Below are 223,915 nucleotides of genomic sequence, written 5' to 3'. Positions count from 1 at the left end.
GATATGAAGCTGGCCGAGAATCCCGAGTTGTTGCGCGAGGTTCGTCTCAACTCGTCCCAGGTACTGGAGCTGGAAGGTCAGGAAGCTTTTGTTCGAGCCAACCTGCCAAGCAGCGACAGCGGCACCACGCAGGATGACAGCGCCACTAGCGAAGCGTTGGAGGAGACCACCGAACCAGTAGGCGGCCCAACGGGAGACATTGAGAACGCGGACGAGGAAGAGCGTATGGAAAGCGCTACAGACCGCTGAAGCGCTAGACACCGCGATAGGTCTGGTTTGGCCGGCCTTCCCTCTGGAAGAGCCGGCCATTCCAGGCTTCAATCATCTCCTTCCTGGCTTTACCTTGCCCGACAGCAACCAACCGGATCTCATCGCCTGTCGCGCACTGGGCCAGCCGTGCCACCGAAACGGGCGTGAGTGCGCCGAGCCTTGGATAACCGCCGATGGTCTGGCGGTCATTCATCAGCACTATCGGTTGCCCGTCCGGCGGTACCTGCACGGCACCGAGGGGGATGCCTTCGGAGATCAGTGGCTCACCTGTATAGCGTAAAGACTTGCCGGACAGCCTGATGCCCATACGGTCGGAACGGGGGTCGATTCGCCATGGGTGATTGAAGGCTCTGAACAACGACTCGCCGGTAAATCCGGCAATCTGAGCGCCGGGTATCAGCTCTAACAGGGCGGGTTGACCGTATGCTGGTATGTGTTCCTCGGGCATGGTGCGCGGGGAGTTCGCCAAATCTTCGAAAATTAGGCGGTCATTCTGACGTAGTGCCTGTCCCGAGCCGTCCAGTCCACCCAGGCCCTCACGGGTCACTGTAGCGGCCGAGCCGAGCACCAGCGGCGCGCTGAATCCGCCGGGTGCGGCGAGGTAGGCGCGGACGCCGTTGCGGGGTGAATTGAACTGCAGGCGCTGGCCGCGTCGCACGCTGAAAGTGCGCCAGGAGGCGATGGGCTGATCATCCAGTACGACGGCCAGGTCCGCACCGGTTAGCGCCAGTGTGGTGTCGGATTCGCAGTGCAGGGTGATGCCGCCCATTGGTATCTCCAGAGCGCAGGCAGTCGGTGCATTGCCCAGCAGCCAGTTGGCCCAACCCAGGGCGATCCAGTCCAGCGCGCCGCCCTGGGTAACGCCGAGATGGCGAACGCCAAAACGCCCACCATCCTGTAGCTGGGCCAGACCGAGGGTACGCTCGACTATCAGGCTGTTCACGCGTCACCCGGTACGGGCGTGTCGTCGCCGCCCCAGCGGACAAATTCGGCGCGCTCGACCGGCACGAATCGTACGCGATCGCCGGGTTGCAGCAAGCTATAGCCCTCCCGGTCGCGGTCGAATAGCGGTGCCGGCGTGCGCCCCACCAGATTCCAGCCCCCAGGGGAGGCCAAGGGATAGGCCGCGGTCTGACGTTCAGCAATGGCGACACTACCCGCGGGCACGCGTTTGCGCGGTGTGGACAGACGTGGCGTGGCGAGTTGCTCATCAAGCAAGCCCATATAGGCGAAACCGGGAGCGAAGCCCAACGCGAACACCTGGTATTCGTGACCGCTGTGAAGCGCGATCACCTGATCAACCCTCAACCCGGTGAGGTCTGACAGGCGACCAAGATCAGGCCCGACAGCTTTGTCGTACCACACTGCGATCTCATGTCGGCGGCCGGCCTGCTCAGGTGGAAGTGGCTGCAAGGCTTCGAGTGCGGCGGTGACCAACGTACAGGCAGCGTGCTCGTCCAGCTGGCGCAGGTCGTAGTGCAGCATCAGGGTGGTGTAGGACGGCACCAGGTCGATCAGCTGATTACCGAACCGCGACCGCAAGCGCTGCGCTGCGGCCAGCAACCAGGGCATGTTGCCTTCTTCAATGCGGTCAAACAGGCGGATCATCAGCGTGTCGACTGATGCCCGTTCGATGCGCAGCTTCATATCCGCGCGGCAGCGTCCAGCGCAGCGGCGATCTGCCGGACGACGGCTACTGATTCGGCATTGTCACCGTGTACGCACAGCGTATCGGCGGTCAATGTGAGAGAGGAACCGTCCGAGGCGCGCAGTGGCTCGCCGCGGGCGAGAATCAATGATTGTTGGAGAATGAGTGCAGTGCTCTGATGCACGGCGTCGGGTTGATCACGCGGTACAAGGTGGCCGGACGCATCGTAGGCGCGGTCCGCGAAGGCTTCGAAGATCAGCTCAAGCCCGAACTCGGCAGCCATGCTGCGGGCGGGGTTGTTATCCTGCTTCGCCAGGACCACGAGGGGCAGTGCTGGATCATAATCGCTGGCGGCCTGCATGACGGCGCGGAGTATGTCGGGCTGCTGCATCATGTCGTTGTACAGCGCGCCATGCGGCTTCACGTAACTCACACGGCCGCCCTCGGCGCGGCAAATGCCGTCCAGCGCGCCGATCTGATACAGCAGCATGTCGCGGATTTCCTGCGCCGAGCACTTCATTGAACGCCGGCCAAACCCCACCAGATCCGGATAAGACGGATGCGCGCCGATGCGCACGCCATGCTCCAGCGCGAGCAGTGCAGTGCGACGCATGATTCCTGGATCGGAGGCGTGATAGCCGCAGGCGATGTTGGCGCAGTCGACGTGCGGCATGACCTCTTCATCGAGCCCCATGCGCCAGGCGCCGAAACTTTCACCCATATCGCAGTTCAGCAGAAGCTTTCGCATGCGGTCCTCGTCAGGCAACACGACGGTGTTCAAGTGATCCGAACCAGTCCAGCGTATCCTCCCACAGAGGCTGCGCACTGGAGCGGAAATAGCCCATGTGCCCTATGGCAGGCAGGCCGCGTTCGGCGGGTATCAGGGTGACAGGGTGATAGGGCGCCTGGCTGTAGGCAGACATGAAGGCGTCACGCGAGCGGGGCGAAGCCCAGTGATCGTCGGTGGTATTCAGCGCGACAATGGGTGTCGTGACGCTGGCGAAGCTCTGGTGCACATGGGTCATGTCCGGGTCCTCGAAGAAGTAACGCGGATTGCGGCACCAACGCTTCCATTGCCGATAGACACCCATCGGCAGATCCTCGCCCATGCCCAGCTGACTCCACGCCAGGTAACCCTTGGTGCGGGTGATCACCGGTGCGACCAGTTTCCACATTGCCTGAACACGTATCCGCTCAAGCGGCGGCATCCAGCCGTGCCAGCCGGCACCCGTGCCGAAGGTATAGAAACCACTGACCCGCTGGTGATTGGGCAGCAGGCCAAATGCGTGCCCGCCGAAGGAGTGCCCGACCATGTACAGCGGCAGGTCGCCGGTGCTCATATGGTTCACCGCAGCGGCAAGGTCCAGATACGCCCAGTCCAGGTATTGCATCTCGAATCCGCGTAGCGTCTCGGGCGCAGAGCGACCGACGCCGCGGTAGTCGAAGGTCAGCGTGGTATAGCCGCGTTGCGCTGCGTGTTCAGCGAAGCGTCGGTAAAAGCCCTGGGGTACGCCGGTCGCGCCGGCGACAATCAGCTTCCCTATCGGTTGTTCAGCCGGATACAGCGTGGCGCCGAGAAGATAGCCGTCAAGTGCCGGCAGCGTGAATACGTCGTTCTGCATGGGGTTCCTTTAGCCTGCACAATAATCAGCGCACCGGCCTGGCGCGCCTGGGAGATAGAAATACTAGCAGAACCCTCTGCCTGGGTTCCTATCGGCGGGAACGCTTCGGGCGAGAGACGCATCGTTGTTTCTACGATTTGAACAGCCTGCCGGGTATCCAGCGCAGATAGGCGAGCATGCCGAACAGCTCAACCAGCGATTGCACCACGATGACCAGCGCTGCGATCTCCCAGCCATTGGGTAACCCCAGGGTAAAGGGCAATACCACGAAGGAATTGCGCGTTCCGAAGCTGAACGCCAGCGTGCGGCCCTGACTTGCGGGAAGCTGCCATAACCGAGCCTGCAGTCTGGCGACCAGTGCGGCGATGACAAGGTAGGCAACGTAGGCCGGAATTACCCAGGGAAGCCAGGCCAGGGCTTCGTATAGTGTCGATACCTGTACCGCGGCAACCAGCAGAATGACCAGGCCCAGCAATGGAATGGGCCACCAGGCCAGCGTATCGCGCACCGAGTCGCGGCCGGGGCGTGCCTCGATCCAGCGCTCGCTGAGGACCGCCGCAAGCAGCGGCAACAGCACGACCAATAGTGCGGGGGCGACGTCCGCCAGGGTCAATACTGCTGTCAACTGCGAATCAGTCATCGCCCAGAGATACACCGGCAGCAGACCCAGCTGGAACAGCAGATTGAGTGGCGTTACCGCGACGGCGCCGGGCACATCACCACCGCCAAGCTGGGTGAAGCTGATAAACCAGTCGGTACAGGGCACCAGCAACACCAGCAACACGCCGAGCCGCAGCGCCGCATTATCAGGCAGCCATTGCACCAGACCCCAGACTACCAAAGGCATCAGCACGAAATTGCCGGTCAGCACGGCACTGACAAAGCGCCGGTCACGGAACGCCTGGCGCACGTGCAGTAGCGGTACCTGCAAAAAGGTTGCGTACAGCAATACAGCCAGGACGGGCCAGATCAAGGTTTCCAGCAATGCGGCTGTACCGGGAAACAGGCTGCCGAGGGTGATACCGGTCAGCAATCCGGTGAGATAGACCCAGACCTGATGCTGCTCAAGCGTTATACGTTTCAGGAATCTGCGTCCTTGTTCTTCAGCAGCGACGCCAGATCAGCAAACGCCTTGTGGGTGGCCTTGCCGGTCTGCGGCGTCGCGGTGGACGACTCGGTGAAATATTGCTGGTCTGTGTAGCGGGAGTGTTCGTTGTCGTGGCAGTACAGACAGAGCAGCTCCCAGTTGGAGCCGTCTTCAGGATTGTTGTCATGATTGTGATCGCGGTGGTGAACGGTCAGCTCGCCGATGCGCTTGCCATCGAATTCGCGGGCGCAACGGCCACAGACCCACGGATACATCTTCAGCGCTTTCTCACGATAACTGGCTTCGCGGCTGGCGCGGGTACTTTTGGTGGATGTCATTGCCCTGCCCTCGTTGCTATTGATGTCTGAGTTGCCCGGCCTGGTCTGGAAGCCGTCTTGGGTGTGGCGACCCAGATGGTGTGTTTGGCGCCGCGATTGCCATGCGCGTAGACCTGACGTTCCTCCACGCGAAAACCCGCCTTGCCAAGTCGATTGGAAAAATCCCGATCGGCGCTGGCCGACCAGACGGTCAGCATCCCACCGGTTCGCAATGCCCGGGCGCAGGCGCGCAGGCCTTCCAGAGAATAGATCCAGCTATTGGTATTGCGGGTCAGGCCTTCCGGGCCGTTGTCGATATCCAGCATGATCGCATCGAAGCGGCCCGCACTGTCCTGCAGGATCACCGCAACGTCTTCATTCAATACCCGGGCGCGCGGGTCGTCCAGCGGATTGCCGGCCTTCGCGCCAAGCGCGCCCCGGTTCCATTCGATCACCCCGGGCACCAGCTCGGCCACAATCACCTCCGCATCGGACGCAAGATGACGCAGCGCCGAGGCCAGCGTGAAACCCATCCCCAGTCCGCCAATCAGCGCGCGGACCTCACTGCGTCCGGCCAGTGAACGACAGGGAATTTCTGCCAACGCGTCTTCGGAGCCGTGCATGCGGGTGTTCATCAACTGCCCGCCCTTGCCGCTCTGCAGTTTGATAACGAAATCTTCCCCGTACTCGAACAGGCACAGGGCCTCGGCGGTGTTGGGGATGGGGGCGGTGTCGAGCAGCAGGTGTCGCTTCATGAATGCATTCCGGTTAGCGAGCGTATGAGCGGATTATGCCCGATTGGCCTGGCCGCGCGGCAATCGCGTAAGCTGTGCGCCCTCTTTACTGTTCAAGGTGTGTTTCGATGATCATGAAGGCAGTCAGAATCGGCCTGGGTAATCTGATCGTGGCGGGTGATTACATCACGCGGCCGCCACGGATGAAGCGCTCGCCCGAGGCTCAGGCAGCGGTCAGCGAGGCCGCAAAGGATCTCGCGCTCTATCAGTTCAAGGCCTGCCCGTTCTGCGTCAAGGTGCGCCGCAAGTTGCATGTGTTGAATGTGCCGGTGGCGCTGCATGATGCAAAGAACAACGAACAGGACCGCCAGACGCTGCTTGAACAGGGCGGACGGATCAAGGTGCCCTGTCTGCGTATCAACGACGATGGCAAGACAACCTGGCTGTACGACTCCAAGGCAATCGTCAGTTACCTCGAGGGTCGCTTCACTGCCGCCTGAATGAAGCCCATGCAGGCGGCGAACTTCCCCGGACAATGGTTTTCTACCGGTGATTCAGCCGAGGAAGCGTTATGTCCGAGATATCCGCAACAGAAGTCGATTGTCTGGTCGTCGGTGGTGGGCCTGCAGGGCTGACCGCCGGCATCTATCTGGCGCGCTTTCACCGACGCTGCCTGATCGTCGACGCAGGTGCCAGCCGCGCTTCCTATATCCCTACCAGCCACAATTACCCCGGCTTCCCTCCGGGTATAAGCGGCCCGGAGCTGCTGTCCCGGCTGCGTACCCAGGTACTTGAATACGGCGCCCGTATAGAGACGGGAACGGTCGAGCGTCTTGGGCGCAAAGGTGATGCCTTCGAGGCGCATATAGATGGCCGGGCGATCACCGCCAGAAGCGTGATCCTGGCCACGGGTATCGAGGATATCCTGCCGGAAATGCCTGATATAGACCGGGCAATCACTTCCGGGATCGTCCGGCTCTGCGCCATTTGTGACGGCTATGAGGTGAACGGCGACGATATTGCGGTGTATGGCGAGGCTGAGAATGCCATCAATCATGCGGTGTTCTTACGCACCTTCACCGACCGGGTAACAGTGATCGTTCATGGTGAGCCGGATGCCTGTGACGATGCGCTGGCCAAAGCCGAGCGCTACGGTATCAGGCTGATCAGTGACAGGGTGAGTCGGATATGTCTGAGCGAAGATGATCGCATCCAGGTAACCACCGTCGAGGGCAAGCAATGCCTGTTCGATATCATCTACCCGAACCTTGGCAATACCTGTCGTGCCGCGCTGGTCAAGGATCTGGATGCTGAGCAGGACGAAGACGGCGCGCTGATCGTGGACGGGCATCAGCAGACATCCGTTGACGGGTTGTACGCAGTGGGCGACGTGGTGGCGGGGCTCAAGCAGATCAGCGTGGCGATTGGGCAGGCTGCCCAGGCCGCCACTGCAGTGCACAATCGGCTGGAAAACAATCCCTGGCGTCGGGTCGAATAAGCAAAAAAGGGGCGGCCCGCATTACTACGGGCGCCGCACGATCTCAGGGTTTGGGGCCGCGGCGCCCCATGACCAGCGAAATGACAAACAACACCAGGAACACGACGAACAGGATCTTGGCGATACTGGTTGCGGTACCGGCTATGCCACCGAAGCCGAGCACGGCGGCGATAATCGCGATAATCAGGAATGTGATAGCCCAGCTGAGCATGGCAGTTCTCCTCGAAGTCGAGAGGCTGATGTTGGTCTTGGTTGCGTACGTCACTCTGTTTATTAGGACCGGGCGGCCAATCAGGTTGTTCCGCGACCGTCCGGCCCGACGCCGTTACTCGGCCACGCTTAGCGCCGAGCTGTCGACTTCCTTTACACCGCGAATGTTCTTCGCGGTTTGCTCAGCCAGATCCTTTTCTGCATCAGTATCCACCGAGCCCTCCAGCACGACCTTGCCGTTGTTGGTATCAACTGAAATATCGAGACCGCTGAGACTGCGACTGAACAGGTAGCTCGACTTCACTTTGCTGGTAATCCAGGCGTCACTGATGACGTTGCCGGCATCGTCCGCTGTTTCGGCGACCGTGCCCTCTTCTGTCTCGGTGGCGTCCTCACCGGTTACCTGCAACTCATTGCGCACTTCCCGGACGCCGTCAGTGTCCTCGGCCAGGCGTTCGGCCAGCTCTTTGGAAGCGGACGAATCCGTTTCGCCGGTCAGCGTGACCACGCCGTTTTCGGTGTCGACATGAATATCCAGACCTTCCGTGCTGTTGTTCCAGAGCAGCTTGGATTTGATGGTGGCGGTGGCGGACGTATCGCTCATGCGGTCAGCCAGGGTTCGTTCGCCAGCCTTGCTGTGATCCCCTTCTTTGCCCACCTGCAATTGGTTGTCGACATTTTCGATACCGTCGATGTCCGCTGCGATTTGTTCGGCCAGGTCTTTTTCAACTTCTGACTCAACCTCGCCGGTCAGGACCGCGGTATTGCCCTCCACGTCGACGTCAATCGAGAAAGGGCTGAGATTGCGATTGGTGGCGATGGCGGTCGAGACAGAGCCTTCCGCGCGCGCATCGTCCAGCTGGCGATTCATGTCGCTGTCATCGGCATGGGCAGCCATTGGCGAAAGAACGACCAGACCGGCGGTCGCGGTGGCAATGGCAAGTTGTTCCAACTTATACATGGCGATTCCTCTTCTATCAGATCCGTTTTGAACTGCTTAAGGAACATGGCAATCCCCGTGCCACTTTGACTTGAGCGTTTTTCATTAAGTTTCAACCGCTTACGAAAACGCCAGCTATGCCTGCTTATGCACTCTGCACGAGATGGCTGTATGCCTGCATGCAGATTGCACGGAATTGCTGTGAACGACGCACGCCGCGCCGCGCCCGAGGACATTTGCCGGGGCGATCATCTCTGCTATATCTCAAGGTTAAGAGCAGGCCATAGGGCCGGCATTGCCAGCGGAGTAGCAACATGTTGCGCTTTCTTTATCCGATGTCCCTGGTGTTGCTGCTTGGCGCTTGTCAGACCACACAGGGCCAGCGCGACTTCGACAGCAACCGTGACTTCACTCAATATCGTGACTGGAGCTGGAGCGAGCCAGCGGTCAGCTACCGGCCGGCTGATGATCCGCGCATTACCAGCGATCTGACCACGCAGCGAATCAAGGACGCGGTTAGCGCCCAGCTGGATGCGCGCGGCCTGCGTCCGTCCAATGACGGCGAGCCGGATGTGCGGGTGCGGGTGTACATGATTGTTGAGCAGCGGCAGGACAACGTGACCACTCACTACGGTGGCGGTCACTATTATTGGGGCTGGGGCATGATGGGGCCAATGGCCCAGACTCGCACAGTCACCTACGATGTGGCGACTATGCAGATCGATTTGATTGATGCTGCAGACGACAAGCTGGTCTGGCGCGGCAGCACCAGCGAGGTGTTGAATCAGCGCCAGCGATCACCCACCGATCGCATCCAGACTACCCATGAAATGGCGCGGCAGGTGCTGGAGGCCTATCCGCCCTATTGATCGGAGCCGGAATCCCACTCGCTCCGGTAGCTAGAAATTCGCCGGCGTGGTTGCGCTGATCAGCGTACAGGGAGTCTCGAAGGGATTGCGGAAACGATGCGGCTGGCTGCTTTCAAAATAGTAGCTGTCGCCGGTGTCGAGTATGTACACCTCGCTGCCGATGGTGATTTCCAGCTTGCCGGCAACCACCGTTCCGGCCTCCTCGCCTTCGTGGTTGAGCATATCCGGCCCGGTGTCAGAGCCGGGTGGATAGGTCTCGTTGAGGAACGAAAAAGCCCGGTTTTGATGACTTTTACCCACCAGCTTCATGGAGACCTGGCCCGAACCAATCTCCAGTAGCTCATCCCTGCGAAAGATCACCTTGCGCTGGTTCACCTGTTCCGCCTCCGAGGAGAAGAAATCCACCAGCGACATGGGGATGCCCGCGAGCACTTTCTTTAAAGAGCTCACAGAGGGGCTGACGCTGTTCTTTTCGATCATGGAGATGGTGCTGTTGGTGACGCCGGCACGTTTGGCCAGTTCACGCTGGGATAAACCCTTCAGCTTCCGAATGGTTTTGAGTCGGGCGCCAACATCCAAGGTCGGAATCCTCCGGAAACGAGAGCAGATCAATACTGAGGGGCGAAGTGAGGCGGATCATTGCACGCCCGTTCGGAATTTTCAACGCGACTCAGTCCTGATAATGACGAGGTACCCGGTTCAGGTTACAGAACAGCTGGTAAGGAATGGTGCCCGCCCAGCTTGCCACTTCGCTCGCGTTCAAACCCTCCCCCCACAGACGGACCTGGCTGCCGAGTCCGGCGTCGGGCAGATCGGTCAGATCAACGGTCAGCATATCCATGGATACGCGCCCGGCCAGGGTAGTACGCAGGCCGTCAACCAGCACAGGCGTGCCGTCCGGGGCGTGACGTGGATAACCGTCCGCATAGCCCATGGCGACCACACCCACGCGCGTGGGACGGGTGGTGATAAAGCGCGAACCGTAACCAATGGGCTCGTTGGCCGGCACTTCGCGTACAGCAATGATTTTCGAATCCAGCTGCATGACCGGTTTGAGGTTGGTTGCGCTGTCCTGTGCGAAATCGAAGGGCGTGGCGCCGTACAGCATGATGCCCGGGCGCAACCAGTCGCCATGTGCCTGCGGCCACGCCAGCACTCCAGCTGAGTTACACAGGCTGCGTGGCCCCTCAAGGTTTCGTGTAGCCTGCTCGAAAACCTCCAACTGCTGCTCGGTACGTCCCGTGGAGGGTTCATCGGCGCGTGAGAAGTGGGTGATCTTGGTCAGGCTGGCGACCTGCGGATTGGTCTGCAGCGTCTGCCATATCGCCGGATACTCATCAGGCGTAAAGCCCACCCGATGCATACCGGTATCCAGTTTAAGCCACACGTGAATCGGTTGACTCAGGTTGGCCTGCTCAAGATCCGCCAGCTGCCCATGATGGTGCACCACGACCCACAACTGCTGCTCGGCAATCAGTGGCAACTCGCTGGCTTCGAACCAGCCTTCCAGTAGCAATATCGGATGCTTAAGTCCCGCCTCGCGCAGCTGCAATGCTTCTTCGATGCAGGCCACCGCATACCCGTCCGCCAGATCAGCCAGCGCCTCCGCGCAACGTACCGCGCCATGGCCGTAGGCATTGGCCTTCACCACGGCCAGAGCTCTGGCTGGGGAAAGCTGTTTGGCAAGCAGGTAATTATGGCGAAGATTGGCAAGATTGATCAGGGCGTGGGCTGGGCGCATGGCGGCGTTTTCCGAAGGACGGCAGGCGCCTAGATTAGCAGACCAGAGCGAGTGCGTGGACGCCCGGCATCGATCGCAGCGGACCTTTTCTGTACCTGGCGCAGCGGGATCGGGTATTTTGGTCAGCATGTTGTCTTCAGACACCTCTGGAGAACCTGGCGAGCGAAGGTCAGTAGCAGGCAGCCTGGCCGAGCGCAGCAGTTCTCCAGAGGTTCCTTGCTCTCAACGGAACCGTCTTATGCTCTGTCATACCGATCATCATGCGCCTTCCTATTACGCCGCCACACCGAGCAAATCCCTCGCCTTCTCTGAACTGAAAGGCGATACCCAGGCCGACGTCTGCGTCATCGGCGGCGGCTTCACCGGGCTGAATACAGCTATTGAGCTGGCGCAGCGCGGACTCTCGGTCATTCTGCTGGAGGCGCACCAGATTGCCTGGGGCGCGAGCGGACGTAACGGTGGGCAGCTGATCCGCGGTGTGGGCCATGATCTGGAACAGTTTGAAAACCAGGTCGGCGCTGAAGGTGTGCGCGAATTCAAACGCATGGGCATCGAGGCGGTGCAGATCGTGCGGGACCGCGTGGCTGAATTTGATATCGATTGCGATCTGACCTGGGGCTATTGCGATCTGGCCAACAAACCCCGCCACCTGGAGCAGTTCCGCGAGGAAAAAGCCGATCTGGAATCCCTCGGCTACGCGCATGAGCTACGCATCATCGAGCCGGACAATATGCGCAGCGTGGTCGGCTCCGATGTATATGTCGGCGGCATGAGCGACATGGGCTCCGGTCATCTGCACCCGCTCAATCTGGCGCTGGGCGAGGCCGCAGCGGCTGAGAGCCTGGGCGTCAGGCTGTTCGAGAACTCCCGGGTGACCCGTATCGAGTATGGCGCGACTGTCACCGTGCACACGGCTGGCGGCACGGTACGCGCGCAGCAGCTGGTGATCGGCTGCAATGCCTACCTTGGCAAGTTGGACGAACAGCTAAGCGGCACGGTCATCCCGGCGGGCAGTTATATCATCGCCACCGAACCCCTGAGCGAAGCGCGTGCGCAGCGGCTGATCCCGCAGAATATGGCGCTATGTGATCAACGGGTGGGGCTGGACTATTACCGGTTGTCGGCCGACCGCCGCCTGTTATTCGGCGGTGCCTGCCACTATACCGGCCGTGATCCCGCGGATATCGCCGCCTATATGCGTCCGAAGATGCTGAAAGTGTTTCCCGAGCTGGCCGACGTGCAAATCGACTATCAATGGGGCGGCATGATCGGCATCGGTGCCAACCGTTTGCCGCAGGTTGGCAGAGTGTCCGGGCAGGCCAATGTGTTCTATGCGCAGGCGTATTCGGGACACGGCGTGAACGCCACGCACCTGGCGGCAAGAATTCTGGCTGAAGCCATTACCGGGCAGGCCAGTCGCGGATTCGACCTGTTCAGCCAGATTCCCCATATGACCTTCCCTGGCGGCGACCGCTTCCGCGCCCCGCTGCTGGCGCTGGGCATGTTGTGGCAGAAGGTCAAGGAACTGGTTTGATTGGGCGCTGCTGAAAAGCGCATGTTCCTAAAAGCGAATCCCCCCTAGCCCCCCTTTTTCAAAGTGGGGGACGTTCGTGCGGGCTTGGGGTGTCTGTGTTGGCCTGAGATAGAGCTATCGCAGCAAGCGACATGCTGGCCGCGCGGACTTGGCGCGTTTGTGTTGTTCTGACAACTAGCGATCCCTAGGAGCGGCTAGCTGGCAGTTGAGCGAGACGTTCGTGCGGGCTTGTCGTGTTTGTGTTGTTTTGACAGATAGTTATCACTGAGAGCGGCATGCTGGCAGTCGGCTCCGTGTCTCGGACTGAAGGGAAATGTTGGTACTGCTATCCCGCACTTGTCTTGTCCAGCCGACTGGCTATCGCTGAGAATTCAACAGTCAGCAGCCGCTCGGACCAGTTCCCCACTTTGAAAAAGGGGGGCTAGGGGGGATTCGGGTTTGAAGACCAGCGACCTCAATCCCGCTGAATCTCAACCAATCCTGTAGACATCTGCGCCACCTTGCAAGGCCGTCCGCGCAGGTCTATCAGATCGCCATTGGCCGGCACCGTACCGCTCATTCCCAGGTCGCGACTGAATTTGAGGTGAGCCTGCTGGTGATAAGGCTCGCCGTGCACCGGCAGCAGATATCGCGCGTTCAGCCATCCATACAACTGACGCAAATCTTCCTGCGGCGGATGGCCGGAGGCGTGAATGGGTGCCATGTCGTCATCAATGACTGTTACGCCCTGCTCCATCAAGCCTGATTTGATCGCCGCCAAGGATTCCTCATTACCTGGAATCAGCCGCGAGGAAAACACCACGGTGTCGCCTTCCTCGAGGGACAGGTGCGGATGGCTACCGCTGGCAAGCCTGCCCAACGCTGCAGCCGGTTCGCCCTGACTGCCGGTGCAGATCCATAACTGCTGCTCGCGGGGCAGATAGCCCAACTCCCAGGGATCGATAAAGCCTGGTCGGGCGCTGAGATAATCATGTGCGCGCCCGGCGCGGTGCATGGTCAGCAGGCTGCGCCCGAGCAGGCCTGCATAACGCGCGGTATCGAAGGCGATTTCCGCGAGGCTATGCAGGCGGGCAAGGTTGCTGGCAAAACAGGTAACGATGACCCGCTTGCGGCAATCCCTAATGGTATCGAGCAAACCGTTCTGTACGCTTGCTTCGGAATAACTGGATCCGGCAGTAGGCGCGTTGGTGGAGTCGCCGATAATCACATCGACGCCGCTGCGGCCAATTGCTTGCAGTCGGCCCTGCGCGGTCAATCCACCCACGACCGGCTGCGGGTCCAGCTTCCAGTCGCCGCTGTGGTAAAGGCGTTTGCCCGCGACGTCGAGCACAATGGCGTGTGACTCCGGAATCGAGTGGGTAACCGGTATCCATTCAGCCTGAAAAGCGCCAATACCCACCGGTTGCAGTGGCTTGATCTCGCGCAGGGTTGGCCAGCTGAGGGCTGGGTCCAGTTTGTTACGGATCAGCCTTGCGGTGAACGGGCTGGCATAAAGAGGGCAGTCCAGCTGTCGCCACAGGTAGGGAATCGCGCCGATATGGTCTTCATGCCCATGTGTTATCAGGATCGCCGAAAGCCTGATGTCGTGACGTTCGAGAGCGCTGATATCGGGAATCGATACCTGTGTAGCGCCGCCGGGCGCTGATTGCAGGGCGAAGCCGCAGTCCACCGCTATCCATTCGCCAGCCGAGCCGTACAGATAGAAATTGGCGCCGAACATGCCGGCGCCCCCCAGGGCAACGAAGAAGGGGCCTGGCTCGCGGTGAAGCTGGTCAAAACGGGGTGCAGACATCGGCGCGGTCCTTTGTGAGGCTGTTTTGACAGCTTAACAGATGATTCAGGGCGCGCAGGAAAGGGGGCTGTTGGCCGTCTGCAGGTCAATGTTATGCAAGGTACCAACCCTGTCGGCGCGCAGGCGCACGCCAACCCCAGGGGAGCTTGTCCGAGCGGCTGCGCCGGATCTTTGATATGAGCGATAGCGCAACGCGCCTGGGGGGTAGCGCGCCTGCGCTACGCCAAAGCCTCTGCAGAACACCAGGCCTGGCATCAAACCCTGTCGGCGCGCAGGCGCACGCCAACCCCAGGGGAGCTTGTCCAGTCCGCTGCGCCGGATCTTTAATATGAGCGACAGCGCAACGGGCCCGGGGGTGTAGCGCGCCCGCGCTACGCCAGAGCCTCTGCAGCACACTAGGCCTGGTATCAAACCCTTGTCGGCGCGCAGGCGCACGCCAACCCCGGGGGAGCTTGTCCGCGCGGCTGCGCCGGATCTTTGATATGAACGTTGGCGCAACGCTCCTGGGGGTGTAGCGCGCCCGCGCTACGCCAAAGCCTCTGCAGCACACCAGGCCTGGTATCAAACCCTGTCGGCGCGCAGGCGCACGCCAACCCCAGGGAAGCTTGTCCGAGCGGCTGCGCTGGATCTTTAATATGAGCGATGGCGCAACGGGCCTGGGGGTGTAGCGCGCCCGCGCTACGCCAAAGCCTCTGCAGAACACCAGGCCTGGTATCAAACCTTATCGGCGCGCAGGCGCACGCCAATCCCAGGGGAGGCCCGATGCAGCCGATGCGCCAGATCCCAATCTCATCGCGAGCTGCGATGAGACCCCGCAGGCTACCCAAAAAACCAGTAACAGACTGCTATGGCCGTGAGCATCCCCGCCAGATCAGCCAGCAGCGCGCAGCCCAATCCGTGACGGACGCGGCGGATGCCGACCGCGCCAAAGTACACGGCGATGACGTAGAAAGTCGTTTCGGTACTGCCCTGGAAGGTTGCCGCCATCAGTGCCGGGAAGCTGTCGACACCGAAGGTATCCATGGTCTCGATCATCATTGCACGGGCCCCGCTGCCCGATAGCGGTTTGATAAAAGCGGTGGGCAGCGCGTCGATGAAGCGCGTATCCCAACCCAGCGCATCCGCCACCCAGCGAATGCCGTCCAGGCCGGCATCCAGCACGCCGCTGGCGCGCAGCACACCGACTGCCACCAGCATCGCCACCAGGAACGGCAGCAGCGAAATGGTGAAGCTGAAGCCTTCCTTCGCACCCTCGATAAAGGTGTCGTAGACGTTTACCTTGCGCAGTGCACCGACCAGCAAGAACACCATGATGATGCCGAACAGCGTGAGATTGCCGACCAGTGTCGAGGTGGCGCTCAGTGCCTGCGCAGACATACCGGCGAGCGTAGCCAGCAGCGCGCCCAGCGCGAGTGCGCCACCCAGGAGATAGGCGAGCACCACCGGGTCCCACAGCCGCAAGCGTTGCATGACCGCCACGGACAACAGACCCACCAGGCTCGAGGCCGTGGTCGCCAGCAGAATCGGCAGAAACACCGCCGTCGGATCCGCCGCACCCTGTTGCGCCCGGTACATGAAGATGGTGACCGGTAGCAGTGTCAGTGACGAGGTATTCAGTACCAGGAACAGGATCTGCGCGTTGGTGGCGGTTTCCTTGTTCGGGTTCAGGCTTTGCAGCGCATGCATGGCCTTGAGGCCGATAGGTGTGGCAGCGTTATCCAGCCCCAGCACATTGGCGGCGAAATTCATGGTGATATGCCCCAGTGCCGGGTGGCCGCTGGGTACGTCGGGCATCAGTCGACGGAACAGTGGATCCAGCAGGCGTGCCAGCACTCGTATCAGTCCGGCCTTTTCTGCTATCGCCAAGAAGCCCAGCCATAGGGTCATGGTGCCGACCAGCACCAGGACGATTTCGACGCTCAACCGCGCCATATCGAAGAGTGACGCCACCAGACGGCTGAATACTTCGCTATCGCCGACACCCAGCCATTGCCAGAGCGCGGCAGCGAACGCAGTGGTAAAGAAGCCGAGCCAGATTCCGTTCAGCATCAGTCAAGAATATCCTGCATGGGGCTTGAGTCGAGCAGCGGCAGCAGACAGGGCGGCCTCGTGCTTTCAGGTGTCGGCTTGTACGCACACCAGAGGGGCGATTCCGCTGCGGTGGGTACCAGCGCCGCGAGTATGGCTGCCGTCTGGGTGTCGGGCTGGCCGTCATACCGTGCCGGTCGAAAGCGCATTTGAAAGGCCGCGATGACATTCAGTGTAGCCTTGTCGAGCAGCCCGGTTTGCGGGACCTCGTAACCGAAGCCGGCCAGGGTTTGCTGGAACCAGCTAACTGACGGAGTCAGCCCGGCCAGTTGCGCCTGATAAAGCGCTACCGCATCGGCATCCGGCCAGATTGATACGCCCGCCTCCGCGAGTTGCAGCCACGGGAACAGCGGGCCGGGATCAACCTTGCGCTGCGGCGCAACATCGCTGTGACCCACAACCTGTTCCGGTGCCAGATCGTGGCGCTGAAGAATGTCCTTGAGCAGAATGATCAAATTATCGATCTGCTCCTGCTCCCACGGATACCAGCGCCTGCCCTCGGGCGTCTCAATAAATCCCTTATGTACCAGCTCGATGCCGATGGATATGCCGTTGACGTAGGTGCGTCCCTGCCATCTGCTTTCGCCCGCATGCCAGGCGCGGCGATCTTCCTCTACGAGCCGATAGATAGTGGCGGGATTTTCATCAATCAGATAGTGGCTGCTGACAGGGCCCAGGGTCAGGGCGTTCAGCGACCGCTCGAAGCCGGACGAGGTGTAATGCAACACGACATAACGCACACGGCTGTCCTGGCTGTGGGACTGGTGGCGGGTGTCGATGCGGGGGCCGCTGGTGCAGCCAATCAGGAGCGTGACGAGAAAAAACAGTGCCGTAAATTTCACCAGGGCCCCTTGCCGGTCTGTCTCCGGTTAGCCCACATGGATGTGCTGAACACGCTTCACTCCTCACGTTTTGTTCAAGCCGAACGGGAAATCGACGCGGCCGTAACGAAGCGGCACCGGCCCGAACGCCCGCGGAAATCGATGGCTAGCCTAGCATGTCCGTTAGCTAATGCGAGGGTGTCTGCAGATGATCTGCCGGTCAGCTGCCCACCGAACTGGCGGGTACGCACAGGCCGGATGGCAGACGGATATGCATCGACACGGGTAGATGGTCAGAGATGGGATGGGGCAGCACGTCAACCTGCTCAATGGACAGGCTCGGGCTGAGCAGAATGTGGTCGAGTACCCGTGCTGGCTTCCAGCTCGGATAGGTGCCTGGCAGGGTAGCCGTGTGCATTTTTGAATCACGCAGCGGCGAGTTTTCCAGCAGATCCTCGGCGTGGGTATTCATGTCGCCCATCAGCACCACGTGCTTGTGATCAGCGATGCGTTCGCGGATGTAAGCAAGCTGGTTGGCGCGGGTGCGCGGACTTAGCGCCAGGTGCATCATGACTACCAGCAGGGATGCGGGCCCCTCGCCGAAGCTGGTGAGGATAGCGCCGCGACCGGGTAAGACGCCGGGTAGCTTGTGGTCCTCAAGGAAATGCGGCGCATAACGGCTCAACAGGCCATTGGAATGCTGGGCAAAGCGCCCGAGGTTACGGTTGAGTTGCTGGTACCAGTAGGGAAACTGACCTTCGCGGGCAAGATGCTCGACCTGGTTTATGTAGCCTGAACGCATGCTGCCGCCGTCGACTTCCTGCAACGCAACCAGATCAAAGTCGTTGAGGATGCGGCTGATCATATCCAGCGTGCTATTGCGTCCGGCGTGGGGTAACAGGTGCTGCCAGCTGCGGGTCACGTAGTGGCGGTAACGCTGGGTATTGATGCCAACCTGGATGTTGAAGCTGAGCAGGCGCAAAACTTCGGGGAGAGTTTGTTCGCAGCGTGCACAGTGCGGATTGGTGCGCAGGCTGGCCGGCGCCATGGCGCCATGGGTAGAGCGTTTTGTGGTGATATTTCCCGCTGCGATCATTCAACCCCCTCGTAGCCATCGTGGTAATACTGCGTGGCCAGTCCCTGGTCCGAAAGCGCAAGCCGCAAGAGAAGGGGCCGTTCAGGCCGCCGGGATGAGCCGCATCGTTTGCCGGTCATCCCTCCTCTGTGTGGTAGCTCGCCAGGCTCCAGAAACGGAGCGGTTAAAGCGCCTTGCGCTCCTGCTCGACCAGGTAGTCTGCAACCTTCAGCATATCCTCAAAGCTGCCGGCCATGCCGCCTTCGATCCGGTATTTGCCGTTGACGATCAGCGTCGGTACGCCACTGGCGCGGTAGGCTTTGGCCAGGCGTTTGGCTTGCTCGATCTTGGCGCGCACGCCGAAGGAAGACCACGCCTTGGTGAACTCTTCTCCGGTAATGCCGTAGGGCTCGAGGAACTTGATCATGGCCTCTTGATCAGCCAGGCGGTTCTTTTGATTGTGCATCGCCTGGAAGACAGCCGTGTGGGTTTCATCAAGCTTGTCCAGGCTATCCAGGGTGTAATACAGCTGCCCGTGGGTATCCCAGGCGCCACCAAAGAATGCCGGAACGGGACGGAAATGGACGTCCTCTGGCAGGTCTTTCTTCCATTCGCCGATGATCGGCTCGAAGCTGAAACAGTGGCCGCAGCCATACCAGAACAGCTCGGCGACTTCGATCTTGTCGGGCTCTTCCACGGGTGCCGGGCTTGGCAGCTTCACGTAGTGCTTGCCTTCCTGGTAGCGGGTAGCTTCCTGTGCGGTCGCGGCCATGGCGAAACAGCCCAAGAGCCAGATCAGACCAACTGATAACATCGCGCGCATGTAGTTCTCCTGTACAGAACGCTGGTATTCAAGGATTTCCGATGGGTTCAGAGCTTCCCTGATATCGCCCGGCAACGCAACGCGGGCCGGAGGTAATTTGAATCACTGCCTGCTTCGTATAACCACTGTAACGTCCGCAGGGACAAAAAAGGGTGACCGAAGCCACCCTTTTTTTGAAGCCTGCCGTTACAGATGGCAATACATCAGGGCTTATCGCAGACCCTGAATGTAATCTGAAACAGCTTCGATATCGCGGTTGCTCAGGCGGCTGGCGATGGTCTGCATGATGCGCGCCTCACCGTCGTTGGTGCGATCGCCTTCACGGAAATCAACCAGCTGCTTGGCGGTGTACTGAGCGTGCTGACCAGCCAGTTGCGGGAAGCCGGCTGTATCGATGCCCTGGCCAGTCGGAGAATGGCAGCCGGTACAGGCAGGCAGGCCAACTTCCAGGTTGCCGCCGCGATACAGCTCTTCGCCACGCTGGGCCAGATCGGGATCAGCCACGCCCTTGGTCGCGGTCTGTTCAGCAAAATAAGCCGCGATGTCTGCCAGTTCCTGTTCGTTGAACGGGTCCAGCATGCCAGTCATCTCCGGAACTACTCGAGCGCCCTCCTTGATATCCACCAACTGCTTGAACAGATAGCGTTCGCCTTGACCGGCAATTTTGGGGAAATTCGGGAGAGGGCTATTTCCGTCCGGGCCATGACAGGCGCCACAAACGGCGACCTTGCCCTGTCCCGCTTCGGCGTTGCCTTCCAGTGCATGGGCCGAACCGGCCACACCGAGAGATAACACCAGGCTCACGAGTAATTTATTCATCGGCTAATCCAATTACGGCTAAAAGAATGTGTGGGCTGTACCCGTCGCTGCGGTCTGCAACGCGCTCTAGGACAGACCGCCTCGTTTGTTATTGCTCGATAAATGAAGCAGAGGTCGGTTTGCCAACGCCATGCTATCGGTCGCTCGGAAGCGAAGCAATGTCCATACTGTCGCAGTTACGCTTTCAGGATATAAAACCGCAGCAGTATATACTAAGCTACCGGCTCAGGTGAATGTCATCAGCCCCGTCAGCCCCAATGGATCGTCCATGTCCTCAGCTACACCCCTTGTTTCTCTCTGCCAACGAGCCACGTTCATCAAAAGCGCCAGCCAGGTCGACCAATGTCCCATGGATGTCGGCTATGAAGTGGCCTTCGCCGGACGCTCCAATGCGGGCAAATCCAGCGCCCTGAACACCTTGACCCATGCACGTCTGGCCAGAACCTCGAAAACCCCAGGCCGCACCCAGCTGATAAACTTTTTTGCACTGGATGAACAACGCCGACTGGTTGACCTACCCGGCTACGGTTATGCCAAGGTCCCGCTGGCGCTGAAGGAACACTGGAAGCAGCACCTCGACGCCTACCTGACACAGCGGGATTCGCTGGTCGGCCTGGTATTGGTGATGGACATCCGCCATCCATTGTCGGATTTTGACCGGATGATGCTCGAGTGGGCGGATGTCAGCGGTCTGCCCGCGCATATCCTGCTGAGCAAGGCGGACAAGCTGGCGTATGGCGCAGCGAAGAATGTGCTGCTCAAGGTGCAATCGACAGTGCGCAAGGAATATGGCAACCGGGCGACGGTACAGCTGTTCTCGGCACCCAAGCGTCAGGGGCTGGAAGAAGCATACGAAGTGCTTGATGTGTGGTTCTTCAGTGAAGAAGACGACGGCGAGGATGGGGCAGCGGAGTAAATCGCGGCCAAAAAAAACCCCGAGCTTCTATGGGGAGGGAAGGATCGGGGTTTAACGACCGGGCTGTGCTAGGAAAGGGTGCCCGGGTTTTTCTGCCAACACTAAAATCACATCTAAGGAGCAAGAAAGGCTTGACTGGCCATTCATAAGCTCTGACCGGAAGGGTTCCGAAAAAGTTCAACAGGAACGCAAAAAAATTTAGATATTCTCTGCAGGCCACGGCTGGCGCAGCCTGCAGAGCAGCGCACTGGTTAGTGCGCCTCGTCCCAGTTGTCGCCTACCCCCACTTCCACCGCCAGTGGCACGTCCAGCGAGGCAGCGGCGCTCATGCGCTCGCACAGGCCGGCGCGGATGTCTTCGACCAGATCCTCACGTACTTCGAGAACCAGTTCGTCGTGCACTTGCATGATGACCCGCACATCCAGTCCGGATTCGGCAAGCCAGTTATCTACCGTGATCATTGCGCGCTTGATGATATCAGCGGCGGTGCCCTGCATAGGCGCGTTGATCGCCGTGCGCTCGGCGCCCTTGCGCAGCGCCTGATTGCGCGAATGAATCTCCGGTAGATACAGCCGGCGGCCGAACAGGGTTTCGACATAGCCCTGATCGCCGGCCTGCTGACGGGTGCGCTCCATATATCCGAGAACACCGGGATAGCGTGCGAAGTAGCGGTCGATGTATTCCTGGGCTTCCTTGCGACCCACGCCAAGCTGTTTGGCCAGGCCAAAGGCGCTCATGCCGTAGATCAGGCCGAAGTTGATCGCCTTGGCGCTACGGCGCTGGTCGTTGCTGACTTCCTCAGGCGAGACGCCGAATACTTCAGCCGCCGTGGCGCGGTGTACGTCGCGGTCATGCCTGAAGGCATCCAGCAAGCCGTCGTCCTGGGCAAGATGCGCCATGATGCGCAGCTCGATCTGAGAGTAGTCCGCCGCCAGCACCTTGTAGCCTTCGGGCGCGATGAACGCCTGACGAATGCGCCGTCCCTCAGCGGTACGGATCGGAATATTCTGCAGGTTCGGATCGGATGATGACAGCCTGCCGGTTGCCGTAACCGCCTGATGATAGGAGGTATGGATACGCCCGGTGCGCGGATTGATCTGCTCCGGCAGTCGATCGGTATAGGTGGATTTGAGCTTGCTCACCGTGCGGTATTGCATGATCACCTGAGGCAGCTCGTAGCCCTGCTCCGCCAGCTCGGCGAGCACTGATTCGGCTGTGCTGGGCTGGCCCTTGGCGGTCTTGGAAATGACCGGCAGGCCCTGCTTTTCATACAGCACAACACCCAGCTGCTTGGGCGAGCCGAGGTTGAACTGCTGTCCCGCAAGCTCGTGTGCACGCTGTTCCAGCTCGAGCATCTTCTCGCCCAATTCGCGGCTCTGAACGCCCAGCAGCTGCCCGTCGACCAATGCGCCATAACGCTCGATGCGCGCCAGCACAGGCACCAACGGCATCTCTATATCCTTGAGCACGCTCACCAGCGACGGCGTAGCGGACAGTTTTTGCAGCAGCGTCTGATGCAGACGCAGCGTGATGTCCGCGTCTTCACAGGCATAAGGCCCGGCCTGCTCCAGCGAGACCTGGTCGAAGGTCAGCTGCTTCGCGCCCTTGCCGGCGACGTCCTCGAAGCGAATGGTGCCGTGGCCGAGGTACTTCAGCGACAGGCTGTCCATGTCGTGGCGGCTGGCCGTTGAATTCAGTACGTAGGACTCGAGCATGGTGTCATAGGACACGCCGCAAACATCGATGCCGTAGTGGGCGAGGATATTCATGTCGTATTTGAAATGCTGCCCGACCTTGGCGCGCGAGGAATCCTCAAGCAACGGCTTGAGTGTCGCCAATACATAGTCGCGGTCGAGTTGCTGCGGCACGCCCATATAGCTGTGCCCGAGTGGAATATAGGCGGCCTCATGCGGGTTGACCGCCAGCGAGATCCCGACCAGCTCAGCCAGTTGTGCGTTGAGGTTGGTGGTCTCGGTATCCAAGGCAAACAGCTTAGCGGCCTTGAGCTTATCGACCCAGCGCTCGAAGTCGGCTTTCTCCAGAATGGTTTCGTAATGTGGCTCGACGGTCTCCGCCTTGGCAAGGCCGGGTATGGCGTCGTCGGCGGCCTTGGCTTCGCGCTGCAGTTCGTCCAGCCAGTTGCGAAATTCCAGTTGCTGGTACAGCTCGATGAGCGCCTCGCGGTTGGGTTCGCCGGGCATCAGCGCGTCGGCGCGCAGCTCCAGTTCGACATCCACCTTGATGGTCGCCAGCTGATAGGACAGGTAAGCCATCTCGCGATTTTCGACCAGCTTGTCGGCCAGTTTCTTGGCACCGCGGATTGGCAGCTCGGGTATCTTTTCCAGATTGGCATAGATGACATCGAGCCCGCCGCCGAGCCCGGTAACCAGGCCCTGGGCGGTTTTCTCGCCGATGCCCGGTACGCCCGGAATGTTGTCGGACTTGTCCCCCATCAGCGCCAGATAATCGATGATGCATTCCGGCCCGACGCCAAACTTGTCATGCACGCCGGCAATGTCGAGCACTGTACCGCTCATGGTATTGACCAGGGTGATGTGCTCATCGACCAGCTGTGCCATGTCCTTGTCGCCGGTGGAAATGATCACCGGCCGGCCCGCCGCTGCGCTCTGGCGCGCCAGCGTACCGATCACGTCATCGGCTTCGACGCCCTCTACACACAAAAGCGGCAGGCCCAAGGCGCGCACGCTGGCATGCAGCGGTTCGATCTGAACGCGCAGATCATCGGGCATGGGCGGGCGGTGGGACTTGTAGCTCTCGAACAGCTCATCGCGGAAGGTCGGCCCCTTGGCATCGAACACGACGGCAAAGGGGCTGTGGGGATATTGCCTGCGCAGGCTGTTAAGCATGTTCAGCACGCCTTTCACTGCGCCGGTCGGCTTGCCGGTGGAGGTCATCAGTGGCGGTAGGGCGTGGAAGGCGCGGTACAGGTAGGACGAGCCATCCACCAGGATCAGAGGTGCATTATCAGTCATGCGTCAGGTCAACGTATCCAAAGGTAAAAAGGGCTAGAATGGTCAGCAATAGAAGGACATTCCGATCATTCCGGGCAAGGGGCAAGAGTAACATGTCACGCAGAGTAAACCGTTGGTTGGGCGCCGCAGTGTTGGCAGTGAGCCTGCCGCTCATGGCACAGGATCAGATTACTGCAGAGCCGGACGTAACCATTCGTCAGGAAGGCGACCGCACCGTTGAGGAGTATCGGGTCAATGGCTTTCTCTATGCCGTCAAAGTTACTCCAAAGGTCGGTGCGCCCTACTTTTTGGTAGCCGTGGATGACGAAGGCAACTTCACCCGTAGCGATCAGCCTGAAGGCATGCGTATCCCATCCTGGAAGATCTTCGAGTGGTGAGATAACTCATGTCGGTATTCACTCCGGTCAGCCGCGCCGAGCTTGAGCAGTTCCTGCACCGCTTCGAGCTGGGTGAGCTGGTTGATTTCAGGGGCATCGACGGCGGCAGCGAGAACAGCAATTTCTTCGTGACCTGTGAGGGCGGCGAGTTTGTGCTCACCCTTGTTGAGCGCGGTCCGGTGAATGAGTTGGCGTTTTTCGTTGCGCTGCTTGAGTGCCTGCACCAGGCAGCGCTGCCGGTGCCTTACGCCATCCCGGATCGGCAGGGACAGGCTATAGGCAGCTTGAATGGTCGACCGGCACTGCTCCAGCCCTGTCTGCCGGGCTCACATGTGCAGCAACCGGATGCCAGCCATTGCAGCGCTGTGGGTGACATATTGGCGCGTTTGCATGCGGTCAGCGCCGATTGCGGCCTTGCCCGTAAAACCGATCGCGGTGTCGAGTGGATGCAGCACGAAGCCGCACTGCTACGCCAGTCTGCATCGGGCGACGCGTCCGCACTGCTTGACGAGGCTCTGCACGCCCTTGAACAGTTCGCCTCGTTCAGGCCTGCCCTGCCGCAGGCCGTCCTGCACGCGGATCTGTTCCGCGACAACGTCATGTTCGAAGGCCATGAGCTGACCGGCGTGATCGATTTCTACAACGCTGCCAGCGGCTCGACGCTTTATGACGTAGCCATAAGCGTGAATGACTGGTGCCTGGACGATGCCAATCAACTCGACCCGGCCCGCACAGACGCCCTGCTCAAGGCGTACGCCGCGCACCGTCCTTTCACCAATGTGGAGGCCGAGTGCTGGCCGCACATGTTACGCATCGCCGCGCTGCGGTTCTGGCTCTCCAGAGAAATTGCAGCGCGGGCGCATGCCGAGCATGAAGGCGTGTTGATCAAGGACCCGGATCATTTCCAGGCGATTCTGGCGAATCACCGCCGGGTTGAGGTAGAGCTGCCGGTCTCAGGCTGATCCCGGCAGTTGTCGCTTACAGCTGTTCAAGACACCCCGCCAACTGGTCGGCAAGTCCTTTTAGCAAAGCCTCATAGCCCCGCGCATTCACGTCGACTTCGCTGCCCAGCGGGTCAAGCTCTGCCTTGCGCACAGGCAGGTCGCGAGTCAGGGAGTCGATCAGTCGTGGGGTGAATTGCGGTTCGCTGAAGACGCAGGCGGGGCCGGCTTGCTGCAGCTGCTCCCGCAGCGCATTGATATGTCGCGCACCCGGCTGCACATCATGGGACAGGCTGAAAATGCCACGCGGCGCCAGGTTGTAATGATCTTCGAAGTAACCGTAGCCGTCATGGAATACGAAGTACGGCTTGTCATGCAGAGCCTCGAAGCGAGCGCGCAGCCGGCTATCCAGTTGCGTCAGGCGACTTTCGAATGCAGCCAGGTTCTGATCCAGCGTGCTTGCGTGGTCCGGATACAACGCCTTCAGATCCTCAGCCATATAGCGCGCAATGGTCAAAGCATTGTGCGGGTCGAGCCAGATATGCGCGTCCAGACTGCCGGGTTTGTGCTCGTGGCCGTGCGAAAGCTCATCGTGCGCATGTTGATGTGATTGCGATGCCGCAGAATCGGCATGGTCGTCCAGCGTCTGGCGCATGTCGCGCAGTGTCAGTTGCGGAATGTGCATAAGCGCCACCGCGGTCTGGCTCTCATTCAGAAGCCGTTCAACGAACCGCTCAAGATCCGGGCCTACCCAGTAGATGCGCTCGGCCTGCAGCACCGCACGGCGGTCAGAGGGTCGCAATGCATAGCTGTGCGGCGACGCGCCCGGTGGCAGCAGTACCGCAGGCGAACCGACGCCCTCCAGAACAGCAGCAGCGATCAACTGCACCGGCTTGATAGTAGTCAGCACGGTGGGGGTAGTGGCTGAGGCAGCGGACCAACTCACACTGAGCCCGACAAACAGCAGCATCAGACGACGGAACAACATGGGACATACCTCGGAGGGTGGCAAGTGTTATATGATAACAGCTCACTCATCGCTGAGCATACGGGCCCGACCTATGACGGACGCATTTATTCAGATCGACCCCCATCACCCGCACGACCATAGCCAGTGTGTCAGCGAGGCGCTGGGCGCTGCCGAGCAGCTGTGCGCCCAGGCCGGCGTGCGCTTTACCACGCTGCGTAAGCGGGTGCTGGAACTGGTCTGGCAGAGCCACAAACCGCTCGGTGCCTACGATATTCTCGAGACGCTGGCGCGTGAGGATGAGCGCCGCGCCGCGCCGCCCACCGTATATCGGGCGCTGGACTTTCTGCTTGAGCAGGGGCTGGTGCACCGCATTGCCTCGCTGAATGCCTTTATCGGCTGCGCCAGTCCGGAGCATCGGCACGAAGGGCAGTTTCTGATCTGCCGATCCTGTCGAATCGCCATCGAGCTGGATCAGCCGGCCATCCGCGACGCCATCGCGGTCAGCGCGAACAGCGTGGGTTTCGCCGTCGAAGGCGAAACGGTGGAAATCACCGGGCTCTGTGCCCAGTGCCAGGCGGCCGCATGAGCAACGCACTGCTTTCCTTGGAGTCGGTCAGTCTGCGGCTGCATGGCAACGCCATTCTCGACCAGGTGAACCTCAGCGTTCAGCCGGGTGAAATCGTCACGCTGATCGGGCCCAACGGCGCCGGCAAGACCAGTCTGGTGCGCATCGTGCTCGGCCTGCTCAAAGCCGATTCCGGCACGGTCACACGCAAATCGCGACTGCGGATTGGCTATATGCCGCAGAAACTGCAGGTTGATGCGACGCTGCCGCTGACAGTATTGCGTTTCCTGATGCTCGCACCCCGGGTCAAGCGTCCCGCGGCGGTCGAGGCGCTTGAAGAGGTCGGCGCAGGGCATCTGGCCCAGCGTCCGTTGCAGCAGGTGTCGGGGGGCGAACTGCAGCGCATCCTGCTGGCGCGGGCCTTGCTGCGCAAACCCCATCTGCTGGTGCTCGATGAGCCGGTGCAGGGCGTTGACGTCAACGGTCAGATCGAACTCTACGAACTCATCACCCGGCTACGCGACCGCTACGGGTGCGGCGTACTGATGGTGTCGCATGACCTGCATCTGGTGATGTCCACGACCAATACCGTGGTCTGCCTCAACCGCCACGTCTGCTGTTCCGGCCGGCCCGAGCAGGTCAGTCTGGACCCCGCTTTCGTCGCACTGTTCGGCGAGCAGGCCAGCGCGCTGGCGGTATACAACCATCACCACGATCACGACCATGATCTGCACGGCGAGGTGGTCGAAACGCCCGCCGGGCATCAACACGGACCGAGTTGCAAGCATGCCTGATTTTCTGATGTACGCGCTGGTGGCAGGATTGGGGCTGGCGCTGGTTGCCGGCCCGCTTGGCTCCTTCGTGGTCTGGCGGCGCATGGCCTATTTTGGCGATACCCTGTCGCACTCTGCCCTGCTCGGCATCGCCATGGGCATGCTGCTGGAAATCAACCTGACCATCGCGGTCACCGCTGGCTGTGTGCTGTTGGCGATCCTGCTGGTGGTGATGCAGAACCGCCAGTGGCTGGCCAGCGATACCCTGCTGGGCATTCTCGCGCACAGCACGCTTTCACTTGGCCTCGTGGTGCTGGCGCTGACCGATAACGTGCGGGTCGATCTGATGGCCTATCTGTTCGGTGATCTGCTGGCGATCAGCACGGCGGATCTCGGCTGGATGCTCGGCGGCGTGGTTGTCGTCTCGGTATTGCTGGCGCTGCTCTGGCGCCGTTTGCTGGCGGTCACCGTGCATGAAGAGCTGGCGCGCGTTGAGGGCCAGCCGGTCACGGCGATCCGTATGGCGCTGATGCTGCTGATCGCCATCGTCATTGCCGTGGCGATGAAAATTGTCGGCGTGCTGTTGATCACCTCCCTGTTGATCATTCCGCCTGCCGCCGCCCAGCGTCACGCACGCACCCCGGAACAGATGGCTCTCGGTGCCAGTGTGCTGGGTTGTCTGGCGGTGCTCGGCGGTTTGAGCATGTCGTGGAATCTGGATACGCCGGCCGGCCCGTCAATCGTGGTCTGCGCAGCGGCGCTGTTCATGCTGGTGCTGGCGGTGCCCAGACGCGCCTGAGCTGCGCTTAAAACACGCCTAAGCGGCGGATTAGTGCAACCCCTGTAACACCGTCGCGCTGCGATTGTCCCACCTACAGGTGTCGACTTTCGACGTGTCACAGGGGCGCTGTACCGCATGCGTGATCCGATCATCATTCCGACCGACGAGGGGCTGTTCTGCCCGGCGGGCAACTTTCACATCGATCCGTGGCGTCCGGTGGCTACCGCCGTCATCACCCATGCCCACGCCGATCATGCCCGCGCGGGCAGTGAACACTACCTGGCGCAGCACGACAGCCTGCCGATCATGCGCCACCGGCTGGGTGAGCACCGGTTCACCGGCCTGGATTACGGCGAGCAGCGGCGTTTCGGCGCTATTACCCTGAGTTTGCATCCGGCCGGTCACGTCCTGGGCAGCGCCCAGGCGCGGCTTGAACATGATGATGGCCGCGTCTGGGTGGTGACCGGCGATTACAAACGCGATCCCGACCCGACCTGCGCACCCTTCGAAGTTGTCCCCTGCGATACCCTGATCACCGAGGCGACCTTTGCCTTGCCCTGTTACCGCTGGCCCCCAGTGGAGCGGGTCGCCGAGCAGATTTGGGAGTGGTGGTCGGCGCATCCTGACCGCCCCTGCATTCTCTTCACCTACGCGCTGGGCAAAGCGCAGCGGGTGCTGGCCGCGCTCACTGAACATACTGATCGGCCCGTGTACGTCCACGGCGCGATGGTAGCGATGACCGATATTTACCGGCAGGCCGGCGTGACCATGCTGCCGACTCTGCCCATCTCGGACCTGCCCGCTGACCATGATTTTGGCGGTGAGCTTATTCTGGCGCCGCCCTCTGCCGCCGGCTCGTCATGGATGCGGCGCTTCCGTAACGCGAGTACCGGTTTTGCCTCCGGCTGGATGCGCATACGCGGCAACCGTCGCCGTCGCGGCTATGACCATGGCTTCGAGCTCAGTGACCATGCTGACTGGCCGGCCCTGCTGCGTACCATCCGCGAATCCGGCGCAAGTACCGTGCTCACCACCCACGGGCGCAGTGATGATCTGGTGCGCTATCTGCGCGAACGTGAAGGCGTTGAAGCCTACGAGCTGGAAACCCTCTACGGCGGCGAGGACGACTGATGCAGGCCTTCGCCGATATGTACACCGAACTGGACGCGACGACGCGTACCCAGACCAAACTGGATGTGCTCACTGCTTATTTCGACGGCATCGACCCGCACGACGGCGCCTGGGCGGTGTACATACTGACCGGGCGACGCATGAAGCGTCTGGTCGGGCCGCGCCGGTTGCGCGAATGGCTGGCGGAGGCCAGCGCCCTGCCGGAATGGCTGGTTGAAGAGACCTACCAGCACGTGGGTGATCTGGCCGAAACCATCAGCCTGTTGATGGAGGGTGACGCCGAGCGGCCGGCGGTGCAGGGCAGCCTCGCTGAATGGATCGAGCAAAGCATCCTGAGTTTGCGCACCCTGGAAGAAGACCAGCGCAAGGAACAGGTCATCGCGCTATGGCGCGCGTTACCACGCCACGCCTGCTTTCTGTACAACAAGCTGCTGACCGGCAGCCTGCGTGTCGGTGTATCTCGGAGCTTGGTAGAGCGTGCTTTGGCAACGCTGAGCGGTAAGCCCCGGGCACTGATCGCACGCCGGCTGATGGGCGAGTTCGAACCCAGTGCCGAGTTTTATTCACGCCTCTTTGACGAGGAGGACCGCGAAGAGCGCAAGGGCCAGCCCTATCCGTTTTTTCTGGCGTCGCCGCTGGAGGGCGAGCCTTCCGATCTGGGCGATTTGCACCAGTGGCTGGCGGAATGGAAGTGGGATGGCATCCGCGCGCAATTGATTGCCCGACCCAGCGGCGTGTGGCTGTGGTCGCGTGGCGAAGAGCCCATGGGCGGGCGCTTCCCCGAGGTGGAAGAGGCTGCATTGGCGCTGCCTGAGGTCGTGCTCGACGGCGAGCTGTTGGCCTGGGACACAGATGTGCTGCCCTTCTCGCAGATGCAGCGACGCATCCAGCGCAAGACGGTGGGCCCGAAGCTGCTCAAGGAAGTGCCGGTGGTGTTTCTCGCCTATGACCTGCTCGAATATCAGGGCGAAGACTGGCGGCTAAAGCCACTGGAGGAGCGGCGCAGTGCGCTGGAAGATGTGCTCGCCGAAGCGGCGCAACCTGCGCTGCGGCTGAGCCCGATGACTGACGCCAGTGATTGGCCGGCTCTGGCGACGCTGCGGGACTCCAGCCGCGAACGCCGCGTCGAGGGTCTGATGCTCAAGCGCCGCGCCAGCCCCTATCGCAGTGGCCGGATACGCGGTGATTGGTGGAAATGGAAGATCGACCCACTGAGTATCGACGCCGTGCTGCTGTATGCCCAACCGGGGCACGGCCGGCGCGCCAATCTGTACACCGATTACACCCTGGCGGTGCGCGACGGCGACAGCTTTGTGCCCATCGCCAAGGCTTATTCCGGGCTGACCGATAAGGAGATCCAGCAACTCGATCACTGGATTCGTCGCAATACCATCGAGAAGTTCGGCCCGGTGCGCTCGCTCAAGGCCCAGCAGGTGCTGGAAATCGCCTTCGAGGGCATTCAACCCTCGCCCCGGCACAAGTCCGGCATCGCTCTGCGTTTTCCGCGCATCGCCCGCTGGCGTCAGGACAAGCCGGTGGAGGAGGCCGACACCCTCGATCAGGTCAAAGAGCTGCTGCGTATTTATGGAAGCTGACGGCATCAAGGCGATTGAAGACTGGTTCGCCAGCCGCGGCTGGCAACCGGCTCCGTTCCAGCGCCGCACCTGGACCGCCTTTCGTGACGGACAGTCGGGCCTGATCCATGCGTCCACCGGTTCCGGCAAGACGCTCGCTGCCTGGCTGGGCCCGGTATCCATGGCGCTGGAGCAAACCAGAGCACCGGTCGGGCTGCGGGTGTTGTGGATCACGCCACTGCGGGCCCTGGCTTCGGATACCGCGGGCAATCTGCAGGAGGCGGTCGACGGGCTGGGACTTAACTGGCGCGTGGAAACCCGCACCGGTGATACCAGCGCAAGCGTGCGTGCCAGGCAGCGGCGCAAGTTACCCGAGGCGCTGGTCACCACGCCTGAGAGCCTGTCCGTGTTGCTGTCCTACCGAAACGTGGAGGAAAGCTTTCGTCATCTGGACGCAGTCATCGTCGATGAATGGCATGAGCTGCTGGGTAACAAGCGCGGCGTCCAGCTACAACTGTGTCTGGCCTGGTTGCGCGCGCGGCGTCCCGGTCTGCCGGTCTGGGGCTTGTCAGCTACCTTGGGCAATCTGGATGAGGCGATGCAGGTATTGCTCGGCAAGGGCGCCGCACCGGGCGTCAGCGTAGCCGGTGATACGCATAAAACACTGACCGTTCGCGGCCTGCTACCCCCGACGCTTGAGCGCTTCCCCTGGGCCGGTCATCTGGGGTTGGCGCAGCTCGAGGGTGTGCTCGAATATCTGGAGCAGGGCGCAACTGCATTGCTGTTCACTAACACCCGTTCGCAGGCCGAGCTGTGGTTCGAGTCGGTACTCAAGGCGCGCATGGACTGGTTGACCGAGATCGGCCTGCACCACGGCTCAATCGACCGCAAGCTGCGCAAACGGATCGAGGATGGTCTGCGCGACGGCAGCTTTCGTTGCGTGGTCTGTACCTCGAGTCTGGATCTGGGTGTGGATTTTTCGCCAGTGGATCGCGTGGTCCAGGTCGGCAGCCCCAAGGGCGTTGCCCGCCTGATGCAGCGCGCCGGACGCTCCGGCCATCAGCCCGGCGCCAGCAGTGAAATCCTCTGCGTGCCGAGCCACGCCTTCGAACTGGTGGAAATCGCCGCCGCCCGCCGCGCCTGGGAGGCCGGTCGCGTGGAGGCTCGCCGACCGCTGCGGTTGTGTCTGGATGTGCTGGTTCAGCATCTGGTGACATTGGCCGCCGGCCCCGGTTTCCATGCTGAACACGCACTGGCCGAAGCCCGCGCCACCCATGCGTTCGCCGACCTGACCGAGGAGATGTTCCATTGGTGCCTAGTGTTCATCACCCAGGGCGGGCCGGTGCTGGAACACTATCCGCAGTTTCAGCGGGTGGTCGAGCAGGATGGCCTGTTCCGCGTGGAGGACACCGGCATTGCGCGGCGGCACCGCATGGCCATCGGCACTATTACCAGTGACGCGCAAATGCGGGTGAAATTCATGCGCGGTGGGTCGCTCGGCACGGTGGAAGAGTCCTTTATCGCACGGCTGAATCCCGGCGATGTATTTCTGTTTTCCGGTCGCGCGCTGGAGTTGATCAAGGTCCGTGATCTGGTCGCTTATGTACGGCCAGCCAGTACCCGGCGACACAGCGTTCCGCGCTGGTACGGCGGCAGGTTGCCCTTGTCATCAGAGCTCGCCGACACCGTGCTGGAGATTCTCGAAGAGGTGGAGAAGGGCATCTACCGGGACGCCGAAGTCGAAGCCGTGCGCCCAGTGCTTGAAGTGCAGCGGGACCAGTCCGCCTTGCCGGGCCGGCATCATCTGCTGATCGAGCGCTGCCGATCACGGGAAGGTCACCATCTGTTTATCTATCCCTTTGCCGGCCGGTTGGCACACGAAGGTCTTGCCGCCTTGTTGGCCTGGCGTATCGGTCAGATCCAGCCGGCGACCTTTTCACTATCAGTTAATGATTACGGTCTCGAACTACTGACCTCCACCGAGCCGCCCGAGCTGACCGAAGCGCTGTGGCGCACGCTGCTCAGCCCGGAGCGACTACTCGATGACGTACTGGCGGCGCTGAACGCCAGCGAGCTGGCGCGCCGGCAATTCCGTGATATTGCGCGGATCAGCGGCCTGGTATTTCAGGGTTATCCGGGGCGCGGCAAGACCGATCGTCAGCTGCAGGCGTCGACCGGCCTGCTTTACGACACCCTGGCACGTTACGATCCCGATCACCGATTACTCGACCAGGCGCGCCGCGAAGTGCTGGAAGATCAGCTCGACATACGCAGGCTGCGCGATGTGCTTGAGCGCGCCGCAGGACAGGAGCTGACCATCGTCACACCAAAGCATTTTTCCCCGCTGGGCTTTCCGCTGTGGGTCGACCGCCTGCGCAGCCGCCTGAGTACCGAAAACTGGCGCCAACGGGTGCAACGCATGCTGGCAACACTGGAGCGCAACGCGGACCGCGTCGCGAAAAAACGCAAGTGAGCCGCACGCTGGACTGGCAGCTGGCGGGCGAGAAGGTTGTGCTGCACGGCGACAAGGCCCTGTACTACCCAGCCCACGCAACGCTCATGGTCGCCGATACGCACTTTGGCAAAGGCGCCTTCTTCCGCCGCAAGGGATTGGCAGTGCCCACCGGGCAAAGCCAGGACGATCTGCAACGCCTCACCGCACTCATCCAATATTTCCGCCCCAAACGGCTGATCGTTCTGGGCGACTTCTTCCACCATCGCCCCAGGGAAGGCGAGCCCTTCCTCGAGCAGTTCCCGCTATGGCTCAAACGTCATGCGGACGTGCAAGTGGAAGCCGTGATCGGAAACCACGACCGGCATGCCGAGGGCATAGACATCGGCATCACCTGGCACGCCACCCTGGATCTAGGCCCCTTCCGGCTCTGCCATGAACCAATCAGCGTGCCAGGCAAACACATCCTCGCCGGCCACCTGCACCCCGCGTATACCCTGACAGTAGGAAGAGACAAACTACGCGCCCCGGTATTCTGGTTTCGCGAAGGTGTAACAGTACTGCCCTCATTCGGCGCGCTGACAGGGGGTTGGGATATCAAGCCAGACCCTGCCGAGGATGCTGTTTTGGTTGTTGATGGAGAGCTATTTCGGTTATCTGGCGGGATGTAGCACCCGGGCATAGAGAAACGCGATTGCATTCAACGCCTGATTTTGCGTGGCCGCAGCAACGTCTCGGTCCACCGCTAACCAACTGAGAAAAGCGTTAACCTCCGCCGGACCCATTTCAAGAGGATAACGCAGCTTGTGGAAACGGATAAAGTATCGTATCCAGCACCAGTAAGACTTCTCCGTGCGAATGCTGTAATGCTGTAATGGTGTAACCGAATAACGGCTCGGAACTGGTCTCGAAGACGAGGAGTGGTTGGGGCGGTGTTCATACCTGCCTCTAGCTGTATGGGCGTACAGTGGTATCGAGATCAGCAATTGTGGAAGTCAAGCGATTACAGGCAGGCCTGTGACGCGCTTGGTATATATCTGATTTAGCGTAATTTCTGATGCGCTGGAGAGCAGGCGTTGCGTTGTTATCTGGAAGCAACGAATATGTGATATCACGGAATTTCATCTAATCACTGTTAATTGCTACCAAGTATTGAGATATGCAGAAATATATTGATGAAACTAAGTTTGCTACTTCATCGTTAATCGATCTGATTTGGGAGGATTTTGCGAGCTTGGAAAATCTGAATGCTGAGCTGAAAAGGCTTACTGCCGAATTCAATGTTAAGTATCAAGTCTTCATGGCTAACGAATTTCATCCTGCTGCGAATTACTATCATGCGCAGATGGCAAAAGTCGCGCAACCAAAAAGAGAGCTAGAAAACCACATCAAAGAGGTGTCCCAGAGTATTGACGCTAAGTCAGTTTCAATAGCTGCCCTTTCTGGTGCGCTCCTACAAATTGCAAAGCAATGTATCTCTTTAAGATACGGTAAACCACAAAATGCACCCGATGGGGAAAATATTGGTGGGGTTTTAGTCAAGGATATTATCTTTGAGGGGCGAAACCAAAGTATCCACTACGAGAACCCTAAAGAAATATCAGTCAATGTAATAAACTTGTTCGGAAAACTTGACGCAATCAGGAATGACGGGGTCGTATGGGATGCCAGGTCGCAAGTAAACTTTGCCTTTGAAATAGTGAGACTTTTAGGTTGGCGCACTCATAATGATTTTGTAGACCATTTAAAATCTATCAAAAGTAAAAAAAGCAGTTAACAAGGCCAAGCACAGCGCCCGCAAAAGACGCGGGCTGGACCTCGCTTCGCTCGGCCTGTGTTGACGGCGTTAGATGTGAGGTTAAGAATGTCGTTCCTGGAAGATAAAGAGGACTTCAACTCCACTGGGCTTCGCAGCCTCGTGCAGAAGCTGATGAAAAAGAAGGATGAGTTTTTCGTTGTTGAGCTCGAAGGCGGATGGCGCGGAGAGGAGGTTGAGTCACGCCCAGAGCCGGGGGCGGGGCCCTACATACACTCTAGGCACGGGAATGGTGCTCTTCGTTACTCAAACTCAACGCCCCAGGAAACCGCGGTTGAGATCTATCGCACTCACATATAACAAATCATTCAAGCCGACGCCGCTTCGCAGCGCGGCTTAATTCAAGCGTTATACGCCCAAGCAATAAAACTCTGCACATGGAGGTCGTTAGTGAGCAATTATCGAACCGTAGCTATCGAAACGTACTCAGGTCGGGGCACTACTTCTAGCGAAGGTGTTCGGGCGCGCCCGTTGCCAGGCCAGAATCTCGACACATCAATGAATGTCGAATGCTCCTCAAAAATGCGCAAAGGCTATCCGGTGGGAACTAAGTTTTTAATTCAAGCTAAGGTCACCTGCAAAGAAGGCGGCACGCCATTCTTATATTCACATTACAACCAGCCATACAAAGTCATAAACGCAGAAGAAGCCGATACATTAATTCGTGGTCTGGGCGTATAACAATGCGCTCAAATCGCTCACTTCGTTCGCTGGGACGGGCTAAAGCCCGCCCCTTAGCTTAATCGTTATAAGTTGTTAGAGATCGTGCCATAGACGTTAGAACAGAGGGATTATCGTGTATGAAATAGTCGCTGCGGCTACAAACCTAACTGCTTTAGCAGTAATTGGATTCATATATGCCGCATATGTAAAAAACCTCCGGTCTGTCAATCAGCTTAAGGATTCACAGCTTAAAATAGCAGCGCAGAACCTGAGGCTGTGGAAAGACAAAGCCTTAGATCTTGAGCGAAGAGCGCCTGAGTTTATTGAGAAGCAGCTCAGCGAAAGAATAAAAATAAGAGAAGAAGAGATATCTCGGCTGGCTGAAGATAGTGCGTCTCATGTAGAGCAGATTGACCTTAAAAATCGAGAAATACAGTCACTTCGAGACTCCATTGAAAAAGCGACTGAATTCCGAAAGAGCATAACTGTATGGGATAGCGAGATAAAGGATTTTATAGAGGTTTCTGATAGTGACCTAGAGCAAAGACATATCGGGTCAGTATGCGTAGATACTGCAAGTCTAATGATCTGCGACCCGTGGTATCCTAAGATGACCTCAGAAATGGAGCATGAGGAATTTCAGAAACAAGAACATATGTATAAAGTCATAGACTCTGGGGAATATTTTTGTACATCCAACGAGGATGATTCTTTCCCCGCAGAGTTGCTTGGTTTTGAAGAAGAGCTTGCGGCAAAGGAAATGGTAGCTAGAGGGCTTGCTAAAAAAGTTGAATATAGCGGGGATTTTCCAGCCATAAAATCTAGCTATATTGGGGGTGATATGCACGATACAGAATACAAAAAATACGTCATTTATCTTTTGTTAATGGTGGCTTAGGTGCAGGGGTATCAATATCTTTAGGCGCAGATGGCGTTTATCCGGTTTACATCGAATACTATAAAGATGAAATGCAAAGGATAATCATTGATGTATAAACTATAACAATACAATACAATACAATACAATACAATACAATGCACGCGACAAGCGCGTGATTGCGTCGTTACATAAATTGGGGTCAGATGAACATTAATCCTAAACCTTCATCTGACCCCAATTTCGCCCGAAAAAGTAGACAAGCAATTGTCTGATTTAGAGCTGGAATTGGCTAACAAAGCATTCCAGCGGACAAGCCGCTGAATGCGGCGTTGAGCACACGATGAAGTCCGAGGATATGGATCTAGGTAAAGCCATTGATCAGATCTCAGCCGAGAATGCAGGTGAAACGCTTGAAGAATATCGAGCGAAGCGATCGCTTTTCCAAAGGCTATCTAATGAGTCAGAGAAATATATTGACACCCTCTCGTCGGAATGGCCGCCAATAAAATTCAATTGGGATCTTTCACGGGAAAGCCAACGTCACTCATTGGATGGCGAGAGCCCAAAAAAATTTGCAGAGTATTACCCTGCCGGGTTCTTGCTGGGCTTTATTACCCTTCAAGAATTTGACAAAAAGCTTTGCCACTATAGTCGCCGTGACGAAGGCGAGCTCTGGAAAGTTGGTTCGAAAGACAAGCTAGCGCGTCTGATAGTTTATCTATCAGAAGGGCGGCCGATTTCTCCTCCATTGGTCAAACCGCTTGAAAGTGGTGAGGTCATTTTTAATGGTGGCCATCATCGTTACGCGATAGCAAAAGAGATAGGAGAGGGTGTTATCCCCATCCATATCCAACCGGAGTATCAGGAGAGGATTGATGAGATTCTTCATGTACGGTGGGAAGATGCTTAACCATGGGCTCAAGCCGACCGGTATTACGCTGCGCTTCGCACCGGCGGCTTAGCCCAGGCGTTATCAATCAGCACGGAGAGCGCGATGCTTGAGTTAAGGCCCAATTGTGAGTGCTGCGACAAGGACCTGCCGCCAGAATCGACTGAGGCGGTGATCTGTAGCTTCGAGTGCACCTTTTACGCTTCTTGTGCCTCAGAGGTCTTGAGCCACCAGTGCCCAAATTGTGACGGTAACTTCGTACCCAGGCCCATCCGCCCTGCGACGCTCCTAGCCAAATATCCGGCTTCAACGAAGCGTGTCCATAAGATCGGAGGCTGTGTGGCCAATTCATAACCAGTCACTGCCTGGGACCGGTTCTCCGCCGCTTCGCCGCTACAAGCCGGCCCATGAGTTCACACGTTAGGGCTTACGGCGTTTCCGCCAATAGCCAGGTTTTCGGGAGTGGTGAGCAACGGCAATGACTACAGCTTCTTCTGGCAGTTCAATGGCCACTATATCGTATGGGAAGTGATTCAGAATCAGGCGTCTTGCACCGGTATCGCCAGCCTCTTCGGGGAGAGGTGATAGAGGGATGAAGTTTTCTTAATAACGTCGATGGCAGTGTCAACTGCAGCGAAAAACTCGGCTCCCAGTCCAGGTTGCTCAAATTCGTACCATGCTGCCGCCTCTATGGCTTCCTGCGAGGCTTCTTCCAGTATCCTTACCGTTCGCACTTTTACTAGCCTATCCTTGCTCGCATCTTTGTACGAAATTCTTCACGGCTGAGCAGTGTAGCCTTACCGCTTTTCACCTTGGCTACACGCCGAATAATTTCATCGTGCCAAGCTTGCTCAACAGAGTCGTCGCGAGGGCCGTCTAGGCTCATAATGAGCTCTCGAGCCAACGCAGCACGCTCTGACTCAGAGAGAGTCGAAATCTGAGAGCGTAGTTGATTTAGTGTTTCGGTAGTCATGGTGCCTCCGCGAGTCGCGATAGAGCTATGCTATCCCGATTCAAAGGCCCTAACAAGGTGGTCAGCGGGACGCCAACTTCGCTGCGCTCCGTTGCCGGCCGTTACCTCAGGCGTTAGGCAGGCACTGGTCATGATGAGTTGGATCGCTGTTTTTTTACTGGCTTTTCCTGGCGTTGCATCGGCCGAGACTGAGCAGGAGTTTAGTCTTTGTTCGGCCTACGTGGAGAAAGCTGTAGCTGGGGAGCAGACAGATCTTGGCTGGCCGGTATTCGTCAAATTAACAGGAATTGGTACCAAAAGTTTGGGGGCCTTCACGGAAGCAAACACCGGAAAAATGATCCGCATCGTTGTCGGTGATCGTGAGTTTTCGAGGTCGACAATCTGGGTGCCAATTCCTAGCGGGGATTTACATGGGACATTCAGTTCCAAGGAAGTTGCTACCGATTGGCAGCGAACTTTAGCAGGCCAACTGCCCGCCGCCCTGTGCGGTGCTGGAACTTGAGTAACGCCTAACCGGTTGTTGTAGTTCGTTCTGTATTAAATTGGGGTCAGATCAGATGAACATTCATCGAGATTCGAGGCCAAGGCAGGCCGAAAATTTTCAGAAAATAAAGCTGTCCCCTTCTCTGGGCCTTGGCGCCAGGGGGTATGACCTCCCAGCATCCAAAAAGGCTATCATTTGTCCCATTCAAGCTCGCAAAAATCCAGCTAAAGGTAAGGATATATGTCGATAAGTCGTTGGTTGTTATGTGCTTTTTTGGTTACGGCTCTGACGGGTTGTCAGTCGGCGTATTACGGCGCCATGGAGAAAGTGGGTGTTCACAAGCGCGATATCATGGTCAATCGCGTGGGGTCGGTCCAGGATGCGCAGACTGATGCCAAAGAACAGTTCGAATCCGCCCTGGCGCAATTCCGATCCATTATCCAGATCAAAGACCAGGACCTGGCAGCACGCTACGACAGGCTGAACGATGAATACGAAGACAGTAAAGCCGCCGCTAAGTCGGTAATCGACCGCATCGATGCGGTCGAAGACGTGTCCGAGGCATTGTTCGATGAGTGGGAGGAAGAGATCGAGCTGTACAGCAATGCCAATCTCAAGCGCCAAAGTGCAGCGAAGTTAAGCCAGACCCGGCGGCAATACCAGGGACTCATCAAGGCGATGCGTAGCGCAGAGGCCCGCATGGCGCCCGTATTACAGGCCTTCCGGGATCAGGTGCTGTTTCTAAAGCATAATCTGAATGCGCGAGCCATTGACTCGTTACAAGGTGAGCTGGGGACAATAGAAACAGATGTCGCCCAGTTGATCAGGGAAATGGAAAAATCCATTGCTGAATCAGAAGCCTTCATCAGCAGCCTCCAGGATTAAAGGCAGGATTACCACTCACGCAGGCGCTGGAGTCAACCTGACTCCAGCGCCCTGGAATGGCCTTGCGGCCAGACGCTAAACGTTAGCTCTGCGGCTTGATCAGAAACTTCTCCCCGGTAGCCTGTTTGCCGTAAACCGACATCGCATCCAGTTGTAACGCACCGGCCAGGGACACTTCGTGCGTGTAGTGACTGGCGAACGTGGTCTTGATTTCGGCGGCTATGCGCTTGCGCATGGCGGCGGCGGTGTCCTTACCCAGTTTCCCCAACGCATTGAACAACAGGAAGCCGTTCACACCCCAGGCAAAACCAAAGGTGCGGTTGAGCGTGATGGGGCCACGATCAAGGCCGCCATAGATATATACCTGCTTGTAGATGTCAGATCCGTACACGCTGTATTCATTCATGTTGCGGGAGACGGCGGCCTCCATACAGGTGAGGATGTCACTAGCCAATCGTCCGCCACCGATAGGGTCGAAGGCGATGGTGGCGCCGGTGTCGATGAGTGCCTGGGTCAGGTCTGCCATAAAGCTGTCGCTGCTGGAATTGACCACGTATTGGGCACCCAGGTCGCGCAACAATGCTTCCTGTTCTGGCTTGCGGACGATATTGACCAGGTCGATGCCGTCGGCGATGCAGATGCGGTTGAGCATTTGTCCGAGGTTGGAGGCAGCGGCAGCGTGAACGATGGCCTTGTGACCTTCGGCGCGCATGGTTTCTACCATAGCCAGTGCAGTAAGCGGATTAACAAAGCTGGAGGCAGCTTCGACTGCCGTGGTACCCGGCTCCAGTTCCAGACAACTTTGAACATTGGCACACAGATATTTGCGGTAGCTGCCACCGCCAATGAAGGCAACGGTTTTGCCCATCAGGCTTTGCGCAGCGGCTGACGAGCCAGCCGCGACGACGGTACCGGCGCCTTCGTTGCCCACGGGTATAGACTTGCCAATCCGCTTTTTAACGGCACCCATGAATTTGGCCGGGACATCGGCACTGATGACTGGGCGCTCGGCGCTACCGGATTGCTTGGCTGTCGTCATATCGGCTGCGCTGAACATCACTCCCAGGTCAGACGGGTTGATAGGCGCGGCTTCGACGCGGATGACCACCTGATTTTCGCCTGGCTGCGGGATCTCGATCTCGCGCAGGGCAAGTTCCAGTTTGTTGTCTTCGCTAATGGTGGAAGTAAGTTCGATGTTGGTATCTGACACTTTTTTCTCCTGAAAAAGATAAGTGGTCTAGTGCTTCACTGACCGTTGTTACCGCACAAGATGCGGGGCAAACCCTTGGCGCCTGCGTGATCCGCGTGGCTGGGCTGTTTGATCGTAGATCAATGGGCCAGAGTAGCTCACTTGTTCGATCAGCTTGCTCAAGAACTGCAGGCCATCGTCCACGAAGCCACCTGGGCCATCAACAAAAAGAAAAGAGCACGGGGTCGGGATCTTCCTTTCTGAGGATAAGCCTTGCAGCAAAGGCCTTGTAAGGATTCGGTCAGTAGGGGAGGGAGAGGCTTCTAACTGTTTACCCTCGACCAACACTTGTCCGCGCAAAAAACGGCAGGAGCGGCAGGATTCGTGGTCTGGTTCCTCGCGCCATGGGTCAGGGTCGGTCAAGCTGTATTGTAGAAGGGGCTTCTGGCTTGAGAAACACCGGCTGCGTCACAAACGTTGCCGTTCGCGGATGCATGGATGCTGCGGGAGGCTTGCACCCACGTGCTCGGGTCCAACAATACGTTCAAGCTCTCCGCATACTCCGCTGAGGTTTCGAAGCAGGCGGCTTAGCTTTAGGTTACGGGACACCACGCCACAAGCAGGTTGCATGAAGGAAATTGAGAGAATAATCAGAGTGGATCATGCGGGAGAACGCGGAGCCATAAGCATTTATAGCGCTCAACTGACCATTGCACGATTTTTGTATAAAGACATGGTTCCGGTGCTTGAGGACATGCTTAGCCACGAGCGTGAGCATTACCTCAGGTTCGACCTACTCCTCAAGGCTCGCGGAATCCGTCAGTGCTATGGGCTTGTATTTTGGAGAGTGGGTGAAGCTGTGCTTGGCACTGTCACAGCCTTGTTAGGTCGCAATGCGGTATGGGTGTGTACAGACTCAATAGAAACGACAGTTCTTCATCACCTGCAATGGCAGCTGGATTTCCTTGAGATGCACGATACCGAAGCGCATGCCGCGGTTCTGAGTATCAAGCGGGATGAAGAAAATCATCAAAACATGGGGCAGCAAAACGGCACGCAGTCGCTTGTGTACAAGCCCATATTTGGGCTTGTGAAGCAGTCAACGAGGTTCGCTATATGGCTGTCGACGAAGCTCTAAATCATGTAACAAACGCGTCAATGGCGAAGCTCGTACGGTGGCTCCGGAAGCTAAAATTCGATCAAGTTCGTTCTTGGCCTGTCGGCCGTTTGACGAACGCCCATTTTAGGGCGCCGCTTAGTCATCGTTATGTATCTATAGGGGGCTCATGAGAAAAATTTTAGCCTTGTTGTTGTTCGTGTTGCCCTCGATCGCGTTGGCTGCGCAAAAAGCAGATTTCGTTCTGGTCAATAAGTCAGAAGCCAAGTTATTCCTGATCAGCAACGGCGAAGCCTTCCGAGAATTCGATGTCGTCTTCGGGGCGAACCCAAAAGGGCACAAGGAAAAAGGAGGTGATGAGCGCACGCCAGAAGCTAAATACGTGCTGGATTATAAGAAGTAAGATTCTGCCTTTTATAAGGCTGTTCATGTCTCCTATCCCAACGCCGCAGATATTCAGCGCGCGAAGACTCGTGGCGTCAGCCCGGGTGGGCTTATCATGATTCACGGGCAACGCAATGGGTTTGGCTGGTTGTCCTATTTGGCGCAGCGCTTTAACTGGACTGATGGTTGTATAGCGATCACAAACGCAGAGATGGAGGAAGTATGGCAGGCTGTGGATGCTGGTACTCCCATTAAGATCGGCGTTCGGCATCCTGTTCTTTGGTTCTGCCATTTTCGGAAACTGGGCGGGATTTCCGTTACTGGCGCTATGCCTTATCGGTTTTTTTGTCTGGTCTACTCATTAAGAACTTTATGGATCAATGGGGGGATCAGTCCTAAAGTGATGCTTACCAGGGCGTGCATCTATCTGTGCTTGGTTTTTGTTCTGGGTAGCGTACTCTGGACGGAGTTTGTGCCTTCTCGGCTAGGTATATGCTTTGGCTGGTGGCTAATGTCCGTCGCATCCGTTGCGGCTTTAGACTTGCTGGTTCAATACGTAGCAATCCGCTGAGGCTTACCGCCTTAGCGACGGCTTAGCTCCGCATTACGTTCACTCAAGGTGCAGCGCATGATTACCGGCATCAACCACATCACCTTTTCCGTGCGGAATCTGCGACAGTCGATCGAGTTCTACCGTGATCTGTTGGGGATGAAACTGCATGTGTTCTGGGAGACAGGTGCGTACCTGACCGCAGGTAATACATGGTTATGTTTGAGCTTGGGGCAACCTGAGCCTTCCAATGACTACACACATGTCGCTTTCAGTATCAGCGAAGGGGAGCTCCTTGAGTTGCGAACTAAACTGAATCAGATTGGCGCTGTAGAGTGGAAGCAGAATACCAGCGAGGGTGATTCCATCTATCTACTCGACCCGAATGGTCATCGGCTTGAGGTCCATAGTGGCACATTGGCGACTCGCCTGGCTGAGCTGGAGCACGCGCCTTACAAAGGATTAGTGTGGTGCTGAAACGTACCGATTGGCTGTTTTCTTCCCGGCGGGTCTGGGACAGCCTTGTCGGCATTCCGCAGCTAGACCTCCGCGCAAAGCCGGGCGTCAGGCTGCAAAAACAATGAGAAACGCTCTGCGGTCCATTGTGGTTGTTCAGTGGATAGCGCTTGTCGGCTTCTTCGTCAGCGGGTCACGCGCGGACCAAGCCATGGACAAGAGCGGCATCGGCGACCTTGAGCTCTGGCACCAATGGAACATGGCTGCGGGGATTTGCTTTTGGAGCCTCGCCTTGCTGTGGGTAGCGGCAGTTCTTGCAGTTGTCGTTGCTGAAGTCCGATCGACCGGGGATATGGGTGGGTGGACTGCGCTGCGACTGAACGGTTGCCGGGCGTTGGCGGTTGCGGGTCCGCCAGTGTTTTTCGTTTTGGGCACTGTCGCCATGCTCGTGCTGAACATGGCGGGGGTTGCGCTCTAACTTTTTCGATAGGCATATCATCACGATGCTCAGAGCTCTAGCGCTATTGTTATCTGCCCTCGTGTTGACTGCATGCGGTACAGCAGAGGTTTATCACTTCGTTCACGAAGAGACAGAGGCCGATCGAAGATGTTTGCAGTGGTCCAGACCGGATCCCGATTTGGCGTCGCAGATAAATGTCGATGAGCTGCCATATTTGGTCATTGATTTTTACAGCTTCTGGCCTGGTTACTCGGCTGAGGCATACGTATATGTTGTACAGCAGGACAGAAACCCTATCGAGCTAAAGTCAATCGTGGTGACTTCCGAAGAAACGGCAGAAGCTTATCATTCAGCTCTTGATGTGAAGGCGAGTCTAAGAATGCTTGGCAACAAACTCTACCTTTACCGCTACCGGGTACTCGATAGCCGGTCTACGGAAAAGTTTTCAGAAGCAAACAGCCTTGAGGTCCGCCTGGTTTGGATGAGCCCCGGCCAGAGGAAAAGAGCAACGTCTTTTAGCCTCAAACGACAAGAGCGCGTAGACGTTGTATGGCCGACCTAGGTTTACAACCAAGCCATCAAGTTCGCTCCCTTCTTTCACCAGAAGCTCGAAAGCGCTCGCAGCTTATGAAAAGTGCTAGGCCCCAAGGAGATGCTTCGCATGCCAAAAAGCAGCTCAGACAAGAAACCCAGCTATCTAGGCATCGGCATTGCGCTGGGCGTCGCCATTGGCGCTGCGTTCGGGCTTATCCTGGGCGATCTCGCCTTGGGCATCGGTCCGGGGATTGCCCTCGGCATTGCCATAGCTCTTGCTTTGTCCAGCCACCAGGCTCGCAAGGATGAGAAGTCCTCGGCAGACTCAGAAGATGACAACGACCGCGACGGGACCTGACGATGGGCTCAAGCCGAACCCGCTTCGTTCCCCGCCCAGGCAGCAGGTAGCGCTCTTCGCTTGGTCCACTTCACTGCGCGGGTCGGCTGAACTCAGGTGTGCGGGCGAGAGGATCTTCCAGAGTGATGGCCAATATTGAAATCCCAAATGAAGCGAAACGGGCACAGTCAGTCGTTGAAGGTGTGCTGGGTAATTCGATCATCGGCATTTACCTTTTCGGCTCTGCCGTCGTTGGTGGTCTAAAGCGCGACAGCGACGTGGATTTCCTGGTGGTGGTTACAACCCCGCCTACCTTTGCACAAAGGAAGGCTCTGGTTACTCAGTTGATGAACGTATCTGGCGCGATTGGGAATCTACAAGCCATCAGGCCGCTAGAGCTGACGGTCATAACGGTTTCTGATGTCGTGCCGTGGCAATTTCCGCCTCGGGCTGAGTTTGTATACGGTGAGTGGTTGCGAGAGGAGTTTGAGACAGGAAGCGTACCGGAACCGGTCCGAGATCCTGATCTTGCGCTTGTTCTGAAGCAAGTGATCGACAATAGCCTGCCGCTGTATGGGAGCCATGCGGAAAAGGTTTTCGAGCCGGTGCCGGTGGCTGATATCCGACGGGCGATCCATGATTCCTTGCCGGGTCTTTTGGCAGGGGCGGCAGGGGATGAACGCAATGTCGTTCTGACCTTGTCACGTATGTGGCTGACCGCTGCTACCGGCGATATTGCTCCAAAAGATGCGGCGGCAGAGTGGGCCGAAAAGCAAGCACCTCCTGGTCACGCAAGGCTATTGAAATATGCGCGGGAAGGCTATTTGGGAATGACTGAGGATCGATGGGGAAAGCAGGAGGATTTTGATGCGCTTGTTTCCTATCTCAAGAACGCGAGTGAAGAGTGCCTTGATGGTCTATAGGAATAATTAGCGCTGACGATCACAGGCGCAGGGAAGATTTCCAAGCCCAAACCGGCGCGTGTGCCGGGCGTTATGTGTACATAAATTCCAATTCGGAGATCGGTAATGGAAGATGATTTTAAAGTCGAAATGAGCCCTCTATGCCAGAAACTGACGGCTGACGGCAAAACCGTCAAAGTGGATATTTACCGGGGAGACGCTGGCGGCTGGATTTTAGAAGTAGAGGATGGGTTCGGCAACTCCACGGTGTGGGATGACGAGTTCGATACAGACAGTGCAGCCTTGGAGGAAGTTAAGGCGACTATAAGGGATGATGGAATCGATTCTTTAATCGGCATTGGCTCATAGCCTCAGTGAGCAGACACCTAACCAGTCGCTGCACGGGACCAGTTCTCCGCCGCTCCGCGGCTACAAAACCGCCGAAGCTTTACGTTAAATCAGTAGTGATATCGAAGAAATTGGGGTCAGATGAACATTAATCTATGTACTTGGATCCTGCGAGGAAGAGATATGAATATGAAGAAACTGTTGTTCGTCATTTGTGTAACCACAGCATTAGGAGGCTGCGCGTCAGTGTCTTCGTCTTCTGTTGCTCAGGTAGCTGTGTCAGAGCAGACCGTGGGGCCGATATTCATCATGCGGACCAGTTTGCCATCCGATGTCGAGTACGAAGTCATTGGTCAAATAAAAGCCAATGCTCGAACGGGTTACGACAATGTCGAGAGCCTATATCCGATGCTCGCTGAAGAGGCGCGGAAAGTCGGTGCAAACGCAATTGTCGATGTCTATGGTGGCAGAACCGTCTCAGCCTTTTCATGGGCCGCACCATTTACTGGCGGGACTGCTGTGAGCGTTGAAGATCCGAGTTTGTTGAACGCTCTAGATGGGCGTTTTGTTGAGTAGATCAAATGCATAATAATCGGTTGCACGATGACGAATTCGGCGCCGCTTTGCGTCACCAAACTCGCGGAAGTTAAATTGGAAGAATAAATGGGGGTCAGATGAACATTAATCGTAAACCGTCATCTGCCCCAGATTTCCACCCTCATGTTGGAGCCGTTGCATGGTGATCGCCAAGGTCAGCACAGCATTCGAGTCAACAGGCAATTCCGGGTGTGCTTCCGCTGGACCCAGAACGGTGCGGAAGATATCGAAAATTGTTGTTTACCATTAGGAGGTAGCCTATGCGCAACATTGTCCGGGAGACCTCTCCCTCCTAACCACGCGGCGTTATTGAAGTATGCTCGTGAAGGCTATCTCGAAAAGATCGAAGATCGACGGGAAGGGAAAAACGAGGGGGTTCGAGGCGCTTGGCAACAACAGATATCCGCCTGGCAAGCATCGGGGTTGTCCGGCGCTGCGTTCTGTAAGAATACACCCAGCGTGGTCCGTCCCGACGTTCATTTAGACCACCCCAGGGAGGCTTACAGACGCCATCGCGGCGGGTCGCCCCTCCTACAACTTCGGTGCCTTTCCTTCAATTCCGCAGCCGGACGCCATATCTGCGGGCGAGACCTCTCGGCGATCTGGCCGCACTTACTGCTTCATGATGCGTGGCAGCCATTGGCTCAGTTCTGCGGGGCGTAACGGCGCCCGAAGGAAGCCGACGTACTGACCCTCAGGATTGACCATCACCACCTGGCCGCTGTGATCGACCAGATAGTTTTCTTCACTGGTGTCCGGCTCGATATAGGCAATCGACAGGGCGCGGGCGAGGCTTGCGAGTTGCTCCGGGTCACCACTGGCGCCGTTGAAATCCTCGCTGAAGTATTCCAGGTATTCGCGCATGCGTTCGGGCGTGTCGCGGTTCGGGTCGACGCTGATCATGGTGATCTGCAGCTGATCGGCCTGATCCTGCGGCAGGCTGTTTTCGATCTCCCGCAATTCGGCCATGGTGGTCGGGCAGATATCCGGGCAGTAGGTGTAGCCGAAGAACAGCAGATCCCATTGCCCTGCAAGATCATCCCCAGTCCAGGGCTCCCCTGCGGCGGATGTCAGCTCAACATCAGGAAGGCTGCGCGGGGCATCGAACAGAAAAATGCCCGAGCGGGACAGTACGTCCCGATCCAGTGCTGGTTCACGCGTGGTCTTGTAGACCAGAGCGCCGACAATCAGGGCGATGACGGCAAGGATAATGACTACTGTTTTCTGCACGCCGGTTAAACCCATCCAGCAATACTCACGTAATGGTCAACCAGCAGTGCGACGAACAACCACAGCAGGTACCAGAGGGAAAACTTGAAGGTGCGAATGGCCGCATGTGGGCGGCTATCGCGCCACAGTGCCCAGGCCCAGTCGATGAAGCGCACACCGAGGATGAGCGCGACGGCCAGGTAAAGGGGCCCACTCATCTGTATTGCGTAGGGCAGCAGGCTGACCGCCAGCAGAATGAAGGTGTAGAGCAGGATATGCAGCTTGGTATAGCGCTCGCCGTGGGTCACCGGCAGCATGGGGATATCCACCTTGGCGTATTCGGCCTTGCGGTGAATGGCCAGCGCCCAGAAGTGCGGGGGCGTCCAGGCGAAGATGATCAATACCAGCAGCAAGCCTTCCGCATCAATCTGGCCGGTGACTGCGGTCCAGCCGAGCAGGGGGGGAGCCGCACCGGCCAGACCACCGATGACGATGTTCTGCGGGGTGGCGCGCTTGAGGAAGGAGGTGTAGATAACGGCGTAGCCGAGTAACGAGCCCAGTGTCAGCCAGGCGGTAAGTGCATTGACCCATTGCAGCAGAATGCCGAGACCAGCACCGCCGATCAAGGTGGCAAACACTAAAGCATTGAACGGATTGACGCGGCCCTGGGCGAGCGGGCGGCGTTGGGTGCGCGCCATATGCAGGTCGATACGCCGATCGACCACATGATTCACCGCCGCTGCGGAACCGGCGCAAAGCGCGATGCCCAGATTGCCGAGTAACAGAACGCTCCAGGGTACGAAGCCGTCGGAGGCCAGCAACATGCCGATTGCCGAGGTGATGATCATCAGCGCTACGACCTTGGGCTTGGTCAGCTCAAGATAATCGCGCCATCCGGCACTGGCTGTTAAAGCACTGCTTACGCTAGCCATCTGTTCCCCCCGGCGCTTATGCACCTTATCTGTCTTGTTTTAGCCAGTATGCGTTACGACCTAGTTGCTTGCCAGCCCTGTGGCGCGGTTGTTGGCTGGGACCGGTGCGTGGCTCGACGCCGCGCGTAACCGGTAATTGACCGCCACCATCGTCAGCAACAGCACCGCACCCACAGCGTTATGTGCGACCGCGACAGGCAGCGGCAGATGTGCCAGAACATTGGTAATACCCAGGCTGACCTGGGTGCCCAACACCACTACAAGCGTAGCTGCCAGACCCGCCTGGCCGAGCCTGAACAGTCGCCATGCCAGCAAGAGCACCAGGACGGTGGTCAGCACCGCGCCGATCCGATGACTGAAATGAATCGCCGTACGTCCGGGCCCGTCGAGCATACCGCCGAGATAATTCGGACCAATCTCCTGAAAGACATTGAAGCCGGCGGCGAAGTTCATGTCCGGCCACCATTCGCCGTGGCAGGTGGGCAGGTCCACGCAGGCGACAGCGGCGTAGTTGCTGCTGGTCCAGCCACCCAGTGCGATCTGGCCGATCACGACCAGCAGCACCAGTTGCGCCAGTTTTCGGGTGCCATTCAAGGCAGGCGAAGGGGGCAGGGTTGGCAAGGCAGACGACAGGCGCAGGTTCAGCAGCAATAACAGGCTTAACGTGGCGAACCCGCCGAGCAAATGGGTCGTGACGATCTGCGGCCAGAGCTTGAGCGTTACTGTCCACATGCCGAACAGGGCCTGACAGATAACCAGCAAAAGCAACCCCAGGCTGAGCGCAGTCGGGTAGCCCGGTTCGTTGCGACGGCGCACGGCGAGCACGGCCAGACCAAGAATCAACAGCCCGAGCAGGCCCGCCGCATAACGATGGATCATTTCGGCCCAGGCCTTGAAGGCTTCCACTGGGTCATCCGGAAAGCGCATCTGCGCGACCTCAAGCGCTGTATCACTGCGCGGCACGCTGAGAAAGCCGTAGCAGCCCGGCCAGTCCGGACAGCCTAGCCCGGCATGCACCAGGCGGGTATAAGCCCCCAGAATCACGACTACAAAGCCCAGCGCCAACGCGCCCAGGGCCAGGATTGATACATTTCTTCGCATGTTCGCTTAGCCCACCTTTGAGACTTTCAACAGATGCTTCAGGTCGTCCAGCAATTGTTTACCGGGTTCGTCCGGGTCCTGATGCAGCACGATTCTGCCGAGCGGATCGATAACCCACAGCTGGGGGCCCTGCCGCCAGGACTGCGGATGTTCGTTCAGACTGCGAATATAGGCATCAGTGCTCAAGGTGGAGTATTCGAGCCTGGGGAAATCGCTTTGCAGCCGCTCCGAGAGCGCTGCGGGTTGTGGCTGCGCCGACGCCAGCACATGCGTAACCCGGCCGGCTTCACGGCCCAGCGCCACGTTGATCTGGCGCGCCTCATGCACCAGGCTCATGCAGGTTTCGGTACATTCGTCCGCACTGGTCACCACCAGACGCCAGGGTGCACCGTAGCCGACCGGCTCAAGCTGCATGTTCCAGTCTTCCGCGGTAACCACCGGCTCGACCAGATCTGATTTGTTCTTCTGAGTATCGGGAATACCGATATCGAACTTCGCCATGACCCAGGCAGCGACGATTGGCAGCGCGACTACACTGATAATCGCCAGCAGTTTGAGCTGGCCGCGTGGTTTGTTATTGAGTTCGGTGTGTTGGTTCATAGCATTCAATGTCTCGCATCCCCGTCGGGTTCGGGCCGAAAGCCGGCCCAGATAAACAGAATCAGTAATGCCAGGGCCAGGGCGAACCACTGGACGGCATAACCGGTATGTTTGCTGGCCGTCATCGGCAGTGCCGGCCAGTCGAGTGTGAAGGCAGCCTTATCGCCGCTGCGCAAACGTGCCATATGCGGTGACAGGTTGATATCCGCCTGCTCAGCCATCTCCTGCAGCGCTACGCTGGTGGTCAGGCGCGGCCAGGCCTGCGCGGTATGTCCGTTGCGTTGAAACAAACCGGCCTCACTCGGCGCCACTATCTGCGCATCAAGGCGCTGAACGCCCGGCGGTGTTTCGATCTGCGGAGCAATGCGTCGGTCCGGCCACGCCAGCCAGCCGCGGTTGACCAGAATCCGTTCGCCGCTGGGCAGGTCATGGAAAATCTGCAGTACTTCGACACCGGCCCGGCCGTCGCGAATGCGGTTATCGAGTAACCAGATGTGCCTGGTGTCGAAGCGGCCTTCGAGGTGGACAGGGCGCCAGGCCGGGTCGGACAAGCGAATGGCATTGTGCAGGGAAATAGGAACCGCCGATTCGGCCCGGTCGATTTCCGCCTGCATACTTCGTTTTTCTTCGGCACGTTCCAGCTGCCACCAGCCCAGCCCGATCAGCAATGGCATGAACGCCAGCACCCACAGGCTTAGCAGCCAACCGGGGCGGAAGCGTGCCGGCATTACAGCGGCAGACATGGCTTCGTGCAGCCTGGATGGAGGGCTATACTCGGGCAAATTCGAATAAACATGGATGGAATGCTTATGTGGTTGAAACTGGCCATTCTGGTCTTGCTGGCGGCGCTGGTAGTAAGTCTGTTCAGTGGATTGTTTTTTCTGATGAAGGATACCGAGCGCAGTAACCGGCTGGTCAGTGCCCTGTCGCTACGTATCGCCTTGACCGTCGCCGTGGTCGCGCTCATTGCGTATGGCTTCTGGTCCGGACAGTTTGGCTGGAATACGCCCTGGCTCAATTAGTAGCTTCCCTTCGATGAGTTGCCAGCGCGGTTGCCCGCGCTGGCAGTCCTTCACAGGACGTAGACAAAGATAAACAGACCCACCCACACCACATCGACGAAGTGCCAATACCAGGCTGCGGCTTCGAAGCCGAAGTGGTTATCCGAGGTGAAATGGCCCTTCATTACACGCAGCAGCATGATGGTCAGGATCAGCGTACCCATCGCCACGTGAAAGCCGTGGAAGCCGGTCAGCATGAAGAAGGTCGCCCCGTAGATCCCCGAATCCAGCGTCAGCCCGAGATCGTTGTAGGCATGGATGTACTCCATGATCTGCAGGGTCAGGAAGATCAGCGCCAGCAACACCGTGAGCGCGAGCCAGAGCGTCAGCGCCGTGCGTTTGGCCGCTCGCAGCGCATGGTGCGCGAAGGTGATGGTTATGCTCGAGGTAATCAGGATCACGGTGTTGATCAGCGGTAATTGCCAAGGGCTGATCGTCTCCGTGGGGCCGGGATAGACCGCCGGATCGGGGTTCTGCAACAGCGGCCAGACGAACTGGAACTCGGGCCATAGCAGGCCGGATTCGCCTTTGTGCCCTTCGCCTGCCAGCCATGGGCCAGCGAGCATGCGAACATAGAAGAGCGCGCCAAAGAACGCGGAAAAGAACATCACCTCGGAGAAGATGAACCAGCCCATCCCCATGCGGAACGAGCGATCCATCTGCGCGCTGTAGAGCCCCTTGCGGCTCTCATTCACCACATTACTGAACCAGCCGAACATCATGTAGGCGATGATCAGGATGCCGGCCAGCAATATCCAGTGCCCGAGGCTGCTATCAGAACCGGCGCTCATGTTGTTCATCATGGTGCCAGCGCCAAACACCGTTACCAGCAGGCCAAGCGAGCCAACAATCGGCCATTTGCTCTGCGGCGGTACATAGTAAATTTCATGACTCGTGTCGTGACTTGCCATCTTTTGTTCTCCTTATAGGCAGCCTGATTAACGCGGCATGCAGTTCAGTCAGGGTGCTGCATTGAAGCCAGATCAAGGCTGGCTGCCATACGTTCGGTCACATCAAACAGAGTGTAGGCCAGAGTGAGCCGGCGGACTTCACCCGGGAGGGCGGAGTCGATGATGAAGCGCACCGGCATTTCCACCCGCTCGCCGGGCTGCAGCACCTGCTGGGTGAAGCAGAAGCACTCGGTCTTGTGGAAATAGGCCGCTGCCTTGGATGGCGCTACGCTGGGAATCGCCTGCGCCACCATCGGCTTGTCGGTCGGGTTGTGCGCCGTGAAGATCATTTCGCGGGTTTCGCCCGGATGCATGACCAGTTCGTTGGCCTGCGGGCCGAAAGACCAGGTCATGCCTTCGGCTTTGGTCGAAACGAACTGCACGCGGATCGAGCGGGTTTCATCCACGACCGAGCCGGCACCTTCGTAGGCCGCACCGCGGGTCTTCCCGTTGATGCCGAAGGCATCGCACATCACGTCATAGATCGGTACCAGCAGGAAGCCGAAACCGAACATGCCGACCACCAGCAGACCCAGCCGGGTTACCAGTCGTTTAGTGCTGATGCCTTCGCTCATGCCAATACCTCACTTCACTTCTGGCGGGGTAGTGAAGGTGTGGTACGGAGCAGGTGAGGGCACCGTCCATTCCAGACCTTCAGCGCCTTCCCAGGGTTTGGCAGCCGCTTTCGGGCCGCCACGGATGCACTTGATGACGATGTACAGGAACAGCAACTGCGTCGCCCCGAACATGAAGGCACCCACCGAGGAGACCATGTTGAAGTTGGCGAACATCATGTTGTAGTCCGGGATCCGCCGCGGCATGCCTGCCAGACCGACAAAGTGCATCGGGAAGAACGCCAGGTTCATGCCGATGAAGGACATCCAGAAATGCGTCTTGGCCAGAACTTCGTCGTACATGTGGCCGGTCCACTTGGGCAGCCAATAGTAGGCTGAGGCGAAGATACCGAAGATCGCGCCGGGCACCAGTACGTAATGGAAGTGCGCCACCACAAAGTAGGTGTCGTGATACTGGAAGTCCGCCGGCGCCATCGCCAGCATCAGACCCGAGAAGCCCCCGATGGTGAACAGGATGACGAAGGCCACCGAGAACAGCATGGGCGCTTCGAAGGTCAGCGAGCCGCGGAACATGGTCGACACCCAGTTGAACACCTTCACCCCGGTGGGGACGGCGATCAGCATGGTGGCGTACATGAAGAACAGTTCGCCGGTCAGCGGGATACCCACGGTAAACATGTGGTGCGCCCATACCGCGAATGACAGGAAGGCGATGGCGCCGGTGGCGTACACCATCGAGGTATAGCCGAACAGCGGTTTACGGGAGAATGCCGGGATGATCATGCTCACCGTACCGAAGGCTGGCAGGATCATGATGTACACCTCGGGATGCCCGAAGAACCAGAAGATGTGCTGGAACATCACCGGATCGCCGCCACCCGCCGCATTAAAGAAGCTGGTGCCAAAGTGGATGTCCATCAGCATCATGGTCACCGCACCGGCCAGAACCGGCATTACCGCAATCAGCAGGAAGGCGGTGATCAGCCAGGTCCAGACAAACAGCGGCATCTTCATCAGCGTCATGCCGGGCGCGCGCAGGTTGAGAATGGTGGCGATGATGTTGATCGCCCCCATGATCGAACTGATACCGGCCAGGTGAATGGCGAAGATGAAGAAGGTCACGCTCGGCGGCGCGTAGGTCGTGGACAGCGGCGCGTAGAAGGTCCAGCCGAAGTTCGGGCCGCCGCCCTCCATGAACAGCGTCGAAATCAACAGGCCGAAGGCCGCCGGCAACAACCAGAAACTGAAGTTGTTCATCCGCGGCAGGGCCATGTCGGGCGCCCCGATCATCAGCGGAATCATCCAGTTGGCCAGGCCGACAAAGGCCGGCATCACCGCGCCGAACACCATGATCAGACCATGGCTGGTGGTCATCTGATTGAAGAATTCGGGCTGCACCAGCTGCAGACCGGGTTGGAACAGCTCGGCGCGGATAATCATGGCCATGCTGCCGCCGAGCAGGAACATCGCGAAGCTGAACCACAGGTACATCGAGCCGATGTCCTTGTGGTTGGTAGTCAGCACCCAGCGCATCAGGCCCTTGGCCGGACCATGTCCATGGTCGGCGTGATGGTGATCGATCACTGCACTCATGACAGGTCTCCTATTGGTCTTCTTCTAATTCGAGGATGTCGAGCGGTGTCACGATGTCGCCGGTGTCGTTGCCCCAGGCGTTACGTTCGTAGGTGATGACCGCTGCCAGATCCACTTCGGAGAGCTGCTGACCGAAAGCCGCCATGGCGGTACCGGGGCTGCCGTTGACGACAATGTCGATGTGACCGGTGATGTCGTTCATGACCATGTCGGTGCCGACGAGTGACGGGAAGGCACCGGGGATGCCCTGGCCGGTAGGCTGGTGACATGACGCACAGGTGCTGGAATAGACTTTCTCGCCGCGTTCCACCAGCTCCTCGAGGGTCCATTCCTTCTCGGTCAGCTCGGCTTCACGGGCGGCGAATTCCTTCTTCTCCGCCAGCCAGGCGTCATAGTCTTCCTGAGTGCGTGCGTCGACCACGATCGGCATGAACGCATGATCACGGCCGCAGAGTTCGGTGCATTGGCCGCGGTAGATGCCGGGCTCCTCCACGCGGGTCCAGGCCTCATTGACGAAGCCGGGAATGGCATCCTTTTTCACTGCCAGCGCCGGCACCCACCATGAATGGATGACGTCGGCCGCGGTGACTAAAAAACGTACCTTCTTGCCCACCGGGATCACCACCGGCTCATCGACTTCAAGCAAGTAGTTCTCGCCCTTGTCGGCCAGGTTGTTGATGGCATCGCGGGAGGTTGTCATGTGGCTGAAGAAGCTGACGTCTTCGTTCAGGTAGTTGTACTGCCAGCGCCACTGATAACCGGTGACCATGATATCGATGTCGGCGTCGTCGGCGTCGTAGATATCAATCAGCGTCCGGGTGGCCGGAATGGCAATGCCGACCAGAATGAGCAGCGGGATAACGGTCCAGAGAATCTCGACCGTGAGGTTTTCATGAAATGTAGCCGGAACCGCACCGCGGGATTTGCGATGCATGAACATGGACCAGAACATGATGCCAAAGACGATGACGCCGATGGCCACGCAGATCCAGAAAATGGTCATATGGAGGTTGAAGACCGAGTGGCTGACGTCGGTCACCCCCCTGGTCATGTTTACTTCCCAGTCTGCGCTGGCGGAACTGCTGACTGCTGACAGTGACAGACCACCCAGCCAGGCACTTGCGTATCGCAACATTCCCGGTTCCCCTGTTTATTTTTTTTATCAACCAAAACTGGCGCAACGGGGAGTTCAACCCATACTGCAACGGTCACGCAAAAGCCTGCCCACGGTTCCCCTGAAGGTACTGACAGGCGAGAGCGTAGCCCCCCCAACGGCTACCAGACAGTCTGGAGTATAGACCTGGCGAGGGTGATCGCAATATCTCGTTGCGGTTTATTTTGATAGACGTCAAGCCTGGCCGGGAGAAGTTGTGATAGGCGGTGGGCTGAATAATGCATTTATGTGACGGCCTCAACAGGCTGCGCAATAAGATGTAATGACTCACGAATGAGCCACTTTGACGGTGTCGAAAGCCTCTGCTAGCTTTGAATGGCTTACCTTTTTTCCATCCGCGGGCGGCGTTCCAACCCCTGCACGGAGTTCCCAATGAACATTTCCGCATTAAGAGAGCGTGTTGCTGAAGCGCGTTCGAATCAACAGAGCGAGGCAGCCCTTGAAGACTGGCTGGAACATCGGCTGCCCGACTTGCACCCAGCCATCGCACCGCAGCCGGGAGCGACTGCCACCTTGCTGCGTTTCATCAATGCCTATATTGCTCAGGTGCCGGATATTCTCGAAGCCGCCGAAGCGGTAGCAGACGCTGCGCAGATACGAGCCCAGCTACTGCCAGTGCTCAAGGTCGCAGAAGCCTTCTTTCTGCAACCACCGGCGTTACCTGCCGACCACCAGGGCATGCTGGCGCTGCTTGATGAGGCCTATCTCGCCCACCGCCTGGTGGAAGAAGTGAACGACCGGTACGTCATGCATGGCTGTGGCCCGCTGATTCCGCTCGGGATGACCCGCGCAAACCTCATCGTGCACCAGTTGCTGGGCGAGCCGTTTTCCAATGAGCTGGATGCAGAGGTAGAACGCGCTGTGCAGGCGCTGGTGCCGGAAAGCCTGTTTGAAGGCGAGGCTTTCCAGACCTACAAGGCGCAAATCGATCCGGAAACCTGTCGTAGATTATGGGACCAGTGGCCTTGCATGTCCGAGGAGCTGGGGGTCGAGATCAAGTGGCGCGGCGCCGCCTGATCTCCTGTTTCACTTCTTCTTCAGTTTCGGATTGGGAAAGAACTGCACCGTATGGGACGTTGCGGCCGGCTTGGCTGGTTTGGCCGCAGTAACCCGGGTCGGGATTTCGCGGGGCACCGAATTGCCCCGCTCATCCAGCGTATCGGCGAAGCCGCACTCAACACACTCACGGTGTTGAGCGCCGTCCTCTTCAAACATGACGATAGTGTCCATTTTGCTGCAGGCGGGGCATACCGCCCCGGCGATGAAGCGTTTCTTTACGTGCGTCATGCTGCTTGTTCTCCGGTCAGGCCGCTGTGGCGCAGCAGTGCGTCAATGGACGGTTCACGCCCGCGGAAGGCGACGAACAAGGCCATGGGCTCACGGCTGCCGCCCTGCGCCAGGATGGCTTCGCGGAAAGCGCGGCCGGTTTCAGGATTGAAAATACCTTCTTCCTCAAAGCGCGAGAAGGCATCCGCCGACAGCACCTCCGCCCACTTGTAACTGTAATAGCCCGCCGCATAGCCGCCGGCAAAGATATGCGCGAATCCATTCTGGAAACGGTTGAACGCAGGCGGGCGCAGCACCGAGGTTTCGTCACGCACTGCATCCAGTACCTGCTGAACGCTGCGCTCCGGCTCGCGTCGGGCATGCAGCTCGAAGTCGAACAGGGAGAACTCGATCTGCCTGAGCATGCCCATGCCCGACTGGAAGTTGCGCGCTGCGAGCATTTTTTCCAGAAGATCCTGCGGCAGCGGCTCGCCCGTCTCGTAATGGCCCGAGATAAGCTCCAGCCCTTCCGGCTCCCAGCACCAGTTCTCCATGAATTGGCTGGGCAGTTCCACCGCATCCCAGGCGACGCCGTTGATGCCCGAAGCGGAGGCGTAGTCGACCCGGGTCAGCAGGTGATGCAACCCGTGGCCGAACTCGTGGAACAGTGTGGTGACTTCGTCATGCGTCAGCAGCGCGGGCTTGTCGCCGGCAACCGGTGGCGTGAAGTTGCACACCAGGTAAGCTACTGGCCGCTGGATGGCGCCGCCGGGCAGCAGACGACGGTCACGCGCGCCGTCCATCCAGGCACCGCCACGCTTGTTGCTGCGCGCGTACAGATCAAGGAAGAAACGTCCGATGACTTCGCCGTCTTCGACGATTTCGAATAGCCGCGCGTCGGGGTGCCAGCGATCGAAGCTCTCGACCTCGCGCATGTCCACGCCATAGAGCTTGCCAGCGACCGCGAACATGCCATCCAGCACCTTGTTCACCGGAAAGTACGGGCGCAGCGCTTCCTGGGAAATGGCGTAGCGATGCTGGCGCAATTTCTCACCGTAGTAGCCCAGATCCCATGCCTGCAGATCCTCGCAGCCCTGTTCGGCGGCGTAGTCGCGGAGCGCCTGCAGATCGGCTTCGGCGGCCGGCTTGCTGCGCTTGGCCAGATCCCGCAGGAAGCCCAGTACCTGATCGGTGTTTTCGGCCATTTTGGTGGCCAGCGAAAGCTCCGCATAGTTGGCGTAGCCCAGCAGTTCGGCCAGCTCCTGACGCAGCGCGAGGATCTCTTCGATCAACGGACCGTTGTCGTTGTCGCCGGCATTCGGGCCCTGATCCGACGCACGGGTGCTGTAAGCGGTATAGACCTCTTCCCGTAGCGCCCGGTTATCGGCGTGGGTCATTACCGCAAAATAGCTGGGGAATTCCAGGGTGATCAGCCAGCCATCCAGCCCGCGTTCTTCAGCGGCCTGCCGGGCCTGCGCCATGGCGGACTCGGTCAGACCTGCAAGCTCGGCGGCGTCGGTGATGTGCTTGGTCCAGGCCTGGGTGGCGTCCATCAGCTGGTTGGAGAACTTGCTCTGCAGTTCGGACAGGCGCATCTGCATTTCGCCGTAACGCTTCTGCTGTTCCGGGGGCAGGGCGATACCCGACAGGCGGAAGTCGCGCAGGGTGTGCTCGATGATGATCTGCTGCGCCGCGTCCAGCTGGGCGAAGCCATCGCTTTCCGCCAGCTGGGTATAGGCTTCGAACAGCTGCTGATTCTGACCCAGCTCGGTGAAATACTCGCTGAGCAGTGGCAGGCAGCTGTTATAGGCGTCCCGAATTTCGGGGCTGTTCATCACCGAGTTGAGGTGACCTACCGGCGACCAGGCGCTGGAAAGCCGCTCGCCCAGATCATCCAGCGGTTCGATCACATCTGACCAGGTCCACTCGGTCGGGTTGGTCGCCAGCAAGGCGTGCAGCTGCCTGCGGTTGTCTTCCAGGATCTGCTCGATGGCCGGCTTGACGTGTTCGGCCTTGATGGCACTGAACGGTGGCAGGTCATAGGGTTGCAATAACGGATTCGACATGGCGTTTGGGTATCCTGATTCGAGAAAACACGGACTTTGACCGTCATCTTATTTAATATGACGCCTTTTGGCACGGATGGTGGCCTCACCAACGTTAATCAATGCGACCGGCGCGTTATTTCTGAACGGCCGCAGATGAAACGCAGCCGTGCACGCCTGATAACCCTTCGGCGTCCTGGTGCCGGATAAGTGCCGGGAGCGTCCCGCATGAGGTGCAAAGCCATGAATGTACGACCTTTCGCAGACAAGACTCCGCAGCTCGGACAGGGCGTTTTTGTCGACCCTTCGGCTGTGGTGTTCGGTGACGTGGTAATGGGCGACGATTGTTCGGTCTGGCCGGCAGTCGTCATTCGCGGCGACATGCTGCATATCCGCATCGGTGCGCGAACCAGCGTTCAGGACGGCAGCGTGCTGCATATCACCCACGCCGGTCCGTTCAACCCCACCGGCTATCCGCTGATCATCGGTGACGACGTGACCATCGGCCACAAGGTACTGCTGCATGGCTGCACCATCGGCAGTCGCTCGCTGATTGGCATGGGCAGCATTGTAATGGACGGTGCCGTGATCGAGGACGAGGTGATTCTGGGGGCCGGCAGTCTGGTCCCGGCCAATCGCACATTGAAGAGCGGGCACCTCTATGTCGGCAGTCCGGCACGCGCTATCAGGCCGCTGACCGAGGATGAGAAAGCGTTTTTTACCTATTCGGCAAACAATTACGTGCGCCTGAAAAACGAGCATCTCGCGGAAGACTGGGCAGGCTGATTGGGTCAAGGAACGGTTTCGGTCTGCTAATTACTGCTGAATCAGGGCCGTGAATAGTAGCCCTTTGAGTCTGTTGGTTCGCTGAAGCTGGGCTATGATTCTGGGCTGCTTCCACTCGAAGCTGTTCTTCAATCATTCAGCACGCGAGGCACCATGACCGACCTTATCAATCGCAAAATCATTCTCCAGCAACGCCCACAGGGCGAGATTCGCGACGGCGACCTGGTCATGGAGCAAGAGCCGGTACGCGACATCCGCGACGGCGAGGTTCTGCTCCAGACCCTTTGGCTGTCACTCGACCCCTACATGCGTCCGCGCCTGAACGACTCCAAGGGCTATATGGACCCGGTCGGTATCGGCGAGACCATTGTCGGTGAAAGCGTATGCCGCGTCATCGAATCAAAATCCGGCAATTACAGCGTTGGCGACCTGGTTACCTGTTACACCGGCTGGCAGGAATATTTCATCATCCCCGGTGACGCGCAGATGGTGTACAAGATCGAGCCAAAGGGTGTGCCGCTGCAGGCCTATCTGGGCGTCGCGGGCATGCCGGGGCGGACTGGTTACTGCGGCTTGAAATTCGTCGGCAAGCCCAAGGCTGGCGAAACCGTGGTGGTATCAGCAGCGTCCGGCCCGGTGGGTACAGTGGTCGGCCAGACTGCCAAGCAGATGGGCTGCCGCGTGGTAGGTGTCGCCGGTGGCGAGGAAAAATGCCGCTTTGTGGTCGAAGAGCTGGGCTTTGATGCCTGTGTCGATTACAAGGCCGGCAACCTGCAGGCCGATCTGAAAGCCGCCTGCCCGGATGGTATTGATGTGTACTTCGAGAACGTTGGCGGTGAAGTCACCCGCGCCGTGGCCACCCTGTTGAACCCCGGTTCGCGCGTGCCGATCTGCGGATATGTGTCCGCCTACAACGCTGAGGATGCAACCAAGGTCGAGACGCCTTTCCACGTCTTCAAGGCGATGGAGAATCCGCCGGAGCACCGCTTCTTCCTGGTGACCGAGTGGCAGGACCGCCATCAGGAAATCACCGGCATCCTGGCTGACCAGGTAGCCAACCATCAGCTGAAATACCGCGAGACGGTGGCTGAAGGCTTGGAGAATGCCGTCGAGGCATTCAAGGGTATGCTCAAGGGCAAGAACTTCGGCAAGCAGCTGGTTCACATCGCCGATTGATCTGGCGTAAACAGCGAGCCGACGTCCAGCGCCGGCTCAGTCTGGCCCTGGGGGTGTAGCGCGCCTGCGCTACGCCAAGCTTCCAAGCAACTCCAAAGCCCGTCAATGAGACCGAACGCGACCCGCGTGCTCATAACACCCTCTCGGCGAGCAGGCGCTCACCAACCCCAGGAACCCCGGCCCGCAACAATCCTGGGGGTGTAGCGCGACTGCGCCACGCCAAGCTCGTGCGCCCGTGCGATGCTCATCAACACCAACGAGTCTCAACGCGGCGGAGTGCGAACTAAACCCTGTCGGCGCGTCCGAACGCGGCCCGAGCCGCACGCCAACCCCAGGGGAAACCCTGGGGAACCGTTACGTCGAATGGGAAATGTATGGCGTAGCAGGGAACGCATCCCTGGGGGTGTAGCGCGCCTGCGCTACGCCGATGCTGTGCTTGGACGCGGTCGTCGCGTCCGAACGCAGCCCTCTCGGCCGTTCAGCCCTTGATCAGCTGCTCAACCTCATCAATCCGCGCCTGCAAGCTCGCCTTGTCGGCACAGCGCAGCGTGGCGTGGCCTACCTTGCGACCCGGTTTGAATGCCTTGCCATAATGGTGCAGATGGCAGTTCTCGATTGCGGTCATTTTCTCTACCGGCGGCACGTCCCCGATCAGGTTGACCATGGCGCTTTCGCCGACCCGCGCGGTGGAGCCAAGCGGCAAACCGGCAATGGCGCGCAGATGGTTCTCGAATTGGCTGCATTCCGAGCCTTCGATGGTCCAGTGTCCGGAGTTGTGCACCCGCGGCGCGATTTCATTGGCCTTGAGTCCGCCATCGATCTCGAAGAATTCGAAGGCAATCACGCCGACATAATCGAGCTCCTTCATGATCCGGCCCAGATAGTCTTCGGCCAGGCTCTGAAGTGGATGCTCACTGCTGGCGACCGAGCGCCGCAGGATGCCGTCTTCGTGAACGTTGTGAACCAGCGGGTAGAAGCGTGTCTCGCCGTCACGGGCGCGTACCCCGATCAGCGAGACTTCTCCGTCGAAGGGCACGAAGCCCTCGAGTATGCAGGGCACACTGCCCAACTCGGCGAAGGCGTTGTGCGCATCTTCCGGGAAGCGCAGGACCTTCTGACCCTTGCCGTCGTAACCCAGGGTGCGCGTCTTGAGTACAGCTGGCAGGCCGATGCGCTTGATCGCCGCTTCGAGGTTTTCCTGCGACTGGATGTCAGCGAATTCGGGGGTGGGAATGCCCAGCTCAAGGAACATGGACTTCTCGAACCAGCGATCCCGGGCAATACGCAGCGATTCAGCGTTGGGGTAGACCGGAACGAACTGGGAGAGAAAGGCCACCGTCTCGGCGGGTACGCTTTCGAACTCGAAGGTCACCACGTCGGCCTCATCGGCGAGCTGGCGGAGGTGATCGTGGTCGCTGTAATTGGCGCACAGATGTTCACCCAGCGCCTGGGCGCAGGCATCCGGAGCCGGATCCAGAAATGCAAACTGCTGGCCCAGCGGTGTGCCCGCCAGTGCCAGCATCCGTCCGAGTTGTCCACCGCCGATTACGCCAATCTTCATGCTGCTATCCTCACGCCTGACGCGGGTCCGGGTTATCCAGCACCGTTTCGGTCTGCTGGTTGCGGAAGTCTTTCAGAGCCTGCTGGAACTGCGGGTGTTTGGCCCCGAGAATGCTTGCTGACAACAGCGCTGCGTTGATCGCCCCGGCCTTGCCTATCGCCAGCGTGGCAACCGGAACACCGGCGGGCATCTGCACGATGGAAAGCAGGGAATCGACACCGGACAGCATAGACGACTGCACCGGTACGCCAAGCACCGGCAGGTGTGTCTTGGCTGCGCACATACCAGGCAGGTGAGCCGCGCCACCGGCACCGGCAATGATCACTTCGATGCCGCGGCCGTCAGCTTCTTCTGCATACTGGAACAGCAGATCAGGGGTGCGGTGCGCGGAAACCACCTTCACCTCGTAGGGGATGCCAAGCTGCTCGAGCATATCGGCCGTATGGCTCAGGGTCGACCAGTCGGACTTGGAGCCCATGATCACGCCAACCAGTGCGGTCATTGTCGTTGCCTCATTCAGTTGTGCCGCTCAATTGCGGTAAAAACCAACAAGCCACGCAAGAATGACTGGCGTGGCTTGGGGGTGCAGTCTGCCGTAGGGAATGCCTAAGCAGTGCGCAGAATATGAAGCGGCACAGTATAACCACATTCGATTGGGATCAGAACTGATCTATGTTGCAGGTGATCGCGGCAGGAAAACCCACTCTAGCGCGATCTGGGTGTCGCCATCGGCAGCGGACCGTCATCGCTCAGTCGGAATTTACCGGTCTCGGCGTCATAGGTCCTGATCTCGCAGGTGCGCTACATCCCGACGGACCCAGCGTGCTGGAGTGTCGAGTTCCATCTCGACACAGGCGTGCCTGAGCCGCCGCTGGCCGAGATGGAACTCGGCCTTCCCGGTACCATTCGGGTCAGATGCATTTTCTGCAGACCGGTTCAGGTGGACATGAGTCGCGAGGCTGAGCTCAGGGCAGGGTTCTGTTCATGTCTTGAAGGGGCTGGCTGCTAATAGCGTGGGCGCGGAGTCGCCATCGGCAGCGGGCCATCACCGATCCGGCGGAATTCACCTTTCTCGGTATCGTAGGCGCGGATCTGGCTGGTTTCGATATCGTACACCCAACCGTGGATGAACATTTCACCACGCGCCAGGCGCGACGCCACCGAGGGGTGAGTGGCGAGGTGACCGAGTTGGGCGACCACGTTTTCCTCTGTGAGGATGCCGAGGGTAGTGTGATCGGCGCAGCCACAGTTTTCCTGCACTACGATCTTGGCCACTTCCGAATGTTGCAGCCAGGCTTTTACTGTGGGCATACCTTTCAGCTGGGAGGGGTCCAGCACGGCTTTCATCGCACCGCAATCGGAATGACCACAGATGATGATGTGCTTGACGCCGAGGGCGACCACGGCATATTCGATGGCGGTGGAGACGCCACCCATCATCTGGCCGTAGGGGGGGACAACGTTGCCGACGTTACGGGTGACGAACAGATCACCGGGCGAACTCTGGGTGATCAGTTCGGGCACCACGCGCGAATCGGCGCAGGTGATGAACATCGCCTTGGGCGTCTGCTCGAAGGCTAGTTTCTTGAATAATTCTTCCTGCTGGGGATATACCTCTTCATGGAAGTGCTGGTAGCCGTCGACGATCTGTTGGATAGCATCATCAGCACTTTTCAGTTTTTTATAAGGCATGGAATACGCTCGCTGGTTCGGTGTTGACGGGGAGTCAACTGACTCCCCGCTGTGCTCAGGCTTCGATCTCGATAAGGATTTCGCCGGGGTTGACCCGATCACCCTTGGCTACATGCACGGCCTTCACTGTGCCGGCAATGGCTGCCTGAATTTCGCTTTCCATCTTCATTGCTTCGCTGACCAGTACAGCCTGCCCGGCACTTACCGAGTCGCCGACCGCAACCAGCACATCAACGACGTTGCCCGGCATGCTGGTGGTCACATGGCCGGGGTGGCTGGCCTGACGACGCTGACCGGACCCGCCGCTGGCGGTGAAGGTGTTGAGTGGCTCGAATACGGCTTCCTCGGGCATGCCGTCCAGGCTCAGGTAGAAGTGACGCTTGCCGGTCGACTTGACGCTGACGCCTGTGATATCCACGCGATACGACTCGCCGTGTACATCAATGATGAATTCGGTCGGCACACCGTCCTCGGACATCGGTTTGGCCTGTTCACCCGCCTGCGGCAACAGCTCCTCGGGCCTGAGTGTGCCTGCAGCGCGCTCTTCGAGGAACTTGCGCCCGATATCCGGAAACATCGCATAGGTGAGAACATCTTCCTCACTGCTGGCGATGCTGCCAGCTTCTGCGCGCAGCTTGTCCATCTCGGGCTTGATAAGGTCCGCCGGACGCACATCGATCACCTGCTCATTACCGATGGCGCGGCGCTGCAGCTCCTGATTCACAGGGCCAGGGGCCTGACCGTAGCGTCCCTGCAGATAGAGCTTCACCTCGTTGGTGATGGTCTTGTAACGCTCACCCGCGAGCACGTTGAATACCGCCTGGGTGCCGACGATCTGCGAAGTCGGTGTTACCAGGGGCGGAAAGCCGAGATCCTCGCGTACGCGTGGGATTTCCTCGAACACTTCCTGGATCCGGTCGAGCGCGTTCTGTTCCTTCAGCTGGTTGGCCAGGTTGGACATCATGCCGCCGGGCACTTGGTTGACCTGTACGCGGGTATCGACGCCGGTGAATTCGCTTTCGAACTGGTGATACTTCTTGCGCACGGCATGGAAGTACATGCCGATTTCCTGCAACAGCGCCAGGTCCAGACCGGTGTCGTAGGGCGTACCTTTGAGCGCAGCCACCATGGACTCGGTACCCGGATGGCTGGTGCCCCAGGCCAGTGACGAAATGGCGGTATCGATGTGGTCGGCACCGTTCTCGATCGCCTTGATCTGACACATTGCAGCGAGGCCGGCGGTGTCATGGGAATGGATATACACCGGCAGCGATTGCTCGCTCTTCAGTGCCTTGACCAGCTCGCCGGTGGCGAAGGGAGTCAACAGACCGGCCATGTCCTTGATCGCCAGCGAATCGCAGCCCATGGCTTCCATCTGCTTGGCCTGTTCGACGAACGCCTCGACGGTATGCACCGGTGAGGTGGTGTAGGCGATAGTGCCTTGGGCATGCTTGCCCGCGGCCTTGACCGCTTCGATGGAGGTGCGCAGGTTACGCACGTCGTTCATGGCGTCGAAGATGCGGAACACGTCGATGCCATTGGATGCAGCCTTGTTGACGAAGGCGCGCACCACATCATCGCTGTAGTGGCGATAGCCGAGCAGGTTCTGACCGCGCAGCAGCATCTGCAGACGGGTGTTGGGCAGCGCTTCGCGCAGCTGGCGCAAACGCTCCCAGGGGTCTTCCTTGAGGAAGCGGATGCAGGCATCGAAGGTCGCACCGCCCCAGACTTCAAGCGACCAGTATCCGACCTGATCCAGCTTGGGGCAGATGGGCAGCATGTCTTCGGTGCGCATGCGGGTGGCCAGCAAGGACTGGTGGGCGTCGCGCAGGACGGTATCGGTAACGGTGATGCGTTTGCTCATGATCTTATCTCCTGATGAGCTGGAAGCCCGAAGCTTGAAGCTGCAAGTCATCGCTGAGTGCGGACTGCTTGAAGCTTGAAGCGTGAAGCTTGCAGCTGAATTTAAAGTCCTGCGTGCGCAGCAATGGCCGTGGCGATCACCAGGGCTATTTCCTCTGGCTTGCGCTTGGTCGAGTAGCGCGTGAGCTCGGGATGGGTCTCGACGAAGCTGGTGTCGAACACGCCGGTGCGGAACTCGGGGTTGCGCAGGATTTCCTGGTAATACTGCGTCGTGGTCTTCACGCCGTGCAGATGCATGTCATCCAGCGCGCGCAGACCGCGGTCGAGCGCTTCCTCCCAGGTCAGGGCCCACACGATCAGCTTCAGGCACATCGAATCGTAATAGGGCGGAATGCTGTAGCCGGTATAGATCGCGGTATCCACCCGCACACCCGGACCGCCCGGTGCGTAGTAGCGAGTAATCTTGCCGAAGGAAGGCAGGAAGTCGTTCTTCGGATCCTCGGCGTTGATACGGAACTGGATGGCATAGCCCAGATGTTTGATGTCTTCCTGTTTTACCGACAATGGCAGGCCCGAGGCGATGCGGATCTGCTCACGCACGATATCGATACCGGTGATCTGCTCGGTAATGGTGTGTTCGACCTGCACGCGGGTATTCATTTCCATGAAGTACACCTCGCCCTCGGCCAGCAGAAACTCCACCGTGCCGGCGTTCTCGTAGCCGACGGCCTGCGCCGCGCGCACCGCCAGATCGCCGATGTAGGCGCGTTGTTCCGGCGTCAGCTGCGGGCTGGGCGCGATCTCGATGAGCTTCTGGTTGCGCCGCTGGATCGAACAGTCACGCTCGAACAGGTGCACGGTATTGCCGTGGCTGTCGGCGAGGATCTGCGCTTCGATGTGGCGCGGGTTGACGATGCATTTCTCCAGAAACACATCCGCCGAACCGAAGGCCTTGGTCGCTTCGGAGATTACCCGCGGCCAGGCCTGTTCCAGTTCCTGTCTGGTATTGCAACGACGAATACCACGGCCGCCGCCGCCTGAGGTGGCCTTGAGCATGACCGGATAGCCGACACGCTCAGCCTCAGAGAGCGCCTGCTGCAAATCGCTGAGGTTGCCTTCGGTGCCGGGTGTGACCGGAACGCCAGCCTTGATCATGCTGCGCCGGGCTTCGGTCTTGTCACCCATGCGGCGGATCACTTCAGCGGAAGGGCCGATAAAGCGGATGCCGCGTTCGGCGCAGATTTCTGCCAGTTCCGCGTTTTCGGAAAGAAATCCATACCCGGGGTGTAGCGCATCACAGCCGGTTTCCACGGCCAGATTGACCAGCTGGCGCGGGTTCAGATACCCGGCCAGTGGGTCACTGCCGACGTTATAGGCTTCATCGGCACGCTTTACGTGCAGCGCATACCGGTCGGGTTCCGAATAGATCGCCGCTGAGCGAATGCCCAGTTCAGCACAGGCGCGCACGATCCTGACGGCGATTTCACCGCGGTTGGCGATGAGTATTTTCTTGATCATGGCCGTTCCTCCTGAGAGTGGTCGGTAGGGTCCTCCGCTGCCGTCACGGCCCTAGGGTCTGTTCCCGTTTCATCGCGAGCCGCGTTGCCGGTTCAAATGGCGCCAAGCAAGGCGCGGGACGCAGGTAATGGTTGCTCCCTTGCCAAGTCTCGCAACGCTGCATGGCGTCATTTGAAACGCAACCCGACGGGACGGGGCCCGTTTAGCGCAGCACTGCGTTACTCGTCGCTCATTTGGAATAACCAAACTTCACTCCTCGCGCCTTGTTCTGCACCAAACGGGCCTCCGTCGCGGCCGCGATGAAACGGGAACAGACCCTAGCGTGTGAGGACCTGTTATCAAGCTACGCCTGCACGCGCTCAGAGAAAAACGAATAATATTTGCGCCAGCTATTAGTAATTACTAATGTATCGCGCTCAGTTCACAATCTTTAGGGAATAGCCATGCGCCGTTCGTTGTGGCGTATCACCCTGCGCCAGCTGCAGGTGTTCCGTGCGGTCTGCCGTAGCCTTTCTTATAGTCGCGCCGCCGATGAAATGGCCTTGACGCAATCAGCGGTCAGCCAGCAGATCCGGCAACTTGAGGAGCTGGTCGGAGCGCCGCTGTTCGAGTATGTGGGTCGCAAGCTGTATCTCACCGAGGCGGCTGACCATCTGCTTGAGGCGAGCGAAGACGTATTCCAGCGGCTTGATAATCTTGACATGAGTCTGTCAACGCTCAAGGGCAGCCTGCGCGGCGAATTGCGTATCGCAGTCGTCAGCAGCGTGCAGTATCTGACGCCGCATCTGCTCGCCGCGTTCCTGCAGCGTTACCCGGACGTCAGCTTTCGTCTCGAAGTGACGCGCCGAACGCAGGTCATCCAGCGCTTGCAGGATAACCGCGACGATGTCGTGCTGATGGCCCTGGTGCCGGAAGACCGCGCGCTGGAATTCTTTCCTTTTCTGAACAATCCCATCATCGCGGTGGCGCGGCCGGATCACCCGCTGGCGGGCCGCAAGGATCTGGCGCTGGCGGAGCTGGAGCAGCATGTGTTGCTCCAGCGCGAGCCGGGTTCGGGCACACAGAAAGCGGCGGATGAGTTCCTCGATGAGAAGCGCGTGCATCCCCGCCGCGTGTTGCAGCTGGGGTCCGGCGATTCAATTGTTCAGGGCGCGCTGGCCGGCCTGGGCGTCACCCTGGTTACCCAGCATGCTGCCGCCCCTTTTCTGCGCAGCGGCGAACTGGTCCAGCTCGACTTTATCGGCTTGCCGCTCTATCGCAGCTGGTGCGTCGTGCATGCCCGGGGCAAGCGCCTCAGTCCGGTAGCGGAGGCATTCCTGAGCTTCATGCGCGAAGAACGCGCGTTGATCAAGCGCCTGGCCGAGCCCTTCGGTTCACTCGCCAGTTCCGGAAGTCATACGCTGGGCTGACAGTATGCAGGCGGCGTGCTTGAATGACTCAAGGCCTGCGGTCTCAAACACATAGGAAATAACAAAATGGCTCTGGTTCTGATTCTGGTCGCGCTGGTTGGCTTTATCGTCATGGCGACTACGCGATTCAAGCTGCATCCGTTCCTGGCCCTGCTCGGTGCTGCGCTGCTGGCTGGCTTTGCCTACCAGTTGCCAACCCTGGAGATTGCCGGGCATATCACCCGCGGCTTTGGCGGCATTCTCGGCTATATCGGCATCGTCATCGTGTTCGGCACCATCATCGGGGTCATCCTCGAGCGCAGCGGTGCGGCCATCACCATGGCTGAAACGGTGATCCGCCTGCTGGGTGAACGCTTTCCCACCCTGACGGTGTCGATCATCGGCTATCTGGTGTCGATTCCGGTGTTCTGCGACTCCGGTTACGTCATTCTCAACTCGCTGAAAAACGCTCTGGCAGCGCGGATGAAGGTCTCTGTGGTGGCGATGAGTGTGGCGCTGGCGACCGGCCTGTATGCCACGCATACCTTCGTGCCGCCAACGCCCGGGCCTATTGCCGCCGCCGGTAATCTGGGGCTGGAATCCAGTCTGGGGCTGGTGATTCTGGTGGGTCTGCTGGTGTCTTTCGTCACTGCCATGGCCGGCATGTTGTGGGCCAATCGCTTCATCGGCAAGAACATCGAGCTGGAAGATAACGGCGCGCCGATCATGGACACTGAAGATTATCAGGCCATGCGTGACAGTTACGGGCAGCTGCCGAGCGCGGCCAAGGCCTTCGCCCCCATATTCGTGCCGATTGCGCTGATCTGTCTGGGCACGGTGGTCAACCTGCCTGCTCGCCCCGTGGGTGAAGGCGGGCTGTACACCCTGATCGTCTTCCTCGGTCAGCCGATTTTCGCGCTGGCGATTGGTCTGGCGCTGGCCTGCACGCTGCTCAAGTCGGACAACAAGCGTCAGGAGCTGCATGACCGGGTGGCGCAAGGCATCGTAGCTTCAGCGCCCATTCTGCTGATCACCGGTGCTGGCGGCGCCTTTGGTACCGTGCTCAGTGCCACGCCGTTAGGGGCTTATCTGGGCCAGACGCTGTCCTCTCTGGGCATCGGTCTGTTCATGCCCTTCCTGGTAGCCGCCGGTCTGAAGACCGCTCAAGGGTCGAGCACGGTGTCCCTGGTGACTACCTCGGCGCTGGTAGCGCCACTGCTCGGGCAGTTGGGGCTGGACAGCGAGATGGGCCGGGTACTTACCGTAATGGCAATCGGTGCCGGCGCCATGACCGTATCCCACGCCAATGACAGCTTCTTCTGGGTGGTCACCCAGTTCAGCCGCATGAAGGTGGCTACGGCCTATCAGGCGCAGACGGTTGCGACGCTAATTCAGGGTGTGGTGGGTATGCTCACCGTATGGCTGCTCAGCCTGGTGCTGCTGTGATGAAACTGGTAATCGCCCCTGACTCGTTCAAGGAAAGCCTCAGCGCACAGGCTGTCGCCAGCGCCATTGCCCGGGGCTGGCGGACGGTCTATCCCGATGCCGATATCCGTATCTGTCCAATGGCTGATGGCGGCGAAGGCACCGTGGATGCTGTGCTGGCGGCCAGCGATGGCGAGCGGCGCGAGCTGACAGTATGCGGTCCGCTCGGCCAACCGGTGCGAGCCCATTGGGGCTGGCTGAAGGATGGCCAGGCGGTGATCGAAATGGCGGCCGCCAGTGGGCTGCACTGGGTCGAGCCGGCCCAGCGTGATGCGTGTATCACCACCAGCTACGGTACCGGTGAGTTGATTCTGGCGGCGCTGGATGCCGGTGCCCGGCGCATCATGCTGGGCATCGGTGGGAGTGCCACCAACGACGGTGGAGCCGGGGTGCTGCAGGCGCTGGGTGTGCGGTTGCTGGATGGCGCTGGCGAGGCGCTGACACCGGGCGGTGCAGCCTTGATCAATCTGCAGCGCATCGAACTGGACGGCCTGGATCCGCGGCTGGCAGAGGTTGAGATGCTGGTGGCTGCGGACGTCGACAATCCGCTATGCGGTCCACGCGGCGCTTCCCATGTATTCGGTCCGCAGAAGGGCGCCACGCCGGAGCAGGTGGAGCAACTGGATCGGGCGCTGGGGCATTTCGCCGATGTCATGGCGGCCACCCTGGGTGAAGATTATCGTGAGGTGCCGGGTGTCGGTGCAGCTGGAGGACTGGGCTTTGCTGCCCGGGCGGTACTGGGCGCGACCTTCCGGCCGGGTATTGAATGGGTGGCAGAGCTGTCCGGGCTGGCCGCGGCGATGCAGGGCGCCGATCTGGTCATTACTGGCGAAGGGCGGCTGGATCGCCAGAGCCTGCACGGCAAAGCCCCAATGGGCGTGGCGCGTGTGGCACAGGCCACCGGGGTCCCGGTGATCGCGCTGGCCGGCAGCCTGGGCGACGGATATCAGTGCGTGTACGAGGCCGGTATCGAAGCGGCATTCAGCCTGGCACCCGGGCCGGTCAGCCTGGAACAGGCCATGGCCGACGCCGACGGTTTGCTGCAATCACGCGCCGCGGATATTGCCCGACTCTGGCGCCTGGCTTCCCGCTCTACCGAACCACGTTAGGTCCAGTGGCTTGAATCGCGCAGCTGGCTTCCGAGCAGGTCGTGAAAATCACATAGCTGCTCATGCAGGACCTGACTGTCGCGGTACTCTTCGATGGCTCGCCGATAGGCCATACGCTTCTTGTCCTGCTCAAGCCGCCGTTGACGACGCAGGCTGCTGGTACTGTCGGTTGCATTGTCTGGATAGAAAGCCATGGTGAATGCTCCGTAAACATGTATGTCATACCGCACGATTCATTGTGCTATGTGCGGCGTGACACCCTGATGACAGAGCCTAGCGGTTTGATTGCGTCAGTAATTGATAATGGTTCGCATTGTGCTATCGTCAGTTCGTAACTAACCGCCAAGGACTCAAACATGAACGCACGTCGATTGTTGATAGCCGTTTTGATTGCCTCAGCCAGTTCATCCCTTATGGCAACCGAGCGCCCCGACCACTTCAAGGGGGAGGCAGCCGAGACCCTGCCGCAGGCGGTGAGCAACTTCTCCGAATACAACGAGAAACTGTCCGCCCTGGTTGAAAAGGACGAGCTGACCGCCGCCGAATTGCATCAGGTGCACGAGTTGACCTATACGCTGGAAAACGCGCTAGGGAAGATTCAAAGTGAACTGGCCGAGCTGGCGGAAACGCTGGAAGAAGTCCATGTGGCGTCCGAGCAGTCAGACGCCGAGACAGTGAAAACGAAGGGATCGGAATATCTGGAGACGTCGCGCCAGATTGTGGAATGAGCAGAGCCTCTTCGCCGGGCTGGGTCCGGCGAAGTTGACACGTTCAGGGTTCAGGCCTCGCGCAGATGCCTTTCCATTTCCTCTTCGCGCTCCTTCGCTTCGATGGAAAGCGTAGCGGTGGGGCGGAGAAGCAGTCGTTTCAGGCCGATAGGCTCGCCGGTCTCGGCACACCAGCCGTAACTGCCGTCGGCAATACGGTCGAGGGCCTGGTCAATCTTGTCGAGCAGCTTTTTCTCTCGTTCCAGCAGGCGCAGCTGCCACTGACGCTGTTCTTCGGCACTGCCGGTGTCAGCAATGTCGCTGCCGGGTTCGTACTCGCGTAGCGCCTGGAACTCGGCGTCGATTCGCACCTGCAACTCGGCACGCTGCTCCTGCAGCAGCTTCTGGAAGAACGCCAGCTGGCCCTCGTTCATGTAATCGTCTTCGGGCTGGGCTAGCAATTGTTCGGTTGTGAGTACTGATTCGCTCATGATAATTGGCCTTGTTCAGGTGGCTTGAGGCTCATATCTGAAATGCATTGCCGGCTTAAGTTCCTCTCGCAACGGCTCAGCGGCTGGCGGATCGCAGCGATGCCAGCCGCGACTGCCAGTCACCGCCATGCACGCGGGCGCATTCTTCTTCTGTATCAAAGCGGACGTGGGCTTCGACGGTGTCGAGTGCGACCCCGGCCTCTTTCAGCGCCTCTGCGCTAAGTTGGTACATGCGTTTGCCCAGACCTGTCTCGAGCGCCCGGGTGAGGTTCTCGCGCGTGTCGAACACCCAGATGATCTGCAGGCTGGCTGGAAACGCATGACGCTCGGCTTCGTGGGTAAGCCACTGGAAGCCGATTATTTCGCTTTTTGCGGTCTCGCAGGCACGGGTGAGTGATGCGACGAGTTGCCGCTCGATCTGTCCCTGTTCGCGCTGACTGTTACTCATGTCTCCCCCGTCATCTCGCTTGTCTGAATGATATTGACCTTCGATTCATTCGAAGGTGCCAGCCTGGCGTCCTGCCGGGCGGTGTACTGTTAATGCCTCGCAGGGTAACGCAAAATCAGCGCGAATTCGCTGACCAGAACAAGAGGAAGGAATGGCCCGTACAGCAGAGAGACAGCGCAAGCCGGGCGCGAGAGCGCAGGTGGCGAGCGCCGGGCGACGGAGGCAGGGCAACCCGGGCATGCAGCACAGGTTGTTGAAGACAGTGGTGTTCGGAGTGTTATGCGCGCTGCCGCTGACGGGGGCGCTGCACCTGGCTTCGGGCGGCGTGTTCTGGCCATTGGTGGTGTATGCCGCCGCAAGTCTGATCAGCTATCTGATGTACCGATCAGACAAGCGCAGCGCCATCGCGTCGCGCCAGAGGATTCCGGAAAAGTGGCTACATCTGTCGGAAGGCGTGGGCGGCTGGCCCGGTGCGCTGATGGCGCAGCAGTTGTTACGCCACAAGACGCGCAAGCTGTCCTATCAGCTGATGTTCTGGTTGATCGTCCTGCTTCATCAACTGTTCTGGTTTGACTGGTTGGTACTGGACGGGCGCGCGCTGGGAGAGTGGCTGCGCCCGTTGTTCAACTGAGGGTCAGGAGGCGACGCCGATTTCGCGCAGGTAATCCTCGTAGGTGCCGCTGAAGTCGGTCACGCCGTCGGCGGACAGCTCGATAATGCGGGTAGCCAGACTGGAGACGAATTCGCGGTCGTGGCTGACGAAGATCAATGTGCCGGGGTAGTTATCCAGCGCCAGGTTGAGCGCTTCGATGGATTCCATGTCCAGGTGGTTGGTCGGCTCGTCCATGACCATCACGTTGGCCTTTTGCAGAATCAACTTGCCGAACAGCATGCGGCCCTGCTCACCGCCGGAGATAACCTTCACCGACTTGGCAATATCGTCATTGGAGAACAGCATTCGACCGAGCGTGCCGCGGACCAGTTGTTCGCCGCCCTGGGTCCACTGGGACATCCAGTCGAACAGGTTGTAGTCGTCCTTGAAGTCATCGCCGTGTTCCTGCGCGAAGTAACCGACGTCAGCGCTTTCTGCCCACTTCACGGTGCCGGCCATCGGCGGCGCTTCGCCCACCAGGGTGCGCAACAGGGTGGTTTTACCGATACCGTTGGGTCCGATGATGGCAACCCGCTCACCGGCCTCGATCTGCAGGCTGAGGTTCTTGAACAGGGGCACGCCGTCGTAACCCTGGCTGACCCGATCCAGAATGACTGCCTGACGGTGCAGCTTCTTGTGCTGCTCGAAGCGGATGAACGGGCTGACGCGGCTGGACGGCTTGACCTCGTCCAGCTGGATCTTGTCGATCTGCTTGGCGCGGCTGGTGGCCTGCTTGGCCTTTGAGGCGTTGGCGGAGAAGCGGCTGACAAAGGTCTGCAGTTCAGCGATCTGCGCCTTCTTCTTGGCGTTGTCCGATAGCAGACGCTCACGGGCCTGCGTCGCGGCAGTCATGTATTCATCGTAGTTGCCCGGGAACAGGCGCAGCTCGCAGAAATCCAGATCAGCCATATGCGTGCATACACTGTTCAGGAAGTGGCGGTCGTGGGAGATAATGATCATGGTGCTGTTGCGCGAGGTCAGCACGCCTTCCAGCCAGCGGATGGTATTGATATCCAGGTGGTTGGTCGGCTCGTCGAGCAACAGGACTTCCGGGTCGGAAAACAGCGCCTGCGCCAGCAGGACGCGGAGCTTCCAGCCGGGCGCGATCTCGCTCATCGGGCCGTTATGCTGATCCAGCGGGATGCCCAGACCGAGCAGCAGCTCGCCAGCGCGGGACTCGGCGGTGTAGCCATCCATCTCGGCAAACTCCGTCTCCAGTTCGGCGACCTTCATGCCGTCCTCTTCGCTCATTTCCGGGAGTGAATAGATGCGGTCCCGCTCGGCGTGCACTTTCCACAGCTCTTCATGCCCCATGATCACCGTATTGAGCACGCTGAACTCTTCATAGGCGAACTGATCCTGACGCAGCTTGCCCAGGCGCACGTTTGGCTCGAGCATAACCTGGCCGCCAGAAGGTTCGAGCTCCCCGCCGAGAATTTTCATGAACGTCGACTTGCCGCTGCCGTTGGCGCCAATCAGACCGTAGCGATTGCCACCGGTGAATTTGACGGAAACGTTCTCGAAAAGGGGTTTTGCCCCGAATTGCATGGTGATATTCGCGGTAGAAATCAAGATGAAGCCCTGCGGGAAGAGAGAAGAGTCGGTGCCGGCCGGCGTACAGAGGGGAGCACCGGAAAAGCGGACCGCGCATTGTACGGGCTAAACCCGATCAGTAACAGATCGGGCCGATGAGCGCGCAGGGCGGGTTCGGCCAAGGCGAAGCGGTCAGAGCATTATGCCGATCCCGCCGCAGCCGAGGACGACCAGCCATGCGGGTAGTTTCCAGCTGCTTAGCGCCGTCAGCGCCAGCAGTGCCAGCGCAAAATCCGCCGGTCCGTGGATAGCGCTGGTCCATACCGGATCGTACAGCGCCGCCAGTAACAACCCGACGACGGCGGCGTTTATGCCCATCAGCGCGGACTGTATGCGCGGTTGGCTGCGCAGCGCTTCCCAGAATGGCAGCGCACCAGCGATTAACAGGAAAGACGGCAGAAAGATCGCGAGCAGGGCGATCATGCCGCCCGCCCAGCCGCTGGGCGCAGGGTTCATCGCGGCGCCGAGAAAGCCGGCAAATGTAAACAGGGGGCCAGGAACGGCCTGCGCAGCGCCATACCCGGCGAGAAAGGTCTCACGGTCGACCCAGCCGGTCGGCACGACCTCAGCCTGCAGCAGGGGCAGGACAACATGGCCGCCGCCAAAAACCAGCGATCCGCTGCGATAGAAGGCATCCACAAGAGCCAGGCCTTGCGATTCAAACACGCCTGCAAGCACAGGCAGCCCGAGCAAAAGCAGCGCAAAAAGCGCGAGCCAGAAAGCACCTGCGCGCCGGCTCAACGTGAACGGTAAGGCCTCGTGCGGCGCATCCATTGCCGGCTTGAACAGCAGCGTGCCGATAATTGCCGCCGTGATGATCACGCCTACCTGGCTGAGAGGGGTGTTCACTAGCAGCACCAGGCAGGCCGCGACGACCATGATACTGACCCGTTGCGCATCCGGACACAGGTTACCTCCCATGCTCCAGACTGCCTGCGCGACCACTGCTACGGCGGCTATCTTCAGCCCGTCCAGCAGGCCGTCAGGCAGAGCCTCACCCCACTCACTGAGCCCCAGCGCAAAGGCAATCAGAAGCAGCGCGGAAGGCAATGTGAAACCGCACCAGGCTGCGAACACGCCGGGATACCCGCCGCGCGTCAGGCCCAGCGCCATGCCTACCTGGCTGCTGGCCGGCCCCGGCAGAAACTGACACAGCGCAACCAGGTCGGCGTAACGCTTCTCGCTGAGCCAGCGACGTCGGATAACGAACTCTTCACGGAAATAGCCCAGATGCGCCACCGGGCCACCGAAAGACGTCAGGCCCAGGCGCAAGAATATGAGAAAGATCTGCCAGCTCGGTTCGTGAACTGTTGAGTTCACGTCGTGCGGTTTCATAGCTCGCTGATCTCCAGCACATGGGTAAAGGCCTGCGCCTTGCCATCCCAGACGTAGCGCAAATGCGGACCCTGTAGCGGCAGGCTGGCTGCCCTGGGACGGAATATCGCGGCGCACTCATGACCGGGTGCACGGACGCTGCGATACAGCAGACCCCAGCTGCCGCCTGCGCGTACCTCGCGCCCGAAGGCCTGTGCCTGCGGATAGGTGCGGGTATCCGGATCATGCAACGCGTCGAACCCGGCGCGTATATCGTGTAACGGTTTGACAATGCGATTGATATAGACCCGCATGGTCAGCTCCAGGCTGTCTTCCCGGGTGGCTGCGAGGAATTCGGCGCGGTGGTAGCTGGTTTCGGCGATGGCCGCCTGGAGACTGCTGGCGCAGTAGTAAACCCCATAGGTGCCGTCGCTGAAGCGGGTAGGCATGCCGATGTGAGTGAAGGCGGCCATCACCGGTGTTGAGCCGGGTCCGCTCACACGCTCCGCCTGGGGTACTCGCCATAGCTCCCCGGCCTCCTCGCGCAGGCGATCATTGGTCATGGCTTCAATGGCATAGGCCGTTTCCAGATCGGCGGGGTCCAGTACATCCTCGAACACGGACAGCGGTGGGAAGGCGCTATTAATGATCCGATAGGCGTTACGCCAAATCTTCCGGTCTGGCCGGATGACGGGCATTTGCTCAACCATGGCGGGCTTCAGCCGCGAGCGTGATCAAGATAACGTCGCACATCGGCCAGATCGATTACCCGACCGGCCAGCATGTAGTCCAGCGCGCTGCGTCCGTTGAAAGGCGCAGCGCTGTTGGGCTTGCGCACCCAGTCATAGACCGCCTGCTCCTGGTTGCTGAACAGAATCCGCAGCGCCTTGTGGATGCCCATTAGATACGACACGCGTTCCATGGTGTCGCGGGGCAGGCGCACTGCAGGCAGTTTCTTGTACTTGTGATAGGTGGTACGGCCGATATCGCCGAGCAGGATGCGTTGCTGTTCAGCCGAACAGCACCACTTCGCGGTGAGGTTGAAGAAGAATGTCAGTGCCACCCGGCCCGCATCGGCACTGTCGGCCAGAGCGGCGGTGGGTTGCAGGCTTGCGGTTGTGGTCATTATTGGCTCCCGTTCTCGACCTTTCTGCTCAGACGTTCATGCATGTAGAGCCTAGTCCGCATACGTTCATTCTTCAACTCATTGTTCGGATGCGACCCTTCAGGCGGGTTGCCCGAACCGGGCCAGCGCCTGCTCCATGACCTGGGCTTGCCCGGTTATCGACTCGCTGGCACTGGCGTTCTGGGTCACCTGCTCGGCATTGGTTCCCAGGAGCTGACTGAAACTGCCAATGCGCAGATTGATGTCTGCGACTGCGGTGGTTTGCTGCTCGATTGCCGTGGCTATCTCGCCTGTCTTACCGCTCAGCTCATGCATGCCGGCGGTAATCGCCTGAAACGCATCGAGGATACCGCCAGCGTGAATCACTGCGGTTTCGCTTTCCTCCAGACTCCTGGTCATCATCGACGCGGCCTGCCGAGCGGTGAGTTGCAGATCACTCACCTGGCCGGCGATCTCTCGGGCCGACTGTTGCGAGCGCAGGGCGAGGTTGCGAACCTCATCGGCGACCACCGCAAAGCCACGGCCGTTTTCGCCAGCGCGGGCTGCCTCGATGGAGGCGTTCAGTGCAAGCAGATTGGTCTGTTCGGCAATCGCGCCGAGTACGTCGAGGATGGTGGTGATGCGCGCGCTGTCCTGCTCGAGCTGCTGTACCGCGGCTGAGGTATCACGAGCAGTGCTGGCCAGCACATGCAGGGAGGCGATATTGGTCTCGACCAGGCGGGCGCCCTGTTCAACCTGCTGGTGCGCCGCGGCGGCGATGCGCTCGCCGTGGCTGCAGTTTCGGCTGACATCCTGCATCGAGTATTCCATTTCGTCGATGGCGCTGGCGAATTGCTCGACGTGCGCTTGTTGCTGGTTTAGCGAGCCGGCCGCTTCGCGGCTGTTGACCGACAGTTGAGCGGAGGCACTGGCGACCAGCTCACTGCTTTGACGGATCTGCAGATTGAGCTGCTGAAAGCTTTCCAGCATGTCATTGAATACACACCCGACCTGATTGATCTCATCCTTCCCGGTTTGCCTGAAGCGAGCGGACATATCCCGGGTGTCACGTACGTGTTGCAGCGTGCGGTTCAGCGCTTCGATGGGACGCATGATGCCGCGCATCAGGGCCCAGGCTACCGCGAGAAAAGCCAGGATTATCGCTGCGGTCAAGCCCAGCTCCAGCATCTGAAAACGGGCTTCACGCTGCTGCACCGCGAGCTGGTTGGCCTGGAGAAGCAGATCGACCTCTTCGCGAAACAGGTCGAGGGATGTATTCAGTGCGGCCCGCACACCTTTGGAGTCATCGATTCCGAGTTGCTCGGTAACCAGCACCAGACTCATGAAGTGGTCTTTGTACTGATCGAACAGCGCGTGCAGCAGCGGCAGGTTGGCCGGATCGTCAGCCTCGAAGTGCCGTGTCAGGTAGCGCTCGATCTGCCTGTGGGTTTTCAGGAAGCGTGACGACTGGGCCAGGTCTCCATCGAGACGAAAGCGCAACACGGGGGCGGTCAACAACTCGCTTTTGCTGATCAGTTCCCCATCGAATTCCTCCTCCGTGACCACGGTGATCTGTCCGGCAACGTGGTCCAGTTGGCCAAGCAGGCCTTGCCCTGGCTGAAAGCCGATCCGCTCCCAGTGGCCGCGCATGCTACTGAAGTGCCGACTGATTGCCGCCTGAGACTCGATCAAACGGTCTATTTCCGCGCCCGCTTCGATCAGTCCCACATCGTACTGAAGGTTTTGCAGAGCGGGCCAGCCGGCCTCGAACTCATCCAGGGATTGTTCAATCCGCTCGGCAAGAGTGGTGGAAGGGTCCCTGGCGAAAGCCGCGAGATCGGCTTCCAGGCTGGCCATATTGAAGGCTGTTCTGTTGAGGTGCTGTTCGAGGCGCTGAAAGCCCTGCTCGCGGTGTTTGATATACAGCCCGCACGCGTATAGCAGGCAGATGCCAATCATCCCTAGGCATACCAGCATCATCGTTTTTCGCTTGATCGTCATCCTGTCCTCTGGCCGCCGATGAACGCAGTCGGGATAGCGGCACTATGCCGTCATCCCTCAGGCGGGGAGTCTAGGAATGCGATATGACAGAGTGATGACCGGCGGTGCGGTCTGGCAGATCAGCTGAGATTGACTGACCCCATGGTCTGCCGGGAAAAATGATAGTCGCAGAGATCAACCAGGGTCACGTGCTCCGGTGGCTCCCAGCCGGCAATGCTGCTTCTACCGGGGGTGTAACTATCGACGGTAACGCCCAGATTGGCGATTGGCGCATCCACCGATTCGGTGGAGGGATTGAAGGGTCCGCTTTCAAGCAAGCCCCTGAGCACGATGCCGGCTTTATTGAAGTCGCCGCGGCCGAAGAGTTTCATCGCGATCTTGCACTGATGAAGGACCGACACCACCACCCGGCGGGGACGGTAGTATTTGCGCGCCACGAACACTTCGTTGCGCACATAGTGACGGTGGTATTTGACCCGGTTGGGGTTGCGCTCGGCCATGATATCGATTGCCCCGTTTTCCTGCCGCAGGTGTACCACCTTGCTGTTTCCAACAACGAACCCGGGAGCATCCTCGGTAACCCGCAGGGTGTATTCGGTATCTTCGCCCCAGATGAACATCGACGCGATCGGCAGACCGTAGGTGGCCAGCGTGCGTCGTGGAACCAGGATGGAAACAAAGGTGGCCCGGCGCACAGGCGCAATGCCGTGCTCAAGCGTCAAAGGCCAGTTCTCATAGGCGATGCGGTTGGGTCGCTGATCGATACTCGGGGCGTTGGTGACCAGACCGTGCTCGGTGTAGGCGGTGGACAGCAGAAAGGCGGGTTCAATGGCCTTTTCAGCCAGCAATTCATCCGCGTTGAGCAGCTTTTCAAGGGCATCGTCAGCGGGAATGACGTCATCATCCATCATCCATACCTGATCGGCGCCGCTCTGGTAGGCGAGACGAAACCCGGCGTTGAAGCCTCCCGAAGCGCCAATGTTCTCGGAGAGTCGGTGGACGGTCAGGTTGCGCAGGGACTGTTGGCGGAGCATTTGCTCGGTGTCGTCGGTGCTCGCATTGTCGACAACGATGATTTCGTCACAGGGCCGGGACTGGCGGCTGACGGCCTCAAGGCACTGGCTAAGAAGGTCTTTCCGGTTGTACGTGAGGATTACCGAGATGATTTTCATTTTTCTAACCTCCTTACGAGTGCTGCGAACGTGACTTCCTATCCTGGTGGTCACTTGCCACCGACTGCCGATCTAGAAAACCCACCGTTGTTGGCGGGGCGCAGTCTGTACCAATGGGTTGTCGGTCATGCGCAATGCGGGTGTGGCTGCTTCCACCGACGTCTGGGTCTGCCATTCAAAGCCGCTGACATCACCGCCGTGGTAGCTCGGGGCCGCTGCTTCAGTCTGGCTGGCATAGTTCTGAAAAATAACCATCAACGCGGCTCCAAGCACAAGAGCAATTGCTGGTGAGACAAGCGAAGCCGGGCGATATTCCATTTTCGAAACTCCTTTGGTCGGATTGTTAATGTTATGCGCCCGTATCTATAGCAATCCGCATACCAACTTTGGAGAAGGGGTTTTTGTATTGTTTTCAAGGGCATAGCAAGTATGCGCCGAAGCACTGACATTGCATTTTGCACGATCATGCCGGGGCGGCCGTGCATTTAGCATGATGAGCCTAGCCTGCTTAAGAACTGTCGCAAGATCGAGACATTCTTATTCGAGTCTGCAGAACGAGGTCCGGGAGGAAAACAGGAAGGGGAATACACTCAGGCTTGAAAAACGGAGGCCGAGGCCTCCGTTTATGGTTGCGTTAGCTGCGGCCGCCACCATGGCTGTTCTGACCGCCTTTCTTGCCAGCTTCTGAAGCCTTCTCGCGATCATTCGCAAAATTGCCACCGCTGTTGTGGCCGCCTTTTTTCCCTGCTTCCGACGCTTTCTCTCGATCGTTTGCAAAGTTGCCTGGGTTCTTGTTGGTAGTCATGTGTCAATCTCCTCACTTGAATTGTCAGGGACATACACGAACGCTCGGTTATCGATCGTTCTTGCAGAATTCGACCCCCGCTTTGATTGAAGTTCCTGTTTTTAAAGGAAAAGCTAATTCCAATTCGTCGCTAAAAGGCTTTCTGAAATAGCTGATTGGCAATAGCTGACCCACACGCCTTGCCTGACAGAGCGAATGCGGCGGCGGTCGGCTTGCGGCAGGCGACCAACGGTATCAAGAATATTTGTCTCAAGGCCGATACAAGGATGACAGCTATCGCGCCATCCGTCCTCGTAGTGGCATAATGATTCCGCTTGGTCGGGGCGCGTATGAATCGAAATACACCTCGCAGTGCCAACCTCAAAGGTGTGGCCTGTTCATTCTGGCCAGCTCGGTTTGTATCCCTTTTTGATACATAGAGAAGCCCACAACCGCCCCTTAAGGGGGCGCCTGACTCCTGAACGTTCATGACATGAGAGTAATTCAGATGTTCTCCAGGTATTTGCTGGCCGCCCTGGCTCTGGTGGCGTCCGGCGGCATATCAGCCGCTGACGTGTTTGATGGAAGTGTGACGCTGCGGGGATTCGGCACCCTCGGCCTGACACACAACAGCAGCAGCGGCGCCGGATATATACGCGATATTACCCAGCCTGACGGCCCTGCCGGCACCTGGAGCTCGCATGTCGATACCCGGCTCGGATTGCAACTTGACTGGCGGGTGAACGACCGGCTCACCGCTGTGGTTCAGGGCTTGAGTCGCTACAACTACCAAGGGCGATACGAGCCAGAGCTGTCCTGGGCCTTCCTGCGCTATTCGCCCGATCCGGCGGTCCAGTTGCGACTGGGACGTATCGGCCTGGATACCTACATGCTGGCCGATTCCCGGGATGTCGGTTACTCCTATCTATGGACGCGGCCACCGGTGGACTACTACGGCAACCGGCATCTGGCATACATCGATGGCGGCGATGTCACCTTGATCCGGCCGGTAGGCCAGGGGTTGTTATGGAGCAAGCTCTACGCCGGCGTGGCAGATGAAAAGGTACCCTCCGCCTTTGGTGACGGAGCCGTATTCGATGCCAGCGGCAGCAAGGTACTGGGCGGTCATGTCAATTATGACTGGGACCGCTGGCGGGTACGCCTGGGCATGACGAGGACTGAGCACAGACTGGAGGGCACCGATGAGTATATGCAGGGCATTGAGCAGTTCGAGCAGTCCTGTGCCTTTATTCCTGGCTGCGATCCGGCCTTTCCAGAGTACATCCGCGCCATGCTGGCGCCGGCCAATATCTACATAACCTCTCTGGGTGTTGCCTATGATCGCGGTCCGCTTCAGGTTCAGGCGATGCTGAGTCACCTCGACCGGCCCGGCGACGAAACCGATGTCGACGCAGCCTTCATATCTGTGGGTTACCGGATCAGCTCCATAACCCCCTATGCCGTGCTGTCCGGTTCGCGCACTGACGGTTTTGCATATCGTGATATCGGTGTCGATATAGACGGGGAAGGCGGATTGACTCAACAAACATTTTCGGTGGGCGCCCGATACGATCTGGCAAACAATCTGGCGCTCAAGACGCAGCTGGATTACCTGAACGTGGATCAAGGCGGGCTCCTGGCGCGCAACATGAAACCTGATTGGGACGGCAATGCGACGATCTTCAGTATCAACCTGGACTTCATCTTCTAGGAGCTGATATGAAGAATCTTCCCCTCGCGTTCATATGCTGCCTGGCGCTAAGCGGACTGGCTCGTGCCGATATCGCCGTGGTTGTCAGCGCGGATAGCCCGTTGCGAACAGTGAGTCAGAATGAGCTGATCAACATCTATATGGGGCGCTACCGCCGGTTGCCGTCGGGTGATGCCGCTTTGCCGGTCGACGTTTCGCCGCTTAAAGAGCGGTTCTATCGCGCTCTGGTCAACAAGGATCTGGCCGAAATCAATTCCTATTGGGCCCGCCTGATCTTTTCCGGGCAGGCTTCCCCACCTGTTCAGATGCAAGGCCACGAAGAAATGCTGCAGTACGTACGTCGCAACCCGGGTGCGCTCGGATTTCTCGACCATACAGCGGTGCCCGATGATGTACGGGTCATCTTGCGTCTCCCCGAGAACCAGGCTCCGTGACCAGACTGGCGAGGCTGTTCCGCAAACGCCTTGCCCTGCGTAGCGCGGGGTTTACGTTACTGGCTGTAGCCGTGCTGGGGATTGCCTCGCTGACCGGCGCAATACTGGTAAGCGAAAGCCGCGAGCGCGACCGCCAGTACGAGCGTCTCGAAGAACTGCTCACTACCGTTGAGCGGACGGTGCAAATTGCCTGCTTTCTGGATGACAAGGAGCTGGCTGCGGAAGTGGCGAACGGCCTGTTGAGTAACCGCATCGTTGGATCAGTCACTGTGGTGCAGGGCAGCAACGTTCTCGCGGCACAGGGAACGGCGGGCACCGGCCACCGTTCATCCATAGAGCGGGCAATCATGTCTCCCTTTGTGCCAGAGGAGCAGGTTTGCAGCGTTGAGCTGACGCCGAATGATACGGAAATCAGCCGCTCGGTCATGCGCGCTTCATTGTTTACCGGCGTTGTGCTGTCGCTGCAGCTGATAGCAATCGGCGCGGTTGTCGTGTGGGTGATTCTGCGGATGATCATCAAGCCCATCACCAGTGTTTCGCGCAGACTGAGAGCGCTGGCGCCGGAGAGCGGCGAGCAGCTCCGGACCCCGCCCGGCAACCAGGACGACGAACTGGGCCACCTGGTCGGCAGCGTTAACGGCATGATCGAACGTCTGGTCAGATCCATTCATGATGAGCGCAGCATGCGGCTGCAGCGTGAAGTCGATGAAAAACGCTTCCGCGCTATCTTCGAAAACGTCGAAACAGGCATTTTCGAGCTGAATAATGAAGGCCGCATGCTCTCTGCAAACCCGGCCTTCAGGCGCCTGTTCAACATTCGGCCTGAGCTGGATCTCAATCAGCAGCCCATCCACTTTGCCGATCTTGCAGGTGAAGCGAGGGAGCAGGTTGAAGACGAATTGATGTTATTGGTGAACCGGGGCCGGCCGTGTCGCATGGAACTGAAATTGGAGAGCGGTGAGTATCCCCGCTGGGTCAGTATTCTCCTTAACAGCTTCGAAGAAGGCCGTTTGCAGGGTGTGGCTAATGATGTGACTGAGCGGCAGCTGGCCGCTCACGCCGCTGAGCACATGGCAGTCACCGATCTGCTCACTGGTATCGGCAACCGCCGTGGCCTGATGATGCGGCTCGATCAGTCCATGCGCATCGTCGAAAGCGATCCGGGCTATAAATGTGCTCTGGTCATGCTCGATCTCGACCGATTCAAGCAGGCCAACGATACCTATGGGCACGCGGTTGGGGACAAGGTTCTGCACCATGTCGCGTCACTGCTGACCGAGCTGGTACGTCAGGCAGACTATGTCTGCCGGCTCGGCGGAGACGAGTTTGTGGTGCTGCTTGAAGGCACTGCCCGGCGAGAGGATATCGAGCGGGTCCTTGATCGTTTCCTCGAGCGGGTCAATCAGCCTATCGGGATCGAACCCGGGATAGAGGTCAGTATTGGCGCCAGCCTCGGCGTAGCCATTCTGGACGAGAATGCACAATCCGCTGAGGACGTGCTGCAGCGCGCCGATAGCGCGATGTATCAGGCGAAACACGCCGGACGCAACTGCTACCGCTTTCACAGCTGAGATGCTGTTGTTCGGTCGTCCGCACCGCAAAATCATCCAGTCTGCCGAGTGGTCGTGAACTTTCCAGAAGGCTTCCTTTCGTACCTAGTGAGGGCGGTACAAGGCTCGGCAAATCAGTCGAGCTGATACCGTATCTCTTTGATACTTAAGTGATATTGCACTTGTCTAGAGGAGAGCTGTATGTCCAGTAAAGACAATATGAGCACAAGCCAGGCCGGTCAGAAGGGCGGCCAGAAAACCTCACAAACCCACGACAAGGAATTCTATCAGAACATTGGTAGCAAGGGCGGCCAGAACAGCGGCGGCAATTTCGCCAACGATCCGCAACGCGCTTCTGAAGCGGGCAGCAAGGGCGGTCAGAACAGTAGCGGTAACTTCGCCAACGACCCCGAGCGCGCCTCCGAAGCGGGCAGCAAAGGGGGTCAGAACAGTGGCGGCAACTTCGCCAATGACCGCGAAAAAGCATCCGAAGCCGGACGCAGAGGTGGCCAGAACAGCCATAGCGGCGGCCGCAACAGCTGATGCGGTCAGGCGGGGGCGCAGGCTCCCGCCTACTTCTTTATCGGTCGATAATGGAGGCAATCATGACCCAGGGCGCAGGGGGCCAGTCCCCAACAAACGTAAGCACTTATCTGAAAGGTATCGATTTTCCTGCCAACAGGGATCAGCTGATCCGCCATGCTGAGCAGAACGGCGCCGAGCAGGACGTGCTGGATGATCTGAAGCAGATGCCAGACCAGCAATACGACAACATGGCAGATGTTATGAAAGGTTACGGCAAGGTGAACTAAGCTGAGAAAAATCACCAGAACCGAGGATCGCCATGACGTCATATGTCGTTCACTTCACCGGCCCCATCAATTCATCGACCACCGGGCAGCTCATAAGGAAGTGCTCGGACGCGGTCAATAACGAAGCATCCGAGCTGATCATCAAGATTGCTACCATGGGTGGCGAATGCAGTTACGGCTTTTCGTTGTATAACTTCCTGATATCGTTACCGATTCCCGTGCACACCCACAACCTGGGTACGGTCGAATCCATGGGGAATATCCTCTATCTGACGGGCGAGCGCCGCACCGCCTGTAAGCACAGCAAGTTCCTGTTTCATCCCTTTCACTGGACATTGCATGGTTCAATCGACCATTCGCGCATGGCGGAATATGCCATGAGCATGGATTATGACCTTCAGCTCTATGTGGACATCGTTCGCGAGCGGACTGAAGGTACCGGAGACTCGCTCGATACCCTGAGTTATCTGACGGCTGCGCCGCGTATCCTTAATCCGGGCGAGGCGATAGCGACCGGGCTGGTCCACGAGATCGACGAGCTGCCAGCGCCGCAGGGCGCGACCATCTGTTGTATTCACGCCTGATTGCTTAGCTCCGGTGTTTCAGTGGCACAGGGTCCGGGTGACCGGGCCCCTGCCAGCAGCCGGTAACGTTGCCCGCAGCAGAGCCATCCGACCTATGCGCAAACGCCTGCCTCAACGACAGAACATTTATCCATAGCCGGAGTCGCAGAAGATATAGCCGTCCAACCAGCGCGGCCAAGCAAGGCCATGGCAGGGAACGCCCATGATCGGAGACTTCAGATGATCCAGTCCAGGCGTGTCACCCGGTTCGGTTTGCCCATTGCGCTCATGTTTGGGCTGTTGTCGGTGTCCGGTTGTAGTGATTCAGACTCCAGTCCGGCTGCGCTGCGCGAGCGTTCGATTCATCAGGACGGCGACTACCCCAGGTTCGACGAGGCCAATGCCAAGGTGGTGTTACATCTTCAGTCGGGCCCGGCCGAGCTGGTCATTTTCGAAGGGGAGCACGACATGCTCTATCGTCCGGGACTCGAATGGCTGGCGCGCCAGCATAAGTTATAGGGGCCGGCTTTCATGCGTAGTTTTTTCACCCCTATTCGTACCGCCCTATTGGTGCTCAGCCTGATGACGGTGGGTATTCTTGCGATTACCTGGCCAACCGAAGCCGCTGCCCAGCAGGACTGGTCGACCGTGGCCGGGCCGGTGGAGGGCGAGCCCCGGATCATCGGACATCACGGCGGAGCCTGCCTGATCGGGGCGCAGCAGCTGCCCGAAGAAGGCACAGGCTATCAGGCGGTCGATCTGGAGCGGCGTCGCCACTATGGGCATCCTTCGCTGCTCGATTACATTCAGGTGCTCGGCCAGCGGGTAGAGGAGGCAGGTTTCGGCCCGATACTGGTGGGCGACATGGCGCAGCCGCGTGGCGGTCCCATGTCCTATGGGCATGTCAGTCATCAAAGCGGCCTGGATGTGGACATATGGTTCCGCCTCGACTTGCCGGCACTGGAACGCAGTCGGCGCGAAAAGCTGGATCAGCCGATTCTGGTGGATCCCGAGACCGGACGGATGGATCCTGAGCGCTGGACCGATCGTCACGCCCAACTGATTCACCTTGCCGCGATGGATGACCGGGTGGCGCGTATCTTTGTTGATGCCGCCGTCAAACAGGATCTGTGCGAACGCAGCTGGGAGGATCGCAGTTGGCTGCGCAGGATCCGCCCATGGCCCGCGCATGACGAGCATCTGCATGTGCGTCTGCGTTGCCCTGAAAATTCAGCGGAATGCGTCGATCAGTCTGCACCGCCGCCAGGCGAAGGCTGCGATAACATCCAGCCAACCCCGCGAGTGGCGCGCGAATCCAGCCCCAGTCGTACTGTGCCGGCAGCTTGCGAGGCCGTCCTTGAGCAATAACCCGGTTGCCGAACGAGACAGGATGCTGCGTGGCGAGCTGTATGATCCGCTGTCGCCGGAGCTGGTCGCCGCGCGTAACCGGGCGCGGCTGCTTACTAAAGCATTCAACGCTACCAGTGATAATCAGCAGGCCGAGCGTGATCGGCTACTCCGCGAACTTGTGCCTGACTGCGGTAGCGAGGTGACGATCGAGCCGCCTTTCCTATGTGATTACGGCGACAATATCTCCCTCGGGGACAAGGTCTTTTTCAACTTCAATTGCGTGATTCTGGATGTGGCGCACGTCGCGATAGGCTCGAACGTACTGTTTGGGCCCGGCGTGCAGGTCTATGCCGCAACGCATCCGATGAGCGCCGCCCAACGGCGTACCGGACTTGAGTTGGGCAAGCCCGTCAGCATTGGTCATGACGTCTGGATTGGTGGTGGCGCTATCATCTGTCCGGGCGTCACCATTGGTGCCGGTACGGTGATTGGTGCGGGCAGCGTGGTGATCCGCGACATACCGGCGGGCGTATTCGCCGCCGGCAATCCGTGCCGCGTAATCAGGCCGCTTGAGGACTGATCCTGTTCAAAGCGGGCGGTCGAGACGCCGCTGCGAACGCCGACGTACCCCCATGACCACCGCCAGCACCAGGCCTCCTAACACCAGAAAGAACAGTATGTTGAAAATCGGCAGCGGCTCGTCCCGGCTGGTGGTGGCTTCAATGTAGGTAATGTTCGGAAACATCGACAACATCTGGATGCGCCAGCCGTAATAACGGATCAACGCCAGCTGATTGTTGTTTCGTGAGTAATCCTGGGCGCGGGCCTGCACGTCGGCGGAGTCAAACTTGAAGTACCAGGGAAAGCCCCAGCCGGTATCTTCGTTGCGATAGACCCGCACTTTCTGGTTATCAGGGTTGGCGGTATTGATGAAATACATATCCCGTGTGGGACCCTCGGCGGGATTTTCAGCGTTGATCACGCCTTCATCATCCACCCGTTTGACCTCGACGCCGGTGACATGCACAACGCTGTGTTTTGGCAGAATGTAATGCAGGCCCAGCGCCGCGCTGATAACCAGGGCCACGATAACTGCTGTGCTCAACCGCTTGATCCATCTCATCCGTCTACTCCGGTCACTGCTGCGTGTGAATACTTTCGAGTGTAGAGGATAGGTGCAGGGCGGAGGCTAAAGGTTCAACCGGCTAAGGCATTCAGCGCATCAACAGCAGAATAATGACCACGGCTAACGTAGCCGATATCCACTGCCAGACCAGCACAGGATTGCGTTTGATCAAAGGCGGGCGGGCGCGATTGGCCAGCTCGCGGCTGGGGCGGCGCAGCGCGAAGACGAACTCGGAAAGCTCGGTGTAACGCTTGTTGGGGCTGGGCTGCAGCGCTTTCTTCAGCACCTCGTCGAGCCAGGCGGGAATCTCCCGATTGTCGTCCAGTAGCGACTGATACTTCAGCTTGTTCTGCGCGGCGCGCGTACGACACTTGGCTACTTCGGCGCCATAGGGCAGCTTGCCGGTGAGCATCTGATAAGTAATTACCGCCAGCGAAAACATATCGGAAAGCGGCGTGCCGCTCTCTCCAAGAAAGTACTCCGGTGCGGTGTACTGGGCAGTACCCAGTATCTCGGTGTGTTGCAGCGGTGCGGTGATCTCGGCCAGGCCAGCCACTTTGGCGGAACCAAAGTCGATGATCTTCACCGTGCCGCTGCTGTCGATCATGATGTTTTCCGGGCGCAAATCCTGATGCAGCATCTCCGCGCGGTGAAAGGCCTGAAGCCCCTTGGCAATCTGCTCAACAATGCCGCGAACCGTTTCGACATCCGGCGTCGTGTTGTCGAGCATCCATTGCCCCAGCGTTTGCCCTTCGATGAATTCGGTGACGGAATACAGATAATTACGCGGCCGGTTGATCGGGCAGGGCTTGAGTACGTGGGCGCTGCGGATGCGCCGGGCGATCCATTCTTCTGTCAGAAAGCGTTCCAGGTACGCTGAATCGTCCTGCAGATCGGTAGACGGGGTTTTCAGAACGACAAAGCCCGGTTCCAGTGCATCCTCGGCCAGATACACATGGCTGCGACTGCTGGCATGCAGCTCGCGAATAATCCGGTAGCCGTCGAATAGCTCGCCAGCTTGCAGAATCGGCGGCAGCGGCAGTTCGGTAAGGCGTTGATGCAGCTCTTCAGCGGCCTGATTCGGCAGCTCGTCGATACGTATGATCTGCGCGGTGAGATTGTCCTCGCTGCCTTGCTCAAGCGCTTCTTCAACCATGCGTTGGGCGGCCAGGTCGAGGTCCGAGGGGTTCGCTGCGATGGCGGCGAGCATGAAGCGGCTGCTGGCGTGCTCGTACACACCGTCGGTGAGCAGCAGGAAGGTGTCGCCAACCGCGACTTGCAGGGTACGGTAGTCGATATCCAGCCGGGCATCGATGCCCAAGGCGCGGCTCAGGTAACTCTTGTCGGCCGAGACCCAGAGCCGGTGATCGTCGGTGAGCTGTTCCAGCGCATTGCCCTGTACCCGGTAGATGCGCGCGTCGCCGACGTGGAACAGATGCGCGGTGCGTGATTTCACGACCATGGCGCTGAAGGTGCACACGTAGCCGCGGTCGAGATCGTAGCGGTACTGGCTCTGCCGCGTCTGGGCGTACAGCCAGGAGTTGGTCGCAGCCAGCACGCGCTGCACGGATTTCTTCACCGACCAGGTTTCGGCGGTGCAGTAGTAATCTTCCAGAAAACTGGCCACCGCCGACTGGCTGGCAATATGGCTGACATCGCTGCTGCTGATGCCATCCGCCAGCGCAATGGCTATGCCCTTGGAGCTGAGCAGTGGCTCGCAGGGGATACAGAGGCCGTGGAAATCCTGGTTGGTCTGCTTGCGGCCCTTGTCGGAATACTGACCGACCGCAATGCGCAGATGACCAGGCCCCAGGGCCTGATCACGGCCCAGCCGCAAACACGACTGGGATATTCCCACTTTAGATTGCCTTCGCTGCGTAGTTGGGGCGCTTGGGCGCGGTTCTGACGTGGGTGGTGTAGAGCGTCAGGCCGGTCAGAGACAGGCCGCCGATCAGGTTGCCGAGCACCACGGGTAGTTCGTTCCAGATCAGGTAATCGGTTATCGAGAACCCGCCGCCCATGATCAGGCCCGAGGGGAACAGGAACATGTTCACCACCGAGTGCTCGAAGCCCATCGCGAAGAACAGCATGATCGGCATCCACATGGCGATCACCTTGCCGCTGACGGTGGTGGAGATCATTGCACCGACCACGCCCAGTGAGACCATCCAGTTGCACAGCACGCCGCCGATGAACACTGTGAGCATGCCGGCTGCGCCGTACTGCTTGTAGCCGACTGTGCGGCTTTCGCCGATATTGGCGATCTTCTGACCAACTTCGCCGGGCTCGATGGAGAAGCCGTAGGTGAAGGTAATCGCCATCAATACTGCAACAGTCAGCGCGCCGCAGAAATTGCCAAGAAATACCAGGCCCCAGTTCTTCAGCACGCCGCCTATTGTCACCCCCGGGCGCCGGTCGATCAGCGCTAGCGGGGTCAACACAAACACCCCGGTCAACAGATCGAAGCCCAGCAGATAAAGCATGCAGAAGCCAACCGGGAACAGGATGGCACCCACGATGGGGTAGCCGGTCTGTACCGAAATGGTGACGGCGAACACAGCTGCCAGCGCCAGGATGGCACCCGCCATGAAAGCTCTGATCAGCACATCGCGGGTGGCCATGAAAATTTTCGATTCGCCAGCGTCGACCATTTTGGTGACGAATTCAGCGGGTACCAGGTAGGACATAGTTATTCACTCTGAAGTTGTCAGGGGACAAACCGGGACATCAAGCCTCGGCGATTTCCACCAGATCGCCGTTGATCCGTACCGGCCAGGCGCGCAGGCGCTGTTCGGGATATTCCAGGCAACTGCCGTCCTTCAGGCGAAAGTGCTGTTTGTACAGGGGTGAAGCGATCACCAGTTCGCCCTTGAGGCTGCCGACGATGCCGCGGCCAATGACGTTGGCTCCAGATTTCGGATCGCGATTCTCCAGGGCGAATACCTGTTCGCCCTGTTCCGTGCTCGGCAGGTGGAACAGCGCAACCTGCGCCTCGTCCAGCCAGGCCACTACGCCGGAGTTGGCGACCAGATCGCGGCGTTCGCACAGCGGACGCCAGCTGATAGCGCGAGCGGTGTTATCAGTATGCAGTTGGGTCATGACGAAACCTCCTGGGTGACGGGAATCAAATGCAGTTCGGATGCACGGGCCGGGCGGGGCTGGCCGCGTTCCTTGACGAAATGGATGTCGGGATCACCGCGCTGGTCATTGACGAAGGTGCGGAAGCGCTTGAGTTTCTCCGGATCCGCGAGCGCATTGGCCCACTCGCATTCGTAGCGGTCGACCACCAGCTGCATCTGCGCTTCGAGCTCTTCGGCCAGACTCAAGCTGTCTTCGATGATGACTTCCTTCAGATAGTCGAGGCCGCCCTCGATGCTCTCGCGCCATACCGAGGTGCGCTGCAGCTTGTCGGCGGTGCGTATGTAGAACATCAGGTAGCGATCGATGTAGCGGATCAGTGTCGCGTCATCCAGGTCGGTGGCGAACAGTTCCGCGTGGCGCGGGCGCATGCCGCCGTTGCCGGAAACGTAAAGGTTCCAGCCGTTTTCCGTGGCGATCACGCCGATGTCCTTGCTCTGGGCTTCGGCGCATTCGCGGGTACAGCCAGAGACACCAAACTTGATCTTGTGCGGCGCACGCAGGCCCTTGTAGCGATTCTCCAGGCGGATCGCCATGCCCACGCTGTCCTGCACGCCATAGCGACACCAGGTGCTACCGACGCAGGATTTGACCGTGCGCAGCGACTTGCCATAGGCATGGCCGGTTTCAAAGCCGGCTTCGATCAATTCGCCCCAGATATCCGGGAGCTGGTGAAGCTGCGCGCCGAACAGGTCGATGCGCTGGCCGCCGGTGATCTTGGTGTAGAGGTCGTACTTCTTGGCCACCGCGCCGAGGGTAATCAGCTTGTCCGGAGTGATTTCGCCACCGGCGATGCGCGGCACAATGGAATAGGTGCCGTTCTTCTGCATGTTGGCCATGAAGGTGTCGTTGGTGTCCTGCAAGGGCACCAGCGTCGGGTCGGTGATCGGCTGGTTCCAGCAGGAGGCGAGGATCGAACCCACCGCTGGTTTGCAGATATCGCAACCGATGTGGCCGCGACCATGCTTGGCCAGCAGCTCATCGAAGCGGGTGATGCGATTCACACGGACGATGTCGTACAGCTCCTGGCGGGTATGCGCGAAGTGTTCGCACAGGCTCTTGTCCACCTCGACCCCGCGTGCGCTCAGCTCATGTTCGAAAACCTGCTTGATCAGGGCCGCGCAACCACCACAACCTGTGCCGGCCTTGGTCTGGGCCTTGAGCTCGCCGAGATCGGTACAGCCGGCGTCGATTGCGCAGCACACCGCGCCTTTGCTGACGTTGTGGCAGGAGCAGAGCGTTGCAGTAGCGGGTAGCGCGTCGGCGCCCAGCGTCGGCGCACCATCGGACAGTGGCAGGATCAGGCTGGACGGGTCCGCCGGAAGCTTGATGCCGTTCTGCGCATATTGCAGCAGGGTGTCGTAGTAGCTGTTGTCGCCGACCAGCACCGCGCCGATCACTCGGCTGTTATCTGCTGATACCACAAGCCGGCGATAGCTGTTGTTGGCTTCGTCGATATAGCGATAGCTCTTCGCGCCTGGCGTTGCGGCGTGTGCATCACCGATCGAGCCGACATCCACGCCGAGCAGTTTGAGTTTGGTCGACATATCAGCGCCGCTGAACGCTTCGTGCTGCTCGCCCACAAGCTGCAACGCGAGGTTGCGCGCCATGCTGTAGCCGGGTGCGACCAGGCCGAAGCAGCTGCCATTCCAGCAGGCACATTCTCCGATGGCATAAATGGTCGGATCGCTGCTGCGAAAATCATCATCGATAATCACACCGCCGCGCTCGCCGACTTCCAGACCTGCGCTGCGCGCCAGCGCGTCCTGTGGCCGGATGCCGGCAGAGAAGACAATCAGGTCGGTTTCAAGGTATTCGCCGTCGTTGAAATTCATTCGATAGACGTATTCCGCGCCCGGGACAATTTCGCTGGTGGCGCGTGATAGATGCACGCCGACGCCGAGTGCTTCGATTCTCGCCTTGAGTGCCGCCCCACCCAGATCATCCAGTTGCACTGGCATCAGCCGCGGGGCAAATTCCACCACATGGGCTTCAAGGCCCAGCGACTTCAGAGCGTTTGCTGCTTCCAACCCAAGCAGACCGCCGCCCACCACCACGCCGCGGCGAGCGGTCGTCGCGGCGTCACGGATGGCATCCAGATCATCCAGTGTGCGATACACCAGGCGGGAATTGCCTTCCGCACCCGGAATTGGCGGGACGAAAGGGAAAGAGCCGGTCGCCAGAACCAGCCGGTCATAACGCTGGCGTCCGGCGCTGGTGATGATCTCCTGATTGTTTCGGTCGATATCCAGCACCTGGACACCCAGGTGCAGATGCACGCCGTGGGTGTCGTACAGATCCGGTTCGCACATCGCCAGCGACTCCGCATCCCGTCCGCCGAAGTACTCAGAAAGGTGCACACGGTCATAGGCGCGCTGGCGCTCTTCGCCATACACATGGATATCGTAATGCGCCATGGCGCCGCGCTCGATCAGCTGTTCCACGCAGTGGTGACCAACCATCCCGTTGCCGATGATGATCAGTGTTTCGCGGTTCATGGATGAGATATCGACTTTCATGGCCCTTCCTCAGCAAGACAATCCAGAGCGCCGGGCCTGAAAGCGGCCTCGGCTTCAATCTGCTCCGGATATCGTTATTGACGCCATGGCACGGTTCAGTGCATCCGCCTCTGCTGCGTATGAAGAGAGAGGCGACCTCTGGTTGGCCTGGCAAGCTTGATAGGACATTCAGCAAGGACTATGCCAGCGCGGATTGGCGCTGTCGGTGGGAGAGCGGTGGCAACGGCGTGATTAGCCTGATCACGTGGCCTGGAGCGAATCAGCGCACGGGAGGTGCGCAGGCGTTATACAGGCAGTAGCTATTTAGAGGCTGCGCTCCGTGAACCATAAAAGTGCGCATCGCCGAACCACGTCACGAAATTGGTGCGCCGTTCTGGGGCTGCGGGTGGACGCGACCTAGCGCGCCCGGCAGGAGATAATTTAAAGGCGTTCGGGTAGTACGGGTCGCACCTGGCGCAGGGCATGGTTTACTACGGGTTCGAGCATGGCCATGACGGTGAGGTAGCCGGGGAGCGAATCGACCAGAATGAGATCGAAGTTGTCGCCATCGATGTTCACGTCGAACATCCAACGGGCACCGGCCATTTCCTCCTGTCCGCCTTTTTCCCAGCGGCGATACATGGTGTAGACATCCAGCACTTCGTCGTATTTGCCGAACCCCAGTCTGCCGAAAAACTCATCATTGGAATCGTCTTCGTCCTGCCAGTCTGCACCGACGATATGCTCGAGATCGTTGGCCACCCAGACCAGTTGGCCATGTTCCACCTTGTAAACTGCCATTCCCTTCCTCCACTGCGCACGATCAGGCGTAATATCGGAATGATATCACCCTGACAGGGTTGCGAGGGAAGCGCCGTCGATCGGGTTGACCAGTCAGGCTACAGGCTCCGGGCCCCTGGGCCGATCAGGGCTTGGCCTCGGTTTGCGCCGACATAACCAGCCCTACGGTGGCTATGCGAGCCCCGACCATATCTCTGATACAGAGGGTGATATTGCCGAGTTTTACGCAGGCGTCGTCTTCGGCTTCGATGGTGAGAGTGCTGCGCATCAATGCGTCGAGGCTCTGGCTGTCAGGTGCAGGTAGCTGGATGCCGTATGAGCGGCGGATATCCTCAACTGTCGTGGTGCCCTTCAGTTTCAACTCAGTGTGCGGCAGGTCATTGCTTACCGCCTCGACGTTCTGGGAAAAGATTGAGTCAACAAAAGGCCGCGCATCCGGGCGCAGCACGATAAACAGATGATCTCCGGCGAGCAGCGTGGTGGAGCCGCGTGGGGGGATAACATTGTTGTTGCGCGTGATCATTGCCACCACCGTGCCATCCGGCAATGCGGTCTGTGAAAGGCGTCGACCGGCGGCGCGCGATCCTTCGACCAAGGAGTATTTGACGATATCGGCGTCGACATCACCGATAGCGGTAATTTCGAGGGTGGCCGCGGGAATGGCTGGGGAATGTTCTGTCAGGCCGAGCTTGCGCGCCACCCAGGGGAGCGTTGAGCCTTGCACGGTGGCGGAAATAAGCACAACGAAGAACACGACGTTGAACAGCAGTTCCGCGCCGGGCAATTCATACATCAGCGGGAATATAGCGAGAATGATCGGCACCGACCCCCGCAGGCCGACCCAGGACACCAGCGTGATTTCACGGATGTTGAAGCGGAAAAGCTTGAGCAGGGGCACTACCGCCAGAGGCCGGGCAACGAAGATCAGCACCAGCGAGATCAGCAGCCCTTCCGCCCAGACATTCAGGAGCGAGGCCGGATCGACCAGCAGACCGAGCATGACGAACATGGTGATCTGGCTGAACCAAGCCAGTCCGTCATGGAACAGAAAGGTACTGCGCTGAAACACGAAGCGGCTATTGCCGACCACGACGCCGGCGACAAATATGGACAGAAAGCCACTGCCTTGCAGGTTCGCCGCCAGACCAAACGCCAGTAATCCGCATGCGGCAACCATGACCGGATACAGCCCTGAAGCGACCAGCTGGATACGGTTTATCACCTTTACAGACGCCCAGCCGACCCCTAAACCTACCGCGGCGCCTACGCCCATTTGCATGAAAAACATCTGCAGCAGGCCAGTGCCGGGCTCCATGCCATTAACCAGTATTTCAAGCAGGCCGACGGTCAGGAAGATGGCCATCGGGTCGTTCGATGCACTCTCGACTTCCAGCGTGTATTTCAGCCGGGGCTTGATATGGATGCCGGCGTTGCGTAACAGGGAGAACACCGCCGCGGCGTCGGTCGACCCAACAATGGCGCCGAGCAACATCCCTTTCAGCAGGGGCAAGTCAAGAATGTACGCAGCGGCTGTGCCGGTGATGACTGCCGTGACCAGTACGCCAAGGGTGGCGAGCAGGGAAGAGGGTTTCCAGACTGACTTGATGGAGCTTATCGGCGTCTGCAATCCGCCATCGAACAGAATCAACGCCAGGGCCAGCGTGCCTAGCGCGTGGGCCGCGGAGGGGCTGTCAAAGCTGACGCCGCCGATTCCGCGTTCCCCCGCCAGGATGCCCACCAATAGGAAGAGGACGAGAACCGGCAGGCCCAGCCGGGCTGAAATCTTGCTGGAGGCTATGCCGACCAGAATCAAAATGGCGGCAAGCAGAATGATTTGGTCGATTAGGAACATGAACTCAGTCTCGTCAAAGGGCCCAGATTATGCAAAAAAAACGAGGACCTGACGACAGCTGGGTCGCCAGGCCCGTATGGTGATGCAGCCAGCGTGAACTGGCCGCTTGCGCAGACAGGTGAAAACAGTAAAGTCGAATCCCTCTTCATTGGTTACAGCTACAGCTCTCAACAAGGAAAACAACATGGCATCAATTTACGATATCCCTCTGCAGTCCATCCGTGGCGAGCAGACCTCTCTTGCTCCCTACAAGGGCAAGGTGCTGCTGGTCGTCAACGTGGCATCCAAATGCGGTCTGACGCCTCAATACGAAGGGCTTGAAAAGCTGTATGAAAACCGCCGCGCCGAGGGTCTTGAGGTGCTGGGATTTCCGGCCAACAACTTCAAGGAGCAGGAGCCCGGCAGTGACGCAGAGATTCAGCAGTTCTGCAGCCTGACCTACAACGTTCAGTTCCCCTTGTTCAGCAAGATCTCGGTTGCCGGCCAGGACCGTCATCCGCTGTACAGCGAGCTGACCGAGGCGCTGCCACGTGCCACGGGCGAAGGCCCGATGCGTGACCGTCTCGCCGGCTTCGGCATTCAGACAAACGCCGAGCCCGAAGTGTTGTGGAATTTCGAAAAATTCGTGATTTCCCGGAACGGCGAGGTCGTTGCCCGTTTCGCTCCGGACGTAGCGCCTGATGACCCGCGCATCCAGGAGGTCATCGACGCCGAGCTCGCCAGAAAATAACCGGGGCGGACGCTATCAACCCGCTGGTTGGGGCGAACCGGTAGTGAAAAACGGCTGGTTCGCGCGCAGGCTATCGGCTGCCGCTTCCAGCTGTCCCGCACCGGGTAGCCCCCTTTCCCTCAAACTGATTGCCAGCTCCGCCAGCACGGCCGCGCCGCCCTGGGGGTCGGTATTCAAGTGTTTCAGCCGTTCCAGAGCCGCCTGCACCTCCCGCCTTTGCTCCGCATCCAACGCTCCATCTCGCAGCAATTGCTGCATGCTGATAAGCGCATTGCCGACGTCCATCACTGCATAACCGCCATGGGTCGCGCTGCGTGTTGGCTCGCCAACCTTGTTGGTCCAATGCACCAGCTTCATCGTCCGGTGATACAAGCGTGAGCGCCACAGGTGCTGCTTGCGCGCTGCATCGCTGTCGCCTGCCAGACCGCGTAATTCATCTATCATCATGCCCTTGAGCGTTGCGCGGCGGCGTTTGGCGTCGGTGGGGTAGATGAATCTGAAAGCGAGATACGCTATCAGCGGGCCTGCGACCACAGCCGTGGCGACGGCAGCCGAGCCGGGCAGGCTGGCAGTCATCGGATAGGCGGGTTGCAGCAGCAACAGCAAGACCATGGAGTAATCCATCGAACCCGTCATGGTGCGGTGGTGCGCGAAGGGTATGACGATGATCAGTATGAACGGCATCATCATCAGCACCATCTGCAGCTCCGAGCTGGCAAGCGGCCAGAGCACCCAGCGGCACACCAGAGAGGCGATCGCGCCAACGATCTGCCACAGCAGGATATGGCGCATGATCCATGCAGGGTTTTCCATGGTGGAAAACAGCGTGACCATGACCGAGGTGCCCAACAATACATAGGCGCCGATCGGCGAGCCGGACCAGACCCAGCCGATCCCGACGAGCAATAACAGAGCCGTGGTTCTGATCCAGGTTTCGCGCGCAGCCACCCAATCCCGATGCAGGATGAACTGCCGTTTCAGCCTGACCGTGTCGGTCTTGCCGGTACGTACAAAGTGATCCCGCTGCTGCAGTGCAGCTGTCAGGTGCTCCAGCATGCTGGCCAGGCGTGGCGTGTGAATGCTGAGCGCCTGGGCGCGCTTGAGTCTGTCGAGGATTACCGGAATCGGCGAGTCGGCCTCGATTTCAAGAGCCGCTTCGCGCAGCGCGCTGGCGATCGCCTCGCTGTGCTCGATCTGCGCTGGCGGGTGTTTGGTCCATAGCATGCCCGCGACGTTGGCCATCAGGATGGCGCGTAGCGAACGCGCGGAATGGTGCGAGCGCAGGGAGCCGGCACCGTGGGCTTCCAGGGTTTCTTCGATCGCGGCGATTTCGCTCAACAGGGCGCCCCGGCGGATCGCCGGAGCCGTCTGGCTCGGAGCTAGGCGTCGGGCAACATGGCGCAGCATCTCGGTTGTGACCCATCGTGCGCGCACCCGCAGTTCGTCTCCTTCCTGGCGGCGGCTGAACATCAGACCGACCACCAGCGCCACCACGACACCGGTCATGACTGTGAGCAAGCGGTCCTGACCCAGAACCAGAATCCCCACGGAGGGGTCGGCGGTATTAAGCAGCGCCACCATGGAAGCGGAATAACCGGACAGCAGTGTGCCGTAGGAGACCAGTCCGCTCACGGCATTGCCAGCGGCGGCGCAAAGCCCCACCCAGAGCACCAGCCCGAGCATGATGACCAGGTTATCGCCGCCGGCGAGATAGATAAGCAGAACGCCGAACGCCGTACCAACCAGCGTTCCCAGCGCGCGGAACAGGCTTTTTTCGATCAGCATGCCGCGCACGGGCTGGGATGCAGCCCATACGGTCATCGCTGACCATTGTGGATGCTCCAGGCCCATCAACCAGGCCACGAGCAAAGCCAGGCAGGCGCCCAGAGCGGTACGTCCGCCGAATTTCACGCGCTCGACATCGAAACCGTAATGCGCCAGTTGCGTGGCCAGTCTCACCGGGATGCCTCCCCGGGTCCGTCGAGCTTGCCGAGCCGTTCGCGGATCAAGGCCAGGGCATCCAGCATGGCGTCGATCTGGTCGTCAGTAAGATCAACCAGCATGTCCGATTCGATCTGCTGCAAATGACCACGTATCAAGTGAACGGCGTCCCGGCCTGCGGGCGTGAGGAACAGTCGTTTGGTACGCCGGTCATCGGCATCCGCGCGGCGTTCCACCTGTCCCTTGGCTTCCAATCGGTCGATCAGCCGGACCAGCGTCGAGCCATCAAGCCCCACCAATGCCGCGAGCTGTTTCTGGCTTAAGCCGTCACCCGCTTCGTCCATCCTGATCAGCGGTGCCCAGCTGGCGTCATTGATACCCGCCGCGGCGAGGCGGTGATCGAGCGCGCGGCGCCACAACCGGGCGGTCATGGCAAATTGCGAACCAAAGCGGAGTCTTGCTTGATGTGCTGGCATAGAAATTAGATGTGCCCCAAACTATTTGGTCTGCATGTTAAAGCCTGCAGCGCGTTTGAACAAGGCAGGCACGCCGGATGCGGCAAGCGGCTGGCCTGGCCAGCACCCGTCAGGGAGTGTCTATACTCGGCTTATCCGCGCCCGCTGCGGCCTGTTACCGACTGGAGCTCGATATGCTGCACGACACCACCACCCGCTACGGCAGCGTCACGCGCTGGTTTCACTGGTTGATGACGCTGCTGATCATCCAGCAGTTCTTCAAACTGACCGATCGGATAAACGAGGGCGAGCACTGGCTCGGAGACAACTTCGGGCCCTGGCATATTTCAATAGGCCTTGTGGTGCTGACACTGGTGATACTGCGTATCGCCTGGGTATTGAGTCAGCTCGGACATCGCCCGATACACCACGGGCCCACTGCACCCTTTGTCCGCCTGGGGCATTTTGCGTTGTACGTCATCATGCTGCTGATGCCAGTCACCGGCATCTGCTACATGCTGGGGAACGGCTACGGACTGACCCCATTCGGGATGGAACTCGTCGAACGTACCGACATCGAAACGCCGTGGTTGGCTACTATCGGTAATCTGCACTCGCCACTTGCGTGGCTGTTTCTCGGCATGCTGCTTGGGCACACTATCGCCGCGTTCTATCACCATTGGGCGTTGCGCGACGACACCATGAAAAGGATGTTGTAACTCACGATGCACGAGCGGGCCGTGTGCCTTTGAGTTAAAGTTCCGCTTTGGCCTGCACCGGTTAACCGTGGTTTGAGGCCACAGAATTACCGTCACTGCGGAAGCGGAATGCGCCCCCAATTAATCATATGTGAACACTGCGATTCGGTTTATCAACGTCCGAACCTGGCCCCCAAACAGACCGCGCACTGCCAGCGTTGCGGGGCGCTGCTCGAGCGCGGCCGGCATTTGACCACGGATCAGCTGCTGGCGCTTACGGTTGCTGCGGCGATCCTGTTCATGCTGGCCAATACCTTTCCGATCGTCGAGATAAGCATGCAGGGCCTGAGCAACGCAGCCACCCTGTGGGAAAGCGTCGAAGCCCTGGCCGAAGGGCGTATCACCATCATCGCCCTGGTTGCGGGCCTGAGCATCATTTTCGCCCCGGCCTTACAGATTATCCTGCTCGGCTGGGTGCTCTATTACGCCCGCAGCGGTCGCATAGCGCCGGGCTTTCGTACCTGCATGCGCGCGCTGGAACATTTGCGGCCCTGGAGCATGCTCGAGGTCTGTCTGCTGGGCATCCTGATCGCCATTATCAAACTGGCGGGCATGCTGGAGGTCCACGCCGGGCTCGGCCTGTGGGCAATGGCCATGCTCACGGTGCTGGTCATTCTCATCAGCGGCCGCGACGTGCGGGATCTGTGGAACGAGCTGCAGGTGCCGGTACGATGAGTTCGCCGCCCTTTGCCAGCGAGCTGGGCCTGCAGTTGTGCCACGATTGCGGCCAGGTATGCAGCGCGAACGCGACTGAATGCCCGCGCTGCGATGCGCTGTTGCATCACCGCAAGCCAGACAGTATCGCCCGAACCTGGGCGCTGTTGATTACGGCGCTTATCCTGTACGTCCCGGCCAATCTGCTGCCGGTGATGCATACCGACATGTTCGGTGGCGGCAGCGAGAACACCATTCTCAGCGGCGTTATCGAGTTCTGGCGGGACGGGGCCTGGGACATTGCCCTGCTCATCTTCATCGCCAGTGTGGTGGTGCCCTGCGCCAAGTTTCTGGTACTCGGCGTGCTGCTGGTGACGGTTCAGCGCCGCAGCCGCTGGGCCATGCGCGAGCGCGCCCGGCTGTATCGCTTTATTGAAACCATCGGCTACTGGTCGATGCTCGACGTTCTGGTCGTTGCGCTGGTGACCGCTCTGGTGCAGTTTCGCGCTCTGAGCAGCATCGAGCCCCGGCTGGGCATATTGTTCTTCGGTCTGGTTGTCGTCCTGACGATGATCGCCGCGATGACCTTCGATCCGCGACTGATATGGGATGCAGAGATAAACGATGACAGACACGCCTGAGCATGATGCCGCTGCGAGTGCCGGACACCCCGAAATAAGGCAGCGTCGGGTGCGTATTTCACTTATCTGGCTGGTGCCGATTGTCGCGGCGCTGGTCGGGCTTTCCATGGTGGTGCAAAGCTGGTTGTCGGCGGGGCCGCAGATCACCGTGAGCTTCGAAACAGCCGAAGGGCTGGAAGCCAACAAGACCGAAGTCCGATACAAGAATGTGGTGATCGGTCGCGTGAGCGCAATCAACCTGACCGAGGACCAGACCCGCGTAGTCGCGACCATTGAGCTGGACCAGGGTACCGAACCCTTCACGCGCGAGGATGCGCAATTCTGGGTAGTGCGACCGCGTATCGGTGCGAGCGGCGTCTCGGGCATTGGTACCTTGTTGTCAGGTGCCTACATAGGCGCTGATCCGGGGCAGGCAACCGAGACCCGCCGTGAATTTCTCGGGCTTGAAGCGCCGCCTGCGGTGACCTTCGGCGTTGAAGGCAAGCGTTTCACATTGCGTACCGGCGACCTGGGGTCACTCGGCATCGGTTCACCGTTGTATTTCCGCCGGATTCCGGTAGGTCAGGTGGTGTCCTACAGCTTGAGGGGCGATGGCAAGGGCGTCGAAGTACAGGTTTTTGTTAATGCACCCTACGATGAATTCGTCACTGACGATACGCGCTTCTGGAATGCCAGTGGCGTGGATGTGTCAGTGGCTGCCGACGGCCTGAAGGTCAACACCGAATCCTTGTCGGCGATCCTTGCCGGTGGCATTGCTTTTCGCGCGCCGAATTACAGTCCCAATGCGAGGCTGGCGGAAGAGGGCAGGGAATTCACGCTGTACGACAGCGTGCGACAGGCGATGGCGCCAAGCGATGGCCCGCCGCATTTCGTGCAGATGCGTTTTGACCAGACCCTGCGCGGGCTGAATGTCGATGCCCCGGTCGAATTCCTCGGTGTACCCATCGGTCAGGTGGTATCGGTGAAGCTCGACTATGACGAGCAAAGCCAGAGCTTTCCTGTCGTGGTGGGCGCAGTGGTTTATCCGAACCGCCTGGGCGACGCCTATGACAAGCTGCTGGAACGTTTTGGCCGCGATGCCGAGCAGGACACCGTTCGCTTGTTCCAGCTGCTGGTTGAGCGGGGCCTGCGCGCCCAGGCGAAAACCGGCAATCTGCTGACTGGACAGCTGTATATATCACTCGACTTCGACCGCAAGGCGGCGCCGGTGGTGTTCGATGTCAATGCCCGGCCGATGACCATCCCGACGATTGCCGGCAGCTTCGACAAGTTGCAGGACCAGCTTCAGGAGCTGGTCGACAAGCTCAGCAGGCTGCCGATCGAGTCGCTGGTAGACAATCTCGACGGCAGTCTCGGTGAGCTGCGCTCGACCCTCAAGCAGGTCAATGCCGACGTGCTGCCGCAGCTGCAGCGCACCCTCGAACAGTCCGAGCAGACATTGCAGAATGCCAACCAGGCCCTCGCACCCGACTCGCCACAGCGTCAGGAGCTGGGCGACACCCTCGAGGAAGTTCAGCGTGCGGTGCGCTCGGTACGGGTGCTATCGGATTATCTTGGCCGTCACCCTGAAGCCCTGCTGCGCGGCCGCAAGGACGGCGGCGCGCCAGCCAGCTTTGAAGGCGGCGCCACCTCGCGTGAACTCAACCCGGAGTCCCAGCCATGAAGCTGTTTTATCGCCTGTTGCTTTTAAGCGGTCTGTTTACGCTGGTGGGCTGCAGCGGCTCCCCGGTTCGCTATCACACGTTGATTCCTGTGCAGCCGCAGGCCAGTTCGCAGAGCGCAGCGCCTGCGGATTTTCAGTTGCAGGTCATGCCTGTGCGCATTCCGCTGCAGGTTGATCAGCCCAGTCTGGTGGTGCGGGAAAGCGACGGTCAGCTGTTGATTCTGGAAAGCGCGCTGTGGGCGTCCCCTCCGGCCGATGAATTCCACGACGCTCTGGCCTTCGAGCTGGAACAGCGCTTCGGCGTGCGCGACCTCGCCGGTCTGCCCGGCACCACGGGCCAGCCGATCCTGAGCGTGCGTGCCGATGTGCGCCGCTTCGATTCCTTGCCCGGCCGACATGCTGCGCTGGATGTGGTATGGAGTCTGGAGCTCAACACCCCGGATGACGAACGCCGTCGCCTGACCTGTGCCAGCGTGGTCGAACAGCCCGCCGGCGTTGAGGTGGAGAGCCTGGTGCGTGCGCACCAACAGGCGATCGCCGCGCTCGCTGATGATATGGCCGCAACGGCGCGTCGCTGGGAATGCCCCACGCGGTAGCCTGAACTCTCCTGTCTGGCGTGGTCAGTCTAGTTGAGGGGCCTGCTCCACGCGCCATGACCGCAACGGCCAGCTCGTCGTAGCTCAGCGTGCCGCCGGGTGTGTAACGCGCCCACAGAGTTGCGACTATTGTGTGCCCAGCCACCTCTGCACAGCGGATACCAGGAGCCGGGGCCGGGAACGTTTTGATGTGTAACCGCCAAAGCGACACACAGGCCGAGCCCTGTAACTGCCAGGGTGCCGGGGGATATCCCGTTCAGCGATGTCTTCCAGCCCGGGTAATGCCATAGGCCACCTCAATTGTTGCCCGTCTCCAATAGGACCCATCAACCGGGCTGAGGATCCCGGCAGGATGGCCGGCGTGAAACTTTCCCGGTGCGCCCTGTCGTAACAGGAACACTGTTTCTTGATTGGAGGCTGCAATGAGCAATTCCCTGAACGGCAAACGCGTCGCCCTGCTGGTCACTGACGGCTTCGAACAGGTTGAGCTGACCGGTCCCAAACAGGCGCTGGAGGATGCCGGCGCGACCACCGAGATCCTGTCGAACAAGAGCGGCAAGGTAAAAGGCTGGAATCACACCGATCCGGCGGATGACTTCGAGGTGGACAAGACCTTCGATGAGGCGAAAATTGAAGACTACGACGCCATCGTGCTCCCCGGCGGCGTGGTCAATGGCGACAATATCCGCATGGAAGAAGCAGCCAAACTGCTGGTCAGCGGCGCCGCCGGAGCTGACAAGGTTATCGCGGTAATCTGCCACGGCGGCTGGATTCTGGCGTCGACCGATCTGGTGCGCGGCAAGACCATGACCAGCTGGCCTTCGCTGGCGGATGATCTGCGCAACGCCGGCGCTGACTGGGTCGACCAGGAAGTCGCAGTGGATGGCAAGCTGATCAGTAGCCGCAAGCCTGACGATCTGGATGCTTTCAACAAGGCGCTTGTGTCCGCTCTGGGCGGTTAGGGCGGTTGAGTTGCTTGACCTTGACGTGGTGTTAACCCGGATGATCTGCCGATTGCCGGCGTGATTGAGGAGCAAGCTATGAGCAAGGTGTTTCTACAAGTTGAAGGCATGAGCTGTGGTTCCTGCGTTAAGCATGTCACCAAGGCATTGAACGAGGTGCCCGGCGTGGATGATGTTGCGGTGGATCTTGACGCAGGGCGCGCGACCGTCGAAGGCAGCGCTGATGCATCAGCGCTGACGGAGGCCCTCAAGGATGCCGGATACCCCGCTACGGTGGATGATTCGGTCAGGCCCGCTTGAGGTCTGGTTCAGACAGGTGTTCAGCGCGCAATGCCAACCTCGGCTGCCCCGCGTGGCCGGTTGGCAGACCTGCCTGGAACTCCCTCCGCAGCGCTAACTCTTAGGCTGCATGTCCGATACCGCGAACGTCGCTTTGCCTACCTTTCTGACCGGCCCTCTGTTGCGCCGGCTCGCTCCAGAGCGGCTGCTGATTTGGCTGGTGGCCACGCGGCCGCTTGATCTGGAACTGCTGCTGCAACCGGCAGGAGGCGCAGAGCGCGCTGTCACGCTTGATGGACCCCGGTGCCGCAGGATTCCGATTGGCCGCCACGCCTGGATCCATCTGCTGGATGTGGCAATGGAGCCGCCATTGCCAGTCGATACGGAGATTGAGTACGACCTGTCGTGGGGTGAGGGCGACGCGCCGCTGCGTTTATCTACGGCTTTGCCTTACCTTTGCCACCCCGGACGCAAACGGCCTGCGTTCGTTATCGCCTCCAGCAATCGCAATCTGCTGCACGGCTCCTGCCGCAAGCCCCATTTTGATGGGCTGGATGGACTGGTACGTGCTGATGAGTGGCTGGCGGAGCGCCTGGACCAACCGGAGCAACGCCCCGCCTGGCTGATCATGACCGGCGACCAGGTGTATGCCGACGATGTTGCTGGCCCGATGCTGGTGGTTATCCACCAGTTGATTCGGCGTCTCGGACTGTTTGATGAAGCACTTGAAGGTGCCACGGTGCCCGACAGTCAGACGCTCTATGCCGCCGAGCAGGGCTATTACCAACGTGAAGAACTGCTACCCGACGTGGCGTCGAGCGCGGCGGTGCGGCGTCGTTTCTTCGGTGGAGCCAGAAAGCCGGTCTTTACTTCGGCCCACGCACACAACCATCTGATTACCTTTGCCGAGACCATGGCCATGTATTTGCTGGTGTGGTCGCCGGAGCCGTGGAAGTTGGTCAATGTGGTCGAACCGTCGTTGTCTGCCGAGCACCGTGAAACCTTTGCCCGTGAGCGAAAGATCCTGCAGCGATTCACCGCCGGGTTACCCCGTGTGGCGCGGTTGTTGGCACATCAGCCTTCGCTGATGATCTTCGATGACCACGACGTGACCGATGACTGGAACCTCTCCGCCGAGTGGGAAAGCACTGCCTATGGACATCCGCTGTCAAAGCGCATCATTGGCAATGCCCTGCTGGCTTATCTGTTGTGTCAGGCCTGGGGAAACGCGCCTGACAAGGTGGCTGATGCCATTGACCGCGCCGATGCGCTGCTGAGCAACCTGAGCCGGGAAGGCCATCTGGATGCGCAGGAGCAGGACGCCTGCATCGACTGGTTGTTGAAATATCAGGGCTGGGAATACCAGGTCCCAGGCACGCCGCATCTGCTGGTGCTGGATACCCGTACCCGGCGCTGGCGCAGTGAGCGCAGCCCGGGCCGGCCCTCAGGGCTGATGGACTGGGAGGCCTTGACCGAAATGCAGCAGGCATTGCTGGATAAACCGAGCGTAGTGGTGGTCTCGCCGGCGCCGATGTTCGGGGTCAAGCTGATCGAGATCATTCAGAAGCTGTTTACCCTGGCTGGCAAGCCGCTATTGGTGGATGCGGAAAACTGGATGGCCCATCGGGGCGCGGCGCAGGTGATGCTCAACATCTTTCGCCATTCCCGCACCCCGGGCAACTACGTGGTGTTATCCGGGGACGTTCATTATTCCTACGTGTACGACATTCGGATCCGCCATCGCCGGCAGGGTCCGCATATCTGGCAGATCACCAGCAGCGGATTGAAAAACGCGTTTCCGGATACGCTGCTCGATTGGCTGGACCGGCTTAACCGCTGGTTGTACGCACCCTGGTCGCCGCTGAACTGGCTGACCAAACGTCGACGCATGCGCATCATGCCGCGCGATCCCGAAGGCGCCAAAGCCGGCGAGCGCCTCTGGAATGGTACGGGCGTCGGCCTGGTGAAGCTGGACGCCCAGGGCCGCCCGGCAGAAATCCGCCAGCTTGATGCGCGCGGCCCCGAGGTTCTGTTTCCAGCCGCCCGGACGCCCGACGACACGCCTTAGCGAGCGGTTTTCTGCAGCTGCCATGCCCGACCGCCGACGACGATCAGCGTTACAGCCGTGAGCGGCAATACGTAACCGAGCATGGCGTCAGCGAATACCTCGGCGACCGGACGCCCGGCTGAAAATACCACCAGGTAAAAGGTATAGGCGGCGTAATACGCGAGGAACAGCAGGCCTTCCCAGCGGTTGATGCGGTAGCCGGAGAAAAAGATCGGCAGGCAGGCCACAGCGACTGCAATCATGACTGGGAAGTCGAACATCAGGGCGTTCGCCGCCACCAGAATCGGCTCAGGCGACACCAGAGCGGCCAGCCCGAGCACGCAGAGCAGGTTGAAGATATTGCTGCCGACAATATTGCCCACCGCAATGTCCCGTTCGCCGCGAATGACCGCCAGCACCGAGGTCGCTAGCTCCGGCAGGGAGGTGCCGATCGCCACTACCGTGAGGCCGATAACCAGTTCCGACAGCCCCAGCGCCCGTGCCAGGCTGACCGCACCGGTCACCAGAAAATTCGATCCTGTCACCAGCAATACCAGACCGACCACAACCAGTGCCAGGTTGATCAGCCAGGCGTAGGGCTTGGGTGCTTCCTGCAGGCCATATTCCCTGGCGAACTCGTCATCCGCTGCGTTTTGTTTCTGGCGACGGCTGCTGATTATCAGGAAGGCGGTATAGCCAATAATGCAGGCGAACAGTAGCGCTCCGTCGAGTGTGCTCAGCGCGCCATCCCATCCCAGCGCCAGAGCCAGCAGGCTGGCGCCGATCATGATGGGCACATCCAGCCGGATCAGCTGGCGCGACACGATCAGCGGGGCGATCAGCGCTGTCACGCCGAGGATAAACAGCACGTTGGCTATGTTACTGCCGACCACGTTACCGATTGCCAGATCGCCGCTGCCATCCAGCGCGGCCTGCACGCTGACCGCGGTTTCCGGCGCACTGGTGCCAAAGGCAACCACCGTAAGGCCCACAATCAGTGGAGGAATGCCGAACTGCGCAGCCAGCTTGGCCGCCCCCTTGACCAGTATCTCTGCACCTGCAACAAGCAGGATCAAACCGGCGATCAGATATCCGAACGTCATGAGGGTCATTGCAAGGGCTCCAGTGATTGTGCCGCCAGTATAGTGAGGCCCCCTGCGCAGCGTAAGCGGGCCAATAGGCTTTTGGCATTTTTAGTTTTTAACCGGTTGGATGGCTCAAGTTCGGCGCTTTGCGGCCGAAATACGTTTTACACTCTGCCCCGTAGACTTCCTGATCATGGCTATCTCCTCTTCGCTTCGAACTCAAACCCTGGTGCTGCTGGTCGGAAGCCTGACGCTGATGGTTCTGGTGGCGCTCACCAGCCTCAGCACATTATCGAATGGGGTGAGCAGCTATCGCTCCCTGGTGGAAGGACCATTGCAAGCGTCGAGTCTGGTGAATGAAGCGAATCTGGCCTTCAAGAGCCAGGTGCAGGAATGGAAGAACGTGCTGCTGCGCGGCGGCAACGTTCAGGATATGGAACGCTACTGGGCGCAGTTTGAAAGGGAAGAGCAGCGCGTTCAGGCATTGCTGACCGACATCGCGGCGCTGGATATTCAGACCCACGCACGCCAGCAGGTCGAGCAATTGCGTGCCGAGCATCAACGGCTCCGCGACGCATACCGGGTCGGCCTCCAGGCGTACCGCGATGGTGGCTTCGATCCGCTGGATGGCGACCGTAACGTACGGGGTATCGACCGGGCGACCAGCGATCAGATGGCTGCACTGGTTGATACCATTGAATCCTATGCCATCGAGCAGGGCCAGATCATCGGAGAGAAGGCGAGCCGTGCCATCTGGATCGGCGTTGCTCTGTTGCTCGGTTCGTCGGTGCTGATCTGCGTGCTCAGCGTCTGGCTGGTCAATCAGCGTCTGGTCGGCCCTATCACAGGCTTGATCAGCCAGATCGAACAGCTCGCCGGCGGCCGTATCGGCTCGCCGATCAGAACCGACCGCAGCGATGAACTGGGTACGCTGGCGCGAGCGGCAAACCAGCTGCGCGATTTCCTCGCCGATACATTCAGCAAGCTTGAACACAGCACCGGTGAGCTGGACCAGGCCAGCGGCGAACTCAACACCGTAGCGACGCGCATGACCGATGGCGCCCGTGAGCAGTTCTCCCGTACCGATCAGGTTGCCGCCGCCATGCAGGAGATGTCAGCGACAGCCGCCGAAGTGGCGCGGCATGCCGCAGATGCAGCAAGCGCCGCTGACCAGGCCGACCAGCACACCCGCCAGGGCGAGCAGGATATGAGCCAGACCGTCTCGACCATGCAGTCCATGCTCGATGAAATTTCCCGGACGGCCGAAATCATCAGCCAGCTTGAGGGTGATAGCCAGCGGATTGGCAAGGTGCTTGAGGTTATCCAGGGCATCGCTGCGCAAACCAACCTGTTGGCACTGAACGCGGCAATTGAAGCGGCGCGAGCCGGTGAAGCCGGACGCGGTTTTGCTGTGGTGGCAGATGAGGTGCGTACTCTGGCGCAGCGCACCAGCGCGTCGACAGCGGAAATACAGCAAATCATCGATAACGTCCGTGACGGAGCGGAGCATGCTGCGCGAGCCATAGAAGGCGGGCAGACAAGTAGTCAGACCGGTATGCGTCAGGTCAACCTGATGGGCGAGCGCTTGCGGCAGGTGACCCTGTCGGTCGAAGCGATACGCGACATGAATCGCCAGATCGCTACCGCCGCCGAAGAGCAGACCAGCGTCTCCGAGGATATTTCACGCAACATCACCGAAATAAGTGAAATCGCCGCGAACAACCAGCGCGACGTCGAGCGCACTGCCAGCGCGAGCGCCCGGTTGCACGACATGTCCAACCAGCTGAGCGAATTGACCAGACGTTTGTCTGTTTGATGGGTTGCACAGCCAGCCAAAGGCACCGAATGGCTAAATAGCTGTCAAGATAAGTACGCCCCCGCTGATTTGCTGATGGGCGCGTCACCCAGGAACGGATTTAGTTCCCCGGAGGGCGGATAAACTTTGCACTTTGCACGATATCGAAACGCCACATCATGCACCCTGCATGGTGGCCAGGTTGCGCTGAATTTATAACCCATTGTTTTATAAAGGGTTACCCAAAAGTGTGAACTGGCACAGGACTTGCGATATTCCCCAAACGCGTTAGAGCTCTTTTAGCCAATGCTTTGGGGAGATGCACATGAGTCTTGAATTCCTACAACGAGCACCTCTGGTTCTGGCCGTTGTGGCACTTGCCACGGTGGCTGGCCCGCAATCCTCCTCCCACAACACCATTCCGCCTGCCCCCGCATGGGAGCGCTCGGCCGGTTTGCAGTTTGAATCGGTCAACTTCGAGAATGCCCCGGCGCAACAGCTTTCGACTACACAGAGCGCCGCCAAGCCAGCGACTCTTCCGTTTGTCGCGCAGAGTGAGAACGACGCCGCAAGCACTCAACGCTGGGTATTCTAGACTGACAAGCACGGCGAGTCGTGACGGGCAGCCGATCACGCTGCTGGCTGGCTAGCAGTCGCATCGAGCCGGACAAAGGCGGTGCACTAGGACAGGAACTGAACAGCCGCTGGCGTAGCAGCGGAAATAATAAAACCGTTAGGCTGAGGAGCAGCTATGAATTACCGAAGTGTCAGTGATCTGTCGACACTCACCAACCGATTCGCCAGCAAGGTACCCACTGATGTTGATCTGGTTGTGGGGATTCCTCGAAGCGGAATGCTGGTCGCCAGCATCGTCGCGTTGAAACTCAACCTGCCGTTAACCGATCTGTACTCCTTCGAACGCAACGACGAGTTGAAGAAGGGGCATACCCGCACCTACAAGCATGAGGCGCTGCGTCTGCCGCAGCAGGCCCGTAAAATTCTTCTGGTGGATGACAGTATCGCCTCTGGCGGCTCCATGCGAGAAGCCCGCGACAAGGTAAGCAAGGTGTTTGCCGGCGAGGTGGTAACCATGGTTGCCTTCGCCCAGCGCAACAATGCAGAAGCGGTGGATATCTTCCTCGAAACGGTAGAGCAGCCACGTGTATTTGAATGGAACATCATGCACCATGCGCTGATCAGCCATTCATGCCTGGATATTGATGGCGTGCTGTGCGTCGATCCGACGCGCTCGCAGAACGATGACGGTGAAAATTATCTCGGGTTCCTTGAGCACGCCCAGCCGCTGTTCATTCCCTCGATTGAAGTGAAGCATCTGGTTACCAGTCGTCTTGAAAAGTACCGGGCGGAAACCGAGGCCTGGCTCGAGCGTCATGGGGTCCGTTATCAGCAGTTGCATATGCTGGATCTGCCCAGCGCCGCTGAACGACGGCGCCTGGATATGCACAAGCAGTTCAAGGCTGACATCTACCGTGGCGACCCGCATGCAGTACTGTTTATCGAAAACGAGGAACGCCAGGCGTGGGAGATCATGCGACTTACCGGCAAGCCGGTGTTTTGCCTGGAGACAAACGAGATGTATGCACCAGGTGCCAGCCTATCGAGTCTCAAGGCCCAGACTGTCCGTAAAAGCCTGTCGTTCCGCGACAAGGTCATGGGCAGGATCAAGCGTTTCATGACTCGCCACTTGCAGTTGACGCCCTGAGGCAGCCTCTCACCCACACCGGGCCGGGTGATCAGCAGCTTAAGTTCGGTGCCTCCACAAGGCGGCGCCGCCGCTGATCCCCGAGTCGCTGGGTGCAATGCTCACCGAAGGAGGGAGGTCAACCGTCACCAGGCGCACGTTGCCTCCCGTCAGCACGATATGGTCGGCATGCAGCAACACCTCAAGCACGTCCAGTACGCGCAACAACCGCTCGTTCCACTCACTAACGTCAATTTTCTTTAACGCGGCATTTCCCAGATACTGGTCATAGGTCAGGTTGTCGGACACAGGGTGGTGGGCCAGCTCCAGGTGTGGCATCAACTGCCCATCGCGGAACAGCGCGGAGCCAAAACCAGTGCCCAGCGTGATCACCATCTCAAGCCCCTTGCCCTGGATCAGGGCGAACCCCTGCAGATCGGCATCGTTGATGATCCGTGCGGGATGGTTGCCCAGTCGCCGGGAAAGCGCATCAGGCAGGTCAAAGCCTATCCATTCACGGCTATCGAGATTGGCTGCGGTGAGAATAAGACCATTGCGAATCGCGCCGGGAAAGCCGATCGAAATACGATTGTAGGCGGGGCAGGGTGCTACCAGCTCAACCACGGTATCGATCAGAACCGAGGGTAGGCATGGATGCGGTGTGAGCACCCGCAGGCGTTCGCTCAAAAGGTTACCTTGCTCATCAACGACTGCAGCCTTGATGCCGCTGCCGCCAATGTCGATTACCAGAATGCCAGGTTTCAATAGCGCTCCCTTGTGTTCTCTCCGCAAGAGGGATCGATACTCTGAGCACGCCGGGCCCGAAGCAACCTCCTGCTTCCGGCCGGCGACTGCTCGGCAGTTATCTCACTGTCTGTCTCTGATTCTTCAGATATAGAAGGAACGAGCGGCAGCGAAGTTCCTTGATGCGCAACGCTACAGAGTAGAACGATGGAGAGGCGGGCAGACCGCTAGACGAGAATCAGCCCGGTGCAAACGGAACGGAAGCAGGTTACTTAGCTTGCTGCAGCGGCTGGTGCATTTGGCACCAGTTGTTGGATAGTCTCAATAAGCGAATCGATTTCGTATGGCTTGCTGAATACCGGCCGATCGGCCCATGCCTCTGGCATACCCGCTGCGCCGAATCCGGTAGTGAACATGAACGGGATGCCCCGATCAGACAGGCGCTCGGCCACCGGAAATACCGTTTCGCCAGCCAGGCTGACATCCAGGATGGCCACGTCGACGTCCAGCGACGAGGCCATTGTCTCGCCTTCGGCCAGAGTCGAGGCGTGCGCCGCGACGTTATACCCGCGGGTGTCCAGCATTTCTTCCAGAAGCATTGCGATCAATGCTTCATCTTCAACAATCAGTACGTTCATGATGCAATCACCAGTGTTTGAAAAACGCTCGCCGGACTGCTGCGGCTGTCTGTCTCGCCTGTTTGCGCTGCCCGGTAGTTTAACCCGGGAGCAAAGCCAGACGGGGCGATGTAGGGATCCGCTATAGAAGATTATCATCAGGCGTCCAAGTTCCCCGAAAACGCCGATAACGCCTCGAATTGCGGCGAATATGTCATAAAGCGGAACAGCTCGTCGGTCTTCGGCGGCAATCTTGCACGTCTCAGCAACTTTTGTCTTCCCCTCATGTACTAACGCTGTGTATGCAACCGCCGCGGCACGCCGGCCGCCTGCTTCCGGCATTCATAGCAGAGGAACGCGCACTGCTGCGCAACCTGCGTAGTAGCCCACCGAAGGAATCACCACGCGGCATCCGTTCATCTGAACAGGAGATTCCCATGAGAGCACTCCGCTGGCATGGCAAGAAAGACATTCGTTGCGATAATCATGTCCCTGACCCCTCCATCGAAGACCCGCGCGACGCGATTGTAAAAGTATCCTCTTGCGCTATTTGCGGGTCGGACCTGCACCTGTACGACGGTTTCATGCCGGGCATGACTCATGGCGACATTCTGGGCCACGAGTTCATGGGCGAAGTGATGGAGGTCGGGTCGGCCAACAAGAAGCTCAAGGTGGGTGACCGGGTCGTCGTGCCCTTCACGATCAGCTGCGGGGAGTGTGACCAGTGCCGGCGCGGCAATTATTCGGTGTGCGAGCGCACTAACCGCAACGCCAAGCTGGCCGACAAGATGTTCGGCCACACCACCGCCGGCCTGTTCGGTTATACCCAGCTCACCGGCGGATACGATGGTGGACAGGCTGAATTCGTACGGGTGCCCTTCGCCGATGTGGGCCCTGTGGTCGTACCCGACGGCATGACGGACGAACAGGCGCTGTTCCTCGGCGACATCTTTCCGACGGGCTGGCAAGCGGCCGTGCAGTGCGATATCCAGCGTACCGACACCGTGGCGATCTGGGGGGCGGGCCCGGTCGGTCAGTTCACCATCCGCAGTGCGATTCTGCTGGGTGCCGAGCAGGTTGTCTGTATCGATAATGTCCCTGAACGGTTGTCAATGGCCCGCGCCGGCGGCGCGATTACCATCAATTTCGACGAAGAAAGTGTGCTCGATCGTCTCAACGAGCTGACCAAGGGCAAGGGCCCTGAGAAGTGTATCGATGCAGTCGGGCTGGAGTCCCATGCAGGCCGATCAATTGATGCCATGTATGACCGCGTTAAACAGGCAGCGATGATGGAAACCGGGCGACCGCATGTTTTACGCGAAATGATGTATGTCTGCCGCCCCGGCGGCACCCTGTCGATCCCCGGTGTGTACGGCGGCCTGCTGGACAAGCTTCCCTTCGGCGCGGCCATGAACAAGTCACTGACCTTCCGCATGGGGCAGACCCATGTGCAGCGCTGGGCCGATGACCTGCTTAAGCGGATTCAGGACGGACAGATTGATCCGTCCTTCGTTATCACCCATACCGCCAGGCTCGAAGATGGCCCGGACCTGTACAAGACCTTCCGCGACAAGCACGACGGCTGCGTCAAAGTTGTGCTGAAGCCTTGAGGAGACTATGACCATGCAACGTAAATCGAGTCGGGAATACCGCACCAATCATGCTGCACGCAAGGCAGCACGGAGTCTGGGCTGGCTCAGTATCGGGCTGGGCGTGGCCGAGCTGCTGATGCCCCGCGCGCTGGCGAACACAGTCGGCCTGCCGGGCAGAGCCGGATTATTGCGGCTTTATGGTCTGCGTGAGATTGCCACCGGGGTAGGACTGTTGATGGCGGACAAGCCGGCACCCTGGGTGTACGCACGGATCGGCGGTGATGCACTGGACTTGGCGACGCTCGGGGTTGCCGCCCAGCGGGGTAACGAGCCGGTGAATACTGCCATTGCATTGGGCAGCGTAGCGGCGATTACCGCCGCTGATCTGGCCTGCGCCCGCGGCTTGAGCAAGGAAAAGCAATTGGTCACGGTGTATGACTACAGCGACCGTAGTGGCTTTCCCGAACCCGCCGAGAAAATGCGTGGGCGGGCTGCTACAGGAGGCAGCGGTATGGAGGATGTGCCGCAGCACAGCGGCAGGGAGGCGGCCGAGCGGGAACCCGCCAAGCGGCCCTGACGGACGCGCCGGCGCAGTGTGACGGCTTCGCCGGCATTAAGTGTAGGGCTTTAACCCGTTAACAGGTTGCGCTGAAAGCGAACCGGATCAACTACGAGACGGTCTGAACAAGGTCATTGTTTTTCAGGGAATATTCATTTGCCGAAGGTTACCTCTCCGAAGGCCTGGCTGGACCGGCTTAATCGCTCACGTCATGCGCTGTGGCTGTTATTTGCCGCCTCGATGGCAGAAACGTTATTGGTGCCGATACCCATCGAGGTCATCCTGATTCCCTGGATGCTCTGTCACCCTGATCGTAAATGGACCATTGCTGCTGTGGCGCTAGCCGGCAACCTGACGGCTGCAACGCTTGGCTATTACTTTGGCGTCTTCGCGATGGATCACTGGGGCGATGCGCTGATCAGTTTCTTCGGCAGTCAGGAAGCCTATGACCAGTTTCAGTCGCGCTTCAGCGAGGAAGGATTCGTCGCCATCCTGACCATAGGGGTAGTGCCGGTGCCTTTCCAGATCGCCATGCTGGCCGCCGGTGCCAATGGTTATCCGATCGCGCTATTCCTGCTGGCCGCCATGATTGGCCGCGGGGTGCGCTATTTTGGCCTGGCATTGCTGGTGGCGATTGCCGGCGAAGCGGCGATGAAACTCTGGGACCGGTATTCCAAGCCACTTGGTGTGCTGCTGCTGGTATTGGCAGGCGTATGGTTGTGGTATGAAATTACCCAATAGCCACCGGTAGCGGCTTCGATGGATCGTTGAGCTTCTGCATCGGCCAGGCTCGCGTGATATTACCGACAACCATGCGCTGCAAGCCTTTCGGAATTCAGCAGGATTCAAAGTGATTGGCAAAAATGACTAGTGAGTCCAGAGTCGTGCGATAAAAAAGGATATAAAAGGCAAAACTCTAAAGGAGCTTGCCTTCTCATGCGCATTGCCCTGCTCATCAGCACCCTGCTGTTTCCGTTTGCGGCTTTCGCCGTTAACGTTCCCACGCCAGACCCGGACCCGCAGCCGGACCCTGATTCACCCATCGGCGGTACCTGCGATGTGGGGGTTTACAACCCAGCCAATCCCCCCGGCCCACTGAACCTGACGGGCAATCTGGTCACCCACGATCCTACTATCATTGAAGACCGGGGCGCTTATTACATCCTGCAGACCGGATCGGAGGCCGACGGGTTGGTGTTGCCGGGTAAACGCTCCAGCAACCTGATCCATTGGGAAGGCACCCCCGGCGCTTTCCAGCAGGGCAACTCTCCCAGTTGGTTACGCCAACGCGTACCCGGCGTTAAAAATCTGTGGGCACCCGATCTGTCCAAATTCAACGGGCAGTTCCACTTGTATTATTCGGTATCCACCTTCGGCAGTAACAACTCCTGCATCGGTCACGCAACGCGCAGCAGCATGAGCTCCGGCAGCTGGACTGACCGTGGCCCGGTAATGTGCAGCTCGAACCGTGACAACTTCAATGCCATCGACCCCAACATTGTCGTAGACGACAACGGCACCCCCTGGATGTCCTTCGGTAGTTTCTGGGACGGCATCAAAATGGTGAAACTGAACGCCGACGGGTCACGAGCGGATAATACCGTTCATTCGCTGGCATCACGGGGCGGCGGCGCAATCGAAGCGCCGGTCATCGTCAAGCGCTGTGGTTACTATTACCTGTTCGTCTCGTTCGACAAATGCTGTGACGGTGCGCGCAGTACCTACAATATCCGCGTAGGGCGCTCGACCAATGTGCGCGGGCCCTATGTCGACAAGGCAGGCAGGAGCATGATGAGCGGCGGGGGTACCCCGATCGTATCCGGCGACCGCAACTGGAAAGGGCCGGGCCACAACTCGGTGTTCTTCAGCGGTAACAGGGCCTACAACATGTATCACGCCTATCGCGCTTTCTCAGGCGAACCGAATCTGAGAATATCCGAGCTGGTCTGGGATAGCAGCGGTTGGCCGGTGGTTACAGGACCATAGTGTCTGAGGTTGATAGATACCCACCCGAGTTAGCGGTGGGTATCTGCAAATGCTGTTGAGCAGCGGCCCGAGGCCGCTATTCAGACCCGTTCGATATGGTCCGGGTGAATCGCGATCAGGCCCTGCTTCATCAAGCCGCCGATGGCTTTCTTGAAACTTCCCTTGCTTACACCGAAAGCCTTGCTGATAGCCTCCGGCGGGCTCTTGTCGCTCAAGGCGAGCACGCCTTGTTGGGCTTCGAGTTCTGCCAATATCCGCTGCTGAAGCTGATCACCTGCCTCGCTGCCAACGGGCTGCAAGCTCAGACTGATCTTGCCGTCGGCACGAATTTCCTTGATATAGCCTTTTTCGCGCATGCCGCTGCGCAGGAACTTGAACACCTCGTTCTTGTGGATGAGTCCCCAGTGCGAGTGGTTGATGATCGCCTTGTAGCCAAGATCAGTTGGCGACACGACCAGCAGCTCCACCTCGTCGCCCGGTTGGTAGCGCACCGGTAACTTATCGAGATACCTGTCCAGATAGGCCGTAGCGGTAATGCGGCGCGTATGCCGGTCCAGATACAGATACACCACACAGTAATCGCCTTCCTTCAGCGGGCGCTTTTCTTCGGAGTGAGGCAGCAGCACGTCCTTCGGCAGCCCCCAGTCGAGGAACAACCCGACCCGGTTGATCTCCGCGACCTTCAGACTGGCGAATTCGCCAACCTGCGCCTTTGGCGTCTCGGTGGTGGCAATCAGCTTGTCTTCGCTGTCCAGATAGATGAACACGTTGAGCCAGTCGTCGACCTCAGTCGGCTCATCCTTGGGGATGTAGCGGTTCGGCAGCAGTATTTCGCCGTCTGGCCCGCCGTCCAGATAGAGGCCGAAACCGGTGTGTTTGACGATTTGCAGTGTGTTGAAGCGCCCGATTGCAGCCATGGTCAGATTCCGCGTTGAAGTGCCTGGCATTGTAGCAGTAGCGCCGTGGGACGGGGCGGACGCTGGCACGCGCCAGGTTTCGTTGCGCCTGCCTGCAACAGCTGCGCGGGGCGACGAACGGGATGAACGTCCGATTTGGCGATGGTCACAGATCACACGTCGCGTGAATTTAACAACCGGTGACTGCCGAAATAATCTCAGCCGAAGCAGTCGCGGATACCTCGCGGAGTATGACGTCATGTATTGCCAGTCGAGGTGTCCCGGGTACCAGTAACGCCGATGGAGGCTAGCATGGGTAAGCTGAATGACAGGATCGTGATCATCACAGGTTCGGATTCCGGGATGGGGCAGGCGATGGCTGTTGCCTTTGCCGGAGCGGGCGCAACGGTGGCGGTGACCTATCACTCCGATCAGGACGGTGCGCAGAAAACGCTGCAACAGATCGAACAAGCGGGCGGACGCGGTCTGATACAGCATCTGAATGTGACCGATGAAATCAGTGTGGCCGAACTGTTCGATCGGGTCGGCAACGAGCTGGGCGCGCCCGATATTCTCGTCAACAACGCTGGCGTAGGCATGAGCTCGCCGATTGACCAACTAAGCAGTGAAGACTTCGATAAGGCGCTGAAGACTGATCTGTACGGCCCGTTCTATTGCGCTCGGGAGTTTGTCCGGCGGCGCAAGGCGGTCGGTGGCGGCGGCAAGATCCTCAATATCACCTCAGTGCATGATGCCATCCCCAGTCCGGGCAACGTAGCCTACGGTGCGGCCAAGGGCGGTTTGCTACTGATGACTCGCAGCCTTGCGCTGGAGCTGGCTCCACTGGGTATCAACGTCAATGCCATTGCTCCCGGGCTGATCCGGACGCCAATGACCCGGCAGCGGGTAGACGACCCGCAGAAGCGCGAGCAGGAGATGCCGAATATTCCCTTCAAGCGGGCCGGTAAGCCGGAGGAAGTGGCGGAGTTGGCGCTGTATCTGCTGAGCCCTGCAGCGGACTACATCACCGGACAGGATTTTGTAATAGACGGTGGCCTGGAAATGAACTGGGGGCAAGGTGCCTGACCGGGCGAAACTCCCAGGCCGCAAACGCGTCACCTTTGCCCGGCCCCCGCTGCGGGCGATGCAACCGACTGACGAAGGAGATACAGATGCAACTGAAAGGTTCCTGCCACTGCGGCGCGGTACGCTTCACTCTCGAAAGTGCACATCCCTATCCCTACCAGCGCTGTTACTGCTCGATCTGCCGCAAGACCCAGGGCGGAGGCGGCTATGCCATCAACCTGAGCGGTGATGCGGCGAGCATGGAGGTGAGCGGCCGCGAACATATCACCATCTACCATGCTCTGATGCAGGGAGAGGAGGGCAGCCTCAGGGCCAGCAGTGCCGAGCGGCACTTCTGTAGCCACTGCGGATCGGGCTTATGGTTGTTCAGTCCCGAATGGCCTGAATTGATTCATCCGTTCGCTTCAGCAATCGATACACCATTGCCGGTTCCGCCGGAGCACACCCATATGATGCTGGGCTCCAGGGCGGCCTGGGTGGAGCCAGATACCCGGCCGGGGGATAAGGAGTATCGGGAATACCCCGAGGAGTCGATTGCCGAATGGCATGAGCGCCTGGGCCGGTAGCTACTGGTCAGTCGCGGTAGAACACCTGAACCAGGTGATAGCCGAACTGAGTCTTCACCGGGCCGTGTATCTGTTTGAGAGGCTTCTTGAATATGATCTGGTCAATCGCCCGCACCATCTGCCCCGGGCGCACTTCGCCCAGATCGCCGCCACGCTTGCGTGACGGGCAGGTTGAGTATTTTTTCGCCAGGACATCGAAGGCTTCGCCTGCGGCGATGCGCTTTTTCAGTTCAGCGGCCTGAGCTTCTGTTTTGACCAGGATGTGGCGGGCCATAGCGGTAGGCATCGTGTCGGTCTCTTGCTGGATACGGCGTTCAGTCTTGGTTGTCGATGGTGCGTTGCCCGGCCTTGTTGGACAACCGCAAGCCGCGCAGGCTGCGCTTGACGCTTTTCAGATGATGCACCAGTTCCGGTCCGCGGCGCATCGCCATGCCCATTGCCAGCACGTCGATCACCACCAGATGAGCGATGCGCGAAGACAGCGGCGTATAGATCTCGGTATCTTCCGTCACATCGATGGGGATGTGAATCTTGCCCAGTTCAGCCAATGGCGTATTGCTCGGACACAGGCTGATCAGCGTTGCACCGCTTTCGGTGACCAGCGCCGCTGAGTGCAGCAGGTCCTTGGTGCGTCCGGTCTGGGAGATGGCGACCGCAACGTCTTCGGGCCCAAGGGTGACGGCTGACATTGCTTGCATGTGCGGGTCCGAATAGGCCGCTGTGGAGACCTGCAAACGGAAAAACTTGTGCTGTGCGTCGCTGGCCACGGCACCGGAGGCACCGAAACCGTAAAACTCCACCCGCCGTGCATGCGCCATCGCCTCGATGGCCCGTTCGGTAGCTGCGGTGTCGAGCCGTTCGCGCACTTCCATCAGCGTCGCCAGCGTCGTATCAAAGATCTTGTGCGACAGTTGATCGACGCTGTCATCCTCGTTTATCGAGAACTGACCGAAACTGGCTCCGGCCGCCAGGCTTTGCGCTAGTCTGAGCTTGAGGTCCTGGAATCCGGTACAGCCGATGGCCCGGCAGAAGCGCACGATGGTTGGCTCGCTGACGCCGACCTCCCGGGCCAGGTCGGCCATGGACGAATGCATTACCTGCGCCGCATGGGCAAGAACGTGGTCTGCGACCTTGAGTTCTGACTTGCGAAGCAGCTGACGGCTGGCGGCGATGTGCTGGAGCAAATTCACGTGGACTTCATGCTAGTCTGGGTGCCATTGGGATGAGATATCTTGTAGTTATACTACAAAAAGCGCCGAACCAGCGGTTATGGCAGTGTATCAACGGTCTGAAGCTCATTGTTTCCGGCTCCAGGCGGATCAATCCAGACGCTCTCCTATGCCGGGACGCGCTGGTCATTCAAGCGGTAGCCGGCCCCCCAGGGCGCCTTTCGTCAGCCTAACAGGAGAATTGCTGTGTCAGCAAAACGCGGCCTGGCCTGCGACATTGTGGTATTTGGTGGCACCGGGGATCTGGCGATGCGCAAGTTGCTGCCTTCCCTGTATTACCTGCATCGAGACAGGCATCTGCATGCCGAGACGCGCATCATCGCGACCGCACGCGGCAAGCACGACGCGCAGAGTTATCGCAAACTGGTGCAGCGCCATGTCAGCCAGCATGTCGCCCAGGGGGATTTTGAGCAGTCAGTGTGGGAGGCGTTCGCGCAACGGCTCGAATTCATGACACTGGACGTCAGTCAGCGGACCTCCTACTCGCGGCTCGGTGACAGGCTGGGCGAGCATCCGGACCGTATCCGCGTGTTCTACCTGGCGACCCTGCCAAACCTGTTTGCTTCGACCGCCAAACACCTTGACTCAGCCGGGCTGGTTACCGCCGAAGCGCGCATCGTGCTGGAAAAACCGCTCGGGCAGAGCCTCGAAACCGCCAATCAGATCAACGACCAGATTGGCTCGGTTTTTGATGAATCGCGCGTATTCCGTATCGATCATTACCTGGGCAAGGAGGCAGTGCAAAACCTGCTGGCATTGCGCTTCGGTAACGCGCTGTTCGAACCCCTCTGGCGCAATGCACATGTCGATCATGTGCAAATCAGCGTGCTGGAAACGGTAGGCGTTGAAAATCGCGGCGACTATTACGACAAGGCGGGCGCAATCCGCGACATGGTGCAGAACCATCTGCTGCAGCTTCTGTGTCTGGTGGCGATGGAAGCGCCGGTGCACTTCGAGCCCGAGTCAGTGCGTAACGAGAAACTGAAGATACTTGAAGCCCTGCGCCCGATCAGTGGCATGGACGTGCAGGACCATACGGTGCGCGGCCAGTACTCGGCAGGGGTGCGGGCGGGCGAGAAGCTGCCGGCCTACTACTTCGAGAAAAGTGTCGACCACGACAGCAACACGGAGACCTTCGTCGCGCTCAAGGCCGAGATAGATAGCTGGCGTTGGGCCGGGGTGCCGTTTTACCTGCGTACCGGCAAATCCCTGGCGCAGCGCAAATCGGAAATCGTCATCCAGTTCAAGGCCGTACCGCACCGGTTGTTTCCGCAGCGTGGCGATTTCGCGCCAGGCAACCGTCTGGTTATACGGCTGCAGCCAGACGAGAGCATCAGCCTGTCATTGATGGCCAAGTCTCCGGGGCGGGGTATGTCGCTACAGGAAGTCGAGCTCGACCTGAACTTCGCTGATGCGTTCAAGCGCCGGCGCTGGGATGCCTATGAACGGCTGCTGCTCGATGTGATCGATGGCGACGCCACCCTGTTCATGCGTCGCGACGAAATCGAGGCCGCATGGCGCTGGGTTGATCCGATCATTGAAGGGTGGCAGAACAGCTACCGCTCGCCCAAACGCTATGCTGCCGGCAGTTGGGGGCCTGAGGCGGCGGACAGCCTGCTCGAGCGCCAGGGACATACCTGGCTCGACGAGCGCTAGGGTCTGATGTGTTACCTCGCGACCACGAGGAAACCTGTATCTAAATGGGCAGGCTTTGCTGGGCGTCGATAAGCAGTCTGGCAAACGCCTGAGCCGGCAAGGGGCGGCTGATCAGATAGCCCTGGACCTCATCGCAACCGTAATCGCGCAGGATCTCGAGCTGGCTCTCCAGCTCGACCCCTTCAGCTACCACATTCAGGCCGAGACTGTGCGCCATGGCGATAATGGCGCGCACGATCGCCGCATCCTGCGCACCTTCTTCAAGCTCCGCGACGAACGCCCGGTCGATTTTCAGCGTATGCAGCGGGAAGCGCTTGAGATAAGCCAGCGATGAATAGCCGGTACCAAAATCATCCACCGCCAGCCTGATTCCCATGTCCTGCAGTTCGGCGATGTTGCGTGCTACCACGTCCAGGTGTTCCAGCAGCATGCTTTCGGTCAATTCCAGCTCCAGCAGCCGCGCCGGCAGGTCGGATTCCATGAGGATCGCCCGCACGGTCTGGGAAAAGTTCTCCTGGCGCAGCTGTTGTACCGACAGATTGACCGCTATGCGTACAGGCACCGGACCCTGGTGATACCAGTGGCTGGCCTGCGCACAGGCCTGACGCAACACCAGCTCCCCAAGCGTGACGATCATGCCGGTCTCTTCGGCCATCTCGATGAATTGCCCGGGCAACAGCAGGCCGCGCTGAGGATGCTGCCAGCGAACCAGCGCCTCGGCGGCGGTGATCTGGTCGCTCGCCAGGTCCAGCTTCGGCTGGTAATACACCACCAGCTGGGCATCGACCAGCGCCTTGCGCAGCTGGTTTTCCAGTTGCAGGCGATCAAGGCTGTAGGACTGCAACAGGTGGGTATAGAACTGGAAGTTGTCGCCCCCGAGATGCTTGGCGTGGTGCATCGCCTGGCTGGCCTGGGTGATCATGTGCAGGCCGTTGCGGGCGACATTGGGGAACTGGCTGATGCCGATGGAGGCGGTAACCACAAGCTCCTGAACACCGATCTGAAGCGGTTTGCGTACTTCTTCAAGCAGCCTGGTCGCCAGATCCTCCAGCTGCTGGCGCTCAAGCTGCTGTTCGATGAGGATGACGAATTCGTCGGCGGAAAGCCGCGCGACCAGATCCGTCTGGTCCATTTCGCCTAGCCGCAGGGCAATCTGCTGGAGCAACAGGTCCGCCACTGCATGGCCGAGTGTCTCGTTGATCTGCTTGAACCGATCGAGATTCAAGTGCAGCAACACCAGACTTCGATTGCCGGCGCGCGCGCGGCCCGTTGCTTCATTCAATCGCTGGGTGAACAGGTTGCGGTTGGCAAGCTGGGTCAGAGGGTCGTAATTGGTCAGGTAACGTACCTGCTCCTCGTTCTGACGATGCACCGTCAGATCGGCAAAAAACGCCACGTAGTGAATTATCTTGCCGCGTTCGTCGCGTACCACTTTCAGCTGCAGCCACTGCGGATATTGCTCGCCGTTCCGGCGCGTACCGGTGCGCTCGCCCTGCCAGCGATCAGTGCTCTTCAGAGTGCTGACCAGCTTGTCATAGTCGCTTTTGTCCATCGATTGGGCGATGCGCTCGAGCAATGAATGCACCACTTCGTGGCCCGCATAACCGGTGATGTCGCTGAAGGCACGGTTGACCGCCAGGACGTGCAGGCGATGGTCGAGGATGATGATGCCCTCGGAAGAGGCTTCGAATACGGTTGCCGCCAGCAAGGCTTGTTCTTCATGCAGTTTACGCGCGGAGATGTCACGGCGGGTGCCGATCATTCGCAGCACGCGGCCCGAGTCGTCTCGCTCGATGGCCCGCCCGGTATCTTCCACCCACAACCAGTGCCCGTCGGTGTGCCTCACGCGGTATTCGAGGTGATAGGGGGTGTCCTGATCTTTCATGTGACTGATCAGGGCGTTTCGGACAGTGTCGATATCCCGGTAATGCAAATGCGGGCGAAGGTCGCCCAGCATGGTGGGTTGCGACTCGGGTTGCAGGCCGAATATGGTTTCCAGCTGTGAGTGTTCTACACGGTCGGACGCCAGATCCCAGTCCCATAGCGCCAGCCCGCTCGCTTCAATGGCCAGGTTCAATCGGTCTTCGCTGGAGCGCAGCGCCCGGCTGATATCTTCCAGTTCAGCAGTACGCTGTTTGACCCGCTCCTCAAGCGCCTCATGACTCTCGAGCAGCTCCTGCTCTGCACGCCGACGGTGCTGGACTTCGGTACTGAGCTGCTCATTCAGCGCTTTGGCCTGTTCATGCGCCTGCTCCAGGCGTGCGAGTAGCGCGAGATTGCGATCATCTGCGTGCAAGGCGCGCGTGACCGAGCGGTTGATGAAGGCTCCTGCGAGCAGAATGCAGCAAAACAGCGTTATCGCCATCACGCCCCAATAGGCGCTGGTGCTGTCGTTACTGCGGGTAAGGAAAAACACGATGGTTGGCAGCCAGGCGGGCAACAGGAAACTGGCAAATGCAAGAAACCGGCTGGCATAAATGATACTTACACACAGGCTGATGCCGGTAAACAGGCTATAGGTCGGAGCCTGCAGGGAGAAGGTGTCCAGCGGGACCAGGCCGATCTGTATGTAGGTCACGGCAAAGCCGGTCAGCATATTGCCCAGGTAAAACAGCGCCCGCCAGGACGACTTCAGGCGCGCCTCAGGCGGGCTGTTGCGGTAGCGGCTGGTCAGCAGGTTGCGCAGGAGCGTCAGTGTGAGAATCAGCGCCAACCAGCCAAGGAGCAGGGTGTGCTCGACACGCTCCCAGACCAGAAAGCAGACCAATACGGCTGACAGCAGAATCAGCCACTGCGGCAGACGTGAATATTCATATAGAAGGTCCAGCTTGCGTATACGCAGGTCGACCGGGGTACTGACTGCGTAACTATCCTGAAACGCCATGGTAATTGATCCCTCAAACTGCTCAGCGCTTCCGCTCCGAGAGTGCCAGCATAATGGCACTAGTCCATGGTATGCACCATACATCACTGCCCCGTTTTGGCACAGCCCGGCGAGATAAAATGCACGGTGTGCAATGCAGTCATCGGCCCGAAGGCGGTTTCCTTCCGGCCGACGCGCACCGGCTGGTAGAATGCGCGCATGGATATCTCTCATCTGCTTAATTCGCTCAATGACGCCCAGCGCCAGGCCGTAACCGCGGCTCCCGGTCAGCAACTGGTGCTGGCTGGCGCCGGCTCCGGCAAAACCCGCGTGCTGGTGCACCGTATCGCCTGGTTGTGCCAGGTGGAAAACGCGTCGCCCTGGAGCATCCTCTCGGTGACCTTCACCAACAAGGCCGCCTACGAGATGCGCGCACGTATCGAACAACTGCTGGGTATTTCGCCCCAGGGTATGTGGGTGGGCACCTTCCACGGCCTGGCACACCGCCTGTTACGCGCGCATTGGCGCGAAGCCGGGCTGGCCGAGCAATTCCAGATTCTCGATGGCGATGATCAGCTGCGGCTGGTCAAGCGTGTCATCCGTGAGTTGGGCCTGGACGAAAACCAGTGGGCGCCGCGCCAGGCGCTATGGTGGATCAACGGTCAGAAGGATGAAGGCCTGCGTCCGCAGCACATTCAGCCGGCCGGCGACCTGTACCTCACCACTATGCTGCGTATCTATCAGGCCTATGAGCAGGCCTGCGCCCGCGCCGGTGTAGTGGACTTTGCCGAGCTACTGCTGCGCTCGCTGGAGTTGTGGCGTGACAACAATGCGCTGCGCGAACAGTACCAGGCGCGTTTCCGGCATTTGCTGGTGGACGAGTTCCAGGACACCAACGCTGTGCAGTACGCCTGGCTCAGGCTGATCGCCGGCAAGAATCCCAGCCTGATGGTGGTCGGAGATGATGACCAGTCGATCTACGGCTGGCGCGGCGCACGCATCGAGAATATCCAGCAATTCCAGACGGATTATCCGGCCGCCGAATTGATCCGCCTGGAGCAGAACTACCGCTCGACGGCGAACATCCTCAAGGCAGCCAACTCGCTGATCGGCAATAACGCCGGGCGCCTGGGTAAGGAGCTCTGGACCGAAGATAACGAGGGCGAACCCATCGCGCTGTATGCCGGGTTCAACGAGCAGGATGAAGCGCGTTTTATCGTCGAACGTATCGAGCAGGCGGTCGGCGAAGGCATGTCGCGCAGCGAGATCGCTATTCTGTACCGTTCCAACGCGCAATCCCGGGTGCTTGAAGAAGCCCTGTTGCGTGCCGCGATTCCCTATCGGATCTACGGCGGGCAGCGTTTCTTCGAGCGCGCTGAAATCAAGAACGCCATGGCCTACATGCGCCTGATCGCCAATCGCGGCGATGACGGTGCACTGGAGCGCATCATCAACGTGCCTGCCCGCGGCATCGGCGACAAGACCGTGGAATGTTTGCGCCAGCACGCCCGCGAGCAGGATGTATCCCTGTGGCAGGCTGGCTGCGATCTGCTTGATAACAAGGGCTTGCCCGGCCGCGCCGCCAACGCGGTGCAGGCGTTCATGCAGATGATCGAGGACATCACTGAGCGGGTCGAAGGCATGCCCTTGTACAGCATGGCTCAGCAGGTGATCGAGCACAGCGGGCTGTTACGTTTCCACGAGCAGGAGAAAGGCGAGAAGGCCCAGGCGCGGGTGGAAAACCTCGAGGAACTGGTCTCGGCCGCGCGCGCCTTTGAGAACGAGATGGCCAGCGAGGAAGAGGAGGGCGATACCCTGCTGGCCTTCCTCGCGCATGCATCGCTGGAGGCGGGTGAAACCCAGGCTGACCGCTTCGAGGACAGCGTACAACTTATGACCCTGCACAGTGCCAAGGGCCTGGAGTTTCCGCTGGTGTTCCTGGCCGGCATGGAGGAAGGACTATTCCCGCACAAGATGAGTCTGGAGGAGCCGGGTCGGCTTGAAGAAGAGCGCCGTCTGGCCTATGTCGGCATTACCCGGGCGATGCAGCAGCTGGTTATTACCTGGGCAGAGACGCGGCGGCTGTATGGCAGTGAGACCTTCAACAAGGTGTCACGCTTCGTTCGTGAGATCCCGGCGGAATTAATTCGCGAGGTGCGGCTGGGTAGCCAGGTGAGCCGGCCGTTCGGCCCGGGCAAGGGCAAAGGCACCATGTTTGCCCAGGAAGCAACCGAGAGTACCGGGTTCGCACTGGGGCAGCGCGTGATGCATTCACTGTTTGGTGAAGGCGTGGTGTTGAACTACGAAGGGCACGGCGCGCAGGCGCGGATCCAGGTCAACTTTGATGATGAAGGCAGCAAGTGGCTGATGGTTGCCTACGCCAAGCTCGAAGCCATGTAATCAGTAAGATCAGGCGCTGGTTTCGCTACAGCGCCTGTTCTATTGTTTCCGGTATCAGGACGGAATAATTCGCGTCCGGCCGCGGTCATCAATGGCCACAAACACGAATACCGCTTCGGTCACCTTGCGGATGCCGTCGTGTGCCAGATCCTCACTCCACACTTCAACGCAGATCTTGGTCGAGCTGCGTCCGATATCCAGAACATGACAGTGGAATGCCAGCTGGGCTCCAACTGACACAGGCACCATGAACCCCATTCGGTCGATTGCGACGGTAGCCACTCGGCCCCGGGCAATGCGCGCCGCTGTGCTGGTGCCGGCCACGTCCATCTGCGCTACCAGCCAGCCGCCGAAGATATCCCCGAAACTGTTGCAGTCTCGTGGCAAGGTGGTGATCTTGAGCGCCAGCTCTCCCCGAGGGGTTGGGTCCATGTCTAGGTCTTGCATCGAATGCTCGGTAATGTGCGTTTTAATTTTTGTGGCAGCAGTCAAGCGGAAAAACTGAAAACTGCGAAGGTGCCTATGTTATGTGATAGCGGGGTATCACTCAATGGCCAGGGGCTGGCCGGCGTTTCGTTAGAGTATGTGACGTAACGCACGGAGCAGGGCCGAATTCTTGATAGGCGGTTGGGTGAAGAGCCGGGCTTGTCTGGGGAGAGTCGGGTCCTGCCTAGGCGTGTAGCGCGCCTGCGCTACGCCAATCTTTCAGCCGCATCAGCCTTAACTGTTATCCGTGACATATCAGCAAGCACAGCCGTTCAACTGCGAAATCGGCTTAGTTGAGCTATGAAATCGAGGTCAGCTATCGCGTGCCGACAGGGCTGCGCCGACACGCTGCAAGTACGTCCCTGTAAGCTCGTCGATGACATCCATGTCATCGCACGGTCGGCTCAGCCCTGTCGGCACGCTTCGCACAAAATCCGAGTTGCCGGAAGGAAAGCCCCTCAGTGCTTGAGCCGAGCTGCCTGGGGGTGTAGCGCGCCTGCGCTACGCCAATCTTCAGCCGCATCAGCCTTAACTGTTATCGGTGAGATATCAGCAGGCACATTCGTTGGCTGCGAAATCATTCCAGTTGAGCTCTGAAAACGGGGTCAGCTATCGCGAGCCGACCGGGCTGCGCCGACACGCTGCAAGTACCTCCCTGTAAGCTCGTCGATGACATCCATGTCATCGCACGGTCGGCTCAGTCCTGTCGGCTCGCTTCGCATGAACATCGGATTTGCCTGACAGGAAAACTGAAAGCGGTTTTAATCTCCACCATACGCCACTGCTCATGCGAGTCCGTCGGCTGTCAGGGTGAAGCAAGTGTTGAAAACAGGGATGTTTTCACCAAGCCCCCAAGGATGGGTTCACGGCGTCTTGCGTAATCCTGATGGTTGGCGGGCGATTGGCTCGGATCCTATAACCGCCATGACCGCAGACGCCTGGACCAACATCACGAACGAAAACCCAATCCCCCTAGCCCCCTTTTACAAAGGGGGGATGTACGGCGTAGGGGGAGTGGTTTCGTGCATTTGTCGGGATCAGTAGACCACTACAGTTAGCCTCGACCTTCAACAGCGCGCTCGGCGATTTCCATTGGGGCGTGGCGGACGTCGGTGCCTTCCACCATGTAGATGACCTGTTCGGCGAGGTTGCCGGCGTGGTCGCCGACGCGCTCCAGTGCGCGCAATACCCACATGATATTCAGGCAGCGCGTGATGTTGCGCGTGTCTTCCATCATGTGGGTGACCAGCGTGCGGGTTGCGCTGCGGTATTCACTGTCTACGGTGTCGTCTTCGCGCATGACTTGCAGGGCTACCTGGGTATCGAAGCGGGCGAAGGAATCCAGGGCGTCGCGTAGCATTACGGCGACGTGATTGCCGATATGCCGGACTTCAACGCGGCCCCAGGGTGAGGTTGTTTCCTCCGCCAGCGCGATCGTCAGCTTGGCGATCTTCTTGGCTTCATCGCCGATACGCTCGATATCCGCAACCATCTTTACCACCGACATGACCAGGCGCAGGTCGCTGGCGGTTGGCTGGCGCTTGGCGATAACGCGGTTGGCTTCTTCATCGATAGCCAGCTCCATGGCGTCGACTTTCTTGTCACCGGCTTTGACTTCGCGGGCCAGTTCGACATCGCTGTTGATGAGCGCCTCGACTGCCTGGCGCAGCTGCTGTTCTACCAGCCCGCCCATTTCCAGCAGATCCTGCTTGAGCTGGCTGAGGTCAGCATTGAATCGGCTGGAAATATGTTTAAGGTGGCTTTCGCGATCTGTTGTCATTATTTGAGGCTCCTTTATCAGCCGAACCGGCCGGAAATGTAATCTTCCGTGCGTTGGCATTTCGGGCGGGTAAACAGCGCATCGGTCTCGTTGAATTCGACCAGCTGACCCATGTACATGTAAGCGGTGTAGTTGGAGATGCGTGCAGCCTGCTGCATGTTGTGCGTCACCATCAGGATGGTGACCTGACCTTCCAGCTCGTTGAGCAGATCCTCAATGCGCGCGGTGGCAATCGGATCCAGTGCTGAAGTGGGTTCGTCGAGCAGCAGGATGTCTGGTTGCACTGCCAGCGCACGAGCGATACACAGGCGTTGCTGCTGGCCGCCGGACAGACTGAGCGCCGACTGATGCAGGCGGTCCTTGACCTCATCCCACAGTGCTGCCTGACGCAGCGACTTCTCGGCCATTTCATCCAGCACTGCGCGTTTCTTGATACCGCGGATGCGCAGCCCGGCGATGGTGTTTTCATAAATGGACTTGGGGAAGGGGTTGGGCTTCTGGAAAACCATGCCCACCCGCAGCCGGACCTCCATCGGGTCAAGCTCAATCAGATTCACGTTTTCCGGCAAGAGTGCGATTTCGCCGGAATATTTCACGCCCTTGTACAGGTCGTGCATGCGGTTCAGGCAGCGCAGGAAGGTACTCTTGCCACAGCCGGAAGGGCCGATCAACGCAGTGACGCGCTTGTCTACGAGCGGCATATTGAGCTTCTGGATCGCCTGTGTTCCATCGCCATACCAGAACTCCAGATCAGATACCCGAGCACGCAGTGCCTCATCAGGTTCGAGCAGCCAGGTATCTTCCTGTCCGGCCGAAGCTGGGGGAAGTGCACTCTGGGTCCGTTTGGTGGCTGCAGGTTCTGGGGTGGTGCCGATGCTTTTCATCATGCCAGTGCTTTTGCTGAAGGAAGTCATATGTTTTTTCCGTAATCGTCTATGTAGGAGGAGCCTGGTTGCGGACGGATATCAGTCCTTGTGGCGCACCTTGTAACGAATGTAGATAGCGACGGCGTTCATCATTAGCGTCAGCACCATCAATACAACACCAGCTGCCGCGGCGTTGATCTGGAACTCCGCCTGGGGACGAGACACCCAGCTGAACATCTGGATAGGCATGACCGTGAACGGGCTGGTAATCCAGTCAAAGTTGATGAATGGGAAGTCACCGGTGACCGGCGAGTTGGGCAGAAACGCAATGTAGGTCAGGGCGCCGATGGTGATGATCGGTGCAGTTTCGCCGATCGCGCGCGACAGGCCGACAATGGCCCCGGTGATGATGCCGGGACGGGCTGCGGGCAGGATGTAGGCATAAGTGGTCTGCCATTGATCCGCACCCAGGCCGATGGCGGCTTCCTTGTAGGCTTCCGGTATTGCGCGTATGGCTTCCCGGGTGGATACGATAATGACTGGCAGGATCAGCAGCGACAACACCAGTCCCGCAACCAGCACTGTTTCGCTCATGCCAAAGGCATAAATGAACAGCCCGAGCGCCAGCAACCCGTAGACAATTGAGGGCACGCCAGCGAGGTTGGTGACGTTGATTTCGATCAGGTCGGTCACCCAGTTGGAGCCTGCGTATTCCTCCAGATAGACACCCGCAGCGACACCCAGCGGAACGGAAATGCAGGCAGTCACTACCATTACCATGATGGTGCCGACCCAGGCCGAGAGAATGCCAGCCTGCTCCGCCTTGCGCGACGGGAAGCTCATATAGAAGTCGGCATCCTGCAAGCGTGGCAGGCCAGTAATGAAAAGATCCAGGAACATAGCCAGCAGGGTGGAGATGGCGATTACCAGAATCAGCATGCCAAGCGCGGCGATGAGGATGTCCTGGTTCTTGTTGCGCCGGATCAGCGAGGAATACGCCTGTCCGTCGCTGATGGTTTGATTCAACGTAGCCATGTTTTACCTCAATAAGCCAGACGGTAGCGGCGGCGCAGCATGAAGCCGATGACATTGAACAGCAGCGTCATCAGGAACAGCACGAGGCCAACTGCGAATATAGACTGGTAGCCAATCGAGCCGTGACGTACATCGCCGAGGCTGACCTGCACGATAAAGGTGGTGATGGTTGCGGCAGGATCCATCGGATTAAAGGTGAAGTTGGCCATCTGGCCTGCGGCGATAGCGACCACCATCGTCTCGCCGACCGCGCGGGACATGGCGAGAATAAAGGCCGCGGTGATACCTGAGATCGCCGCCGGAATAACCACCTTGATCGCGGTATAGAAACGCGAATAGCCCAATGCATAGGCGCCTTCCCTGAGTTCGCGCGGTACGGCGCGCATGGCGTCTTCACTGAGGGAGGTGGTGTAGGGAAGAATCATGATTCCCATGACGATACCCGGCGACAACATGTTGAAGCCGGGTAGACCCGGAATGAACGTCTGCAACAGGGGTGTCACCATCATCAGGGCGAAGTAGCCGTAAACGATGGTCGGTACGCCTTCGAGCATCTCCAGTACCGGTTTGACTGCTTCGCGCACCTTCGGTGGAGCGAACTCGCTCATGTAGATCGCCAGCAGCAACCCGAGCGGAATCGCAATCGACAGCGCAATCGCGGAGACGGTGAGGGTGCCGGACAAAAGCGGCCAGATACCGAAGGAGGGGGCTGCGAACAGCGGCGTCCAGGTCGTGGACGTAAGGAATTCTTTCAACGAGACGGATTCGAAGAAAACCAGCGACTCGCTGAGCAGGATGTACACAATACCGATGGTCACGAAAACGGACACGGCGGCAGCGGCGAACAGAATACATCTCGCCAGTTTGTCGATCATTGCACGCTTGCGCAGGAAGTTGGGAGCCGGGGTGATGGCGGCTCGCAACGGGTCATCTGGCGTGTTAAGCATAATAGGCCTGCTGCGGTGATACTTGCTGATGGTCAGGGTTCAGAAACGGCAACAAGAGCGCGCCGCCTGGCGCACTCCTGCTTCATGACCGTTCTACTCAATAGTGCTTTTCGCGGCCGAGCAACTCTACAACGTTCACGCCGATCTCTGAACCGGTGAAGGCGGTGCCAACTTCCAGTTCACGCAGTGTGCGCAGAGCTGCCTGGTAGGACTCGGAACTCATCGGTACGTAGCCAACTTCCTCTACCAGCTCGGCTGACTTTTCTTCGTTCAGATAGTATTCCATGAACTTCATGGAGTGCGGCTCGGACTCCATCTTGTTCTTGCTGGCATACATGAAGATCGGACGCGACAGCGGCTGGTAAGAGCCGTCACCAGCGGTTTCAACCGAAGGCAGTACCGCTTCCTTGCCCTTCCAGGAAATCGCTACAGCGTCCAGCTTGTCCTTGTTTTCTTCATAGTAGGCCAGACCGAAGAAGCCCATGGCGCTTGGGTCGTTGGCCACGCCCTGTACCAGCACGTTGTCGTCTTCACTGGCGGTGAAGTCGCCGCGGCTGGAATGTTCCTTGCCGACGATGGCAGCGGTGAAGTAGTCATAGGTCCCGGAGTCGGTGCCGGCACCATACAGACGCAGCGGCTTGTCAGGGAACGAGGAGCGGATCTGGTTCCAGTTGGTGATCTTGCCCTGTGCTTCCGGTTCCCAGACCTTCTTCAGCTCTTCGACCGTCATGCTTTTGGCCCAGTCGTTATCAGGGTGGATAACAACAGTCAGCGCATCCATGGAGACCGGCAGCTCGATGAACTCGATGCCGTTCTGCTTGCACAGCTCGGCCTCTTCTTTCTTGATCGGACGCGAAGCACCTGTTGCGGCGGTTTCACCATGACAGAACTTCTTGAAGCCGCCGCCGGTTCCGGATACCCCAACAGTTACCCGGATGTCGCCTTTCATTTCCTTCTGGAACTCTTCGGCGATAGCTTCGGTGATCGGGAAAACAGTACTGGAACCATCTACCTGAACGGTTTCAGCTGCCATGGCGAAGGGTGCGGCTAAGAGCCCGGACATCAGTGTCACGGAAGCGGCGGTAAGTGCTTTGTTCATGGTCAATATCCTGTCCACATTTAGGTTTGGTCACTAAATCGGTTGAGGCTGCAGCGCATGCCGCTCTGAAACCTGAGCCGACCTTTCGGCGACGAAGCCAATATATCCATGGAAGATGACTCTTTTGTGACAGCCGAAACAAAGCATAAAAAACGTGGTCGGTTGTTGTTGATGTTCCCTTTATGGCTCCTCGACTCTGTAAGGCGCGTCTTGAAGCGGTTGCGGTTAGGCTTAGCAAAGCCCGCAGGCACAAAAAAGCCCGCTTCGATTCAACCGAAGCGGGCTTGTTTTTTGGGGTCGACGGTTATTCGAGCGTCAGTACCCATTCGGCCAGAAGCTTGGCTTCGTCTTCGGTAACCTGGTTCGGCGGCATGGGAATTGCGCCCCACTGGCCGGAAGAACCGTTCTTGATGTTGGCCGCAATGGTTTCCACTGCGTTTTCTTCATCTTTGTATTTGGCGGCGACAGCCTTCAGAGCAGGGCCAACCAGCTGCGCGTCGACATTATGACAGGCTACGCAGGGCTTGCTTTTAAACAAGGCCTCGCCGGCTTCGCCTGCTTCCTGGGCAACAACGGCTTGGGCAGAAAAGAGCGCACTGGCAACGGCAAGAGGTAACAAGAACTTTTTCATGGCATATCCTCAAAGGCTGATTCTACGCAGGTTGACCCTGCTTGTTCGATCGGCGGATTGTACGTCCTGTGACCGCAAGTTTGCACTGCGATTCAATTTAATCAAGCGCCAGGTTGTCACATGTTCCCTAGTAGATAGACGCCAGCCCTCGATTTGGGTATGTTTCGGGACAATTTTGAATTTTGTATCCCGTACGGCAGTAATCGTGCTGTGCAGGGCTGTAGAATAACGTACGTTTCAAACCTGACGAGAGTAGCGGAGATACCATGGAAATTACCTCATACAGCATGAATTGGCACTATCCGACCGCAGTAAAGGTGGGTGCCGGACGTATCAGCGAACTGGCCAAAAGCTGTGGTCAGCTGGGTATGAAAGCGCCGCTGCTGGTTACTGACCCTGGCCTGGCTGCACTGCCTATGATTGAACAGGCGCTGCAGCAATGTCGGGATCATGGCCTTCGTCCTGGTTTGTTTACTGGCGTAAAGGGCAACCCTACCGGTGGCAATGTGGCCGATGGTGTTGCAGCACTGAAAGAGGGTGATCATGACGGCGTGATCGCATTCGGCGGTGGTTCTGCTATCGATGCAGCCAAAGCGATTGCCTTGATCGCCAACCAGAGCTGCACGCTCTGGGAAGCGCAGAATCCGGCTATGGTCGATGTCAGCAAGATGCTGCCACTGGTCGCCGTACCGACGACTGCCGGCACTGGCTCGGAAGTCGGTCAGGCTGCGGTGATATCCGATGAGGAATCACATACCAAACGCATCATATTCAACGCGCGCATGATGCCGCCGATCGTGATTCTGGATCCCGAGCTTACCGTAGGCCTGCCGCCCAAGCTGACTGCAGCAACCGGTATGGACGCGCTCGCTCACAATATTGAAGCCTTCTGCGCTCCGGTTTTCCATCCTATGGCCGAAGGTATCGCGCTGGAAGGCGTGCGCCTGATCAAGGAGTTTCTGCCACGCGCCACGGCTGATGGTTCGGACATTCATGCGCGTTTGCAGATGATGGTTGCTTCGAGCATGGGTGCCACGGCGTTTCAGCGGGGGCTGGGCGCGATTCACTCGGTATCGCACAGCGTAGGCGCGCTATACGACAGTCATCACGGTTTGCTCAACGCAATCATGTTGCCCTACGTCATGGAAGCTAACCGGCCCGCCATTGAGGAGGAGACTGTCCGTCTGGCCCGCTACCTGGGACTGGAGCAGGCCAACTTCGACGGCGTGATGCAGTGGATGCTCGACCTGCGCAAGGAGCTGGACATTCCGCACACTCTGGCAGAGATCGGTGTGGATGACAGCCAGGCCGAGCTGGTCGGCAAGATGTCAGCCAAGGATGTAACAGCGCGCACCAATGCCCGCCAGCTGGACGCAGCCGCGTACCAGAAGCTCTTCCTCAACGCCGTCAACGGCACCATTCAGGGCGTCTGATCCTAGGGAAGCGCTCGTCTATTACCCTGTCTGTCGCAATGGCGGACAGGGTGTCATTTTTCTCACCGAACCCTCTGCCACGCGATAGATCGTCTGAAATCTCCCTGCTTGATTGGGGTTTGCCATCACTCTGCGGTAAGCTGCGCCGGTTACCTGTTCAAAGAGAATCAACATGGCGAAAGTCTCGGTCCTGGTAGTCGACGACGCACCGTTCATCCGTGACCTGGTGAAAAAGGCTCTACGCAGTCATTTTCCCGGTGTGCAGGTGGAGGAGGCGATCGATGGACGCAAGGCCCAGCAGGTTCTCAGCCGGATAAGGTTCGATCTCATCCTGTGCGATTGGGAAATGCCCGAGATGAATGGCCTCGAGTTGTTGCAGTGGTTTAGAGGTCAGCCAGACGCAGCGGCAATACCCTTCATCATGGTGACCAGTCGCGGTGACAAGGAAAACGTTGTTGAAGCCATCCAGTCCGGCGTCAGCGATTACATTGGCAAACCCTTCAGCAACGAACAGTTAGTGGCCAAGGTGCGCAAGGCATTGCACCGGGCCGGCAAGCTGGAATTGCTGGAGGGGCGGCAGGCCCGCGCCAGTGTCGGTACGGCTCAGGGCACGATTGCCAATCTTACTAGCGCACGCAAAACCAGTTCGAATACCCCGGCCAGCGCAGGCGCCCCGTTGGTCGCCCCTGCACTACCCGTTGAAACAGACAAGGTTGTAGCCGGACCGGTTGCCACGCAGCCAGTGCGCGGCCAGGGACAGTTGCGCTTGCCGGGCCGGCAGTTGGCCTGTGTTATCAAGACGCTCAGTCTGCGTGATGCCCTGGTGGTCGTCCGTCGCGGCGAACATATGCCGCAGGTATTCGAAAGCGGCGTGCTGGATCTCGAGCAGGACAGTGACCGCTCGGTAGCGCGTATAAATGCTTACATCCATTCGGTGGCCTCGATGGAACCGCGGATGGACTGCGAGTGGCTGAAGGTTACGCTGCGTTTTGTCGACCAGGATCCGGAAAAGCTCGACTATCTGTCACGGCTGATTGCTACCGGGAGCAGCCAGCAGCATTACTCCCCGAGCGCCTGATCCATCGGAACCAGCCGTCTGCCGGGAAAATGGCAGATGAAGCTGCTACCCGTACCCTCTTCACTGATGATTTCCAATCGAGCCTGATGGCGTAATAGCACGTGCTTGACGATCGCCAGGCCCAGGCCGCTGCCCCCGGTGTGGCTGTTACGGCTCGAGTCGATGCGGTAGAAGCGTTCGGTCAGGCGGCCGATATGTTCCGGCGCAATACCTGGCCCATTGTCGGCGACGCTCATATGCGCTCCCGCCTCGTCAGTCCACCAGCGGATCTGTATCGCGCAACCATCCGGCGTGTACTTCACAGCGTTGAATACCAGGTTGGAAAAGGCGCTACGCAGCTCGCCAGCGATGCCAAGGAGCTGCTGTTCGGTCTCGTTGGACAGCATGATACGGTGCTGGCGTTCGCCGGAAAATGCCCGCGCATCGTCGCGGATCCGCGTGAGCAGCAGGTGTACCGAAACCGGTTCTTCGTCCAGGGAAGTGTCGGTGGTTTCCAGGCGCGACAACAGCAACAGGTCGTTCAGCAGGGTGTGCATACGCGAGGCCTGCGTTTGCATCTGCAACATGGCGCGTTTCCAGCGAGAGGCGAGTACGTCTTCGTTATCTAGCAGAGTTTCCAGATAGCCGATCACTACGGTCAACGGTGTCCTCAGCTCGTGGGAGACGTTGGCTACGAAATCCTTGCGCATGAGTTCAAGGTTATGCAAACGCGTAATATCCCGCACCACCATCAGGCGTTCTCCCTGGCCGTAACGGGTGATTGCAAACTGCAGATGCGTATTCTTGCTGGTCGGCGAGTCGAGATTCAGCGGTTCGGCGTGCGAGCCTGTTTCATAATAGGTCGCGAACCGGGGATCACGGATCAGGCTGGTGATGTGTTGCCCCTTGTCTGCCGGGTTACGCAACGCGAGCAGGCGGTCGGCGGAGGCGTTCCACCATTGCAGGCGGCCCTGCCGGTCTATCATGACGACTGCTTCGCTCAGCGCAGCGGTAGACGCCTGGATCTGGCCGATTATTTCCTGCAGCCTGTGTTGGCGCCGGGCGGCGCTTTGCCGCTGTCGATGGATTGTGCTGAATATCTCGCCCCATATCCCGCGGGCATCCGGGAGATCGGCCGAGGGATTGTCGAGCAGCCAGCGGTGAAACCGCAGCAGCTGGCGTAATGTCCAGCCGACATATAGCGCCAGACCAAACACCAGCGTCCAGGCCAGATGTCCGGTGAGCAGGCCTACCGGCAGGCAAATCAGTGTTAGCCAGAACAATCTGACGAGTAAGGCCCGGGTCCAGCTGGTGGTCAATTCGGTCTCCGTAATGACGACGACATCCGTTGCGCCGGTCAGCCGCTCCATGATCGAGCCCCTTCAGCCTTTGGTGGAGAACCGGTAGCCGGTCCCTCTGACTGTCTGCACAAGGTTCTCGTAGCGGCTTCCCAAAGCCTTGCGTAGGCGTCTGATATGGACGTCTACGGTACGTTCTTCTACGTAGACATTGCCACCCCAGACCTGGTCTAGCAACTGGCCGCGGGTGTAAGCGCGCTCCTGATGCGTCATGAAAAACAGTAGCAGGCGGTATTCGGTGGGGCCGATCTCGGCAGGCTCGCCGTCGATAGTAACGCGATGGCTGACCGGGTCCAGGCAAAGCCCGTCCACCTCCAGCGGTGATTCAGCATCGGCCGGTCCTGCGCGGCGTAATACCGCTTTCAGGCGCGCGACTAACTCACGCGGGGAAAAGGGTTTGGTGATGTAATCGTCTGCACCCACCTCAAGCCCCTGGATCTTGTTATCTTCTTCGCCCTTGGCGGTGAGCATGATGATCGGGATATCAGCAGTCATGTCGTCGCGCTTGAGCCGGCGTGCCAGTTCGATACCGCTGGTGCCGGGGAGCATCCAGTCAAGGAGTATTAGGTCAGGTCGCCGATCGATGATGCTGGCATGGGCCTGTTGGGTGTTGTCTGCCTCAAGGCACTCATAACCGGCCATTTCCAGAGCGACAGCAATCATCTCCCGGATAGGTGCTTCATCATCGACGATCAGTATCGTTTTTCCCTGCATGGTATCTACCGTCCCGTTGCGGATTGAAACATGCGTCGATTAGATAACATTTTTGTTGCAGTTGTATGACCGCACGCCGGCTGCCGGAGTCAGCCCAACCAATAGTCCAGCGCGAGGCCGATAAACACCAGCATTCCGCTCCAATGGTTGGACAGAAATGCAACGAAGCAGGCTTGCGGTTCGCGCTCGCGGATCAGCCATTGCTGCCAACCGAAGCTGGCCAGCATCGCCACCAGGCCCAGGTGGTAATAGATGCCCAGATCGAAGCGGGCGCCTGCCAATAACAGGCAGACCAAGGTCAGCCCCTGGAGCAGGCCGATGATATGCCGGTCCGATTCACCAAAGAGTATGGCCGTTGATTTGACGCCGATACGCAGGTCATCTTCCCGGTCGCACATGGCGTATTCGGTATCGTAGGCAACGGTCCACAGCAGATTGGCGAGAAATACCAGCCACAGCGCACTGGGCAGCGCTTCGGACTGGGCAGCAAAGGCCATGGGAATGGCCCAGGAGAATGCCGCGCCGAGTACCACCTGAGGATAGAAGGTGAAGCGCTTGCAGAAGGGGTAAATGGCAGCGAGGAATATTGCGCCAAAGGCCAGCAATAGGGTCATTCGGTTGGTCAGCAACACTAGCATGGCGCTGATGGCGACCAGCACCGCAAAGGTAATCAACGCCTCGCGCGAGCTGATGCGGCCAGTTGCCAAAGGCCGCTGCGTGGTGCGCCGCACATGACCGTCGATTTTTCGGTCAGCGAAGTCGTTGATCACGCAGCCGGCTGCGCGCATGAAGATTACGCCAAGCACGAAGATAGCCAACACTGACCCGTCGGGAACGCCTTCGGCCGCAATCCATAGTGCCCAGAGCGTCGGCCATAACAGCAGATAAGTGCCGATGGGTCGGTCCAGACGCATCAGCTGGATGAAATCATGGGCCCGGGGGTGAACGCGGCCTAAAGGTCTGATCAACAAGCCAAGCAAAGCAATTCTCCGTACCACATTGGGATCAGCTGGCGGGCGGCCAGCCCTCTAGAAACACTTCACATACCAGCAGTTTCAGTCGCCCATCGCCGAAGCGTGAGCGGCGTGCCCAGCATGTTTCGCTGCGCCACGCCGGGGGCAACCACTCAGCGGGATAAAGACTGATTTCAATGGGCCCGCGGCTGATGTCCAGGTCGCCACGAAACAGCAGTTCGCCGAGACTGCGCGAGCCCAGGTTAGTCAGGTCGGCCTTCGCTTCAGCCAGCGTGTGCAGCGGGGCGACGCTGCGGGCAAATACGCGCGGGGCGCCAGCAGTATGCAGTAGTACCTCGCGCACCCACACTTGAGTACCGGGTTCGAGATCCAGCGAACAGGCTTCGTCTGTACGGGCGGGCTGCTGTGTTTGCTGGAGCAATTCGACTCTGAAATCGTTATCGCCCGCTTCGGTCAGACGTTGGGTCAGCGACTCTTCGTTCTGTAGCCAATCCAGCAACAATCCCGCGGGTTTGCTGGGATGTCGGGCGGCGAAATGCCAGTCGGGAAGTCTCACGTTTTGTAGCCGGATTGCAGGTGGATAATGCCGCAAGGTTATCACGAATGTCGCGCGCAGCGCGCCAGTGCCTGTGCTTGGCGTGCGCCGGTGAATCCGGTAGTGTCGTTCCAGTTTTGGCTACCTGGGATCCATGAATGAAAAAATGGCAATGTATCGTGTGTGGTTTTATCTATGACGAAGCTGAAGGCTGGCCGGACGACGGCATTGCACCAGGCACCGCCTGGGAAGATGTTCCTGCCGACTGGCAGTGCCCCGATTGCGGTGTGGGCAAGGAAGATTTCGAGATGATTTCGATCGGCTGATCTCTGTTCAAGGATTCATATAGTGTCTGATGCATTTCCGCTGGTAATCGTCGGTACCGGTTTGGCCGGCTATAACCTGGCCAAGGAATTTCGCAAGCTCGACAGTAGCCGTCCGTTGCTGCTGATTACCGCCGATGACGGCCGCTTTTACTCCAAGCCCCTGTTGTCCACCGGCTTCGCCAAAGGCAAGGAGGCAGACGAGCTGGCCATGCAGGACGCTGCTGCGATGGCGGCTCAGCTCGATGCAGAAATCCTTGTTCACACCCGGGTCGACGCTATCGACCCGGCGACCCGTAGCCTGACGGTAGGTCAGCGGCGGGTGCAATACAGCGATCTGGTGCTGGCTACCGGGGCTTTGGCGCGAGAGCTCCCCGGTGCTCAGGCGTTGGGCGAACACCTGCTATCGATCAATGACCTGACTGACTATGCGCGCTTTCGTCGGGCGCTGCTGGGTAAGCGCTCTGTGGCGATTGTCGGCGCGGGACTGATTGGCAGTGAGTTCGCCAATGATCTGGCTGCCGCCGGGTTCGAGGTTCAGGTGGTCGCACCGGACCGGACGTTGATGGCTGGCCTGATTCCTGCCCAGGTGGCCGAACCGGTCAGAGCCTCGTTGGAAAGCCTGGGCGTACGCTTCCATCTGGGCCAGGGCATTCGGCAGATGGACTCGACTGATAGAGGTGTGTGTATCACGCTCGAAGAGGGTACCCGTGTCGAGGCCGAGCAGGTGCTGTCCGCCATTGGCCTGGTGCCCAATCGGGGGCTGGCTGAAGCCGCCGGGCTGGACGTCGCCAAGGGCATCAGTGTCGATCGCCAGTTGCGAAGCTCAGCCGAACACATCTACGCGCTGGGTGACTGCGCAGAAGTTGCCTCCTTGAGCTTGATGTATGTGATGCCGTTGATGACCTGCGCACGGGCGCTTGCAAAGACGCTGACCGGCACTCCGACCGAGATCAGCTATAGCGCAATGCCGATCATGGTGAAGACGCCTGCCTGCCCGCTGGTGGTTTCGCCGCCGCTTACCGCAACCGAAGGCGAGTGGACCGTTACTGGCGATGGCCCAGACCAGCGCGCCTTGTTCCACGATGCGCAGGGCGTCCTGCACGGCTATGCGCTGACCGGCGCGGCAGTCATGGAAAAACTGCAATTGAACCGACAGCTTCCCGGCTGGTTGGTTTAGAAACAGATTCTACCCTTCTCGCACGCCCGCACCGATTCGCAATAAGGGGCGGGCGGCTGCGTGCGAATTCTTCCTCGACATTCAACTCTCCTATGACGCAAAGGCGCCGTTCAGAGCGTTGCCGTCAGTGAGTAATAGCATGTTGCCTCACGCGTTTGGGCAATCTCGTTCTCGATGTTTACTAAAATAAGCGTCCCGTTCCTGGGATAAGCCGCCTTTTGTCGGAAAAAACCGCTCTCCCATCGCCGATGACTTGATCAAGGGCTGGCGCATAGCCGCTACTTCTGCGATGCTGATCTGGCTGCGCAGGCCGCCCGAGAGGGGTTGGCTGCCTGCTGGCGCCGCTGCGAAGGACGCGGCGGAATACAACAACAGATAACGAGGCTCTTTATGCGTAAACCGGATATCGCCGCGGCAATCGCCGACAAGGCTGACCTAAGCAAGGAACAGGCAAGCCGTGTACTCAATGCAGTTCTCGATGAAATCACCCAGGCACTGAGCAAGAAAGAAACGGTGACCCTGGTCGGCTTCGGAACCTTTTTGCAACGACATCGTGGCGCCCGGACAGGCAAAAACCCGCAAACGGGCGAACCTGTTCAGATCAAAGCCAGTAATACCGTCTCCTTCAAGCCAGGCAAAAGTCTCAAGGATTCGATCAATTAAGTGGTAATCGGAGGCTGCAGTGTCACCACTGAGCCTCCGATAGCGGTATCTTCTTCTGTATCACCGCACGCGCCCATTCCGACACTAGCCGTGCTGGTACACATTGACCAGTTTGCGTAACGCATCGCGCGCTTCCAGTACTTTGTCTGCCGCCTTGGCAGCACCTTCCGCAGTCAGACCCAGTCGCTCCAGCAAGGCCGGCGGAATCGGCATTTCAGACCCGCTACCTATTCCTCGTTCGGACAATAGCGCCAGGCTCAGATAAGCCAGGTTGGTGTACAGGTGCAGATTGCCCTGGTAGTCCGGGTCGTGTTGATAGCGGATAGCGGTAGATATCTCGGCGGGCATATCCCAGTAGCGCATCAGCCAGCTGCCAATCTGATCGCGCGTCACGCCCAGCAAATGCTGGTCAACGAGATGTGGCGGAACATGCGGATTTGCTTCGACATGCCGACAGATCATCTTGAAATGCGGCGGGAAGATATACGCCAGCACAAGGTAGCCGAAGTTGTGCAGCAGACCGGCGAGATAATTCAGACCCATTTCAGGGCGCTTCGCAACCGGCATGGCCCGGGCAAGGCCTTCGATCACTGCGGCTGTGTAAATCGCCTGTTCCCAATAGGGCGTAGTACGTTCGGCCGAGTCTTTAGGTAACGTGAAAGTCTTGCCGAGCGCCAGGCCCACCGCCAGATTGATAACCAGATCGAAACCCAGCACGCGGCCGATGGCATCTTCCACCGAGCGGATCTTCCCGGGCGCAGCGTAGAACGGCGATGATGCCCAGCTGACCACCTGCGCTGCCAGACTCGGATCGGTTTCCACCAGGTCGGCAAGCTCTTCGATGCTTGCGTCCGGGTTGACGCGCAGTTTCATGATTTTTTGCGCGGACTGGGGCAGCGGGGGGATTTCTATGGTTTCTTCCAGGCGCTGCCGCATGCGCAGTGCAGTGAAGTTGCGAACCGCATCGCTGAGATCCTGACGATCCTGCTCGGGGTCATCAGGCAAGCTGGCCAGGCTGCTCAGTGGCACGGAAAAGTGGCCGGAACTGGCCTTTGCCATCAGCACGCGGGCGTCGGCCTGATCCAGCTCCAGACACCAGCCTTGCAAGCCGCTGTCCATCCACACCACAGGCTCATCACCCAGGCTTTGCTCAAAAATTGCCGGTGAGTTGAACAGCATCGGCAGGCCCGGCAACTGGTTCAGTTGATGCTGGGAAAGCAGTTTTTGCAGACGCTGATCACGCAATGGCTCAAGCTCGCGGCCGAGCAATTCGCCGACACGCTTAAGGTCGAGCAGATGATCCCTCGGGAAGAGCGCGAGCACGCTCCCATCGCTGTCGGCCAACAGACAGGCCTGCACGCGGCGTGGGGTGACCTCGTCTTGCCCTGCCTGGCGTAAACGGTAACGTATTCCCTGTTGCTGTAACTGTTTTTCAATCAGATCAGGCAGGCTTATGCCGTCGGTTTCAGTGGCCGAATGGGTATTCATGAGGAGTCCTTATGCCGGTACTGCCTAGGGCAGGCTTTGCGCTGATGGTAGCACGCAGCAACCGGTCGTGCTGTCGCGCCCGAGCTGGAGGGCGCGACTAAATAGGGGTATCTTCCCGTCAGTCTCGGCCATCAGACCTGAGCGAACTGCTGGCCGTGAGCCAGCCAACGATCAACCAGTGGTTGGACCAGCCGGGGGTGCTGAGTAGCGAGATTCTGCGCGGCGAGCTGCACCTGGGGTAACAGGTCAGCGTCACGCACCAGATCGGCGACGCGAAACTGCACCAAGCCGGTTTGCCGGGTGCCCAGTACTTCGCCGGGCCCGCGCAGTTCGAGGTCTTTCTCGGCAATGACAAAGCCATCCGAGCTTTCACGCATGATGCCGAGCCGTTCGCGGCCCAGCGCCGACAGCGGTGCGTGATAGAGCAATACACAATGGCTAGCGGTACTGCCGCGTCCAACCCGCCCGCGCAGCTGATGCAGTTGCGCCAGTCCGAGCCGCTCGGGATTCTCGATGATCATCAGGCTGGCGTTGGGAACGTCTACCCCTACCTCGATGACCGTGGTCGCGACCAGCAGATGCAGATCGCCTCCCTTGAACGCTGCCATGATCTCGGCTTTCTCGGCGGCTTTCATGCGGCCGTGAATCAAGCCGATAGACAGTTCAGGCAGGCTTTCACAGAGCTCTGCCCAGGTTACCTCCGCAGCCTGGGCCTGTAGCTGTTCGGACTCCTCGATCAGGGTGCATACCCAATAAGCCTGGCGGCCCTGAGCGCAGCCGGCACGCACACGCTCTACCACTTCCTCGCGCCGCGTGTCGGCGACCAGTACGGTGTTGATGGGTGTGCGTCCCGGAGGCAGTTCGTCAAGGACCGAGGTATCCAGATCAGCATAGGCGCTCATGGCCAGCGTGCGTGGAATAGGTGTGGCGGTCATGATCAGCTGGTGCGGGGAGAAGCGCTCCGCCGCGCCCTTATCGCGCAGCGCCAGCCGTTGCTGGACACCGAATCGATGCTGTTCATCGATAATCGCCAGCCCCAGATTGTTGAAGTGCACCTCCGGCTGGAACAGCGCGTGCGTACCCACCACCATGGCCGCATCACCCGTTGCAATAAGCTGAAGCTGATTGGCCCGCGCCTTGCCTTTGAGCTTTCCGGCCATCCATGCCACGGAGATGCCCAGCGGGGTGAACCAGCGCTGGAAATTGATGAAGTGCTGCTCGGCCAGGATTTCCGTCGGCGCCATGAGCGCGACCTGCCAGCCAGCTTCCAGCGCGTGCAGGGCAGCCAGAGCCGCGACGACTGTTTTGCCTGCGCCCACGTCGCCCTGAACCAGGCGCAACATGGGGCGTGGCTGTTGCAGGTCGGCGATGACTTCACCAGCGACGCGTTGTTGTGCACCGGTCAGGGGGAAGCCAAGCAGTCGTAGATAATCCTGCGCCAGCGCGCCGCTTGCCTGCATCGCTGGCGCCGCGCGGGAGCGAATCTCCGCGCGCAGACGCAGCATCACCAGCTGGTGCGCCATCAGCTCTTCAAACGCTAGCCGGTGTTGTGCCCAGTGACGGCCTTCCTCAAGCGCTTCGAGATCTATATCCGGTGGCGGGCGGTGCAATGTGTGAATCGCCTCGCGAAGTGGCGCGAGCCGATACTGCTGGCTGAACTCGGCGGGCAGCAGATCAACCAGACTGTTGCCCTGGTCCAACCACTGCAAAGCAGCCTCACTGAGATTGCGCAGCCGCTGCTGGGACAGTCCCTCGGTTGCCGGGTAGATGGGCGTCAGGGTCTGTTCGACTGGCGCGGATTGAGCGCTGTCGAGACTGGACATCTCGGGATGATAGATTTCCAGGCCCGAGGCGCCGGGACGCACTTCACCATAGCAGCGCCAGTGGCTGCCACGTTGCAGGTTGCTCTTCAGAGCACCCGAGAAATAATAGAATCGCAAACTGATGGTGCCGCTGCCGTCCTGCAGCCGAACCAGCAGACTTTTTCGCCGCCCCATTACCACATCTGCGCCGGCGACCACACCCTCGATAACGGCATCCACGCCCGGCCGAAGCGCGCCGATCGGCGTTATGCGGGTGCGATCCTGATACCGCAGCGGCAGGTGAAAAAGGATGTCCTGGACGCTCTTCAGTCCGAGCCGCTCAAGCTTCTCGGCTACCGCCGGCCCGATCCCCTTGAGGACGGTGAGTGCGGTGCGTTCCGGCGCAGGGAGCATCGGTTACTCGACATCCGTCGGGGCGGGTTTGACTGAGCACAGGCGAATCGAGTCGCTCAACAATTCCACCGCCTTGGGACGCGGGAAACTGGCGCGCCAGGCCACGGCAACCGTACGGTAGGGCGCGGGTGGGGTGAAATTCTTGGTGACCAGCAGATCGGAGCTGTAATAGCGGTCATCCGCTGCGGACATCGGCAGCACCGTCATGCCGATGCCGGACGCCACCATATGCCGGATGGTTTCCAGCGAGCTGGACTCAACCGTGGTGTGGCGATGCTGCTCCTCGCCCTTGCGGACAGTCGGGCACGCTTCGAGCACCTGATCGCGGAAACAATGCCCTTCGCCCAGCAACAACAGCTTGTCATCATCGAGTTCGTGGAGATCGACCTTGTCGCGCTTGGCCCAGGGATGTGAGGCCGGCACCAGCAGGCTGAACGGCTCGTCGTAGAGTGGGCGGGTCAATACATCCGGTTCGCTGAATGGCAGGGCAACGATAATCGCATCCAGTTCGCCGTTGCGCAGTTTGTCGCGCAATATGTGGGTGAAATTCTCTTCAATATAAAGAGGCATTTCCGGCGCAACGCGGTGCAATTGCGGCACCAGATGTGGAAACAGATAGGGTCCGATGGTGTAGATCGCGCCGACCTTGAGTGGTGTGGAGATCTGATTCTTGCCCGCGCTGGCCAGCTCGCGGATGGTCAGCGCTTCTTCAAGCACTTTTTGCGCCTGGGAGACGATGCGCTCGCCCACCGGTGTTACCCGGACGGCACTCTTGCTGCGCTCGAAAATCATGACGCCGAGCTCGTCTTCAAGCTTCTTGACGCCTACGCTCAGGGTAGGCTGCGAAACATGGCACCGTTCAGCCGCATGGCCGAAATGCTGTTCCTGGGCAAGGGTCACGATGTAGCGCAACTCGGTGAGGGTCATGGCAGTATACTGGGCCTCAATTGATAGACCGGCCCAGCATAACGGGTTGATCGATAGAGGAAAACAATCAGAATGAAACAGGTGGTTATAGCGGGTTGTGGTGATGTGGGAACAGCTCTGGGTGAGCGGTTGGTCGCCCGTGGATGGAAGGTGTTCGGGCTAAGGCGCAACACCTCTGATCTGCCGGACAGCATCCAGCCCATTGCGGCCGATCTTACTCAGCCAGACAAGCCGGGCGACTGGCCAGACAAGGTCGATTATCTGGTCTATTGCCCAGCAGCAGGCAAGCGTGACCCCGAGCTATACCGCAAGCTCTATGTTGAAGGTCTGGAACATGTACTGGCCTGGGCCCGCTCCGGACGCAAGAAGCCGCAATTCCTGCTGCAGGTTTCGAGCACCGGCGTTTACGGTCAGTCAGGCGGGGAGTGGGTCACTGAGAACAGCCCGGCGCTGGCCGAATCACCCACTGCGCGTATTCTTGTAGAAGCAGAAGACGTTGCCCTGCGCGGCGGCATCCCCTCCGCCGTGGTGCGGCTGGCAGGTATCTACGGCCCGGGTCGCAATCGTCTGATCGAACAGGTGCGCGCTGGTCTGTGTGTTCCGTCAGAACCTGCGCAATACACCAATCGCATACACAGGGACGATGCTGCGGCGCTTTTGGAGCACTTGCTGCACCAGGCCGACCAGGATGAACTGCTGGCGCCCTGTTATCTGGGCGTGGATGACGAGCCCGCGCCAATGCACGAGGTGGCGGGCTGGTTGGCCGAACAACTGGGCGTGAAGCTGCTCGAAGAAGGTCCGACCAGTGGTCGGACCGGAAGCAAGCGCTGCAGCAATGCACTGGCGCGCGAAACCGGCTGGGAGCCGCAATATCCGAGTTACCGCGAAGGCTATGGTCGGATGCTGAAGGAGGCATAACAGCCGCAGGCATTGAGCGATCCCGATTTCGAGTTGTCTTACTAGGGTCTGAGCACTTCAACCCACCAGGAGTCAACTATGAACAAGACCGCATCAGCGCACTGGGAAGGTAGTCTCAAGGAAGGTAAGGGCACCTTGTCCACCGAGAGCGGTGCCCTCGAATACAGCCCCTACGGTTTCAACACCCGGTTCGAAGACGGCCCGGGTACCAATCCGGAGGAGCTGATCGGCGCGGCGCATGCAGGATGCTTTTCCATGGCTTTTTCCATGCTTCTGGGTGAAGCAGGGTATACCGCCGAGAAAATCGCCACCAATGCATCGGTGACGCTGGAAAAACTCGAAGAAGGCTATGCCATTACCGCCGTTCGCCTTGATCTTCAGGCGCGTATTCCCGGTATCGAACAGGGGCAATTCGAGGAAATAGCCGAGAAGGCGAAAGCGGGCTGTCCGGTTTCCAAACTGCTGAATGCCGAGATCACGCTGGAAAAAACTCTCGAAGATTGAGACTGCTCGCTGAAACAAAAGAGGCGCCCGAAGGCGCCTCTTTTCGTTCAGATCTGTGGCGTTCAGCCGACGACCATGATGCCATCCATTTCCACCGGCACGCCCTTGGGTAGCGCGGCGACGCCAATCGCTGCGCGCGCCGGGTAGGGCTGTTGGAAGTAGCGGGACATGACCTCGTTGACCAGCCCGAAGTGGCTCAGGTCGGTCAGGAATATGTTCAGTTTGACGATGTCCTGCAGCTTGCCCCCGGACGCTTGCGCGACAGCTGACAGGTTATCGAAAACCTGGCAGATCTGTTGTTCCATGCCTTCCACAACTTCCATGGTGGCCGGGTCGAGCGGAATCTGCCCTGACAGGTAGACGGTGTTGCCCACCTTGATGGCCTGGGAGTAAGGACCAATGGCCGCAGGGGCATTGTCACTGGTAATGACTTGCTTGTTCATGAGTGCTCCGGAATTCAGTTTTTCATTCGGGTGATGCGCAGGACGCCGCTCTGTGCGCGGATACGCTTGATGAGTTGTGACAGGTGCAGACGATCGCGGACCCGTATGACCAGTTGCACTACGCTGGTTCGACCGTCGCGCTCGTCGACGCTGATCTTGTCAATGCTGGCGTCAGCCATGGCGATGCCGGTGGCGAGCTGGGCGATAATGCCGCGCTGATGTTCCAGCTCGACGCGCAGTTCAACGGTAAATTCGCCGGTGACATCCTTGTCCCAGGTGAGATGCAGAATCTTTTCATCGCTGTGGCGGTTGTCAGCCAGGTTTCGGCAGTTGGCCTGATGGATCACCATGCCCTTGCCGGAAGACAAAAAGCCGACAATCGGATCGCCCGGGATAGGGTTGCAGCAACGCGCGAAACTGACGACCAGCCCCTCGGTGCCCCGTATGGCCAGCGGCAATTCGCTGATATTCGCTGCTTCCTGTGCTTCAGCGGCAGCGTTTTCAATGCTGGAGGTAGCCTCGCTGGCAATCAATCGTCGCGCAACAACATAAGCCATCCGGTTGCCCAGGCCTATATCGGCAAGCAGGTCGTCCAGAGTGGGCATGCGCGAGTCCTTGAGTACCTGGGCGATCCTGGCTTCGGAGATATCTTCGAGTTTGGTGTTGAAGCTGGCCAACACCTTATCGAGCAAGCGTTCGCCGAGCACGATGGATTCAGAATGGCGCTGGTGCTTGAGGAAATGACGGATATTGCCGCGCGCCTTGCCGGTAATCACGAAGCTCAACCAGGCGGGGTTGGGACGTGCACCTGCTGCGGTGATGATCTCTACTGTCTGGCCGCTCTGCAGCGGTTCGGACAACGGCGCCAGACGGCGATTGACCCGGCACGCGATACAGCTATTGCCCACATCGGTATGCACGGCGTAGGCAAAATCGACCGGCGTCGCGCCCTTGGGCAGTTCCATGATCCGGCCCTTGGGCGTGAAGATATAAACCTCATCAGGGAACAGGTCGATCTTGACGTTCTCGATGAATTCCAGCGAATTACCGGCGCGTTGCTGCAATTCGAGTACGCCCTTGAGCCACTGGCGCGTACGGGCGTGGTTGCCGTTGATCACTTCATCGTTGGACTTGTAGACCCAATGCGCGGCGATCCCGTTGTTGGCGAGCTCTTCCATCTCCTCGGTACGGATCTGAATTTCGATTGGTACGCCATGCAGGCCGAACAGGGTGGTGTGCAGGGACTGGTAACCATTGGACTTGGGGATCGCGATGTAGTCCTTGAACCGGCCCGGGAACGGCTTGTAAAGACTGTGTACGGCACCCAGCACGCGGTAACAGGTGTCCGGTTTGTCGACGATGATCCGGAAGGCATACACGTCCATGATCTCGTTGAACGCTTTGCGCTTGCCGCGCATCTTCTGATAGATGCCGTATAGATGTTTCTCGCGGCCCATTACCTTGCCGGGTAGACCCTCGCGCTCAAGGCACTCCTGCAGGGTCCCGAGAATCTTACCCAGCAGCTCCTTGCGGTGCCCGCGTGCGCTGCGCACCGCGCGGTCGATCATCCGCGAGCGCATCGGATGCATGGCCTTGAAGCCCAGGTCCTCAAATTCGGTACTGAGGCTGTGCATGCCCAGACGATTGGCAATAGGTGCGTAAATCTCCAGCGTTTCCTTGGCGATGCGCCGGCGCTTCTCTCCGGACAGGGCGCCCAGGGTGCGCATGTTATGCAGGCGGTCGGCAAGCTTGACCAGAATCACGCGAATATCCCGCGCCATCGCCAGGGCCATCTTCTGGAAGTTTTCCGCCTGTGCTTCGGCCTTGGTCTCGAAGGTCATCTGGGTCAGCTTGCTGACGCCATCGACCAGCTCGGCCACGGTATCGCCGAACTGGCTGACCAGTGCATCCTTTGGAATACCGGTATCTTCAATAACGTCGTGCAGCATGGCGGCCATCAGGCTCTGATGATCCATGTGCATGCTGGCGAGAATACTGGCTACGGCAAGGGGATGGGTGACGTACGGCTCGCCGCTGCGGCGCGTCTGGCCGTCATGCGCTTGCTCGGCGTAAAAATAGGCGCGCCGGACCAGGTTGACCTGGTCCGGTTCGAGATAGCTTCCGAGTGATTCGGCAAAGGCTTCTATACCAGACATGTATATCTCCTGCACCCGGCCGAGCGGGCACGAACGTCAGAAATGCATGTCCTTCGCAAGGGCGTTACTCCGCCAGATCAGATTCCAGCGAGTATAGCGGCTCCTGCTGATCCTGAATGGCTTCTTCGGCGAGGATCTCATACGTGACCAGGCCTTCAGCAATTTCACGCAGGGCAAGTACTGTGGGTTTGTCGTTTTCCAGCGGAACTTTCGGCTCCTTTCCGCCAGTAGCGATCTGACGTGAACGCTTGGTAGCCAGCATGACCAGCTCAAAACGGTTCTCTACATTTTCAAGGCAGTCTTCGACGGTAACGCGGGCCATGTGTACTCCGGAGCAGCATTAAAAAGAAACGGACGCGTTCCGAGCAGGGACGCGGGACCTGACAGTCTACTTAACTGACGGTGCTTCTGACAAGAGCGCTTCGAGCAAGCCTGAATGCCGGACCTGCTGGCAGGACAGGCTGAGACGGCCCGAGCGCAGGATGGCCTTGAGGTCGTCGAGCGCATCCTGGAAACGATCGTTAATGACAATAAAGTCATATTCCACGTAGTGGCTCATTTCTTCAACGGCTTGCTGCATGCGGCGGTCGATTACGCTTTCCTCGTCCTGCTGCCGGTTGTTCAACCGCTCGCGGAGATCCTTCAGCGAGGGGGGTAGGATGAATATCGAGCGTGCCTGGGGAAGCTTGCGGCGTACCTGCTGCGCGCCTTGCCAGTCGATTTCCAGAATCAGATCGAAACCGGCCGACAGCGTATTTTCCACCGTACTTTGCGAGGTGCCGTACAGATTGCCAAACACTTCTGCATGTTCGAGAAAATCGGCCTGCTCGACGCGCTCAATGAATTGATCCCGACTGACGAAGTGATAATTCACCCCGTCCACCTCACCGGGGCGCGGCGCGCGGGTGGTATGCGAGACGGAAACCCGCAGGCTGTCTATCTGATCGATCAGCGACTTAACCAGGCTGGTCTTGCCCGCGCCGGACGGAGCGGAAACGATGTAAAGCGTGCCTGTGGCTGGGGTCATTAGCGTGTCCTGCGGTTACGGCGGAGCGAATTGGCCTGTGATTATAAGATTATTCGCCAGCCCCGTCATGGCTGGCGTCGACTGCGCGACGCTTACCTGTCTCAGGGTGGTGACTTGGCAAACTGTTCTGCCAGATAGTCCACCATCACTCGCACTTTCGCCGGCGGTCGGCGGTCGGGTGGATAGAGGACATGGATGCCACCAAGCTCAACGGGCGGTTTGTCCAGCTCCAGCGCAATCAGCTCGCCGCGATCCAGTGCCGAGCCGACGATGAAATGCGGTTGATAGATGACTCCTTGCCCGCCGACAGCGGCTGCCAGCAAGGCATCGCCATTGTTGGCTACCAGGTCTCCATTGATGGGCACCCGTATTTCGCCCTTGCGCCCGAATGCCCAGGATTTGCTGTCCTGCATGGCTGAAAGGCTATAGCTCAGGCAATTGTGCTGCGTCAGCTCCGCCACGCGGCGCGGAATGCCACGTTGGTCAAGATAAGCCGGCGCCGCACACACCAGCATGGCGCTGTCGCCCAGGCGTCTTGCCTGCAATGGGCTGTCGGCGAGCCGGCCAATACGCACTGCTAAATCCCAGCCGCCGGTAATCAGATCCAGCTGCGTGTCGCTCAGCCCCAGCTCCACCTTCACTTCGGGATGTCGGTGGCTGAATTCGGGCATCAGCGGGGCGACAAAGCGCGCACCAAACGACAGCGGTACGTTCATCCGTAGCAGGCCGCTCGCCTTGGTGCGCAGCGAAGACGCTTCAGCTTCGGCCTCTTCGATATCCGGCAGAATGCGTTGGCAAGCGTCCAGGTAGTTGCTGCCTGCTTCGGTAAGGCTCAGCCGGCGCGTGCTGCGGTGGAAGAGCTTGACGCCCAGGCGGGTCTCTAACGCATCGACATGCTTGGTTGCCATGGCGGGTGATATGCCCAAATGGCGCCCGGCGGCGGACAGACTGCCTGCGCTTGCTGCCCGGACGAAGACGCGCATGCTGGTAATCCGATCCATTTTCAGTTCCTACTATTGGTGTGAAGTGTTAGCGCGTTTTAGCCGGTTCTCTAACTGCCAGCCGCACCTCATACTTTGTCCATGCTTTATATGAGGGGCTTTGTGATGGGTAACAAAAATGAGGTTATCAGCAACACGACTGAGCGTATGCCGGTCTTTTTCATTCCCCATGGAGCGGGTCCCTGTTTCTTTATGGACTGGAACCCGGCGAACACCTGGAACCAGATGGAGAGCTTCCTCAAGGGACTGGCTGATACGTTACCGGCCCAGCCGAGCGCCATCGTATTGGTCTCCGCGCACTGGCTGGAGCCGCAATTCAGTGTCACCGGTCATAGCCGTCCGCCACTGATCTTTGATTATTACGGTTTTCCGCCCCATACGTACGAGCTGACCTATCCGGCGCCGGGTAATACCGAGCTGGCAGAACGGATGACGCAACTGCTCAAGATGGATGGAACGGATGTCAAGGTCAACAGCGAGCGGGGTTTCGATCATGGGGTATTCATCCCGCTGAAACTGGTATTTCCCCGTGCGGATATTCCTGTAGTTCAGCTGTCCCTGCGCCAGGATCTTGACCCCGCCGCTCACCTGGAAGTCGGTCGGGCATTGTCGGAATTGCGCGATGAAGGTGTGCTGATCATTGGCAGCGGCATGAGCTTTCACAATATGCCTGGCTATGGTGATGCTCGTTATGGGTCGATCTCAGCGGAATTTGACGAATGGTTGACCGCCGCGGTTGAAAGCCAGCCGGCGCAACGTGACAGCCTTCTGCAGAAATGGACGCAGGCGCCCCAGGCGCGGCTATGCCATCCGCCGGGCGGTGAGGAACACTTGATTCCCCTGCTGGTAGCGGCAGGGGCAGGAAACGACTCAGCGGGCCGGAAAATCTATTCGGAGCAGGTCATGGAAACCACTATTTCAGCGTATCGCTTCGGCTAGGTTCCGTGGAACCAGCCGCAGCTACAGGAGAAACCTATGATTATCGATCTTTCAAATAAAACCGCTGTTATCACCGGCTCGACCGGCGGCATCGGCCTGGCTATTGCTACAGGGTTGGCCAATGCCGGCGCCCGGGTAGTCATCGTCGGACGAGAGCAAAACCGCGTTGACGCAGCACTGGCGCAACTGCGCGAAGCAACCGGACGAGACGACGCAACAGGTGTCGCGTCTGACCCCGGCACAGCCCAAGGCTGTCAGGCGTTGATCGCCGCGCAACCGGATGCCGACATTTTGATCAACAATCTCGGCATCTATGGGGCGCAAGAGTTTTTTGAAATCGACGACGCGCTGTGGGAGCAGTACTTCGAGGTGAACGTTCTCAGCGGCGTGCGTCTGGCGCGCCATTATGCCAAGGGTATGCGGGATCGGGGCTGGGGGCGGATACAGTTCATCTCCAGTGAATCGGCATTGAACATACCCACCGAAATGGTCCATTACGGTGTCAGCAAGGCTGCGCTGCAGGGGCTTTCCCGCGGCCTGGCGAAAGTGCTCGCCGGAACCGGGGTAACCGTTAATACCGTCCTGCCGGGGCCAACCCGGACTGAAGGCGCGATTGAAATGATGGCCAATCTTGCCGCCGAGCGTGGGGTGTCGGCGCAGGAAATGGAGAGCCTGTTTCTGAAAGAAAATCGGCCCTCAACTTTGCTGCGTCGCTTTGCCAGCCCTGAAGAAGTGGCCAACCTCTGCGTCTACGCCGCATCATCGCAGGCCAGCGCCACGACGGGCGCTGCGTTGCGAGTGGAGGGCGGTATCGTGGAAAGCATCATGTGATGCAGAAGAACCAGGTATTTTTTATATCACTCACGAATGCATAGTTGGCAGGAGCAGTACATGACAATCGACACCAAAGAACGTTACGGCAAGATCACCCGAAGTTTCCACTGGATAATGGCGCTGCTTATCGGCTGGCAATTACTGAAGTTCGGCGACCGTATCGCTGAAGGCGAACACTGGATCGGTGAGACCCTGGTGCCATGGCACATCTCCATCGGGGTTCTGCTGTTTGTGCTGATTGCGCTGCGCATCATTTGGGCACTAACACAGCGCCACAACAGGCCTGTGCAGGATCCGAAGACCGCGATACTGGTCAAGGGCGGACACTTTCTGCTGTATGCGGCCATGCTGCTGATGCCGCTGACGGGCGCGATGGTGATGCTGGGTAATGGTTATGGCCTGACCGCTTTCGGTGTTCAGTTGGCCGCCAAGGGCGATGAAATTCCCTGGGTCGCTGCAGTGGGCAGCCTGCATTCTCCGCTGGCCTGGTTGTTATTGATAATGGTGGTCGGCCACATCGGCATGGCTCTATTGCACCACTTCATCAAGCGTGACGGTGTGATGCAGCGGATGGTGTAACCAGTAGCTCGCATGTTTTCGCAGGCCCGGTGCATTGAAGCGCAGGGGCTGCGCTGCATTCGAGGTTCCGGTGGAATCAGCTGCGAGGCTGTGCCGACAACGATTCAGGCGAAGCATCCTCGAAGCGATCGACCTGGCGCAGGGATTTGAAGGCCAGCGCCCAACCTCCAACCACACCGAGGGTGCAGAAACCACCGATCAGCGCGGCTGGAACGGCTCCCAGCCAGGCAGCGCTGATGCCGCCACGGAACACACCCAGCTCGTTGGACGAGCTGATGAACAGCATGCTCACCGCGTTCACCCGCCCGCGCATGGAGTCCGGCGTGGAGAACTGGATCAGCGCCGAGCGTATATACATGCTCACCATATCGGCTGCGCCAGCGACCAGCAGCGCCGCGAAGGACAGCCAGAACAGCGTCGACAGCGCGAACACGATATTGGCCACACCAAATATCGCCACCGCGATGAACATGGTAATCCCGACATGGTTGTTGAAGGGTCTGGCGCTGAGGTAGATCCCCACCAGTATTTCCCCTATCGCCATGGCGCTGCGCAGCAGTCCCAGCCCTTCGGCACCGACATGCAGCACGTCGCTGGCATAGATTGGCAGCAGCGCCACAACTCCACCCAGTAACACCGCAAACAAGTCCAGCGAGATGGTTCCGAGCACAATCGGACGCGAACGTATAAAACGGATTCCGGCGGTAAAACGTTGCCAGCCGGTGGTGTCCTGAGTGGCCGGCCGCTGATCGGCATAGAGTACGGGCACGCGTGTCAGCAATAGCAGTCCACCGGCAAAACAGGCCAGGCACACCGAATAGGTCAACACGCCGCCGTCCATAGCGTAAAGCACGCCGCCGAGTACGGGGCCGAGAATAGTGGCGGTGCGCATGATCATGCTGTTGGTGGCGATCGCCTGGGCAAGGTGGTCACGCGGCACGATCTGCGGCAACAGGCTGGCCAGCGCCGGTCCGATAAAGGCGCGGGAGCAGCCGTACAGCACCAGTGCAGCATAAAACCAGTACGCATCGCCGATTTCATGCAGGGAAAGCCATAACAGCGCGCCGCTGCACAGTGCCGCGCCTGTCCAGCTCAGCGCCAGTACCCGCTTGCGGTCATAGCGGTCGATCAGATCGCCGGCCGGCATCAACAGAACCAGCATGGGGATGAATTGCGCCAGGCCGACATAGGCCAGCGAAAGGGCTTCGCCGGTTATCTCATACACCTGCCAGGCGACGACGACCGCCTGTATCTGCATGGCGAACACGGCGATCAGACGTGCGATTACAAAGGCAACGAAGCCTGGTTGACGATAAACATTGGGGCGGCGCATGGGCGCATGTTGGTGAGACAAGGGCAGCTCTCTTCGGCGGTGCGAGACGGCTTGGCTGTTGTGGCAAGCTGAGCACTATAAAGCCAATCGCGTATTCCGTCAGGGACACTATCGGCGTATCGCTGGTCAATAGGTGGCGATGCCTGCAGCGTGTCGACCTGGCCCTGGCGGAGAGAAAGAATGATATCGAAGTGGCAATGGATACTTAACCAGATTGGTCGCATGCTCTGGGTTCGGGCTTCGTTGTTTGCCTTGCTGGGGATAGGTTCGGCGTTGCTCGCTACCGCTTCCGACCAGTTCTGGCCGGGCGAGGCACCTATCGATATCGGCTCTGAAGCGGTCAGCGATATCCTCAATATCCTGGCCTCCAGCATGCTTGCCGTGACGACTTTCTCACTCACTGTTATGGTATCGGCCTACGGCACGGCAACCTCCAACATCACGCCACGCGCCACCCGCCTGCTGATGCAAGACACCACCACGCACAACGTGCTGGGCACGTTCCTGGGGTCATTCCTGTTCAGTCTGGTCGGCATCATCGCGCTGCACACCGAGATCTACGGCGAGCGGGGCAGGATGATTCTTTTTGCTTTCACACTGCTGGTGATAGTGATCATTGCCGCGACCATGCTGCGCTGGATCGACCATTTGACACATTTCGGCCGTATGGCCGATACCACGGCCCGTGTCGAAGCGGTCATTCTCAAGGCACTTGATACGCGGATCGATAACCCGGCCATCGGCGCCCAGGCGCTCTATGATCCTGAGCGTGAAATACCGCCCACGGCGTTGCCGGTGCATCCGGGCTCGACGGGCTATATAGGCCATATCGATATCGGCGAGCTGTCGGCCTGGGCCGAGGAGAACGATGCGCACGTGTACCTGGTCTGCACAACCGGCTCCTTCGTCAATCCTCTGGAACCGCTTGCCTGGGTTGACTGCCGGGTTGCGGAGCTGCCGGACACTATCTGCGAAGCTTTCACCATCGGCTCCGAGCGTTCCTTCGATCAGGACCCGCGGTTCGGTTTGGTGGTGATGGCCGAAATTGCGTCACGCGCGCTCTCGCCGGGCATCAACGATCCGGGAACGGCGATTGATGTGCTGGGGCGCGTCGTCAGGCTTTTTACGCATTGGAACGACAACCCGGACATCGGGCCCATGGGATCGATGGCACACGCTCGTATCCATGTGCCGCCGATGCAGCTGGATGACCTGTTTGATGACATCTTTACGCCGATAGGTCGCGACGGTGCGGCACTGATCGAGGTGCAGGTGCGCCTGCATAAGTCTTTGAAAGCGCTGGCGGCGCGGGGCGGACTCTTTGCTGATAGCGCAGCCAAATACTCGGCCCTTGCCCTCAAACGCAGCGAGCTGGCAATGGAGTTGGAAGAGGATAAGGAGCGCTTGCGCAAGCTATCGGGTGAGGTTGTTCGGCTGGCCAGCGCCAAGCGGGCGGAAAGCTGAGCCGCTGCTGTTGCAAAACCCTAGGTTACCGCCGTCTCGAAAACCAGATCCCGAGCTAGGGTCAGAGTTCGAAGCCCCATAAGCGAAGGGCTCCGAACCATGACCTGTCTGCAGCTGGCTCGTGTTATTCGATTGCCTCCGTCAGGCCTGCCTCAACCGTTGCCATGTTATCCGGCCCAATCTCGACAAAGGGTTCGTCGGCCAGTCTGAAAGGCGGCCAGATAAGCTCCTCAGTACTCGGGTCGCCGGTCTTGGCGAAATTGGTCCACATGGTCATCGTCATGTCTGAGATGACTTCGTCATCGGCGCCCCATTGCATGGAGGCGAACACGTCACTGACATCACCTTGACTACCGGAGACGCCGTTGCCATTCAGGTCGGGGATCTGCGGTCTGGTGTTGTCGGGCGTCAGTACCAGCCCCAGCTGAAAATTCTGCACCATGCCGGTTGGGTGATTGAACAGGTAAGGCAGTTCGCATCCATGACAGCTCTCCAGCCCCATGTCACGCCATCCGTCCGGCACTCGGCTGAACAGGTACACATACTGATCGGACTGATATTGCTGCGAACGTTGCTTCAGCCAGACCGGTAATGCTGCCTTCAGCTCGGGGTAATCGCCTGTGGTGACCCCGGACATCAAGGGAACATCGCTGGGCATACCGTCCACTACGTTCTGATAGTAGGTTTTAGGCTGGTAATAGTTGTCGGTATTGGGGCGGTAGGTCTGTCTGGGGATATCGTTGTCCTGATCCGCCTGGGTGAACGCCGTCCAGGGCAGTGCGCGGGCTTCCTCCAGCGTGGTAACGCCGGTGCGCTCGAACAGCGCCTGACCAATCTTTTCAGACGCAGCGAGCGAATCTTCAGGCCCGCTGTTTGGATCCAGTGGCGACGAACCGCTCTGCACGATCGCCTTGTGGAACAGCCCGACGGCCTGCGGCGAGTTCATCAGCGAGTAGGTTTTGCCGCCCCCGCCTGATTGTCCGAACAGGGTGACGTTGTCCGGGTCCCCGCCGAACGCCGCGATATTGTCGCGCACCCATTCCAGAGCCATCACCAGATCCATCTGACCATAGTTGCCCGAGCCACCGTAGCCGCTTTCCTCGGTGAGCAGAGGATGGGCGATGTAGCCAAAGGGTCCGAGCCGATGATTGACCGTAACCAGCACCACACCTTTGGTGGTGAGGCTGTCGGGGTTGTTGTATTGCTCGGAGTTTGCCGAAAGGATGGCAAAGGAGCCGCCGTGGAACCACACCATGACCGGCAGGTTCTCAGCGTCCTTTGGCGCAGTGACATTCAGATAGAGCGAGTCTTCGCTCATGCCGCCCTTGTTCACCGCTTGCAGCGTCGGGTCCTGGGCAGACTGATCGGCCCAGTCCACGGCTTCCCGCACGCCCTCCCAGGGCTCCGGCTCTTGCGGCGGTTGCCATCGCAACTCGCCAAGCGGTGGGCGGGCATAGGGCACGCCGAGGAATTGCCAGGTGGTGGCGTTGGCTTCAAAGCCGCGCAATGTGCCGCCGGTTGTGGTGACTTCTATTCTCTGGCTGGTGGACCGGTCGAAATGCGCCAGCGCGTCGGCCGCAGAGATCACCCTGCGGGGCCGTGGGTCGGCGTCGGTAAAGACATCTGCCTCGTTGAGTGCCTGGATGACGGGCTCAAGACTGGTACTGAAGTCCTCCGGCGGTTGGGCGAAGTTGATGATGTTGGCATTGAAGGAAACTTCAGCCCGAATCGCCTCCGAAATCTGAATGCCATTATTGGAATCGCCATCTGCATCCAGTGTCTGCAGCAGAATCAGCTTGTTGGTGACTTCGCGGTCCTGCGCAGAGGTTGCGCCAGGGGTGATACTGAGCGGGGTAAGCAGTTCCGCACCGGCGGCCGAGCCAAGGCTCAGGTCGCCAATCGAGAAACTGATGCTTTCACCACTGCGGTAGTTGAATTGCCCTCGATCATCTGTCAGGCCTGCGGGCGTCTCGCTACCCTGGTAATCGAGCCCGGACACGGCACTGTCAACAAAGATGCCGGTCATCACTTCTGGCGGTGTACCGCCGTCTGGAGGCGAGGAAGATGAAGAGGAGGAACTGTCCGAACAGCCTGTCTGAGCAAGCAGGAGCGGAAGGAGCGCGAAGGCCAACAGCGGGGCGTATCGGCCGCGCAGGGATGCGTTAGACATACGGGTGACTCCGGTTATTGTTGTAATGGAGTTAGTGAATGCACCGCTCGACGCGCATAGAGATCTGACTTCGGGACAGAAACCCAATACGTATCTGTGGATGCACAAAAACTATAGTTGAGGGTGTGATGGGCGGCTTTTCCACGCTGCGATATCAACGAGGCAAATAGGTATGTAGTCTCGCCAGCAATAGCGCGTGTGATGAACTACAGCGATCGGGCTGACACTTGAAGTGGGCGTGTGAAATGAGGCGAGAGGCAGGTTGGACCTGCTGAATGCCGGCCGAGTAACAATCTGACGTATTGGCGTCCAAATACCGGGCGCAGGACGCTCTGGTCTACTCGATATTCTGCACCTGCTCGCGCATCTGCTCGATATAGACTTTCAGATCCACGGCTGCCTGGGTGCTGCGGCTGTCGATGGCCTTTGAACCCAGGGTGTTGGCTTCACGGTTGAATTCCTGCATGAGGAAATCCAGTCGACGGCCCATGGCTGACTTGCCGGCAAGTACGCGACGGGCCTCGTTGACATGGGTGTCCAGGCGGTCGAGTTCTTCGGCTACGTCGATTTTCTGCGCCAGCAGAACGAGTTCCTGTTCGACACGCGTGTTATCCAGATCCAGGCTGGCTTCGGCGAAGCGCTCAACCAGCTTTTGCCGATGAGCGCTCAACATCTCGGGCATCATTTCACGCAATAGCGCCACGCGTTCGCTTATGCTGGCCAGACGTTCCTCAAGCATGATCTTCAACTCCGCACCTTCGCGGGCGCGTTGCGCGCGCAGCTCGGCGAGGGCCTGGTCGAATAGATCACGGGCTTGTTTCAGCAGCGTCGCCTGGTCAAGCTCCGGGCTGGCCATCACGCCCGGCCAGGCGAGCACTTCAAGCGGGTTGACCGGGGCGAGATTATCCAGCTTGTCACTGATCTGGCGGCTCGCTTCGACCAGCTGGTCGACCAGCCCCTGATTCAAGGTTAATGCGCGGCTGGCATCTGCCGCCGGGTGAAAGCGCAGCGTGCACTCGACTTTGCCACGGGCCAGGGTTTTACGCAGCCGCTCGCGCAGCGGGCCTTCCAGCTCACGCAGCGATTCGGGAAGTCGCAGGCTGATTTCCAGGTAGCGGTGGTTTACTGAACGCATTTCCCAGGACAGGTTGCCCTGTTCGCTGTTGAGCTCGCAGCGCGAGAAAGCAGTCATGCTGTAAACCATCGTTGGCCTCTTTTCCGTTGAGTTGCAGTGAAGTTGCCCCGATTGTAACCCCTAGTCTGCGGTGGGAGTACCGACGCTGTCATGCCAACCTCCCGGTCCGTATAATCCATCGCACATTTAATGCTGTACAAGGACTCGAATCATGAAACGACCCAGCGGCCGCGAAGCCGATCAGATGCGTCAGGTCACCCTGACCCGTCAATACACCAAACACGCCGAGGGCTCGGTGCTGGTTGAGTTCGGCGACACCAAGGTGATCTGCACGGCCAGCGTTGAGTCCGGCGTGCCGCGCTTCCTGCGTGGTTCTGGGCAGGGGTGGATCACTGCTGAATACGGCATGCTGCCGCGCGCAACGGGCGAGCGCATGCAGCGTGAAGCCAGCAAGGGCAAGCAGGGCGGCCGTACGCTGGAAATCCAGCGGCTCATCGGACGTTCGCTGCGCGCGGCGGTTGATCTGCACAGCCTGGGTGAAAACACCATTTACTTCGATTGCGACGTGATCCAGGCCGATGGCGGCACCCGGACAGCCTCGATCACCGGCGCGTGCGTGGCGCTGGTTGATGCATTGCGAGTCATGAAGCAGCGCGGTGCCATCAAGAAAATGCCGACGGTGCAGATGATTGCTGCCATTTCGGTCGGCATGTACAAGGGCGAGCCGGTGCTGGACCTCGATTACCTGGAGGACTCCTCTGCCGATACCGACCTCAACGTGGTCATGACCGACAAGGGCGGATTTATCGAAGTGCAGGGAACAGCGGAAGCTGCGCCGTTCAGCCCGGAAGAGCTCAACGCCATGCTGGCATTGGCGAAGAAGGGTGTTGATGAGCTGTTCGCCATGCAGTTGGCGGCATTGCAGGACTGACCCGCCGTCCTCCGTTTGTGCCCCTGGCGGCTCGCGCAGCGTGTCAGGGGCAGCGGCTGACCATGGGATCCTGTTCGTAAATGCCAGAACGCACGTTCAGTCTCTGGACGCTCGGTGCTATGCTGGCGATGCCAGGCTAGGCGCAGACGATGTGCTCGGAATTTTGGTGGTGCTACAGAAGTGGCCCGCCAGACAGGGACTGTCTCCAGCTGCCGGCATCATCACCAACGGACAGGAGCGTCGCCGCATGATCGAAGACCCGCAAAACCCTCTCGAAACAACACCCGGACCTGAAGCGCGTAAGTGGGCGCTGATTGCCCATCTTTCCGGGTTCCTCGGTTGCATCATTCCCTTTGGAAGCCTGGTCGGGCCGCTGCTGGTGTGGCAACTGAAAAAAGATCAGGCGCCCTTTATTGATGACCAGGGCAAGGAGGCGCTTAACTTTCAAATTACCGTCGCGCTCGCCGGTCTGCTGTGCATGTTGTTGATGGTCGTGGTAATCGGCTTCCTGCTGATCTGGCTAGTGATCATTGCTGCAGTCGTGTTGATGATTATTGCAGCGATCAAGGCAAATGAAGGGCAGGCTTATCGCTATCCGTTCTGCTGGCGCATCATCAAGTAGCTAAGATCGGCTTCAAGACGCCTGTTGCGGCTTGAAGCCTCACTTGGGAGCGCACCCCGTCAGATCGACAGGGTCCAGTCATATTCGATGATGACAGGCGCATGCTCGGAGAAGCGCACCTTGCGTGGAATCTGAGCATTCTTCACGAAGCGGCGCAGGCCGGGCGTGAGGATCTGATAATCGAAGCGCAGGCCGAGGTTCAGATCCTGAGCCTGCTCGCTGTCGGGCCACCAACTGTACAGCTCGGATTCGCGGGTGACCTCGCGCAGCGCATCGACATACCCCAGATTGCCGAATATCTCGTCCATCCAGGCCCGTTCGGGCGCCATGAAGCCAGGCTGTTCCTGGCAGTCGCGCCAGTTCTTCACGTCCAGCTTCAAATGCGCAGTATGCAGCGAACCGCAATAAATGAACTCACGCCGCTTGCGGCGCTGCTTGTTCAGGTAGCCCGTGAAGTCATTCATGAACTTGAATTTCTGATTCAGGTCTGCGTCGCCGTTGCGCCCGGATGGCAGCAGCAGGGAGGCAATGCTGACCTTGTCGAAATCAGCCTGAATGAAGCGGCCGTAGCGGTCCGCCAGTTCGAACCCCAGCCCCATGATGATCGCCTTGGGCGCGGTCTTGGTGTAGATCGCCACGCCGCCCTGGCTCGGCACCTCTGCTTCAAAGCAGTACTGCCAGTAGCCGTCCAGCCAGTAAGGGTCTTGCTCCAGCTCAGGGGCAGTTACGCGAATATCCTGAAGACATATAACATCTGCATCCTGTGTGCGCAGCCAGTCGAACAGACCCCTGGCCGCTGCGGCCTCGACGCCGTTGACATTCAGACTGATAATTCGCATACATGGCTCCGTCAAATTCGTGCGTGTATGATAACTGAGCTTGCAGGATTTTTGTTAAGACGAGGGTGAGATGCACGAATATCAACGAGAGTTCATTCGCTTTGCGCTGGATAGAGACGTGCTGCGCTTTGGCGACTTTACCCTCAAATCCGGTCGTAAAAGTCCATACTTCTTCAACGCGGGGCTGTTCAATGACGGAACGGCTCTGGCCAGGCTTGGCCGGTACTATGCCCAGGCATACGTGCACAGCGGTCTGGAGGATGCCGACATCATTTTCGGGCCCGCTTATAAGGGTATTCCACTGGCGGCGGTCACTGCCGTTTCGCTGGCTGAAAGCTTTGATCGCAATCTGCCATACTGCTTCAACCGCAAGGAAGCCAAGGACCATGGTGAAGGCGGTAATCTCGTGGGCGCACCGCTGCAAGGTCGAGTGTTGATCATTGATGATGTGATCACTGCCGGCACGGCCATCAGAGAAGTGATGCAGATTATCAAGGCCGCCGGTGCGACACCTGCGGCGGTGATGGTTGCGCTGGATCGCCAGGAGCGGGGCCAGGCAGAGCTGTCCGCGATACAGGAAGTGGAGCGTGACTTTGGTGTGCCGGTCATCAGCATTGTCTCGCTTGATCAGGTGCTCGGTTTCCTGCAGGAAGACGAGACGCTCAGGCATCATTTGCCAGCGGTTGAAGCTTACCGGGCGAACTACGGGATTCAGCAAGGAAATTGAGCCGGAACCGGGCTCAGGGACGGAGTGTCGGTGATGCGAAGAATATTTATTGCTGTAGCACTGGGCGTGATGGTGATGCCTGCCACCGGGGTTGCCGAGCTGTATCGGTATATCGATAACCGGGGCGTAACGGTACTCGACAGCCGCGTTCCGCCTGAGTACATCTCCAATGGGTATGAAGTGCTGGATGCCCAGGGTCGTGTTCGTGAAGTCATACCCGCATCGCCTACCCAAGCGGAGCTTGAAGCGATGCGTCGCGCCCGTACCGAGCAGGAGCGGCAGCGGGTTGCAGACTCAACGCTTTTACGGCTGTACAGCGACGTCCGGGATCTTGACCGTGCCCATGCTCGGCAGGTCGCGCAGATCGATAACCAGATAGTCACCGCAGAAAACGAGCTGGAGGTTCTGCAGGCGCAGCGCGAGGATTTGCAGCGCAGAGCCGCAGATCAGGAGCGGGCGGGCCGGCCTGTGGAGGCGCGCATTCTTGAAAGCCTGGCTGATCTCGATAAGGAGTCTGATCGTCTGCGTCGGCTGATCGAGCTGAAGCGTGAGGAAATCACCGACGTTGATCGCGGTTTTGCGGCGCAGCGTGAGCGGCTGTCGCAGCTGACTCACTAGCAAATGCCGGGCGGGCGCCCGGCAATCCTCAGTTCACGCCTTTCAGTTCACTACTCTCATTTCGCCGCCGTATCCTGGGGTGGCGTTTTCTCGAGCGCTTTGACTGCCGTCCTGAATGCGTCAGGAATGGGCTGCGGCCGGCGACTCTGCAGGTCGGCGTATACATACACCAGCTCGCCTGTGGTCAGCAGCTCCTCGCCCCGATAGATCCCGATCTGGAACTGCATGCTTGAATTGCCCAGTCGGATAATCCGCACATGTACGTCAAGCAGATCGTCGTAAAGAGCCGGCGCGTGATACTCAAGCACAGTGCGCACCGCGAAGAAATCGCTCCCCTGTGCGCCGGTCGCTCCGTCGGTGATCTGTTTGATCGCCCGGAAGTATTCAGTGGTTCCAATGTCTGCGTAAGTCAGATAGTGGCCATTGAAAACAACGCCCTGCATATCGGCTTCGGCCCAGCGCACGCGCAGCCGCGTGCTGATCTTGAAATCGTCCCGCTGCATCATAGTGCCTGCCGCTGGTTGGTGATCAGGGTGCCAACGCCGGTATTGGTGAAGATCTCCAGCAGTACCGCATTGGGGACCCGGCCATCGACGATAATGGCGCTGCCGGCACCGCCCTGTACCGCGTCCAGGGCGCAACGGATCTTGGGTAGCATGCCGCCGTAAATGGTGCCGTCTTCAATCAATGCATCGACCTGTGCGGTGGTCAGTCCGGTGAGCACCTTGCCTTGCTTGTCCATCAGACCGGCAATATTGGTGAGCAGTAAAAGCTTCTCGGCCTTGAGTGCCTCGGCCACTTTGCCCGCCACCAGGTCGGCGTTGATGTTGTACGAGGCACCGTCATCGCCGACGCCGATTGGCGCGATTACCGGGATGTAGTCATCGGAGACGAGGCGGTTGATCAGCCGGGTATTGACCTCGACCACTTCTCCGACCTGGCCGATATCGATGATCTCGGGCTTGTCCATGCCCGGCGTGCGGCGCGATACCTTCAGTTTGCGGGCGCGGATCAGGCTGGCATCCTTGCCGGTCAGGCCGATCGCGGCGCCGCCGTGGCGGTTGATCAGGTTGACGATGTCCTTGTTGACCTGGCCGCCAAGCACCATCTCCACTACGTCCATCGTCTGGCTGTCGGTAACGCGCATGCCTTCGATGAATTCGCTCTGGATGTTCAACCGCGCGAGAAGATCAGCTATCTGTGGCCCGCCACCGTGCACGACGACCGGGTTGATTCCAACCGTCTTCATCAACACGATGTCGCGGGCAAAGCTGTTTTTCAGCTCCTCGCTTTCCATGGCGTTTCCGCCGTACTTGATAACGATCGTCTTGCCGGTGAAGCGCTGGATATAGGGCAGGGCTTCAGTCAATACCCGGGAAACCTGGGCGGCAGCGTCACGACTCAACATGTTGATGATTCTCTCCTGATTCAGAATGGCAGCTGCAGATCAGGGGCTACGGCAGCCAGCTGATCGCGGAATAATTGTTGGACAAGCTCCAGGTCGTCTTGTTTGTCCGCTTCGAAGCGCAAGGTCAACATGGGTGTGGTATTCGACGCGCGGACCAGGCCCCAGCCGTGCGGGTAATCAACGCGGATGCCATCCAGCGCGGTGAGCTTGCCCTGGCCCCAGTCGGCCTGGTCGCGTAGCGCCTGGATGATCTCGAATTTGCGTTCTTCACCGACGCGGATGTTCAGTTCCGGTGTGCTCAAGCCGGTCGGATAGCGGGCCAGCAGCTCGGCGCTGGTGAGATTGTCCGGCTGCACGGAGAGAATTTCCAGCAGTCGGCACGCGCTGTAGAGACCGTCGTCGAAGCCGTACCAGCGCTCCTCGAAAAACACATGGCCGCTCATCTCACCGCCGAGCAGCGCGCCGACTTCCTTCATTTTGGCCTTGATCAGCGAATGCCCAGATTTCCACATGACGGGGCGACCGCCGAGTTTGCTGATGAGGGCGGGCAGTCGCCGGGTGCACTTCACATCGAAGACAACGTCTGCGCCGGGATTGCGTACCACGACGTCTTCGGCCATCAGCATCAGCAGGCGATCAGGGTGGATCAGCTCGCCATCGCTGGTAACCACGCCCAGCCGGTCTGCATCGCCGTCGAAGGCAATGCCGATGTCGGCGTTGTGTTGGCGAACCGCGGTGACAAGGTCGGCGACATTCTCCGGCTTGCTCGGATCAGGATGATGATTGGGGAACTTTCCATCCACCGTGCAGAACAGGGGTATGACGGTACAGCCAAGTTCTTCCAGCAATGACTGCGCAATGACTCCGGCGACACCATTACCGCAATCCACCACCACCTTGAGCGGGCGGGCCAGCGCGACATCTTCGACGATACGCTGCTGATAGGCGGGCAACAGGTCGCGTTGTTCGCGGGTTCCGTTGCCGGCGTTCAGATCATTCTGCTGAAGGCGGGTATGCAGCGCCTTGATGCGTTCTTCCGAGAGCGTCTGGCCGGCGATGACTATCTTAAGCCCGTTGTATTCGGCGGGGTTGTGGCTGCCGGTCAACACCACGCCAGAAGAGGATTCCAGTACGTGGGTCGCGAAATACACTACCGGTGTCGGCACCATGCCGAGATCAATGACATGACAGCCGCTGTCCATCAGGCCCCTGATCAGCTGTTCTGACAGGCTTGGGCCAGACAACCTTCCATCCCGGCCGACGGCAATCTCGGATTGGCCGGACATTATGTTTTCACTACCGATCGCCCGACCGATCCAGTACACGTTTTCTTCGGTCAGGGTCTGGCCGACCACGCCGCGGATGTCGTAAGCGCGGAAGATTTCTGCGGGCACTACCGGGGGAGTGTTTTGTGCGGGCTCGCTACCGGCCATATCGAAAGGGTCTTCCTCATCGAAAAGATCGATATCGAGGATATCGTCTTCGTCGAGCATCGGTGTGCTCTCGGCGACAACCGGTGAGCGGGGCGCAACGGCCACGGCCGGCTCCAGAGTCGGTTGCTGTTCGCGTGCCGGATTGATACCTGGCGTCTGCCCATGGCGGTGCGCCTGCTGCATGATCATCTGCGCTACAGGTTCGAGCACACCCAACCGTAACCCGGCAACCTTGTGGCCTTTGGTAAGCTGGGACAGGACATCGGCGTCCGCCTGTATGCTGGCGCACCATTGCCGCTGTAACCAGAGTAGCCCTGCGAGCAATCCGCTCAACGCCAGCAGCACTGCGGCGAGCAGCAACAGCGGGTTGACCAGTCCGGTAGACAATGCGCTGCCAGGCCTGAATTCGAGGCGCCAGGCCGGGTTGTCAGTGGGAAGCCGCAGGACGGGCCCGTGACCTTCGCCGTGCTGGTAAAGAATCTGTTCCGGTGCGTCGGGAAACTGTTGAATCAGCGTGAGTCGACCGCTGTCGGGCGGCAGCGCCGGAAGGCTGCCTACCAAGCGCTGCATGTCGAATACGGCAAGCACTGAGCCACCAATAGGCGCATTGGAGGTTACTCGCAGCGGGCGCGCGGCATACAGACGCCATTCGGTGCCAACCTTATGCGCTTCTGCCGGTACCGGCATGTTGCGTTCGGCGCGGCGGATCATGTCCAGCGCGGCGAAGCTCAGGGGCGCAATGTCACTCTGAATATTGCTGGCGGTGCCGGGAAGATGGCTGTAGATCGCCAGCGCATCAGCATAGACATGCCGCAAGGAACGGGTCAGCGCAGGGCTGCCGCCATTGGTCAGGGCGACCTGCAGCTGCGGGTTGCTTGCCAACGTCGTGAGGTCAGCATCCAGCCGTTCCAGCGCGTTGTTAAGCGCACCAGCCTGTTGGCTGGCATAGGCCTGCGCCATGTCCTGCGAATAGCGTTGATTGCTCTCGCCGAACAAGGTGAACCAGATCAGTAGCGCAGCGGCACCCAACCCGGCTAAAGCCATCAACAAGGGAATCAATGTACCGGGCAACGCAGGGGAAGCCCCCGGTAACGCCTTGGTGAGTTTCATCTGTAACGCCTCCTTGCTCAGATGGACGTGCTCAATGGCTGCCTGTGTGGCCAAAACCACCTGCGCCGCGTGCACTGTTATCGAACTCTTCGACTATTTCGAGACTGGCCTGTAGAACCGGCACCAGAACCAGTTGGGCAATACGTTCGCCAGGTTCGATGGTGAATGCCTGCTGGCTGCGGTTCCAGCAGGACACCATCAGCTCGCCCTGATAATCCGAATCGATCAGTCCGACAAGATTGCCCAGCACGATGCCGTGCTTATGCCCCAGGCCTGAACGGGGCAGAATCATGGCGGCCAATCCGGGATCGGCGATATGAATCGCCAGCCCGGTCGGCAGCAGCGCTGTCTGGCTTGGCTCGAGAATGAGTGGTTCGTTCAGCAGTGCGCGCAAATCGAGGCCGGCTGAACCCCCGGTTGCGTAGTGCGGCAGAGGCCATTGCTGGCCAAGGCGGGGGTCAAGTATTTTCGCTTGCAGCGCGTGCATCCTAAGTCCTCAGGCAGTGGGTGGAGGGAGTTGGCCAGCAATAAAAGCAATGATCTGCCGGGCCAGCTTCTGCTTGCTCGCATGGGGCAGAGGGTTTTGCTCGAGTGTGCGGTCTATCAGCGTTACCGCGTTGTCATCACTATTAAACCCGATACCTGGCACACTGACATCATTCGCAACGATCAGGTTCAGGTTTTTTCGCTCGAGCTTGTTCTTGGCATAGGTGAGGACGTCGTCGGTCTCAGCGGCGAAGCCCACGCACCAGGGCCGCTGCGGATGATTGGCAAGGGTGGCGAGGATGTCCGGGTTGCGCACCAGCGACAGCGTCATCCCGTCCTCGTTGCCCGGGTTTTTCTTGAGTTTGCTGTCGGCGCACTCGGCCGGGCGATAATCCGCGACGGCGGCGGAAGCGATAAACAGATCTGCCGGCAAAGCGTTCTGGCAAGCATCCAGCATCGCCTGAGCGCTGATCACGTCGACACGCTGGACCCGCGGTGGCGTAGGGAGATTGACCGGGCCCGCGACAAGCGTAACCCGCGCGCCCGCTTCTGCGGCGGCGGCAGCCAGGGCAAAGCCCATCTTGCCGGAGCTGTGGTTGGATATATAGCGCACCGGGTCAATCGCCTCGCGGGTAGGGCCCGCGTTAATCAGGACATGGCGGCCTGCCAGCGCGCCATATTCGAAACATTCGGCTGCGCGGGCGGCAATGTCGGTCGGCTCCAGCATGCGTCCCGGGCCGATATCACCACAGGCCTGCTCACCGGCAGCCGGGCCAAACACCTTGATATCGCGCGATATGAGCGTGGCTAGATTGGCCTGGGTGGCCGGGTCGCGCCACATCGCCTGGTTCATGGCTGGCGCGATGGCAATAGGCGCATCCGTGGCGAGGATAAGTGTGGTGAGCAGATCATCTCCGCGGCCCTGAGCCAGGCGCGCCATTAAATCGGCAGTGGTCGGCGCGATCAATACCAGGTCGGCCCACCGGGCCAGCTCGATATGACCCATTGCCGCCTCGGCAGCAGGATCAAGCAGGTCGCCGTGCACCGGGTGGCCGGATAGCGCTTGCAGGGTCAGCGGCGTGATGAATTCCCGCGCCGCGTCAGTCATGACCACGCGGACTTCAGCGCCTGCCTCGCGTAACCGCCTGACCAGTTCGGCACTCTTGTATGCTGCTATGCCACCGCTGACGCCGAGCACAATCTGCTTGTTGAACAACCGCTGCATTGTCTACCTCTCATACGGCTTGCTTTGAAAGCGTCGAAAGTACGGATTTTCCGAGGTTTTTCCGGACAAACGAGAAGCCCGTCAAATGCTGGCTAAGATACCACAGCGCTTGGCCCGCAGCATGCTCGACCTCAGCCCATGACGCTGCCTATACTCGTTTTCAATTTGATGCGAACAGGAAGTACGCACCGTCCTCGCAAGGAGCACCTGAATGGCTATAACCGATTGGCCCCTGGCCGAACGTCCCCGCGAAAAACTCTTGAGTCAGGGTGCTGCCGCGCTGTCTGATGCTGAGCTGTTGGCCATATTTCTGCGCACCGGCATTCCGGGGCGCAGCGCGGTGGATCTGGCGCGTGATCTGCTGAGCGGGTTCGGCAGCCTGCGCGCTCTGCTACAGGCCGATCTGAAATTGTTCTGCGGCCACCCGGGCCTCGGTCCGGCCAAATTCGTGCAGCTGCAAGCTGTCATGGAAATGGGCCGCCGGCATTTATATGAAGAGATGCAACGCGGCGATGCCCTGACATCCCCGGGATCTGTGCGCCGCTATCTGAAAAGCCAGTTGCTCGGACTGCCCCACGAAGTATTCGCCTGCCTGTTTCTCGATAACCAGCATCGGGTCATTGCCTTTGAAGAGTTGTTTCGCGGCACGCTGGACAGTGCCAGCGTCTATCCCCGCGAGGTGGTCAAACGCGCGCTTGCCCACAACGCAGCAGCGTTGATTCTCACGCATAACCATCCGTCGGGGGTTTCCGAGCCGAGTCAGGCCGACCTGATGCTGACGAGACGGTTAAAGGAGTCCCTTGCGCTGGTGGATATCCGCGTGCTGGACCATCTCGTCGTGGGGGACGGAGAGCCCGTATCCTTTGCGGAACGGGGCTTGCTTTAATGAAAAAACATTGCCTGAAGAGGCGCAGTTTGATATAAAGCTCCGCTCTTCTCGGGGCTGTGCCCGCATTGTCTTATTCAGGCAGCGCAGGATCGCACCATTTCATTGCCCCGGCTGGACAACAGATTCTTTTATGGCTTCCAACCAGTTCGGGTTGGGCAAGTGGTTGGAGAGGGTTAACCATGTCTCGAGTATGTCAAGTGACCGGCAAAGGCCCGGTGACTGGGAACAATGTTTCCCACGCTAACAACAGAAGCAAGCGTCGTTTTCTGCCTAACCTGCAGCACCATCGCTTTTGGGTTGAGTCGGAGAAGCGTTTCGTACGCCTGCGTACTTCCACCAAAGGTATGCGCATTATCGACAAGCGCGGCATCGATGCGGTGCTGGCTGAAATGCGCGCCCGTGGCGAAAAAATCTAAGGAGCACTTCCATGCGCGAATTGATTCGTTTGGTGTCTTCTGCCGGTACTGGTCACTTCTACACTACCGACAAGAACAAGCGTACTACGCCTGACAAGATCGAAATCAAGAAATTCGATCCGGTCATCCGCAAGCACGTGAACTACAAGGAAGCCAAGATCAAATAAGATCTCGGCTATCCAATAAAAAACCCGCCATGTGCGGGTTTTTTATTGCCTGGGTTTCGCGGCTACGCCTTTAAAGGGAGGAAAATTACTCGCCGCCCACAGCGTAGTTGGGCTGGCCGTTTATAGGTTGTGAGAATTCAAAAGGAATCGATACCGTCTCCATGCCAATGTTGCGCTGGATGACGAAATGCAGGTGCGGCCCGGTGCTGTTACCAGTATTGCCAGATCGGGCCAATGGAGTGCCTGTGCGCACGCGGTCACCCGCCTTGACGCGTACTGATCCGCGCTGCAGGTGCAGGTAAACGCTCATGGTGCCATCGTCATGTAACAGCCGTACAAAATTGCCCGCGGGGTTGCTGCCCCGCCCGCTCTGATTGTTTTCCACATTGACTACCAGCCCCGGACGAGCCGCGAGAATGGGCGTTCCCTCGGGCATGGCAATGTCGATCGCATGACGGCCTTTAGGGCCGGTGTGGCTGAAACTGCCGCCAGGGCCCTGGGTGACCCTGAAAGGTCCGCCGTTCCAGGGTAGCGGGTATTTGGTAACGGTGGGCTGGGCGCGCGGATCGCCAATCGCATAACGCAATCGTGGTGTATAGCTCGCAGTCTTGCCTGCTTCAGGAACAAGCGTCACCAGACGGATGCTATCGCGTGGCGGTAGCACCCAGCGAATCGGCTTGTCCGGCGCGCCGGAAACATTGCGAGGCTTTTCAATGGTCAGCTCGATCTCGACCGGGGCGTGTAGTTCGTTGTTGACGATCAAGGTCTCACCACCCGCGTGCTTGCGAGTGGTGACATAGACCTTCTTTTCGATGTTTTCGACCATGGCGTCCTGGAATACCAGTTCGCGAGCGCCCTGTACCTTCTGATCGGTATAGGTGGTGACGCCGTTTTGATCGGTGAATTTGTAAATGGTAGAAGCGAGCAGCGCCGGGGTGAAGAGTAGTAGGCCCAGGCCGCAAATCAGGGTTCGCATCCGTTGCTACCGTCTTTGTCAGAGTATGTTGATCGGCAAGCATAAACGGAAGCAAACGCCGTTGCGACCCGCACGTTTGGGTTACCAGACGGCTGACACAAAATAGCCTTTCGACGCTATTCACCGGGTATAAAAAAGCGCACCGGGACAAGAGGTCCGGGTGCGCTTTTTGTCGTAACGGCTGCAGGCTAGCGGGCAGATACTGGTGCGGGCTGCAGGGAGTACGTCCGCAAAGAGGCAGCGAATTCCTGAAGCGCCTGGATGCGGCTGGCTTCTGCCTGGGCGCACCACTCGCGGAGCGCCTGCAGCATCTCATGACCGTTCGCGCTGGTGCGCGTCCAGATCTGTTGCAGTGCGAGTCGCTTCTCGTAAGTCACCTTGAGCACTTGACTGTGGGCGAGCATGGTCTGGATGCGCGCTTCATGCTCAGGCTCAAGAAGGCTCGGCTCACGACTCAGCAGGCGCTTGCCGCGGCTGAATAAATGTCGAATGGAATGATCAACGCGTCGCAGCTCCTGTTGCACCAATGGCTTGATCACCAGCTTGCGATATTGCGCCATGATCTGAAAACGGTTGTTCAGGATGGCCATCGCCGTGTCCATATCCAGGGTCTGCTTACCTTCCACCTGATGCGCGATCGGAGCGGTACGACGTACCTTTGCCAGCCCGAGCATGCTGAACACTCTGATCCACATCCAGCCCATATCGAACTCCCACTTCTTGACCGAGAGTTTGGCCGAGTTCGGGTAGGTGTGGTGGTTGTTATGCAGCTCTTCACCGCCAATCAGGATGCCCCAGGGCAGGATATTGGTTGCCGCATCCTTGCATTCGAAGTTGCGGTACCCGACAGCGTGTCCAAGCCCGTTGACAACGCCGGCAGCGAAGATCGGAATCCACATCATCTGCACGGCCCAGACGGTCAGGCCCAGAACACCAAACAGCGCCAGATTGATCAGCAACATCATACTCACGCCACCATTGGGGAAGCGCCCGTAAACGTTGCGCTCCATCCAGTCATCCGGACAGTTCTTACCGTAGATGCGCAGCGTTTCCTCGTTCTTGGCTTCTTCCATATACAGCTCGGCGCCCTTGCGCAGCACTGTGGTCAAGCCTTTGTGAACAGGGCTATGCGGGTCGTCGGGGGTTTCGCATTTGGCGTGATGCTTGCGGTGGATCGCAGTCCATTCGCGGGTATTCATGGCCGTGGTCATCCACAACCAGAATCGGAAGAAGTGTTTGAGCGCCGGGTGCAGCTCGAGGGAGCGGTGCGCCGAATACCTGTGCAGATATACGGTCACGCTGACAATGGTGATATGGGTCAGCACCAGTATGATGGCGAGCACTTGCCAGCCGGAAGGATCGAGTAAACCGTTGTACCACATAGCAGATTGAACCTCTGACAGAATTGGGGCAGGAACACTGTCCCTGACTGCTTAGGCATCAGTATGTAGCAATGTTTGCCCGTTTGCATGACCACAAGTCGTCAAGCAGCTAAGATGAGGCCTGATTTTGCAAGAGAATAATTCAGACCTATGAGCCTTAGCCGAAGCGCGTTACGCGTTGCTGTGTTGTATTCGACGGTGGCCATGTTGTGGATTCTGTTTAGTGACTACCTGCTGGTCGCTCTTGGCCTGGAGCCTGTGACTCAGCGGTGGATGCAGACCTACAAGGGCATTCTCTTCGTTGTGGTGACCACGGCACTGGTGTTCTTTGCATCGCTTCGGCATTTGAACCGCCGCGCCGAACAGCAACGTCTGCTGCGACTCAATCAGGAGCGTTTCGATCTGGCGCTTGCCGGTTCCAATGATGGCGTGTGGGATTGGGATATCGAAGCCGGAAGCGTGTATTTTTCTGACCGCTGTCTGGAGATCATCGGCTATCCGCGCACTTCTGACGTCGATCTCGGTGTCGTCTGGTTGCAGCGGGTGCATCCTGATGACCTTGCCGCGACCCGGCAGGCGATTCGCTCACATTTTCGCGGGGCCACCAAGCGGTTCGACAATCATCACCGAATAAAGACTCTGAACGGCGACTACGCCTGGATCCATGCCCGCGGCAGGGCTATCCGCAACGCGCAGAACCGGGCCGTGCGCCTGATCGGAATTGTGCGGGACGTCACCGAGCAGAAATCGAACGAGGAAAGCTTGCAGCAAGCAACTGTGGTGATGGAAAGCACCACCGAGGGCGTTGTGATCACTGACGCTCAAAATCGCATCGTCAGCGTCAACCCCGCGTTTTGCAGAATCACCGGTTACGATGCTGAAACGGCGATTGGTCAGACGCCTTCATTGCTCAAGTCAGGCTGGCATCCCGATGAGTTCTACACGGAATTATGGCGGCAATTGCGCTCGACGGGCACTTGGCAGGGTGAGATCTGGAACCGCAGGCAGGACGGCGAGATCTATCCGCAATGGGAAACAATCAATGCCGTGCACGACGAGAGCGGTGGTCTTTCGCACTATGTCGCGGTGTTTGCCGATATTTCACAGATCAAACGGTCTCAGGAAGAGATCGATTTCCTTGCTCATCATGATCCACTCACCCGCCTGCCCAATCGTCTCCTGATGATCGAACGACTGGGCAATGCGCTATCCCGGGCCAAGCGCAACGATAACCGTCTGGGGCTGATCTTCATCGATATCGATCGATTCAAGGCGATCAACGACAGTATGGGGCATACCGCTGGCGATGAGCTGCTGCGGGCCGCCGCCGAGCGTATCGCCGGTCTGTGCCGCGAACAGGATACCCTGGCAAGGTTGAGTGGTGACGAGTTCATCATGCTGGTGGAGGATCTGGCCGAGGCAGCGGATCTGACCCCTTTTGCCCTGCGTGTGCAGCGCGCTTTCGATAAGCCATTCGATATTGACGACAGATCCCTGCATCTCAGTTGCAGTCTGGGGATGAGCGTCTACCCGGAAGACGGAGAAGACAGCGGAGAGCTGCTCAAGAATGCAGACACGGCCGTCACCCTGGCGAAGAAGAATGGCCGCAACACCTATGCCTTTTATACCCAGGCCCTTACCCATCATGCGCGCCGGCAGATGACACTCGAGTCCGACCTGCACAAGGCCATCCGGGATGAACAGCTACGCGTGTATTTCCAGCCCCAGAAGGACCTGACCAGCGGTCAAATTGTGGGCATGGAGGCGCTGGTACGCTGGGAGCATCCGAAGCTGGGCATCATTTCGCCTATGGATTTTCTGCCGGCAGCTCAACATGCCGGGCTGATGTCGGTAATCGACGAGTACGTTCTGCATGTCGCCTGTGGTCAGATGCGTCGCTGGCTGGATAGGGGGTTCGCGCTTGAGACGATGGCGGTGAATATGTCGGGTTACTGGCTGCAGCGCGGCGAGGTCATCGCTGCCGTACAGGCGGCACTGAAGGATACCGGCCTACCCGCACATTATCTCGAGCTTGAGGTTACCGAGGACGAGATCATGGAACATGGCGAAAGGAGCGGGCCGGTACTGGACGCGCTGCGCAACCTCGGCGTTAAACTGGCGATTGACGACTTCGGCACCGGTTATTCGTCACTCTTGCGCCTCAAGCGATTACCGGTCACCAAACTCAAGATTGATCGCGGATTCACTATGGATCTGCCCGGCGATATCGATGATAGCGCTATCGCCCGGGCGATTATTGCGCTGGGCAAGAGCCTGCGACTGACCATCACAGCCGAAGGCATCGAAACGCTGGCTCAAGAGAGCCTGCTTGGGGAGCTTCAGTGCGACTATGGTCAAGGCTATCTCTACAGCAAGCCAGTCCCAGCGGAACAGCTCGAAGCATTGCTGCGTAAATCCTTTCCGGAAGCGTAACGGATCGCGCAAAAACGTTCCGCTCAGCATAGTCGCGCCATGCGCCTAGCCAGTTATCAACTCACTCAGCCTGGCCCACAATGGCCACTCGGAGCCTTACCTTGCAAATATTCACGTTGCCAGCTTTCGCTGCCCCCAGTACAGCATCGCTCAAGGTTTGGGCAAACCTGAAGCGACGGAATGTCTGGCGGTTGGCTGGTCTGGTATGGCTGCTTGGCCCGCTAGCGCTGTCGGGCTGCAGCACCCGGCCCGGCGTGACGCCGCCGGAGCATCGGCCCGCTGCGGTGCAAGCCCAGATACTACAGTTGCTACCGGCGGACGTGGCAGACCGCGAGGGCTGGGCGAGGGATATCCAGGTGGCGTTCACCACCCTGGATATTGAGCCGCACGCAGAGAATATCTGCTCGGTGCTGGCGGTTACCGCTCAGGAGTCGACTTTCCAGGTGGCACCGCCGGTTCCTGGCCTCGCCAGGATTGCGCGGGAGGAGATTGATCGGCGCGCGAGCAAACTGCGCATCCCGGGCTTTCTGGTCAACGCTGCGCTGCGTATGGAATCGCCAACCGGCGAAACCTATGAAAAGCGTTTGAGTCAGGTGCGCTCGGAGAAACAGCTGAACGCTGTGTTCGATGACTTCATCAGCATGGTGCCGCTGGGCAAGCAACTGTTTGGCAGCCTGAATCCGGTACAGACCGGAGGCCCAATGCAGGTCAGCATCCCCTTCGCCGAGACGCAGCGGGACGTTTATCCCTATCCCATAACCGGGTCGATGCGCGATGAAGTCTTTACCCGGCGCGGGGGGATGTTCTTTGGCATCGCGCACTTATTGGCTTATCCGGCTGACTACACGCGTCCGTTGTACCGCTATGCCGATTTCAATGCTGGCTGGTATGCCAGCCGTAACGCTGCGTTTCAGAACGCCGTCAGCAAGGCTACAGGTATCGCGCTGGCGCTCGACGGCGACCTGATTGTGCATGGCTCCAGCGCCGTCGGTGCAACCGAGCGCGCGGTGCGTTCCTTGAGCAAGCAGCTCGGCCTGAACGAGAACGCTATCAGGCGCGATCTGGAAAAGAGCGTCGAGCTGGCGTTTTCAGAGACCCGCTTGTACAAGCGCCTTTTCCAGTTGGCTGACACGCTGGAGGGCGAAACCCTGCCGCGCGAGATGATTCCGCGCATCACCTTGGAAAGCCCGAAGATTACCCGGGAGCTGACCACGGCCTGGTTTGCCAATCGGGTCGATGAGCGGCGTAGACAGTGCATGGTCCGTGCTGGCGCTGCGCTGTAATTAGGGGACTACAACCAGCGGCGCACTGACTGGCGATAACGGGTGTATTCGTCGCCGAATTTTTTGCTGAGCATGCGTTCCTCGGGACGGATCTGAAACAGATTCATGTACAGCACAAAGCCGGGCAGGACGAGGAACGCGGGCGGGTTTTCCAGCCACACCGCCCAGGCTGTCAGGCACAGCGCGAAGCCCAGGTACATCGGATTGCGGCTGGACTTGTAGATGCCAGAACTGACAATCGACGTCGTGCGTTCCGGAGCGGTGGGGTCGACGGTGGTCCTGGCCTGACGAAAATTGATCACCCCTGCCACAGCGATAAACACGCCGCCCGCAGCCAGCAAGCCGGCCAGGACGAGCGCTCCGGGAATGCTCGCGTCAAGCTCAGCATACAGGCGCGAGATGCCCCACATCAGCAGCATGCACAGCATCACTAGGATCAACGGGGGCACTTTCAGTTCGAGTTTGTTCAATGCAGTTTTCTCATACGTCCGTGTGGGGTTTTGTATACCTCTCTCGTAGCCGTGGGTGCAAGCATCGCTCGCCATTCGCCGGTCTGAACTGTCCGACGTGCGGTAGACGCGGCGCCGAACAGTCTTGGCGCGGTGTGGTCGTACAGGCTCCACAATACTCATGAGGTTTCCATGTATTTGAAGACGGTAGCTTTCTTTTCCAGTCTGATGTTGCTCTCTACGGCAGGATTGGCTAACGAACGGACCGTGTACGGTGTCAGCGAGAAGGCCCGGCTGGCCGATCTGGCGGTGGACGTGCCTGCCAAGCTGGATACAGGGGCAGTGACTGCATCGCTTAGCGCGCTGAATATCGAAATGTTCGAACGCGAGGATGGTGACTGGGTGCGTTTCGATCTGGCTGTCGATGGCCCGCAGGAAGGCAAGACGCTGGAGCGTCCGGTTGTGCGGATCAGCCAGATCAAACGCCGCTCAGATGACATTCCCGACGGGGAAACCAAGGAATACACCACCCGTCCGGTGATCAAGATGGACGTCTGTCTGGGCGGCGAGCGGGAAAATATCGAAGTCAATCTGACCGATCGCACGTCGTTCTCTTACCCCCTGCTTATCGGTTCCACCGCTTTGCAGCAGTTCGATGCAGTGGTTGACCCCAGCCTGAAATACTCCGCCGGCACGCCTGGCTGCGCCTGAACGGGCACCCCACCTGATCTGGCCGGTTCTGGCGAACCGGCCAGCAAGCCTGAGTCTCTGATCTATACTTCGAGCTAACCGGTACCAGGCGTTGCAATGACGCCAACCGGATGCCCGCGATCCGGGTACGTGCAAGAAGATGCTGGTCACAAGCCAGTCCAGAACAACAGGCCGACCCACAGGCTCGGTCAGCAACCGCCACCGGTGGCAGTCGCTTCGCGCCGGTTGAGGAGGTCAGTCCATGCCGTTGACTGTTCAGATTCCCTATACCCGTTTGATTGATGATCACGGACAGCCGCAGTGCGACCTGCCCGCCTCGATCGATGATCCTCAGTTGTTGCGCGCCTTCTATCAGGACATGGTGCTGGTGCGCGCCTTTGACCAGAAATGCGTTGCGCTGCAGCGCACCGGCCAGATCGGCACCTACGCCTCGACGCTGGGACAGGAAGCCATGGGCTCGGCGGTGGGTCATGCCATGACCGCCGAGGATGTACTGATTCCCTACTATCGTGATACCTCCACTCAGCTGCAGCGTGGCGTGGCCATGCACGAGATCCTGTTGTACTGGGGCGGTGATGAGCGCGGCAGCGCGTGGGAAAACCCGGCGGTGGCGGAGGACTTTCCAATCTGTGTGCCGATTGCGACCCAGGCCTGCCATGCCTGCGGTGTTGCCTCGGCGTTCCGAATCCGCCAGCAGCCCCGCGTTGCCGTGACCACCTGCGGTGATGGTGCGACCAGCAAGGGCGACTTCCTTGAAAGCCTCAATCTGGCCGGCGTCTGGCAGCTGCCTGTGGTGTTTGTGGTGAACAACAACCAATGGGCCATATCGGTTCCGCGCAGTCTTCAGACAGCCGCGCCTACGTTGGCGCACAAGGCCCTTGCGGCCGGCATTCCGGGTGAACAGGTCGATGGGAACGATGTGCTGGCGGTATACGACCGGGTTAGCCAGGCGGTCCAGCGTGCCCGCGCCGGCAAAGGCGCAACGCTGATCGAATGCGTGACCTATCGCCTGGGTGATCACACCACCGCTGATGATGCCAGCCGTTACCGCTCAGCAGATGAACTCAACGCCGCCTGGAAGCACGAACCCATCGGGCGCCTTCAGCGGTTCCTGCATGAACGCGGGCTCTGGGATGAACAGCAGGAACAACAGCTGCAGCGCGACATCGGCGAGCGCATCAATGACGCGGTTGAGCGCTTCCGCAGCATGCCCCCGGCAGATACCGCTGCCGCCTTCGACTATTTGTATGCCGAGCTGCCGGCGCAGTATCAGGCGCAGCGCGAACAGTTGCAGGCTCGACTGGACGCGCGGGGAGGGGCTGATAATGAATGAGCAAGCCAGCATCTCCATGGTGGAGGCAATCAATCTGGCCCTGCATCGCGCCATGCAGGATGACCCGGACGTGGTGGTATTGGGCGAGGATATCGGCACCAATGGCGGCGTGTTTCGCGCCACGGTGGGATTGCATGAGCGTTTCGGCTTCCGCCGGGTGATGGACACGCCGCTGGCGGAAACGCTGATCACCGGCATCAGCGTCGGCATGGCGGCGCAGGGACTCAAGCCGGTGGCCGAGATCCAGTTCATGGGCTTCATCTACGCCGGCATGGAGCATCTGGTGTCCCATGCCAGCCGCCTGCGCAGCCGCACCCGCGGCCGGCTCAGCTGCCCCATGGTGCTGCGCACGCCGCATGGCGCGGGTATTCATGCACCGGAACATCATGGGGAGAGCACCGAAGCATTGTTTGCCCACGTTCCTGGCCTGCGCGTGGTCATTCCTTCCTCGCCGCGTCGCGCCTACGGTCTGCTGCTGGCAGCGATCGCCAATCCGGACCCGGTGATCTTTCTCGAGCCGTCGCGGCTGTATCGCTCGGTTCAGCAAGTGGTGCCGGACGACGGCCAGCCATTGCCGCTGGATACCTGTTTTACGCTGCGCGAAGGACAGGATCTTACGCTGGTGAGCTGGGGTGCGGCTCTCAAGGAAACGCTGGAAGCCGCTGCGCTGCTGGCTGAAGAGGGCATCGACTGCGAGGTCATCGACGTGGCAACCCTCAAGCCGCTGGATACCGACACCCTGGTTGCCTCGGTGAGCAAGACCGGACGCTGCGTCGTGGTCCACGAAGCTGCGCAGAGCTACGGCCCCGGCGCCGAGATTGCTGCCGTGTTACAGGAACAGGCGATGTATGCGCTGCGAGCCCCGGTGCTGCGCGTGACCGGTTTCGACTGCGTGATTCCCTATGCGCGGCAGGAAATGGCCTATCTGCCGGATGTCGACTCGATCTGCCAGGCCGCACGCAACGTGATGCAGGGGGATGTATGAAACAGTTCAAACTGCCGGACCTGGGCGAAGGCTTGCAAGAGGCCGAGATTGTCGAATGGCATGTTCAGGCAGGCGATGCAGTCGACGTAGACCAGTTGCTGGTCTCGGTTGAAACCGCCAAGGCGATTGTCGACGTGCCGTCACCCTATGCGGGCACCATCGCGCGCTGCTTCGGCAAGCCCGGTGACTTGTTGCATGTGGGTGAACCGCTGGTGGGCTTCGAAGGGGAGGCGGAGGATAGCGGCACTGTGGTGGGCAATCTCGGCGGCGCCAGTGGTTCGAGTGATCTGGCGGCGGATGATTTTCATATCGGCGCTGCGCCCTCCACTCGTGATTTTCAGCCGGCTCGCGCTGCGCCGGCGGTGCGTGCGTTGGCGCGCAAGCTGGATGTGGATCTGGGACGGTTAAGCGGATCAGGCCCGAATGGCCTGATCACCGAGCAGGATGTACGATCGGCAGGTGAAGGCCCAGCCGGGTTCGAGGGGACTGCCTTGCGCAGCGTGCGGCGGACCATGGCCAAGAACATGGCCCGGGCCCATGCCGAAGTGGTGCCGGTGATGATCGTCGAGGATGCTGATCTGCATGCCTGGCCGGCTGATTCGCGGGACCCGATCATCCGGCTGGCGCGCGCTATTGCCAGAGCCTGCCTGGCCGAGCCTGCATTGAATGTCGCATTTGATGGCCGGCGTTTGAGTATCCAGACCCATGACAAGGTGGATCTGGGCGTTGCCGTGGATACACCGGATGGACTGTTTGTGCCGGTTCTGCGCGATGTTGCCAATCGTGAAGCCGAAGACCTGCGCGAAGGTCTCGCACGGCTGCGCAGGGACGTGGCGAACCGCTCAATCCCCCCGTCGGAGCTGATGGGCGCAACGATCACGCTGTCCAACTTCGGAACCCTGTTTGGCCGGTATGCCAGTCCAGTGGTCGTCCCGCCCCAGGTAGCAATCGTGGGTGCCGGGGTCATACGTGACGCTGTGGTGGCGTGGCAGGGCGAGCCGGCGGTGCATCCGATCCTGCCGATATCGCTGACCTTCGACCATCGCGCTGCTACGGGTGGCGAGGCAGCGCGCTTCTTGAAGGCCTTGGTAGAGGATCTGGAGCGTCCTTCCTGAGGGCTTTGACTGACTCGTTTCACTTCTGCGCCACGGATGGTGCAGAGAGCCCATTGCGCCCAGCTGCGCGCTATCTTTTCTCCGGCCTGTATTCCATCACAGCTGACCGCGCTTGATGAGGATCAAGCCCAACGGCGAATAAAACCCTGATACTGTCCCTGCAGTCGTACCGGACTCACTACTCGGCACGATATCAGATCCCAACAGCAGCGGGGCTATCGGGTGCTTTTTTCATCACTCTCCAGGCCGATGAGTAACCGGACCGCAAGCCGAGGCAAACGCGCCTGGCTGGCTGTGCTGTTCGGCTGGTGCGTGCTGTTTAACGCAGTGATCTGCTGCATGCACAGCAGTCATGCCATCGCTGCCAGCCTCGCCCATGCTTCGCTTGAAAGCTGCGTTGGACACGGCGAACGCATGCCTGGCACGGCCTCCAGCATGCCAGACCACAGCGGCGCCAATCTGGCGGCCTCGCTGGGCTGCCCGCTGTGTTCCTCGGCAGGCAGCGTAGCGCTGAGCTCGTACTGGGCGCCCGAGTGGATTCCCCTTGAACAGCCTTTCGCGTTCAGCGTACCGCTGGCGGCTCCCCTCACCAGCACCGAACGCACGCCCAGCCAGCCACGCGCACCTCCAACCGTCTCCTGATCTTTCAACACTTTCGCTCCGGATATCCGGAACCGGTTACTGATCGATATGAGACAACTACCATGTCGCACTCTTGCTTTGTGCCCGCGTTACTGTGCCTGGCGGTCGCCGCTGCCAGCAATCCCGCCTGGTCCGCTGAAGACCATTCCCAGCATGCCGCGCATCAGCCCTTGAAGCTGGCGCCGCGGGTGATTACTGCCGTGCAGCAGGATTCACCGCTGACCATCATCACTGACCCCAAGCAGGCTCGCCAGCCGATGCCCGCCAGCGATGCCGCCGATTATCTGAAAACCATTGCCGGGTTCTCCGCCATTCGAGGGGGAGGGAGCAATAGCGATCCGGTACTGCGCGGCATGTTCGGCTCGCGTCTGAAACTGCTGACCAATGGCGGCGAAATGCTGGGCGCCTGTCCGTCGCGGATGGATGCGCCGTCGTCCTACATCGCCCCGCAGAATTTTGATCAGCTGACGGTGATCAAGGGTCCACAAAGCGTGGCCTGGGGGCCTGGCGCCTCGGCCGGCACCATTCTGTTTGATCGGCTGCCGGAGGAATTTGACGAGCCTGGCGCGCGCCTCGATGCGACCGCTGTCGCGGCATCCAACACCCGCAGGGATGTACAGGTTGATGGTGCTTTAGGCAGTCGCACCGGGTATGTGCGCCTTAGCGGCAACCGTTCACGGGCGGGCGATTATGAGGATGGCGACGGCAACACCGTCCCGTCACGGTGGAACAAATGGAATACCGATATGGCCCTCGGCTGGCGGCCGGATGACGACACCTTGCTCGAACTGAGTGTCGGGGCTGGCGATGCCGAGGCGCGTTACGCCGGGCGGGGCATGGATGGCTCGCAGTTCGAGCGCGAAAGCCTGGGCCTGCGTTTTGAGAAAACCCTGCATGAGGGGGCGTTACGGGAGCTGGAGGCCCGCTTTTATTACAACTACGCCGACCACGTGATGGATAACTACAGTCTGCGTACGCCGCCGGCTACCGGCATGATGGCCGGGCCGCGGGCGACCAACGTGGACCGGCGCACGCTGGGTGCCCGGCTGAGCGCAACCTGGGAATGGGATGACCTTGAAGTGCTTGCCGGTGTAGATGCGCAGCGCAACATCCATCGCACCCGAAGCGGTATGGGTGTGGATAGCTATAGGAATCAGTCCTGGATCAAGGACGCCGAATTCAGCCAGGTCGGGATGTTTTCCGAATTGACCTGGTCGGTTAGGGATAGACAGCGCTTGATTGGCGGTCTGCGGTTGGACCAGCACCACGTGATGGATGAACGTGCACGACTCAGCGGCGCGATGATGGGCATGACCATGCCCAATCCCACCGCCAACGAAAGCCGCCGCGAAACCCTGCCCAGTGGCTTCGTGCGGTTGGAACAGGATCTGGCTGATGTGGCTGCCACGGCGTATATCGGTGTAGGGCACGTACAACGGTTCCCCGATTACTGGGAGCTGTTCTCGCCCAAAGGCTCACCCGGAGCCGTCAACGCCTTCGATGGCGTCAAGCCTGAACAGACTACCCAATTGGATATGGGTATTCAGTATCAGAACGAAGGGCTTGAAGCCTGGGTGTCGGCTTATGCCGGCGTGGTCAAGGACTTCATTCTGTTTGATTATGCGAGCGGTGCGAGCACAGCGGACAACATTGACGCGCACATTATGGGCGCTGAAACCGGTGTGGCTTATGCGCTGACGGACAACTGGAAGACCGATGCCAGCGTGGCCTGGGCCTGGGGCAGGAATCGCAGTGATGGCGAAGCCCTGCCGCAGATGCCGCCGATCGATGCGCGCTTCAATCTGAGTTATGAAAACAACAACTGGAGCGCTGGTGCGCTCTGGCGAGTGGTTGCCGAACAGAACCGCACGGCACTCAACCAGGGCAGTGTGGTGGGCCAGGATCTCGGTGATTCGTCAGGTTTTGGTGTGCTATCGCTCAACGGCGCATATCGCTTTAACGAGGCGGTTACGCTGAGTACCGGAGTGGATAATCTGCTTAACAAAACCTATGCCGAACACCTGAATCTGGCGGGTAACGCTGGGTTTGGTTTCCCGGCTGAGACCCGGATCAACGAGCCCGGCCGTACGCTGTGGGCCAAGCTTGATTTGAGCTTCTAGCACGCTTCAGCCGCGGTTTCAGCTGTGCGCCATTCGCTGGCGCATAGCTGATCGCGGCCATTGTTCTTGGCCACGTACATCCGCGCATCAGCGATTTTCAGCAACCTGCGGTAAGTATCGGCGCGGTCAAAGCAGCGTTCGGCAAGTCCGATGCTCGCGGTGAGCGGCGTGCCATCCGGCCGTTCACCCAATCCTGCAGCACGCAGACGTGCAATCGCTCTGCGCGCCTGGGTCATGTCGGTGTCGGGCATGATCAACAGAAATTCCTCCCCGCCCCAGCGCACCAGGCTGTCCGAACTGCGCAGGCACTCCAGAACGCAGTTGGCCGAATCGCGCAGCACCTTGTCTCCGGCGTGATGACCAAAGGTGTCGTTGATGCTCTTGAAGAAATCCAGATCAATGAACGCAACGGCGAGCCCGCTGTTGTTGCGCTGCGCCGCCGCCCATTGCAGGTTGAGAATCTCTTCGCCGCTGCCCCGCGAATACACCCCGGTCAAAGGGTCACGGATGGCCTGACGAATCAGTGCGATCATGAAGGCCAGCTGGCTCATGCAGGCCAGACTGGTCACGCCTGCGATCAGTACCAGCAGCCAGAATGCGCCGAGAAATGAGGGCCAGTTCAGGGTGCTCCAGCTCAGATAGCCGGCGAACGCCTGGGCCAATAACAGCACCAGCCCGAGCGCCAGGTTTTCCACTAGCGTGAGCGGAAAAATGGCCAGCCCCGCCACCAGTACGAACGGCAGAAAGGCGTAGCCGGCACCCACGGCACCGGAGAAATCGGTCAGGTTGTAGCTGCCCAGCAGCGTATGGGAAACCACATAGAACACAGTCGGAATGGCGAACAGAATGGCGATCGCCCGATAGGCATCGAAGAGGTTCCCGCTGGGCCGATACATCAGCAGCAGGCATACGAAAGCCGCGCACACGCTCAGGCGCAGTGCGCCCAGCATCAACCAGAGGTGCAGCGGGAAGACCAGCGCATCGACGATACTCCAGAGCGGCGTCAGCACGGCAAACAGGAAGGCAAACAGGCGTACCCGATTAACGATCAGGGTGGCGCGGCGCTGGCTGAGCAGAAAATTATGCCGGTGCGGCGATAGCAGCCGCGGTATCTCGCTCGCGGCGAGTTCATTGGGGAGCAGAGAGCTCAATCGGTCCCTGAGAGCATCGAGTAGCAGCATTGGTTTTTTATCGGGTCGCTGGTTAGTGCCCTGGACGTTCCAGTGGCATCATGGCTTTTCGATATTATTGAAGCATGGCAATCTGGACCGCTTATTGATCCGGGTCATGGACGCCGCTGATTTCCGGTCGGTGTAATCGAAAATCCGGCGCAGCGGGTGCTGCGCCGAGTTGCCCGATCAGTAGAAGATCCACAGCAGGGCTATACCCAGAACGATCCGGTAGATCACGAAGGGCTGCATGCCGATGCGGTTGATGAATTCCAGGAAGAAATGAATGCACAGGTAGGCGCTGATGCCGGACGCGACAATGCCACCGGCCATGGCTAGCCAGTCGACCGCTACGTTGGCCTGAATCAGGTCCAGCGTTTCCAACCCGCAAGCGAGCACAATGACGGGGATCGACAGCAGGAACGAGAAGCGCGCCGACGCCTCCCGGCTCAGGCCCATGAGCAGGCCGGCGGTCATGGTGATGCCTGAACGCGAGGTGCCGGGAAACAGTGCTACGGCCTGGAACAGACCGATGACTGCGACATCCTTCCAGTTCATCTGGTGCTCGGTGCGTTGACCCTTGTGCCGCCAGTCCACCCAGCTAAGCAACAGGCCGAACACGATCAAGCCTGCAGCGATATACAGCGGTGAGCGTAATACGGTTTCGATCGTGTCCTTGAACGCCAGCCCCGCCAGCCCCACAGGTATGGTGCCGAGAATGACGGCCCAGGCCAGTCGGGCATCCGCATCCAGTTGCCGCGTGGCAAGCGAACGGGTCCAGCTGGTGGTCATGCCCATGATGTCGCGACGGAAATAAATCAATACCGCGGACAGGCTGCCCAGATGCAGCGCGACGTCGAAGGCGAGACCTTGGTCTTCCCAGTCGGTCAATACGGGCACCAGAATCAGGTGTGCCGAGCTGGAAACGGGAAGAAATTCAGTGACGCCCTGAACGATCGCCAGAACGATAACCTGCAGCCAATCCATAGAAATCTACTCTCCGAGAAATGCCGGCCGCGAGCGACCTGTTCAGACAGCGCAGGCGGGCGGCGCTGGATGTCCGCCCACGGCTGCGTTGTAAGGCAGCATTATGCCGAAAAAATTCCCTCTCTCTATGAAAAAGCCGCAGGTGATGCAATCAGTCTCTCAAATAGCGCAGCAGCAGGCCCATTTCGGTACTGACGGCATCAGGCCGGGGGATGCGCACTACGTGACCGTCCCCCGGTGCGACATCAATCGGTCGACCCTGGCGATCCTGCAATACCGCCAGCGTAAGAGGGCAGTTCCCCTGCGGTGTCATCAGTTCCAGCTGATCGCCGACCCTGAAGCGGTTCTTGACGGCGATAGTTAACCAGTCGCCGTCATCTCCAAGCACCTCGCCAACAAACTGGTGACGCTCCATCCGCGATGCGCCCTGTTCGTAGTTCTGATAAACGCCCGGCGGGTGGCGGCGATAGAAGCCTTCGGTGTAACCGCGGTTCGACAGGCTTTCCAGGTCGTTCATCAGCCCCAGATCGAAGGGTCGGCCCGCAACGGCATCGTCTATTGCCTTGCGGTAGGTCTGTACCGTCCGCGCGACATAAAAATGCGACTTGGTGCGGCCTTCGATCTTGAGCGAATGCATGCCCATATCGACGAAACGCCGCACGTGCTGAACCGCGCGCAGGTCCTTGGAGTTCATGATGTAGGTGCCGTGCTCGTCTTCCTCGATGGCCATCTGCTCGTTCGGTTTGTCGCTTTGATTGAGCAGATATACTGGTTGGGCTTCGAACTCCTTCACCACAGGTTCGACATTGCCTTCGGCAGTTTCCTGAGCCGGCTGTAGGTCGTATTTCCAGCGGCAGGCGTTGGTGCAGGCGCCCTGGTTGGCATCCCGGTGATTGAAGTAGCCGGACAGCAGGCATCGACCGGAATAGGCGATGCACAGTGCGCCATGGACAAAGACTTCAAGCTCCATATCCGGACAGCGGCGGCGGATTTCCTCCAGCTCATCGAGCGATAATTCCCGCGACAGAATCACCCGTTCCAGTCCCTGCTGTTGCCAGAACTTTACGGTTGCCCAGCTGGTGGCGTTCGCCTGAACAGACAGGTGCACCGGCAGTTCGGGCCAGCGCTCCCGCACCAGCATGATCAGCCCCGGGTCGGACATGATCAGGGCATCCGGGCCCATCGCCACGACCTCCTCGAGATCCCGAATGTAGCTAGCCACTTTGCTGTTGTGCGCGGCGATATTACTGGCCAGATAGAACTTCTTGCCCTGTGCATGGGCTTCAGCGATCGCCTCGGCCATGACGGCGGGGTTGTGGAAGTCGTTTTCCCGCACGCGCAGGCTGTAGCGCGGCTGGCCGGCGTAAACGGCGTCAGCGCCGTAGGCAAAGGCATAACGCATGGCTTTCAGGGTGCCGGCGGGGGCCAGCAGTTCGGGAGCTTGGGGCATGGCGCGATCCTGTGTACAAGACAAGAAAGGCGCGGAGGATAGCGATGCACGCTGCGCCGGGCATTGATCAGGCTCAAGAAAAGCAGCGGCACCCACGCTGCTCCTGATCAGCGGGCGCCCGGGCGCCCGATGATAGGTTTCGACTCAGCGGTTCATGCGACGCGCGATCGCTATCAGCACCTGTGCACACAGCTTGCCGGTGAACACTACGCCTATCAGCCGCAATGTTTGTAGCGCAACCACAAAACTGGCATCCGAACCCGTCTCCACCGCGATGATCGCCATGGCATCCAGGCCGCCGGGGGAGATCGCGAGAAACACCGAGAGAAAGTCCCGGGAAAATACCCAGCTGATCGGCCAGGCGAGGGCAGTGGTCAGCAATATCAGGGCTACGTTGGCGGTGACGATGGTCGGCATCAATCTGGCGACACGTAGCACTGTGGCGCGATCGAAGCGCAGGCCGATGTAACTGCCGATAAGACCATAGGCCAGCGCAAGGATAGGCTCGGTCAGAGTGATGTCCAGCCAGCCCAGCAGCTGCAAGGCACTACCCACAATCACCGGCGTCAGCAATGCACCCGAGGGAACGAAACGTCCACTCAGGGCGCCGAGAAAGGCAACCAGCAGCGTGGCGCCCAGCCCGATCAGGTTAAGTGGAACCTCGGCTGCGTCCGGGGAGAGTTGCATGGATTCTGATGGGACAACCATATGGCTGATCCAGGCGCCGAGCATGACGACGCACACCACCCGTACATACTGCATGCAGGCGACCAGGCGGCTATCAGCGCCATCTTCTTCCGCCATCGCGATCATGGCTGAGGCAGCTCCCGGTGCGGTCCCCCAGGCTGCGGCACTCGCCGGAATGCCGCCGAAGCGGATCATACCCAGCCCCACCCCAGCGCTGAGCAGCAGCGTCACGATGGTCATGATCAACATCAGGTGCCATTCGGCGGCCATTGCCAGCAGCACGCCGAGTGTGACCGATTGAGCCACCATCAGGCCGACGATACCTTGCCCGGAGCGAAACAGCAGTCGCGGGACATGAATACTGCTGCCAGCGACACCCATGCACACCGCAACAATCATGGGGCCAAGGAATAACGCCGCGGGCAAGCCGATGTAATGCAACAGATAACCCGCCAGGCCGCCGCCGGCAACCAGAGTGATCCATTGGAGCGATTGCGGCAGTGCGCTGAGGAAGGTTGGAGATTGGTTTGTCATCGCCTGTATTCGTGCAAAGTATCGGGCGTACAGCGAAGCGCGAGAGAAGCGCGCGGTTGGTACTTACTTTCGGATAAAAAAACCCGGCCACAGGGCCGGGTTTCTGTTACCGCTCAGCTAGCTTACAGCTTGCCGTCCAGCTCGGGGATGATCTGGAACAGATCACCCACCAGACCGTAGTCGGCTACCTGGAAGATCGGCGCTTCTTCGTCCTTGTTGATCGCAACGATCACTTTGGATTCTTTCATGCCGGCCAGGTGCTGGATCGCGCCGGAGATACCGACGGCGATGTACAGCTGCGGGGCAACGATCTTGCCGGTCTGACCGACCTGCATGTCGTTGGGTACGAAACCAGCGTCGACTGCGGCGCGCGAAGCGCCTACAGCAGCACCGATCTTGTCGGCCAGCTTGTACAGCATTTCGAAGTTTTCACCGTTCTGCATGCCGCGGCCGCCGGAGATGACGATCTTGGCACCGGCCAGCTCGGGACGGTCAGACTTGGCCAGCTCTTCGTTGACGAAGCTGGATACGCCGGCGTCCTGGGCAACGTCGAGGTTCTCGACGCTGGCGCTGCCGCCTTCGGCTGCAACCGGATCGAAACCGGTGGAACGCACGGTGATGACCTTGACCGCTGCGTTGGACTGCACGGTAGCGATGGCGTTACCGGCATAGATCGGACGCTTGAAGGTGTCAGCGCTTTCCACGGCGATGATCTCGGAGATCTGATCAACGTCCAGCAGGGCCGCAACGCGTGGCAGGTAGTTCTTGCCGTTGGTGCTGGCGGTGGCCAGGATGTGGCTGTAGTTCTTACCGATTTCGGCAACCAGCAGGGAGATGTTCTCCGGCAGCTGGTTGGCATAGGCAGCGTTGTCAGCCAGCAGCACCTTGCTTACGCCTTCGATCTTGGCGGCAGCATCAGCGACAGCGGAGCAGCCCTGACCAGCGACCAGTACTTCGATGTCACCGCCAATGGCTTTGGCAGCAGCCACGGTGTTCAGGGTCGAGGCAGTCAGCTCGGCGTTGTTGTGTTCAGCAATAACCAAAATTGTCATTTAGATCACCTTGGCTTCGTTCTTGAGTTTGTCGACCAGCTCGTCTACCGACTTGACCATGATGCCGGCGCTGCGCGCGGCCGGTGCTTCAACCTTGAGGGTAGAGACGGTCGAAGTGGTGCTGACGCCCAGATCTTCCGGCTTGAGGGTCTCAAGCGGCTTCTTCTTGGCTTTCATGATGTTCGGCAGCGACGCATAGCGCGGCTCGTTCAGACGCAGGTCAGTGGTGACGATGGCCGGCAGTTTCAGATCAACGGTCTGGGCGCCGCCGTCGATTTCACGGGTTACCTTGACGCTGTCGCCTTCGACATTGACTGCCGAAGCGAAGGTGCCCTGGCCGTAGCCGGACAGCGCAGCCAGCATCTGGCCGGTCTGGTTGTTGTCGGAATCGATGGCCTGCTTGCCAAGGATGACCAGCTGGGGCTGTTCCTTGTCGACCACACCCTTGAGCAGCTTGGCGATGGACAGCGAGCTCAGCTCTTCGGTGGATTCAACCAGGATGGCGCGATCGGCACCCAGTGCCAGGGCGGTACGCAGCTGCTCCTGGGCAGCAGTCGGTCCGACCGACACAGCGACGATTTCAGTCGCCACGCCTTTCTCTTTCAGGCGCACGGCCTCTTCCACAGCGATTTCGCAGAAGGGGTTCATCGACATCTTGACGTTGGCGAGATCGACACCGGAATTGTCCGCTTTGACGCGAACCTTGACGTTGTAATCGACCACGCGCTTTACGGCGACGAGGATTTTCATGGACGTTAGTCCTCCACAAGTCTATGAGACGCCCGGCGGGCGCATGACATTAAAAGGGTGCATAGCATAACGGGCACTGTGCCTGGCTGATAGTGCAAATCGCCATCAACCGCGTCACAGATCGGCCGGAACAGCTACAGACGCTGTTCCGGCCGGCCGGCTCAGATGCTCAGTTGAGCAGCGTAGGCTTCCAGGTGATGATCTTCATCACCGAACTGATGGCCAATCATGACCAGACGCTTGGCGTAATGCGCGCCGGCGTATTCCCAGGTCATGGCGATACCGCCGTGCAGCTGGATGCTCTGCTCTGCCACATACTGCGCAGCGCGGTTGACCATGTACTTGGCCGCGGCCAGCTTGGCGCTACGCTCTTCGCTGTCTTCGTCGTCTGCCAGACAGGCCGCCAGAATCGCCATGGAGGTAGCGCGTTCCAGCTCGCTGATCATGTCGACCATGCGGTGCTGCAGTACCTGGAATTTGCCGATGACCACGCCGAACTGCTTGCGGGTCTTCAGGTAATCCAGCGTGATGTCGCACAGTACGCGCATGGAACCGACGGCTTCAGCGCAGAGTGCGGCAATGGCACGGCCAGACTGGTAACGGATAGCGTCATAGGCTTCGCCATCAGTACCCAGCAGTTCGCCCTTGGCGTTATCGAGGAAGAGTTCGCAACCCTTGCGGCCATCCACGGTGGAGTAGACACGGCGACGAACACCTTCGCTGTTCGGATCGACAATGAACAGGCTGATGCCGGACTGGTCGCGAACGTCGCCCGCGCTGCGGGCAGAGACCAGAATCTTGCCGGCGGTGTGGCCACCAATCACCACAGCCTTGCGACCGTTGAGCGTCCAGCTACCGTCCTGTTTGGTGGCAGTCGTGGTGACGTGGCTCAGGTCGTAATGGCTCTGCTGTTCTTCCAGCGCTACAGCCGCTTGCAGTTCGCCGGAGGCGATACCAGCCAGCAATTCCTCTTTCTGAGCGTCGGAACCCAACTGGGTGATCAAGCCGCCTGCGAGGATGACTGACTCCATGTAGGGCTCCAGGCAAAGACCCTTGCCCAGCTCCTGCATGATCAGCATGTTCTCGATGCCTGTGCCGCCAAATCCGCCGAGCTCTTCGGGGAAGGGGATTGCGGTCAGGCCCAGCTCGCCCATCTGCTGCCAGAATTCCGGGCTGAAACCGGTTTCGCTTTCGCTGAATTTTTCGCGATTGCTGAAAGTGTAAGCGTCGCGTACCAGACGCTCCGCAGTTTCCTGGAGCATTTGTTGCTCTTCAGTCAATTTGAAGTCCACGGCAGGCTCCTTAAAGTTCGAGAATCATTTTCGAGACGATGTTCTTCTGGATCTCGTTGGATCCGCCGAAGATCGACAGTTTGCGCATGTTGAAGTAGATGGAGGCCAGCGACGGGCTGTAGTCTTCCAGCAATACTTCGCCTTCGTAACCGTATTCCATTTCTTCCGGCAGGAAGGGCAGGGCGTACGGGCCGATGGCCTTGCGCAGCAGATTGGTGATCGCTTGGCGGATCTCGGTGCCCTGAACTTTCAGGATCGAGCTTTCAGCGCCGGGAACGCCGCCTTCAGAGGCCGCTGCGACGATACGCAGGGTGCTCATCTCGGCAGCCATCAGTTGCATCTCGATCTCGGCGATCTGCGTGCGGAACAGCGTGTCTTCGATCAGCGGCTTGCCATTTTTCTGCTGCTTGCTGGCAACGCGCTTGAGGTGACGCATGGCTGCCTTGGAAGAACCAATGCCGGCCAGACCGGTACGCTCGTGAGTCAGCAGGTACTTGGCGCAGGTCCAGCCCTTGTTCTCTTCACCGACCAGGTTCTCGACCGGTACCTTGACGTCATCGAAGAAGACTTCGTTGACTTCATGGTCGCCGTCCAGGGTGATGATCGGACGCACGGTAATACCCGGCGTCGCCATGTCGATCAGCAGGAAGGAGATGCCGCGCTGCTGCTGCGCTTCGGGATCGGTACGGACCAGACAGAAGATCCAGTTGGCGTGCTGGCCCAGGGTGGTCCAGGTCTTCTGACCATTGACAATGTAGTGGTCGCCATCGCGCACGGCGCGGGTCTTCAGCGAGGCCAGGTCGGAACCGGCGCCCGGCTCGGAATAACCCTGACACCACCAGTCTTCACCGGACAGAATGCGCGGCAGGTAATGTGCCTTCTGCTCTTCTGTGCCGAACTTGATGATTACCGGAGCAACCATGTTCACGCCGAAGGGGATGGTGCGCGGCGCGCCGGCAGCAGCAGACTCTTCATCAAAGATGTGCTTTTCAACGGCGCCCCAGGTGGTGCCACCGTGCTCAACCGGCCAGCCCGGAGCGTACCAGCCCTTGGCGGACAGAATTTTCTGCCAGCGCTGATGGTCTTCCTTGGACAGGTGCTTGCCCAGCTTGACCTTGGCTGCGATGTCGGCTGGCAGCTCGTTTTTCAGAAATTCACGCACTTCGTCACGGAAGGCGAGCTGTTCAGGTGAGTAATGGATATCCATGTGTGGTCCTCGTTGTAATCGGTCCGGCAACTGCTGCCTGGCTTGACGACGTCGAAACCGGGCGCGAATGCATATCTGCGTGAGCAAATGATGATTCGGCCCGGTTACCCGTCAGGCTGAGCAGCGGTGCTCCCGGGATCCTCAATAGTTATTCAAAGATCAGCGAACTTGCGGCCTTCTTTAGCCAGCTTTTCCAGCAATGGAGCCGGTTTCCACCAGGCGCCGAGTTTTTCATGGAACTCGCTTATCTTCGCATAGACGCGATCCAGGCCAATGCTGTCGGCATAGTACATGGGGCCGCCCTGGTAGGCCGGGAATCCGTAGCCGTTGAGATAGATAACGTCGATGTCGCTGGCGCGTTGGGCGATGCCTTCCTCGAGAATCTTGGCACCCTCGTTGATCAGCGCGTACAGGGTGCGCTCGAGAATGTATTCGTCGCTCAGCTGCTGGCGCTCGACACCCTGCTCCTTGGAAGCGGCTTCGAGAATCGGCGGCAGATCAGGGTTTTCCAGTGGTGTGCGTGAACCCTTCTCGTAAACATAGAAACCCTTGCCGGTCTTCTGACCCAGCATGCCGGCCTCGGCCATCTTGTCCAGAATCGCTGGCAATTTGTACTCGGCGGGCAGCGTTTCGCGCTGACGGGTGCGGATCGCCAGACCAATATCCAGACCGGACAGGTCACGCATCGCGAAGGGACCCATGGCCATGCCGAACTTGCGCAGCGCGCCGTCGACCTGAGCAGGAGTAGCACCTTCTTCCAGCAGGAACTCGGACTCGCGGCCGTATTGGAAAACCATGCGGTTACCGACGAAGCCATCGCATACGCCAACCGGAACCGAGACTTTCTTGAGTTTCTTGCCGACAGCCATCGCAGTTGCCAGCACGTCGTTGGCAGTTTTCTCGCCACGGACGACTTCCAGCAAGCGCATGACGTTCGCCGGGCTGAAGAAGTGCAGACCGACTACGTCCTGGGGACGCTTGGTGAATTCGGCAATCTTGTTCAGGTCCAGCGAGGAGGTGTTGCTGGCCAGGATAGCGCCCTGTTTGCAGTTGGCATCCAGTGCTTCGAAGACCTTCTGCTTGACGCCCATCTCTTCGAATACGGCTTCGACTACCAGGTCAACGTCAGACAGATCGGCATAATCGGTTACGCCCTGGATCAGCTCGAGACGCTTGTTCATGGCGTCTTCGGTCAGGCTGCCGCGCTTGACGCTCATCATGTAGGTATCGCGGCAGCGCTCCATGGCCTTGGCTTTGGCGTCTTCGCTGATTTCCAGCACCTTGACCGGAATGCCGGCATTGGCAAAGCACATGGCGATGCCGACGCCCATAGTGCCGCCACCGATCACGGCTGCCGACTTGACGTCGCGGACCGGGGTGTCCTTGGGCAGGTCATTGATCTTGGAGGCCTGACGCTCGGAGAAAAATGCATGAACCAGCGCGCCGCGCTGCGGGGAAACCAGGCACTCGCCGAACAGTTCACGCTCGCGCTTGAGGCCTTCCTCGAGGGGCAGTGTGAAAGCGGCCGCGACAGCAGAAACACACCGTTGTGGTGAGAACAGGCCGGGCGTCTTCTTCTCGATTTCTGCACGTTTGGCCGCTACTGCAGCGGCGTTGTCGACACCTTCCAGCTTGTCGGTACGCTCGCCGGTACGACGGGCACCTTTACCTTCGGCAATCAGCTTCTCTGCGTAGGCGATACCGGCAGCTTGCAGGTCGCCTTCGATCAGTTCGTCAATAACACCGAGTTCATGGGCTTCGGCGGCACCAATCGGGTTACCACTGACAATCATGTCCAGAGCCTTGGGCACACCGACCAGGCGAGGGAGGCGCTGTGTACCGCCGGCACCCGGCAGCAGGCCCAGCTTCACTTCAGGCAGACCGACCTTGGCGCTCTTCACGGCAATGCGATAGTGACAGCTGACTGCCACTTCAAGTCCGCCACCCAGGGCGGTGCCATGGATAACGGCAACGCTTGGCTTGTTGCCGGCTTCAATGCCGTTGACTACTTCAGGCAGGCTGGGTGACTTCGGCGGCTTGCCGAATTCCTTGATGTCGGCTCCGGCCATGAAGGTGCTGCCTTCACAGACCAGTACGATCGCCTTGACTTGCGGATCGGCCTCGGCGGTTGCGAAGCTGTTTTGCAGGCCTTCACGAACAGCAATACCCAGGGCATTGACCGGTGGGTTGTTGACTCTGACGACTGCGATAGCGCCGTGTCGTTCCAGGGTGACCACGTCCGACATGCTGAACCTCCGTTCTGGTGAATCGTTATGGTTTCACTATGCGGAATAATGAAACCAAGTTTCGCTATGCAAAATACAAAAAAAGAATCTGTTTGTCGATGATTGAAGAAGCGAAATGTGGATCGCTGATACAGGGTCATCGATAAGCAGACATACCGACCCCTCGCCGCGATTTTAGTGCGACGCAAGGCAAATGCTGTTCGTCAGACGCCGAGCCGCTCGATATCCCGTGCGAGCATCTCCAGCTGATGGGCCAGTTGATTCTTGACCTTCTCAGCCGGTACCAGATAGGTCGGCGCGCCGCAGGTCAGGACCATGATGGTGCCGTCCTGCAGGAATAACGGCACGCCGGCGGCGTTCACGTTACGGTCCCAATCGCCGAGCGACAGGCAGAAACCATAGGCTTCGTATTCTTCCAGCGCTGTCGCCACGCGACGCTCGATATCCGGCCAGGTGTCCGGATGACGGTTGGCCAGAGCGGTCAGCACGTGGGCGCGCTCTTCTTCCTTCATCGCTGCGAGATAGGCGCGCCCTGCGGCAGTGGTCCCCAGCGGCAGACGAATACCGACATCCATACGCAGCGAGGTGGCTTCGGCAGGCCGGCAGTTTTCCACGTAGATCATCGACAACCGGTCACGGCAGGTCAGGCCTACCGAGGTGTTGGTGCTACGTGCGAACTCATCCATATACGGCTTGGCCAGCTGACGCACGCGCAGATTCGACACATAGGCATAACCAAGGGCCAGGACGCCTGAATCAAGTTGATACTTTTCCAGCTGCGGCGAGTAGCTGAGATAACCAAGTTTGGTGAGGGTATAAGTCATGCGGGAAACGGTGGGCTTGGGCAGGCCGGTGATGCGAGCGATATCCTGATTGCCCATGACCACGGTGCCCTGGCTGAACGCGCGCAGCACATCGAGGCCGCGCGATAGCGCCTCGACAAATTTGCGATCCTTGACTGCTGGTTCCTGGATTGATTGCGAATCTTCGTTCATGGCGCTTTATTACCCTTTAAGCGTCTTGGACATTGGTCTGCTGTACGTTCCGTACGTGGACAGGAAGTCAGAGATACCCTGCTAGGAACCGTCCGGCGGCACACGCAAGCACTGCCCAACGGAGCAAATATTCAATGTCCGGCTGTTTTTGTTGTCTCGATGCTCTGAGCAATTGAGCCGGTGTGGCCGAGCAACGATGTATGCGTCGTTGCCTGATCATTGCACACTCACTTTGGATAGAATAGCATCTTTTTGGTATTCGGTTCCGCAGTGCAAAATAACAGTCCAAAAAAATAAAGAGGCTCTGATGTCGATATCTGCTCATTCCGTCGTCGATACCCAGCTGGCGCAACTCGGCCACACCACCATCTTCGATGTGCTTGAAAAAGCGTGTCAGGACTACGGAAACAAGCCGGCATTCTCTTGCGGTGAAGACACCCAAACCTTCATCGAGCTCAGGGCATCTTCCGATGCCTTCGCACGCTACCTCAGGCATGGCATTGGGCTCGAACCAGGCGACCGCCTTGCTATCCAGCTACCCAACCTGCTCCAGTACACCGTGGCCATCTTCGGTGCCATGAAAGCCGGATTGGTGATCGTCAATACCAACCCGCAGTACACGCCGCATGAAAGCCGACACCAGTTCGCCGATTCAGGCGCAAAGGCAGTTGTTATTCTCGACAAGCTAGTCCCGGTGCTGCGCGGCATTCAGGGTGACACCGAGATTGAGCATCTGATCGTCACCAGTGTCGACGACTTGCAGAATCCGGTGTATGACGCCGATGAGCCTGACGTGACGCGCTTTCAGCAGGCGCTGCGGCTGGGTGAAGGTTTGCCCGAGGTGCAGACCGGGCGCGGTCTGGATGATCTGGCCTTGCTGCAATACACCGGAGGCACAACAGGCGTATCCAAGGGCGCGATGCTGACGCACCGCAATATCCTGAGCAACGTTATTCAGGCGACTAGTATCCTGCGTGAAGGCGAAGTGGAATACGGCAACGAGGTGCGGGTGTCACCGCTACCGCTCTACCATATCTTCGCCTTTACCGCGAACTGCATCGGCTCCGTGTCTACAGGCTTCCACAGCGTCCTGATTACCAATCCGCGTGATCTAGACAGCATGATTGCCGATATGAAGCGCCGCCCCATCACGCTACTCACCGGCATCAACTCGCTGTTCATTTCCCTGATGGCGCACCCCGAATTCGACAGCATCGATTTCAGCCGTCTCAAATGGGTGAATTCCGGCGGCGCGCCGTTGAATACCGAGATCGCCAAGCGTTGGCTGCAGCGCACCGGGAGCGTGGTGCGTGAGGGATACGGACTAACCGAAACCTCGCCGGCGGTCATCGCCTCCTCTGCCTACACGCCGTATAAGGAAGGCTTCGTCGGCCGCGCCTTGATCGATACCGAGATGAAGACCGTGGATGATGAGGGGCGCGAAACCCCCAGAGGAGAGCCAGGGGAGGTGCTGATCCGTGGGCCGCAGGTGATGCAAGGCTATTGGCAGCGTCCCGAAGAAACCGCTGCGGTGTTTACCGCTGATGGCTGGTTGCGCACGGGTGACGTCGGCCTGATTGACGAAGAAGGCTTCCTGAAACTGGTCGATCGCAAGAAGGACATGATTCTGGTGTCCGGTTTCAACGTGTATCCGAACGAAATCGAAGAGGTCGCCATGCAGCATCCCGCCATTCGTGAATGCGTCGCCGTGGGCGTGCCGGATGAGAAGAAGGGCGAGGCGATCAAACTTTTCGTCAGCCTCAGCGACACCAGCGTCGGCGAGGCAGAAATCATCAGCCACTGCCGTGAAAAACTGACCAGTTATAAAGTGCCCAGTACCATTGAAATCCGTGACGACCTGCCGAAGTCGACGGTAGGCAAATTGCTGCGTCGGGTGCTGCGGGACGAGGCGCGCGCCGGAGCCGAATCATGAGCGCGTTGACGCTTAGCATCAAGAAGGGCGTAGCGGAGATCACGCTGGACGACGGCAAGGCCAACGCGTTGTCGCTGGCCATGCTTGAGGCGTTGCTCAAGGCGCTGGACGAAGCGGCGGCCGCCGATTGCGCCGTATTGATCAGCGGAAGGCCGGGGATATTCAGCGGCGGCTATGATCGCAAGCTGATCGATGCCGGCGGCCCTGAATGCGATGCCATGCGGGCGGCCGGCGATCGCCTGACAATGGCCATGCTGGATTTCCCTGCGCCACTGGTCATTGCCAGCACCGGTCACACCATGGCCAAGGCCGCATTCATGCTGCTTCTGGCTGATTACCGCATCGGCATCGATGGCCCGTTCAAGACTGGTCTTAACGAGGTGGCGATTGGCATGACCATGCCTGACGCAGCCATGCCGCAGGCCCGGGCGCGGCTGAACCCCGGCTGGCTCTCGCGTTGCGCATTGCAGTCCGAAATCCTGACTCCGCAGCAGGCTGTGCAGGCAGGCTTCTATGATGAGCTGGTCAGCGCTGAGCAGTTGCTTGATCGCGCACGGGAGAAGGTTCAGAGTCTGGCGAGGTTGGACCGTAAGGCCTATCGGGAAACCCGGCGATTGATGAATGAGCCGCTGAGGAAAGAGCTGGCAGGCGCCCTCAAAGGACGCAACGCCTAGCATTGCCCGCCGGTGAGCAAGCTCGCCGGCGGGGTGCAACGGCTTCAGCCGCGCTGATAGGTGCCAATCAGGCGGTTCATTGCCAGCGTATGAGGTTCAACCTTCTCAAGCAATTCCCACATGCTGAGGCCTTCGGGCAGGTTCAACTCGGCATCGAGCGCCAGCACCCAATAGTAATAATGATGGCGGCCGTGGCCTTCGGGTGGCATCGGTCCCTTGTAGCCGTTTTCACCGAAGTTATTCGTACCCTGGGTGTAGTCTGCGCAGCCTTCAGGCAGCGAATTCACCTCGCCCGGAATGTTGTACAACGTCCAGTGCACGAAGCCGTAGGTGCCGTTCGGCGAGACCAGCGGGGCGTCAGGGTCATGGCAGATAATCGCATATGACTTGGTGCCCGCCGGCGGGTTGCTCCAGCTCAGCGCCGGGGAAACGTCTTGCCCCTCGCCGGTATGCTTGGTCGGAATCGCGCCGTGCTGTTCGAAGGCGCTACTGGTCAGTTGCAGATCGGTGGAAAGGGCGAATCCCATGATTGTCTCCTCTGATGAAGTTGATGCCTTCGCATAGGTTGTTCTATGCGGACTCTCATTTGTGCTCTCGGTTCAGGCGTGCTGCACCGCGGCTCAGCGTACCAGCGCGCTCAACAACCAGAGCCCGAGCAGAATCCAGATGACCCCACTGATGAAGCGTTTGCGCATCAGTGAGCGCACTCCGCTGTATAGCAATAACAGGCCGATAATGACGGCGCCGATACTCAGCCAGCTGCTGTCGACGCCCAGCGTGCGCGCAAACCCATTGATGAATGCCGCGCTGGCGGTGCTGAGCAGATCGAATATCCAGGTGAGGCTGTCGATGACGATGCGCACCAGGCTGCCCAGCACTTCGCCGAGCCATTCGAAGGGGTTGGAAGCTATTTGCATCTGCGATACCGGGTTGATCAGAAGCGCTCACGATACCAGAAGCGCCGGAAAATTCGATGCCGCCATGTCACGCCTGGCAGCCAGAAAGCAAACAGCCAGACCGCCGATCTGGCAGGTCTGGCTGTTTTGGCGCTCCGCATAACGCTCAACGGAGAGATCAGATCAAGCGTTTCAGACGCGTTCGATGACGGCTGCGACGCCCTGACCCAGGCCGATGCACAGGCTGACCAGTGCGTACCGCTTTCCGGTGCGCTCAAGCTGGCGCAGGGCGGTCAGCGTCAGACGCGCGCCGGAAGCGCCCAGCGGATGGCCTACAGCAATGGCGCCACCGTTGGGGTTCAGGCGTGGATCATCAAAGGCGATGCCCAGCTGCTTGGCGCAGCCGAGGACTTGTGAAGCGAAGGCCTCGTTGATTTCGATCACGTCCATATCGTCGAGGGTCAAGCCAGCGCGGGACAGAGCCTTCTTGCACGCTTCAACCGGGCCCAAGCCCATGACGCGTGGCGCCACGCCGGACACAGCACCGGCGAGTATGCGTGCGCGCGGCTTGATGTCGTACTTCTGGCCGATTGCTTCGCTGCCGATGATCAGTGCAGCGGCACCGTCGTTGACCCCGGAGGCGTTGCCGGCGGTTACCACGCCGTCTGCTGACAGCGGACGCAAGCCGGACAGCGCCGCCATGTCGCTACTTGGACGCGGGTGCTCATCCTGATCGACGACCTTGTTGGGCTTCTTGCGGCCCTGGGGTACTTCGATCGGCAGGATCTCTTCGGCGAAGAAGCCTTCGGCGCGGGCTTTCTCATACAGCGCCTGGCTGCGCGCAGCGTAGGTGTCAGCTTCTTCACGGGTAATACCCAGATCAGCCGCTACGTTATCAGCCGTCTGCGGCATGGTGTCGTCACCGTACTCGGCTTCAACCTTGGGGTTGGGGAAGCGCGCACCGATGGTGCTGTCGAACGCGCGGAACTCGCGGGAATAGGGGCTCTCGCTCTTGGCAATGACAAAGGGCGCACGGCTCATGCTCTCTACGCCACCGGCGAGGAACAGATCACCTTCGCCGACCTTGACCGCACGGGCAGCATCGAGAATGGCCGCCAGGCCGGAACCGCACAGACGGTTAACCGTGACGCCGGCCACTTCCTGCGGTAGTCCAGCCAGCAGACCGGCGTGGCGCGCTACGTTGCGAGCGTCTTCGCCGGCCTGGTTGGTGTTGCCCATGACCACGTCTTCATAGTCATTGCCAGCGAAGGGGTTACGGGCGACTACGGCGCGAATCACATCGGCCAGCAGGTCATCGGGTCGCACGGGAGCCAGTGCGCCGGCGTGGCGGCCGAAAGGGGAACGCAGGCCATCATAAATATAGGCAGTCATAGGATTACTCCTGGAAGTCGGGGGCGGTTAAGGGCAGGTCGAGCTGAACGCGCCGACGCAGCCAGGGGCTTGGCCGGTAACGCGGTTCGCCATAAACGGCCTGGAGATTGTTCAGTGCAGTCAGAATACGCAGCTTGCCGTAGTGCTCACCAAAGGCAAGTGGGCCTTTAGGATAACCCAGCGCCAGCTGAATGGCGCGGTCGAGCGTTTCCGGTGTGGCAATACCTTTCTGCGCGATTTCTGTCCCGAGGTTTACCACGCTGGCGATGAGTCGCTGGATGATGAAGCCCGGGGAGTCATTGATCAGCTCCACAGGCACGCCGTCTGCGCCGAGCGCCTGACGCGCCTGAGCGACGATGTTGGCATCTGCGGCGGGCTGGCGCATCAGCGTACGGCGCTTGTCCCAGTCAGCGAAGCAGTCGATCGCCAGGGTGCGCTCAGCCGGCAGGCCGAGGCGGATCAGGGCGCTGGTGCAATCCTCACCCAAAGGGGTTACCAGGCAGATGGCCTCGTCGCTGGGCTGATTGCTGTCTTCCAGCGTAGCGCCGGCGGCGGACAGCGCCGCGTGCACATTGCTGCGGACTGCGTCGTCATCGGTATGCAGCCAGAACGGGCGGTTGATCAGCACGGTCTCGGGAGCGGCTTCCTGAGGCTCGATTTTCTGACCATCCTCGTAGCGATAGAAACCTTGCCCGGTCTTGCGACCCAGCAGGCCGGCCGCAACGCGCTGCGCCGCCATGAAGGATGGCGTGTAACGCGGGTCGTGGTAGAACTGCTCGTACACCGATTCCATTACCGCGTGGGATACATCCAGACCGGTAAGGTCGAAGAGTTCAAATGGCCCCATGCGGAAGCCAGGGCCGTCGCGCAGGATACGATCGATCTGCTGCGGCGTGGCAATGCCTTCGCTGAGGATGCGCAACGCTTCGGTACCGAAGGCGCGACCGGCATGGTTGACCAGGAAACCGGGGGTGTCGGGCGTGATCGCAGGGAAGTGGCCCGCGGTGTTGGCCAGATCGACCAGACCCTGAATGTAGCGTTCGTCGGTGCGCTCTCCCCGCACGACTTCAACAATCTTCATCAGGGGAACGGGATTGAAGAAATGGAAGCCGGCGACGCGCTCGGGCTTGTTGCAGGTGCTGGCGATACGGGTGACGGACAGCGAGGAGGTGTTGGTGGCCAGTACGCAATCGTCACGGACGATGGCTTCGAGCTGATCGAACAGCTTTTGCTTGACCTCGAGAATCTCGACAATCGCCTCAATAACCAGATCGCAATCCTTGAGCTCTTCGAGGGTTGCCGCAGGCTGCATGCGCCCCATGGTGGCCTCGAAATCCTGCTCGCTGAGCTTGCCCTTGGCTACAGAGCGCTGCAGCAGGTTGCGGTTGAATGCCAGTGCGTCGTCGATTGCCTCTTTGCGCGTGTCGTACAGCAGCACTTGCTGGCCGCTGGTGGCAAACAGCTGGGCAATTCCGCGACCCATGGCACCGGCGCCGATTACGCCAATCCGGTTGAACATGCAATGTCTCCTCGTTTACCCTGCATTCCGCAATGCGGAACGATATTTCGTTTGAAGGTGCGAGAGATTAAATCCTGCGCTAAGCGAGCGCAAGTTCACTGGTCGCGCCTGTTTGGCCCAGTGTGAGCGGGCAGTCTGCGTGGCGGGACAATTTTATGACCGATTGGTCAGCCGTGCTGAATGGTATCAATCAAACCAAGAAAAGTAAGGGTGGCATTTAATGGATCAGGATCAACGGCAAGCAGTCGCACGGTCAGTGACCGGATTCTTTCAGGACCTGGGTGCAGAGCTGATCGAGTACTCGGAAGGCAGGGCGGTCGTTGCGCTGACCCTGACAGAGCGGCACATGAATAATGCCAGCAATCTGCACGGTGGCGTAACGGCCAGCCTGCTGGATATCGCAATGGGCCTGTGCGGCACCTGGGCCCCCACCTCCGACGAGCGCCGGGTCGCCATCACGCTTTCCATGAATGTCAATTTCTCTGCAACCGCGCCAGTGGGAACCCGGGTTCGCGCGGTTGCGACCTGTCGCAGCGCCGGGCACAAGGTGTTTATGGCCGCCTGCGACCTGCTCGACGAGAACGACAAGCTGATCGGTTTCGGTGAGGGTGTCTTCAAGAAGGGTCTGTATCGCAAGGATCTGCCTTGAGTCGCTGGCAATGATTTCCGGATTGTTGCCCCTGGGTGTCGGGCTTGAGCTGGCCGCACTGGTCAGCCAGCAGAAGCCCTTGAGCTGGCTGGCTGCATTGGTATTTGGACTATATTTTTGCCTGCGATTCGGCCGCCTCAATCCCTATCCGCGCTGGCTGGGCATCATCACTCTGGGGTTGCTGCTGGCGGTCGTTTTCGGTGTTCAGGCCGACCCGGCGCTATGGCCGCGGCTTGCCAGTTCGGCCGCCTACTACACCAGTTTTCTCGGCGCACTGGGTCTGATGCAGTTGCTGGCCCGGCGTCTGCAGCCGTTGCGGCAGCTACACAAGATGCTGCTTTCCGGTCCGACCTCGATTCTTTATCCACGCTATGTCCTCACCGCCGCCAGCATCGGCTCAGTGCTCAATTTCGGCATGATGAATCTGCTGTGCGGCACGCTCAAGGAACACCTGCAACGTTATCCGCTGACCGAACAGGAGCAGCGTGACGGACTGCGCAGCGTGATGGTGACGACGCTTCGCGGTTTTGCGCTGGTGCCTCTGCTGGCACCCACCAGTATCACCATCGCGATTATTTCGCGGGAGATGCCTGATATTTCCTGGGCAGACCTGTTTCCATACGGTCTGGCGGCGACGCTGATGATGGTGGTCGCGGGATGGCGACATGAAACCCGTGGTCTGAAGCGCCTGCGTGACACCATTGGTGATGACAGTAAGACCGACGGCATGTGGCCGCTGGTGCTGGGAAGCTTGCTGGGACTCGCCGCCATGGGCACGCTGGCTTACCTGACCATACTCACCGCTTCGCAGTCGGCAATGGTGCTGGTACCGCTCGGCGCGGTGGGCTATCTGCTCTGGCGTGACCGCGCGCCCAAGGCGGCCTGGCGGGAAGTCACCGAGAATATGGTCAGCATGCACAATGAGATGTTCATCTTCGGCTGTGCTGCGGTCCTGGGTGGGTTGCTTGGCGCGGCCGCACCGTTGGGCGACTTTGCTGCGTGGTTGGCTCAGGCTCCGAAATACAATGTCCTGCTGGCGGTGGCGAGCCTGTTCAGCACCATCCTGCTCGCTGCCGTAGGCGTTGCGCCTATCGTATCGCTGTCACTGATTGCGGGCCTGCTGGCGCAACTGGCGGCACTGGGCGTGCCGATCCTGACGCCGGCGGTGGGCCTGATGTGCGGTTTCTCCCTGGCCATGATCTTTTCGCCGTTTGGCCCCTCCACTCTGATACTGGCGCGCTATAGCGGCGAAGCGCCGGTGCGGGTGGCTTTCGTCTGGAACGCGCGGTTCGTGGCCACGGTCATGCCGATGCTGTTGCTGCTAATATTTGCCACCTATTGGCTACACATCTGAGCAGGGCCCCATGCCTGAACTCCCTGAAGTCGAAACCACGCGTCGCGGTATTGCTCCGCATCTGGAAGGTCACCGGGTTACGCGCCTGATAGTGCGCGACCGGCGCCTGCGTTGGCCGATTCCGGAAGATCTCGCCATTCAGATTGAAGGGCAGACATTCATGGCGGTACGCCGGCGCGCGAAGTATCTGCTGATGGATATAGGCGGCGGCACGCTGATCAGCCATCTCGGCATGTCCGGCAATCTGCGGCTGGTGCCGGTGGATACGCCTGTGCTCAAACATGAGCATGTGGATATCGAGCTGGATTCCGGATTGGCGCTACGTTACACCGACCCGCGGCGCTTTGGCGCCATGCTCTGGCAGCGTGCCGGGGAGCTGCACCCGCTGCTTGCCACCCTCGGGCCGGAGCCCCTGTCCGATGCGTTCAATGGCGACCGGCTGTACCAGTGCTCTCGTGGTCGCAGCATGGCGGTCAAGCCGTTCATCATGGATAACGCCGTCGTTGTTGGCGTCGGGAATATCTATGCCACCGAAGCGCTGTTTGCCGCCGGAATTGATCCGCGACGCGAGGCGGGACGTATCAGCAGGGCGCGTTACCAGCGTCTCGCCGAGGAAATCAAGAAGGTTCTGGCGTTCGCCATCGAACGTGGCGGCACGACGCTCCGCGATTTCATCGGTGGCGATGGCAAGCCTGGCTATTTTCAGCAGGAGTTGTTTGTTTACGGGCGGGCGGGCCAGCTGTGCAAGGTTTGCGGTATGACACTGAGCGAGACCCGCCTGGGACAGCGTAGCTCGGTGTTCTGCCGTGGCTGTCAGCGTTAAAAGCTCTGCAGGCCTGAAAAAACGGGTATTTAGTGAATTGTACCGCCCGGATTCCGAAATTAGCCGTTAAGGCCTACAATGCAGAGTGAACGGTACCCGGGAAGGGTTGCCGGCATGATAAAAAAACGCCTATCGGGCCACAAACCAGGGACTTAATTATGCGCCTGTTACGTCATACCACAGCTTTAATGGCCGGCTTGCTGCTGGCTGGCAGTGTCGCGGCTGCTGATCAATCATTTGGATACAAGGAAGAGGTCAACAACCCCGGAATTTTTGCCATGGTTGGTGATCTGATCATTGCCCGGCCGTTATTGCTGGGCGTCACGGCTGTGGGCACTGCGGCGTTCGTTGTCAGCCTTCCGTTCACTGCTCTGGCTGGCAATACTGCCGAGGCCGGACAGGAGTTGGTAGTCCGTCCGGGACGCGAAACCTTCATGCGTTGCCTGGGCTGCACCAAGAGCGGCTACGGTCGCAAGCAGCAGGACGAACGCTTCTGATATGAACCCTGGCGAGTCGGACGACAGCCAGCAGGTTGTCGATCCGATCGTTGGATCATGGGAGTTCAATGCGTACTTTTCTGAAGCCGGGCTGGCTACCGGTCGCCCTGCTGGTTTTACTGATTCTCTTTTTCCTGAAGATTGAGCTCGCCACCCTCGCCGCAGGGGTCGCCCTGTTCATCATGGGCATGCGCCATCTTGAAGATGGGTTTCGGGCCTTCACCGGCGGCGCACTCGAGCGCTGGCTATCCAGAAGCACCGATCGGCTATGGAAAAGCCTGGCCTTCGGTTTCACCAGTACCGCCCTCGTTCAATCCAGTTCCCTGGTAACCCTGCTCAGCATTGCCTTTCTAAGCGCCGGTCTCATCAGTCTGATGGCGGGGATCGGCATTGTGTTCGGCTCGAATCTGGGTACCACAACGGGCGCCTGGCTGATCGCCTTGGTGGGCTTGAAGGTCGATCTGGCTTCGGTGGCTATGCCACTGCTGGTATTTGGCGTGATGCTCGGACGTCGCGCCGAAGCGCACTGGAAAGGCATTGGCCAGGTTCTGCTCGGCATTGGCCTGTTGTTTTTCGGCATCGATCTGATGAAGGCCGGCTTCGCCAGTTTCGAAGGCGTGCTTAACCTTGATAGCTACGCGTTCTCCGGCTGGCTCGGGGTCATCATCTATGTGTTACTGGGTCTGCTGGCAACGGTGCTGATGCAATCCAGTCATGCCACGCTGATGATAACGCTGGCTGCGCTGGCCAGTGGTCAGTTGGCTTACGACAATGCGTTGGCGATGGCTATAGGTGCCAATCTGGGCACGACTGTTACAGCCCTGATCGGCGCGCTCGGCAGCAATAATGCCGGTCGGCGATTGGCCGCTGCGCATATCCTGTTCAATGGCGTCACGGCGGCGATAGCCTTGCTCATACTCCCGCTCTTGGCTCGCAGCGTTGATTCGATCGCGTATGTGCTGGGCATCGCCGACGATGCTTACACGCTAAAGCTGGCGTTGTTCCATACGCTGTTCAATCTGCTCGGGCTGGTCATCATGCTGCCCTTCATTCCGGTGATGATAAAGATGCTGATGCGCTGGTTTCCCGAGGGGGTTCCTGTGGGCAGTACCGAGATCAAGCCCTCCGTACTCAGCAATCAGCCACGGGCGCGGGCGCTTTACCTGAACGATTCGGCCCTGATGCACGCAGACACTGCGCTCAAGGTACTGGATCAGGAATTGCTGCATCTGGCAGCCCTGACACGGCAGGTGATTGCGGCATCGACCTATCTTCCTCCGGCAGTTTTACTTGGCATGCCGCGCAGGCAGCTGCATGAGGCGGTACGCGCGCCCGTCGCGGCGGCCCAGCGCGAAAACGCGGATGTTCTCTACGAGCGGCATATCAAGGGCGTGTATTCGGATATCGTCGATTTCATCAGCCGCATGGATATTTCGCTGCTGCCTGAACAGCAACAGGTGCTGATGGAACATAACCTGGCGGGGCGCGACCTGGTCGAGGCGGTCAAGGCGGCCAAGCATCTGCAGAAGAACCTGCGCAAACAGCTCGATGACGCCCCGCCTGTGGTTTATGCGGCATACGCTGTGCTTCGCGAGCAGTGCGGCCTGGCTTTGTTGGCGCTCGGTCGGCTCGAGGATATTCAAGGGGATGCAGCCGCTCAGGCGGAGCTCTTCTACGAATATGAGAAAGACGGAAAGCTGTTCTCCGCAGAATTCCAGAAGGGCGTCCAGCTACAACTGCGCAACCGTGAACTGGATGGTTGGCAGGCGACTTCGCTGCTCAACGATATGCACTATCTGATGGACATTCGGCGTCATCTGGCGATGGCTCACACCGCGTTAGCCGCGCGGGGAGAGGTGGTTGAGCAGGTTATCGTGCCCTATGAACCGGAGCCGGTCGAGGTCGAACAGCCGCAAAAGCGCGAGCGGCCGATCAAGGCCAAGGCCAAGCCTCTTACTAGGAAAAACCGCAAGGGCGGACGAGAGCGGATAGAGCCCTCACTCTAGTCTTTGTTGAGCGGATGCCTGACCTGCGCTGCACCGACCCCACGGGGGTCGCTTGCGGCGCTCACTTCCCCCTTGCGCTTGTCCCATTCCAGCGCGTGCATATCGCCATAGCGCCGGCCGGCAGGTTCGACCCGGTGGCCAAGCTTTTCCAGTTCAGCCTGCTCCTTTGCCGTGAAGGCATTGTCTTCGACCTGAATCCGGTCAGGCAGATACTGATGGTGAAAGCGCGGCCGGCTGACCCAGCGCTCTACCGGCTGCTGATTGATGGCTTCCAACGCCCCAAGCAGAACCATGGTAATGATACGGCTACCCCCCGGAGTGCCCAGCACCGCCAGGCGTGAATCGTTCTCCAGCATGGTTGGCACCATACTGGACAGCGGACGCTTGCCGGGGGCGATGGCGTTGGCTTCGCCGCCGGCCAGCCCGTACTCGTTGCGCCCGATCGGATCGGCTGCAAAATCGTCCATTTCGTTGTTCAGCAACACCCCGGTGCCGGGCACGGTGAAGGCCGCGCCGAAGGGCAGGTTGATGCTCAAGGTTGCCGAGACGGCGTTGCCTTCGGCATCCATTAACGAGAAGTGCGTGGTGTTGGTCCCTTCACTGAACAGTTTAGGTACACCCAGTTCAGTACTGGGTGTCGCGCGCTCAGGGTCAATCGTAGCGGCGAGTCGCTCGGCGTATTCTCTGGAGATCAGCCGCGCAACCGGCACCTCGACGAAATCATCGTCACCCAACAACAGAGCGCGGTCGCGATAGCTGCGACGCATCATCTCGACGATATTGTGCGTCCAGGCCACCGAGCCGTGTTGCGTCGCGGGCAGGCTTTCCACACCCTGAAGTATGGTCGCCAGAGCAATGCCTCCCGCCGACGGAAGGGGCGCGCTGATGATCTCCATGCCATGGGAGTGAAAGCGAATCGGTTCGCGTTCTATGACCTGATAGGCGTCCAGGTCAGCTTGCTGCCAGATGCCGTTCGCTGCCTCTATTCCCTTGAGCAGCTGCGCTGCAACGGGGCCGCGATAAAATCCGTCACGGCCCTTGGCGGCGAGTTGCCGCAGTGTTTGCGCCAGCTCTGGCTGTTTGATCACCTCACCTTCGGCGGGCAGTTCTCCGTTGCGTAGGAACAATCGAGCGGTTTCGGCGTCGCGGCGCATCGCCTCAATACGGAAACCACCCAGCATGCGATACCGATCAGTGACGGCAAAGCCCTGCTCAGCCGCCTCGATGGCGGGTGCCAGGCTTTGACTCAGCGGTAATCGGCCGTACCGCTCGGCCAGGTGCACCAGCGCGGCGGGAAGGCCCGGGATACCGGCGGCCAAAGGGCCGTTCAGCGCAGGATCACGCTGCACGACGCCTTCGGTATCGCGGTACAGATCTCGGCCTGCCTTGAGCGGGGCGGTTTCGCGCGCGTCGATGAAACGGTATTCGGCATTCCCGCCGTCGGGCTGGCGCAGCAGAAAGAACCCGCCGCCGCCAATGCCGGAGCTATAGGGTTCGACCACACCGAGTGTGGCAGCGGCAGCAACGGCGGCGTCGAATGCATTGCCGCCCTCGTCAAGAATGCGGTGGGCGGCCTCGGTGGCGGCAGGATCGGCAGTAGCGACTGCCTGTTGGCCAGGCAGGGGAGCCGCCTGGATCGTGAATGCCAGCAGCAGGGCTGGCAGCAGAAACAGGCGGTGCACGGATTTAAGCCGTGCCGACGAGGATCTGATACTTCTCCATCAGTTCCTCACGGCTTTCGACATTGTTCGGGTCCAGCGGAATGCAATCTACAGGGCAGACCTGCTGACACTGCGGCTCGTCAAAATGCCCAACGCACTCGGTGCACAGGTTCGGATCGATCACATAGATCTCATCGCCCTGTGAAATGGCATTGTTCGGGCATTCCGGCTCGCAGACGTCGCAGTTGATGCAGTCGTCAGTGATGATCAGAGACATGGAACCAGGCACTCCTACATGATGGTGCGTTAGGGTCTGAGCCTAGGCATTATAACGCTTGAGCAGGGCCTCATTGACTACGGGGTGAACGAATTTGGTGACATCACCTTTCAGGCTGGCAATCTCACGCACCAGCGTTGAGGAGATGTAGGAGTATTTTTCCGAAGGCGTCAGGAACAGGCTCTCGACTTCCGGTGCGAGGACGCGATTCATGTTGGCCAGCTGAAATTCGTACTCGAAATCCGACACCGCGCGCAGGCCGCGCAGGAGGACATTGGCATTCACCTCGCGGGCAAAATGCGCGAGCAGCGTGGAAAAGCCGACTACTTCGACATTGGGCAGATGCGCCAGGACTTCACGGCACATGCCGACGCGCTCGTCGAGGGAAAAGGCAGGGTTTTTCTTGCTGCTGACCGCAACCGCCACGACCACCTTATCGAACATCTTTGCCGCGCGCTCGACCAGATCGGTATGGCCCTTGGTGATGGGGTCGAATGTGCCGGGATACAATACGGTGTTCATTGGCGGTTTGCCTTTTCGTGAGTGCTAGAAGGGGCAAATGGTAGCCTAATGCTTATCCATGGCCAACCGTTGAGCCGCTGCTTTGGTCGGTTGGCGCCGCGCTGGCAGGCCCGCTCAACTGAGTCGCCAGCTGCGTCGCCAGCTTCGCTGTGAGCGCATAGACCGACAACTGTGGATTGGCGCCGATACTCGTCGGAAACAGTGACCCATCAAATATCGACAGGTTGCCCAACTGGTGATGGCGGCCGCGGCTGTCGGTGACTGAGCGGGAAGGCTCCTCGCCCATCGGGCAGCCGCCCATAACGTGGGCGCTGGCCAGCCGCACATCATGAATCGCATAGCGCAGCCCGTTGACCTGCTCGCGATAGGCCCTCCAGCTGGTGCTGAATTCGCCCTGACTGTGGGCCGGTGCCACCGCAGTCGCCCCCGCTGCAAACTGAATCTCGCCCATCGCCAGATAGGCCCGGCGCGCACCGTCCCAGAGATAGTCGTTGAGCGGGTAATCGAGCACGGGTGTGTGATCTTCGCGCAACATGACAACGCCGCCCTGGCTCTGCTCATGAAAACCGTCGCGCAGCAACGCAATGATCAGATTACTGTGGGACAGCTTGTGCATGCGCTGCAGGTTGACGATGCCGTGGCCGCCCAGCAGGCTGGAGGTAATGCTCGGTTGCATGGGCGGCACTTCCAGTTTGAAACCCATTGGCCCACTGGCTCCGTCAGACCACTGGAACTGGTCGGAGTAGATCGACTGCGGCGCGCCGTAAAAGCCATTGATCGGTTCATCAAACTGCGCTGTGCTGAAATTGACCGGGTGCAGGAAGGTGCGTTTGCCGACCAGGCCGTGCGGGTCAGCTGCGCCGGAGCGCAGCAGCAGGGCGGGGCTGTTGATTGCGCCGCCGGCGAGCACGATATGTTTGCCGCGCACTTCAATTCGCTGGCCAGATGCGCGGGTCAGCTCGGCATTCATCGCCCGGCATTGCACGCCGGTGACGCGATCGCCCTGAATCAGCAAACGCTCGGCGCGGGCGCGGTGAATCAGCGTTGCGCCCCGTTTCAAGGCGGCGGGGATAGTCGTCACCAACATCGATTGCTTGGCGTTGGTCGGGCAACCCATGCCGCAATATCCGAGATTCCAGCAGCCTCGCACGTTGCGCGGAATAACCGCCTGGTGCCAGCCCAGCTCCTCGCAGCCCCTGCGTATGACATCGTTATTGGCGTTGGGTGATTCCGCCCAGGGCGCGACGCCGAGGCGCTGCTCCATGCGTTCGAACCAGGGCGCCATACTCGCGGTATCGATACCTGTCACGCCATGCTCGGTATGCCAGTGAGCCAGCGTCTGGTCAGGGGTGCGAAAACTGCTGGTCCAGTTGACGGTCGTGCTGCCACCGACGGTACGGCCCTGCAGGATGCCGATGCCACCGTCCTTGCTGGCACGCGCTGCGCCTTCCTGATAAAGCTCGGCATAACCGTTGGCTTCGTTATTGTGGAAGTCGCTGGAGGTGCGCAGAGCGCCTTCCTCGATCATCACCACTTTGAAGCCTGCTTCAGCAAGAATTTCCGCGCTGGTGCCGCCGCCTGCGCCAGTCCCGACGATGACCACATCGGCCTCAAAAATGGCGTCCCGTTGGAGGCTGCTGGCGTCCAGTACATCCCAGCCCTGTTCAATCCCTTCGAGGAATACGTCTGCTACAGGCATGACTCAAGTCCCTTTGATGTGTCAGATGACTGGCGGACCGGGATACCCGGCGGCCTCCCACGACTGCGGCAAGGCATACCAGCTCATCAACAGCAGCTGGCCCAGTGCCTTGTAACCCAGTCGCAGCATCTCCAGCCGGCTATCGCGCCAGCGCTGCAGAAAGCTTTCGATTTCGGCCGGGCTGGCCTGATCAATACTGCCCCAGATACCTGTCAGCGGACCGCGGGTGGGCGCGAAGCTAAGCAGCCCCAACAAATGCAGGACGTCCTTCTGCGTCTGTGCAGAGCTATGGGCCAGGGTATAGTCGACCTGACGAACAGAGGCCTGGATTGCGTCGTCGTCCAGGTTGGAATGCGGGCCGACAAAGGCCGGGAAAAGCACTGCCAGGACCGGCAGGTCGACACTGCGCAGAACCTGCATGCCGGTATGCGGCTGCTCGGGCGTGGAGCCGGTGAGGGTGGCTACCAGGCCCGCCGTAGACAGCGCGATACTCGCGCCGACACCGAGCTTTAATAGACTCCGGCGACTGAGCCGGACTGAGTGGGTCATCCTTTTCCCTTCTCTGGTTAGCTGCGTGTTAGCGAATGAATAATCTGTATATCAGCTTCAACAGCGTGCCCCCGTAGGGCGGATAGATGGGCCGGGCGCCGTTGAAGCGCTGCTTGATATATACACCTTTCGCCTGGCTGAAAGTAAGGAACCCTTCGCGGCCGTGATATTGCCCCATTCCCGACGGACCTTTTCCGCCGAAAGGCAGGTCATCCTGCGCTACGTGCAGCAGGGCATCATTGATGCACATCCCGCCGGCCTGGGTCTGTGTCATGACCCGCTGCTGTTCGGCGCGGTCGTAGCCGAAATAATACAGCGCCAGCGGCGTCGGGCGCTCGGCGATATAGGCAAGCGCCTGGTCCAGGCTGTCATAGGGCACGATGGGTAGAAGCGGGCCGAAAATCTCTTCCTGCATCACCAGCATGTCATCGGAGACATCCCATAGCAGCGTTGGCGGCAGGACCCGGCTCCCGGCCATATCCTCGCCCGTCGGGTTTATCACGTGAACGCTTGCGCCCTTGTCGACGGCGTCCGCCAGGTAACGATTGAGCCTTTGGAGGTGTCGGGCGTTGATGATCTGCGTGTAGTCCGGATTCTGCGCCAGGGTGGGGTACATTTTGCTGAACCGTTGGCGCAGCGCCTCGACCAGCTCGGTGACCCGTTCACGCGGACAAAGCACGTAATCTGGCGCGACGCAGGTCTGGCCGGCGTTGAGTCCCTTGCCGAAGGCGATTCGCTCGGCAGCATCGGCAATGGGTACATCGGCAGAAATCATCGCTGGCGACTTGCCGCCGAGCTCGAGTGTCACCGGTGTGAGGTTTTCCGCCGCCGCGCGCATGACGTGGCGGCCGATCCCAGTGCCACCGGTGAACAACAGGTGATCAAAGGGCAGCCTGGCGAACGCCACGGCTACATCCGTTTCCCCGCAGACGACCGCTACCTGCTCTCGTGGAAACACGGTAGCCAATATCTCGGCCAGAACCGCAGCCGTGGCCGGCGTCGACTCGCTCATCTTGATCATCGCCCGGTTCCCCGCGGCCAGCGCCGCAGTGAGTGGTCCTATGGCGAGGTAGAGCGGGTAGTTCCAGGGCACGATAATGCCCACCACGCCTAGCGGCTGGTAGATCACCCGCGCGGTGGCCGGCTGGAACGCCAGGCCAACGTTACGCCGCGAGGGCTTAACCCAGTTGTTCAGGTGCTTGATCGTGTAGTTGATTCCCTCCACCGATGGCAGCAGTTCGGCCAATCGGGTTTCGTCGCTGGAGCGGCGGCCGAAGTCTTGATTGATTGCATCAATCAACTTCTGTTGCTGGGCGATCAGAGCCGCTTTTAACTGCCCAAGCTGGCGGACTCGCTCTGCCGCGTCCGAGGTTGGCGCAGCTCGAAACGCAGCGCGCTGACTGGCGAAGGTTTCGTTCAGTGAAGAAATGGCATCTTCTTGCTGCTGGAGGTAGGCGATGTCGGCAACCATTAGAGCTCTACTTAGGGTCGGCACGCCGACTGACTGGGGATTCAAGAAAACTGGTTCTAGAGTAATACCCTGGAGCTGTCAATTGCTGGGAATGTCTCGCTGCAGGGGTTTGGGGACAGAGCGGTTAGCTGCCAGTCGCGCTATATCGAGGCGGAGCTCGACACTCCATCGTTCGGTGTTTTCAATAGAGAGCTGGGTTCCATTCCCGGCCAGCGTGCTGGCTGGTGGCGCCTATGGCCTATGGTCGAGTCCGATCGCGCCCCGTGGTGCTTAACAACCCATCGTTACGCTTGTCGACGCCACAGCGTGTACCACACCTGCCCGGCACGCTTTTCGCGGTGCAGCCGCCAGCTTGCCGGCACCGTCTGGCGGTCCGGGGGCAGTTCGCTTTCGGTATAAACCCAGGCCCGGTCTGTCAGCCAGCCGTTGTCCTCTACCGCAGCGCAGGCGGGTTCCAGCAGCTCCTGCCTGAATGGCGGGTCGAGAAAGACCACATCGAAGGGTGACTCCGGGGTGCTGGCCAACAGGCTTAGGGCGTCCTGCTGACGCACTTCACCGTTGTCACACTCAAGCGTGCTCAAATGCCCGCGCAGCGTGGCGACGACCTCGCGGCTCGAGTCAGCACTTAAGGCGAAGCTGGCGCCGCGAGACAGTGCCTCGAGGATCAGCGCGCCGCTGCCGGCGAAAGGGTCCAGGCAGCGGGCGCCTTCAATTTCGCCGCTGAGCCAGTTGAACAGCGTTTCCCGTACCCGGTCCGGTGTCGGACGCAGTCCAGGCTGTTCGGTGAAGGTGAAGCGCCGGCTGCGCCAGGTTCCGGCAATGATGCGCAGCTGGCTCTGGCGGCCTTTGTCCTGCCTCATGGGGTCGCTTCCTCAGGCGCATCGGGCGCGGTTTCGGTATTAGTATCGTTCGGGTGGTCTTCCGGCGTCTCAAGCACAGGGCCGACGGTCACTACGAGCCTTTCGCCCTGTGCGAAGTGGCGTGCGAACGCTTCGCGGATCTCCTCGGTGCTCAGCGCCTGGATGCGGTCCATGAACAGCTGCATGTGGTTCAGCGGCAGGTCATAGAAGCCGATGGCACCCAGCTGGCCAACGATCGCCGCATTGCTTGCGGTGCTGAGCGGGAACTGGCCCATGATTTGCCGCTTGGTCCGCGCAAGGTCCGCCTCGCTCGGGCCCGTCTCGATGAACTCGTCCAGGCTGTTGTTGATGACTTCCAGTGCCTGCTCGACCTGATCAGCGCGGGTCTGCATGCTGATCATGAACGGGCCGGGCGCCTGCATGGGAATCAGGCTGCTGCCGACCGAATAGGACAGGCCGCGCTTCTCGCGGATTTCCTCCATCAATATTGAACCAAAGCCCGAGCCGCCCAGCATCTCATTGCCGACATAGAGCGCGGCATAATCCGGATCGTGGCGGCTGATGCCGCGCTGACCCACCAGTATGTGCGTCTGCTGCGCATCAAAGGGGATATGTGTGGGCTGTAGCGCGACCGGGTCAGGCTCCGGTGTTTTTGCGGCTGCGAGGCCTTCCGGCAGAGCATCGGCGAGGCGCTGTGCTATGCGTTCTGCTTGTTGACGGTCTATCGCACCGACCATTGCGATAACGGCATTGCCCGAGGCATAAAATTCCTGATGAAAACTGCGCAGTTGTGTCGGCGTGATCTGCTTCAGGCTTTCCGGGGTGCCCTCCGGCAGGCTGCCATAAGGATGATCGGGATAGAGTCCTGCCCAGAATGCTTCGCTGGCTAGTGCCGCCGGCCGTTGCAAGCGATAACGCAGGCTCGCCTGCAATTGATTGCGCAGGCGTTCGAAGGCGTCCTGCGGAAAGCTCGGGCGGCTGACGACTTCAGCGAACAATGCCAGGGCAGGATCCAGCTTGTCGGCAGCGGTCAGGCTGCGCAAGCCGGTTAGCGCCATGTCGCGGTGGGAGCTGTTGCTGAACTGCGCGCCCAGGCGCTCAAAGCCCGCTGCAATGGCTCCAGCATCCTTGTCACCCGTCCCTTCGTTGAGCATTGCATTGGTCAGTGTTGCCAGACCCGGCTGATCGCCGTCACGGCTGGCACCGGCGGCGAACAAGACCTGCACGTCGAGCATCGGCAGTTCATCCGCTTGCATGAAATACACCCGCGAACCCTGCTCCGTCGTCCAATGCTGCAGGTCGAGTTTGCGACGGGCCGGTGGCTTGTCCGCATCCAGCTTCTTCAATGACTCGAGATCGGGTAACGGGGCGTCAGCAGCGCCGCCCTGGGCGATGCTTTCAGTATCAACCGCGGCAGGGGTGGTATCGACCAGCGCAGCCGGCGCGGCTTTCGCCTGGGCCGGAGGATTATCTGCGCCGGACTTGAGCAGCGTGATGCCAGCGATCACAGCCAGCACGATCACGACGAGCAGCCAGCGCAGCGTTTTGCGGGAATGAGCGACAGCCATCAGCGAGTCTCCTGGTCCTGGGTGGCGGGCAATACGTGGGCGCGGGTCAGGCGTTCACGTGTCAGGTAGCGTCGTGCGACCTCGCTGACCTGTTCCGGCGTGATGGCTTCGAGCGTCTCGACGTCCTTGTCCAGCAAGGTCCAGGGCAGGCCGATGCTTTCCAGTTGACCGATACGGTTGGCCTGCTGGCTGATCTGATCCTGTTCGTACACCAGGCTGGCGATCAGTTGCGATTGCACCCGGTTCAATTCCACGGCATTTGGGGGCTGGTTTTTCAGCTCGTCGATCTGCTCCCAGAGAGCGTCTTCCAGTTGCTCCAGACTGATGTCGCGCGATTCGTTGGGTACGCCGCTGAGCATGAACAGGGAATCGCCCCGGTTGAAGGCGCTATAACTGGCGGAGGCCGATGTGGCGACCGATTGCGCACGCTCCAGGCGGCTGGCCAGACGGGCGCTGTATCCGCCATCCAGCACGGCTTCCAGCAGGCGCAACGCGTGGGCCTCCCAGGCGTGCTCGGAGGTATTCAGGCTCGGGACGTTGAAGCCCATGAGCAGGCTGGGTAGCTGCACGTCGAGGTGCATGACCATGCTGCGCTCGCCGCCGCCTGGCAGTTCCAGCGGTGCCTTCTGTTCGGGCACCGGGCCAGCGGGGATAGGGCCGAAATAGCGCTCAACCAGGGTGCGAACCTCGTCGAGCGTCACGTCGCCGACGATCACCAGTGTGGCGTTACCCGGTTGATAGTGCAGCTCATACCAGGCGCGCAGGTCTTCGACGGTGAGCCGGTCAAGGTCATGCATCCAGCCGATGACAGGCTGCGCATAGGGGCTGGCCATGTGCGCCTGGGTCATGAAACGCTCATAGGCGAGGCTGTTGGGATTGTCGTCGACACGCAGGCGGCGCTCTTCCTTGATGACCTGCATTTCACGCATGATCTCGTCTTCGGGCAGAGACAACAAATGCATGCGCTCGGCTTCCAGTTCCAGGGCAACGGCCAGCTGATCGCGGCTGAGGACCTGATAATAGGCGGTGTAATCGCGGCTGGTGAAAGCGTTTTCCTGCGCGCCGAGACTGCTGAGGATCTTCGATGCCTGCCCCGGCGCAATGTTCTCGCTGCCCTTGAACATCATATGTTCCAGCGCATGCGACATGCCGGTTCGGCCTGGCGGCTCGTCACTGCTGCCGACCTTGTACCACAGCTGCGATACCACGACCGGCGCGCGATGATCCTCTCGTACTATTACCTTGAGGCCATTGTCCAGACTGAATTCGTGAGTAGTCTGGCGTTGCTCCTGGGCATGGGCGAGGCCGGACAGCCCAAGCATCAGCAGCAGGATCGAAACGGGTTGCAGAAGGCGCGACATGCGATGGTCCTGGGTGGTCTTGGAGGGACGACGGTCATACCGCCTGTGGCGGAAGTGGGGTAGGATAACCCAACCTACAACGTGGCGGCCAAACCGCGTCGCCAGACTCTGATAGTGATCGTAAATGTTTGGTTCAAAAGACAAGTCAGATAAGCCGGACTCCAAGCGTTCAGAGAACGAGGCGTCCAAGCCCGAGAAAAGAGGCCTGTTCGGCTGGGCTCGGCGCAAGAGCGAACCGGCTCCACCTGCTGCCAGTGAGCCGGTGGTCGAGCCGGTTGAAACACCGGCTGAGCGGCCTGCCGAACAACCCGTCGCGCGCGATACGCCCCCCCCGGTGCCCGCCGAGCCGGATGCGGCTGGTTCGACCCCTGTTGTCTCCAGCCAGGATCAGGCCGCCCGGGAAGTAGCGGCCGAGCTGTTCGGTGGCCTTGGCCAGGTATCGGAACAGCCCGAGAAGGAGCCCGAACCGGAGAAGCCGGCAGCCGAACCCAAGGGCTTCTTCGCCCGGATGAAGGCAGGGTTGTCGAAGACCAGTGCCAATCTTGGCGAGGGCATGGCCAACATGTTCCTCGGCGAGAAGGAAATCGACGATGAGCTGATGGAGGACATGGAAACCCGTCTGCTGATGGCCGATGTCGGTATCGAAGCCACCACGCTGATCATGGAGTCGTTGCAGCAGCGCGTCAGCCGGCGCCAGGTAAATAACCGCAAGGCGTTATACGGTGCCTTGCAGGGCGAGCTGGAAAGCCTGCTGGGCAATGTGGCCAGACCCTTGGTCATTCCCGCCGAGAAGAAGCCGTTCGTGATCCTGGTCGTGGGCGTCAATGGCGTCGGCAAGACCACGACCATCGGCAAGTTGGCCAAACGACTGCAGGGCGAGGGTAAGCAGGTGATGCTGGCTGCTGGCGATACCTTCCGTGCGGCAGCGGTGGAGCAGTTGCAGGTCTGGGGCGAGCGCAACCATATACCGGTCGTCGCGCAGCATACCGGCGCTGATTCGGCTTCGGTGATCTTTGATGCGTTGCAGGCCGCCAAGGCGCGGGGTGCGGATGTACTGATCGCCGACACCGCCGGGCGTTTGCATAACAAGGACCACCTCATGGATGAGCTGAAAAAGGTCAAGCGGGTACTGGCCAAGCTGGACGACGAGGCACCGCATGAAGTGCTGCTAGTGCTCGACGCGGGCACCGGTCAGAACGCCATCTCCCAGACCAAGCTGTTTGATCAGGCGGTTGGGCTCACGGGTCTGGCCTTGACCAAGCTCGATGGTACCGCCAAGGGCGGGGTAATTTTCGCGCTGGCCAAGCAGTTCGGGCTGCCCATCCGGTTCATCGGTGTCGGCGAGAAGATTGATGATCTGCGTCCCTTTACTGCGCCGGAGTTCGTCAAGGCGCTGTTCGGGCGCGAGTAAACCATGATTCGCTTCGATCAGGTCAGCAAGCGCTACCCTAACGGCCACCAGGGGCTCGATAACCTCGACTTTCATATCCGGACCGGTGAGATGGTATTCATTACCGGCCACTCGGGTGCGGGCAAAAGCACGCTGCTCAAGTTGATCATGTGCATGGAGCGGCCAAGCGCCGGTCGGGTGCATATCGGCGGGCAGGATCTGCACGAGCTCGGCAGCGACGATATTCCCTATCTCCGCCGTCAGGTGGGCGTGGTATTCCAGAACCATCAGCTGCTGTTTGATCGCACCGTATTCGATAACGTCGCATTGCCCTTGATCATCAACGGCACGCCGCGGGATGAAATCGGCCGACGCGTACGCGCCGCGCTGGATAAGGTCGATCTGCTGAAAAAGGAA

224 protein-coding genes and 3 pseudogenes (2 of these 227 running past the window's edge) are annotated in these 223,915 nt (G+C 59.4%); 107 read left to right on the top strand and 120 right to left on the bottom strand.

What is annotated here, in order from left to right; all coding sequences use genetic code 11:
• Positions 1–249, top strand: partial view of a malate dehydrogenase (quinone) gene (gene mqo, locus HG264_RS13235; protein WP_169408110.1) — the final stretch only. 1,488 nt of this gene lie to the left of the window's left edge; the window shows 249 of its 1,737 coding nt (coding positions 1,489–1,737); the start codon falls outside the window, past its left edge; the stop codon is at positions 247–249.
• A 4-nt stretch (positions 250–253) separates the two neighbouring features.
• On the opposite strand, the gene HG264_RS13230 is transcribed toward mqo, so the two are convergent.
• The 7 genes from HG264_RS13230 to HG264_RS13200 all read right to left on the bottom strand — a co-directional run bounded on the left by HG264_RS13230 (position 254) and on the right by HG264_RS13200 (position 5,699).
• A complete protein-coding gene (locus tag HG264_RS13230; RefSeq protein WP_169408109.1) occupies positions 254–1,213 on the bottom strand; it encodes a biotin-dependent carboxyltransferase family protein in 960 nt (319 codons plus the stop codon).
• The gene (gene pxpB, locus HG264_RS13225; RefSeq protein WP_169408108.1) at positions 1,210–1,917 is read right to left on the bottom strand and encodes a 5-oxoprolinase subunit PxpB; all 708 of its coding nucleotides are present in this window, start codon (positions 1,915–1,917) and stop codon (positions 1,210–1,212) included. The genes HG264_RS13230 and pxpB overlap by 4 nt, the downstream gene beginning before the upstream one ends.
• Entirely contained in the window at positions 1,914–2,666 is a 753-nt protein-coding gene (locus HG264_RS13220) for a 5-oxoprolinase subunit PxpA (protein WP_169408107.1), read from the bottom strand. The genes pxpB and HG264_RS13220 overlap by 4 nt, the downstream gene beginning before the upstream one ends.
• 10 nt (positions 2,667–2,676) lie before the next feature.
• On the bottom strand, positions 2,677–3,540 hold the full coding sequence (locus HG264_RS13215; RefSeq protein ID WP_169408106.1) for an alpha/beta fold hydrolase: 864 nt from the start codon (positions 3,538–3,540) through the stop codon (positions 2,677–2,679).
• Between the two features lie 130 nt (positions 3,541–3,670).
• Positions 3,671–4,573, bottom strand: a complete 903-nt coding sequence (locus HG264_RS13210; protein ID WP_256663675.1) for an arsenic resistance protein — start codon at positions 4,571–4,573, stop codon at positions 3,671–3,673.
• A 47-nt stretch (positions 4,574–4,620) separates the two neighbouring features.
• The gene (locus HG264_RS13205; RefSeq protein WP_169408105.1) at positions 4,621–4,965 is read right to left on the bottom strand and encodes a YajD family HNH nuclease; all 345 of its coding nucleotides are present in this window, start codon (positions 4,963–4,965) and stop codon (positions 4,621–4,623) included.
• Positions 4,962–5,699, bottom strand: a complete 738-nt coding sequence (locus HG264_RS13200) for a spermidine synthase (protein ID WP_169408104.1) — start codon at positions 5,697–5,699, stop codon at positions 4,962–4,964. The genes HG264_RS13205 and HG264_RS13200 overlap by 4 nt, the downstream gene beginning before the upstream one ends.
• Before the next feature lie 107 nt (positions 5,700–5,806).
• Here HG264_RS13200 and HG264_RS13195 point away from each other — a divergent pair, with 107 nt between their 5' ends.
• The gene (locus HG264_RS13195) at positions 5,807–6,178 is read left to right on the top strand and encodes a glutathione S-transferase N-terminal domain-containing protein (protein ID WP_169408103.1); all 372 of its coding nucleotides are present in this window, start codon (positions 5,807–5,809) and stop codon (positions 6,176–6,178) included.
• A gap of 71 nt (positions 6,179–6,249) precedes the next feature.
• Positions 6,250–7,176, top strand: coding sequence for an NAD(P)/FAD-dependent oxidoreductase (locus HG264_RS13190; RefSeq protein ID WP_169408102.1), 927 nt, complete (start codon positions 6,250–6,252; stop codon positions 7,174–7,176).
• A gap of 43 nt (positions 7,177–7,219) precedes the next feature.
• Here HG264_RS13190 and HG264_RS13185 read toward each other — a convergent pair whose 3' ends face one another.
• Positions 7,220–7,387, bottom strand: a complete 168-nt coding sequence (locus tag HG264_RS13185) for a DUF1328 domain-containing protein (RefSeq protein WP_169408101.1) — start codon at positions 7,385–7,387, stop codon at positions 7,220–7,222.
• Positions 7,388–7,501: 114 nt separating this feature from the next.
• Complete coding sequence (locus HG264_RS13180) at positions 7,502–8,347, bottom strand: BON domain-containing protein (protein ID WP_169408100.1); 846 nt, start codon at positions 8,345–8,347, stop codon at positions 7,502–7,504.
• A 293-nt stretch (positions 8,348–8,640) separates the two neighbouring features.
• Between HG264_RS13180 and HG264_RS13175 the strand changes: the two genes are divergently transcribed.
• On the top strand, positions 8,641–9,195 hold the full coding sequence (locus HG264_RS13175) for a DUF4136 domain-containing protein (protein ID WP_169408099.1): 555 nt from the start codon (positions 8,641–8,643) through the stop codon (positions 9,193–9,195).
• 30 nt (positions 9,196–9,225) lie between these two features.
• Here the strand turns inward: HG264_RS13175 and HG264_RS13170 are convergent, their stop codons facing one another.
• On the bottom strand, positions 9,226–9,774 hold the full coding sequence (locus tag HG264_RS13170; protein WP_169408098.1) for a cupin domain-containing protein: 549 nt from the start codon (positions 9,772–9,774) through the stop codon (positions 9,226–9,228).
• A 91-nt stretch (positions 9,775–9,865) separates the two neighbouring features.
• Positions 9,866–10,936 carry an alanine racemase gene (gene alr / locus HG264_RS13165; RefSeq protein ID WP_169408097.1) on the bottom strand — a complete coding sequence of 357 codons (1,071 nt, stop codon included), beginning with the start codon at positions 10,934–10,936 and terminating at the stop codon, positions 9,866–9,868.
• A gap of 238 nt (positions 10,937–11,174) precedes the next feature.
• On the opposite strand from alr, the gene HG264_RS13160 reads away from it, so the two are divergent.
• Entirely contained in the window at positions 11,175–12,470 is a 1,296-nt protein-coding gene (locus HG264_RS13160) for an FAD-binding oxidoreductase (protein WP_169408096.1), read from the top strand.
• 454 nt (positions 12,471–12,924) lie between these two features.
• Here the strand turns inward: HG264_RS13160 and HG264_RS13155 are convergent, their stop codons facing one another.
• From HG264_RS13155 to HG264_RS13130, 6 genes are all read right to left on the bottom strand, one after another.
• A complete protein-coding gene (locus HG264_RS13155; protein ID WP_169408095.1) occupies positions 12,925–14,262 on the bottom strand; it encodes a ribonuclease J in 1,338 nt (445 codons plus the stop codon).
• Positions 14,263–15,081: 819 nt separating this feature from the next.
• On the bottom strand, positions 15,082–16,311 hold the full coding sequence (locus HG264_RS13150) for a nucleoside recognition domain-containing protein (protein ID WP_169408094.1): 1,230 nt from the start codon (positions 16,309–16,311) through the stop codon (positions 15,082–15,084).
• Entirely contained in the window at positions 16,311–17,192 is an 882-nt protein-coding gene (locus tag HG264_RS13145; protein ID WP_169408093.1) for an N-acetylmuramoyl-L-alanine amidase, read from the bottom strand. Before HG264_RS13145 ends, HG264_RS13150 begins: the two co-directional genes overlap by 1 nt.
• A gap of 199 nt (positions 17,193–17,391) precedes the next feature.
• Positions 17,392–18,219, bottom strand: a complete 828-nt coding sequence (locus tag HG264_RS13140; protein ID WP_169409133.1) for an endonuclease/exonuclease/phosphatase family protein — start codon at positions 18,217–18,219, stop codon at positions 17,392–17,394.
• Between the two features lie 211 nt (positions 18,220–18,430).
• Complete coding sequence (locus tag HG264_RS13135) at positions 18,431–19,069, bottom strand: thiol:disulfide interchange protein DsbA/DsbL (RefSeq protein WP_169408092.1); 639 nt, start codon at positions 19,067–19,069, stop codon at positions 18,431–18,433.
• A 210-nt stretch (positions 19,070–19,279) separates the two neighbouring features.
• Positions 19,280–19,888, bottom strand: coding sequence for a cytochrome c (locus HG264_RS13130; RefSeq protein WP_169408091.1), 609 nt, complete (start codon positions 19,886–19,888; stop codon positions 19,280–19,282).
• 268 nt (positions 19,889–20,156) lie between these two features.
• On the opposite strand from HG264_RS13130, the gene yihA reads away from it, so the two are divergent.
• Positions 20,157–20,804, top strand: coding sequence for a ribosome biogenesis GTP-binding protein YihA/YsxC (gene yihA, locus HG264_RS13125; RefSeq protein ID WP_169408090.1), 648 nt, complete (start codon positions 20,157–20,159; stop codon positions 20,802–20,804).
• A 251-nt stretch (positions 20,805–21,055) separates the two neighbouring features.
• Here yihA and polA read toward each other — a convergent pair whose 3' ends face one another.
• A complete protein-coding gene (polA, locus tag HG264_RS13120) occupies positions 21,056–23,797 on the bottom strand; it encodes a DNA polymerase I (RefSeq protein WP_169408089.1) in 2,742 nt (913 codons plus the stop codon).
• Positions 23,798–23,889: 92 nt separating this feature from the next.
• On the opposite strand from polA, the gene HG264_RS13115 reads away from it, so the two are divergent.
• The gene (locus tag HG264_RS13115; protein ID WP_169408088.1) at positions 23,890–24,174 is read left to right on the top strand and encodes a DUF2782 domain-containing protein; all 285 of its coding nucleotides are present in this window, start codon (positions 23,890–23,892) and stop codon (positions 24,172–24,174) included.
• 8 nt (positions 24,175–24,182) lie between these two features.
• The gene (locus HG264_RS13110) at positions 24,183–25,136 is read left to right on the top strand and encodes a homoserine kinase (protein ID WP_169408087.1); all 954 of its coding nucleotides are present in this window, start codon (positions 24,183–24,185) and stop codon (positions 25,134–25,136) included.
• Between the two features lie 16 nt (positions 25,137–25,152).
• On the opposite strand, the gene znuA is transcribed toward HG264_RS13110, so the two are convergent.
• On the bottom strand, positions 25,153–26,103 hold the full coding sequence (znuA, locus tag HG264_RS13105; RefSeq protein WP_256663674.1) for a zinc ABC transporter substrate-binding protein ZnuA: 951 nt from the start codon (positions 26,101–26,103) through the stop codon (positions 25,153–25,155).
• 73 nt (positions 26,104–26,176) lie between these two features.
• On the opposite strand from znuA, the gene HG264_RS13100 reads away from it, so the two are divergent.
• The 7 genes from HG264_RS13100 to pdeM all read left to right on the top strand — a co-directional run bounded on the left by HG264_RS13100 (position 26,177) and on the right by pdeM (position 34,032).
• On the top strand, positions 26,177–26,671 hold the full coding sequence (locus HG264_RS13100; protein WP_169408086.1) for a Fur family transcriptional regulator: 495 nt from the start codon (positions 26,177–26,179) through the stop codon (positions 26,669–26,671).
• Positions 26,668–27,444 carry a zinc ABC transporter ATP-binding protein ZnuC gene (znuC, locus tag HG264_RS13095; protein WP_169408085.1) on the top strand — a complete coding sequence of 259 codons (777 nt, stop codon included), beginning with the start codon at positions 26,668–26,670 and terminating at the stop codon, positions 27,442–27,444. The genes HG264_RS13100 and znuC overlap by 4 nt, the downstream gene beginning before the upstream one ends.
• Entirely contained in the window at positions 27,437–28,222 is a 786-nt protein-coding gene (gene znuB, locus HG264_RS13090; RefSeq protein WP_169408084.1) for a zinc ABC transporter permease subunit ZnuB, read from the top strand. The genes znuC and znuB overlap by 8 nt, the downstream gene beginning before the upstream one ends.
• Before the next feature lie 117 nt (positions 28,223–28,339).
• Complete coding sequence (locus HG264_RS13085; protein WP_169408083.1) at positions 28,340–29,335, top strand: ligase-associated DNA damage response exonuclease; 996 nt, start codon at positions 28,340–28,342, stop codon at positions 29,333–29,335.
• The gene (locus HG264_RS13080) at positions 29,335–30,930 is read left to right on the top strand and encodes an ATP-dependent DNA ligase (RefSeq protein WP_169408082.1); all 1,596 of its coding nucleotides are present in this window, start codon (positions 29,335–29,337) and stop codon (positions 30,928–30,930) included. Before HG264_RS13085 ends, HG264_RS13080 begins: the two co-directional genes overlap by 1 nt.
• Positions 30,920–33,382: a ligase-associated DNA damage response DEXH box helicase gene (locus HG264_RS13075; protein ID WP_169408081.1), complete on the top strand. Its 2,463-nt coding sequence runs from the start codon at positions 30,920–30,922 to the stop codon at positions 33,380–33,382. Before HG264_RS13080 ends, HG264_RS13075 begins: the two co-directional genes overlap by 11 nt.
• Positions 33,379–34,032, top strand: coding sequence for a ligase-associated DNA damage response endonuclease PdeM (gene pdeM, locus HG264_RS13070; protein WP_169408080.1), 654 nt, complete (start codon positions 33,379–33,381; stop codon positions 34,030–34,032). The genes HG264_RS13075 and pdeM overlap by 4 nt, the downstream gene beginning before the upstream one ends.
• Here the strand turns inward: pdeM and HG264_RS13065 are convergent.
• On the bottom strand, positions 34,015–34,347 hold the full coding sequence (locus HG264_RS13065) for a phage integrase N-terminal SAM-like domain-containing protein (RefSeq protein ID WP_256663673.1): 333 nt from the start codon (positions 34,345–34,347) through the stop codon (positions 34,015–34,017). The two genes, pdeM and HG264_RS13065, sit on opposite strands and share 18 nt — an antisense overlap.
• Positions 34,348–34,520: 173 nt before the next feature.
• On the opposite strand from HG264_RS13065, the gene HG264_RS13060 reads away from it, so the two are divergent.
• The 5 genes from HG264_RS13060 (at position 34,521) to HG264_RS13040 (ending at position 37,963) form a co-directional block, all read left to right on the top strand.
• A complete protein-coding gene (locus HG264_RS13060; protein WP_169408079.1) occupies positions 34,521–35,138 on the top strand; it encodes a hypothetical protein in 618 nt (205 codons plus the stop codon).
• 429 nt (positions 35,139–35,567) lie between these two features.
• Entirely contained in the window at positions 35,568–35,858 is a 291-nt protein-coding gene (locus HG264_RS13055) for a hypothetical protein (protein WP_169408078.1), read from the top strand.
• Between the two features lie 115 nt (positions 35,859–35,973).
• Complete coding sequence (locus tag HG264_RS13050) at positions 35,974–36,738, top strand: hypothetical protein (protein ID WP_169408077.1); 765 nt, start codon at positions 35,974–35,976, stop codon at positions 36,736–36,738.
• 322 nt (positions 36,739–37,060) lie between these two features.
• A complete protein-coding gene (locus HG264_RS13045; RefSeq protein ID WP_169408076.1) occupies positions 37,061–37,630 on the top strand; it encodes a ParB/Srx family N-terminal domain-containing protein in 570 nt (189 codons plus the stop codon).
• Between the two features lie 84 nt (positions 37,631–37,714).
• On the top strand, positions 37,715–37,963 hold the full coding sequence (locus HG264_RS13040) for a DUF1272 domain-containing protein (protein WP_169408075.1): 249 nt from the start codon (positions 37,715–37,717) through the stop codon (positions 37,961–37,963).
• Between the two features lie 385 nt (positions 37,964–38,348).
• Here the strand turns inward: HG264_RS13040 and HG264_RS13030 are convergent, their stop codons facing one another.
• Positions 38,349–38,582 carry an addiction module protein gene (locus HG264_RS13030; RefSeq protein WP_169408074.1) on the bottom strand — a complete coding sequence of 78 codons (234 nt, stop codon included), beginning with the start codon at positions 38,580–38,582 and terminating at the stop codon, positions 38,349–38,351.
• Between the two features lie 130 nt (positions 38,583–38,712).
• Between HG264_RS13030 and HG264_RS13025 the strand changes: the two genes are divergently transcribed.
• Positions 38,713–39,084, top strand: a complete 372-nt coding sequence (locus tag HG264_RS13025) for a hypothetical protein (protein ID WP_169408073.1) — start codon at positions 38,713–38,715, stop codon at positions 39,082–39,084.
• Between the two features lie 222 nt (positions 39,085–39,306).
• On the top strand, positions 39,307–39,951 hold the full coding sequence (locus HG264_RS13020) for a DUF2959 domain-containing protein (protein WP_169408072.1): 645 nt from the start codon (positions 39,307–39,309) through the stop codon (positions 39,949–39,951).
• Between the two features lie 82 nt (positions 39,952–40,033).
• Here the strand turns inward: HG264_RS13020 and HG264_RS13015 are convergent, their stop codons facing one another.
• Positions 40,034–41,161 (bottom strand): zinc-binding dehydrogenase, encoded by a 1,128-nt coding sequence (locus HG264_RS13015; RefSeq protein WP_169408071.1) that lies wholly within the window; start codon positions 41,159–41,161, stop codon positions 40,034–40,036.
• 607 nt (positions 41,162–41,768) lie between these two features.
• On the opposite strand from HG264_RS13015, the gene HG264_RS13010 reads away from it, so the two are divergent.
• The 11 genes and pseudogenes from HG264_RS13010 to HG264_RS18630 form a co-directional block, all read left to right on the top strand.
• The gene (locus HG264_RS13010; protein ID WP_169408070.1) at positions 41,769–42,278 is read left to right on the top strand and encodes a demethoxyubiquinone hydroxylase family protein; all 510 of its coding nucleotides are present in this window, start codon (positions 41,769–41,771) and stop codon (positions 42,276–42,278) included.
• A 148-nt stretch (positions 42,279–42,426) separates the two neighbouring features.
• Positions 42,427–42,660, top strand: coding sequence for a hypothetical protein (locus tag HG264_RS18515; RefSeq protein WP_218572997.1), 234 nt, complete (start codon positions 42,427–42,429; stop codon positions 42,658–42,660).
• A 51-nt stretch (positions 42,661–42,711) separates the two neighbouring features.
• Positions 42,712–43,212 carry a L,D-transpeptidase family protein gene (locus HG264_RS18855; RefSeq protein WP_372240242.1) on the top strand — a complete coding sequence of 167 codons (501 nt, stop codon included), beginning with the start codon at positions 42,712–42,714 and terminating at the stop codon, positions 43,210–43,212.
• A gap of 57 nt (positions 43,213–43,269) precedes the next feature.
• Positions 43,270–43,668 carry a fosfomycin resistance glutathione transferase gene (gene fos / locus HG264_RS13000; protein WP_169408069.1) on the top strand — a complete coding sequence of 133 codons (399 nt, stop codon included), beginning with the start codon at positions 43,270–43,272 and terminating at the stop codon, positions 43,666–43,668.
• A 103-nt stretch (positions 43,669–43,771) separates the two neighbouring features.
• Complete coding sequence (locus HG264_RS12995; RefSeq protein ID WP_169408068.1) at positions 43,772–44,125, top strand: hypothetical protein; 354 nt, start codon at positions 43,772–43,774, stop codon at positions 44,123–44,125.
• Positions 44,126–44,285: 160 nt separating this feature from the next.
• Positions 44,286–44,669 (top strand): hypothetical protein, encoded by a 384-nt coding sequence (locus tag HG264_RS12990; RefSeq protein WP_169408067.1) that lies wholly within the window; start codon positions 44,286–44,288, stop codon positions 44,667–44,669.
• Positions 44,670–44,768: 99 nt separating this feature from the next.
• Entirely contained in the window at positions 44,769–44,999 is a 231-nt protein-coding gene (locus tag HG264_RS12985) for a glycine zipper family protein (RefSeq protein ID WP_169405751.1), read from the top strand.
• 125 nt (positions 45,000–45,124) lie between these two features.
• A complete protein-coding gene (locus tag HG264_RS12980; RefSeq protein WP_169408066.1) occupies positions 45,125–45,901 on the top strand; it encodes an aminoglycoside adenylyltransferase family protein in 777 nt (258 codons plus the stop codon).
• Positions 45,902–46,006: 105 nt separating this feature from the next.
• Positions 46,007–46,249 carry a hypothetical protein gene (locus HG264_RS12975; protein ID WP_169408065.1) on the top strand — a complete coding sequence of 81 codons (243 nt, stop codon included), beginning with the start codon at positions 46,007–46,009 and terminating at the stop codon, positions 46,247–46,249.
• Positions 46,250–46,411: 162 nt separating this feature from the next.
• Positions 46,412–46,804, top strand: coding sequence for a hypothetical protein (locus tag HG264_RS12970; protein WP_169408064.1), 393 nt, complete (start codon positions 46,412–46,414; stop codon positions 46,802–46,804).
• Positions 46,805–46,951: 147 nt separating this feature from the next.
• A pseudogene (locus HG264_RS18630) lies at positions 46,952–47,075 on the top strand (type II toxin-antitoxin system RelE/ParE family toxin); the annotation flags it as partial.
• A gap of 362 nt (positions 47,076–47,437) precedes the next feature.
• On the opposite strand, the gene HG264_RS12960 reads toward HG264_RS18630, so the two are convergent.
• Genes HG264_RS12960 through HG264_RS12940 form a run of 5 tightly spaced genes read right to left on the bottom strand, consistent with a single transcriptional unit; the run spans position 47,438 to position 51,410 of the window.
• On the bottom strand, positions 47,438–48,055 hold the full coding sequence (locus HG264_RS12960) for an SCO family protein (RefSeq protein WP_218572995.1): 618 nt from the start codon (positions 48,053–48,055) through the stop codon (positions 47,438–47,440).
• A gap of 5 nt (positions 48,056–48,060) precedes the next feature.
• The gene (gene cyoE / locus HG264_RS12955; protein ID WP_169408062.1) at positions 48,061–48,966 is read right to left on the bottom strand and encodes a heme o synthase; all 906 of its coding nucleotides are present in this window, start codon (positions 48,964–48,966) and stop codon (positions 48,061–48,063) included.
• Positions 48,967–49,026: 60 nt separating this feature from the next.
• Positions 49,027–50,067: a heme A synthase gene (locus HG264_RS12950; RefSeq protein ID WP_169408061.1), complete on the bottom strand. Its 1,041-nt coding sequence runs from the start codon at positions 50,065–50,067 to the stop codon at positions 49,027–49,029.
• Between the two features lie 6 nt (positions 50,068–50,073).
• Positions 50,074–50,667 carry a hypothetical protein gene (locus HG264_RS12945; protein ID WP_169408060.1) on the bottom strand — a complete coding sequence of 198 codons (594 nt, stop codon included), beginning with the start codon at positions 50,665–50,667 and terminating at the stop codon, positions 50,074–50,076.
• 5 nt (positions 50,668–50,672) lie between these two features.
• Positions 50,673–51,410: an SURF1 family protein gene (locus HG264_RS12940; RefSeq protein ID WP_256663672.1), complete on the bottom strand. Its 738-nt coding sequence runs from the start codon at positions 51,408–51,410 to the stop codon at positions 50,673–50,675.
• Positions 51,411–51,476: 66 nt separating this feature from the next.
• Here HG264_RS12940 and HG264_RS12935 point away from each other — a divergent pair, with 66 nt between their 5' ends.
• Positions 51,477–51,689, top strand: coding sequence for a twin transmembrane helix small protein (locus tag HG264_RS12935; RefSeq protein ID WP_169408059.1), 213 nt, complete (start codon positions 51,477–51,479; stop codon positions 51,687–51,689).
• A 50-nt stretch (positions 51,690–51,739) separates the two neighbouring features.
• On the opposite strand, the gene HG264_RS12930 is transcribed toward HG264_RS12935, so the two are convergent.
• Genes HG264_RS12930 through coxB form a run of 4 tightly spaced genes read right to left on the bottom strand, consistent with a single transcriptional unit; the run spans position 51,740 to position 55,981 of the window.
• A complete protein-coding gene (locus tag HG264_RS12930; protein ID WP_169408058.1) occupies positions 51,740–52,639 on the bottom strand; it encodes a cytochrome c oxidase subunit 3 in 900 nt (299 codons plus the stop codon).
• Positions 52,640–52,683: 44 nt separating this feature from the next.
• Positions 52,684–53,253, bottom strand: coding sequence for a cytochrome c oxidase assembly protein (locus tag HG264_RS12925; protein WP_169408057.1), 570 nt, complete (start codon positions 53,251–53,253; stop codon positions 52,684–52,686).
• A gap of 9 nt (positions 53,254–53,262) precedes the next feature.
• Positions 53,263–54,846, bottom strand: coding sequence for a cytochrome c oxidase subunit I (gene ctaD / locus HG264_RS12920; RefSeq protein WP_169408056.1), 1,584 nt, complete (start codon positions 54,844–54,846; stop codon positions 53,263–53,265).
• Positions 54,847–54,856: 10 nt separating this feature from the next.
• Entirely contained in the window at positions 54,857–55,981 is a 1,125-nt protein-coding gene (gene coxB, locus HG264_RS12915; RefSeq protein ID WP_169408055.1) for a cytochrome c oxidase subunit II, read from the bottom strand.
• A gap of 411 nt (positions 55,982–56,392) precedes the next feature.
• Here coxB and HG264_RS12910 point away from each other — a divergent pair, with 411 nt between their 5' ends.
• The gene (locus HG264_RS12910) at positions 56,393–57,037 is read left to right on the top strand and encodes a hypothetical protein (RefSeq protein ID WP_169408054.1); all 645 of its coding nucleotides are present in this window, start codon (positions 56,393–56,395) and stop codon (positions 57,035–57,037) included.
• 9 nt (positions 57,038–57,046) lie between these two features.
• On the opposite strand, the gene HG264_RS12905 is transcribed toward HG264_RS12910, so the two are convergent.
• Together HG264_RS12905 and prlC are read right to left on the bottom strand one after the other, a co-directional pair.
• On the bottom strand, positions 57,047–57,307 hold the full coding sequence (locus HG264_RS12905; protein ID WP_169408053.1) for a YheV family putative zinc ribbon protein: 261 nt from the start codon (positions 57,305–57,307) through the stop codon (positions 57,047–57,049).
• Positions 57,304–59,352, bottom strand: a complete 2,049-nt coding sequence (gene prlC / locus HG264_RS12900) for an oligopeptidase A (RefSeq protein ID WP_169408052.1) — start codon at positions 59,350–59,352, stop codon at positions 57,304–57,306. Before prlC ends, HG264_RS12905 begins: the two co-directional genes overlap by 4 nt.
• 222 nt (positions 59,353–59,574) lie before the next feature.
• Between prlC and HG264_RS12895 the strand changes: the two genes are divergently transcribed.
• The gene (locus tag HG264_RS12895; protein WP_169408051.1) at positions 59,575–60,117 is read left to right on the top strand and encodes a gamma carbonic anhydrase family protein; all 543 of its coding nucleotides are present in this window, start codon (positions 59,575–59,577) and stop codon (positions 60,115–60,117) included.
• Between the two features lie 153 nt (positions 60,118–60,270).
• The gene (locus HG264_RS12890) at positions 60,271–61,293 is read left to right on the top strand and encodes an NADP-dependent oxidoreductase (RefSeq protein WP_169408050.1); all 1,023 of its coding nucleotides are present in this window, start codon (positions 60,271–60,273) and stop codon (positions 61,291–61,293) included.
• Positions 61,294–61,771: 478 nt separating this feature from the next.
• On the opposite strand, the gene HG264_RS12885 is transcribed toward HG264_RS12890, so the two are convergent.
• The 5 genes from HG264_RS12885 to HG264_RS12865 all read right to left on the bottom strand — a co-directional run bounded on the left by HG264_RS12885 (position 61,772) and on the right by HG264_RS12865 (position 67,927).
• Positions 61,772–62,854, bottom strand: coding sequence for a 5-(carboxyamino)imidazole ribonucleotide synthase (locus HG264_RS12885; protein ID WP_169408049.1), 1,083 nt, complete (start codon positions 62,852–62,854; stop codon positions 61,772–61,774).
• 10 nt (positions 62,855–62,864) lie between these two features.
• A complete protein-coding gene (gene purE, locus HG264_RS12880; protein ID WP_169408048.1) occupies positions 62,865–63,356 on the bottom strand; it encodes a 5-(carboxyamino)imidazole ribonucleotide mutase in 492 nt (163 codons plus the stop codon).
• Positions 63,357–63,859: 503 nt separating this feature from the next.
• Positions 63,860–64,546 carry a carbonic anhydrase gene (locus HG264_RS12875; RefSeq protein WP_169408047.1) on the bottom strand — a complete coding sequence of 229 codons (687 nt, stop codon included), beginning with the start codon at positions 64,544–64,546 and terminating at the stop codon, positions 63,860–63,862.
• Between the two features lie 55 nt (positions 64,547–64,601).
• On the bottom strand, positions 64,602–66,410 hold the full coding sequence (gene oadA, locus HG264_RS12870) for a sodium-extruding oxaloacetate decarboxylase subunit alpha (protein ID WP_169408046.1): 1,809 nt from the start codon (positions 66,408–66,410) through the stop codon (positions 64,602–64,604).
• A 101-nt stretch (positions 66,411–66,511) separates the two neighbouring features.
• Positions 66,512–67,927 (bottom strand): acetyl-CoA carboxylase biotin carboxylase subunit, encoded by a 1,416-nt coding sequence (locus tag HG264_RS12865; protein ID WP_169408045.1) that lies wholly within the window; start codon positions 67,925–67,927, stop codon positions 66,512–66,514.
• 443 nt (positions 67,928–68,370) lie between these two features.
• On the opposite strand from HG264_RS12865, the gene HG264_RS12860 reads away from it, so the two are divergent.
• The 3 genes from HG264_RS12860 to HG264_RS12850 all read left to right on the top strand — a co-directional run bounded on the left by HG264_RS12860 (position 68,371) and on the right by HG264_RS12850 (position 71,909).
• Positions 68,371–69,336 carry a LysR family transcriptional regulator gene (locus HG264_RS12860; protein ID WP_169408044.1) on the top strand — a complete coding sequence of 322 codons (966 nt, stop codon included), beginning with the start codon at positions 68,371–68,373 and terminating at the stop codon, positions 69,334–69,336.
• 66 nt (positions 69,337–69,402) lie between these two features.
• Positions 69,403–70,761 carry a GntP family permease gene (locus tag HG264_RS12855; RefSeq protein ID WP_169408043.1) on the top strand — a complete coding sequence of 453 codons (1,359 nt, stop codon included), beginning with the start codon at positions 69,403–69,405 and terminating at the stop codon, positions 70,759–70,761.
• The gene (locus HG264_RS12850) at positions 70,761–71,909 is read left to right on the top strand and encodes a glycerate kinase (RefSeq protein ID WP_169408042.1); all 1,149 of its coding nucleotides are present in this window, start codon (positions 70,761–70,763) and stop codon (positions 71,907–71,909) included. The genes HG264_RS12855 and HG264_RS12850 overlap by 1 nt, the downstream gene beginning before the upstream one ends.
• Here the strand turns inward: HG264_RS12850 and HG264_RS12845 are convergent.
• On the bottom strand, positions 71,906–72,103 hold the full coding sequence (locus HG264_RS12845) for a hypothetical protein (protein WP_169408041.1): 198 nt from the start codon (positions 72,101–72,103) through the stop codon (positions 71,906–71,908). The two genes, HG264_RS12850 and HG264_RS12845, sit on opposite strands and share 4 nt — an antisense overlap.
• Positions 72,104–72,265: 162 nt before the next feature.
• Here HG264_RS12845 and HG264_RS12840 point away from each other — a divergent pair, with 162 nt between their 5' ends.
• Positions 72,266–72,637 carry a DUF6746 family protein gene (locus tag HG264_RS12840; protein WP_169408040.1) on the top strand — a complete coding sequence of 124 codons (372 nt, stop codon included), beginning with the start codon at positions 72,266–72,268 and terminating at the stop codon, positions 72,635–72,637.
• A 50-nt stretch (positions 72,638–72,687) separates the two neighbouring features.
• Here the strand turns inward: HG264_RS12840 and dksA are convergent, their stop codons facing one another.
• Positions 72,688–73,107 carry an RNA polymerase-binding protein DksA gene (dksA, locus tag HG264_RS12835; RefSeq protein WP_169408039.1) on the bottom strand — a complete coding sequence of 140 codons (420 nt, stop codon included), beginning with the start codon at positions 73,105–73,107 and terminating at the stop codon, positions 72,688–72,690.
• Positions 73,108–73,183: 76 nt separating this feature from the next.
• Complete coding sequence (locus HG264_RS12830; protein WP_169408038.1) at positions 73,184–73,555, bottom strand: hypothetical protein; 372 nt, start codon at positions 73,553–73,555, stop codon at positions 73,184–73,186.
• 238 nt (positions 73,556–73,793) lie between these two features.
• Here HG264_RS12830 and HG264_RS12825 point away from each other — a divergent pair, with 238 nt between their 5' ends.
• Positions 73,794–74,186 carry a DUF1294 domain-containing protein gene (locus HG264_RS12825; protein WP_169409130.1) on the top strand — a complete coding sequence of 131 codons (393 nt, stop codon included), beginning with the start codon at positions 73,794–73,796 and terminating at the stop codon, positions 74,184–74,186.
• 3 nt (positions 74,187–74,189) lie between these two features.
• Here the strand turns inward: HG264_RS12825 and HG264_RS12820 are convergent, their stop codons facing one another.
• From HG264_RS12820 to HG264_RS12785, 9 genes and pseudogenes are all read right to left on the bottom strand, one after another.
• Positions 74,190–75,779: an ABC-F family ATPase gene (locus HG264_RS12820; protein ID WP_169408037.1), complete on the bottom strand. Its 1,590-nt coding sequence runs from the start codon at positions 75,777–75,779 to the stop codon at positions 74,190–74,192.
• A gap of 153 nt (positions 75,780–75,932) precedes the next feature.
• On the bottom strand, positions 75,933–77,135 hold the full coding sequence (gene chrA, locus HG264_RS12815; RefSeq protein WP_169408036.1) for a chromate efflux transporter: 1,203 nt from the start codon (positions 77,133–77,135) through the stop codon (positions 75,933–75,935).
• The gene (locus tag HG264_RS12810; RefSeq protein ID WP_169409129.1) at positions 77,132–77,812 is read right to left on the bottom strand and encodes an RES family NAD+ phosphorylase; all 681 of its coding nucleotides are present in this window, start codon (positions 77,810–77,812) and stop codon (positions 77,132–77,134) included. The genes chrA and HG264_RS12810 overlap by 4 nt, the downstream gene beginning before the upstream one ends.
• Before the next feature lie 20 nt (positions 77,813–77,832).
• Positions 77,833–78,240 (bottom strand): MbcA/ParS/Xre antitoxin family protein, encoded by a 408-nt coding sequence (locus HG264_RS12805; RefSeq protein WP_169408035.1) that lies wholly within the window; start codon positions 78,238–78,240, stop codon positions 77,833–77,835.
• A 99-nt stretch (positions 78,241–78,339) separates the two neighbouring features.
• Positions 78,340–79,209 carry a methyl-accepting chemotaxis protein gene (locus tag HG264_RS18850; RefSeq protein ID WP_372240241.1) on the bottom strand — a complete coding sequence of 290 codons (870 nt, stop codon included), beginning with the start codon at positions 79,207–79,209 and terminating at the stop codon, positions 78,340–78,342.
• Positions 79,204–79,344, bottom strand: a pseudogene (locus tag HG264_RS18845) (HAMP domain-containing protein); the annotation flags it as partial. The gene HG264_RS18850 and the pseudogene HG264_RS18845, both read right to left, overlap by 6 nt.
• A 995-nt stretch (positions 79,345–80,339) precedes the next feature.
• Positions 80,340–81,392, bottom strand: coding sequence for a glycosyltransferase family 2 protein (locus HG264_RS12795; RefSeq protein WP_169408033.1), 1,053 nt, complete (start codon positions 81,390–81,392; stop codon positions 80,340–80,342).
• Positions 81,393–81,464: 72 nt separating this feature from the next.
• Positions 81,465–81,710, bottom strand: coding sequence for a hypothetical protein (locus tag HG264_RS12790; RefSeq protein WP_169408032.1), 246 nt, complete (start codon positions 81,708–81,710; stop codon positions 81,465–81,467).
• A 316-nt stretch (positions 81,711–82,026) separates the two neighbouring features.
• The gene (locus HG264_RS12785) at positions 82,027–82,197 is read right to left on the bottom strand and encodes a general stress protein (protein WP_150299861.1); all 171 of its coding nucleotides are present in this window, start codon (positions 82,195–82,197) and stop codon (positions 82,027–82,029) included.
• A 472-nt stretch (positions 82,198–82,669) separates the two neighbouring features.
• Between HG264_RS12785 and HG264_RS12780 the strand changes: the two genes are divergently transcribed.
• The 9 genes from HG264_RS12780 to HG264_RS12740 all read left to right on the top strand — a co-directional run bounded on the left by HG264_RS12780 (position 82,670) and on the right by HG264_RS12740 (position 89,176).
• Complete coding sequence (locus HG264_RS12780) at positions 82,670–83,887, top strand: porin (RefSeq protein WP_169408031.1); 1,218 nt, start codon at positions 82,670–82,672, stop codon at positions 83,885–83,887.
• Positions 83,888–83,895: 8 nt separating this feature from the next.
• Positions 83,896–84,321 carry a hypothetical protein gene (locus tag HG264_RS12775; RefSeq protein ID WP_178102815.1) on the top strand — a complete coding sequence of 142 codons (426 nt, stop codon included), beginning with the start codon at positions 83,896–83,898 and terminating at the stop codon, positions 84,319–84,321.
• The gene (locus HG264_RS12770; protein WP_169408030.1) at positions 84,318–85,892 is read left to right on the top strand and encodes a sensor domain-containing diguanylate cyclase; all 1,575 of its coding nucleotides are present in this window, start codon (positions 84,318–84,320) and stop codon (positions 85,890–85,892) included. The genes HG264_RS12775 and HG264_RS12770 overlap by 4 nt, the downstream gene beginning before the upstream one ends.
• Positions 85,893–86,072: 180 nt before the next feature.
• The gene (locus tag HG264_RS12765) at positions 86,073–86,414 is read left to right on the top strand and encodes a general stress protein (protein WP_169408029.1); all 342 of its coding nucleotides are present in this window, start codon (positions 86,073–86,075) and stop codon (positions 86,412–86,414) included.
• 62 nt (positions 86,415–86,476) lie between these two features.
• A complete protein-coding gene (locus HG264_RS12760) occupies positions 86,477–86,683 on the top strand; it encodes a DUF2795 domain-containing protein (protein ID WP_169408028.1) in 207 nt (68 codons plus the stop codon).
• Positions 86,684–86,715: 32 nt separating this feature from the next.
• Entirely contained in the window at positions 86,716–87,267 is a 552-nt protein-coding gene (locus HG264_RS12755) for an ATP-dependent Clp protease proteolytic subunit (protein WP_169408027.1), read from the top strand.
• A gap of 219 nt (positions 87,268–87,486) precedes the next feature.
• Entirely contained in the window at positions 87,487–87,765 is a 279-nt protein-coding gene (locus tag HG264_RS18445) for a hypothetical protein (protein WP_178102814.1), read from the top strand.
• Positions 87,766–87,777: 12 nt separating this feature from the next.
• Positions 87,778–88,614, top strand: coding sequence for a penicillin-insensitive murein endopeptidase (gene mepA, locus HG264_RS12745; protein WP_169408026.1), 837 nt, complete (start codon positions 87,778–87,780; stop codon positions 88,612–88,614).
• Complete coding sequence (locus HG264_RS12740; RefSeq protein ID WP_306085220.1) at positions 88,604–89,176, top strand: sugar O-acetyltransferase; 573 nt, start codon at positions 88,604–88,606, stop codon at positions 89,174–89,176. Before mepA ends, HG264_RS12740 begins: the two co-directional genes overlap by 11 nt.
• A 6-nt stretch (positions 89,177–89,182) precedes the next feature.
• On the opposite strand, the gene HG264_RS12735 is transcribed toward HG264_RS12740, so the two are convergent.
• From HG264_RS12735 to HG264_RS12705, 7 genes are all read right to left on the bottom strand, one after another.
• Entirely contained in the window at positions 89,183–89,719 is a 537-nt protein-coding gene (locus HG264_RS12735; protein WP_169408025.1) for a DUF1523 family protein, read from the bottom strand.
• Between the two features lie 91 nt (positions 89,720–89,810).
• Positions 89,811–91,580: a protein kinase gene (locus HG264_RS12730; RefSeq protein WP_372240171.1), complete on the bottom strand. Its 1,770-nt coding sequence runs from the start codon at positions 91,578–91,580 to the stop codon at positions 89,811–89,813.
• A 1-nt stretch (position 91,581) separates the two neighbouring features.
• Positions 91,582–92,409, bottom strand: a complete 828-nt coding sequence (locus HG264_RS12725; protein WP_169408024.1) for a formate/nitrite transporter family protein — start codon at positions 92,407–92,409, stop codon at positions 91,582–91,584.
• A 40-nt stretch (positions 92,410–92,449) separates the two neighbouring features.
• On the bottom strand, positions 92,450–92,821 hold the full coding sequence (gene nirD / locus HG264_RS12720; RefSeq protein WP_169408023.1) for a nitrite reductase small subunit NirD: 372 nt from the start codon (positions 92,819–92,821) through the stop codon (positions 92,450–92,452).
• On the bottom strand, positions 92,818–95,379 hold the full coding sequence (gene nirB, locus HG264_RS12715) for a nitrite reductase large subunit NirB (protein WP_306085219.1): 2,562 nt from the start codon (positions 95,377–95,379) through the stop codon (positions 92,818–92,820). Before nirB ends, nirD begins: the two co-directional genes overlap by 4 nt.
• Before the next feature lie 420 nt (positions 95,380–95,799).
• Positions 95,800–96,159 carry a hypothetical protein gene (locus tag HG264_RS12710; RefSeq protein WP_169408022.1) on the bottom strand — a complete coding sequence of 120 codons (360 nt, stop codon included), beginning with the start codon at positions 96,157–96,159 and terminating at the stop codon, positions 95,800–95,802.
• 124 nt (positions 96,160–96,283) lie between these two features.
• A complete protein-coding gene (locus HG264_RS12705; RefSeq protein WP_169408021.1) occupies positions 96,284–98,011 on the bottom strand; it encodes a potassium/proton antiporter in 1,728 nt (575 codons plus the stop codon).
• Positions 98,012–98,195: 184 nt separating this feature from the next.
• Here HG264_RS12705 and HG264_RS12700 point away from each other — a divergent pair, with 184 nt between their 5' ends.
• Positions 98,196–98,741: a glutathione peroxidase gene (locus HG264_RS12700; protein ID WP_169408020.1), complete on the top strand. Its 546-nt coding sequence runs from the start codon at positions 98,196–98,198 to the stop codon at positions 98,739–98,741.
• A 15-nt stretch (positions 98,742–98,756) separates the two neighbouring features.
• Here HG264_RS12700 and HG264_RS12695 read toward each other — a convergent pair whose 3' ends face one another.
• Both HG264_RS12695 and HG264_RS12690 read right to left on the bottom strand, forming a co-directional pair.
• A complete protein-coding gene (locus tag HG264_RS12695; protein WP_169408019.1) occupies positions 98,757–100,700 on the bottom strand; it encodes an FUSC family protein in 1,944 nt (647 codons plus the stop codon).
• Entirely contained in the window at positions 100,697–101,113 is a 417-nt protein-coding gene (locus HG264_RS12690; protein ID WP_218572994.1) for a MarR family winged helix-turn-helix transcriptional regulator, read from the bottom strand. Before HG264_RS12690 ends, HG264_RS12695 begins: the two co-directional genes overlap by 4 nt.
• Positions 101,114–101,235: 122 nt before the next feature.
• Between HG264_RS12690 and HG264_RS12685 the strand changes: the two genes are divergently transcribed.
• From HG264_RS12685 to HG264_RS12650, 8 genes are all read left to right on the top strand, one after another.
• On the top strand, positions 101,236–101,856 hold the full coding sequence (locus HG264_RS12685) for a cytochrome b (RefSeq protein WP_256663671.1): 621 nt from the start codon (positions 101,236–101,238) through the stop codon (positions 101,854–101,856).
• A gap of 108 nt (positions 101,857–101,964) precedes the next feature.
• Positions 101,965–102,570, top strand: coding sequence for a paraquat-inducible protein A (locus HG264_RS12680; protein WP_169408017.1), 606 nt, complete (start codon positions 101,965–101,967; stop codon positions 102,568–102,570).
• A complete protein-coding gene (locus tag HG264_RS12675; protein WP_169408016.1) occupies positions 102,567–103,190 on the top strand; it encodes a paraquat-inducible protein A in 624 nt (207 codons plus the stop codon). The genes HG264_RS12680 and HG264_RS12675 overlap by 4 nt, the downstream gene beginning before the upstream one ends.
• Complete coding sequence (locus HG264_RS12670) at positions 103,174–104,853, top strand: intermembrane transport protein PqiB (protein WP_169408015.1); 1,680 nt, start codon at positions 103,174–103,176, stop codon at positions 104,851–104,853. Before HG264_RS12675 ends, HG264_RS12670 begins: the two co-directional genes overlap by 17 nt.
• Positions 104,850–105,449 carry a membrane integrity-associated transporter subunit PqiC gene (locus HG264_RS12665; protein WP_169408014.1) on the top strand — a complete coding sequence of 200 codons (600 nt, stop codon included), beginning with the start codon at positions 104,850–104,852 and terminating at the stop codon, positions 105,447–105,449. Before HG264_RS12670 ends, HG264_RS12665 begins: the two co-directional genes overlap by 4 nt.
• A 422-nt stretch (positions 105,450–105,871) precedes the next feature.
• Positions 105,872–106,411: a type 1 glutamine amidotransferase domain-containing protein gene (locus HG264_RS12660; RefSeq protein WP_169408013.1), complete on the top strand. Its 540-nt coding sequence runs from the start codon at positions 105,872–105,874 to the stop codon at positions 106,409–106,411.
• A 78-nt stretch (positions 106,412–106,489) separates the two neighbouring features.
• Complete coding sequence (locus HG264_RS12655; RefSeq protein WP_169408012.1) at positions 106,490–106,711, top strand: heavy-metal-associated domain-containing protein; 222 nt, start codon at positions 106,490–106,492, stop codon at positions 106,709–106,711.
• 109 nt (positions 106,712–106,820) lie between these two features.
• Positions 106,821–108,758, top strand: coding sequence for an alkaline phosphatase D family protein (locus HG264_RS12650; protein ID WP_169408011.1), 1,938 nt, complete (start codon positions 106,821–106,823; stop codon positions 108,756–108,758).
• On the opposite strand, the gene HG264_RS12645 is transcribed toward HG264_RS12650, so the two are convergent.
• Positions 108,755–109,849 (bottom strand): calcium/sodium antiporter, encoded by a 1,095-nt coding sequence (locus HG264_RS12645; protein WP_169408010.1) that lies wholly within the window; start codon positions 109,847–109,849, stop codon positions 108,755–108,757. The genes HG264_RS12650 and HG264_RS12645 overlap by 4 nt on opposite strands.
• 100 nt (positions 109,850–109,949) lie before the next feature.
• Here HG264_RS12645 and HG264_RS18840 point away from each other — a divergent pair.
• The 4 genes and pseudogenes from HG264_RS18840 to HG264_RS12630 all read left to right on the top strand — a co-directional run.
• A pseudogene (locus HG264_RS18840) lies at positions 109,950–110,768 on the top strand (HAMP domain-containing protein); the annotation flags it as partial.
• Positions 110,769–110,870: 102 nt separating this feature from the next.
• Positions 110,871–111,638 (top strand): methyl-accepting chemotaxis protein, encoded by a 768-nt coding sequence (locus HG264_RS18835; RefSeq protein WP_372240240.1) that lies wholly within the window; start codon positions 110,871–110,873, stop codon positions 111,636–111,638.
• A gap of 304 nt (positions 111,639–111,942) precedes the next feature.
• Positions 111,943–112,212 carry a hypothetical protein gene (locus HG264_RS12635; protein ID WP_169408008.1) on the top strand — a complete coding sequence of 90 codons (270 nt, stop codon included), beginning with the start codon at positions 111,943–111,945 and terminating at the stop codon, positions 112,210–112,212.
• 156 nt (positions 112,213–112,368) lie between these two features.
• Entirely contained in the window at positions 112,369–113,340 is a 972-nt protein-coding gene (locus HG264_RS12630; RefSeq protein WP_169408007.1) for a phosphoribosyltransferase, read from the top strand.
• A 39-nt stretch (positions 113,341–113,379) separates the two neighbouring features.
• Here the strand turns inward: HG264_RS12630 and HG264_RS12625 are convergent, their stop codons facing one another.
• Positions 113,380–114,084 carry an ROK family protein gene (locus HG264_RS12625; protein WP_169408006.1) on the bottom strand — a complete coding sequence of 235 codons (705 nt, stop codon included), beginning with the start codon at positions 114,082–114,084 and terminating at the stop codon, positions 113,380–113,382.
• A gap of 251 nt (positions 114,085–114,335) precedes the next feature.
• On the bottom strand, positions 114,336–114,701 hold the full coding sequence (locus HG264_RS12620; protein WP_169408005.1) for a response regulator: 366 nt from the start codon (positions 114,699–114,701) through the stop codon (positions 114,336–114,338).
• A 416-nt stretch (positions 114,702–115,117) separates the two neighbouring features.
• On the opposite strand from HG264_RS12620, the gene HG264_RS12615 reads away from it, so the two are divergent.
• The 4 genes from HG264_RS12615 (at position 115,118) to HG264_RS12600 (ending at position 118,817) form a co-directional block, all read left to right on the top strand.
• On the top strand, positions 115,118–116,290 hold the full coding sequence (locus tag HG264_RS12615) for a zinc-dependent alcohol dehydrogenase (protein ID WP_169408004.1): 1,173 nt from the start codon (positions 115,118–115,120) through the stop codon (positions 116,288–116,290).
• Positions 116,291–116,303: 13 nt separating this feature from the next.
• Positions 116,304–116,849 carry a transcriptional regulator gene (locus HG264_RS12610; RefSeq protein ID WP_169408003.1) on the top strand — a complete coding sequence of 182 codons (546 nt, stop codon included), beginning with the start codon at positions 116,304–116,306 and terminating at the stop codon, positions 116,847–116,849.
• Between the two features lie 138 nt (positions 116,850–116,987).
• Positions 116,988–117,572: a YqaA family protein gene (locus tag HG264_RS12605; RefSeq protein ID WP_218572993.1), complete on the top strand. Its 585-nt coding sequence runs from the start codon at positions 116,988–116,990 to the stop codon at positions 117,570–117,572.
• Between the two features lie 195 nt (positions 117,573–117,767).
• On the top strand, positions 117,768–118,817 hold the full coding sequence (locus HG264_RS12600; RefSeq protein ID WP_169408002.1) for an arabinan endo-1,5-alpha-L-arabinosidase: 1,050 nt from the start codon (positions 117,768–117,770) through the stop codon (positions 118,815–118,817).
• An 80-nt stretch (positions 118,818–118,897) separates the two neighbouring features.
• Here HG264_RS12600 and HG264_RS12595 read toward each other — a convergent pair whose 3' ends face one another.
• A complete protein-coding gene (locus HG264_RS12595) occupies positions 118,898–119,734 on the bottom strand; it encodes a S1 RNA-binding domain-containing protein (RefSeq protein WP_169408001.1) in 837 nt (278 codons plus the stop codon).
• 291 nt (positions 119,735–120,025) lie between these two features.
• Between HG264_RS12595 and HG264_RS12590 the strand changes: the two genes are divergently transcribed.
• Together HG264_RS12590 and HG264_RS12585 are read left to right on the top strand one after the other, a co-directional pair.
• The gene (locus HG264_RS12590) at positions 120,026–120,799 is read left to right on the top strand and encodes an SDR family NAD(P)-dependent oxidoreductase (protein ID WP_169408000.1); all 774 of its coding nucleotides are present in this window, start codon (positions 120,026–120,028) and stop codon (positions 120,797–120,799) included.
• A gap of 86 nt (positions 120,800–120,885) precedes the next feature.
• Positions 120,886–121,365: a GFA family protein gene (locus HG264_RS12585; protein ID WP_169407999.1), complete on the top strand. Its 480-nt coding sequence runs from the start codon at positions 120,886–120,888 to the stop codon at positions 121,363–121,365.
• 7 nt (positions 121,366–121,372) lie between these two features.
• On the opposite strand, the gene HG264_RS12580 is transcribed toward HG264_RS12585, so the two are convergent.
• Together HG264_RS12580 and hexR are read right to left on the bottom strand one after the other, a co-directional pair.
• Positions 121,373–121,651: a peptidylprolyl isomerase gene (locus HG264_RS12580; protein ID WP_169407998.1), complete on the bottom strand. Its 279-nt coding sequence runs from the start codon at positions 121,649–121,651 to the stop codon at positions 121,373–121,375.
• Between the two features lie 28 nt (positions 121,652–121,679).
• Complete coding sequence (gene hexR, locus HG264_RS12575; RefSeq protein ID WP_169407997.1) at positions 121,680–122,555, bottom strand: transcriptional regulator HexR; 876 nt, start codon at positions 122,553–122,555, stop codon at positions 121,680–121,682.
• A 225-nt stretch (positions 122,556–122,780) separates the two neighbouring features.
• Here hexR and zwf point away from each other — a divergent pair, with 225 nt between their 5' ends.
• Positions 122,781–124,250 (top strand): glucose-6-phosphate dehydrogenase, encoded by a 1,470-nt coding sequence (gene zwf, locus HG264_RS12570; RefSeq protein ID WP_256663670.1) that lies wholly within the window; start codon positions 122,781–122,783, stop codon positions 124,248–124,250.
• A gap of 40 nt (positions 124,251–124,290) precedes the next feature.
• Here the strand turns inward: zwf and HG264_RS12565 are convergent, their stop codons facing one another.
• Positions 124,291–127,134, bottom strand: coding sequence for an EAL domain-containing protein (locus tag HG264_RS12565; RefSeq protein WP_169407996.1), 2,844 nt, complete (start codon positions 127,132–127,134; stop codon positions 124,291–124,293).
• A gap of 198 nt (positions 127,135–127,332) precedes the next feature.
• Between HG264_RS12565 and uvrD the strand changes: the two genes are divergently transcribed.
• Positions 127,333–129,513, top strand: coding sequence for a DNA helicase II (gene uvrD, locus HG264_RS12560; protein WP_169407995.1), 2,181 nt, complete (start codon positions 127,333–127,335; stop codon positions 129,511–129,513).
• A gap of 54 nt (positions 129,514–129,567) precedes the next feature.
• On the opposite strand, the gene HG264_RS12555 is transcribed toward uvrD, so the two are convergent.
• The 7 genes from HG264_RS12555 to HG264_RS12525 form a co-directional block, all read right to left on the bottom strand.
• The gene (locus HG264_RS12555; RefSeq protein WP_372240170.1) at positions 129,568–129,945 is read right to left on the bottom strand and encodes an acyl-CoA thioesterase; all 378 of its coding nucleotides are present in this window, start codon (positions 129,943–129,945) and stop codon (positions 129,568–129,570) included.
• A 1,108-nt stretch (positions 129,946–131,053) separates the two neighbouring features.
• Positions 131,054–131,779, bottom strand: coding sequence for a phosphate signaling complex protein PhoU (gene phoU, locus HG264_RS12550; RefSeq protein ID WP_150299820.1), 726 nt, complete (start codon positions 131,777–131,779; stop codon positions 131,054–131,056).
• Positions 131,780–131,796: 17 nt separating this feature from the next.
• Complete coding sequence (gene pstB / locus HG264_RS12545; RefSeq protein WP_218572992.1) at positions 131,797–132,693, bottom strand: phosphate ABC transporter ATP-binding protein PstB; 897 nt, start codon at positions 132,691–132,693, stop codon at positions 131,797–131,799.
• A 51-nt stretch (positions 132,694–132,744) separates the two neighbouring features.
• Positions 132,745–133,680, bottom strand: coding sequence for a phosphate ABC transporter permease PstA (gene pstA / locus HG264_RS12540; RefSeq protein ID WP_169407993.1), 936 nt, complete (start codon positions 133,678–133,680; stop codon positions 132,745–132,747).
• An 8-nt stretch (positions 133,681–133,688) separates the two neighbouring features.
• Positions 133,689–134,627, bottom strand: coding sequence for a phosphate ABC transporter permease subunit PstC (gene pstC, locus HG264_RS12535; protein WP_169407992.1), 939 nt, complete (start codon positions 134,625–134,627; stop codon positions 133,689–133,691).
• Positions 134,628–134,724: 97 nt separating this feature from the next.
• A complete protein-coding gene (locus HG264_RS12530; protein ID WP_169407991.1) occupies positions 134,725–135,726 on the bottom strand; it encodes a PstS family phosphate ABC transporter substrate-binding protein in 1,002 nt (333 codons plus the stop codon).
• Between the two features lie 304 nt (positions 135,727–136,030).
• A complete protein-coding gene (locus HG264_RS12525) occupies positions 136,031–136,357 on the bottom strand; it encodes a c-type cytochrome (protein ID WP_169407990.1) in 327 nt (108 codons plus the stop codon).
• Positions 136,358–136,623: 266 nt separating this feature from the next.
• Here HG264_RS12525 and HG264_RS12520 point away from each other — a divergent pair, with 266 nt between their 5' ends.
• The gene (locus HG264_RS12520) at positions 136,624–137,790 is read left to right on the top strand and encodes an iron-containing alcohol dehydrogenase (protein ID WP_178102812.1); all 1,167 of its coding nucleotides are present in this window, start codon (positions 136,624–136,626) and stop codon (positions 137,788–137,790) included.
• Positions 137,791–137,962: 172 nt separating this feature from the next.
• Complete coding sequence (locus tag HG264_RS12515) at positions 137,963–138,868, top strand: response regulator (RefSeq protein ID WP_169407989.1); 906 nt, start codon at positions 137,963–137,965, stop codon at positions 138,866–138,868.
• Here the strand turns inward: HG264_RS12515 and phoR are convergent.
• The 4 genes from phoR to HG264_RS12495 all read right to left on the bottom strand — a co-directional run bounded on the left by phoR (position 138,850) and on the right by HG264_RS12495 (position 142,449).
• Positions 138,850–140,166, bottom strand: a complete 1,317-nt coding sequence (gene phoR / locus HG264_RS12510; RefSeq protein ID WP_372240239.1) for a phosphate regulon sensor histidine kinase PhoR — start codon at positions 140,164–140,166, stop codon at positions 138,850–138,852. The two genes, HG264_RS12515 and phoR, sit on opposite strands and share 19 nt — an antisense overlap.
• 63 nt (positions 140,167–140,229) lie before the next feature.
• Complete coding sequence (gene phoB / locus HG264_RS12505; protein ID WP_169407987.1) at positions 140,230–140,919, bottom strand: phosphate regulon transcriptional regulator PhoB; 690 nt, start codon at positions 140,917–140,919, stop codon at positions 140,230–140,232.
• A gap of 89 nt (positions 140,920–141,008) precedes the next feature.
• Complete coding sequence (ubiA, locus tag HG264_RS12500) at positions 141,009–141,899, bottom strand: 4-hydroxybenzoate octaprenyltransferase (protein WP_169407986.1); 891 nt, start codon at positions 141,897–141,899, stop codon at positions 141,009–141,011.
• Between the two features lie 25 nt (positions 141,900–141,924).
• Positions 141,925–142,449, bottom strand: coding sequence for a chorismate lyase (locus HG264_RS12495; protein ID WP_169407985.1), 525 nt, complete (start codon positions 142,447–142,449; stop codon positions 141,925–141,927).
• Positions 142,450–142,586: 137 nt separating this feature from the next.
• On the opposite strand from HG264_RS12495, the gene HG264_RS12490 reads away from it, so the two are divergent.
• The 3 genes from HG264_RS12490 to HG264_RS12480 all read left to right on the top strand — a co-directional run bounded on the left by HG264_RS12490 (position 142,587) and on the right by HG264_RS12480 (position 144,594).
• Positions 142,587–142,754, top strand: coding sequence for a rubredoxin (locus HG264_RS12490; protein ID WP_150299811.1), 168 nt, complete (start codon positions 142,587–142,589; stop codon positions 142,752–142,754).
• Positions 142,755–142,776: 22 nt separating this feature from the next.
• On the top strand, positions 142,777–143,931 hold the full coding sequence (locus HG264_RS12485; RefSeq protein ID WP_169407984.1) for an NAD(P)/FAD-dependent oxidoreductase: 1,155 nt from the start codon (positions 142,777–142,779) through the stop codon (positions 143,929–143,931).
• Positions 143,932–144,321: 390 nt separating this feature from the next.
• Positions 144,322–144,594 (top strand): HU family DNA-binding protein, encoded by a 273-nt coding sequence (locus HG264_RS12480; RefSeq protein ID WP_169407983.1) that lies wholly within the window; start codon positions 144,322–144,324, stop codon positions 144,592–144,594.
• Positions 144,595–144,678: 84 nt separating this feature from the next.
• Here the strand turns inward: HG264_RS12480 and HG264_RS12475 are convergent, their stop codons facing one another.
• The 3 genes from HG264_RS12475 to HG264_RS12465 all read right to left on the bottom strand — a co-directional run bounded on the left by HG264_RS12475 (position 144,679) and on the right by HG264_RS12465 (position 149,225).
• Positions 144,679–146,082: an aminoacyl-tRNA deacylase and HDOD domain-containing protein gene (locus HG264_RS12475; RefSeq protein WP_169407982.1), complete on the bottom strand. Its 1,404-nt coding sequence runs from the start codon at positions 146,080–146,082 to the stop codon at positions 144,679–144,681.
• A gap of 131 nt (positions 146,083–146,213) precedes the next feature.
• Positions 146,214–148,298 carry an ATP-dependent DNA helicase RecG gene (gene recG, locus HG264_RS12470; RefSeq protein ID WP_169407981.1) on the bottom strand — a complete coding sequence of 695 codons (2,085 nt, stop codon included), beginning with the start codon at positions 148,296–148,298 and terminating at the stop codon, positions 146,214–146,216.
• A 3-nt stretch (positions 148,299–148,301) separates the two neighbouring features.
• Positions 148,302–149,225 carry a hydrogen peroxide-inducible genes activator gene (locus HG264_RS12465; RefSeq protein ID WP_169407980.1) on the bottom strand — a complete coding sequence of 308 codons (924 nt, stop codon included), beginning with the start codon at positions 149,223–149,225 and terminating at the stop codon, positions 148,302–148,304.
• A 72-nt stretch (positions 149,226–149,297) separates the two neighbouring features.
• On the opposite strand from HG264_RS12465, the gene HG264_RS12460 reads away from it, so the two are divergent.
• Positions 149,298–150,143 (top strand): SDR family oxidoreductase, encoded by an 846-nt coding sequence (locus tag HG264_RS12460; RefSeq protein WP_169407979.1) that lies wholly within the window; start codon positions 149,298–149,300, stop codon positions 150,141–150,143.
• 78 nt (positions 150,144–150,221) lie between these two features.
• Positions 150,222–150,647, top strand: coding sequence for an OsmC family protein (locus HG264_RS12455; RefSeq protein ID WP_169407978.1), 426 nt, complete (start codon positions 150,222–150,224; stop codon positions 150,645–150,647).
• 62 nt (positions 150,648–150,709) lie between these two features.
• Here the strand turns inward: HG264_RS12455 and HG264_RS12450 are convergent, their stop codons facing one another.
• The 5 genes from HG264_RS12450 to HG264_RS12430 form a co-directional block, all read right to left on the bottom strand.
• The gene (locus HG264_RS12450) at positions 150,710–151,090 is read right to left on the bottom strand and encodes a RidA family protein (protein WP_169407977.1); all 381 of its coding nucleotides are present in this window, start codon (positions 151,088–151,090) and stop codon (positions 150,710–150,712) included.
• Positions 151,091–151,104: 14 nt separating this feature from the next.
• Entirely contained in the window at positions 151,105–153,246 is a 2,142-nt protein-coding gene (spoT, locus tag HG264_RS12445; protein ID WP_169407976.1) for a bifunctional GTP diphosphokinase/guanosine-3',5'-bis pyrophosphate 3'-pyrophosphohydrolase, read from the bottom strand.
• Positions 153,247–153,310: 64 nt separating this feature from the next.
• Positions 153,311–153,568, bottom strand: a complete 258-nt coding sequence (gene rpoZ / locus HG264_RS12440) for a DNA-directed RNA polymerase subunit omega (RefSeq protein WP_169407975.1) — start codon at positions 153,566–153,568, stop codon at positions 153,311–153,313.
• Between the two features lie 66 nt (positions 153,569–153,634).
• Complete coding sequence (gmk, locus tag HG264_RS12435; RefSeq protein ID WP_169407974.1) at positions 153,635–154,273, bottom strand: guanylate kinase; 639 nt, start codon at positions 154,271–154,273, stop codon at positions 153,635–153,637.
• 101 nt (positions 154,274–154,374) lie between these two features.
• Positions 154,375–155,274: a LysR family transcriptional regulator gene (locus tag HG264_RS12430; RefSeq protein ID WP_169407973.1), complete on the bottom strand. Its 900-nt coding sequence runs from the start codon at positions 155,272–155,274 to the stop codon at positions 154,375–154,377.
• A 105-nt stretch (positions 155,275–155,379) separates the two neighbouring features.
• Here HG264_RS12430 and HG264_RS12425 point away from each other — a divergent pair, with 105 nt between their 5' ends.
• The 3 genes from HG264_RS12425 to HG264_RS12415 are packed head-to-tail and all read left to right on the top strand — an operon-like array spanning position 155,380 to position 157,626.
• Positions 155,380–156,213, top strand: a complete 834-nt coding sequence (locus HG264_RS12425) for a class III extradiol ring-cleavage dioxygenase (RefSeq protein ID WP_256663669.1) — start codon at positions 155,380–155,382, stop codon at positions 156,211–156,213.
• Between the two features lie 36 nt (positions 156,214–156,249).
• On the top strand, positions 156,250–157,044 hold the full coding sequence (locus tag HG264_RS12420; RefSeq protein WP_169407972.1) for an SDR family NAD(P)-dependent oxidoreductase: 795 nt from the start codon (positions 156,250–156,252) through the stop codon (positions 157,042–157,044).
• Positions 157,045–157,104: 60 nt separating this feature from the next.
• Positions 157,105–157,626, top strand: coding sequence for a cytochrome b (locus tag HG264_RS12415; RefSeq protein WP_169407971.1), 522 nt, complete (start codon positions 157,105–157,107; stop codon positions 157,624–157,626).
• Between the two features lie 76 nt (positions 157,627–157,702).
• Here HG264_RS12415 and HG264_RS12410 read toward each other — a convergent pair whose 3' ends face one another.
• On the bottom strand, positions 157,703–158,959 hold the full coding sequence (locus HG264_RS12410; RefSeq protein ID WP_169409119.1) for an MFS transporter: 1,257 nt from the start codon (positions 158,957–158,959) through the stop codon (positions 157,703–157,705).
• Between the two features lie 180 nt (positions 158,960–159,139).
• Between HG264_RS12410 and HG264_RS12405 the strand changes: the two genes are divergently transcribed.
• A complete protein-coding gene (locus HG264_RS12405; protein ID WP_178102811.1) occupies positions 159,140–160,423 on the top strand; it encodes a DUF2254 domain-containing protein in 1,284 nt (427 codons plus the stop codon).
• A 124-nt stretch (positions 160,424–160,547) separates the two neighbouring features.
• Here HG264_RS12405 and HG264_RS12400 read toward each other — a convergent pair whose 3' ends face one another.
• Both HG264_RS12400 and HG264_RS12395 read right to left on the bottom strand, forming a co-directional pair.
• A complete protein-coding gene (locus tag HG264_RS12400; protein ID WP_169407970.1) occupies positions 160,548–162,593 on the bottom strand; it encodes a carboxylesterase/lipase family protein in 2,046 nt (681 codons plus the stop codon).
• Between the two features lie 337 nt (positions 162,594–162,930).
• Positions 162,931–163,797 (bottom strand): YicC/YloC family endoribonuclease, encoded by an 867-nt coding sequence (locus HG264_RS12395; RefSeq protein WP_169407969.1) that lies wholly within the window; start codon positions 163,795–163,797, stop codon positions 162,931–162,933.
• Positions 163,798–163,939: 142 nt separating this feature from the next.
• Here HG264_RS12395 and rph point away from each other — a divergent pair, with 142 nt between their 5' ends.
• Together rph and HG264_RS12385 are read left to right on the top strand one after the other, a co-directional pair.
• Entirely contained in the window at positions 163,940–164,659 is a 720-nt protein-coding gene (gene rph / locus HG264_RS12390; protein ID WP_169407968.1) for a ribonuclease PH, read from the top strand.
• A 250-nt stretch (positions 164,660–164,909) separates the two neighbouring features.
• Positions 164,910–165,281 carry a DUF4870 domain-containing protein gene (locus tag HG264_RS12385; protein WP_372240238.1) on the top strand — a complete coding sequence of 124 codons (372 nt, stop codon included), beginning with the start codon at positions 164,910–164,912 and terminating at the stop codon, positions 165,279–165,281.
• A 59-nt stretch (positions 165,282–165,340) separates the two neighbouring features.
• Here the strand turns inward: HG264_RS12385 and HG264_RS12380 are convergent, their stop codons facing one another.
• Positions 165,341–166,120, bottom strand: coding sequence for an exodeoxyribonuclease III (locus HG264_RS12380; RefSeq protein ID WP_169407967.1), 780 nt, complete (start codon positions 166,118–166,120; stop codon positions 165,341–165,343).
• 70 nt (positions 166,121–166,190) lie between these two features.
• Between HG264_RS12380 and pyrE the strand changes: the two genes are divergently transcribed.
• Both pyrE and HG264_RS12370 read left to right on the top strand, forming a co-directional pair.
• Positions 166,191–166,847: an orotate phosphoribosyltransferase gene (gene pyrE, locus HG264_RS12375; protein WP_169407966.1), complete on the top strand. Its 657-nt coding sequence runs from the start codon at positions 166,191–166,193 to the stop codon at positions 166,845–166,847.
• A 33-nt stretch (positions 166,848–166,880) separates the two neighbouring features.
• The gene (locus HG264_RS12370) at positions 166,881–167,465 is read left to right on the top strand and encodes a DUF4124 domain-containing protein (protein ID WP_169407965.1); all 585 of its coding nucleotides are present in this window, start codon (positions 166,881–166,883) and stop codon (positions 167,463–167,465) included.
• Positions 167,466–167,521: 56 nt separating this feature from the next.
• Here HG264_RS12370 and HG264_RS12365 read toward each other — a convergent pair whose 3' ends face one another.
• From HG264_RS12365 to coaBC, 5 genes are read right to left on the bottom strand one after another with little or no spacing between them, the layout of a single operon-like run.
• Complete coding sequence (locus HG264_RS12365) at positions 167,522–167,971, bottom strand: thioesterase family protein (RefSeq protein WP_218572991.1); 450 nt, start codon at positions 167,969–167,971, stop codon at positions 167,522–167,524.
• Positions 167,968–168,873 (bottom strand): acetylglutamate kinase, encoded by a 906-nt coding sequence (gene argB / locus HG264_RS12360; protein WP_169407964.1) that lies wholly within the window; start codon positions 168,871–168,873, stop codon positions 167,968–167,970. Before argB ends, HG264_RS12365 begins: the two co-directional genes overlap by 4 nt.
• Before the next feature lie 20 nt (positions 168,874–168,893).
• On the bottom strand, positions 168,894–171,416 hold the full coding sequence (locus HG264_RS18715; protein ID WP_306085218.1) for a phosphomannomutase/phosphoglucomutase: 2,523 nt from the start codon (positions 171,414–171,416) through the stop codon (positions 168,894–168,896).
• Positions 171,417–171,447: 31 nt separating this feature from the next.
• On the bottom strand, positions 171,448–171,903 hold the full coding sequence (gene dut / locus HG264_RS12350) for a dUTP diphosphatase (RefSeq protein ID WP_169407962.1): 456 nt from the start codon (positions 171,901–171,903) through the stop codon (positions 171,448–171,450).
• Between the two features lie 9 nt (positions 171,904–171,912).
• The gene (coaBC, locus tag HG264_RS12345) at positions 171,913–173,127 is read right to left on the bottom strand and encodes a bifunctional phosphopantothenoylcysteine decarboxylase/phosphopantothenate--cysteine ligase CoaBC (protein ID WP_169407961.1); all 1,215 of its coding nucleotides are present in this window, start codon (positions 173,125–173,127) and stop codon (positions 171,913–171,915) included.
• A gap of 211 nt (positions 173,128–173,338) precedes the next feature.
• Between coaBC and radC the strand changes: the two genes are divergently transcribed.
• From radC to rpmG, 3 genes are all read left to right on the top strand, one after another.
• Complete coding sequence (gene radC / locus HG264_RS12340; protein ID WP_150299783.1) at positions 173,339–174,013, top strand: DNA repair protein RadC; 675 nt, start codon at positions 173,339–173,341, stop codon at positions 174,011–174,013.
• A gap of 182 nt (positions 174,014–174,195) precedes the next feature.
• Positions 174,196–174,432, top strand: coding sequence for a 50S ribosomal protein L28 (rpmB, locus tag HG264_RS12335; protein WP_150299782.1), 237 nt, complete (start codon positions 174,196–174,198; stop codon positions 174,430–174,432).
• Between the two features lie 11 nt (positions 174,433–174,443).
• The gene (gene rpmG / locus HG264_RS12330; protein WP_150276539.1) at positions 174,444–174,599 is read left to right on the top strand and encodes a 50S ribosomal protein L33; all 156 of its coding nucleotides are present in this window, start codon (positions 174,444–174,446) and stop codon (positions 174,597–174,599) included.
• Between the two features lie 85 nt (positions 174,600–174,684).
• Here rpmG and HG264_RS12325 read toward each other — a convergent pair whose 3' ends face one another.
• Entirely contained in the window at positions 174,685–175,575 is an 891-nt protein-coding gene (locus tag HG264_RS12325; RefSeq protein ID WP_163981901.1) for a M23 family metallopeptidase, read from the bottom strand.
• Between the two features lie 188 nt (positions 175,576–175,763).
• Complete coding sequence (desA, locus tag HG264_RS12320; RefSeq protein WP_163981900.1) at positions 175,764–176,957, bottom strand: delta-9 fatty acid desaturase DesA; 1,194 nt, start codon at positions 176,955–176,957, stop codon at positions 175,764–175,766.
• 150 nt (positions 176,958–177,107) lie between these two features.
• Here desA and HG264_RS12315 point away from each other — a divergent pair, with 150 nt between their 5' ends.
• On the top strand, positions 177,108–179,390 hold the full coding sequence (locus HG264_RS12315) for a bifunctional diguanylate cyclase/phosphodiesterase (RefSeq protein WP_169407960.1): 2,283 nt from the start codon (positions 177,108–177,110) through the stop codon (positions 179,388–179,390).
• A 167-nt stretch (positions 179,391–179,557) separates the two neighbouring features.
• Entirely contained in the window at positions 179,558–180,673 is a 1,116-nt protein-coding gene (locus HG264_RS12310; protein ID WP_372240237.1) for a DUF1615 domain-containing protein, read from the top strand.
• Positions 180,674–180,681: 8 nt separating this feature from the next.
• Here the strand turns inward: HG264_RS12310 and HG264_RS12305 are convergent, their stop codons facing one another.
• Positions 180,682–181,305 carry an isoprenylcysteine carboxylmethyltransferase family protein gene (locus HG264_RS12305; RefSeq protein ID WP_256663668.1) on the bottom strand — a complete coding sequence of 208 codons (624 nt, stop codon included), beginning with the start codon at positions 181,303–181,305 and terminating at the stop codon, positions 180,682–180,684.
• Between the two features lie 9 nt (positions 181,306–181,314).
• Between HG264_RS12305 and HG264_RS12300 the strand changes: the two genes are divergently transcribed.
• From HG264_RS12300 to HG264_RS12275, 6 genes are all read left to right on the top strand, one after another.
• Positions 181,315–181,833, top strand: a complete 519-nt coding sequence (locus HG264_RS12300) for an ATP-dependent zinc protease (RefSeq protein WP_169407958.1) — start codon at positions 181,315–181,317, stop codon at positions 181,831–181,833.
• A gap of 241 nt (positions 181,834–182,074) precedes the next feature.
• A complete protein-coding gene (gene pdhA / locus HG264_RS12295; RefSeq protein WP_169407957.1) occupies positions 182,075–183,166 on the top strand; it encodes a pyruvate dehydrogenase (acetyl-transferring) E1 component subunit alpha in 1,092 nt (363 codons plus the stop codon).
• The gene (locus HG264_RS12290) at positions 183,159–184,151 is read left to right on the top strand and encodes an alpha-ketoacid dehydrogenase subunit beta (protein WP_169407956.1); all 993 of its coding nucleotides are present in this window, start codon (positions 183,159–183,161) and stop codon (positions 184,149–184,151) included. The genes pdhA and HG264_RS12290 overlap by 8 nt, the downstream gene beginning before the upstream one ends.
• The gene (locus HG264_RS12285; protein WP_169407955.1) at positions 184,148–185,266 is read left to right on the top strand and encodes a dihydrolipoamide acetyltransferase family protein; all 1,119 of its coding nucleotides are present in this window, start codon (positions 184,148–184,150) and stop codon (positions 185,264–185,266) included. Before HG264_RS12290 ends, HG264_RS12285 begins: the two co-directional genes overlap by 4 nt.
• A 249-nt stretch (positions 185,267–185,515) precedes the next feature.
• Positions 185,516–185,908 carry a DUF2946 family protein gene (locus tag HG264_RS12280; RefSeq protein WP_372240168.1) on the top strand — a complete coding sequence of 131 codons (393 nt, stop codon included), beginning with the start codon at positions 185,516–185,518 and terminating at the stop codon, positions 185,906–185,908.
• A gap of 62 nt (positions 185,909–185,970) precedes the next feature.
• Entirely contained in the window at positions 185,971–188,028 is a 2,058-nt protein-coding gene (locus HG264_RS12275; RefSeq protein ID WP_169407953.1) for a TonB-dependent copper receptor, read from the top strand.
• Here HG264_RS12275 and HG264_RS12270 read toward each other — a convergent pair.
• From HG264_RS12270 to HG264_RS12225, 10 genes are all read right to left on the bottom strand, one after another.
• On the bottom strand, positions 188,025–189,209 hold the full coding sequence (locus tag HG264_RS12270; RefSeq protein ID WP_169407952.1) for a diguanylate cyclase: 1,185 nt from the start codon (positions 189,207–189,209) through the stop codon (positions 188,025–188,027). The two genes, HG264_RS12275 and HG264_RS12270, sit on opposite strands and share 4 nt — an antisense overlap.
• A 177-nt stretch (positions 189,210–189,386) precedes the next feature.
• On the bottom strand, positions 189,387–190,184 hold the full coding sequence (locus HG264_RS12265; RefSeq protein WP_169407951.1) for an undecaprenyl-diphosphate phosphatase: 798 nt from the start codon (positions 190,182–190,184) through the stop codon (positions 189,387–189,389).
• A 151-nt stretch (positions 190,185–190,335) separates the two neighbouring features.
• A complete protein-coding gene (gene yegQ, locus HG264_RS12260; protein ID WP_169407950.1) occupies positions 190,336–191,634 on the bottom strand; it encodes a tRNA 5-hydroxyuridine modification protein YegQ in 1,299 nt (432 codons plus the stop codon).
• Between the two features lie 144 nt (positions 191,635–191,778).
• Positions 191,779–192,855 carry an AbrB family transcriptional regulator gene (locus HG264_RS12255; RefSeq protein WP_169407949.1) on the bottom strand — a complete coding sequence of 359 codons (1,077 nt, stop codon included), beginning with the start codon at positions 192,853–192,855 and terminating at the stop codon, positions 191,779–191,781.
• Positions 192,856–192,977: 122 nt separating this feature from the next.
• On the bottom strand, positions 192,978–193,907 hold the full coding sequence (locus HG264_RS12250) for an electron transfer flavoprotein subunit alpha/FixB family protein (protein WP_169406666.1): 930 nt from the start codon (positions 193,905–193,907) through the stop codon (positions 192,978–192,980).
• Positions 193,908–194,657: an electron transfer flavoprotein subunit beta/FixA family protein gene (locus HG264_RS12245; protein WP_169407948.1), complete on the bottom strand. Its 750-nt coding sequence runs from the start codon at positions 194,655–194,657 to the stop codon at positions 193,908–193,910.
• A 161-nt stretch (positions 194,658–194,818) separates the two neighbouring features.
• Positions 194,819–195,949 (bottom strand): acyl-CoA dehydrogenase family protein, encoded by a 1,131-nt coding sequence (locus HG264_RS12240; protein ID WP_169407947.1) that lies wholly within the window; start codon positions 195,947–195,949, stop codon positions 194,819–194,821.
• A 10-nt stretch (positions 195,950–195,959) separates the two neighbouring features.
• Entirely contained in the window at positions 195,960–197,156 is a 1,197-nt protein-coding gene (locus tag HG264_RS12235) for an acyl-CoA dehydrogenase family protein (protein ID WP_169407946.1), read from the bottom strand.
• Between the two features lie 152 nt (positions 197,157–197,308).
• Positions 197,309–199,402 (bottom strand): 3-hydroxyacyl-CoA dehydrogenase NAD-binding domain-containing protein, encoded by a 2,094-nt coding sequence (locus HG264_RS12230; protein WP_169407945.1) that lies wholly within the window; start codon positions 199,400–199,402, stop codon positions 197,309–197,311.
• A 203-nt stretch (positions 199,403–199,605) separates the two neighbouring features.
• Positions 199,606–200,397, bottom strand: a complete 792-nt coding sequence (locus HG264_RS12225) for an IclR family transcriptional regulator (RefSeq protein ID WP_169407944.1) — start codon at positions 200,395–200,397, stop codon at positions 199,606–199,608.
• 307 nt (positions 200,398–200,704) lie between these two features.
• On the opposite strand from HG264_RS12225, the gene HG264_RS12220 reads away from it, so the two are divergent.
• Positions 200,705–202,330, top strand: a complete 1,626-nt coding sequence (locus HG264_RS12220; protein ID WP_169407943.1) for an AMP-binding protein — start codon at positions 200,705–200,707, stop codon at positions 202,328–202,330.
• Positions 202,327–203,004 carry a crotonase/enoyl-CoA hydratase family protein gene (locus HG264_RS12215; RefSeq protein ID WP_169407942.1) on the top strand — a complete coding sequence of 226 codons (678 nt, stop codon included), beginning with the start codon at positions 202,327–202,329 and terminating at the stop codon, positions 203,002–203,004. Before HG264_RS12220 ends, HG264_RS12215 begins: the two co-directional genes overlap by 4 nt.
• 44 nt (positions 203,005–203,048) lie before the next feature.
• On the opposite strand, the gene HG264_RS12210 is transcribed toward HG264_RS12215, so the two are convergent.
• The 4 genes from HG264_RS12210 to HG264_RS12195 form a co-directional block, all read right to left on the bottom strand.
• Complete coding sequence (locus HG264_RS12210) at positions 203,049–203,531, bottom strand: YbhB/YbcL family Raf kinase inhibitor-like protein (RefSeq protein WP_169407941.1); 483 nt, start codon at positions 203,529–203,531, stop codon at positions 203,049–203,051.
• Between the two features lie 93 nt (positions 203,532–203,624).
• Positions 203,625–203,921, bottom strand: a complete 297-nt coding sequence (locus HG264_RS12205) for a hypothetical protein (protein WP_169407940.1) — start codon at positions 203,919–203,921, stop codon at positions 203,625–203,627.
• 171 nt (positions 203,922–204,092) lie between these two features.
• Positions 204,093–205,292 (bottom strand): 3-oxoadipyl-CoA thiolase, encoded by a 1,200-nt coding sequence (locus HG264_RS12200; RefSeq protein ID WP_169407939.1) that lies wholly within the window; start codon positions 205,290–205,292, stop codon positions 204,093–204,095.
• A 4-nt stretch (positions 205,293–205,296) separates the two neighbouring features.
• On the bottom strand, positions 205,297–206,811 hold the full coding sequence (locus tag HG264_RS12195; RefSeq protein ID WP_169407938.1) for a 3-hydroxyacyl-CoA dehydrogenase: 1,515 nt from the start codon (positions 206,809–206,811) through the stop codon (positions 205,297–205,299).
• Positions 206,812–207,031: 220 nt separating this feature from the next.
• Here HG264_RS12195 and HG264_RS12190 point away from each other — a divergent pair, with 220 nt between their 5' ends.
• From HG264_RS12190 to HG264_RS12170, 5 genes are all read left to right on the top strand, one after another.
• Entirely contained in the window at positions 207,032–207,460 is a 429-nt protein-coding gene (locus HG264_RS12190) for a PaaI family thioesterase (protein ID WP_169407937.1), read from the top strand.
• 10 nt (positions 207,461–207,470) lie between these two features.
• Positions 207,471–208,814, top strand: a complete 1,344-nt coding sequence (locus tag HG264_RS12185; RefSeq protein ID WP_169407936.1) for a hypothetical protein — start codon at positions 207,471–207,473, stop codon at positions 208,812–208,814.
• A 10-nt stretch (positions 208,815–208,824) separates the two neighbouring features.
• Positions 208,825–209,637, top strand: coding sequence for a bifunctional DNA-formamidopyrimidine glycosylase/DNA-(apurinic or apyrimidinic site) lyase (gene mutM / locus HG264_RS12180; protein WP_169407935.1), 813 nt, complete (start codon positions 208,825–208,827; stop codon positions 209,635–209,637).
• 158 nt (positions 209,638–209,795) lie between these two features.
• Positions 209,796–210,134: a multidrug transporter gene (locus tag HG264_RS12175; protein ID WP_150301690.1), complete on the top strand. Its 339-nt coding sequence runs from the start codon at positions 209,796–209,798 to the stop codon at positions 210,132–210,134.
• Positions 210,135–210,202: 68 nt separating this feature from the next.
• Positions 210,203–212,140 carry a Na/Pi cotransporter family protein gene (locus HG264_RS12170; RefSeq protein WP_169407934.1) on the top strand — a complete coding sequence of 646 codons (1,938 nt, stop codon included), beginning with the start codon at positions 210,203–210,205 and terminating at the stop codon, positions 212,138–212,140.
• On the opposite strand, the gene ggt is transcribed toward HG264_RS12170, so the two are convergent.
• The 9 genes from ggt to HG264_RS12125 all read right to left on the bottom strand — a co-directional run bounded on the left by ggt (position 212,137) and on the right by HG264_RS12125 (position 222,108).
• Positions 212,137–213,822: a gamma-glutamyltransferase gene (ggt, locus tag HG264_RS12165; RefSeq protein WP_169407933.1), complete on the bottom strand. Its 1,686-nt coding sequence runs from the start codon at positions 213,820–213,822 to the stop codon at positions 212,137–212,139. The genes HG264_RS12170 and ggt overlap by 4 nt on opposite strands.
• 4 nt (positions 213,823–213,826) lie before the next feature.
• Positions 213,827–214,078 carry a YfhL family 4Fe-4S dicluster ferredoxin gene (locus HG264_RS12160; protein WP_169407932.1) on the bottom strand — a complete coding sequence of 84 codons (252 nt, stop codon included), beginning with the start codon at positions 214,076–214,078 and terminating at the stop codon, positions 213,827–213,829.
• A 42-nt stretch (positions 214,079–214,120) separates the two neighbouring features.
• Positions 214,121–214,600, bottom strand: a complete 480-nt coding sequence (gene coaD, locus HG264_RS12155; RefSeq protein ID WP_169407931.1) for a pantetheine-phosphate adenylyltransferase — start codon at positions 214,598–214,600, stop codon at positions 214,121–214,123.
• A gap of 52 nt (positions 214,601–214,652) precedes the next feature.
• Complete coding sequence (locus HG264_RS12150; RefSeq protein ID WP_169407930.1) at positions 214,653–216,299, bottom strand: GMC family oxidoreductase; 1,647 nt, start codon at positions 216,297–216,299, stop codon at positions 214,653–214,655.
• Between the two features lie 21 nt (positions 216,300–216,320).
• Complete coding sequence (locus HG264_RS12145; protein WP_169407929.1) at positions 216,321–216,848, bottom strand: twin-arginine translocation pathway signal protein; 528 nt, start codon at positions 216,846–216,848, stop codon at positions 216,321–216,323.
• A gap of 28 nt (positions 216,849–216,876) precedes the next feature.
• A complete protein-coding gene (locus HG264_RS12140; protein WP_169407928.1) occupies positions 216,877–218,319 on the bottom strand; it encodes a coniferyl aldehyde dehydrogenase in 1,443 nt (480 codons plus the stop codon).
• A gap of 284 nt (positions 218,320–218,603) precedes the next feature.
• Complete coding sequence (gene rsmD, locus HG264_RS12135) at positions 218,604–219,179, bottom strand: 16S rRNA (guanine(966)-N(2))-methyltransferase RsmD (RefSeq protein WP_169407927.1); 576 nt, start codon at positions 219,177–219,179, stop codon at positions 218,604–218,606.
• A complete protein-coding gene (locus tag HG264_RS12130) occupies positions 219,176–220,747 on the bottom strand; it encodes a pitrilysin family protein (RefSeq protein WP_169407926.1) in 1,572 nt (523 codons plus the stop codon). Before HG264_RS12130 ends, rsmD begins: the two co-directional genes overlap by 4 nt.
• Positions 220,747–222,108, bottom strand: a complete 1,362-nt coding sequence (locus tag HG264_RS12125; RefSeq protein WP_169407925.1) for a pitrilysin family protein — start codon at positions 222,106–222,108, stop codon at positions 220,747–220,749. The genes HG264_RS12130 and HG264_RS12125 overlap by 1 nt, the downstream gene beginning before the upstream one ends.
• A gap of 124 nt (positions 222,109–222,232) precedes the next feature.
• Between HG264_RS12125 and ftsY the strand changes: the two genes are divergently transcribed.
• Together ftsY and ftsE are read left to right on the top strand one after the other, a co-directional pair.
• A complete protein-coding gene (gene ftsY / locus HG264_RS12120; RefSeq protein ID WP_169407924.1) occupies positions 222,233–223,519 on the top strand; it encodes a signal recognition particle-docking protein FtsY in 1,287 nt (428 codons plus the stop codon).
• A gap of 3 nt (positions 223,520–223,522) precedes the next feature.
• Positions 223,523–223,915 carry the 5' portion of a cell division ATP-binding protein FtsE gene (ftsE, locus tag HG264_RS12115; RefSeq protein WP_169407923.1) on the top strand. The gene runs 270 nt beyond the window's last position, so the window shows 393 of its 663 coding nt (coding positions 1–393); its start codon is at positions 223,523–223,525; its stop codon lies off the right edge, out of view.

This window comes from Pseudomonas sp. gcc21 (assembly GCF_012844345.1).
Classification (GTDB): Bacteria; Pseudomonadota; Gammaproteobacteria; order Pseudomonadales; family Pseudomonadaceae; genus Halopseudomonas.
The sequence above is the reverse complement of the archived record's forward strand: the minus strand, read 5'-3'. Positions and strand labels throughout refer to the sequence as shown.

What these genes read in the sequence shown, in the direction of transcription:
- pxpB (WP_169408108.1), bottom strand. Translation starts at nt 1,917, where the DNA reads ATGAAGCTGCGCATCGAACGGGCATCAGTCGACACGCTGATGATCCGC.
- HG264_RS13220 (WP_169408107.1), bottom strand. Translation starts at nt 2,666, where the DNA reads ATGCGAAAGCTTCTGCTGAACTGCGATATGGGTGAAAGTTTCGGCGCC.
- HG264_RS13215 (WP_169408106.1), bottom strand. Translation starts at nt 3,540, where the DNA reads ATGCAGAACGACGTATTCACGCTGCCGGCACTTGACGGCTATCTTCTC.
- HG264_RS13205 (WP_169408105.1), bottom strand. Translation starts at nt 4,965, where the DNA reads ATGACATCCACCAAAAGTACCCGCGCCAGCCGCGAAGCCAGTTATCGT.
- HG264_RS13200 (WP_169408104.1), bottom strand. Translation starts at nt 5,699, where the DNA reads ATGAAGCGACACCTGCTGCTCGACACCGCCCCCATCCCCAACACCGCC.
- HG264_RS13195 (WP_169408103.1), top strand. Translation starts at nt 5,807, where the DNA reads ATGATCATGAAGGCAGTCAGAATCGGCCTGGGTAATCTGATCGTGGCG.
- HG264_RS13190 (WP_169408102.1), top strand. Translation starts at nt 6,250, where the DNA reads ATGTCCGAGATATCCGCAACAGAAGTCGATTGTCTGGTCGTCGGTGGT.
- HG264_RS13185 (WP_169408101.1), bottom strand. Translation starts at nt 7,387, where the DNA reads ATGCTCAGCTGGGCTATCACATTCCTGATTATCGCGATTATCGCCGCC.
- HG264_RS13180 (WP_169408100.1), bottom strand. Translation starts at nt 8,347, where the DNA reads ATGTATAAGTTGGAACAACTTGCCATTGCCACCGCGACCGCCGGTCTG.
- HG264_RS13175 (WP_169408099.1), top strand. Translation starts at nt 8,641, where the DNA reads ATGTTGCGCTTTCTTTATCCGATGTCCCTGGTGTTGCTGCTTGGCGCT.
- alr (WP_169408097.1), bottom strand. Translation starts at nt 10,936, where the DNA reads ATGCGCCCAGCCCACGCCCTGATCAATCTTGCCAATCTTCGCCATAAT.
- HG264_RS13160 (WP_169408096.1), top strand. Translation starts at nt 11,175, where the DNA reads ATGCTCTGTCATACCGATCATCATGCGCCTTCCTATTACGCCGCCACA.
- HG264_RS13155 (WP_169408095.1), bottom strand. Translation starts at nt 14,262, where the DNA reads ATGTCTGCACCCCGTTTTGACCAGCTTCACCGCGAGCCAGGCCCCTTC.
- HG264_RS13150 (WP_169408094.1), bottom strand. Translation starts at nt 16,311, where the DNA reads ATGCTGAACGGAATCTGGCTCGGCTTCTTTACCACTGCGTTCGCTGCC.
- HG264_RS13140 (WP_169409133.1), bottom strand. Translation starts at nt 18,219, where the DNA reads ATGGCGCCGGCCAGCCTGCGCACCAATCCGCACTGTGCACGCTGCGAA.
- HG264_RS13135 (WP_169408092.1), bottom strand. Translation starts at nt 19,069, where the DNA reads ATGCGCGCGATGTTATCAGTTGGTCTGATCTGGCTCTTGGGCTGTTTC.
- HG264_RS13130 (WP_169408091.1), bottom strand. Translation starts at nt 19,888, where the DNA reads ATGAATAAATTACTCGTGAGCCTGGTGTTATCTCTCGGTGTGGCCGGT.
- yihA (WP_169408090.1), top strand. Translation starts at nt 20,157, where the DNA reads ATGTCCTCAGCTACACCCCTTGTTTCTCTCTGCCAACGAGCCACGTTC.
- polA (WP_169408089.1), bottom strand. Translation starts at nt 23,797, where the DNA reads ATGACTGATAATGCACCTCTGATCCTGGTGGATGGCTCGTCCTACCTG.
- HG264_RS13115 (WP_169408088.1), top strand. Translation starts at nt 23,890, where the DNA reads ATGTCACGCAGAGTAAACCGTTGGTTGGGCGCCGCAGTGTTGGCAGTG.
- HG264_RS13110 (WP_169408087.1), top strand. Translation starts at nt 24,183, where the DNA reads ATGTCGGTATTCACTCCGGTCAGCCGCGCCGAGCTTGAGCAGTTCCTG.
- znuA (WP_256663674.1), bottom strand. Translation starts at nt 26,103, where the DNA reads ATGTTGTTCCGTCGTCTGATGCTGCTGTTTGTCGGGCTCAGTGTGAGT.
- HG264_RS13100 (WP_169408086.1), top strand. Translation starts at nt 26,177, where the DNA reads ATGACGGACGCATTTATTCAGATCGACCCCCATCACCCGCACGACCAT.
- znuC (WP_169408085.1), top strand. Translation starts at nt 26,668, where the DNA reads ATGAGCAACGCACTGCTTTCCTTGGAGTCGGTCAGTCTGCGGCTGCAT.
- znuB (WP_169408084.1), top strand. Translation starts at nt 27,437, where the DNA reads ATGCCTGATTTTCTGATGTACGCGCTGGTGGCAGGATTGGGGCTGGCG.
- HG264_RS13085 (WP_169408083.1), top strand. Translation starts at nt 28,340, where the DNA reads ATGCGTGATCCGATCATCATTCCGACCGACGAGGGGCTGTTCTGCCCG.
- HG264_RS13080 (WP_169408082.1), top strand. Translation starts at nt 29,335, where the DNA reads ATGCAGGCCTTCGCCGATATGTACACCGAACTGGACGCGACGACGCGT.
- HG264_RS13075 (WP_169408081.1), top strand. Translation starts at nt 30,920, where the DNA reads ATGGAAGCTGACGGCATCAAGGCGATTGAAGACTGGTTCGCCAGCCGC.
- HG264_RS13060 (WP_169408079.1), top strand. Translation starts at nt 34,521, where the DNA reads ATGCAGAAATATATTGATGAAACTAAGTTTGCTACTTCATCGTTAATC.
- HG264_RS13045 (WP_169408076.1), top strand. Translation starts at nt 37,061, where the DNA reads ATGAAGTCCGAGGATATGGATCTAGGTAAAGCCATTGATCAGATCTCA.
- HG264_RS13040 (WP_169408075.1), top strand. Translation starts at nt 37,715, where the DNA reads ATGCTTGAGTTAAGGCCCAATTGTGAGTGCTGCGACAAGGACCTGCCG.
- HG264_RS13030 (WP_169408074.1), bottom strand. Translation starts at nt 38,582, where the DNA reads ATGACTACCGAAACACTAAATCAACTACGCTCTCAGATTTCGACTCTC.
- HG264_RS13025 (WP_169408073.1), top strand. Translation starts at nt 38,713, where the DNA reads ATGATGAGTTGGATCGCTGTTTTTTTACTGGCTTTTCCTGGCGTTGCA.
- HG264_RS13020 (WP_169408072.1), top strand. Translation starts at nt 39,307, where the DNA reads ATGTCGATAAGTCGTTGGTTGTTATGTGCTTTTTTGGTTACGGCTCTG.
- HG264_RS13010 (WP_169408070.1), top strand. Translation starts at nt 41,769, where the DNA reads ATGAAGGAAATTGAGAGAATAATCAGAGTGGATCATGCGGGAGAACGC.
- HG264_RS18515 (WP_218572997.1), top strand. Translation starts at nt 42,427, where the DNA reads ATGAGAAAAATTTTAGCCTTGTTGTTGTTCGTGTTGCCCTCGATCGCG.
- fos (WP_169408069.1), top strand. Translation starts at nt 43,270, where the DNA reads ATGATTACCGGCATCAACCACATCACCTTTTCCGTGCGGAATCTGCGA.
- HG264_RS12995 (WP_169408068.1), top strand. Translation starts at nt 43,772, where the DNA reads ATGAGAAACGCTCTGCGGTCCATTGTGGTTGTTCAGTGGATAGCGCTT.
- HG264_RS12985 (WP_169405751.1), top strand. Translation starts at nt 44,769, where the DNA reads ATGCCAAAAAGCAGCTCAGACAAGAAACCCAGCTATCTAGGCATCGGC.
- HG264_RS12980 (WP_169408066.1), top strand. Translation starts at nt 45,125, where the DNA reads ATGGCCAATATTGAAATCCCAAATGAAGCGAAACGGGCACAGTCAGTC.
- HG264_RS12975 (WP_169408065.1), top strand. Translation starts at nt 46,007, where the DNA reads ATGGAAGATGATTTTAAAGTCGAAATGAGCCCTCTATGCCAGAAACTG.
- HG264_RS12970 (WP_169408064.1), top strand. Translation starts at nt 46,412, where the DNA reads ATGAATATGAAGAAACTGTTGTTCGTCATTTGTGTAACCACAGCATTA.
- cyoE (WP_169408062.1), bottom strand. Translation starts at nt 48,966, where the DNA reads ATGGCTAGCGTAAGCAGTGCTTTAACAGCCAGTGCCGGATGGCGCGAT.
- HG264_RS12950 (WP_169408061.1), bottom strand. Translation starts at nt 50,067, where the DNA reads ATGCGAAGAAATGTATCAATCCTGGCCCTGGGCGCGTTGGCGCTGGGC.
- HG264_RS12945 (WP_169408060.1), bottom strand. Translation starts at nt 50,667, where the DNA reads ATGAACCAACACACCGAACTCAATAACAAACCACGCGGCCAGCTCAAA.
- HG264_RS12940 (WP_256663672.1), bottom strand. Translation starts at nt 51,410, where the DNA reads ATGTCTGCCGCTGTAATGCCGGCACGCTTCCGCCCCGGTTGGCTGCTA.
- HG264_RS12935 (WP_169408059.1), top strand. Translation starts at nt 51,477, where the DNA reads ATGTGGTTGAAACTGGCCATTCTGGTCTTGCTGGCGGCGCTGGTAGTA.
- HG264_RS12930 (WP_169408058.1), bottom strand. Translation starts at nt 52,639, where the DNA reads ATGGCAAGTCACGACACGAGTCATGAAATTTACTATGTACCGCCGCAG.
- HG264_RS12925 (WP_169408057.1), bottom strand. Translation starts at nt 53,253, where the DNA reads ATGAGCGAAGGCATCAGCACTAAACGACTGGTAACCCGGCTGGGTCTG.
- ctaD (WP_169408056.1), bottom strand. Translation starts at nt 54,846, where the DNA reads ATGAGTGCAGTGATCGATCACCATCACGCCGACCATGGACATGGTCCG.
- coxB (WP_169408055.1), bottom strand. Translation starts at nt 55,981, where the DNA reads ATGTTGCGATACGCAAGTGCCTGGCTGGGTGGTCTGTCACTGTCAGCA.
- HG264_RS12910 (WP_169408054.1), top strand. Translation starts at nt 56,393, where the DNA reads ATGAACATTTCCGCATTAAGAGAGCGTGTTGCTGAAGCGCGTTCGAAT.
- HG264_RS12905 (WP_169408053.1), bottom strand. Translation starts at nt 57,307, where the DNA reads ATGACGCACGTAAAGAAACGCTTCATCGCCGGGGCGGTATGCCCCGCC.
- prlC (WP_169408052.1), bottom strand. Translation starts at nt 59,352, where the DNA reads ATGTCGAATCCGTTATTGCAACCCTATGACCTGCCACCGTTCAGTGCC.
- HG264_RS12895 (WP_169408051.1), top strand. Translation starts at nt 59,575, where the DNA reads ATGAATGTACGACCTTTCGCAGACAAGACTCCGCAGCTCGGACAGGGC.
- HG264_RS12890 (WP_169408050.1), top strand. Translation starts at nt 60,271, where the DNA reads ATGACCGACCTTATCAATCGCAAAATCATTCTCCAGCAACGCCCACAG.
- HG264_RS12885 (WP_169408049.1), bottom strand. Translation starts at nt 62,854, where the DNA reads ATGAAGATTGGCGTAATCGGCGGTGGACAACTCGGACGGATGCTGGCA.
- purE (WP_169408048.1), bottom strand. Translation starts at nt 63,356, where the DNA reads ATGACCGCACTGGTTGGCGTGATCATGGGCTCCAAGTCCGACTGGTCG.
- HG264_RS12875 (WP_169408047.1), bottom strand. Translation starts at nt 64,546, where the DNA reads ATGCCTTATAAAAAACTGAAAAGTGCTGATGATGCTATCCAACAGATC.
- oadA (WP_169408046.1), bottom strand. Translation starts at nt 66,410, where the DNA reads ATGAGCAAACGCATCACCGTTACCGATACCGTCCTGCGCGACGCCCAC.
- HG264_RS12865 (WP_169408045.1), bottom strand. Translation starts at nt 67,927, where the DNA reads ATGATCAAGAAAATACTCATCGCCAACCGCGGTGAAATCGCCGTCAGG.
- HG264_RS12860 (WP_169408044.1), top strand. Translation starts at nt 68,371, where the DNA reads ATGCGCCGTTCGTTGTGGCGTATCACCCTGCGCCAGCTGCAGGTGTTC.
- HG264_RS12855 (WP_169408043.1), top strand. Translation starts at nt 69,403, where the DNA reads ATGGCTCTGGTTCTGATTCTGGTCGCGCTGGTTGGCTTTATCGTCATG.
- HG264_RS12850 (WP_169408042.1), top strand. Translation starts at nt 70,761, where the DNA reads ATGAAACTGGTAATCGCCCCTGACTCGTTCAAGGAAAGCCTCAGCGCA.
- HG264_RS12845 (WP_169408041.1), bottom strand. Translation starts at nt 72,103, where the DNA reads ATGGCTTTCTATCCAGACAATGCAACCGACAGTACCAGCAGCCTGCGT.
- HG264_RS12840 (WP_169408040.1), top strand. Translation starts at nt 72,266, where the DNA reads ATGAACGCACGTCGATTGTTGATAGCCGTTTTGATTGCCTCAGCCAGT.
- dksA (WP_169408039.1), bottom strand. Translation starts at nt 73,107, where the DNA reads ATGAGCGAATCAGTACTCACAACCGAACAATTGCTAGCCCAGCCCGAA.
- HG264_RS12830 (WP_169408038.1), bottom strand. Translation starts at nt 73,555, where the DNA reads ATGAGTAACAGTCAGCGCGAACAGGGACAGATCGAGCGGCAACTCGTC.
- HG264_RS12825 (WP_169409130.1), top strand. Translation starts at nt 73,794, where the DNA reads ATGCAGCACAGGTTGTTGAAGACAGTGGTGTTCGGAGTGTTATGCGCG.
- chrA (WP_169408036.1), bottom strand. Translation starts at nt 77,135, where the DNA reads ATGAAACCGCACGACGTGAACTCAACAGTTCACGAACCGAGCTGGCAG.
- HG264_RS12810 (WP_169409129.1), bottom strand. Translation starts at nt 77,812, where the DNA reads ATGCCCGTCATCCGGCCAGACCGGAAGATTTGGCGTAACGCCTATCGG.
- HG264_RS12805 (WP_169408035.1), bottom strand. Translation starts at nt 78,240, where the DNA reads ATGACCACAACCGCAAGCCTGCAACCCACCGCCGCTCTGGCCGACAGT.
- HG264_RS18850 (WP_372240241.1), bottom strand. Translation starts at nt 79,209, where the DNA reads ATGCTGGAAAGCTTTCAGCAGCTCAATCTGCAGATCCGTCAAAGCAGT.
- HG264_RS12795 (WP_169408033.1), bottom strand. Translation starts at nt 81,392, where the DNA reads ATGAAAATCATCTCGGTAATCCTCACGTACAACCGGAAAGACCTTCTT.
- HG264_RS12790 (WP_169408032.1), bottom strand. Translation starts at nt 81,710, where the DNA reads ATGGAATATCGCCCGGCTTCGCTTGTCTCACCAGCAATTGCTCTTGTG.
- HG264_RS12785 (WP_150299861.1), bottom strand. Translation starts at nt 82,197, where the DNA reads ATGACTACCAACAAGAACCCAGGCAACTTTGCAAACGATCGAGAGAAA.
- HG264_RS12780 (WP_169408031.1), top strand. Translation starts at nt 82,670, where the DNA reads ATGAGAGTAATTCAGATGTTCTCCAGGTATTTGCTGGCCGCCCTGGCT.
- HG264_RS12775 (WP_178102815.1), top strand. Translation starts at nt 83,896, where the DNA reads ATGAAGAATCTTCCCCTCGCGTTCATATGCTGCCTGGCGCTAAGCGGA.
- HG264_RS12765 (WP_169408029.1), top strand. Translation starts at nt 86,073, where the DNA reads ATGTCCAGTAAAGACAATATGAGCACAAGCCAGGCCGGTCAGAAGGGC.
- HG264_RS12760 (WP_169408028.1), top strand. Translation starts at nt 86,477, where the DNA reads ATGACCCAGGGCGCAGGGGGCCAGTCCCCAACAAACGTAAGCACTTAT.
- HG264_RS12755 (WP_169408027.1), top strand. Translation starts at nt 86,716, where the DNA reads ATGACGTCATATGTCGTTCACTTCACCGGCCCCATCAATTCATCGACC.
- HG264_RS18445 (WP_178102814.1), top strand. Translation starts at nt 87,487, where the DNA reads ATGATCCAGTCCAGGCGTGTCACCCGGTTCGGTTTGCCCATTGCGCTC.
- mepA (WP_169408026.1), top strand. Translation starts at nt 87,778, where the DNA reads ATGCGTAGTTTTTTCACCCCTATTCGTACCGCCCTATTGGTGCTCAGC.
- HG264_RS12735 (WP_169408025.1), bottom strand. Translation starts at nt 89,719, where the DNA reads ATGAGATGGATCAAGCGGTTGAGCACAGCAGTTATCGTGGCCCTGGTT.
- HG264_RS12725 (WP_169408024.1), bottom strand. Translation starts at nt 92,409, where the DNA reads ATGTCCTACCTGGTACCCGCTGAATTCGTCACCAAAATGGTCGACGCT.
- nirD (WP_169408023.1), bottom strand. Translation starts at nt 92,821, where the DNA reads ATGACCCAACTGCATACTGATAACACCGCTCGCGCTATCAGCTGGCGT.
- nirB (WP_306085219.1), bottom strand. Translation starts at nt 95,379, where the DNA reads ATGAAAGTCGATATCTCATCCATGAACCGCGAAACACTGATCATCATC.
- HG264_RS12710 (WP_169408022.1), bottom strand. Translation starts at nt 96,159, where the DNA reads ATGGCAGTTTACAAGGTGGAACATGGCCAACTGGTCTGGGTGGCCAAC.
- HG264_RS12705 (WP_169408021.1), bottom strand. Translation starts at nt 98,011, where the DNA reads ATGTTCCTAATCGACCAAATCATTCTGCTTGCCGCCATTTTGATTCTG.
- HG264_RS12700 (WP_169408020.1), top strand. Translation starts at nt 98,196, where the DNA reads ATGGCATCAATTTACGATATCCCTCTGCAGTCCATCCGTGGCGAGCAG.
- HG264_RS12690 (WP_218572994.1), bottom strand. Translation starts at nt 101,113, where the DNA reads ATGACCGCCCGGTTGTGGCGCCGCGCGCTCGATCACCGCCTCGCCGCG.
- HG264_RS12685 (WP_256663671.1), top strand. Translation starts at nt 101,236, where the DNA reads ATGCGGCAAGCGGCTGGCCTGGCCAGCACCCGTCAGGGAGTGTCTATA.
- HG264_RS12680 (WP_169408017.1), top strand. Translation starts at nt 101,965, where the DNA reads ATGCGCCCCCAATTAATCATATGTGAACACTGCGATTCGGTTTATCAA.
- HG264_RS12675 (WP_169408016.1), top strand. Translation starts at nt 102,567, where the DNA reads ATGAGTTCGCCGCCCTTTGCCAGCGAGCTGGGCCTGCAGTTGTGCCAC.
- HG264_RS12670 (WP_169408015.1), top strand. Translation starts at nt 103,174, where the DNA reads ATGACAGACACGCCTGAGCATGATGCCGCTGCGAGTGCCGGACACCCC.
- HG264_RS12665 (WP_169408014.1), top strand. Translation starts at nt 104,850, where the DNA reads ATGAAGCTGTTTTATCGCCTGTTGCTTTTAAGCGGTCTGTTTACGCTG.
- HG264_RS12660 (WP_169408013.1), top strand. Translation starts at nt 105,872, where the DNA reads ATGAGCAATTCCCTGAACGGCAAACGCGTCGCCCTGCTGGTCACTGAC.
- HG264_RS12655 (WP_169408012.1), top strand. Translation starts at nt 106,490, where the DNA reads ATGAGCAAGGTGTTTCTACAAGTTGAAGGCATGAGCTGTGGTTCCTGC.
- HG264_RS12650 (WP_169408011.1), top strand. Translation starts at nt 106,821, where the DNA reads ATGTCCGATACCGCGAACGTCGCTTTGCCTACCTTTCTGACCGGCCCT.
- HG264_RS12645 (WP_169408010.1), bottom strand. Translation starts at nt 109,849, where the DNA reads ATGACCCTCATGACGTTCGGATATCTGATCGCCGGTTTGATCCTGCTT.
- HG264_RS18835 (WP_372240240.1), top strand. Translation starts at nt 110,871, where the DNA reads ATGACCGATGGCGCCCGTGAGCAGTTCTCCCGTACCGATCAGGTTGCC.
- HG264_RS12635 (WP_169408008.1), top strand. Translation starts at nt 111,943, where the DNA reads ATGAGTCTTGAATTCCTACAACGAGCACCTCTGGTTCTGGCCGTTGTG.
- HG264_RS12630 (WP_169408007.1), top strand. Translation starts at nt 112,369, where the DNA reads ATGAATTACCGAAGTGTCAGTGATCTGTCGACACTCACCAACCGATTC.
- HG264_RS12620 (WP_169408005.1), bottom strand. Translation starts at nt 114,701, where the DNA reads ATGAACGTACTGATTGTTGAAGATGAAGCATTGATCGCAATGCTTCTG.
- HG264_RS12615 (WP_169408004.1), top strand. Translation starts at nt 115,118, where the DNA reads ATGAGAGCACTCCGCTGGCATGGCAAGAAAGACATTCGTTGCGATAAT.
- HG264_RS12610 (WP_169408003.1), top strand. Translation starts at nt 116,304, where the DNA reads ATGCAACGTAAATCGAGTCGGGAATACCGCACCAATCATGCTGCACGC.
- HG264_RS12600 (WP_169408002.1), top strand. Translation starts at nt 117,768, where the DNA reads ATGCGCATTGCCCTGCTCATCAGCACCCTGCTGTTTCCGTTTGCGGCT.
- HG264_RS12595 (WP_169408001.1), bottom strand. Translation starts at nt 119,734, where the DNA reads ATGGCTGCAATCGGGCGCTTCAACACACTGCAAATCGTCAAACACACC.
- HG264_RS12590 (WP_169408000.1), top strand. Translation starts at nt 120,026, where the DNA reads ATGGGTAAGCTGAATGACAGGATCGTGATCATCACAGGTTCGGATTCC.
- HG264_RS12585 (WP_169407999.1), top strand. Translation starts at nt 120,886, where the DNA reads ATGCAACTGAAAGGTTCCTGCCACTGCGGCGCGGTACGCTTCACTCTC.
- HG264_RS12580 (WP_169407998.1), bottom strand. Translation starts at nt 121,651, where the DNA reads ATGCCTACCGCTATGGCCCGCCACATCCTGGTCAAAACAGAAGCTCAG.
- HG264_RS12565 (WP_169407996.1), bottom strand. Translation starts at nt 127,134, where the DNA reads ATGGCGTTTCAGGATAGTTACGCAGTCAGTACCCCGGTCGACCTGCGT.
- uvrD (WP_169407995.1), top strand. Translation starts at nt 127,333, where the DNA reads ATGGATATCTCTCATCTGCTTAATTCGCTCAATGACGCCCAGCGCCAG.
- HG264_RS12555 (WP_372240170.1), bottom strand. Translation starts at nt 129,945, where the DNA reads ATGGACCCAACCCCTCGGGGAGAGCTGGCGCTCAAGATCACCACCTTG.
- phoU (WP_150299820.1), bottom strand. Translation starts at nt 131,779, where the DNA reads ATGACAACAGATCGCGAAAGCCACCTTAAACATATTTCCAGCCGATTC.
- pstB (WP_218572992.1), bottom strand. Translation starts at nt 132,693, where the DNA reads ATGACTTCCTTCAGCAAAAGCACTGGCATGATGAAAAGCATCGGCACC.
- pstA (WP_169407993.1), bottom strand. Translation starts at nt 133,680, where the DNA reads ATGGCTACGTTGAATCAAACCATCAGCGACGGACAGGCGTATTCCTCG.
- pstC (WP_169407992.1), bottom strand. Translation starts at nt 134,627, where the DNA reads ATGCTTAACACGCCAGATGACCCGTTGCGAGCCGCCATCACCCCGGCT.
- HG264_RS12530 (WP_169407991.1), bottom strand. Translation starts at nt 135,726, where the DNA reads ATGAACAAAGCACTTACCGCCGCTTCCGTGACACTGATGTCCGGGCTC.
- HG264_RS12525 (WP_169407990.1), bottom strand. Translation starts at nt 136,357, where the DNA reads ATGAAAAAGTTCTTGTTACCTCTTGCCGTTGCCAGTGCGCTCTTTTCT.
- HG264_RS12520 (WP_178102812.1), top strand. Translation starts at nt 136,624, where the DNA reads ATGGAAATTACCTCATACAGCATGAATTGGCACTATCCGACCGCAGTA.
- HG264_RS12515 (WP_169407989.1), top strand. Translation starts at nt 137,963, where the DNA reads ATGGCGAAAGTCTCGGTCCTGGTAGTCGACGACGCACCGTTCATCCGT.
- phoB (WP_169407987.1), bottom strand. Translation starts at nt 140,919, where the DNA reads ATGCAGGGAAAAACGATACTGATCGTCGATGATGAAGCACCTATCCGG.
- HG264_RS12490 (WP_150299811.1), top strand. Translation starts at nt 142,587, where the DNA reads ATGAAAAAATGGCAATGTATCGTGTGTGGTTTTATCTATGACGAAGCT.
- HG264_RS12480 (WP_169407983.1), top strand. Translation starts at nt 144,322, where the DNA reads ATGCGTAAACCGGATATCGCCGCGGCAATCGCCGACAAGGCTGACCTA.
- HG264_RS12475 (WP_169407982.1), bottom strand. Translation starts at nt 146,082, where the DNA reads ATGAATACCCATTCGGCCACTGAAACCGACGGCATAAGCCTGCCTGAT.
- recG (WP_169407981.1), bottom strand. Translation starts at nt 148,298, where the DNA reads ATGCTCCCTGCGCCGGAACGCACCGCACTCACCGTCCTCAAGGGGATC.
- HG264_RS12465 (WP_169407980.1), bottom strand. Translation starts at nt 149,225, where the DNA reads ATGACCCTCACCGAGTTGCGCTACATCGTGACCCTTGCCCAGGAACAG.
- HG264_RS12460 (WP_169407979.1), top strand. Translation starts at nt 149,298, where the DNA reads ATGAAACAGGTGGTTATAGCGGGTTGTGGTGATGTGGGAACAGCTCTG.
- HG264_RS12455 (WP_169407978.1), top strand. Translation starts at nt 150,222, where the DNA reads ATGAACAAGACCGCATCAGCGCACTGGGAAGGTAGTCTCAAGGAAGGT.
- HG264_RS12450 (WP_169407977.1), bottom strand. Translation starts at nt 151,090, where the DNA reads ATGAACAAGCAAGTCATTACCAGTGACAATGCCCCTGCGGCCATTGGT.
- spoT (WP_169407976.1), bottom strand. Translation starts at nt 153,246, where the DNA reads ATGTCTGGTATAGAAGCCTTTGCCGAATCACTCGGAAGCTATCTCGAA.
- rpoZ (WP_169407975.1), bottom strand. Translation starts at nt 153,568, where the DNA reads ATGGCCCGCGTTACCGTCGAAGACTGCCTTGAAAATGTAGAGAACCGT.
- gmk (WP_169407974.1), bottom strand. Translation starts at nt 154,273, where the DNA reads ATGACCCCAGCCACAGGCACGCTTTACATCGTTTCCGCTCCGTCCGGC.
- HG264_RS12430 (WP_169407973.1), bottom strand. Translation starts at nt 155,274, where the DNA reads ATGGATCGGATTACCAGCATGCGCGTCTTCGTCCGGGCAGCAAGCGCA.
- HG264_RS12425 (WP_256663669.1), top strand. Translation starts at nt 155,380, where the DNA reads ATGGGTAACAAAAATGAGGTTATCAGCAACACGACTGAGCGTATGCCG.
- HG264_RS12420 (WP_169407972.1), top strand. Translation starts at nt 156,250, where the DNA reads ATGATTATCGATCTTTCAAATAAAACCGCTGTTATCACCGGCTCGACC.
- HG264_RS12415 (WP_169407971.1), top strand. Translation starts at nt 157,105, where the DNA reads ATGACAATCGACACCAAAGAACGTTACGGCAAGATCACCCGAAGTTTC.
- HG264_RS12410 (WP_169409119.1), bottom strand. Translation starts at nt 158,959, where the DNA reads ATGCGCCGCCCCAATGTTTATCGTCAACCAGGCTTCGTTGCCTTTGTA.
- HG264_RS12405 (WP_178102811.1), top strand. Translation starts at nt 159,140, where the DNA reads ATGATATCGAAGTGGCAATGGATACTTAACCAGATTGGTCGCATGCTC.
- HG264_RS12400 (WP_169407970.1), bottom strand. Translation starts at nt 162,593, where the DNA reads ATGTCTAACGCATCCCTGCGCGGCCGATACGCCCCGCTGTTGGCCTTC.
- HG264_RS12395 (WP_169407969.1), bottom strand. Translation starts at nt 163,797, where the DNA reads ATGGTTTACAGCATGACTGCTTTCTCGCGCTGCGAGCTCAACAGCGAA.
- rph (WP_169407968.1), top strand. Translation starts at nt 163,940, where the DNA reads ATGAAACGACCCAGCGGCCGCGAAGCCGATCAGATGCGTCAGGTCACC.
- HG264_RS12380 (WP_169407967.1), bottom strand. Translation starts at nt 166,120, where the DNA reads ATGCGAATTATCAGTCTGAATGTCAACGGCGTCGAGGCCGCAGCGGCC.
- pyrE (WP_169407966.1), top strand. Translation starts at nt 166,191, where the DNA reads ATGCACGAATATCAACGAGAGTTCATTCGCTTTGCGCTGGATAGAGAC.
- HG264_RS12370 (WP_169407965.1), top strand. Translation starts at nt 166,881, where the DNA reads ATGCGAAGAATATTTATTGCTGTAGCACTGGGCGTGATGGTGATGCCT.
- HG264_RS12365 (WP_218572991.1), bottom strand. Translation starts at nt 167,971, where the DNA reads ATGATGCAGCGGGACGATTTCAAGATCAGCACGCGGCTGCGCGTGCGC.
- argB (WP_169407964.1), bottom strand. Translation starts at nt 168,873, where the DNA reads ATGTTGAGTCGTGACGCTGCCGCCCAGGTTTCCCGGGTATTGACTGAA.
- HG264_RS18715 (WP_306085218.1), bottom strand. Translation starts at nt 171,416, where the DNA reads ATGAAACTCACCAAGGCGTTACCGGGGGCTTCCCCTGCGTTGCCCGGT.
- dut (WP_169407962.1), bottom strand. Translation starts at nt 171,903, where the DNA reads ATGCACGCGCTGCAAGCGAAAATACTTGACCCCCGCCTTGGCCAGCAA.
- coaBC (WP_169407961.1), bottom strand. Translation starts at nt 173,127, where the DNA reads ATGCAGCGGTTGTTCAACAAGCAGATTGTGCTCGGCGTCAGCGGTGGC.
- radC (WP_150299783.1), top strand. Translation starts at nt 173,339, where the DNA reads ATGGCTATAACCGATTGGCCCCTGGCCGAACGTCCCCGCGAAAAACTC.
- rpmB (WP_150299782.1), top strand. Translation starts at nt 174,196, where the DNA reads ATGTCTCGAGTATGTCAAGTGACCGGCAAAGGCCCGGTGACTGGGAAC.
- rpmG (WP_150276539.1), top strand. Translation starts at nt 174,444, where the DNA reads ATGCGCGAATTGATTCGTTTGGTGTCTTCTGCCGGTACTGGTCACTTC.
- HG264_RS12325 (WP_163981901.1), bottom strand. Translation starts at nt 175,575, where the DNA reads ATGCGAACCCTGATTTGCGGCCTGGGCCTACTACTCTTCACCCCGGCG.
- desA (WP_163981900.1), bottom strand. Translation starts at nt 176,957, where the DNA reads ATGTGGTACAACGGTTTACTCGATCCTTCCGGCTGGCAAGTGCTCGCC.
- HG264_RS12315 (WP_169407960.1), top strand. Translation starts at nt 177,108, where the DNA reads ATGAGCCTTAGCCGAAGCGCGTTACGCGTTGCTGTGTTGTATTCGACG.
- HG264_RS12305 (WP_256663668.1), bottom strand. Translation starts at nt 181,305, where the DNA reads ATGAGTATTGTGGAGCCTGTACGACCACACCGCGCCAAGACTGTTCGG.
- HG264_RS12300 (WP_169407958.1), top strand. Translation starts at nt 181,315, where the DNA reads ATGTATTTGAAGACGGTAGCTTTCTTTTCCAGTCTGATGTTGCTCTCT.
- pdhA (WP_169407957.1), top strand. Translation starts at nt 182,075, where the DNA reads ATGCCGTTGACTGTTCAGATTCCCTATACCCGTTTGATTGATGATCAC.
- HG264_RS12290 (WP_169407956.1), top strand. Translation starts at nt 183,159, where the DNA reads ATGAATGAGCAAGCCAGCATCTCCATGGTGGAGGCAATCAATCTGGCC.
- HG264_RS12285 (WP_169407955.1), top strand. Translation starts at nt 184,148, where the DNA reads ATGAAACAGTTCAAACTGCCGGACCTGGGCGAAGGCTTGCAAGAGGCC.
- HG264_RS12280 (WP_372240168.1), top strand. Translation starts at nt 185,516, where the DNA reads ATGAGTAACCGGACCGCAAGCCGAGGCAAACGCGCCTGGCTGGCTGTG.
- HG264_RS12275 (WP_169407953.1), top strand. Translation starts at nt 185,971, where the DNA reads ATGTCGCACTCTTGCTTTGTGCCCGCGTTACTGTGCCTGGCGGTCGCC.
- HG264_RS12270 (WP_169407952.1), bottom strand. Translation starts at nt 189,209, where the DNA reads ATGCTGCTACTCGATGCTCTCAGGGACCGATTGAGCTCTCTGCTCCCC.
- HG264_RS12265 (WP_169407951.1), bottom strand. Translation starts at nt 190,184, where the DNA reads ATGGATTGGCTGCAGGTTATCGTTCTGGCGATCGTTCAGGGCGTCACT.
- yegQ (WP_169407950.1), bottom strand. Translation starts at nt 191,634, where the DNA reads ATGCCCCAAGCTCCCGAACTGCTGGCCCCCGCCGGCACCCTGAAAGCC.
- HG264_RS12255 (WP_169407949.1), bottom strand. Translation starts at nt 192,855, where the DNA reads ATGACAAACCAATCTCCAACCTTCCTCAGCGCACTGCCGCAATCGCTC.
- HG264_RS12250 (WP_169406666.1), bottom strand. Translation starts at nt 193,907, where the DNA reads ATGACAATTTTGGTTATTGCTGAACACAACAACGCCGAGCTGACTGCC.
- HG264_RS12245 (WP_169407948.1), bottom strand. Translation starts at nt 194,657, where the DNA reads ATGAAAATCCTCGTCGCCGTAAAGCGCGTGGTCGATTACAACGTCAAG.
- HG264_RS12235 (WP_169407946.1), bottom strand. Translation starts at nt 197,156, where the DNA reads ATGGATATCCATTACTCACCTGAACAGCTCGCCTTCCGTGACGAAGTG.
- HG264_RS12230 (WP_169407945.1), bottom strand. Translation starts at nt 199,402, where the DNA reads ATGTCGGACGTGGTCACCCTGGAACGACACGGCGCTATCGCAGTCGTC.
- HG264_RS12225 (WP_169407944.1), bottom strand. Translation starts at nt 200,397, where the DNA reads ATGAACGAAGATTCGCAATCAATCCAGGAACCAGCAGTCAAGGATCGC.
- HG264_RS12220 (WP_169407943.1), top strand. Translation starts at nt 200,705, where the DNA reads ATGTCGATATCTGCTCATTCCGTCGTCGATACCCAGCTGGCGCAACTC.
- HG264_RS12215 (WP_169407942.1), top strand. Translation starts at nt 202,327, where the DNA reads ATGAGCGCGTTGACGCTTAGCATCAAGAAGGGCGTAGCGGAGATCACG.
- HG264_RS12210 (WP_169407941.1), bottom strand. Translation starts at nt 203,531, where the DNA reads ATGGGATTCGCCCTTTCCACCGATCTGCAACTGACCAGTAGCGCCTTC.
- HG264_RS12205 (WP_169407940.1), bottom strand. Translation starts at nt 203,921, where the DNA reads ATGCAAATAGCTTCCAACCCCTTCGAATGGCTCGGCGAAGTGCTGGGC.
- HG264_RS12200 (WP_169407939.1), bottom strand. Translation starts at nt 205,292, where the DNA reads ATGACTGCCTATATTTATGATGGCCTGCGTTCCCCTTTCGGCCGCCAC.
- HG264_RS12195 (WP_169407938.1), bottom strand. Translation starts at nt 206,811, where the DNA reads ATGTTCAACCGGATTGGCGTAATCGGCGCCGGTGCCATGGGTCGCGGA.
- HG264_RS12190 (WP_169407937.1), top strand. Translation starts at nt 207,032, where the DNA reads ATGGATCAGGATCAACGGCAAGCAGTCGCACGGTCAGTGACCGGATTC.
- HG264_RS12185 (WP_169407936.1), top strand. Translation starts at nt 207,471, where the DNA reads ATGATTTCCGGATTGTTGCCCCTGGGTGTCGGGCTTGAGCTGGCCGCA.
- mutM (WP_169407935.1), top strand. Translation starts at nt 208,825, where the DNA reads ATGCCTGAACTCCCTGAAGTCGAAACCACGCGTCGCGGTATTGCTCCG.
- HG264_RS12175 (WP_150301690.1), top strand. Translation starts at nt 209,796, where the DNA reads ATGCGCCTGTTACGTCATACCACAGCTTTAATGGCCGGCTTGCTGCTG.
- HG264_RS12170 (WP_169407934.1), top strand. Translation starts at nt 210,203, where the DNA reads ATGCGTACTTTTCTGAAGCCGGGCTGGCTACCGGTCGCCCTGCTGGTT.
- HG264_RS12160 (WP_169407932.1), bottom strand. Translation starts at nt 214,078, where the DNA reads ATGTCTCTGATCATCACTGACGACTGCATCAACTGCGACGTCTGCGAG.
- coaD (WP_169407931.1), bottom strand. Translation starts at nt 214,600, where the DNA reads ATGAACACCGTATTGTATCCCGGCACATTCGACCCCATCACCAAGGGC.
- HG264_RS12150 (WP_169407930.1), bottom strand. Translation starts at nt 216,299, where the DNA reads ATGCCTGTAGCAGACGTATTCCTCGAAGGGATTGAACAGGGCTGGGAT.
- HG264_RS12145 (WP_169407929.1), bottom strand. Translation starts at nt 216,848, where the DNA reads ATGACCCACTCAGTCCGGCTCAGTCGCCGGAGTCTATTAAAGCTCGGT.
- HG264_RS12140 (WP_169407928.1), bottom strand. Translation starts at nt 218,319, where the DNA reads ATGGTTGCCGACATCGCCTACCTCCAGCAGCAAGAAGATGCCATTTCT.
- rsmD (WP_169407927.1), bottom strand. Translation starts at nt 219,179, where the DNA reads ATGAGGCAGGACAAAGGCCGCCAGAGCCAGCTGCGCATCATTGCCGGA.
- HG264_RS12130 (WP_169407926.1), bottom strand. Translation starts at nt 220,747, where the DNA reads ATGGCTGTCGCTCATTCCCGCAAAACGCTGCGCTGGCTGCTCGTCGTG.
- HG264_RS12125 (WP_169407925.1), bottom strand. Translation starts at nt 222,108, where the DNA reads ATGTCGCGCCTTCTGCAACCCGTTTCGATCCTGCTGCTGATGCTTGGG.
- ftsY (WP_169407924.1), top strand. Translation starts at nt 222,233, where the DNA reads ATGTTTGGTTCAAAAGACAAGTCAGATAAGCCGGACTCCAAGCGTTCA.